At 59.7% G+C, this 228854-nt stretch carries 206 protein-coding genes and 3 tRNA genes (2 of these 209 cut by a window edge); 115 read left to right on the top strand and 94 right to left on the bottom strand.

Features of this window, described 5'->3' with window-relative positions; genetic code table 11:
* Positions 1–165, bottom strand: partial view of an aminopeptidase N gene (gene pepN, locus ACXYMP_RS14100; protein WP_458907079.1) — the beginning only. 2388 nt of this gene lie to the left of the window's left edge; only the first 165 of its 2553 coding nucleotides appear in the window; the start codon lies at positions 163–165; the stop codon falls past the left edge of the window.
* 199 nt (positions 166–364) lie between these two features.
* Here pepN and ACXYMP_RS14095 point away from each other — a divergent pair, with 199 nt between their 5' ends.
* The 4 genes from ACXYMP_RS14095 (at position 365) to ACXYMP_RS14080 (ending at position 4334) form a co-directional block, all read left to right on the top strand.
* Positions 365–2488, top strand: coding sequence for a malate synthase G (locus ACXYMP_RS14095; protein ID WP_458907077.1), 2124 nt, complete (start codon positions 365–367; stop codon positions 2486–2488).
* Between the two features lie 23 nt (positions 2489–2511).
* Positions 2512–2940 carry a GlcG/HbpS family heme-binding protein gene (locus ACXYMP_RS14090; RefSeq protein WP_248363348.1) on the top strand — a complete coding sequence of 143 codons (429 nt, stop codon included), beginning with the start codon at positions 2512–2514 and terminating at the stop codon, positions 2938–2940.
* Positions 2941–3014: 74 nt separating this feature from the next.
* Positions 3015–3785, top strand: a complete 771-nt coding sequence (locus tag ACXYMP_RS14085; RefSeq protein WP_458907074.1) for a gamma-glutamyl-gamma-aminobutyrate hydrolase family protein — start codon at positions 3015–3017, stop codon at positions 3783–3785.
* A gap of 78 nt (positions 3786–3863) precedes the next feature.
* Positions 3864–4334: a c-type cytochrome gene (locus ACXYMP_RS14080; RefSeq protein WP_298566569.1), complete on the top strand. Its 471-nt coding sequence runs from the start codon at positions 3864–3866 to the stop codon at positions 4332–4334.
* A 74-nt stretch (positions 4335–4408) separates the two neighbouring features.
* On the opposite strand, the gene ACXYMP_RS14075 is transcribed toward ACXYMP_RS14080, so the two are convergent.
* Both ACXYMP_RS14075 and ACXYMP_RS14070 read right to left on the bottom strand, forming a co-directional pair.
* On the bottom strand, positions 4409–6664 hold the full coding sequence (locus ACXYMP_RS14075; protein WP_298566570.1) for a Hint domain-containing protein: 2256 nt from the start codon (positions 6662–6664) through the stop codon (positions 4409–4411).
* 323 nt (positions 6665–6987) lie between these two features.
* Positions 6988–8142, bottom strand: a complete 1155-nt coding sequence (locus tag ACXYMP_RS14070) for a pyridoxal phosphate-dependent aminotransferase (RefSeq protein ID WP_458907071.1) — start codon at positions 8140–8142, stop codon at positions 6988–6990.
* A gap of 60 nt (positions 8143–8202) precedes the next feature.
* Between ACXYMP_RS14070 and ACXYMP_RS14065 the strand changes: the two genes are divergently transcribed.
* Together ACXYMP_RS14065 and ACXYMP_RS14060 are read left to right on the top strand one after the other, a co-directional pair.
* Positions 8203–9108 carry a DsbA family protein gene (locus ACXYMP_RS14065; protein ID WP_458907069.1) on the top strand — a complete coding sequence of 302 codons (906 nt, stop codon included), beginning with the start codon at positions 8203–8205 and terminating at the stop codon, positions 9106–9108.
* Positions 9109–9200: 92 nt separating this feature from the next.
* A complete protein-coding gene (locus ACXYMP_RS14060; RefSeq protein ID WP_458907067.1) occupies positions 9201–10622 on the top strand; it encodes an N-acetylmuramoyl-L-alanine amidase in 1422 nt (473 codons plus the stop codon).
* Positions 10623–10682: 60 nt separating this feature from the next.
* Here the strand turns inward: ACXYMP_RS14060 and ACXYMP_RS14055 are convergent, their stop codons facing one another.
* A complete protein-coding gene (locus tag ACXYMP_RS14055) occupies positions 10683–12113 on the bottom strand; it encodes a Glu/Leu/Phe/Val family dehydrogenase (RefSeq protein ID WP_298566575.1) in 1431 nt (476 codons plus the stop codon).
* A 318-nt stretch (positions 12114–12431) separates the two neighbouring features.
* Between ACXYMP_RS14055 and ACXYMP_RS14050 the strand changes: the two genes are divergently transcribed.
* The 3 genes from ACXYMP_RS14050 (at position 12432) to ACXYMP_RS14040 (ending at position 15461) form a co-directional block, all read left to right on the top strand.
* Positions 12432–14174, top strand: a complete 1743-nt coding sequence (locus ACXYMP_RS14050) for a TadE/TadG family type IV pilus assembly protein (protein ID WP_458907065.1) — start codon at positions 12432–12434, stop codon at positions 14172–14174.
* A gap of 84 nt (positions 14175–14258) precedes the next feature.
* Complete coding sequence (locus ACXYMP_RS14045) at positions 14259–14798, top strand: TadE/TadG family type IV pilus assembly protein (protein ID WP_298566577.1); 540 nt, start codon at positions 14259–14261, stop codon at positions 14796–14798.
* A 12-nt stretch (positions 14799–14810) separates the two neighbouring features.
* On the top strand, positions 14811–15461 hold the full coding sequence (locus ACXYMP_RS14040) for a TadE/TadG family type IV pilus assembly protein (RefSeq protein WP_298566578.1): 651 nt from the start codon (positions 14811–14813) through the stop codon (positions 15459–15461).
* Here the strand turns inward: ACXYMP_RS14040 and ACXYMP_RS14035 are convergent.
* Positions 15451–16644 carry an exonuclease/endonuclease/phosphatase family protein gene (locus ACXYMP_RS14035; protein ID WP_458907062.1) on the bottom strand — a complete coding sequence of 398 codons (1194 nt, stop codon included), beginning with the start codon at positions 16642–16644 and terminating at the stop codon, positions 15451–15453. The two genes, ACXYMP_RS14040 and ACXYMP_RS14035, sit on opposite strands and share 11 nt — an antisense overlap.
* 177 nt (positions 16645–16821) lie before the next feature.
* Between ACXYMP_RS14035 and ACXYMP_RS14030 the strand changes: the two genes are divergently transcribed.
* Positions 16822–17733 (top strand): pirin family protein, encoded by a 912-nt coding sequence (locus tag ACXYMP_RS14030; protein ID WP_458907060.1) that lies wholly within the window; start codon positions 16822–16824, stop codon positions 17731–17733.
* Positions 17734–17735: 2 nt separating this feature from the next.
* Here the strand turns inward: ACXYMP_RS14030 and kynU are convergent, their stop codons facing one another.
* Positions 17736–18938 (bottom strand): kynureninase, encoded by a 1203-nt coding sequence (gene kynU / locus ACXYMP_RS14025; protein WP_458907058.1) that lies wholly within the window; start codon positions 18936–18938, stop codon positions 17736–17738.
* A 141-nt stretch (positions 18939–19079) separates the two neighbouring features.
* On the opposite strand from kynU, the gene ACXYMP_RS14020 reads away from it, so the two are divergent.
* The 18 genes from ACXYMP_RS14020 to recN all read left to right on the top strand — a co-directional run bounded on the left by ACXYMP_RS14020 (position 19080) and on the right by recN (position 39905).
* The gene (locus ACXYMP_RS14020) at positions 19080–19538 is read left to right on the top strand and encodes a methyltransferase family protein (protein WP_248363321.1); all 459 of its coding nucleotides are present in this window, start codon (positions 19080–19082) and stop codon (positions 19536–19538) included.
* 178 nt (positions 19539–19716) lie between these two features.
* The gene (locus tag ACXYMP_RS14015) at positions 19717–21288 is read left to right on the top strand and encodes a Re/Si-specific NAD(P)(+) transhydrogenase subunit alpha (RefSeq protein WP_248363319.1); all 1572 of its coding nucleotides are present in this window, start codon (positions 19717–19719) and stop codon (positions 21286–21288) included.
* A 13-nt stretch (positions 21289–21301) separates the two neighbouring features.
* Positions 21302–22735 (top strand): NAD(P)(+) transhydrogenase (Re/Si-specific) subunit beta, encoded by a 1434-nt coding sequence (locus tag ACXYMP_RS14010; RefSeq protein WP_458907055.1) that lies wholly within the window; start codon positions 21302–21304, stop codon positions 22733–22735.
* A gap of 101 nt (positions 22736–22836) precedes the next feature.
* A complete protein-coding gene (locus ACXYMP_RS14005) occupies positions 22837–23763 on the top strand; it encodes a DMT family transporter (RefSeq protein ID WP_298566584.1) in 927 nt (308 codons plus the stop codon).
* Between the two features lie 176 nt (positions 23764–23939).
* Positions 23940–25109, top strand: a complete 1170-nt coding sequence (gene ftsW / locus ACXYMP_RS14000) for a putative lipid II flippase FtsW (protein WP_298566585.1) — start codon at positions 23940–23942, stop codon at positions 25107–25109.
* Positions 25106–26224 (top strand): UDP-N-acetylglucosamine--N-acetylmuramyl-(pentapeptide) pyrophosphoryl-undecaprenol N-acetylglucosamine transferase, encoded by a 1119-nt coding sequence (locus ACXYMP_RS13995; RefSeq protein ID WP_298566586.1) that lies wholly within the window; start codon positions 25106–25108, stop codon positions 26222–26224. Before ftsW ends, ACXYMP_RS13995 begins: the two co-directional genes overlap by 4 nt.
* Before the next feature lie 51 nt (positions 26225–26275).
* Complete coding sequence (gene murC, locus ACXYMP_RS13990; RefSeq protein WP_298566588.1) at positions 26276–27691, top strand: UDP-N-acetylmuramate--L-alanine ligase; 1416 nt, start codon at positions 26276–26278, stop codon at positions 27689–27691.
* Between the two features lie 43 nt (positions 27692–27734).
* Positions 27735–28940: an APC family permease gene (locus tag ACXYMP_RS13985; protein ID WP_298566589.1), complete on the top strand. Its 1206-nt coding sequence runs from the start codon at positions 27735–27737 to the stop codon at positions 28938–28940.
* On the top strand, positions 28937–29176 hold the full coding sequence (locus ACXYMP_RS13980) for a DUF2484 family protein (protein ID WP_298566590.1): 240 nt from the start codon (positions 28937–28939) through the stop codon (positions 29174–29176). The genes ACXYMP_RS13985 and ACXYMP_RS13980 overlap by 4 nt, the downstream gene beginning before the upstream one ends.
* Complete coding sequence (locus tag ACXYMP_RS13975; RefSeq protein ID WP_298566591.1) at positions 29173–29418, top strand: DUF2484 family protein; 246 nt, start codon at positions 29173–29175, stop codon at positions 29416–29418. The genes ACXYMP_RS13980 and ACXYMP_RS13975 overlap by 4 nt, the downstream gene beginning before the upstream one ends.
* Before the next feature lies 1 nt (position 29419).
* Positions 29420–30352, top strand: coding sequence for a UDP-N-acetylmuramate dehydrogenase (murB, locus tag ACXYMP_RS13970; protein WP_458907050.1), 933 nt, complete (start codon positions 29420–29422; stop codon positions 30350–30352).
* Between the two features lie 231 nt (positions 30353–30583).
* Positions 30584–31498, top strand: a complete 915-nt coding sequence (locus tag ACXYMP_RS13965; RefSeq protein ID WP_298566789.1) for a D-alanine--D-alanine ligase — start codon at positions 30584–30586, stop codon at positions 31496–31498.
* Positions 31486–32394 (top strand): cell division protein FtsQ/DivIB, encoded by a 909-nt coding sequence (locus ACXYMP_RS13960; RefSeq protein WP_458907047.1) that lies wholly within the window; start codon positions 31486–31488, stop codon positions 32392–32394. The genes ACXYMP_RS13965 and ACXYMP_RS13960 overlap by 13 nt, the downstream gene beginning before the upstream one ends.
* On the top strand, positions 32391–33725 hold the full coding sequence (gene ftsA, locus ACXYMP_RS13955; RefSeq protein WP_458907045.1) for a cell division protein FtsA: 1335 nt from the start codon (positions 32391–32393) through the stop codon (positions 33723–33725). The genes ACXYMP_RS13960 and ftsA overlap by 4 nt, the downstream gene beginning before the upstream one ends.
* 234 nt (positions 33726–33959) lie before the next feature.
* Positions 33960–35633 (top strand): cell division protein FtsZ, encoded by a 1674-nt coding sequence (gene ftsZ / locus ACXYMP_RS13950; RefSeq protein WP_298566595.1) that lies wholly within the window; start codon positions 33960–33962, stop codon positions 35631–35633.
* 484 nt (positions 35634–36117) lie between these two features.
* Positions 36118–37050 (top strand): UDP-3-O-acyl-N-acetylglucosamine deacetylase, encoded by a 933-nt coding sequence (gene lpxC / locus ACXYMP_RS13945; RefSeq protein ID WP_298566597.1) that lies wholly within the window; start codon positions 36118–36120, stop codon positions 37048–37050.
* A 233-nt stretch (positions 37051–37283) separates the two neighbouring features.
* Positions 37284–38213: an outer membrane protein assembly factor BamD gene (locus ACXYMP_RS13940; protein WP_458907042.1), complete on the top strand. Its 930-nt coding sequence runs from the start codon at positions 37284–37286 to the stop codon at positions 38211–38213.
* Between the two features lie 39 nt (positions 38214–38252).
* Positions 38253–39905: a DNA repair protein RecN gene (recN, locus tag ACXYMP_RS13935; protein WP_298566599.1), complete on the top strand. Its 1653-nt coding sequence runs from the start codon at positions 38253–38255 to the stop codon at positions 39903–39905.
* A gap of 6 nt (positions 39906–39911) precedes the next feature.
* Here the strand turns inward: recN and ACXYMP_RS13930 are convergent, their stop codons facing one another.
* Positions 39912–41285: an FAD-binding oxidoreductase gene (locus ACXYMP_RS13930; RefSeq protein ID WP_458907039.1), complete on the bottom strand. Its 1374-nt coding sequence runs from the start codon at positions 41283–41285 to the stop codon at positions 39912–39914.
* 76 nt (positions 41286–41361) lie between these two features.
* On the opposite strand from ACXYMP_RS13930, the gene ACXYMP_RS13925 reads away from it, so the two are divergent.
* The gene (locus ACXYMP_RS13925; RefSeq protein ID WP_298566601.1) at positions 41362–43050 is read left to right on the top strand and encodes a chloride channel protein; all 1689 of its coding nucleotides are present in this window, start codon (positions 41362–41364) and stop codon (positions 43048–43050) included.
* 13 nt (positions 43051–43063) lie between these two features.
* On the opposite strand, the gene rsmA is transcribed toward ACXYMP_RS13925, so the two are convergent.
* The 6 genes from rsmA to ACXYMP_RS13895 are packed head-to-tail and all read right to left on the bottom strand — an operon-like array spanning position 43064 to position 50661.
* Positions 43064–43903 (bottom strand): 16S rRNA (adenine(1518)-N(6)/adenine(1519)-N(6))-dimethyltransferase RsmA, encoded by an 840-nt coding sequence (gene rsmA, locus ACXYMP_RS13920; protein WP_298566602.1) that lies wholly within the window; start codon positions 43901–43903, stop codon positions 43064–43066.
* Complete coding sequence (gene pdxA / locus ACXYMP_RS13915) at positions 43900–44901, bottom strand: 4-hydroxythreonine-4-phosphate dehydrogenase PdxA (RefSeq protein WP_458907036.1); 1002 nt, start codon at positions 44899–44901, stop codon at positions 43900–43902. The genes rsmA and pdxA overlap by 4 nt, the downstream gene beginning before the upstream one ends.
* Positions 44898–46211, bottom strand: a complete 1314-nt coding sequence (locus ACXYMP_RS13910) for a peptidylprolyl isomerase (protein WP_458907034.1) — start codon at positions 46209–46211, stop codon at positions 44898–44900. Before ACXYMP_RS13910 ends, pdxA begins: the two co-directional genes overlap by 4 nt.
* A gap of 42 nt (positions 46212–46253) precedes the next feature.
* On the bottom strand, positions 46254–48404 hold the full coding sequence (locus ACXYMP_RS13905; protein WP_458907032.1) for an LPS-assembly protein LptD: 2151 nt from the start codon (positions 48402–48404) through the stop codon (positions 46254–46256).
* Positions 48404–49501, bottom strand: a complete 1098-nt coding sequence (lptG, locus tag ACXYMP_RS13900) for an LPS export ABC transporter permease LptG (protein ID WP_298566606.1) — start codon at positions 49499–49501, stop codon at positions 48404–48406. The genes ACXYMP_RS13905 and lptG overlap by 1 nt, the downstream gene beginning before the upstream one ends.
* Entirely contained in the window at positions 49498–50661 is a 1164-nt protein-coding gene (locus ACXYMP_RS13895; RefSeq protein WP_458907030.1) for an LptF/LptG family permease, read from the bottom strand. The genes lptG and ACXYMP_RS13895 overlap by 4 nt, the downstream gene beginning before the upstream one ends.
* Positions 50662–50795: 134 nt before the next feature.
* Here ACXYMP_RS13895 and ACXYMP_RS13890 point away from each other — a divergent pair, with 134 nt between their 5' ends.
* Together ACXYMP_RS13890 and ACXYMP_RS13885 are read left to right on the top strand one after the other, a co-directional pair.
* Positions 50796–52271 carry a leucyl aminopeptidase gene (locus ACXYMP_RS13890; protein WP_458907029.1) on the top strand — a complete coding sequence of 492 codons (1476 nt, stop codon included), beginning with the start codon at positions 50796–50798 and terminating at the stop codon, positions 52269–52271.
* A 4-nt stretch (positions 52272–52275) separates the two neighbouring features.
* Positions 52276–52821 carry a DNA polymerase III subunit chi gene (locus ACXYMP_RS13885; protein WP_458907028.1) on the top strand — a complete coding sequence of 182 codons (546 nt, stop codon included), beginning with the start codon at positions 52276–52278 and terminating at the stop codon, positions 52819–52821.
* A 9-nt stretch (positions 52822–52830) separates the two neighbouring features.
* Here the strand turns inward: ACXYMP_RS13885 and ACXYMP_RS13880 are convergent, their stop codons facing one another.
* From ACXYMP_RS13880 to ACXYMP_RS13870, 3 genes are all read right to left on the bottom strand, one after another.
* Positions 52831–53412 (bottom strand): retropepsin-like aspartic protease family protein, encoded by a 582-nt coding sequence (locus tag ACXYMP_RS13880; RefSeq protein ID WP_298566610.1) that lies wholly within the window; start codon positions 53410–53412, stop codon positions 52831–52833.
* 77 nt (positions 53413–53489) lie between these two features.
* Positions 53490–54113: a MarC family protein gene (locus ACXYMP_RS13875; RefSeq protein ID WP_298566612.1), complete on the bottom strand. Its 624-nt coding sequence runs from the start codon at positions 54111–54113 to the stop codon at positions 53490–53492.
* Between the two features lie 2 nt (positions 54114–54115).
* Positions 54116–55972 carry an ABC-F family ATP-binding cassette domain-containing protein gene (locus tag ACXYMP_RS13870; RefSeq protein WP_298566790.1) on the bottom strand — a complete coding sequence of 619 codons (1857 nt, stop codon included), beginning with the start codon at positions 55970–55972 and terminating at the stop codon, positions 54116–54118.
* Between the two features lie 146 nt (positions 55973–56118).
* Here ACXYMP_RS13870 and ndk point away from each other — a divergent pair, with 146 nt between their 5' ends.
* Positions 56119–56541: a nucleoside-diphosphate kinase gene (ndk, locus tag ACXYMP_RS13865; RefSeq protein WP_248363266.1), complete on the top strand. Its 423-nt coding sequence runs from the start codon at positions 56119–56121 to the stop codon at positions 56539–56541.
* 69 nt (positions 56542–56610) lie between these two features.
* On the opposite strand, the gene ACXYMP_RS13860 is transcribed toward ndk, so the two are convergent.
* A complete protein-coding gene (locus tag ACXYMP_RS13860; protein WP_458907027.1) occupies positions 56611–56943 on the bottom strand; it encodes a TfoX/Sxy family protein in 333 nt (110 codons plus the stop codon).
* Between the two features lie 553 nt (positions 56944–57496).
* Here ACXYMP_RS13860 and ACXYMP_RS13855 point away from each other — a divergent pair.
* The gene (locus ACXYMP_RS13855) at positions 57497–58954 is read left to right on the top strand and encodes a hypothetical protein (protein ID WP_458907026.1); all 1458 of its coding nucleotides are present in this window, start codon (positions 57497–57499) and stop codon (positions 58952–58954) included.
* A 163-nt stretch (positions 58955–59117) separates the two neighbouring features.
* On the opposite strand, the gene ACXYMP_RS13850 is transcribed toward ACXYMP_RS13855, so the two are convergent.
* A tRNA-Asn gene (locus tag ACXYMP_RS13850) sits at positions 59118–59192 on the bottom strand.
* Between the two features lie 58 nt (positions 59193–59250).
* Positions 59251–60174: an MBL fold metallo-hydrolase gene (locus tag ACXYMP_RS13845; protein WP_458907024.1), complete on the bottom strand. Its 924-nt coding sequence runs from the start codon at positions 60172–60174 to the stop codon at positions 59251–59253.
* An 88-nt stretch (positions 60175–60262) separates the two neighbouring features.
* Here ACXYMP_RS13845 and ACXYMP_RS13840 point away from each other — a divergent pair, with 88 nt between their 5' ends.
* Positions 60263–61606, top strand: a complete 1344-nt coding sequence (locus ACXYMP_RS13840) for an ATP-binding protein (RefSeq protein ID WP_298566628.1) — start codon at positions 60263–60265, stop codon at positions 61604–61606.
* A gap of 51 nt (positions 61607–61657) precedes the next feature.
* On the opposite strand, the gene ACXYMP_RS13835 is transcribed toward ACXYMP_RS13840, so the two are convergent.
* Positions 61658–61733 (bottom strand) — tRNA-Ile (locus ACXYMP_RS13835).
* Positions 61734–61856: 123 nt separating this feature from the next.
* Here ACXYMP_RS13835 and purM point away from each other — a divergent pair.
* The 3 genes from purM (at position 61857) to rnd (ending at position 64767) form a co-directional block, all read left to right on the top strand.
* Complete coding sequence (gene purM / locus ACXYMP_RS13830) at positions 61857–62906, top strand: phosphoribosylformylglycinamidine cyclo-ligase (RefSeq protein WP_458907022.1); 1050 nt, start codon at positions 61857–61859, stop codon at positions 62904–62906.
* Entirely contained in the window at positions 62903–63514 is a 612-nt protein-coding gene (gene purN, locus ACXYMP_RS13825) for a phosphoribosylglycinamide formyltransferase (RefSeq protein WP_298566630.1), read from the top strand. The genes purM and purN overlap by 4 nt, the downstream gene beginning before the upstream one ends.
* A gap of 92 nt (positions 63515–63606) precedes the next feature.
* The gene (gene rnd, locus ACXYMP_RS13820; protein ID WP_298566631.1) at positions 63607–64767 is read left to right on the top strand and encodes a ribonuclease D; all 1161 of its coding nucleotides are present in this window, start codon (positions 63607–63609) and stop codon (positions 64765–64767) included.
* A gap of 55 nt (positions 64768–64822) precedes the next feature.
* Here the strand turns inward: rnd and ACXYMP_RS13815 are convergent, their stop codons facing one another.
* Positions 64823–65302: a hypothetical protein gene (locus ACXYMP_RS13815; protein ID WP_298566632.1), complete on the bottom strand. Its 480-nt coding sequence runs from the start codon at positions 65300–65302 to the stop codon at positions 64823–64825.
* Between the two features lie 139 nt (positions 65303–65441).
* On the opposite strand from ACXYMP_RS13815, the gene ACXYMP_RS13810 reads away from it, so the two are divergent.
* Complete coding sequence (locus ACXYMP_RS13810) at positions 65442–65852, top strand: SufE family protein (RefSeq protein WP_298566633.1); 411 nt, start codon at positions 65442–65444, stop codon at positions 65850–65852.
* Positions 65853–65914: 62 nt separating this feature from the next.
* On the opposite strand, the gene ACXYMP_RS13805 is transcribed toward ACXYMP_RS13810, so the two are convergent.
* The 3 genes from ACXYMP_RS13805 to ACXYMP_RS13795 form a co-directional block, all read right to left on the bottom strand.
* Complete coding sequence (locus tag ACXYMP_RS13805; RefSeq protein WP_458907018.1) at positions 65915–66571, bottom strand: DUF1638 domain-containing protein; 657 nt, start codon at positions 66569–66571, stop codon at positions 65915–65917.
* A complete protein-coding gene (locus tag ACXYMP_RS13800) occupies positions 66568–66753 on the bottom strand; it encodes a hypothetical protein (RefSeq protein ID WP_458907016.1) in 186 nt (61 codons plus the stop codon). Before ACXYMP_RS13800 ends, ACXYMP_RS13805 begins: the two co-directional genes overlap by 4 nt.
* 88 nt (positions 66754–66841) lie before the next feature.
* Positions 66842–67546: a corrinoid protein gene (locus ACXYMP_RS13795; protein ID WP_458907014.1), complete on the bottom strand. Its 705-nt coding sequence runs from the start codon at positions 67544–67546 to the stop codon at positions 66842–66844.
* Positions 67547–67726: 180 nt separating this feature from the next.
* Here ACXYMP_RS13795 and ACXYMP_RS13790 point away from each other — a divergent pair, with 180 nt between their 5' ends.
* Positions 67727–68809, top strand: coding sequence for a PA0069 family radical SAM protein (locus tag ACXYMP_RS13790; RefSeq protein ID WP_298566638.1), 1083 nt, complete (start codon positions 67727–67729; stop codon positions 68807–68809).
* Between the two features lie 152 nt (positions 68810–68961).
* Here ACXYMP_RS13790 and bmt read toward each other — a convergent pair whose 3' ends face one another.
* The 3 genes from bmt to ACXYMP_RS13775 form a co-directional block, all read right to left on the bottom strand.
* Positions 68962–69984 carry a betaine--homocysteine S-methyltransferase gene (gene bmt / locus ACXYMP_RS13785; protein WP_298566639.1) on the bottom strand — a complete coding sequence of 341 codons (1023 nt, stop codon included), beginning with the start codon at positions 69982–69984 and terminating at the stop codon, positions 68962–68964.
* A gap of 68 nt (positions 69985–70052) precedes the next feature.
* Positions 70053–72131 carry a phosphatidylglycerol lysyltransferase domain-containing protein gene (locus ACXYMP_RS13780; RefSeq protein WP_458907012.1) on the bottom strand — a complete coding sequence of 693 codons (2079 nt, stop codon included), beginning with the start codon at positions 72129–72131 and terminating at the stop codon, positions 70053–70055.
* Between the two features lie 174 nt (positions 72132–72305).
* Complete coding sequence (locus ACXYMP_RS13775; RefSeq protein WP_298566641.1) at positions 72306–72617, bottom strand: DUF1476 domain-containing protein; 312 nt, start codon at positions 72615–72617, stop codon at positions 72306–72308.
* A 241-nt stretch (positions 72618–72858) separates the two neighbouring features.
* Here ACXYMP_RS13775 and purC point away from each other — a divergent pair, with 241 nt between their 5' ends.
* From purC to ACXYMP_RS13740, 7 genes are all read left to right on the top strand, one after another.
* Complete coding sequence (gene purC, locus ACXYMP_RS13770) at positions 72859–73623, top strand: phosphoribosylaminoimidazolesuccinocarboxamide synthase (protein ID WP_298566643.1); 765 nt, start codon at positions 72859–72861, stop codon at positions 73621–73623.
* Between the two features lie 12 nt (positions 73624–73635).
* Positions 73636–73881, top strand: coding sequence for a phosphoribosylformylglycinamidine synthase subunit PurS (purS, locus tag ACXYMP_RS13765; RefSeq protein WP_298566644.1), 246 nt, complete (start codon positions 73636–73638; stop codon positions 73879–73881).
* A complete protein-coding gene (gene purQ / locus ACXYMP_RS13760; RefSeq protein ID WP_458907009.1) occupies positions 73881–74549 on the top strand; it encodes a phosphoribosylformylglycinamidine synthase subunit PurQ in 669 nt (222 codons plus the stop codon). The genes purS and purQ overlap by 1 nt, the downstream gene beginning before the upstream one ends.
* Before the next feature lie 35 nt (positions 74550–74584).
* Entirely contained in the window at positions 74585–76354 is a 1770-nt protein-coding gene (locus ACXYMP_RS13755; protein ID WP_298566646.1) for a sensor histidine kinase, read from the top strand.
* A 48-nt stretch (positions 76355–76402) separates the two neighbouring features.
* Positions 76403–77737: a sigma-54-dependent transcriptional regulator gene (locus ACXYMP_RS13750; protein WP_298566647.1), complete on the top strand. Its 1335-nt coding sequence runs from the start codon at positions 76403–76405 to the stop codon at positions 77735–77737.
* An 80-nt stretch (positions 77738–77817) separates the two neighbouring features.
* Positions 77818–78597 (top strand): HpcH/HpaI aldolase family protein, encoded by a 780-nt coding sequence (locus ACXYMP_RS13745; protein WP_458907006.1) that lies wholly within the window; start codon positions 77818–77820, stop codon positions 78595–78597.
* A 118-nt stretch (positions 78598–78715) separates the two neighbouring features.
* Entirely contained in the window at positions 78716–79720 is a 1005-nt protein-coding gene (locus ACXYMP_RS13740) for a TDT family transporter (RefSeq protein ID WP_458907004.1), read from the top strand.
* Here the strand turns inward: ACXYMP_RS13740 and ACXYMP_RS13735 are convergent.
* Positions 79717–80070 (bottom strand): MmcQ/YjbR family DNA-binding protein, encoded by a 354-nt coding sequence (locus ACXYMP_RS13735; protein ID WP_298566651.1) that lies wholly within the window; start codon positions 80068–80070, stop codon positions 79717–79719. The genes ACXYMP_RS13740 and ACXYMP_RS13735 overlap by 4 nt on opposite strands.
* A 216-nt stretch (positions 80071–80286) precedes the next feature.
* On the opposite strand from ACXYMP_RS13735, the gene cysS reads away from it, so the two are divergent.
* Genes cysS through ACXYMP_RS13720 form a run of 3 tightly spaced genes read left to right on the top strand, consistent with a single transcriptional unit; the run spans position 80287 to position 84199 of the window.
* Positions 80287–81789 carry a cysteine--tRNA ligase gene (gene cysS, locus ACXYMP_RS13730; RefSeq protein WP_458907001.1) on the top strand — a complete coding sequence of 501 codons (1503 nt, stop codon included), beginning with the start codon at positions 80287–80289 and terminating at the stop codon, positions 81787–81789.
* Complete coding sequence (cimA, locus tag ACXYMP_RS13725) at positions 81786–83405, top strand: citramalate synthase (protein ID WP_458906999.1); 1620 nt, start codon at positions 81786–81788, stop codon at positions 83403–83405. The genes cysS and cimA overlap by 4 nt, the downstream gene beginning before the upstream one ends.
* On the top strand, positions 83402–84199 hold the full coding sequence (locus ACXYMP_RS13720) for a squalene/phytoene synthase family protein (protein ID WP_458906997.1): 798 nt from the start codon (positions 83402–83404) through the stop codon (positions 84197–84199). Before cimA ends, ACXYMP_RS13720 begins: the two co-directional genes overlap by 4 nt.
* A 28-nt stretch (positions 84200–84227) precedes the next feature.
* Here the strand turns inward: ACXYMP_RS13720 and ACXYMP_RS13715 are convergent, their stop codons facing one another.
* From ACXYMP_RS13715 to edd, 3 genes are all read right to left on the bottom strand, one after another.
* Positions 84228–84836 (bottom strand): LysE family translocator, encoded by a 609-nt coding sequence (locus ACXYMP_RS13715; protein WP_458906995.1) that lies wholly within the window; start codon positions 84834–84836, stop codon positions 84228–84230.
* A gap of 90 nt (positions 84837–84926) precedes the next feature.
* Complete coding sequence (eda, locus tag ACXYMP_RS13710) at positions 84927–85568, bottom strand: bifunctional 4-hydroxy-2-oxoglutarate aldolase/2-dehydro-3-deoxy-phosphogluconate aldolase (protein ID WP_458906993.1); 642 nt, start codon at positions 85566–85568, stop codon at positions 84927–84929.
* 11 nt (positions 85569–85579) lie between these two features.
* Positions 85580–87385 (bottom strand): phosphogluconate dehydratase, encoded by a 1806-nt coding sequence (edd, locus tag ACXYMP_RS13705; protein ID WP_458906991.1) that lies wholly within the window; start codon positions 87383–87385, stop codon positions 85580–85582.
* Positions 87386–87648: 263 nt separating this feature from the next.
* Here edd and ACXYMP_RS13700 point away from each other — a divergent pair, with 263 nt between their 5' ends.
* Both ACXYMP_RS13700 and ACXYMP_RS13695 read left to right on the top strand, forming a co-directional pair.
* Positions 87649–88860: an RSP_2647 family RNA methyltransferase gene (locus tag ACXYMP_RS13700; protein WP_458906989.1), complete on the top strand. Its 1212-nt coding sequence runs from the start codon at positions 87649–87651 to the stop codon at positions 88858–88860.
* Positions 88857–89405 (top strand): RSP_2648 family PIN domain-containing protein, encoded by a 549-nt coding sequence (locus ACXYMP_RS13695; RefSeq protein ID WP_458906987.1) that lies wholly within the window; start codon positions 88857–88859, stop codon positions 89403–89405. The genes ACXYMP_RS13700 and ACXYMP_RS13695 overlap by 4 nt, the downstream gene beginning before the upstream one ends.
* 19 nt (positions 89406–89424) lie before the next feature.
* Here ACXYMP_RS13695 and ACXYMP_RS13690 read toward each other — a convergent pair whose 3' ends face one another.
* The 10 genes from ACXYMP_RS13690 to ACXYMP_RS13645 all read right to left on the bottom strand — a co-directional run bounded on the left by ACXYMP_RS13690 (position 89425) and on the right by ACXYMP_RS13645 (position 96707).
* Positions 89425–90108: a M48 family metallopeptidase gene (locus ACXYMP_RS13690; RefSeq protein ID WP_298566661.1), complete on the bottom strand. Its 684-nt coding sequence runs from the start codon at positions 90106–90108 to the stop codon at positions 89425–89427.
* A 39-nt stretch (positions 90109–90147) separates the two neighbouring features.
* Positions 90148–90783 carry a DedA family protein gene (locus ACXYMP_RS13685; protein WP_458906985.1) on the bottom strand — a complete coding sequence of 212 codons (636 nt, stop codon included), beginning with the start codon at positions 90781–90783 and terminating at the stop codon, positions 90148–90150.
* Positions 90780–91154, bottom strand: a complete 375-nt coding sequence (locus ACXYMP_RS13680; protein ID WP_298566663.1) for a hypothetical protein — start codon at positions 91152–91154, stop codon at positions 90780–90782. The genes ACXYMP_RS13685 and ACXYMP_RS13680 overlap by 4 nt, the downstream gene beginning before the upstream one ends.
* 54 nt (positions 91155–91208) lie before the next feature.
* On the bottom strand, positions 91209–92393 hold the full coding sequence (locus ACXYMP_RS13675) for a vWA domain-containing protein (protein WP_298566664.1): 1185 nt from the start codon (positions 92391–92393) through the stop codon (positions 91209–91211).
* 9 nt (positions 92394–92402) lie between these two features.
* Positions 92403–92561, bottom strand: coding sequence for a hypothetical protein (locus ACXYMP_RS13670; RefSeq protein WP_247035921.1), 159 nt, complete (start codon positions 92559–92561; stop codon positions 92403–92405).
* Positions 92562–92611: 50 nt separating this feature from the next.
* Positions 92612–94012: a DUF2927 domain-containing protein gene (locus tag ACXYMP_RS13665; RefSeq protein WP_458906982.1), complete on the bottom strand. Its 1401-nt coding sequence runs from the start codon at positions 94010–94012 to the stop codon at positions 92612–92614.
* Positions 94013–94014: 2 nt separating this feature from the next.
* Positions 94015–94470 (bottom strand): GNAT family N-acetyltransferase, encoded by a 456-nt coding sequence (locus ACXYMP_RS13660; protein WP_458906979.1) that lies wholly within the window; start codon positions 94468–94470, stop codon positions 94015–94017.
* A gap of 200 nt (positions 94471–94670) precedes the next feature.
* A complete protein-coding gene (locus ACXYMP_RS13655; RefSeq protein ID WP_458906977.1) occupies positions 94671–95375 on the bottom strand; it encodes an RES family NAD+ phosphorylase in 705 nt (234 codons plus the stop codon).
* A complete protein-coding gene (locus tag ACXYMP_RS13650; protein WP_458906975.1) occupies positions 95372–95779 on the bottom strand; it encodes an antitoxin Xre-like helix-turn-helix domain-containing protein in 408 nt (135 codons plus the stop codon). The genes ACXYMP_RS13655 and ACXYMP_RS13650 overlap by 4 nt, the downstream gene beginning before the upstream one ends.
* Positions 95780–95846: 67 nt before the next feature.
* On the bottom strand, positions 95847–96707 hold the full coding sequence (locus ACXYMP_RS13645) for an AAA family ATPase (RefSeq protein ID WP_458906973.1): 861 nt from the start codon (positions 96705–96707) through the stop codon (positions 95847–95849).
* Positions 96708–97040: 333 nt separating this feature from the next.
* Here ACXYMP_RS13645 and dksA point away from each other — a divergent pair, with 333 nt between their 5' ends.
* Both dksA and ACXYMP_RS13635 read left to right on the top strand, forming a co-directional pair.
* Positions 97041–97463: an RNA polymerase-binding protein DksA gene (gene dksA / locus ACXYMP_RS13640; RefSeq protein WP_298566671.1), complete on the top strand. Its 423-nt coding sequence runs from the start codon at positions 97041–97043 to the stop codon at positions 97461–97463.
* A gap of 177 nt (positions 97464–97640) precedes the next feature.
* Entirely contained in the window at positions 97641–98810 is a 1170-nt protein-coding gene (locus tag ACXYMP_RS13635; RefSeq protein ID WP_458906970.1) for an FAD-dependent oxidoreductase, read from the top strand.
* Here ACXYMP_RS13635 and ACXYMP_RS13630 read toward each other — a convergent pair.
* Entirely contained in the window at positions 98807–99637 is an 831-nt protein-coding gene (locus tag ACXYMP_RS13630; protein ID WP_458906968.1) for an isocitrate lyase/PEP mutase family protein, read from the bottom strand. The genes ACXYMP_RS13635 and ACXYMP_RS13630 overlap by 4 nt on opposite strands.
* Positions 99634–100818, bottom strand: a complete 1185-nt coding sequence (locus ACXYMP_RS13625; protein ID WP_458906966.1) for a pyridoxal phosphate-dependent aminotransferase — start codon at positions 100816–100818, stop codon at positions 99634–99636. Before ACXYMP_RS13625 ends, ACXYMP_RS13630 begins: the two co-directional genes overlap by 4 nt.
* A gap of 252 nt (positions 100819–101070) precedes the next feature.
* Between ACXYMP_RS13625 and guaB the strand changes: the two genes are divergently transcribed.
* From guaB to ACXYMP_RS13595, 6 genes are all read left to right on the top strand, one after another.
* Positions 101071–102522: an IMP dehydrogenase gene (gene guaB, locus ACXYMP_RS13620; RefSeq protein ID WP_298566675.1), complete on the top strand. Its 1452-nt coding sequence runs from the start codon at positions 101071–101073 to the stop codon at positions 102520–102522.
* Between the two features lie 45 nt (positions 102523–102567).
* The gene (locus ACXYMP_RS13615; RefSeq protein WP_458906963.1) at positions 102568–103749 is read left to right on the top strand and encodes an RsmB/NOP family class I SAM-dependent RNA methyltransferase; all 1182 of its coding nucleotides are present in this window, start codon (positions 102568–102570) and stop codon (positions 103747–103749) included.
* 104 nt (positions 103750–103853) lie between these two features.
* Positions 103854–106481: a hybrid sensor histidine kinase/response regulator gene (locus tag ACXYMP_RS13610; RefSeq protein ID WP_458906961.1), complete on the top strand. Its 2628-nt coding sequence runs from the start codon at positions 103854–103856 to the stop codon at positions 106479–106481.
* Positions 106482–106682: 201 nt separating this feature from the next.
* Positions 106683–107759 (top strand): recombinase RecA, encoded by a 1077-nt coding sequence (gene recA / locus ACXYMP_RS13605; protein ID WP_458906959.1) that lies wholly within the window; start codon positions 106683–106685, stop codon positions 107757–107759.
* A 127-nt stretch (positions 107760–107886) separates the two neighbouring features.
* Positions 107887–110532 carry an alanine--tRNA ligase gene (alaS, locus tag ACXYMP_RS13600; RefSeq protein WP_458906957.1) on the top strand — a complete coding sequence of 882 codons (2646 nt, stop codon included), beginning with the start codon at positions 107887–107889 and terminating at the stop codon, positions 110530–110532.
* A 78-nt stretch (positions 110533–110610) separates the two neighbouring features.
* Positions 110611–110898: a DUF1330 domain-containing protein gene (locus tag ACXYMP_RS13595; RefSeq protein WP_458906955.1), complete on the top strand. Its 288-nt coding sequence runs from the start codon at positions 110611–110613 to the stop codon at positions 110896–110898.
* A gap of 67 nt (positions 110899–110965) precedes the next feature.
* On the opposite strand, the gene typA is transcribed toward ACXYMP_RS13595, so the two are convergent.
* From typA to ACXYMP_RS13580, 3 genes are all read right to left on the bottom strand, one after another.
* Positions 110966–112789: a translational GTPase TypA gene (typA, locus tag ACXYMP_RS13590; protein WP_298566682.1), complete on the bottom strand. Its 1824-nt coding sequence runs from the start codon at positions 112787–112789 to the stop codon at positions 110966–110968.
* Between the two features lie 125 nt (positions 112790–112914).
* Positions 112915–113244 (bottom strand): DMT family transporter, encoded by a 330-nt coding sequence (locus ACXYMP_RS13585; RefSeq protein ID WP_248363004.1) that lies wholly within the window; start codon positions 113242–113244, stop codon positions 112915–112917.
* Between the two features lie 21 nt (positions 113245–113265).
* Positions 113266–114063 carry an enoyl-CoA hydratase gene (locus ACXYMP_RS13580; RefSeq protein ID WP_458906953.1) on the bottom strand — a complete coding sequence of 266 codons (798 nt, stop codon included), beginning with the start codon at positions 114061–114063 and terminating at the stop codon, positions 113266–113268.
* A gap of 57 nt (positions 114064–114120) precedes the next feature.
* Here ACXYMP_RS13580 and ACXYMP_RS13575 point away from each other — a divergent pair, with 57 nt between their 5' ends.
* From ACXYMP_RS13575 to ACXYMP_RS13555, 5 genes are all read left to right on the top strand, one after another.
* Positions 114121–114546 carry a PaaI family thioesterase gene (locus tag ACXYMP_RS13575; protein WP_248363002.1) on the top strand — a complete coding sequence of 142 codons (426 nt, stop codon included), beginning with the start codon at positions 114121–114123 and terminating at the stop codon, positions 114544–114546.
* Between the two features lie 70 nt (positions 114547–114616).
* Positions 114617–115615 (top strand): SLAC1 anion channel family protein, encoded by a 999-nt coding sequence (locus tag ACXYMP_RS13570; RefSeq protein WP_298566685.1) that lies wholly within the window; start codon positions 114617–114619, stop codon positions 115613–115615.
* A 157-nt stretch (positions 115616–115772) separates the two neighbouring features.
* Positions 115773–116237 carry a 50S ribosomal protein L13 gene (gene rplM, locus ACXYMP_RS13565; RefSeq protein WP_298566686.1) on the top strand — a complete coding sequence of 155 codons (465 nt, stop codon included), beginning with the start codon at positions 115773–115775 and terminating at the stop codon, positions 116235–116237.
* A gap of 2 nt (positions 116238–116239) precedes the next feature.
* Positions 116240–116728 carry a 30S ribosomal protein S9 gene (gene rpsI / locus ACXYMP_RS13560; RefSeq protein ID WP_248362999.1) on the top strand — a complete coding sequence of 163 codons (489 nt, stop codon included), beginning with the start codon at positions 116240–116242 and terminating at the stop codon, positions 116726–116728.
* A gap of 133 nt (positions 116729–116861) precedes the next feature.
* Positions 116862–116938 (top strand) — tRNA-Arg (locus tag ACXYMP_RS13555).
* 33 nt (positions 116939–116971) lie between these two features.
* On the opposite strand, the gene ACXYMP_RS13550 is transcribed toward ACXYMP_RS13555, so the two are convergent.
* A complete protein-coding gene (locus ACXYMP_RS13550) occupies positions 116972–117712 on the bottom strand; it encodes a glutamine amidotransferase (protein ID WP_458906949.1) in 741 nt (246 codons plus the stop codon).
* A 173-nt stretch (positions 117713–117885) separates the two neighbouring features.
* Between ACXYMP_RS13550 and ACXYMP_RS13545 the strand changes: the two genes are divergently transcribed.
* Positions 117886–119544 carry a tetrathionate reductase family octaheme c-type cytochrome gene (locus ACXYMP_RS13545; RefSeq protein ID WP_458906948.1) on the top strand — a complete coding sequence of 553 codons (1659 nt, stop codon included), beginning with the start codon at positions 117886–117888 and terminating at the stop codon, positions 119542–119544.
* Complete coding sequence (locus ACXYMP_RS13540) at positions 119537–120202, top strand: cytochrome b/b6 domain-containing protein (RefSeq protein ID WP_298566690.1); 666 nt, start codon at positions 119537–119539, stop codon at positions 120200–120202. The genes ACXYMP_RS13545 and ACXYMP_RS13540 overlap by 8 nt, the downstream gene beginning before the upstream one ends.
* A 238-nt stretch (positions 120203–120440) precedes the next feature.
* On the opposite strand, the gene ACXYMP_RS13535 is transcribed toward ACXYMP_RS13540, so the two are convergent.
* Positions 120441–121022: a YcbK family protein gene (locus ACXYMP_RS13535; protein ID WP_458906945.1), complete on the bottom strand. Its 582-nt coding sequence runs from the start codon at positions 121020–121022 to the stop codon at positions 120441–120443.
* 352 nt (positions 121023–121374) lie between these two features.
* On the opposite strand from ACXYMP_RS13535, the gene ACXYMP_RS13530 reads away from it, so the two are divergent.
* The 4 genes from ACXYMP_RS13530 to ACXYMP_RS13515 are packed head-to-tail and all read left to right on the top strand — an operon-like array spanning position 121375 to position 125676.
* Complete coding sequence (locus tag ACXYMP_RS13530) at positions 121375–122997, top strand: L,D-transpeptidase family protein (RefSeq protein ID WP_458906943.1); 1623 nt, start codon at positions 121375–121377, stop codon at positions 122995–122997.
* Positions 122998–123048: 51 nt separating this feature from the next.
* Entirely contained in the window at positions 123049–124155 is a 1107-nt protein-coding gene (locus ACXYMP_RS13525; protein WP_298566693.1) for a UDP-3-O-(3-hydroxymyristoyl)glucosamine N-acyltransferase, read from the top strand.
* Positions 124156–124183: 28 nt separating this feature from the next.
* The gene (locus ACXYMP_RS13520; RefSeq protein ID WP_298566694.1) at positions 124184–124459 is read left to right on the top strand and encodes an acyl carrier protein; all 276 of its coding nucleotides are present in this window, start codon (positions 124184–124186) and stop codon (positions 124457–124459) included.
* An 8-nt stretch (positions 124460–124467) separates the two neighbouring features.
* Positions 124468–125676, top strand: a complete 1209-nt coding sequence (locus tag ACXYMP_RS13515) for a beta-ketoacyl-[acyl-carrier-protein] synthase family protein (protein ID WP_298566695.1) — start codon at positions 124468–124470, stop codon at positions 125674–125676.
* Positions 125677–125747: 71 nt separating this feature from the next.
* Here ACXYMP_RS13515 and ACXYMP_RS13510 read toward each other — a convergent pair whose 3' ends face one another.
* Entirely contained in the window at positions 125748–126422 is a 675-nt protein-coding gene (locus ACXYMP_RS13510; RefSeq protein WP_298566696.1) for an invasion associated locus B family protein, read from the bottom strand.
* A gap of 548 nt (positions 126423–126970) precedes the next feature.
* On the opposite strand from ACXYMP_RS13510, the gene ACXYMP_RS13505 reads away from it, so the two are divergent.
* Positions 126971–128509 (top strand): helicase HerA-like domain-containing protein, encoded by a 1539-nt coding sequence (locus tag ACXYMP_RS13505; RefSeq protein ID WP_298566697.1) that lies wholly within the window; start codon positions 126971–126973, stop codon positions 128507–128509.
* Positions 128510–128541: 32 nt separating this feature from the next.
* Here the strand turns inward: ACXYMP_RS13505 and ACXYMP_RS13500 are convergent, their stop codons facing one another.
* Together ACXYMP_RS13500 and ACXYMP_RS13495 are read right to left on the bottom strand one after the other, a co-directional pair.
* Entirely contained in the window at positions 128542–128910 is a 369-nt protein-coding gene (locus ACXYMP_RS13500) for a hypothetical protein (protein WP_298566698.1), read from the bottom strand.
* A gap of 87 nt (positions 128911–128997) precedes the next feature.
* Positions 128998–130272, bottom strand: coding sequence for an HlyC/CorC family transporter (locus ACXYMP_RS13495; RefSeq protein ID WP_298566699.1), 1275 nt, complete (start codon positions 130270–130272; stop codon positions 128998–129000).
* A gap of 111 nt (positions 130273–130383) precedes the next feature.
* On the opposite strand from ACXYMP_RS13495, the gene ACXYMP_RS13490 reads away from it, so the two are divergent.
* On the top strand, positions 130384–131685 hold the full coding sequence (locus ACXYMP_RS13490; RefSeq protein ID WP_458906939.1) for an MmgE/PrpD family protein: 1302 nt from the start codon (positions 130384–130386) through the stop codon (positions 131683–131685).
* Between the two features lie 71 nt (positions 131686–131756).
* Here the strand turns inward: ACXYMP_RS13490 and ACXYMP_RS13485 are convergent, their stop codons facing one another.
* The 4 genes from ACXYMP_RS13485 to ACXYMP_RS13470 form a co-directional block, all read right to left on the bottom strand.
* Positions 131757–132938, bottom strand: a complete 1182-nt coding sequence (locus ACXYMP_RS13485) for an ammonium transporter (RefSeq protein WP_458906937.1) — start codon at positions 132936–132938, stop codon at positions 131757–131759.
* A gap of 176 nt (positions 132939–133114) precedes the next feature.
* Positions 133115–133606, bottom strand: coding sequence for a CinA family protein (locus ACXYMP_RS13480; RefSeq protein ID WP_458906936.1), 492 nt, complete (start codon positions 133604–133606; stop codon positions 133115–133117).
* Between the two features lie 3 nt (positions 133607–133609).
* Positions 133610–134110 carry a phosphatidylglycerophosphatase A family protein gene (locus ACXYMP_RS13475; RefSeq protein ID WP_298566704.1) on the bottom strand — a complete coding sequence of 167 codons (501 nt, stop codon included), beginning with the start codon at positions 134108–134110 and terminating at the stop codon, positions 133610–133612.
* Positions 134111–134113: 3 nt separating this feature from the next.
* Positions 134114–135259 (bottom strand): bifunctional 2-C-methyl-D-erythritol 4-phosphate cytidylyltransferase/2-C-methyl-D-erythritol 2,4-cyclodiphosphate synthase, encoded by a 1146-nt coding sequence (locus ACXYMP_RS13470; protein WP_458906933.1) that lies wholly within the window; start codon positions 135257–135259, stop codon positions 134114–134116.
* Between the two features lie 166 nt (positions 135260–135425).
* Here ACXYMP_RS13470 and dusB point away from each other — a divergent pair, with 166 nt between their 5' ends.
* Genes dusB through ACXYMP_RS13455 form a run of 3 tightly spaced genes read left to right on the top strand, consistent with a single transcriptional unit; the run spans position 135426 to position 138888 of the window.
* Positions 135426–136406, top strand: coding sequence for a tRNA dihydrouridine synthase DusB (gene dusB / locus ACXYMP_RS13465; protein WP_458906931.1), 981 nt, complete (start codon positions 135426–135428; stop codon positions 136404–136406).
* The gene (locus ACXYMP_RS13460) at positions 136403–137485 is read left to right on the top strand and encodes a two-component system sensor histidine kinase NtrB (RefSeq protein ID WP_458906930.1); all 1083 of its coding nucleotides are present in this window, start codon (positions 136403–136405) and stop codon (positions 137483–137485) included. The genes dusB and ACXYMP_RS13460 overlap by 4 nt, the downstream gene beginning before the upstream one ends.
* 2 nt (positions 137486–137487) lie before the next feature.
* The gene (locus tag ACXYMP_RS13455; protein ID WP_458906928.1) at positions 137488–138888 is read left to right on the top strand and encodes a response regulator; all 1401 of its coding nucleotides are present in this window, start codon (positions 137488–137490) and stop codon (positions 138886–138888) included.
* A gap of 44 nt (positions 138889–138932) precedes the next feature.
* Here the strand turns inward: ACXYMP_RS13455 and ACXYMP_RS13450 are convergent, their stop codons facing one another.
* Positions 138933–139073 carry a hypothetical protein gene (locus ACXYMP_RS13450; RefSeq protein ID WP_298566709.1) on the bottom strand — a complete coding sequence of 47 codons (141 nt, stop codon included), beginning with the start codon at positions 139071–139073 and terminating at the stop codon, positions 138933–138935.
* Here ACXYMP_RS13450 and ACXYMP_RS13445 point away from each other — a divergent pair.
* The 6 genes from ACXYMP_RS13445 to hflX all read left to right on the top strand — a co-directional run bounded on the left by ACXYMP_RS13445 (position 139072) and on the right by hflX (position 147436).
* Positions 139072–141243, top strand: coding sequence for a sensor histidine kinase NtrY-like (locus tag ACXYMP_RS13445; protein ID WP_298566711.1), 2172 nt, complete (start codon positions 139072–139074; stop codon positions 141241–141243). The two genes, ACXYMP_RS13450 and ACXYMP_RS13445, sit on opposite strands and share 2 nt — an antisense overlap.
* Positions 141240–142667 (top strand): nitrogen assimilation response regulator NtrX, encoded by a 1428-nt coding sequence (ntrX, locus tag ACXYMP_RS13440; protein ID WP_298566712.1) that lies wholly within the window; start codon positions 141240–141242, stop codon positions 142665–142667. Before ACXYMP_RS13445 ends, ntrX begins: the two co-directional genes overlap by 4 nt.
* A 109-nt stretch (positions 142668–142776) precedes the next feature.
* Positions 142777–144153: a Trk system potassium transporter TrkA gene (trkA, locus tag ACXYMP_RS13435; RefSeq protein ID WP_298566713.1), complete on the top strand. Its 1377-nt coding sequence runs from the start codon at positions 142777–142779 to the stop codon at positions 144151–144153.
* A gap of 27 nt (positions 144154–144180) precedes the next feature.
* Entirely contained in the window at positions 144181–145728 is a 1548-nt protein-coding gene (locus tag ACXYMP_RS13430) for a TrkH family potassium uptake protein (RefSeq protein WP_458906924.1), read from the top strand.
* Positions 145729–145892: 164 nt separating this feature from the next.
* Entirely contained in the window at positions 145893–146129 is a 237-nt protein-coding gene (hfq, locus tag ACXYMP_RS13425) for an RNA chaperone Hfq (protein WP_091430174.1), read from the top strand.
* Positions 146126–147436, top strand: coding sequence for a GTPase HflX (gene hflX / locus ACXYMP_RS13420; RefSeq protein ID WP_458907356.1), 1311 nt, complete (start codon positions 146126–146128; stop codon positions 147434–147436). Before hfq ends, hflX begins: the two co-directional genes overlap by 4 nt.
* A 260-nt stretch (positions 147437–147696) precedes the next feature.
* Here hflX and ACXYMP_RS13415 read toward each other — a convergent pair whose 3' ends face one another.
* Complete coding sequence (locus tag ACXYMP_RS13415; protein ID WP_458906922.1) at positions 147697–150171, bottom strand: penicillin acylase family protein; 2475 nt, start codon at positions 150169–150171, stop codon at positions 147697–147699.
* Positions 150172–150279: 108 nt separating this feature from the next.
* Between ACXYMP_RS13415 and ACXYMP_RS13410 the strand changes: the two genes are divergently transcribed.
* Positions 150280–151161 (top strand): NAD(P)-dependent oxidoreductase, encoded by an 882-nt coding sequence (locus tag ACXYMP_RS13410; protein WP_458906921.1) that lies wholly within the window; start codon positions 150280–150282, stop codon positions 151159–151161.
* Positions 151162–151270: 109 nt separating this feature from the next.
* Here ACXYMP_RS13410 and ACXYMP_RS13405 read toward each other — a convergent pair whose 3' ends face one another.
* Both ACXYMP_RS13405 and hemB read right to left on the bottom strand, forming a co-directional pair.
* Complete coding sequence (locus ACXYMP_RS13405) at positions 151271–151804, bottom strand: lipid-binding SYLF domain-containing protein (RefSeq protein WP_298566718.1); 534 nt, start codon at positions 151802–151804, stop codon at positions 151271–151273.
* Between the two features lie 173 nt (positions 151805–151977).
* Positions 151978–152994, bottom strand: coding sequence for a porphobilinogen synthase (gene hemB / locus ACXYMP_RS13400; RefSeq protein ID WP_458906918.1), 1017 nt, complete (start codon positions 152992–152994; stop codon positions 151978–151980).
* A gap of 228 nt (positions 152995–153222) precedes the next feature.
* Between hemB and ACXYMP_RS13395 the strand changes: the two genes are divergently transcribed.
* Positions 153223–153747 (top strand): component of SufBCD complex, encoded by a 525-nt coding sequence (locus ACXYMP_RS13395; protein ID WP_298566720.1) that lies wholly within the window; start codon positions 153223–153225, stop codon positions 153745–153747.
* A gap of 43 nt (positions 153748–153790) precedes the next feature.
* Positions 153791–157255: a transcription-repair coupling factor gene (gene mfd / locus ACXYMP_RS13390; RefSeq protein WP_458906916.1), complete on the top strand. Its 3465-nt coding sequence runs from the start codon at positions 153791–153793 to the stop codon at positions 157253–157255.
* 9 nt (positions 157256–157264) lie between these two features.
* Here the strand turns inward: mfd and ACXYMP_RS13385 are convergent, their stop codons facing one another.
* The 3 genes from ACXYMP_RS13385 to ACXYMP_RS13375 are packed head-to-tail and all read right to left on the bottom strand — an operon-like array spanning position 157265 to position 160724.
* Entirely contained in the window at positions 157265–158485 is a 1221-nt protein-coding gene (locus ACXYMP_RS13385; protein WP_298566722.1) for a multidrug effflux MFS transporter, read from the bottom strand.
* The gene (locus ACXYMP_RS13380) at positions 158482–159132 is read right to left on the bottom strand and encodes a DsbA family oxidoreductase (RefSeq protein ID WP_458906913.1); all 651 of its coding nucleotides are present in this window, start codon (positions 159130–159132) and stop codon (positions 158482–158484) included. The genes ACXYMP_RS13385 and ACXYMP_RS13380 overlap by 4 nt, the downstream gene beginning before the upstream one ends.
* Positions 159133–159191: 59 nt before the next feature.
* Positions 159192–160724 (bottom strand): class I adenylate-forming enzyme family protein, encoded by a 1533-nt coding sequence (locus ACXYMP_RS13375; RefSeq protein WP_298566724.1) that lies wholly within the window; start codon positions 160722–160724, stop codon positions 159192–159194.
* A 91-nt stretch (positions 160725–160815) separates the two neighbouring features.
* Between ACXYMP_RS13375 and ACXYMP_RS13370 the strand changes: the two genes are divergently transcribed.
* A complete protein-coding gene (locus tag ACXYMP_RS13370) occupies positions 160816–161442 on the top strand; it encodes a helix-turn-helix domain-containing protein (RefSeq protein ID WP_298566725.1) in 627 nt (208 codons plus the stop codon).
* A 76-nt stretch (positions 161443–161518) separates the two neighbouring features.
* Here ACXYMP_RS13370 and ACXYMP_RS13365 read toward each other — a convergent pair whose 3' ends face one another.
* Positions 161519–163336, bottom strand: a complete 1818-nt coding sequence (locus tag ACXYMP_RS13365; protein ID WP_458906910.1) for an extracellular solute-binding protein — start codon at positions 163334–163336, stop codon at positions 161519–161521.
* 370 nt (positions 163337–163706) lie between these two features.
* On the opposite strand from ACXYMP_RS13365, the gene ACXYMP_RS13360 reads away from it, so the two are divergent.
* Entirely contained in the window at positions 163707–164492 is a 786-nt protein-coding gene (locus tag ACXYMP_RS13360) for a 3-hydroxybutyrate dehydrogenase (protein ID WP_298566728.1), read from the top strand.
* On the top strand, positions 164489–165550 hold the full coding sequence (locus ACXYMP_RS13355; protein WP_298566729.1) for a patatin-like phospholipase family protein: 1062 nt from the start codon (positions 164489–164491) through the stop codon (positions 165548–165550). Before ACXYMP_RS13360 ends, ACXYMP_RS13355 begins: the two co-directional genes overlap by 4 nt.
* On the opposite strand, the gene ACXYMP_RS13350 is transcribed toward ACXYMP_RS13355, so the two are convergent.
* Positions 165547–166182 (bottom strand): LysE/ArgO family amino acid transporter, encoded by a 636-nt coding sequence (locus ACXYMP_RS13350; protein WP_298566730.1) that lies wholly within the window; start codon positions 166180–166182, stop codon positions 165547–165549. The genes ACXYMP_RS13355 and ACXYMP_RS13350 overlap by 4 nt on opposite strands.
* Positions 166179–166922 carry a DUF502 domain-containing protein gene (locus ACXYMP_RS13345; protein WP_298566731.1) on the bottom strand — a complete coding sequence of 248 codons (744 nt, stop codon included), beginning with the start codon at positions 166920–166922 and terminating at the stop codon, positions 166179–166181. The genes ACXYMP_RS13350 and ACXYMP_RS13345 overlap by 4 nt, the downstream gene beginning before the upstream one ends.
* 199 nt (positions 166923–167121) lie before the next feature.
* Here ACXYMP_RS13345 and ligA point away from each other — a divergent pair, with 199 nt between their 5' ends.
* The 3 genes from ligA (at position 167122) to ACXYMP_RS13330 (ending at position 171604) form a co-directional block, all read left to right on the top strand.
* Positions 167122–169251, top strand: coding sequence for an NAD-dependent DNA ligase LigA (gene ligA / locus ACXYMP_RS13340; protein ID WP_458906906.1), 2130 nt, complete (start codon positions 167122–167124; stop codon positions 169249–169251).
* A 3-nt stretch (positions 169252–169254) separates the two neighbouring features.
* Positions 169255–171345, top strand: coding sequence for an ATP-dependent DNA helicase RecG (recG, locus tag ACXYMP_RS13335; RefSeq protein WP_458906904.1), 2091 nt, complete (start codon positions 169255–169257; stop codon positions 171343–171345).
* 136 nt (positions 171346–171481) lie between these two features.
* Positions 171482–171604: a hypothetical protein gene (locus ACXYMP_RS13330; protein WP_298566734.1), complete on the top strand. Its 123-nt coding sequence runs from the start codon at positions 171482–171484 to the stop codon at positions 171602–171604.
* A gap of 187 nt (positions 171605–171791) precedes the next feature.
* Here ACXYMP_RS13330 and ACXYMP_RS13325 read toward each other — a convergent pair whose 3' ends face one another.
* Entirely contained in the window at positions 171792–173204 is a 1413-nt protein-coding gene (locus ACXYMP_RS13325) for a methyl-accepting chemotaxis protein (protein ID WP_458906902.1), read from the bottom strand.
* Positions 173205–173258: 54 nt separating this feature from the next.
* The gene (locus tag ACXYMP_RS13320; protein ID WP_458906900.1) at positions 173259–173699 is read right to left on the bottom strand and encodes an iron-sulfur cluster assembly scaffold protein; all 441 of its coding nucleotides are present in this window, start codon (positions 173697–173699) and stop codon (positions 173259–173261) included.
* 73 nt (positions 173700–173772) lie between these two features.
* Between ACXYMP_RS13320 and hisI the strand changes: the two genes are divergently transcribed.
* The gene (gene hisI / locus ACXYMP_RS13315) at positions 173773–174132 is read left to right on the top strand and encodes a phosphoribosyl-AMP cyclohydrolase (RefSeq protein WP_458906898.1); all 360 of its coding nucleotides are present in this window, start codon (positions 173773–173775) and stop codon (positions 174130–174132) included.
* On the opposite strand, the gene gluQRS is transcribed toward hisI, so the two are convergent.
* The 4 genes from gluQRS to gyrA all read right to left on the bottom strand — a co-directional run bounded on the left by gluQRS (position 174129) and on the right by gyrA (position 179654).
* Complete coding sequence (gluQRS, locus tag ACXYMP_RS13310; protein ID WP_458906896.1) at positions 174129–174992, bottom strand: tRNA glutamyl-Q(34) synthetase GluQRS; 864 nt, start codon at positions 174990–174992, stop codon at positions 174129–174131. The genes hisI and gluQRS overlap by 4 nt on opposite strands.
* A 19-nt stretch (positions 174993–175011) precedes the next feature.
* Positions 175012–176358, bottom strand: a complete 1347-nt coding sequence (trmFO, locus tag ACXYMP_RS13305) for a methylenetetrahydrofolate--tRNA-(uracil(54)-C(5))-methyltransferase (FADH(2)-oxidizing) TrmFO (RefSeq protein WP_458906894.1) — start codon at positions 176356–176358, stop codon at positions 175012–175014.
* Positions 176359–176401: 43 nt separating this feature from the next.
* Complete coding sequence (locus ACXYMP_RS13300) at positions 176402–176791, bottom strand: VOC family protein (RefSeq protein ID WP_458906892.1); 390 nt, start codon at positions 176789–176791, stop codon at positions 176402–176404.
* Positions 176792–176924: 133 nt separating this feature from the next.
* Positions 176925–179654 (bottom strand): DNA gyrase subunit A, encoded by a 2730-nt coding sequence (gene gyrA / locus ACXYMP_RS13295; protein ID WP_458907354.1) that lies wholly within the window; start codon positions 179652–179654, stop codon positions 176925–176927.
* Positions 179655–179888: 234 nt separating this feature from the next.
* On the opposite strand from gyrA, the gene ctaA reads away from it, so the two are divergent.
* The 3 genes from ctaA to ACXYMP_RS13280 all read left to right on the top strand — a co-directional run bounded on the left by ctaA (position 179889) and on the right by ACXYMP_RS13280 (position 183544).
* A complete protein-coding gene (ctaA, locus tag ACXYMP_RS13290; RefSeq protein ID WP_298566742.1) occupies positions 179889–181037 on the top strand; it encodes a heme A synthase in 1149 nt (382 codons plus the stop codon).
* A 9-nt stretch (positions 181038–181046) separates the two neighbouring features.
* The gene (locus tag ACXYMP_RS13285) at positions 181047–182525 is read left to right on the top strand and encodes a carboxypeptidase M32 (RefSeq protein WP_458906889.1); all 1479 of its coding nucleotides are present in this window, start codon (positions 181047–181049) and stop codon (positions 182523–182525) included.
* Between the two features lie 401 nt (positions 182526–182926).
* Positions 182927–183544, top strand: coding sequence for a transglutaminase-like cysteine peptidase (locus tag ACXYMP_RS13280; protein ID WP_298566745.1), 618 nt, complete (start codon positions 182927–182929; stop codon positions 183542–183544).
* A 103-nt stretch (positions 183545–183647) separates the two neighbouring features.
* On the opposite strand, the gene ACXYMP_RS13275 is transcribed toward ACXYMP_RS13280, so the two are convergent.
* The 3 genes from ACXYMP_RS13275 to ACXYMP_RS13265 all read right to left on the bottom strand — a co-directional run bounded on the left by ACXYMP_RS13275 (position 183648) and on the right by ACXYMP_RS13265 (position 185566).
* Positions 183648–184292, bottom strand: coding sequence for a hypothetical protein (locus ACXYMP_RS13275; RefSeq protein WP_458906887.1), 645 nt, complete (start codon positions 184290–184292; stop codon positions 183648–183650).
* A gap of 387 nt (positions 184293–184679) precedes the next feature.
* On the bottom strand, positions 184680–184901 hold the full coding sequence (locus tag ACXYMP_RS13270) for a hypothetical protein (RefSeq protein WP_298566747.1): 222 nt from the start codon (positions 184899–184901) through the stop codon (positions 184680–184682).
* An 11-nt stretch (positions 184902–184912) separates the two neighbouring features.
* The gene (locus tag ACXYMP_RS13265; RefSeq protein WP_298566748.1) at positions 184913–185566 is read right to left on the bottom strand and encodes an alpha/beta hydrolase; all 654 of its coding nucleotides are present in this window, start codon (positions 185564–185566) and stop codon (positions 184913–184915) included.
* A 188-nt stretch (positions 185567–185754) separates the two neighbouring features.
* Between ACXYMP_RS13265 and iscR the strand changes: the two genes are divergently transcribed.
* Genes iscR through ACXYMP_RS13215 form a run of 10 tightly spaced genes read left to right on the top strand, consistent with a single transcriptional unit; the run spans position 185755 to position 193865 of the window.
* A complete protein-coding gene (gene iscR, locus ACXYMP_RS13260) occupies positions 185755–186216 on the top strand; it encodes a Fe-S cluster assembly transcriptional regulator IscR (RefSeq protein ID WP_458906884.1) in 462 nt (153 codons plus the stop codon).
* 59 nt (positions 186217–186275) lie between these two features.
* Complete coding sequence (locus tag ACXYMP_RS13255) at positions 186276–187319, top strand: cysteine desulfurase family protein (RefSeq protein ID WP_458907352.1); 1044 nt, start codon at positions 186276–186278, stop codon at positions 187317–187319.
* Positions 187320–187346: 27 nt separating this feature from the next.
* On the top strand, positions 187347–188870 hold the full coding sequence (gene sufB / locus ACXYMP_RS13250) for a Fe-S cluster assembly protein SufB (protein WP_298566751.1): 1524 nt from the start codon (positions 187347–187349) through the stop codon (positions 188868–188870).
* 36 nt (positions 188871–188906) lie between these two features.
* Complete coding sequence (locus ACXYMP_RS13245) at positions 188907–189119, top strand: hypothetical protein (RefSeq protein ID WP_248362944.1); 213 nt, start codon at positions 188907–188909, stop codon at positions 189117–189119.
* Positions 189120–189147: 28 nt separating this feature from the next.
* Positions 189148–189459 carry a heavy metal-binding domain-containing protein gene (locus tag ACXYMP_RS13240; RefSeq protein WP_248362943.1) on the top strand — a complete coding sequence of 104 codons (312 nt, stop codon included), beginning with the start codon at positions 189148–189150 and terminating at the stop codon, positions 189457–189459.
* Positions 189460–189469: 10 nt separating this feature from the next.
* Positions 189470–190234, top strand: coding sequence for a Fe-S cluster assembly ATPase SufC (gene sufC, locus ACXYMP_RS13235; RefSeq protein WP_298566753.1), 765 nt, complete (start codon positions 189470–189472; stop codon positions 190232–190234).
* The gene (locus tag ACXYMP_RS13230) at positions 190231–191520 is read left to right on the top strand and encodes a SufB/SufD family protein (RefSeq protein WP_458906880.1); all 1290 of its coding nucleotides are present in this window, start codon (positions 190231–190233) and stop codon (positions 191518–191520) included. Before sufC ends, ACXYMP_RS13230 begins: the two co-directional genes overlap by 4 nt.
* A gap of 18 nt (positions 191521–191538) precedes the next feature.
* On the top strand, positions 191539–192027 hold the full coding sequence (locus tag ACXYMP_RS13225) for a YIP1 family protein (protein WP_298566755.1): 489 nt from the start codon (positions 191539–191541) through the stop codon (positions 192025–192027).
* Between the two features lie 3 nt (positions 192028–192030).
* Complete coding sequence (locus ACXYMP_RS13220) at positions 192031–192630, top strand: YIP1 family protein (protein WP_298566757.1); 600 nt, start codon at positions 192031–192033, stop codon at positions 192628–192630.
* Between the two features lie 14 nt (positions 192631–192644).
* Positions 192645–193865 carry a cysteine desulfurase gene (locus ACXYMP_RS13215; protein WP_458906877.1) on the top strand — a complete coding sequence of 407 codons (1221 nt, stop codon included), beginning with the start codon at positions 192645–192647 and terminating at the stop codon, positions 193863–193865.
* Between the two features lie 26 nt (positions 193866–193891).
* Here ACXYMP_RS13215 and ACXYMP_RS13210 read toward each other — a convergent pair whose 3' ends face one another.
* The 9 genes from ACXYMP_RS13210 to guaA form a co-directional block, all read right to left on the bottom strand.
* A complete protein-coding gene (locus ACXYMP_RS13210) occupies positions 193892–194509 on the bottom strand; it encodes a TetR/AcrR family transcriptional regulator (RefSeq protein WP_298566759.1) in 618 nt (205 codons plus the stop codon).
* Entirely contained in the window at positions 194502–195371 is an 870-nt protein-coding gene (ppk2, locus tag ACXYMP_RS13205) for a polyphosphate kinase 2 (protein ID WP_298566760.1), read from the bottom strand. Before ppk2 ends, ACXYMP_RS13210 begins: the two co-directional genes overlap by 8 nt.
* A gap of 74 nt (positions 195372–195445) precedes the next feature.
* On the bottom strand, positions 195446–196384 hold the full coding sequence (metA, locus tag ACXYMP_RS13200) for a homoserine O-acetyltransferase MetA (protein WP_298566761.1): 939 nt from the start codon (positions 196382–196384) through the stop codon (positions 195446–195448).
* Positions 196385–196430: 46 nt separating this feature from the next.
* On the bottom strand, positions 196431–197291 hold the full coding sequence (locus ACXYMP_RS13195; protein WP_458907350.1) for an ATPase: 861 nt from the start codon (positions 197289–197291) through the stop codon (positions 196431–196433).
* A 148-nt stretch (positions 197292–197439) separates the two neighbouring features.
* Entirely contained in the window at positions 197440–198495 is a 1056-nt protein-coding gene (locus ACXYMP_RS13190; RefSeq protein ID WP_298566762.1) for an OmpP1/FadL family transporter, read from the bottom strand.
* 193 nt (positions 198496–198688) lie between these two features.
* Positions 198689–199555, bottom strand: coding sequence for a DMT family transporter (locus ACXYMP_RS13185; protein ID WP_458906873.1), 867 nt, complete (start codon positions 199553–199555; stop codon positions 198689–198691).
* A complete protein-coding gene (locus ACXYMP_RS13180) occupies positions 199552–199836 on the bottom strand; it encodes a putative quinol monooxygenase (protein WP_298566765.1) in 285 nt (94 codons plus the stop codon). The genes ACXYMP_RS13185 and ACXYMP_RS13180 overlap by 4 nt, the downstream gene beginning before the upstream one ends.
* Before the next feature lie 59 nt (positions 199837–199895).
* A complete protein-coding gene (locus tag ACXYMP_RS13175; RefSeq protein WP_458906871.1) occupies positions 199896–200714 on the bottom strand; it encodes an FkbM family methyltransferase in 819 nt (272 codons plus the stop codon).
* Between the two features lie 273 nt (positions 200715–200987).
* A complete protein-coding gene (guaA, locus tag ACXYMP_RS13170; protein WP_298566767.1) occupies positions 200988–202547 on the bottom strand; it encodes a glutamine-hydrolyzing GMP synthase in 1560 nt (519 codons plus the stop codon).
* Between the two features lie 186 nt (positions 202548–202733).
* Here guaA and ACXYMP_RS13165 point away from each other — a divergent pair, with 186 nt between their 5' ends.
* Positions 202734–204275: a trimethylamine methyltransferase family protein gene (locus ACXYMP_RS13165; RefSeq protein ID WP_298566768.1), complete on the top strand. Its 1542-nt coding sequence runs from the start codon at positions 202734–202736 to the stop codon at positions 204273–204275.
* An 82-nt stretch (positions 204276–204357) separates the two neighbouring features.
* Here the strand turns inward: ACXYMP_RS13165 and ACXYMP_RS13160 are convergent, their stop codons facing one another.
* Positions 204358–204651 (bottom strand): DUF6477 family protein, encoded by a 294-nt coding sequence (locus ACXYMP_RS13160; protein WP_298566769.1) that lies wholly within the window; start codon positions 204649–204651, stop codon positions 204358–204360.
* Between the two features lie 243 nt (positions 204652–204894).
* Between ACXYMP_RS13160 and ACXYMP_RS13155 the strand changes: the two genes are divergently transcribed.
* Positions 204895–205989 carry a DUF6456 domain-containing protein gene (locus tag ACXYMP_RS13155; protein ID WP_298566770.1) on the top strand — a complete coding sequence of 365 codons (1095 nt, stop codon included), beginning with the start codon at positions 204895–204897 and terminating at the stop codon, positions 205987–205989.
* 13 nt (positions 205990–206002) lie between these two features.
* Here ACXYMP_RS13155 and ACXYMP_RS13150 read toward each other — a convergent pair whose 3' ends face one another.
* The 3 genes from ACXYMP_RS13150 to ACXYMP_RS13140 all read right to left on the bottom strand — a co-directional run bounded on the left by ACXYMP_RS13150 (position 206003) and on the right by ACXYMP_RS13140 (position 214354).
* Positions 206003–206368: a hypothetical protein gene (locus tag ACXYMP_RS13150; protein ID WP_458906868.1), complete on the bottom strand. Its 366-nt coding sequence runs from the start codon at positions 206366–206368 to the stop codon at positions 206003–206005.
* Positions 206369–206654: 286 nt separating this feature from the next.
* On the bottom strand, positions 206655–210785 hold the full coding sequence (locus ACXYMP_RS13145; RefSeq protein WP_458906866.1) for a hypothetical protein: 4131 nt from the start codon (positions 210783–210785) through the stop codon (positions 206655–206657).
* Between the two features lie 14 nt (positions 210786–210799).
* Positions 210800–214354 carry a hypothetical protein gene (locus ACXYMP_RS13140; protein ID WP_298566774.1) on the bottom strand — a complete coding sequence of 1185 codons (3555 nt, stop codon included), beginning with the start codon at positions 214352–214354 and terminating at the stop codon, positions 210800–210802.
* A gap of 555 nt (positions 214355–214909) precedes the next feature.
* Between ACXYMP_RS13140 and ACXYMP_RS13135 the strand changes: the two genes are divergently transcribed.
* On the top strand, positions 214910–215863 hold the full coding sequence (locus tag ACXYMP_RS13135; RefSeq protein WP_458906863.1) for an NAD(P)-dependent alcohol dehydrogenase: 954 nt from the start codon (positions 214910–214912) through the stop codon (positions 215861–215863).
* 12 nt (positions 215864–215875) lie between these two features.
* Here the strand turns inward: ACXYMP_RS13135 and ACXYMP_RS13130 are convergent, their stop codons facing one another.
* From ACXYMP_RS13130 to ACXYMP_RS13115, 4 genes are all read right to left on the bottom strand, one after another.
* Positions 215876–216847 (bottom strand): NAD(P)-dependent alcohol dehydrogenase, encoded by a 972-nt coding sequence (locus ACXYMP_RS13130; protein WP_458906861.1) that lies wholly within the window; start codon positions 216845–216847, stop codon positions 215876–215878.
* A gap of 38 nt (positions 216848–216885) precedes the next feature.
* Positions 216886–217248, bottom strand: coding sequence for a DUF1801 domain-containing protein (locus tag ACXYMP_RS13125; RefSeq protein WP_458906859.1), 363 nt, complete (start codon positions 217246–217248; stop codon positions 216886–216888).
* A gap of 778 nt (positions 217249–218026) precedes the next feature.
* On the bottom strand, positions 218027–218569 hold the full coding sequence (locus ACXYMP_RS13120; protein ID WP_458906857.1) for a hypothetical protein: 543 nt from the start codon (positions 218567–218569) through the stop codon (positions 218027–218029).
* Entirely contained in the window at positions 218556–219182 is a 627-nt protein-coding gene (locus tag ACXYMP_RS13115; protein WP_248364924.1) for a LysE family translocator, read from the bottom strand. The genes ACXYMP_RS13120 and ACXYMP_RS13115 overlap by 14 nt, the downstream gene beginning before the upstream one ends.
* A 245-nt stretch (positions 219183–219427) precedes the next feature.
* On the opposite strand from ACXYMP_RS13115, the gene ACXYMP_RS13110 reads away from it, so the two are divergent.
* Both ACXYMP_RS13110 and ACXYMP_RS13105 read left to right on the top strand, forming a co-directional pair.
* Entirely contained in the window at positions 219428–220000 is a 573-nt protein-coding gene (locus ACXYMP_RS13110) for a recombinase family protein (RefSeq protein WP_248364925.1), read from the top strand.
* 86 nt (positions 220001–220086) lie between these two features.
* The gene (locus tag ACXYMP_RS13105) at positions 220087–220332 is read left to right on the top strand and encodes a type II toxin-antitoxin system Phd/YefM family antitoxin (RefSeq protein ID WP_248364926.1); all 246 of its coding nucleotides are present in this window, start codon (positions 220087–220089) and stop codon (positions 220330–220332) included.
* Positions 220333–220382: 50 nt separating this feature from the next.
* Here ACXYMP_RS13105 and ACXYMP_RS13100 read toward each other — a convergent pair whose 3' ends face one another.
* Positions 220383–220724, bottom strand: coding sequence for a hypothetical protein (locus tag ACXYMP_RS13100; RefSeq protein ID WP_458906854.1), 342 nt, complete (start codon positions 220722–220724; stop codon positions 220383–220385).
* 254 nt (positions 220725–220978) lie between these two features.
* On the opposite strand from ACXYMP_RS13100, the gene ACXYMP_RS13095 reads away from it, so the two are divergent.
* The 4 genes from ACXYMP_RS13095 (at position 220979) to ACXYMP_RS13080 (ending at position 224876) form a co-directional block, all read left to right on the top strand.
* On the top strand, positions 220979–221200 hold the full coding sequence (locus ACXYMP_RS13095; RefSeq protein ID WP_458906852.1) for a helix-turn-helix domain-containing protein: 222 nt from the start codon (positions 220979–220981) through the stop codon (positions 221198–221200).
* Between the two features lie 168 nt (positions 221201–221368).
* Complete coding sequence (locus ACXYMP_RS13090) at positions 221369–222967, top strand: Mu transposase C-terminal domain-containing protein (protein ID WP_248364928.1); 1599 nt, start codon at positions 221369–221371, stop codon at positions 222965–222967.
* Positions 222964–223833 carry a TniB family NTP-binding protein gene (locus ACXYMP_RS13085; protein ID WP_458906850.1) on the top strand — a complete coding sequence of 290 codons (870 nt, stop codon included), beginning with the start codon at positions 222964–222966 and terminating at the stop codon, positions 223831–223833. The genes ACXYMP_RS13090 and ACXYMP_RS13085 overlap by 4 nt, the downstream gene beginning before the upstream one ends.
* A complete protein-coding gene (locus tag ACXYMP_RS13080) occupies positions 223830–224876 on the top strand; it encodes a TniQ family protein (RefSeq protein ID WP_248364930.1) in 1047 nt (348 codons plus the stop codon). Before ACXYMP_RS13085 ends, ACXYMP_RS13080 begins: the two co-directional genes overlap by 4 nt.
* A gap of 442 nt (positions 224877–225318) precedes the next feature.
* Here the strand turns inward: ACXYMP_RS13080 and ACXYMP_RS13075 are convergent, their stop codons facing one another.
* On the bottom strand, positions 225319–226140 hold the full coding sequence (locus ACXYMP_RS13075; RefSeq protein WP_248364931.1) for a DUF481 domain-containing protein: 822 nt from the start codon (positions 226138–226140) through the stop codon (positions 225319–225321).
* A gap of 124 nt (positions 226141–226264) precedes the next feature.
* Positions 226265–227209 carry a LysR family transcriptional regulator gene (locus tag ACXYMP_RS13070; protein WP_248364932.1) on the bottom strand — a complete coding sequence of 315 codons (945 nt, stop codon included), beginning with the start codon at positions 227207–227209 and terminating at the stop codon, positions 226265–226267.
* A 1091-nt stretch (positions 227210–228300) separates the two neighbouring features.
* On the opposite strand from ACXYMP_RS13070, the gene aroQ reads away from it, so the two are divergent.
* Both aroQ and ACXYMP_RS13060 read left to right on the top strand, forming a co-directional pair.
* On the top strand, positions 228301–228750 hold the full coding sequence (gene aroQ, locus ACXYMP_RS13065) for a type II 3-dehydroquinate dehydratase (RefSeq protein ID WP_298570874.1): 450 nt from the start codon (positions 228301–228303) through the stop codon (positions 228748–228750).
* Positions 228751–228854: the 5' portion of a helix-turn-helix transcriptional regulator gene (locus tag ACXYMP_RS13060; protein WP_458906846.1), read on the top strand. The gene runs 649 nt beyond the window's last position; only the first 104 of its 753 coding nucleotides appear in the window; its start codon is at positions 228751–228753; its stop codon lies off the right edge, out of view.

Here is a 228854-nt window from a genome sequence, read left to right as displayed (position 1 = left end):
GAAAAAATCACGCGATTTGGCGTTTGGGTTCGGCGTGAACCGAATGGAGGACCGCACCCGCGTTGCGGTCGGATGCAGCACGAAGGTCAGCGAGACCTCTTCGATCAACCAGTTGGGCGGCGTGTAATCGGCAAGGAAAATGGGCTGCGGGCTGGTGTCGGTCATGTCAGATCCTTTCACGGTCACACCCTCTGGCGGGTGGCTCCTGCTTAGACCCGCGCGCGCCTGGCATCAAGTTACTGGGACATCAGATGTGATTATTCGGTTTTTCCAAAGGGTTTTGCATCGAAATTGGGGTTGCGGTTTGGTTTCGCATAGGAAACTCTAGCGCCAAATAAAAGTCGAGCCGGCCAAAGGGATTACCATGAGTGACTATATCGAGCGCAAAGGCCTGTCAGTTCACCGGGAACTGGCACGGTTTCTGGAAACGCGGGCCCTGGCCAAAACCGCGTTGAAATACGACGATTTCTGGCGTGGGTTTGCGGATATCGTCCACGAACTCGGCCCCAAGAACCGCGCGCTTTTGGCCAAACGTGACGACCTTCAACGTAAGATTGATGACTGGCACAAGGCGCGGGTAGGTCAGCCGCATGACGCCGTGGCCTATCGCGCCTTTCTGAACGACATTGGCTATCTGGTCCCCGAAGGCCCCGATTTCCAGATCGAAACCGCGAATGTGGACCCCGAGATTGCTGACGTTCCGGGGCCGCAACTGGTGGTTCCGATCATGAACGCTCGTTTTGCTCTGAACGCCGCAAACGCGCGGTGGGGCAGCCTGTATGATGCGCTGTATGGCACCGATGCGCTTGGTGCCACGCCCAAGCCCGGCGGCTATGACCCGGAACACGGCGCGCGCGCGATCGCGTGGGGACGCGCCTTTCTGGATGAAGCGGTGCCGCTGGCGGATGGCAGCTGGGCGGATGTCGAAACCGTATCGGTTACTGACGGCGCCTTGACACCCAAACTGGCTGATCTAGCTCAATTTGCGGGCTATGCCGAAGGGCGAATTTATCTCAAAAACAACGGCTTGATGATCGAACTTCGCTTGGATGCCCAGACGCCCGTGGGCAAGCAGGACCGCGCGGGCATATCGGATATCCGTCTGGAAAGCGCCATGTCCGCGATCATGGATTGCGAAGACAGCGTGGCCGCCGTGGACGCCGAGGACAAGGTGCTGGCCTACTCCAACTGGCTGGGCCTGATGGACCGCTCGCTGACCGAAGAGGTCACGAAGGGCGACAAGACCATCACCCGCAAACTGTCGGGTGACATTCACTACACCGCGCCCGATGGCACGCCGATGACCCATAAGGGCCGCGTCTTGATGCTGGTGCGCAATGTCGGCCACCTGATGACCAACCCTGCTATTTTGGACAAAGACGGACACGAAGTGCCCGAAGGCATCATGGACGCCGTGGTCACGACCCTGATCGGTATGCACGACCTGATGCGCGAGGATGGCAACTCGGTCAAAGGGTCGATCTATGTGGTGAAACCCAAGATGCACGGCCCGGAAGAGGTTGCCTTCGCGGATGAGATTTTCACCCGCGTCGAAGCCATGCTGGGCCTGCCGCAATACACCGTCAAACTGGGCATTATGGACGAGGAACGGCGCACCAGCGCGAACCTCAAGGAATGTATCCGCGCCGCCAAGCACCGCGTGGCCTTCATCAACACGGGCTTCCTTGATCGCACGGGCGACGAGATTCATACCTCGATGGAAGCCGGGCCGATGGTGCGCAAGGGTGACATGAAAGACGCCGCCTGGATCAGCGCCTATGAGGATCGCAACGTCGATATCGGTTTGGCCTGCGGTCTGCGTGGCCGCGCCCAGATCGGCAAGGGCATGTGGGCAATTCCTGACCGGATGGCAGACATGCTGGCCGAAAAAATCGCCCATCCCGAAGCGGGCGCAAACACGGCTTGGGTGCCAAGCCCGACCGCCGCGACCCTGCACGCCACCCATTACCACCGCGTCGATGTGCTGTCCCGTCAGGACGAGATTGCAGCCAAGGGGCCGCGAGGCTCGCTGGATGATCTTCTGACAATTCCGGTCGCGCAGGGCGCCAACTGGTCAGACGCCGAGATCCGCGACGACGTGGAAAACAACGCCCAAGGCATCCTTGGCTACGTGGTCCGCTGGGTCGATGCGGGTGTCGGCTGTTCAAAAGTGCCGGACATCCACGATGTGGGGCTGATGGAGGACCGCGCGACCTGCCGGATTTCCAGCCAGGCGCTGGCCAACTGGCTGCACCACGGCGTCGTGTCCAAAGACGAGGTGATGGACGCCATGCGCGCCATGGCCGTGAAGGTGGATGCTCAGAACGCGGACGACCCGGCCTATGAACCGATGGCACCGGGGTTTGACGGCGAAGCCTACAAAGCGGCCTGTGAACTGGTGTTCAATGGTCGCGAACAACCGTCCGGCTATACTGAACCCATGCTTCATGCGCATCGACTGGCCAAAAAGGCGCAGTGTGCGGGTTAAGCGAACCGAGGAGGAGAAGAGAAATGGAAAAGATTTCACTGGACGCCGCGCGCGTCATGATCCGCGAAACGCTGAACCACGCTGCGAAGGCAAAAATGAAGCCCCTGTCCGTTGCGGTCGTTGATGCGGGCGGGCACCTGATTGCCTTTGAACGCTCTGACGGAGCACCCGCTGGTCGGTTCGATTTGGCACGCGGCAAGGCTTATGGATCGGTGATGCTGGGCATTGGTGGGACCGCGCAGCGTGATCGCGCCGAAGCACAGGCCTATTTCATCGCAGCCGCCAATGTGGCCTATGGCGGCAAGCTCGTGCCGGTGCCTGGCGGGTTCCTTGTGCGCAATGAGAAGGGCGATGTTGTGGGGGGGCTTGGAGTCTCTGGCGACACGTCGGAAAACGACCTTGCGGCAGGCGAAGCTGGCATTCGCGCAGTGGGGCTTGTGCCTGAAGGGTAGGGTGCGCGCACCGCATTGCCGCGCGGACGGACATCCTCTATCCTCTTGCAATCGAACGCTATTGCGGAGCAGGCATGAGACGCCCCATCATCGGTATCATTGGCAATACCTACCTGATCAATGACCAGTATCCCAGCCACGCCGGCGGGACGATGAATTCCGAAGCAATCGCACAGGTGGCAGGGTGCCTACCGCTGATCGTGCCGTCCGATCCGCGCTTCGTCTCGGTCGACGAATTGCTGGAAACATGCGACGGGTTTCTGTTCACTGGGGGGCGTCCCAATGTGCACCCGGCCGAATATGGCGAAGACGAAACCGAAGCGCATGGCGAATTTGACCGCTGCCGCGACGCCATCACCTTGCCCCTGATCCGCGCCTGCGTGGATCGCGGCCAGCCCTTTTTCGGCATTTGCCGTGGGTTTCAAGAGGTCAACGTCGCCATGGGCGGCACGCTTTATCCCGAAATTCGCGACCTGCCGGGCCGGATGAACCACCGGATGCCACCCGATGGCACGCTTGAGGAAAAGTTCGCCATCCGCCACGACGTCCATTTTGAGGAAGGCGGCGTCTTTCATCAGCTTTTCGGCTCTTGCCGGGTGCGCACCAATACGCTGCACGGGCAGGGGATCAAGACCGCCGGTTCGCGCATTGTGATCGAAGGTCATGCCGATGACGGAACGCCCGAGGCGCTGTTCATCCGGGATGCGCCGGGCTTTACCCTGTCCGTGCAGTGGCACCCGGAATACATGGCAGCCGAAGACCCCGTGTCACGGGTGTTGTTCACAGCCTTTGGTGATGCCGCCCGCGATTGGGCCACCCGCGATCGCGCGCCGGTGCCTGCATAGAATGACCAAGCGATGGCGACGGGTGTTGACCTTCCCCTAGCTGGAATGCCCAAGGTCTTCCTTGAAAAGGGAGACATCATGATTCGATCAAACCGAAAGACTGCGTTTGCAGGTGTCGCCGTGGTGGCGCTTGCCATGGCCGGGCTAAGCCTGTCGCGCCTTTCAGGGCGTGATGACAGTGGCGCGGCGGGGTCGGCGGATGGCGCAATGCCCCCTGCGGCTGCCTCGGGCGCTCAACTGGTTGCGGTGAATATGCCCGCGCTTGAAGACGCTCAACGCCTCGGACAGACGGTGTTTCTTGCCAAATGTGCATCCTGCCACGGCGAAACGGCTGGCGGTATCGACGGGGCAGGGCCGCCATTGATCCACAAGATTTATGAACCCTCGCACCACGGCGACGCGGCCTTTTTCCGGGCGGCGGAGCTTGGGGTCCGTGCCCATCACTGGCGGTTTGGAGATATGGCACCGGTCGAAGGCATTTCCCGCGCTGAGGTTGCGGATGTCGTTGCGTTCATTCGCGCGGTGCAACGGGCAAATGGGATAGAGTGATCCCTGACCGAGCCGTAAAAATGAAAACGGGCGCCATCAAGGGCGCCCGCATTTCGTTTGGTCAGTCGCCGTAATCAGGCGACGCGCGGCAAGGCGCGGGCTTCGTAGGCACGCAGAACCATGCGGGCCGTATCACCATAGTGGCGCGGATCGGAACGAAGCTCGGGGAAGAGTGTAAACAGCTCTTCACGGGCGGCGGCGTCGATCGCCCCCAGCCCCTCATGACCCGGATGGAAGCTTTCCGTTGCCGCGCCATTGGCAAAGACAACCTCGTGTTGATCGAACAACATGTGGAAATAGGTAATCTCGGCCTGCGGTTCGATCACCACATCGCTGCCGTTGATCAGGTGCTTGGCAGGGATCATGACTTCGCGCTCAGCGAACAACAACGTGGCGTTGTGGCCTTCGTAAACCATCCGGTGTTGCGGCGACACCAACAACGACCGGTCGTTGCCGAACAGCCCCTTGCCAATGCGCACCGGGGCCAGATCACCCTGACCTTGCGTGGTTTTTTGGCCAACCCAGCGGATCGGTTGCACCCCGTGATCGCGTGTCACGACCATGTCGCCGGGACGCAGATCCTGGATCGGGCGTTCGCCGTGATCGGTCATGATCATTGTGTCGGTCGTAAAGCAGATGATGACGTTTTCGATGTTGGTGAAGGTCAGCGTGGTGCCGTCGGACAGCGTGGCCGTCCCGTTCTCTGAATTGCCGGGATCAAAGACCACATCATCCCAGTCATCGACCAGGTGGTTCAGATAAAGCGTATCCGTGTCGCCATCATCATCATCTTCGCCACCGTCGATGGTGATCGTCGACCCAGATCCATCCAGCCCATCTGTCGGATCAAGGTTGATCGTGTCCGAGCCGGTGCCACCAGACACCGTGTCACCCGCGCCGACATTCAGCGTGTCATCGCCATCGCCACCGTCCAGCGTGTCGGACCCGGACCCACCGGTCAGCGTATCGTTGCCACCCTGACCATAGATAATGTCGTCGCCATCGCCACCATCGATCGTGTCATTGCCACCAATCGAGGTGTCGGGGATGGTGTCGAAATGCACGTCCGAAACCCAGACCGCCTGGGTGCCGGATTGGGCGTTGCCATAGATGATCTCGATCTCGCTGACAGGGCCGGCGATTTCGACCAGCACCGATCCGCCCAGATCAGATTGGCTTTCCGATACGTTGTTGGCTGTGACCGTGTTGCCCGAAACGGTGTCGCCACCGCCCGGTGTCAGCGTGACGGTGACCGGGTTTCCGTTGGCGTCGATCGCGTTGACGGTCACCACATCGGTGTGGTTGCCCGAACCCCAGTCCACGTCATTGATGCGGAAGGACACGTTTTCCACATCATCCAGCGACGTGCTGCCGGTCGCGGCTGCAAAGTCGATCGTGGTGGTCGAAGTCGTGCTGTCACCATCGCCAAAAAGGTAAAGGCTTGAATTGTCGTCGAAGTCTTCACCGGACCCGACATAAATTGTGTCGCTTGTCTCGACCCGGTATTCCGGGCTGTTCGTGCCATCGCTGGAAAAACTGACCGAGACGTCCATCTCGCCGGTGTTCTGGGTGAAGCCGGCGCTCAGGTTGGTGCCGTCGCCGCCTTGTGCGCTCCAGTCCAGCACCTCTTCGGTCGCGGTGGCGGGTTTGTCATCGCCATAGATGACGTCGTCGCCAGTGCCACCATCAATCGTGTCATTGCCTGCGCCGCCTTCGATCGTGTCATTGGCTGCACCGGACGAGATTGTGTCGTTGCCGCCGTAGCCATAGATCACATCGTCATTGCCACCAGTGCTTACGCTGTCGTTGCCATCGACAACTTCACCGTCTTCGTCGACGAATGTGCCGTCGATCACGTCATCACCGCTTGTGCCGGTCAGAATGCCATCGACCTGGTCGGAGTAGGTGAAGGCGGGGTCACCTGCCGTGACATCCGGGTTGCTGTCATAGTCGACGATTTCATAGCTGCGCCCCGCGATGAAGGGCGTTTCAGACATGGTGTAATAGCCGCTGGCATCGCCGCCTTCGACCTGCAGCTGGACGACTTCGAATTCCTCTCCGGTGACCGTGTCGCGCACGGTCCAGACCAGTTCCGCATCCATGTTGACGCCAGAGGATGTGTCCGCGCCAATCGTCGCATTGCCGAACGCGCTTTCACCGCCATCGCTGTCATCGTCCAGCGTTTGGCCTTGAATGCCGCTTTCGTTGTCAGTGATTGTTGCCGTCCCAGTGGCGGTGGTCGGCCCGGACCAGACGAAGGTGGACCCGGTCCCGGTTGGAATGACGCCTGAAGGATCGAGGTCGTAAAACTTAAGGGTATGGGTCGGCATCTAATTCTGCTCTCTTCTTACTGGTTACACGCCCGAACCTTCGGACGGCGGTGTCTGTCTATGTCCTGCGGCTCAAAATAGAGCGCGTGCCTGAACATTGGTTTAATTGCAGGAAACCATGACCGAAAAAAGACCCAACGGGCCAGAATCTGCCAAATTTCAGCAAATTATAAGCAGTCTCATCACTATTTATGGGGAGGGTGCGCGCCAAACGAGTGAAATCCGGAGGATTGTCTACCAATCAAAGAAAATCCGAGATCTGCGGAGCGGCACGCATTCCCCATATTGGCGTAACAGCGGGGTTTTGAATCGCCGCGGCAGGTTCAGCGCGCTTTGCGTGGGTGTGTCTGCAGGAACGCAGCCAGTCGCGCAAGCCCTTCCTGGATGTCTTCGGTCGACCGCGCATAGGAAAACCGCAACGTCTGGTGCCCGCGCACAGGATCGAAATCCATGCCGGGCGTGACCGCGACACCGGCCTTGTCCAGAATTTCGGCCGCAAGGGCACGGCTGTCATCGGTCAGGTCGCTGACATCAGCGTAGATATAGAACGCGCCATCAGGCGGGGCGAATTTGTCAAACCCGGCCTTTGGCAACCCCTCGATCATCAACTGACGATTGGCGGCATAGGTGGCCAGATTTGCATCCAGCTCGTCGCGGGCGTCCAGCGCGGCAAGGGCGGCAATCTGGCTGGCATGAGGTGGGCAGATAAACATGTTCTGGGCCAGACGTTCGACTAGCCGGATGTGGTCTTCGGGAACCACCATCCAGCCCACGCGCCACCCGGTCATCGAAAAGTATTTTGAGAAGCTGTTGATCACATAGATGTCATCCGACACCTCCAGTGCGGACACGGCGCGGTCCTCATATTGCAGACCGTGATAGATCTCGTCTGCGATAAAGCTGGTGCCCTGATCATGGCAGGTGCCGATCAGCGCCTCAAGCGCGGCATGGTCCAGCATGGTGCCGGAGGGGTTCGCGGGCGAGGCGGTGATCAGGCCCGCCAGGTCGCCGGGGATCTCGGACGGCACGGGTTGCAGTCGATGCTCCGGGCGGGTCGGAATGCCGACCGGTGTCAGGTTCAGGGCTTTCAGGATCTGCCGGTAAGATGGATATCCCGGCTCGCCCAACCCGACTTTGTCGCCCGCATCAAACAGCGCGGTGAAGGCCAGAATAAAGGCGCCTGAACTGCCCGGCGTGACCACCACGCGCGCCGGGTCCAGATCGAGGTTATACCAATCTTTGTAAAGGTTTGCGATGCCTTCCCGAAGGGCGGGCAGGCCCAGGGCCACGGTGTAGCCTAGCGCGTCGCGGTCCATCGTTTGGGCCAGTGTATTGCGCGCCTTGGCCGGGGCGGGGGTCGAGGGTTGGCCGACCTCCATGTGGATGATGTGGCGCCCGGCGGCCTCGGCGGCGCGCGCGGCTTCCATCACATCCATCACGATGAATGGATCAACGACACCTCGGCTTGATTTTTTCATCGGTCCCTCGCTGGCTGTTGAGGTCTAGGTGCATCCGGGCGCGCATGAAGTCAATGGCGGATGGCGCGTCGAATTGGCAGTTGGATGCGCCCTGCAAATGGCGTAAACGCTCTGGTGATCGCGCAAATGTGCGCTGACCTCGCGCAGAGGTCTGATATGAACAACGTGGCCCTGCACGGGGCATGTGAACAGGAACGGAAAGACGTGATGAAGAAGACCACTGGCCTTGCCCTGACAGCCGCCTTGACCCTCTGCACGGCGCTGCCGACGATGGCGCATGATATGACCAACCTGTCCGACGACAACCGCAACGCATTTCGGGACGAGGTGCGCGCCTATCTGATGGACAATCCCGAAGTTCTGATGGAGGCCATCGGCGTTCTTGAGGAACGTCAGGCGGCTGCGCAGGGCGCGCTTGACAAGGATCTGGTTCGGGTGAATGCAGACGCCCTGTTCAGCGACGGTTTTTCGCATGTATCGGGCAACCCCGATGGTGACATCACGATTGTCGAATTCGTGGATTACCAATGTGGGTATTGCCGCAAATCCTATGACGTGGTGCAGGAGCTTCTAGAGAAAGATCCCAACATCCGTCTGATTTTGAAGGAATACCCGATCCTGACCGAAGCCAGTGTTCTGTCGTCGCGCTTCGCCATCGCCGGACAACAACTGTTCGGGGAAGAGGCCTATGAAAAGCTGCATGAGGCCCTGATCACCGTGCGCGGCAATATCAGCGCGCAATCGTTGATCAAGCTTGCAGATGGGTTGGACCTGGACGGCGCGGCCATCGCTGCACGCATGGACGCCCTCGAGGTCGAGGCCGTTCTGGCAGAAAACCGCGCTTTGGGCCAACGACTTCAGATCACTGGCACACCTGCCTTTGTGATGCATGACGACATGGCGCGCGGCTACATGCCGCTGGAGCAGATGGAAGCGATCATTGCAGCCAAGCGCAACGAAGGGTGAAGGATGCGGATTGGTGGCTGACCTTGAAGGACGGGCTTGCTAAGGTTCGTGCACGTCAAGAATTCAGGCAGAGTCAAAGCAGCATGTCATCCATGATCAGGCTTAAAGCTGGCGCAGCCCTGCGGGCCATAGGGCTTGTCGCGGCTTTGGGCGGCATTTGTGTGCCGCCCGCCTTTGCGCAGCAGGACAATGCAGCCCCAGTAACCTCGCCCATCCCGCAGCCCAAACCTGCGCGCATTGTTGCTGAGGATGCGGCGGTTGAGGCCGCCGGCGACACGGTCGCTCCGGGTGCTACGCCGCCGCCCGCTAGCCCGTCGTCTTCAGCCAGTTCTGCGGAAGTTCCCGCACCACCCCAAGGGCTTAGCGGTCTTGCCCGGTTGACTGGCGACGGCGTCTCCGTTCAAGACCGGTGGCGCGGCGTCAGGATCGACATCGCCATGACGCGGACGGTGCCGTGGCGGGTCTTCACGCTGGACGACCCACAGCGGGTGGTCGTGGACGTCTCGGAACTGGCCTGGGACGGGTTGGACATTGCGGCCCTGATGGCGGCGTCGGATCATTTTTCGGACATCCGCGCGGGGCTATATCGGCCCGGCTGGACGCGCCTTGTGCTGACCTTGGCGCACCCGATGATCGTAGAGCGCGCATGGATGGAGGCAACTCCGGACAGCGACGCAACGATCCACCTTGCGTTGGCGCAGTCGACAGCAGCGGCGTTTGCAGACGCTGCAGGCGCCCCTGCCAGCGCCGTTTTCACACAGGCCGCGCCGCGCCCGATGCCGTCGCCCAAAACGCGTCAAACAGGGTTTGGGGATGTGGTCGTGGTGCTGGATCCGGGCCATGGCGGAATTGATCCGGGCGCAGAACGCGAAGGTGCGGTAGAGGCGGATCTGATGCTGACCTTCGCGCTGGAGCTGAAGGAGGCCCTGTTGCGCGCGGGCGGCTTCAAAGTGGTTCTGACCCGCGAACGGGACGTGTTTGTGCCCTTGGAGGAACGCGTCACGATCGCACGGCGCGCCGGGGCGGATGTGTTTCTGTCCCTGCATGCCGATGCGCTGGCGCAGGGGCGGGCCACCGGGGCAACGGTTTATACCTTGTCAGACGAGGCCTCGGATATCGCGTCGCAAGCCTTGGCTGAACGCCATGATCGCGAGGATCTGTTGGCCGGGGTTGATCTGTCCCGACAGGATGACGAAGTGGCGTTGGTTCTGATGGATCTGGCCCGCACCGAAACGACACCCCGATCCGAGGCGCTGGCGGACAGCCTGGTCGAAGGGATCTACTCCGCCACCGGGTCCAGCTACAAGTCACCGCGCCTTAAGGCGGGGTTTTCGGTTTTGAAAGCGCCCGACATCCCGTCGGCGCTGATTGAACTTGGATTTCTGTCCTCGCCGCGCGACCGCAAGCTTTTGCAAGATGCGGCATGGCGTCAAAAGGCGGCTGAAGGGATACGGGACGCGCTGCAATACTGGTCGTTGCAAGACGCGGCAAAGGCCGAGCGTTTGCGCCAGTAGGTCCATTTTACCAATGACTTAGCGCGCCCACCTCATGATGAAACAAGGTGGGCGCAAGCTTTACAGACCCTTCGCGCGATAGCTGGCAGCCACGCGCCGGATGGCGACGATATAGGCCGCCATACGCAGGTCATCCACGTCATCGCGTTCGTGCCAGACCTCGCGCATGTCCTGATAGGCGGTGCGCATTGTGTCATCCAGGCCTGATCGCACCAGTTCCAGCTCGTCCGCGCCGCGCAGATATTGTTCTTTGAATTGCGGTGTCATCGACCAGGCGTCGCCCAGATAGCGGTCCAACCGTTCAAGCTCGTCCACCACCAACTGGTGGCGCGCCTCTTCCTGACGGCGCTGCATGCGACCGAACCGGATGTGGCTCAGGTTCTTGACCCACTCGAAATAGCTGACCGTCACACCGCCCGCATTCGCGTAAAGGTCTGGAATGATGACCGTTTTCTTTTCGCGCAAGACTTTATCTGCGCCTGAAGTGACGGGTCCGTTCGCCGCTTCGATAATCAAAGGTGCCTTGATCCGGTCAGCATTGGTCAGATTGATCACGCCCTCAAGGGCGGCAGGGATCAGGATATCGCATTCTTCTTCCAGAACCGATGCCCCGTCTTTGACATAGGTGGCATCAGCAAATCCCTTGACGCCCCCGTGTAAGGAGATCCAGTGATGAACCGCTTCAACATCAAGCCCCTTGGGGTCGGTCAGCGCCCCGTCGCGTTCGATGATTCCGACGATCTTCGCCCCGTCTTGTTCGGACAGGAACTTGGCGGCGTGATAGCCCACATTGCCCAAACCTTGGACAATCACGCGCTTGCCCTCAAGCTTGCCCGACAAGCGTGCCTTCTTGACATCCTCGGGGTGGCGGAAGAATTCACGCAGTCCATATTGCACACCGCGGCCCGTGGCCTCGACCCGTCCATTGATGCCGCCTGCATGTGTCGGCTTGCCCGTGACACAGGCGCGCGCGTTGATGTCGGTGGTGTTCATCCGGGCGTATTGGTCGGCGATCCATGCCATTTCACGTTCGCCCGTGCCCATATCGGGGGCAGGGACGTTTTGCGACGGATTGATCAGGTCGCGCTTGGCCAGTTCATAGGCGAACCGGCGGGTGATCAGTTCCAGCTCGTGTTCCTCATACTGGCGCGGGTCGATCCTGAGACCACCCTTTGACCCGCCAAACGGCGTTTCGACCAAGGCGCATTTATAGGTCATCAGGGCGGCCAGCGCCTCGACCTCATCCTGGTTGACGCCCATCGCAAAGCGAATGCCGCCCTTGACCGGCTCCATATGTTCCGAGTGGACCGAGCGATAGCCGGTGAAGGTGCGAATTTCGCCGCGCAGACGCACCCCGAACCGCACGGTATAGGTGGCATTACAGACGCGAATCTTTTCTTCAAGCCCAGGTGGAAGGTCCATCAGGGCGACCGCCCTGTTAAACATCAAATCGACGGATTCACGGAAGCTTGGTTCGTTCGTCTGGGCCATTTTTTACCTCGACTTTTTCTTTTCTGCAGTGCCGCAGAATCGTTATTCAGCGGCGTTTCCAACCCCAGCGTAGGCCCATTTCATAAACATACCACCCCAGAATTCTGCTTGGTTTTGGAAACGGTTGAGGGTTTAGTGCCTAAATACACCGCTATTGTTGCCCATGACGGCACAATGAAGGTGATCGTGCATCTCGTGCTCGCAATTCACTTAAGAATGCCTTAATTTCGCCATAGGCTTCAGGTTATTTCACGAAGTCTTAAAAGTGGTGGTGGCTGTTAATTGGTACCGCACTGATGTGCGGGAAGGGAGTTCGATATGGCTCATTTGAAAAGCCTGTTGAAAGGATTGCGTGTCGATTTGGGTCAGGCGGACCGGTCGGGGCGCGTTGGCGCATTCACGCGTGACGAAGAGGGGGCAATGTTCAACTTTGCCCTGCTGCTGTTTGTCGCCATGCTGATTGTGTCGGGCCTGTCGATCGATCTGATGCGCACCGAGCTGAATCGCACGCGCATTCAAGCCACGATGGACCGCGCGCTTCTGGCTGCTGCCCATCCCGATCAGGAAAGTGACCGTAAAGGTGTCGTGCTGGACTATTTCGCACGATCCGGTCTGGGGAACTTCATCAAGGCCGAAGACGTAACGGTCGAGGTTGGTGCAGACGGCACACGGGTCACCGGCAGAGCCCATATGAATGTGAGCACGCCGTTCCTGAAAGCCGTTGGTGTGCATTACCTGACAGCCCCTGCAAGTGGCGGTGCGGCAAAGATCAACCAATTGACCGAGGTGTCGCTGGTAGTGGACGTGTCCGGGTCAATGGACAAACTGGCGACGACTGGTAAAACCAAGATTTACGAGCTTCGCAAAGCGGCGAAAGAGTTTTCCAACCTGCTGCTGTGCAACCCGAATGATCCAACCAAAGCCACCGAGTGCACGTTGACGAAGCGCAAGACTTCGATCTCGCTCGTGCCGTATTCGACGCAGGTGAATGTCGGGTCGACTGTGCTGAGCAAATTTACCCGCAACGATTCCCAGAACATCGCCTATTGTGCGACGTTCGAAGATGCAGACTTCAAAGAGACGGCCGTTGATCCCGATGTGGCGATTGACCAGTCTGCCAAGTTTCTGCGCTATGGTGGCAACTACAAGAACAACAACGGCGACGCTTATCTGTCGTGCCACACCGACAGCTGGCGCGAGGTGGTCGCGTTTGAAGATTCGCCCACCGATATGGAAACGAAGATCAACGCGCTTAACGCTTCGGGTGACACCGCGATTGATATCGGCATGAAATGGGGCACGGCGCTTTTGCACCATAAGGCGCAACCTGTCGTGACAAGCCTGATTGCCGATCAAGTCGTGCATGGCGACTTCGCCGGGCGCCCGTTCAACCCGGCCACAACCGCCTCGTCGAAATTTCTGGTGCTGATGACAGATGGTCAGAACACCAACCATCACCACTTGTTTGATGGGTTCCGCACCGGTCTATCGCCGTTCTGGCTGAACACCTATAACGACCGCGATATCATGTCTGTCTACCGCGAAAGCTCTGACAGCTATCAGTGGTTCTATCCGAGCACCGGTGAGACTGTCTGGCGGCCCAAGCCCTACGGCTTCCAAGGCGCAAATGATTGCTTCCCGTCCAGAAATGGCAACAAATGCACGCCCTATCGGACGCCTGAAAACAGCATTACCGAGCAGCTGACCTACGAAGAATTCTGGGCGAAGAAATACACCTGGGGGTTCTTGCAGCGGTTCGACTGGCTGGGCGCGCCGGGCCGGAAGATCTCGAACTCTGATGACAGCGATGGTGACGGCACTAAGGACATCGACCAACGCCTCTTGGATCAGTGCAAGGCGGCCAAGGACTCCGGCATGACGATCTATACGATCGAGATGGAGACCCCGGACACCGCAACCGATGCGATGCAGAAATGTGCGTCTGTCAAAGGTGGCGAACGCCTGCACTACAAGATCACCCAGGGTGACAACAGCGTGAACCTGTCACAGGTCTTTTCGAAGATCGCAGAGGACATCAACAAGCTTAGACTGGTCAACTGATCCGTCTGGGCAAACCGGGCTGAGTTGGTGAAACGCGGCGTTTGGGGGAACGCTGAGCCACCCGACCCAGCGAAGGCAATTGGAATGAAACCGATGAAACAGGCATATAAGAGATTGCAGCGCTGGTTGCGTGCCTCGGAAGGCAGTTCGACAATCGAGTTCGTGCTCTGGTTTCCGTTGTTCATGACGATCTTTCTGACCTCGTTCGAGCTGAGCTTTTACGGCATGCGGTCGGTAATGTTAGAGCGCGCGCTGGACCTGAACATCCGCGGTCTGCGTCTAGGCAACGGGCGTCCGACGACGCTGGAAGAATTCAAGCAGAACATCTGTGACGAAACGCTGCTGTTTTACAATTGCATGGACGAGATTTCGGTCGATCTGCGCCGCATAGATCAGGCGGGCTGGACCTTCCCGACCGGTGCCATCCCGTGTGTGGACCGCGCCGAGGAAATCAAGCCGTTGACCGAATATTCGACCGGTGGTGGTGGCGATCTTATGCTGGTGCGTGTCTGTGTTGTGAAAGACCCGTTCTTCAGCACCACCCCCTTCGTGATGGGGCTGCCGCGTGATCCGTCTGGTGGCGTGGCAATTGCGGCCGTGTCGTCCTATGTGAACGAGCCATGAGGAAGTGAACAGATGTCTGACCCTATGACCTCTTCCCTGACCGCCATGACGGCCTTTGGCCGCCGGATCGGCCAACGCGTCCGTGACTTTGCGCGGGCAGAAACGGGCACGGTGACCGTCGAAAGCGTCATCATTCTTCCGGTGATCCTGTTTGGCCTTCAGGCAACCTTTGCCTATTACGACGCCTACCGCCGTCAAAGTCAGGCCTTGAAAGCGAACTACGCGGTGTCCGATTTTCTGTCGCGCTTTCCAAGCTACGACCGGGCCACGCTTGAAGGTCTGGACGAGATGTTTCAATACATGACCCAAACCAGCGAAGCCAGCTGGGTGCGCGTGACGGTCGTAAAGTGCAATCGCAACTGCACGAACGAAGAGACCCGCAAACTGGGCCGGGTGAATTCCAAGGTCAGCCTTGGCGACGGGGTGTCCCCGTTGACGCGTGACCAGATGCGCCTGCAACTTGGGCCAGTTATTCCAATGATGTATCAGGGTGAAAACCTGATCGTGGTCGAAACCGTGGCGAAATACGTGCCACCGTTCTGGGGCGCGTGGACAGGCATCTACCCTCGTGATTTCTATGACGTTATCGTCACCAGCCCGCGTGAGGCAGAAACGCTGTGCTGGAAGAAAGAGCCGGCCGACTGCCCCGTGCCTACGTCGTGAACCTGTGCTGCCCGTCTGCGGGCAGTGGCAATCTGACCCAGATCGGCATGTGGTCTGACAGGTCATGGGCGAACCGGTCGTAATCCGGTGTGCCGCTCGGCAACAGGCCGGGGCCTGCATCCATGAACAGCTGGGTAAAATCGAACATGCCATAGTCGAACTGGTCCGCGCCAAGCGTGCCCGCCAGATCGTTGTGCCGCCCACGCGGCAGGCGCGTGTCATCGGCCAGCCACGCGATATGGTCATAGGTCTGGGTGCGCCGCGCGTTGGTGTTGAAATTACCATCTAGGAACGGGAAGTTCACCTTGGCATCCAACCGCCGTTTCGCGTTGATCCCGGTGACGTAGTTCTCAATCCCCACCCGCCGGTCTGCATTCGAGCTGTCAAAATCAAGGTTCAGATCGCCCGTGATCATGATGATCTTGCCGCGCTTGCTGACGGTTTTGCGACTGTCATGTAGCAACCACTCCAACAAGGCGAAAAACTCCTGCTCCCGTTCGTTCTTTTTCCCCGAAACAAGGTGCGCGTTGACGGCATAGACCTCATACTGCCCGTCAGGCCCGTCAATCAGGAATTCCACCAGATAGGGGCTGCGGATAAACTGCACGAACTTGGAAAACTGCGACCCCATGAGGCGGGTGGTGTTCTGCACCCAATTCATCAATTGCGCTAGGTAGCCGGGGTCATCCTGCCCCGGCACGCTGGTATCGAAGGACGCTTTCAGCGCCTCGTTCATGTTGGCGGCAATCGCGGTGCGATCATAGGACAGGTCCGAGGCCAAGTGACCCAATCGCACGCGATCATGGCGGTAAAGGAACGCAAACCGTTCCGACATGCCCTTGTAGCCGGGACTGCGGCCCGTCACGTCGCTGTAAATGACGCCATAATCGGGGCTCAGCGCGGCGACCAGCGCCTCCAACGCGCCGGTGTCGTCTTGCTGCTCCTGGATCGACAACAGGTCGGCCTGGGCCGCGATCCGTTCGATCATCCGCGTCGCGCCTGCGCTTTTCTTGAGGCCGTCCCGATCTGCCACCGCGCCAAACTTGCGGATGTTCCATGACATCAGGATGACCGACCCGTCGCGGCGTTCCGGCAGGCCATAGGCCTGAGGGTTCACGCCCAGGGATTGGTCCAGATGCGTTTCGATCTGTTGCCATTCGGCGTCGGTAAATTGCTGGGCCATAGGTGCCTCAATCCATAAAAGAATTCTGCAAGTATAACACGAAAGCGGCGCGCGCGCTTCCCCACAAGCGAATTGTGCAATAATGCGCAGCGACTGTTAAGCTGCGCGCAATTGTAGAGCCTGCAGCGCGCGCCTAGATGATGCTCAACGCCACATCACCTACTGAAAGGGGATCACATGTCCATTCGTCCCGTTCTGTCCGCCTCGCACGCCCAACCCACCTTGGAAGGCGCAGGGGTTCATCTGCACCGCGCCTTTGGCTTCCACGAGCCCGAGGCCTATGACCCGTTCCTGCTGTTCGACGACTTCCGCAACGACGATCCGCGTCTCTCTGAGAAGGGATTTCCGTGGCACCCGCACCGCGGCATTGAAACCATCACCTATGTTCTGGCCGGTGAGGTTGAGCATGAGGACAGCCTTGGCAATGCGGGCCGTCTTGGTGCGGGCGATATCCAGTGGATGACCGCAGGCTCGGGGATCATGCATCAGGAAATGCCCCACGCGAACGCGCGCGGTCAGATGCATGGGTTCCAGCTTTGGGCCAACCTGCCGCGCGATCTGAAGATGACCGCGCCGAACTATCAGGACGTGCCATCGGTCGAGATTCCGGTGATCGAGGAAGATGACGGCACCAAAGTCCGCGTCATTGTCGGTGATTTCTGGGGCAAGTCCGGTCCCGTTGACGGGATCGCGGCAGACCCGCTGTATCTGGATATCAGCGTGCCAGCTGGCGTGACCAAGACCTTCCCCGTGGACACGCGCCGTCAGGCCTTCGCCTATGTGTTCGAAGGCGCGGGTGCCTTCACCGATGCCGCCGCACCGCAAGGTGTGTTGCTGGAAAAAGAGGTGATGGGGCAGGAGGTCAACATCCGCGACCTGTCCGGCAACCGCACTGTCGTCCGTTTTGGCGCAGGTGACGATGTGCGCGTGCAGGCTGGTCCCGAAGGCGTGCGCTTTTTGCTGGTCGCAGGCGCCCCGATCCGCGAACCCGTCGCGTGGCATGGACCCATCGTGATGAACACGAAGGACGAGTTGCGGCAGGCGATGGCCGATCTGCGCAACGGCACGTTCATCCAGCCCGCACACTAAACCTATGTGACGGCGGCCCGGGTGTGATACTCGGGCCGGTCCCATTGGCGGGTCGCCATGATGTCAGACAAGATCTCAACGGCCCTGTCGACATCCGCTTCGTCGATGTAGAGCGGCGTGAAGCCAAACCGCATGATGTCGGGCGCGCGGAAATCGCCGATCACGCCACGCGCGATCAAGGCCTGCATCGCAGCATAGCCGTGTTCGAACCGAAAGCTGACCTGAGAGCCGCGCATGGACGCCTCGCGTGGGCTGGCAAGGGTCAGGTCAGGGCAGGCGGCCTCGACCCCCTCAATGAACCGCTCGCACAGCGCGACCGATTGGATGCGCAGGGCGTCCATGTCCACGTTGTCCCAGATGTCCAGCGCGGCGTCCAACGCGGCCATCTGCAAAACGGGCGGCGTGCCCACGCGCATCCGGTCGATGCCGGGGCCGGGGCGATAGTCCGGGTCGAAGGCAAAGGGTGCGTCGTGGCCCAGCCATCCTGACAGGGCAGGGTGAATGCGATCCGCGTGGCGGGGCGCGACATAGATGAACGCGGGCGCGCCGGGGCCGCCATTGAGGTATTTATAGGTGCAGCCGACCGCGAAATCTGCATCCGTGCCCGTCACATCAACCGGGAACGCGCCTGCCGAATGCGCCAGATCCCAGATCACCACGGCCCCGACCGCGTGAGCTGCCCGGATCAACGCGGCCATGTCGTGGCGCCGCCCAGTGCGGTAATCGACCTCTGTCAGCATCAGAACGGCAAGATCGTTGCCGATCGCCGTGATGCGCTCGGCAACGTCCTCGGGGCTGGGCGTCTCAATCTGGTGCCCCTGACCCAGCGAGCGCACCAAACCTTCAGCCATGTAAAGGTCGGTCGGAAAGTTGCCTTTGTCCGACAATATCACCCGGCGGTCGGGACGCAGCTCCAATGCCGAGGCCAGCGCCTGATAGACCTTGATCGACAGGGTGTCGCCCACGACCGTGCTGCCCGGCGCGGCCCCGATCAGCCGCCCGATCCGGTCGCCCAAGGCGCGCGGCTGTGCCATCCAGCCCGCCTTGTTCCACCCGGTGATCAGCATCTCGCCCCATTCATCGCGCAGGCAGGCCGCCACCCGGTCCTGTGCGGCGACAGGCAAGGGGCCAAGTGAATTGCCGTCCAGATAAGTCACGCTATCGGGCAGGGAAAAAAGCCGCTTGGTTGCGTTGAAATCCGTCATCTCGCCCTCCTGACACGCTTCAAGCGTAGAGTATGGATTTCACGGGGCCGAACAAGCCCATTTGGGCGCAAATCGCGTTGCACATCGCATCCGAACCGTTACAACTTTCGCCAAGCGACAAAACCGAAACCGGAGACCCCGATGCGCAACCTTAAGCACTGGCTTGATATGCCGCCGGTCTGGCTTGCGGTGCTGGCCGGCGCTGCGTTTGCGCTGGACCGGGCTGTCCCCGGTCTGGGGTTTGGGTTGGGCTGGACGCATGGGCTGGGCAATGCGCTGATCGTATTTGGCTTCGGCCTGATGGGGTTGGCGATGTGGGAGTTTCGGCGCGCCCGCACCTCGGTCATACCGCGAGAGGTGCCGACGTCATTTTTGAAAACCGGGATCTATCGCCTGACACGTAACCCGATCTATCTGGGCGATGCGATGATCCTTGCGGGGCTAGTGCTCAGGTGGGACGTTTTGCCCGCGCTGGTGGTGGTTCCAATTTTCGTATGGTTGATCACCAAGCGCTTCATTCGGGGCGAAGAAGCTGGGCTGCTGGCCCGGTTTGGGGACGACTATTCGCAATGGGCGGCGCGCGTGCGTCGCTGGGTGTAAAGGGTGTGCTGCAAAGCAGCATTGCCCAAAGACGACGAGTCGCGTATTGAAACAATATTGTCGCAATACGCTCCGTAACGATAGCATCTTGCGCGCGGGCCGCGTATAGGATGCAGAGCAAACCGCCGGGACCGGGGAACGCCCCGCGATCGGCACACGACGGGAGAAGGAAGAGACTGTGAAAATCGGTGTACCCAAGGAAGTTTTCGAGGGCGAGAACCGGGTCGCAATGACCCCGGAAAGCGCCCAAATGCTGCAAAAGCTGGGCTATGACTGTGTGATCGAAACCAAGGCAGGTAGCGCTGCGGGGTTCTCGGACGCAGCTTACAAAGAGGCTGGTGTCGAGGTCGTCAAGACCGCCGCCGCGCTGTGGAAAGCGGCCGACATCATCGCCAAAGTGCGCCCGCCAAACGACACGGAGCTCAAGCGTTTGTCGGCTGACAAGACGCTGATCAGTTTCTTCAATCCCGGCGGCAACGAGACCGGGATGGAAAAGGCCAAAGCCTCGGGCGCGAATGTCATCGCCATGGAAATGGTGCCGCGGATCAGCCGCGCGCAGAAGATGGACGCGCTGTCGTCCATGGCCAATATCGCGGGCTACCGTGCGGTGATCGAAGCGGGCAACAATTTCGGCCGCTTCTTCACCGGGCAGGTGACAGCGGCTGGTAAGGTTCCCCCTGCCAAGGTTCTGGTTGTCGGTGCGGGTGTGGCGGGTCTGGCTGCGATCGGCACCTCGACGTCGCTGGGCGCGATCACCTACGCGTTCGACGTGCGCCCGGAAGTGGCCGAGCAGGTTGAATCGATGGGCGCCGAATTCGTCTACCTCGATTTTGAGGAAGACCAGCAGGACGGCGCGGCCACCGGTGGTTACGCCTCGGTCTCCAGCCCCGAATTCCGCGAAGCCCAGTTGGCAAAGTTCCGTGAATTGGCGCCAGAAGTGGACATCGTGATCACCACCGCGCTGATCCCGAACCGCGAAGCACCCGAGTTGTGGACCGAGGACATGGTGAAAGCCATGAAGCCGGGCAGCGTCATCGTGGACCTTGCGGCCGAAAAAGGCGGCAACTGCAAGCTGACCGTCCCGGACGAAAAGATCGTGACCGACAATGGCGTGACCATCATCGGGTATACCGACTTCCCGTCGCGCATGGCCTCGCAAGCGTCTTCGCTTTATGCCAACAACATCCGTCACATGATGACTGACCTGACGCCTGAAAAGGACGGCAAGATCAATCACGACATGGAAGATGACGTGATCCGCGGTGCGACGGTCACCCATCAGGGCGAGATTACGTTCCCGCCGCCGCCTCCGAAAATCCAAGCGATTGCGGCCAAGCCGAAAGCGGTGGTGCCGGAACTGACGCGCGAAGAAAAGCTTGCCGCCGAGGCAGCCGCGTTCAAGGCGCAGACCAAGCAGCAATTCACTTTGCTGGGTGTAGGCGGCGTGCTGATGCTGCTTCTGGGGCTTTATGCGCCGGCCAGCTTCATGCAGCACTTCATCGTGTTTGTGCTGGCCGTGTTTGTGGGCTTCCAGGTGATTTGGAATGTCAGCCACTCGCTGCACACGCCGTTGATGGCTGTGACCAACGCCATTTCGTCGATCATCATTCTGGGCGCGCTGATGCAGATCGGGTCGGGGTCGTTCCTTGTGATCTTGTTGGCGGCGGTGTCCATCTTCATGGCCGGGATCAACATCTTCGGTGGCTTCCTCGTGACACGGCGTATGCTCGCCATGTTCCAGAAATCTTAAGGGGGTAGGGATCATGGAATTTGGTTTCACCACGGCCGCATATGTTGTTGCGGCAGTTCTTTTCATCCTCTCCCTTGGCGGTTTGTCAGGACAGGAAAGCGCGAAACGCGCGGTGTGGTATGGCATTGTCGGCATGGCGCTGGCGGTTGTCGCCACGCTGGTTGGCCCCGGTTCGGGCTTGTGGCTGTTGTCGATCCTTCTGATCGTCGGCGGTGGTATCATCGGCACCTATGTGGCGCAAAAGGTCCAGATGACCGAGATGCCTCAGCTTGTGGCGGCGATGCACTCGCTGGTTGGTCTGGCCGCCGTATTCGTGGGCTACAACGCCCATATCGAACTGGGCAACGTGTTGTCGATGAACGAAGAGGCCCGCCACGGGCTTGAAGGCTTCGCAGCCCTTCTTGCGCATAAAACGCCGGTCGAGCAGAACATCCTGCGGGTCGAGCTGTTCTTGGGCGTGTTCATCGGTGCCGTGACCTTCACCGGGTCGGTCATCGCCTACGGCAAGCTGGCGGGCAAGGTAACCTCGGCTGCGGAAAAGCTGCCCGGTGGGCATATGCTGAACGCGGGCGCGGCGATCATCTCGTTGATCTGCCTGATCTGGTATTTCAACACCGGTGGCTTTCTGCCTTTGTTCATCATGACGCTGGCCGCCTTCTTCATCGGCTACCACCTGATCATGGGCATCGGCGGCGCGGATATGCCCGTCGTTGTGTCGATGCTGAACAGCTATTCAGGCTGGGCTGCGGCGGCGATTGGTTTCAGCCTTGGTAATGACCTTCTGATCGTTGTGGGCGCGCTGGTTGGCTCGTCCGGTGCGATCCTGTCCTATATCATGTGTAAGGCGATGAACCGGTCGTTCATTAGCGTTATTCTGGGCGGCTTTGGTGGCACCTCTGGTCCCGCCATGGAAATCGAAGGCGAGCAGATTGCCATCGACGCCGATGGTGTGGCGGCTGCTTTGGAAGACGCCGACAGCGTGGTGATCATCCCCGGTTACGGTATGGCTGTGGCGCAAGCCCAGCAGAACGTGGCCGAGCTGACCCGCCGCCTGCGCGCCAAGGGCAAAAACGTCCGCTTCGCGATCCACCCGGTCGCCGGGCGTCTGCCCGGTCACATGAACGTGCTGCTGGCCGAGGCCAAAGTGCCCTACGACATCGTGCTTGAGATGGACGAGATCAACGACGACTTCCCTGATACGGATGTCGCCATCGTCATCGGCTCGAACGACATCGTGAACCCGGCCGCCCAAGAAGACCCCAACAGCCCCATCGCCGGCATGCCGGTTCTGGAATGCTGGAAGGCCAAGCAGGTCTTCGTGTCAAAACGTGGTCAGGGCACCGGCTATTCGGGCATCGAAAACCCGCTGTTCTTCAAGGAAAACACGCGCATGTTCTATGGTGACGCGAAACAGTCGCTGGACACCTTGTTGACGATGATCAACTAGACGAAAGCAACGATCAAGGAACGCCCCCGCATGTCGGGGGCGTTTTTCGTTTCAACGGCCTCTCGCTTCCAACCGTCAGGCAAACGCGCTAAGCGAGGGGGATGAACCCTTCTCGCGGCATCGCCCTAAAGCTCGGCTCGGTGGCTTTCTTCATCTCGCTTCAGACGATGGTGAAAGCCGTGTCGGGCCATGTTCCTGTGGGCGAAGCGGTGTTCTTCCGGTCGTTCTTCGCGCTTCCGGTGATCTTGGGTTGGCTTGCCTATGAAGGGCGCCTGCATTCAGCTTTGCGCACCCAAAACCCGTGGGGTCATATCAGTCGAGGCATGGTTGGTGTGTTGGCGATGGGGCTTAGTTTTGCCGCGCTCGGCTACCTGCCACAGACCGAGGTTACGGCGATCTTCTATGCCGCCCCGATTGTCACGGTCATCCTTGCTGCGATCTTCTTGGGTGAACAGGTGCGGATGGTGCGCATCGGCGCGGTGCTGGCGGGGCTGGTCGGTGTGCTGGTCATTCTATGGCCACGGCTTGAAGGCTTTGGCGGCAGCGGCGAGGCTGACGCGCTCAGGGCGTTCGGGGCGGTATTGGCGCTGATTGCCGCGTGCTGCGTGGCGGTTGCCAAGATCCTTGTGCGCAAGCTGGTGGGCATTGATCCACCCTCAACCGTCGTGATCTACGCCTCGCTGACGGCGATCTGTATGTCCCTTCTGTCACTGCCTTTCGGCTGGGTCTGGCCGACGGCGTGGGAGTTTGCGCTTTTGCTGGGCGCGGGGCTTGCCGGAGGCGTCGGCCAATTGATGCTGACGACCGCCTATACCCATGCCGATGCGTCGACCATTGCGCCGTTCGACTACACGTCGATGATCTTCGCGCTGGCCTTCGGATACGTCTTTTTTGGCGAACTGCCGACCCTGCAAATGTTGGTGGGCGCAGGCATCGTCGTCAGCGCCGGGATGGTGATCATCTGGCGAGAAGCGCAGCTTGGCCGCGACCGGTCGAAATCGCGCGCCGTCAGCCCACCCGGCAGTTGATTGCGTAAGGGTGGGCATGCGGCGCGAATTGTCTGGAAAAACGGTGAAAACCTAGCTATCCTTTGCGCAATGACCCGCATCAGACGGGCGAATGAGGATCAGCGGTAGCAGCACCCGAAAACGGGGCCGTCCGTTGGTGAAGATAAGCGGTACGGACAAGTGACAGGCATTTTCGCATGACAGAAATGGTATACGGCGCGGTTCCCGCGCGTGACGGCGACCCTATTCTTCCTCGGTGGTGGCGCACGATCGACAAGTGGTCGGTGTCGTGCATCCTGATCCTGTTCGGGATCGGCATCTTGCTGGGGCTGGCCGCGTCGCCGCCCTTGGCGGAACGCAACGGGCTTGGCCATTTTCACTATGTGCAACGGCAGTTGGTCTTTGGTCTTGCCGCGCTGATCACGCTGTTTGTCACCACCATGCTCAGTCCACAATTGGTGCGCCGGCTTGGCGTGGTCGGCTTTGCCGTGGCCTTGGTTGCGGTGATGCTGTTGCCGCTGCTCGGCACCGATTTCGGCAAGGGGGCGACGCGTTGGTATTCGCTGGGCTTCGCCTCGATCCAGCCGTCCGAGTTCCTGAAGCCCGGTTTTGTCGTGGTTGCCGCGTGGTTGATGGCGGCCAGTCAGGAAATCAATGGCCCGCCCGGGCGTAGCATGTCGCTGGGGCTTGTGTTGTTGATCGTGGGTTTTCTGGCGATGCAGCCCGATTTTGGCCAAGCCGCCTTGATCCTGTTTGGATGGGGCGTGATGTATTTTCTCGCCGGTGCGCCGATTGTGCTTTTGGCCGCGGCCGCTGGCATCGTCGTTCTGGCAGGTATGTTCGCCTATAATAACTCCGAGCACTTTGCCCGCCGCATCGACGGTTTTCTGAACCCGGACGTGGACCCGACAACCCAGCTTGGCTATGCCACCAATGCCATCCGCGAAGGCGGATTTTTTGGCGTTGGTGTCGGCGAGGGTCAGGTAAAATGGTCGCTGCCTGATGCGCATACCGATTTCATTATCGCCGTCGCCGCCGAGGAATATGGCCTGATCCTGGTCCTTGTCATCATCGCGCTTTACGCCACCATCGTGGTGCGCAGTTTCATGCGCCTGATCCGTGAACGCGACACGTTTACACGCCTTGCCGGGTCTGGACTCGCCGCGATGTTTGGAATTCAGGCGCTGATCAATATGGGCGTGGCTGTGCGGCTTTTGCCCGCAAAGGGCATGACGCTACCCTTTGTCAGCTATGGCGGATCGTCCCTGATCGCCGGGGGCATCGCGCTTGGTATGTTGCTGGCGTTTACCCGCACCCGCCCGCAAGGCCGCATACAGGATGTGTTCAACCAAAGGGCAGGGCGATGAGCGCCAAGACCATTCGCAAGACACCGCTGCTCATCATTGCGGCCGGCGGCACCGGGGGGCACATGTTCCCCGCTCAGGCTCTGGCCGAAGCGATGCTGCGCAAGGGGTGGCGGGTCAAGCTGTCCACGGATGCCCGCGGCGCGCGCTATACCAGTGGGTTTCCCCATGTTGTCGAAATAGAGGAAGTCAGCTCTGCCACCTTTTCGCGGGGCGGTCTTCTGGCCAAGCTGCTGGTGCCGTTTCGCGTAGGGGCGGGCATTCTGGGCGCGATATGGCAAATGCGGCGCGACCGGCCCGAAGCCGTCATAGGCTTTGGCGGCTATCCGACCATTCCGGCGTTGGCGGCTGCATCCGTGCTGCGCTTGCCGCGCATGATCCATGAACAAAACGGTGTTCTGGGGCGGGTAAACAAGCTTTTTGCCACCCGCGTGACGGCAGTGGCCTGTGGCACATGGCCGACCGCGCTGCCCAACGGCGCGCATGGCATTCACACCGGAAACCCGGTCCGAGGCGAGGTTATGGCCCGTCAAGGCGCTGGCTACATCGCGCCGGGCGATTATCCGATGTCGATCCTGGTGATCGGCGGCTCGCAAGGGGCGCGTGCCTTGTCGGACGCTGTTCCCGCCGCCATCGCGGCCTTGCCTGAACATCTGCACCGCCATGTTTCGGTCAGCCATCAGGCGCGCGACGAGGATCTGGAGCGGGTGACAGCCTTCTATGACGCGCATGGCATTCGGGCCGACGTGCAGCCGTTTTTCACCGACATTCCGCGCCGCATGTCCGAAGCGCAGCTGGTGATCAGCCGGGCAGGGGCATCCTCTGTTGCCGATATCTCGGTCATTGGTCGCCCGTCCATTCTGGTGCCCTATCCCCATGCGACCGAAGACCACCAGACGGCGAATGCCCGTGGTCTGGTCGATGCGGGTGCGGCGATTTTGATCCCGGAAAGCCGGCTTGATCCGGCAATGCTGTGTGAACAGATCGCGATGGTGCTGGAGCACCCTCAAGGCGCCGAACAGATGGCCCGTGCGGCGCTGGCGCAGGGGCGTCCCGATGCCACGACCGCGCTTGTCGCACTGGTTGAGGAATTGACGGCGCACGCCCCTTCGGCGTAACCCCGCACCACGAACACTTATCAAGCCGCCTGTTTTTTGGAAGGTCGATTTATGAATGCTGCAGCCACCAAGCTTCCCACTGAAATGGGAATGATCCACTTTGTCGGGATCGGCGGGATCGGGATGTCGGGCATCGCCGAGGTGTTGCTGAACCATGGCTACCGGGTGCAGGGATCGGATCTGAAACGCTCCAAGATCACCGATCGGCTGGCCGAGCTTGGGGCCGAGATCTTCATCGGCCAACGCGCGGAAAACCTTGAGGGGGCCGAGGTCGTGGTGATCTCGTCCGCGATCAAGCCGGGCAACCCGGAGCTGGACACCGCGCGCGCGCGCGGCTTGCCGGTTGTGCGCCGGGCCGAGATGCTGGCCGAACTGATGCGCCTGAAATCCAACATCGCGGTCGCAGGCACGCATGGCAAGACGACGACGACGACCATGGTGGCCGAATTGTTGGTGCATGGCGGTATCGACCCCACGGTGATCAATGGGGGGATCATTCACGCCTATGGCTCAAATGCGCGTATGGGGCAGGGCGAATGGATGGTGGTCGAAGCTGATGAAAGCGACGGCACATTCAACCGCCTGCCTGCCACCATTGCCATCATCACCAATATCGACCCCGAACATATGGAACACTGGGGTGACTTCGATACGCTGCGTCAGGGCTTTCTGGATTTCGTGTCGAACATTCCCTTCTATGGGCTTGCTGTGTGCTGCACCGACCACCCCGAGGTGCAATCGCTGGTTGGCAAGATCACCGACCGACGTGTGGTGACCTTTGGGTTCAATGCCCAAGCGGATGTGCGCGCGGTGAACCTGCGCTATGAAGCGGGCGTGGCCCATTTCGACATCGAGCTGAACAACGAAGGCACACGGATCGACGGTTGCACCTTGCCAATGCCGGGCGATCACAACGTCTCGAACGCGCTGGCGGCCGTCGCCGTGTCACGCCATCTGGGCATGAAACGCGACGAGATTCGCGCAGCCCTCAAGGCGTTCGGGGGTGTGAACCGCCGCTTTACCCGCGTGGGCGAGGTGAACGGCGTGACCATTATCGACGATTACGGCCATCACCCGGTGGAAATCGCAGCGGTTCTCAAGGCCGCGCGCCAAGCGACCAACGGGCGTGTGATCGCCATCCACCAACCGCACCGGTATTCGCGCCTGCATGGCCTGTTCGAAGACTTCTGTGGCTGTTTCAACGAGGCAGACGTGGTGGGCATTGCCGATGTCTATGCCGCAGGCGAAGACCCGATCGAAGGCGCCAGCCGCGACGATCTGGTCGCGGGCCTGGTGGCGCATGGACACCGCCATGCCCTGGCGGTGCCTGACGAAGAGGCGCTAAGCGCACTAGTGCGCGAATACGCCAAGCCGGGCGACATGGTGGTGTGCCTTGGGGCCGGGACGATCTCGGCCTGGGCGAACCGTCTTGCAGAGCGGTTGCAAACGGCGTCCGCGGGCGGTTGAAACCGGCCCTATCAACAGGTGATTGCTTGACCGAGTCCGACATATGAAACGACCAGAAGCAGCGCCGCTCAAGCGAAATCTAGGCCTTGGGCTGCTGACCATGTATGGCGTCGGCGTCATGGTCGGCGCAGGCATTTACGTGCTGGTCGGTGCGGTCGCGGCCGAAGCCGGGATCTGGGCGCCGTTGGCGTTTTTGATGGCGGGGCTGGTCGCGGCCCCTTCGGCCTTGTCTTATGCCGAACTCAGCTCGCGCATCCCCGAAGCCTCGGGCGAGGCCGCGTTCGTCGAAAAGGGGCTGAACAGCCATCTGCTGGCGGTGCTGATTGGGTTGGCGATCGTCGTGGCGGGTTCGGTGTCGGCGGCGGCAGTGCTGCGGGGCGGGGTGGGCTATTTGACCTCGATCGTCGATGTCCCGGCCGCTTGGGCGATTGTCGGTTTTGGCGTTGCCTTGGCAGGCGTGGCGGCGATTGGCGTGCTGGAAAGCCTGTCACTGGCCGCCCTGTTCACGGTGGTAGAGCTTTTGGGACTGGGCGCGGTGATCTGGGCGGGGTTTTCTGCACCCACGGTGGCGGATATCGCGACCTTGCCGCCGCCTTACTGGCCGGGTGTGGCCGGGGCTGCGGCGCTGGCGTTCTTTGCCTTTATCGGGTTCGAAGACATTGTGAACATGGCCGAAGAAACCCGCGACCCCACCCGTATCGTGCCCCGCGCCATCCTGATTTCACTGGTGGTGACCACCGCACTTTATGCGCTGGTGGCGCTGGCAGCGATCCGTGTCGTGCCGGTCGATGACCTTGCGGCCTCGGACCAGCCGCTGGTTCTGGTGTGGGAGGCAGGCTTCACAACCACCCCTGTCGTATTGGGCGCGATTGCCGTCGTGGCGGCGCTGAACGGCGTTCTGGCACAGATCGTCATGGCGGCACGTGTGTTGTTCGGGCTGGGTCGCCGCGAACCTATGCTGGGCCTGTTTTACCGCGCGCATCCCAAGTTCGGCACGCCGGTGCTGGCGACGTTTCTGGTCGGTCTGGCCGTTATCGGGGCTGCCCTTGCGCTGCCCGTCGCGGATCTGGCCGAGGTCACCTCGGGCGTGTTGCTGGTGGTCTTCGCCGTCGTGAATATCGCGCTGATCGCGTTGAAGCGCAAAGCGCCCGACGCCCCCTTCCGCACCGCACGCTGGGTGCCGTGGGTGGGATTGTTTGCAGCGCTCGTGGCGCTGGCGGCGTCGTTTCTGCCAACGGTGGTATCATGAGCCCGGCCCTCATCGCAGCCGCCCTTTGGGTGTTGGCCGCAACGGCGGTGGCGTTTCTGCCAATGCGTCGCCAGTTCGCGCCGGGATTGGTGCTTTTGGTCGCCGCACCGGCTCTGATCGGGTGGATCGGCGTGCTGCATGGCTGGCTTTGGGCTGGCATCGGCGTCGTCGGGTTCGTGTCGATGTTTCGCCGCCCCTTGTGGTATCTGGCGCGCAGATCTCTGGGGCGGACATGAGCCTTTCGCTGATCCTTGCGTGTTTCTGGGCGGTTGTCGCGCAGATGATTGCTCTGTTTCCGTCGCGCCACCATCACTGGCCTGCTGCTTACGGGTTGATTGCCGTGGGCATTCCGCTATTGGGTTACGTGTTTTTTGAAAATGGCCCGGTGGTCGGGGTCTTGGTGCTGGCAGGGGCGATGTCCATCTTGCGTTGGCCCGTGATCTACCTGACCCGGTGGCTGCGCAGAATGCGAGGTTGAAATGGCCCTTCCTGACCAAATAGAGACGCGCGGAACGCTGGTGCGCGACAAGGATCTGGCGGGCCTGACATGGCTGCGTGTCGGCGGGCCTGCCGAATGGTTTTTCATGCCCGCAGACGAAGATGATCTGGCCCGGTTTCTGGCGGATCTCGACCCGGATGTGCCCGTCTTTCCGATGGGGGTCGGGTCGAACCTGATCGTGCGCGACGGTGGCATTCGTGGCGTGGTGATCCGGCTGGGACGCGGCTTCAACGGGATCACGGTCGACGGCAACCGCGTCACGGCAGGTGTCGCCGCACTTGACGCTCATGTCGCGCGCAAAGCGGCAGATGCGGGTGTGGACCTGACTTTCCTGCGCACCATTCCCGGAGCCATCGGTGGGGCCGTGCGGATGAATGCCGGGTGCTATGGGGCCTATATGGCCGACGTGTTTGTTGAGGCACAAGCGATCACACGGGCGGGCGAGCGTGTGACGTTGACCGCCGATGATCTGAACTTTCAATATCGCCAGTCAGATCTGCCGGAGGGCTGGGTGATCACGCACGCTGTTTTCGAGGCACCCAAGGGTGATCCTGCCGCCTTGGCCGCCCGCATGGAGGCCCAACTGGCCAAGCGCGACGAAACCCAGCCGACCAAGGATCGCACCGCAGGGTCAACCTTTCGCAACCCGGCGGGTTTCAGTTCAACCGGGCGCGCTGATGACAGCCACGAGTTGAAGGCGTGGAAGGTGATCGAGGATGCAGGGATGCGCGGCGCCACACGGGGCGGGGCGCAGATGAACCCGATGCACGCAAACTTCCTGACCAACACTGGCGATGCCACCGCCGCAGACCTTGAAGGTTTGGGCGAAGAGGTCAGAAAAAAGGTTTACGAACACAGTGGCATAAAGCTACAATGGGAAATCATGCGCGTGGGTGAACCGGCAGACAAATAAGCTGGTAGACGCGCGCAGATACCGGGGTCGGGCAGGCCCTTCGGACACAGCCGACAAGAGCTGGTCGAAAGGGGCAAAACGCCCTTGAAAACAAGGGGCATAAAGCCCTGTTATCAAAGGGGCGGTACAGCCTCCGATAAAGAAAAATGCCGCGCGCAATGTGCGGATGGGCGCCGGAAACGGCTGGGCAGTTGGTCGCTTTGTGCGATCACGGACGAGGCAAAAGTAGGCATGTCGGGCAAGACAGTCTCGAAAGTTGTGGTTCTTCTGGGCGGCCCTTCGGCCGAACGGGAGGTGTCCTTGAGCTCGGGTCGCGAATGCAGCGCGGCGCTGAGGACTGCTGGCTATGACGTGGTTGAGATTGACGCGGGCCCCGATCTGGCCGAGCGGCTGCGCGCCGAAGCCCCTGATGTGGTGTTCAACGCACTACATGGCCGCTGGGGCGAAGATGGCTGCGTGCAAGGCCTGCTGGAGTGGCTGCAAATCCCCTATACCCATTCCGGTGTTCTGGCCTCGTCTCTGGCGATGGATAAGGAGCGCGCGAAGGATGCGTTTCGGATGGCTGGCCTGCCGGTTGTGGACAGTGTGCTGGCCTCGGCGGACGATGTGCGGTCGCGCCATGTGATGGAGCCGCCCTATGTGGTGAAGCCCTATAACGAAGGCAGCTCGGTCGGCATCTATATTGTGCAGGACGGTGCGAACTCTCCGCCCAAGCTGGCGCCGACGATGCCCAAGACGGTGATGGTCGAAACCTATGCGCCGGGGCGCGAAATGACGACCTCGGTGATGGGCGACACAGCTCTTGGGGTGACGGATATTCTGACCGATGGCTGGTATGACTACGACGCGAAATACGCCGAGGGTGGTTCGCGCCACGTTTTCCCCGCCGACATTCCCGCCGACATCGAAGCCGCCTGTCTGGACTACGCCCTGCGCGCCCATCAGGTGCTGGGGTGCCGCGGTGTCAGCCGCACGGATTTCCGCTGGGACGAAACGCGCGGGCTGGACGGGTTGATCATCCTTGAAACCAACACCCAGCCCGGCATGACGCCAACCTCGCTTTCGCCCGAACAGGCGGTGCACAAGGGCATTTCCTTCAGTCAGTTTTGTGCCTGGATGGTGGAGGACGCGTCATGCGATCGCTAAGATCCAGACCATCGGCTGAGACGGGGCAGGGGGCCGTTCGCCGCGATCCTGCGCCGTCGCGTCTGGCCTACAAGGTGCACCGGCTTTGGCTGACCCCGGTGTTTCGCGCCTTTCTGCGCGTCGGATTGCCAGTCTTTGCGGTGCTCATGGCGACGGGCTGGTATTTTGCCAACCCGACCAACCGCTATGCGATTGGGGAAAAGCTGGCCCAGATCCAGAGGTCTGTGCAGGAACGCCCGGAATTCATGGTCAAGCTGATGGCCGTCGAAGGTGCCAGCCCGGTTGTGGCCGACGCCGTGCGTCAGATGCTGCCGATCGAATTTCCGATCTCCAGCTTTGATCTGGATCTTGAGGTGATGCGTCAGGAAATCTCAAAGCTTGATGTCATTGAAAAAGCCGAATTGCGCGTGCGCCCCGGTGGCGTGCTCGAGGTGGCCATTACAGAACGCCAACCCGTCATCGTCTGGCGCCACGAAGGCATTCTGGATCTGTTGGACAAGACCGGTCACCGGGTGGCCAGCATGGTGGCGCGCGATGGGCGCCCGGATCTTCCGCTGATCGCTGGGGCTGGGGCCGACAAGGCGGTGGATGAAGCGCTGGCGCTGATCGCGACCGCACGCCCGCTTGGGGCGGATTTGCGCGGCCTTGTGCGCGTTGGTGAACGCCGCTGGGACATCGTGCTGGGCACCAAGCAGCGCATTCTTTTGCCCACGGATGACCCCGTTGCAGCCCTGGAGCAGGTTATTGCCCTGCATCAGGCGCAAGACGTGTTGGCCCGTGATCTGACCGTTGTTGATATGAGAAACCCCTTGCGCCCGACGCTGCGCCTTGCCGACCCTGCGGTCGAGGAACTGCGCCGGATCAAGGGACTTGAATTCGGAGAGACCTCGCAATGACCGACCTTTACAGCCAACAGCGCGCCATGCGCTCGATGCGAGAAGCCGCCATGCAGCGGGGCGTGATTGCCATTCTGGATGTCGGCAGCTCGAAGATCGGATGCCTGATCCTGCGCTTCGACGGCCCCGGCCAGTTTCGCGACAGTGACGGCATCGGCGCCATGGCAGGACAAAGCGCGTTTCGGGTCATCGGGGCGTCGACCACACGATCGCGCGGGGTGCGCTTTGGCGAAATCGACGCGATGCAGGAAACCGAACGCGCCATCCGCACCGCGGTTCAGGCTGCGCAAAAGATGGCCAATATCCGGGTCGATCATGTGATCGCCTGTTTCTCAGGCGCCAATCCCCGGTCCTACGGTCTGGCCAGTGCGGTCGACCTGAACGATACTGCCGTGACAGAAGATGACGTGGCTCGTGTGCTGGCGTCTTGTGACATGCCCGATATCGGCGAAGGGCGGGAAGTCCTGCACGCGCAGCCGGTGAATTTTGCGCTTGATCATCGTTCGGGGCTTGGCGATCCGCGCGGGCAGATCGGCAACCGGCTGGCGGTTGATATGCATGTGATGACCGTGGACAGCGCGGTGATCCAGAACCTGCTTTACTGCATCAAGCGGTGTGATCTTGAACTGGCGGGGCTGGCCAGCTCGGCCTATGTGTCGGGCATTTCGGCGCTGGTGGAAGATGAACAAGAACTGGGTGCGGCCTGTATTGATCTGGGCGGTGGATCAACTGGCCTGTCTATCTTCATGAAAAAGCACATGATTTATTCCGACAGCGTGCGGTTGGGTGGCGATCATGTGACCTCGGACATTTCGAAAGGTCTTCAGGTGCCGTTGTCCACGGCCGAACGGATCAAGACCTTCTATGGCGGCGTCGTGGCCACCGGGATGGATGATCGCGAAATGATCGAGATCGGCGGCGACACCGGCGATTGGGAACATGACCGGCGCACGGTCAGCCGGGCCGAGCTGATCGGCATCATGCGCCCGCGCGTCGAGGAAATTCTAGAAGAGGTGCGCGGCTGCCTGGACGCCTCGGGTTTTGAGCATTTGCCAAGCCAGCAAATCGTGCTGACAGGTGGCGGCAGCCAGATCCCCGGGCTGGATGGGCTTGCCCCGAAAATTCTGGGTCAACAGGTGCGCATCGGGCGACCGCTGCGGGTGCAGGGGCTGCCACAGGCGGCCACGGGGGCGGGGTTTGCCTCGGCGGTGGGGCTGTGCCTGTTTGCAGCGCATCCCCAGGACGAATGGTGGGATTTTGACATTCCGGCCGACACCTACCCATCGCGAAGCCTGCGACGGGCCTTGAAGTGGTTCAAGGACAATTGGTGATCTGACCCACGAACCCCCAATATGCGGTGCGTTCGGCGAAATCCTGCTGAAAACCTTTCGATTCCCCCAATATTTTGCGGCTTTGGGCGCCATTAGGGCGTGACGAAGGGCGCTTTCATGGGGTAACATGACCCAAATGAGGCAGTAACCGGCGATTCAGTCGGAATTAAAAGACCATATTTGCCGCCATCGGGGAACATCGGTGCGGCGCGGACATAGACAGGCGGACAAATCATGACTTTGAACCTTACCATGCCCGGTCAGGAAGAGTTGAAACCTCGGATCACGGTGTTTGGCGTGGGCGGTGCCGGTGGCAACGCTGTCAACAACATGATCGAGAAGGAACTCGAGGGCGTAGAATTCGTAGTGGCCAACACCGACGCGCAGGCATTGCAGCATTCGCGATCGAAAGACCGCATCCAGATGGGTGTGAAAGTGACAGAAGGATTGGGCGCAGGCGCGCGCGCATCCGTCGGCGCAGCCGCAGCTGAGGAATCGATCGAACAGATCGTCGACCACCTTGCTGGCGCGCATATGTGTTTCATCACCGCCGGTATGGGCGGCGGCACCGGAACCGGCGCTGCCCCGATCATCGCGCAAGCCGCGCGTGAACTGGGTGTGCTGACCGTTGGCGTTGTCACCAAACCGTTCCAATTCGAAGGCGCAAAACGGATGCGTCAGGCCGAAGACGGTGTGGAAGCCCTGCAAAAGATGGTCGACACGCTGATCATCATCCCCAACCAGAACCTGTTCCGTCTGGCCAATGAGAAAACGACCTTTACCGAGGCCTTCTCGATGGCCGATGACGTGCTTTATCAAGGCGTTAAGGGTGTAACGGACCTGATGGTTCGTCCCGGTCTCATCAACCTCGACTTCGCGGATGTCCGCGCCGTGATGGACGAGATGGGCAAAGCCATGATGGGCACCGGCGAAGCCAATGGCGAAGATCGTGCCATTCAGGCCGCCGAAAAAGCCATTGCCAACCCGCTTCTGGACGAAATCAGCCTGCGTGGCGCGAAGGGTGTGTTGATCAACATCACCGGCGGCTACGACCTGACGCTGTTCGAACTGGACGAAGCAGCCAACCGCATCCGCGAAGAAGTGGATCAGGACGCCAACATCATCGTCGGCTCGACGCTGGACACCGACATGGAAGGCGCGATGCGCGTGTCCGTGGTCGCTACTGGCATCGACGCGGTCGACGTGAACACCGAAATGCCGGTGCCGCGTCGCAGCTTGGCGTCACCGCTGCAAGCGCCCCATGATGTGGAGCAGAAGATGGAGCTGGAAGCGCCTGAGGCTGTGGCCGCGGCCGCCGCGATCGATAACGCGCCGGCACCTGAAGCAGCCGTGGCCGCAGAAGCCACCACTGAACCAACGCTGTTTGGCGACATGGAGCCCGCGGCCTCTGCGGCGGACCCCGCCCAAGCATATGAAGCCCGCGAAAACGTGTTTCAGGCAGAGCAAGCTGGCGGCGACATTCCCCCGCCCGCGTATCAGCCGGCTGAAAACGAAGTTGAAGCCACCCCCGCTGCAGCAAGCTATGGTGAAGAACCCGGCATTGCACAGTTCGTCGCCCCCAAAGCGCCGACACCGGGAACCCCGTCGCCCGAGGCGATGGCCCGCCTGCAAGCTGCGGTGCACAACCAACCCCGGGCGCAGCAGCAGGGTCAAACCCCTGTCCAACAGCCCGCGCATCCGACAGGTTCCGCTTCGGATAAACCACGTTTCGGGATCAATTCGTTGATCAACCGGATGACCGGGTCAGGTGCTGCAGGTGCTGAAGATCAGGTGCGCAACCAGCCTCCGGTGCAATCCGAGCAGCCTGCGCAGCCGCAAACAGCGGCACCCGATCCCGACCAAGACAAGGTCGAGATCCCCGCGTTCCTGCGCCGTCAGGCCAACTGATCGACTCGGCGCGGGGGCTGATCCCGCGCAAGTCGTTCAATTCGGCGGTTTGGTGCCGGTTGGACACAGCCAGGACAAGACACAAGGGTCAGCCGAAAGGCTGGCCCTTTACCTTTAGAAACAAAGACTTATTGTCCTTACTTAAGATGGCTTCCAGCGTCGGCGCGACGCGTGTGGTGATGTTACAAACCATTACAGAGGTTTGAATTGAGATTGCGCCGGGCAAGACTTACCTCTGGGTCATCGGTCAAATGGGCCGGTTCGCGCCAGAGGCGTCCTGCAGAAGTCTTGTTCAAGGGCTGAAGTGTGGGGCCAGATGACCACCCGGTTTCCGGGCCGGCCAAGGGCGCATCGAGGCAGTGACACTCCACGCTGCGTTCGTTGCGACCACGGCCGCTGGTGCGAGGCAGAACAATGGCCGCCCGTTGCCGCAGACATGCGCGGGCCAAAGCCAGACGGACCGAGGCTATCTAAGAGGCGCCAAGTGCAGACGACTGTTGCAAGCACTGTCACATTTACCGGAACCGGGCTCCATTCGGGGCGTCCGGCGCGTATGCGTGTCCAGCCCGCCTCGGCAGAATATGGGATCTGGTTCAAACGTGTCGATGTCGCGGGGTGCGATAATCTGATCCCTGCGCATTGGGCATCGGGTGTGCCGTCGCCGCTGTGCACGTTGATCCGCAACGACGCCGGGGTCGAAGTCAAGACAATCGAACACATCATGGCCGCGCTTGCGGGCTGTGGCATTCACAACGCGCTGATTGAACTGGATGGGCCGGAAGTGCCGATCATGGACGGCAGCGCGGCGCGTTTCGTGGATGGGCTGGTCAAGGCAGGGGTGCGTGAATTGGCAGCCCCGGCGCGGATGATCGAAGTGCTTGAGGCCGTCGAATATCGCGAAGGTGATGGCGACGACGCCGCCTGGGCGCGGCTTGAGCCGTCAGACGGGTTCGAGATCGACTTTTACATTTCGTTCCCCGACGCAGCGATCGGCACACAGCAAATGCGCCTTGATATGTCGAACGGCAACTTCGTGCGTGAATTGAGCGATTGCCGCACCTTCTGCCGTCAGGCTGATGTCGAAGCGATGCGCAATGCCGGACTGGCCCTTGGCGGCACTTATGACAACGCGGTCGTCGTGGATGGTGATCAGGTCCTGTCCCCCGGCGGGTTGCGCCGCGCCAACGAAGCCGTGCGCCACAAAATGCTGGATGCACTGGGTGATCTGGCCTTGGCCGGCGCGCCGCTGAAAGCGCGTTATGTGGGCCACCGGGCCGGACATGCGATGACCAACAAACTTTTGCGTGTGTTGTTTGATACGCCCGGCGCCTGGCGGCTTGTGGAATGTGACGACAACGCATCGCGGCGTTTGCCGGGTGTCGGTGTGCGCAAATCCGACCTGCCTATGTCGGCTTGAGCCTTCGTCAACGCATCGCGCTACGGGTGTTTAAGACCCACATGCCACGTCGTTTCAGCGTGGCATTTTGCGTTTTTCGGCAAAGACAGTGTTGCCCTGCGACAAACCATGTGACCCCAAGGCGCGAAATTTGCATAGCAAACCATTTTGCCTCGAAAATTTCTGTGCTAGGACAAGCAGGAACAAGTCGGATCTTTCGGTCTGGCAAGAATATCTTTGGGGTGGCACCGATCATGATCGGCGGGAATTTTGGCAAGGCTATTGGCGCAGCGCTGATGTCAGGGATGGTTCTGACCTCTTGCGGCGGTGGATCTGGCAGTCTGGGTTTCGGCAGCCTCGGCGGCAGTTCAGGCAGTTTGGGCGGCGGCGGATCTGGCGGCGGAGGTGGTCTGTTTGCATCCCCCGTGGAAAAGCGACCCATTGATCAGTGGAGCGCCGAAGAAATCTTCAAGCGCGGTGAATACGATCTGGAGCGGGGCGACCCGTCCGAGGCGGCCAAGTGGTTTGGCGAAGTTGAACGCCTGTATCCCTATTCCGAATGGGCCAAGCGTGCGTTGATCATGCAGGCCTTTTCCTACCACAAAGACCGCGACTACGAACAATCGCGCGCCAGTGCGCAGCGCTATATCGATGTTTTCCCGGCAGACGAAGATGCGGCCTATGCGCAGTATCTGCTGGCGCTCAGCTATTACGACCAGATCGACGAGATCGGACGCGATCAGGGTTTGACCTATCAGGCCCTTCAGGCGCTGCGTGTGGTGATCGAACGCTATCCGAATACCGAATACGCCAAATCAGCGATCCTCAAGTTCGACCTGGCCTTCGACCACTTGGCAGCGAAGGAAATGGAGATTGGTCGCTACTACCTCAAGCGCAAGCACTATGCCGCGGCAATCAACCGCTTCCGCGTGGTGGTGGAGCAGTTCCAGACCACCAGCCACGTGGCCGAGGCGCTGCACCGGCTTGTCGAAGGCTATCTGTCGCTTGGGCTGACCAACGAGGCGCAGACCGCAGGCGCGATTCTGGGCCACAACTTCCAGTCGACCCCTTGGTATGAAAGCAGCTATCGTTTGTTGACCAAGGCCGGGCTGAAACCTGAAGCCAAAGGCAACAACTGGCTGAACAAGGTCTATCGTCAGCTTATCAAAGGTGAATGGCTCTGATCCCTATCTGGGATGGGCCAAGGCGCGACCGGGGGCTCAATGCTGCGTGGTCTTGATATCCGCGATCTTCTGATCATTGACCGGTTGGAGCTTGAGTTTCAGCCGGGCCTGAACGTGCTGACCGGGGAAACCGGTGCGGGCAAATCCATATTGCTGGACAGTCTTGGCTTCGTTCTGGGTTGGCGCGGGCGCGCGGATCTTGTGCGCACGGGCGCCGAACAGGGCGAAGTGACCGCGATCTTCGATCTGCCTGAAACCCACCCGGCCCGCGCGGTGCTGGACGACGCTGGTATCCCCGTCGAGGACGAGCTGGTGCTGCGCCGGATAAACCGCGCCGATGGGCGCAAGACGGCGTGGGTGAACGACCGCCGTGCCTCGGGCGAGGTGCTGCGCGCCCTGTCTGACACGCTGGTGGAACTGCACGGCCAACAGGACGACCGCGGTCTTTTGAACCCGCGTGTGCACCGTCAATTGCTGGATGAATTTGGCGGGCTTGGCGCGCAACTTGATGCCACCCGCGCTGCATGGCGCGACTTGGCCAAGGCGCAAAAAGCGTTGGATCAGGCCCGCGCCGATCTGCAAGCCGCTCAGGCCGAAGAGGAGTTTCTGCGCCACGCGGTGGGCGAGTTGGGCGCGCTTGCCCCGGAACCCGGCGAGGATGCAGAGCTCGACAGTCGCCGCCGGTTGATGCAGGCCGCCGAACGGATTGGCGAGGACATCACCAAGGCCCATCAAGCGCTGAGCGCTGGCGAAGGGGCCGAGGCCCGGATGGGCGATGCGCTCAGGTGGCTGGAAGGCGTGGCAGATCAGGCGGGCGAGGCGCTGGATCCGCCAATCTCGGCCCTTGGGCGGGCGTTGGCCGAACTGGGCGATGCGGTGCAGGGTGTTGAAACAGCAATGGAAACATTGTCCTTCGACCCGCATGAACTGGATCAGGCCGAAGAACGCTTGTTCGCGATTCGCGCCATGGCACGCAAACATCAGGTGGCCCCGGATGACCTTGGTGGCTTTGCCGAAGAATTGCGCGCGCGCCTTGTGGCACTGGATGCAGGTGCCGGGGCCATCGCTGGGCTGGAAAAGGACGTGGCAGAAGCGCAGACGCGCTATGACCAAGCCGCCACCTCTTTGACCCGTGCCCGCAAGGCAGCGGCAAAGGATCTGGACAAGGCGATGTCGGGCGAACTTGCGCCGCTCAAGATGGAACGCGCTGTCTTCACCACAGCGCTGGCCGTTGCGGAAAGCGGGCCAGAGGGGCGCGATCAGGTGACCTTCACCGTTGCCACCAATCCCGGCGCGCCTTCCGGTCCGCTGAACAAGATCGCATCCGGGGGAGAGCTGAGCCGGTTTCTGCTGGCGCTGAAGGTTTGCCTGACCCGCGAGGCCGATGGGCTGACGATGATCTTTGACGAGATCGACCGGGGTGTCGGCGGCGCGACCGCCGATGCGGTTGGGCGTCGCCTGTCAGCATTGTCGGATGGCGGGCAGGTGTTGGTGGTGACCCACAGCCCACAAGTCGCCGCGTTGGGCGACCACCACTGGCAGGTGCAAAAATCGGTGGCGGAGGGCATGACACGCTCCACGGTTCTGGCGCTGGACGATGCGGCGCGGGTGGACGAGGTGGCGCGCATGATCTCGGGCGACACAATCACCGAAGCAGGCCGGGCGGCGGCGAAGGAACTGCTGGGCGGGTAGACCGCGTTACCCTTGTGGCACCAGTTTGCCGGGGTTCAGGATGCCGCTCGGGTCGAGCGCGGCCTTGATGTCGCCCATCACCGCCCATGCGTCTCCGTGCTCACCTTCCATCAATTCCAGCTTGCCCATGCCGATGCCGTGCTCGCCGGTGATGGTGCCGCCCATCGCAAGGGCGCGGTCGCTCATCCGCTTGGCAAGCGCCTTGGCGGTGGCCTTCTCGGCTTCGTTGCCGTCGTCGATCAGTAAGATCGCGTGGAAGTTTCCGTCACCCACATGGCCAAGGATCGGGCCGAGCAGACCTGAACTGGCAATATCGGCCCGCGTTTCTTCGACCGCCTGCGCCAGTTTGGACAAGGGCACGCAGATATCGGTGACAATCGCGCGCGCGCCGGGGCGCAGCGACAACACCGCATAATATGCGTGGTGGCGGATCTTCCACAGCGCATTGCGATCTTCGGTGCGGGTGGCGTGTTCATATCCGCGCGCGCCAAACTCGTCTGCGATGTCGCCAAAGCCTTGGCTGGCTTCTGCCACCGCGGCGGGGCTTCCGTGAAACTCGACCAATAGATGCGGGCATTCGGGCATCTCGGTGCCGGCAAAGCCGTTGAAGGCGCGGGCGGTGTCGGCGTCGACGAACTCGATGCGGGCCATCTGAATGCCCATCTGGATGACTTGCTGCACCGTGCCAACGGCGGCTTCCATATCGGGGAAGGCGCAAATGCCGGCGCTGATCACTTCTGGTGTGCCGTGCAAGCGCAGGGTCAGTTCGGTGATGATGCCAAGCGTGCCCTCCGAGCCTAAAAACAGCGCCGTCAGATCGTAGCCCGATGCCGACTTCGCCGCGCGCGATCCGGTTTTGATGATCCGCCCATCTGCCAGCACCACGGTCAGGCCCAGCACATTGTCGCGCATCGACCCATAGCGCACCGTGGTTGTGCCAGAGGCGCGCGTTGCCGCCATCCCCCCGATCGAGGCATTGGCGCCGGGGTCCACCGGAAAGAAAACGCCCAACATGCGCAGCTCATGGTTCAGATCTTCGCGGGTCAGGCCGGGTTGCACCACCGCGATCATGTCGCCGGGATCGGTGGTGATCAGGGCGTTCATCCGGCTCATGTCCAGACACAGCCCCCCATGGCGCGCGCTTGTGTGACCTTCCAATGACGTGCCCGCGCCATAAGCAATGACTGGGACAGACGCGTTGTGGCACAGGAGCAGAATGCGGCTGACCTCGTCCGTGGTTTCGGGCCATGCCACCGCATCGGGCGGGGAAAGGGCGAAATGGCTTTCAGAACCACCGTGATGGTCCAGATCGGACTTGGAGCGGCTGAGCCGATCGCCTAGCATGGACGAAAGCTCGGTAAACACGGTGTCGATGGTCATCCCATCCTCCCCAGCAAAGCCGGAACAACTTATGGTAAATGCGTGATCTTGGGAAGGGCCGCGCGGGCGGGGGACCATGCCTAATCGGCTAAAATTGTTCTTAGATCGCGCTTTGCGGGATTTGGTGGATCGGACCTCCACCGGTTGGCATATTTTGGCCAAGCAAGGCCCCAGTCAAGTACAGTTCTGGCTGATCGCTTTGGTGATCGGAATTGCGTCCGGATTTGCCGCCCTTGGATTTCGAAAAGGGATCGAGAAGCTGCAGGCGGCCCTTTATGGCACCGAAGACCTTGCGCATCTGCACAGTTTTGCCGGCACGTTGCCGTGGTATTGGGTGCTGCTGATCCCTGCATTTGGTGGGCTGGTGGTCGGGATCATCCTGAACTGGTTTACCCATGACGGACGCGTGCGCGCCGTGGCTGACGTGATCGAAGGCGCCGCCCTGTGGGACGGTCGGGTCGAAAAACGCGCGGGGTTGGGTTCGGCGCTGGCGTCCATGATTACGCTGTCGACCGGCGGGTCGTCAGGCCGCGAAGGTCCGGTTGTGCACTTGGCCGCGGTGATTTCCAGCTGGGTGTCCGCGCGGATCAACGCCAATGGCGTGACCGGCCGCGATTTGCTTGGCTGCGCCGTGGCGGCGGCTGTTTCTGCCAGCTTCAACGCGCCCATTGCCGGCGCGCTGTTCGCGTTGGAGGTCGTGTTGCGCCACTTCGCGGTGCATGCCTTCGCCCCCATCGCCATCGCGTCAGTCGCGGGCACAGTGATCAACCGGATCGAATATGGCGATGTGACAGAGTTCGTTTTGCCCGCCGAGGGGTCGCTAGCCTTCTATGTCGAATTGCCTGCCTTTTTGCTTCTTGGCGTTGTGTGCGGCGTGGTCGCCGTCATCCTTATGCGGGCGATTTTCTGGGCTGATGATGTCGGCAATTCGTTACAGGCGACCTTGCGACTTCCGAAGGTGCTGCGACCCGCCCTCGCCGGGTTGATCCTAGGCGCAATTGCCATCTGGTTTCCTCATATCATCGGCGTTGGGTATGAAACGACATCGGTCGCCCTGACCGGTGGGCTGGGTCTGCAATTGGCGATCACCTATGTGGTGGTGAAGGTGGCGGCTGTGGCGATCACCATGGCCGGGCGTATGGGGGGGGGCGTGTTTTCCCCTGCCTTGATGGTCGGGGCGCTGACCGGCTTGGCCTTCGGCATCGTTGCAACGGCTGTTTTCCCTGACGTGTCAGGGTCCGAGACACTCTATGCGCTTGCCGGAATGGGGGCCGTTGCGGCGGCGGTGCTGGGCGCGCCGATTTCAACCACGTTGATCGTGTTCGAACTGACCGGAGACTGGCAAACCGGAATTGCCGTCATGGCCGCGGTATCGCTGTCGACAGCCTTGGCCAGCCGTTGGGTCGATCGCAGTTTCTTCCTGACCCAATTGGAGCGGCGCAATATCCATCTGGCTGCCGGGCCACAGGCTTATCTGTTGAGCACGGTGCGTGTCGCACAAATCATGCGCGACAAGGTTGACGCCCGCGCAGCCGGTGAAGCGCAGTGCTGGGAATTGATCGAAGAAGGCGTCTATGTCGACGGAAACGCCACGCTGGAGGCGCTGATGCCGATGTTTGAAAGCTCGAACGCGCGGTTCATTCCTGTGGTAACGCTTGGTGGGGCAGGCGACCCGCCCGAACTTTGGGGTGCGGTGTTTCATGTTGATGCGTTGAAAGCCTTCAACCGCGCACTGGCGGATACGGCGGCAGAAGAACACAGCTAGGGCGATTACCCGTCTACGCGCTCAGCGCGCGGCTCAAGGCGCAGAACGCTTCGATCCCGATCTCTTCGGCGCGCGAGGTGGGTTTGATCCCGACCGATGTCAGCACGTCCTCTATCTCGGGATGCAGCCCTTTCAGGGACGCGCGCAGCATCTTGCGCCGTTGCCCGAAGGCTTTGGCCACAAGGGCTTGCAGCTTGTCCGGGTCGGCCTCAAACCGGGGCGCGGGCAGGGCGTCGAAATGCACCACGGCGGAATGGATCTTGGGCGGCGGGGTGAACGCCTCGGGTGGCAGTTCCATCACGATGCGCGGTGTGGTGCGCCACTGGGCCAGCACCGCCAAGCGGCCATATTTCTTTGATCCGGGCTGGGCGACGATGCGTTCGGCGACTTCTTTCTGGAACATCAAGGTCAGGCTGTCCCAGACCGGCGGCCAACTGGGCGGCGTGAGCCACCGCACCAAAAGCTCGGTCCCGACATTGTAAGGCAAGTTGGCGACGATGCGAATGGGCGGGGTCAGATGCTCTAGCGGATCAAGGGTCAGCGCGTCAGCGTTGATGATCTGCAGCCGGTCCGGATAGACGGTTTGAATTTCGGCCAGCGGCGCCATGGCGCGGCTGTCCTTTTCCACCGCCAGCACCTTGCGCGCGCCTTCGACCAGCAGACCGCGCGTCAGCCCACCGGGGCCGGGGCCGATTTCCAGCACGTCCGAGTTCGCCAGATCACCCGCCATCCGAGCGATTTTGGCGGTCAGATTGAGGTCGAGCAGGAAGTTTTGCCCAAGTGATTTCTTGGCGATCAACCCGTGGGTCGCTATGACCTCGCGCAGCGGGGGCAGGCCGTCGATCTGACTCATGCGTGACGCTCCTGTCTGGCGCGGCCCATCTGGTGCGCCATGCGCAACGCCGCGATCAGCGAGCTTGGGTCGCCCTTGTCCGTTCCAGCGATATCAAACGCGGTGCCGTGGTCGGGAGATGTGCGCACGAAGGGCAAGCCCAGTGTCACGTTGACACCGCCCGAAAAGTCGATGGTCTTGATCGGGATCAGTGCTTGATCGTGATACATGCAGATCGCCGCGTCATAGCCTGCGCGCGCGGCGGCATGGAACATGGTGTCTGCCGAGGACGGACCGATCAGGTTCATTCCACCCGCGCGCAGGTCGTCAAGAAGGGGCGAGATCATCTCGATCTCTTCGCGCCCCATTGCGCCACCTTCGCCCGCATGAGGGTTCAGCCCAGCCACCGCAATGCGCGGCGAGGTCAGGCCGAAATCGTTGATCAGGGCGGCATAGGTGGTCTGGATGACTTGTTTCAGAAGCGCGGGCGTCAGCGCGGCGGGCACCTCGGACAGGGCGATGTGGATGGTGGCGGGAACGACGCGCAGCCCTTCGCAAGCCAGCATCATCACCACATCAGCGCCTCCGGCAAGATGGGACAGAAATTCAGTGTGGCCGGGAAAGGCAAACCCCGCGCCATCTTTCAGCGCTTTCTTGTGGATCGGGTTGGTGCAGACCGCCAGTGCCTCGCCGGATTGGGTCAGGCTGACCGCCTTCTCGATCACCGCGATGACATGTGCCGCGTGATCCGGTTGGGCGACGCCGGGGGTGCGCGGCGTTCCGAAATCATGCGCAAGCACAGGCAGGCTGTCTGCGTCCAACGCGTCCGACGGTTTCGTGATGAGGGTGAACGGCCGATCGTCAGGCAGATGTGCCGGATCGCCGATCAGGAAGAACGGCACCGAAATGCCAAGCGTATCGAAGGCAAGACCCGCGATATCCGGTCCGATCCCCGCTGGTTCCCCCATGGTCAACGCCACGGGCCGTCGCGCGCCGGTCGGCAAGGGATGGCCGGTCATTGGGTCAGGTAGTCTTCGATATGGGCTGCGGCCCTCAGCTCGTCCAGATAAGCGGTTGCCAGGTTTTGCAGACGTCCATTGGTCAACTGCCGCCGAATGTCATCGCGGCTGATCTCTTCAGGCAGATCGCGTATGCGAGAACACAGCATCAGAAAGACCAGGTTCTGCCCCGACGCCGATGTCAGCGCTGTCGAGCTTTCACCTTCGTCCAATTTGGCAAGCTCCAGCGCATAGTTGGTGGGGATCTGCCCGATGGGCAGGGCCTCGCGTTGCAATTGCTCTTCGGGAAGATCTTGCGCGACGGCATAGAGGTCATCACAGGTGTCCACCTTGGCGCGGATGCTGGCAGCTTGCGTCAGGGCCTTTTCGCTGCGACCGCCGGGGATCAGGAAGGTGGCATAATCCACCGTCACATCCGTGGGGGCTGGAACGTCGGTTTCTTCAAGCGCCCGAAGCTGGAACACCGCGACGCCGTTCTTGACCGGGATCGGTTCGGTGACATGACCGGGGGCCAGCGGCAGGATTTTCGCAGCGACTGCGGGCGGCAGATTGGCGATGTCCATCCAGTCAAGCCGACCAGAGCGGCCCCGTGATGGCGCGACCGAAAAGCGCCGGGCGGCTGATGCGAAGGCGGGCAGGGTGGTGATCGCGCCCAGTTCCGAGGCACGCGCGTTTGCGGCCTGCATTTGCGGTGGCGTTTGTGCAGGCAGAATGATCTCAGACAACAGCACGCGCACGCCAGCACCGGGCCGGGTCAGCGCCAGTTGGCGGTCGATCTCGTCTTCGGTGATGGTGATGCGCCCGGCCCAACGCGCGCGCACAACCGCGCGCCATGCGATGCCGCCGGATACAAAATCGCGGAAGGTTTCGGGCGCGATGCCGCCCTGGGCTATGATCTTGTTGAAGGTTTCGACATCCAGATTGAACCGCCCGGTGAACTCTTCCATCCCCGCCAGAACCTCTTCGGCCGAAGGTTCAATGTCGGCGATGTCCGCCGCCTGACGTTGCAGTGCTTCGTCGGTCAACTGCTCAAGCGCCAGTTTGCGGATATCTCCGGGCGCCTTCAGGATCGTCAGAAACGCCATGCGCTGCGACAGCTCGTAGGCGGTGATCACGCGTTCGTTGATTTTCTTTACCGGCGCAAATAGGTCTTGTGCCACGGCCGTCCCGGCGCCGGTCATCACGAGGATCAAGAGCCCCGCCAGCATCCCTGACAAAAGCCGTTGGCCCAGATGTTTGCCGGGTGCGCTGTTGATGCGGGTGTTGGCCATGCGGTTCACCATTTTCTTGTCCGATCTGCTCTTCGTCATCTCAATCTCTTGTCGCGGCTGTCATCCGCTGGCCGTCTCCGGTCAGCCCCCGCATTTATGCGCGCGTGCGCCGCGGCCGCCCCCAAATCCGGTCAGTTCGACCTGCAACCCGAAATCCGTCGTTGGCGTCACATTAATAGAGGATGTGAAGCGACGCGAGAGGGAAAGATCGACCAAAAGGCATTCATTTCGGTATTGTAGCCCCAGACCGGCCCGCGTGGCCTGATTGGCCTCAAGGTCAAAGATGCCATCTGCCGACACGCGCCAGAAATCGCTGATCTGATACGCGCCGTCCAGTCGCAGCTCATGGGTCGGGTCGGGTCGGTCTTCGGCCGTGTCCTCGATCACCCAGATATGGGCGGCGCCCATCTCCAGCCGATCCGTCAGATAGGCCGCACGCGTTTCGGATTTGGTGATGTTGAGATCATCATTGACCAGGGCGCGGCCCTGCAGGGCAAACCGTCCGCCCAGATTGACCTGTGCCCCCAGCAACCAGTCGGATGCGGTGCCTGACAGACCCGAGGCGTCGGTAAACTGGCCCAGATCGACCCGGCGAAAGACCCGCCCCGCCGCCAGCGTGAAGGCCCAGCCCGACGGGGCGTGCCGCGTCCAGCTCAGCCCGACAGCCGCCCGCGCGCCGTTTTCGCGCCGATCCTTGCCGGGAAACCGGCTAAGATCGAACAGGTTGGATTCGTCAAATTCGACAAACACGCTGTCTTCGTTCGGTATTTCGGCGCCGACTTGTTCTGACCATGCCAGATGCGCGATCGGTTCGATCACGTCCACCGCTCCTGTGCCCGTGACCCGCGACATCGGCCAGCGCAGGGTTATGCCCGCCGACGGGGTCGCAAAGCTTTGTTCGGTTGCAAACCGGCTGTCTTGTTCGATCCAATAGATGTTGGCATCCACGCCGGCATCTGCTTCGACAACGATTCCGGAGGCACTGACCCAGTCGCGGTGCCAGCTGAGCCCAGCCCCCAGACGGGCGACATCGCGGCCAAGGATATCGGCGTCGCTTTCGCGGAAGTGTGCTTGCCAGGATAATTGCGCGCGAAACTCGCCCGCGACCCAAGTCGGAAACAGTCGGCGCTCATAAAAGGCGTCGATCTGCGCAAAGGGGAGCTGATCCGAGATCGGGATCTCAGCCTCGCGCAGAGTGTCATAGCGGGTGATACCTGCGAACACGAACTCGTCGCGCCGCGCGCGCATCACTGACACTGCATTGCGCAACCGGTCCTGATCGGAATAGCCGTAGTCCAGCAAATAACCGGGGTCCGATACCTCTTGCAGTTCAAAGCTGAGCGTATAGTCGCGTGGCAGGGCAAACTCACCTTCACCAAACAGGTAGAAGCGGGTTTCGCCGGGCAAGATCGCATCGTCGCTGACCGCTCCGGTAAAGGTAATGTCGCCGGCACGAAACGCCTGTCGATAGCGCAGCTCAAGCGTCGAGGTCTTGGCGGCAAGAAACGGCGACAGCGTCAGGTCGGCATGGTCCCCAAGCTTCCAGAAGAAGGGTGTCAACAGCCCGGTGCCAAGGGTCGAGGTGGTGCGGATCTTCGGCGGCAGAAACCCGGTGGCGCGCTTTAGCGTCGGGTCGGGCAGGCGCAACCGGGGCAGATAGAAGACCGGTATGTCGGCGATGCGAAGTTGCGCGCCATGAAAATAAAGCTGGCGTTCTTTTTCGTCATGTATCACGCGATCCGCCCGGATCTGCCACAGCGGCACCGGGCTGCTTGGGCAAACTTGGCAAGAAGACGCCACGACGCGGCTCATCTGGGTATAGCGATCCTCGACCCGATTGATCTGGGCCGCAGCGATCTGCAATTGTTGATCCAGCACCAGCCGAGCGCTTTTCAGGATGCCGTTTTTCAGATCCGCTGACAGGCGCGCGGCATCTGCGATCAGCACCGATCCCTCACCGCGGGTGATGGTGATCGGTCCCTCGATGGCCAGGCTGTCGGTGGCCTTGTCATAGCTCACACGCGACGCCGTCAGACGCACGTCTTCATAAAGCACAACCACATTGCCCCGCGCCACCAGCGCACCGTTGCCCACAACCTGAACATGGTCGGCAATCAGACTGGCCTGCCCCGCAAATGCAGGGGTCGCGGTGAAAGCCACGCTGACAAGCGGGGCGCACAAGCCCAGCCAGACAGCCGTGGTCAAGGCTTTCGCAAGTCGCGACAGACCCATCAGCCATCCTCCAGATGCAGCAAGATGCCCATTGGCATCAACAGCGCCGCGATCGGCGGCGCCCATGCCGCCATCAGGATCGGGATCTGACCGTTTTCACCGAGGATCTGGGCGAAGTTACGGATGAAATACGCACCGAACCCCATCATCAGGGCAAACAACACCATGATCCCTGTGCGGCCAAATCGCGTGTGGCGCATGGTAAAGCCTGCACCGATCAGCACCATGGCAACCATGAAGACGGGCATTGCCAGTTCCATCTGGAACCACACCCGGTGGGCGCGGGCGGAAAAGCCTGCAGTTTCCAACTGGCGGATAAATCCCGGCAGATCCCAGATCGAGATCGAGCTGGGCTTGCCGAAACTGTCGCGGATCTGGTCCTGCGTCAGGTTCGATGCGACCCAGAAGGTCGGACGCACCAACGCTTCGGTTTCGGGGTTCTGCGTGTCGGCAAGATCCCAGACCTTGGCACTGCTCAGCACCCAATGCCCGGGTTCCAGCTTGGCCGACGCGGCTTCGATCCGCATTGTCGGAACGCCATCAGGCGCGAAGGAAAAGAAGGTCACGCCCGACAGGCGGGTGCCTTCCAGATCCGATTGCACGGCGCGGATCACGGTCTGTCCGGTTTCGTTGCCCTGCCTGAGCCAAACGCCCTCGGTCGAGATCGACAGGACAGATCCACCGCTGCCTTCATACTGGGCCGCGATGCGGGCGTGTTTCTTTGAGGTCGCGGCGGCGATCGGATTGCCGACCGCAACGGCCAGTATGCCGAACAGGAACACGGTCAGCGCGGGCGAAATCAGTGTCGCAAGCGCCGAACGCCCGGCCGCGCGTGTCACCACCATTTCAGAGCTGCGTGACAAGCTCAAAAACATCCATAGCGTGGACAAGATAACGATCAGCGGCAGGATGCGATACATCCAGACCGGTGCGTTCAGAAGTGTCAAACCCAGCACATTGCCAAACCCGACCGCGGCCGCATCGAAACGGCGCATGCTTTCGACCATGTCCAAAAGGACAAAGATCATCGCCAGCACCACCAACATGGTCAAGAACGCATACAAGAACCGGCGCGCGATATACAGATGCAGTGTCATGTGGTGCCCCCGGCAGGTTCGCGACCCAGCGCGCGCAAGGCGCGGCGCCGGCGGTGAACGTCACGCGGCGAGGGGCGGCTGGCCATGACCAACACGACCAGATTGAACGCGACGCCAATGGCCGTAGCCAGATAGACCAGCCCGGTCGCGGCATCGGACCTTCGGGCCAGATCCAGCATGGTATTGTCAAAGGATTGCAGCAATGCCACGGCCCCAAGCGCGATCACGACCTGACGCCACAGGCCAAACCGGCTGAACCCGGCGACAATCAACATCGAAAACCCGGCCATCGCGGTGATGATGGAATAAAGCGCCTGCGCGTTTCGGAAATGCCCTTCGGCACGCAGGGCCGCGCGCGTTTCCCCGGTCTCCGCCAGGGTGGCAGCGGTCGGGTTCAGAAGCTCGGGCGTGTAGATCTGGGTGATCGTGCGGTTCCCGCCGATCGGGCCGGACAGCAGTGCCGATATATCGTAGGTGAAATCCTCAAATCCGGTCGTCGACAGGCGCTGGCTTTTGGTGGACACAACCTGCGCAAGCCCTTCGAACATGATCAGCCGCGGCCCGACATCTGTGTTCAGAATCAACGCCTTCTGCGCCGTATAGGTATAATGCTGGTCAGGATCGCGTTCGTCCGACAAGAAGATATCGTGCAATTCACCCTCGGCGCTGATTTTGCGGATATACAGCGTGATCCCTTCGGCGGGATGGACAAAACTGCCTTCGGTCAGAAAACGCGCGGTGATGTTTTCCGCGATCTCGGCTTGGCGCTCGGCAAAGCGCAATTGGCTCATCGGCACCAGAATATGGGTCAGGATCAGCATGAACAGGGCGGTGAAGGCGCCAAAGACCAGAACCGGGCGGGCCAGGCGGAAAGGGCCAAACCCCGCCGATTGTACGACCACCAATTCGCTTTCGGAGTTCAGCCGGTTCGTCACCGAAACCGCCGCCGCGAACGAGGCGATCGGGATGATGAACACAATCACACCGGGCAGGATCATCGCCGAAAACTCTAAAAACACCAAGGCGGTCTGCCCGTTGGCGATCAACTGGTCGAACAAACGCACCGCGCGGTTGACCCAGAACAGCAAGACCAGCACCAGCCCGTAAAAGCCGAACAGCAATATCAGTTGCGACAGCATATAACGGTCGAATCTGGCCACGCGTCCCCCCTGAAAACCCCGGATAGCTAGTGGCTTGTTTTCTAAACCATCCAAAGGCCGGGGAAAACTGCTATCTGGTCAATTGCAGCGCGGCTGGCTAGGAATGGCAAAAGATTGCTTGAAAGGAATGGACCATGACGACCCCGATCCTGCCTGAATTTGGCGACGTGAACCTTGATCTTATCGATGAACACGAAGGCCGTATCACCGTGGTTCTGTCCGAACCGGGCAAGCTGCATCCAGCCGCGCGGCGGGTGAACAAGCTGATGCGCGGCGCTCTGTTGCGCTTTGCTGAAAGCAAGACATTCGAAAAGCTGAAAGAGGGCGAGGCGCATGAGCTGGCCTTTCCGACCGGCCTGAAAGCGGACGCCGTTCAGGTGGTGCGACTTGAGCCGCGCGCCGACCAGCACGTGGTGCGAAAAGCCGGTGGGTTGATCGGCAAGCATCTGATCGGGAATGACATTCTGGTTTTGGCTGGTCCGTTGAAGCACGCGGATGATCTGGCCCTGGGGGCGACTTTGCGGGGATACGCGTTTGACGATCACAAAAGCAAAAAAGACGATGCCCCAAAAGGTGGCAGCTTGCGCTTGATGGTGTCGCGCCCGGTGATGTTCGAGGGTGCGCGCGATAGAATTGCGGCGCAGACGGACGGGGTGTTCTTCACGCGCGATCTGGTGAATGAGCCGGCCAACGTGCTGACGACCACTGAATTCGCCGATCGTCTGATTGATCTCAAGAAGCTGGGCGTAAAGGTCAAAGTGCTGGACGAACCCGCATTGGAGAAACTTGGCATGCGCGCCCTTCTGGCCGTCGGGCAAGGGTCCGAGGCCCCGTCGAAAGTGGTCGTGATGGAATGGATGGGGGGCGACGCAAGTGCCGCACCTCTGGCCCTTGTTGGCAAGGGCGTCGTGTTTGACACCGGCGGCATCAGCATCAAACCGGCTGCGGGCATGGAAGATATGACCATGGATATGGGTGGCGCTGGCACCGTGGCGGGTGTCATGAAGACGCTGGCCACCCGCAAGGCCAAGGCCAATGTGGTTGGCTTGGTCGGGCTGGTCGAAAACATGCCGGACGGGCGGGCGCAACGCCCTGGCGACATCGTGGCCTCGATGAAGGGCGACACGATCGAAGTGATCAACACCGACGCCGAGGGGCGGCTCGTTCTGTGCGATGTGATGTGGTATGCGCAGGAAGAATACAAACCGGCGGGCATGATAGATCTTGCCACCCTGACGGGGGCCATCATTATCGGCTTGGGCCATGAAAACACAGGCGTTTTCTCAAATGACGATACGTTGTGCAACGGGTTGCTGAAGGCGGCCAGCGCCGAAGGCGAAGGCGCTTGGCGCATGCCGATGGGTCCGGGCTATGACCAGTTGATCAAGTCGCACAAAGCCGACATGAAAAACGTTGGCGGGCGCACCGCAGGGTCCATCACCGCCGCCCATTTCCTTGGTCGCTTCGTGAAAGACGGCCAGCCCTGGATTCACCTCGACATCGCGGGCACCGCTCAGGTCGCTCAGGACGGCCCACTTGCCCCGAAAGGCGCGACGGGTTGGGGCGTTTTGGCGCTGAACCGTCTGGTTCTGGACATGTTTGAGGCGTGATCCATTGACAGAACCGGGCGCGAAGGCAGCAGACGGGCAGGACGCGTCACCGCAAGGTGGCGGCGAGGTCTTTTTCTATCACATGACCCGCACCCCGCTTGAGGCCACATTGCCGGTGTTGTTGCAACGGTCGCTGGAGGCAGGCTGGAAGGTCTGCATCCGCGGCCGTGATGCGAACCGCCTTGAATGGCTGGACGAGCTGTTGTGGACATCTGCCGACGACAGCTTTTTACCGCATGGCCCGTCCGGCGGCCCGCATGATGCTGACCAACCGGTGTTGCTGACTACAGAAACTGAAGCAGACGCAGGCACGGAGTTTGCCAACGCGGCCAATGCGCTTTTGACGATTGATGGAGCGGCCGTTTCGGCGGACGAAATGACCCGGATGACTCGCGTGAGCATTCTGTTTGATGGCAATGACCCGGATGCCGTGGCGCAGGCACGATCGCAATGGAAAGAGGTCGTCGCTGCCGGTTGCACTGCGAAATATTGGAGCCAGGAAAGCGGACGTTGGGAGATGAAGGTCAGCACGGAACCTTTAGATAATTAACGGATATTGCTAACGCGTCAGGATCATCTTGTCGCGCTGAATTTCGATTTTTTCGAACCGTTGCAGATAATCGTTGCCCAGCAATGATCCCGGCATCTCACCGTCATTGACCCAGACCTCGACCCCATAATCCTGTATGCCCAAAAGCTCGACACGGGCGATCCGGGCGGGTGCTGTGCGCACGGGCCCATTGGCGCTCATGGCGCGGCCAAAGAAGCGAAGCGCTTCCATTTTGACGCCGGCGCTCAAGGCATCCTCTTTGGTCAGAACGATGTTGCTGGCCCCGGTGTCGAGCACGAAGTCGATGGGCTGTCCGTTCATTAGAAGCGTTGCATAGAAATGCCCGTCATAGGCGCGCGGCAGCACGATCTGCCCGGTTTCCTGAACAAGGTTTTGGCGCGGCGACAGGTCGTTTCGGATGTCTTGCCACAGGCCCACTGCCGCCAAGGCTCCCAGAAAGATCAGCCCCCAAATCAGAAGCTGTCGAAGGTTCTTGCCAAGGGTCTGACGGTTTTCCGCGACGAAATAGCCACCAACGGCCGCCAAAAGCAGCACAAGGTAGGCAATGCGGGCATAGTCTTCGCCAATCATCCTGTCATCCGTCAGCCAGTGATCTTCAAGATATAGGAAGCCGGAGGCGTGATGTCATCGGGGCAATGCGCCGCGTGTCATCCCATCAGGCCAAAGTCGCGCAACCCTTCCAGCACGAACTGAACCGCCAACGCGGACAGAAGCATGCCCAACAGCCGTGTCACCACTTTGATCCCGGTGTCGCGCAACAGCCGTTCCAGTAGCGATGCCGCGTTGAACAGGATGAAGGCGATCAGAAGCACCAGCGCCATGACCGCCAATGCCAGCCCGACACCCGCCAGCCCGTCGCCCTGACCTGACAGCAAGATCACCGTGGCAATCGAGCCGGGGCCAGCGATCAGGGGCATTGCCAGCGGAAACACGGATGGATCATCATCGCTGGCCACGCCTTCCTCGGACTGGTCCTTGCGCCGCTGCGTGCGCCGTTCAAACAGCATGTCCAGCGCGGTCAACAACAACAAAATGCCGCCGGAGATCCGGAATGCGGGCATCGAGATGCCAAGGAAGTTCAGCACCCCTTCGCCCAGAAACGCGAACAGCGTCAGGATCAGGGCTGCGGTCGCACAGGCGCGCAGTGCGATGGCGCGGCGCTGCGCCGTCGTCATCCCCTGTGTCAGCGCCATGAACAAAGGTGAAATGCCGATCGGATCCATCACGACGAACAGCGTCACGAAAGCCGGGACAAAAAGCGCAAGATCCATGATCACCCCTCGGCCCGTTCCAGTTTTTCCTGCGCGCGAAGCCAAAGCTCTTCGGCGCGTTCCAGCCCTTCATGCACTTCGGCGTGTTTTTTCTGCCAAACCACAACTTCGTCTTTGCGTTCAGGTTCATAAAGCGCGGGGTCGCCCAGCTTGGCATCCAGCTTGTCGCGCATTGCTTCCAGCTTTTCGACCCGTGCCTCTGCCTTGCGCAAATCGGCGCGCAGGGCAAGGATGGTGTCCCGGTCGGCGCGTTTCGGTTTCGGCTTGGGTGTTTTTGCCTTGGGCGGTTTCTTATCCTCATCCGTGGCAAGAAGCATCTTACGGTAGGCCTGCAGGTCTTCTTCGTAGGGGGCAACATGTCCGTTTTTCACCAACCACAGGCGATCCGCCACCATGGACAGCAAATGCATGTCGTGGCTGACCAAAATCACCGCACCGCTATAGGCGGTCAGCGCTTCGACCAGCGCTTCGCGGCTTTCAATGTCGAGGTGGTTGGTTGGTTCATCAAGGATCAGCAAATGCGGGGCGGGCAGGGTGGCCAGCAACAGCGACAGGCGCGCCTTTTGACCGCCAGACAGCCGTCCGACCTCGGTGTCGGCCTGATCCGGTCCCAGGCCGAACCCCGCCAGACGGGCGCGCAGCTTTGCTTGTCCCTCGGCGGCGCGTTCGCGCATCAGGTGTTGTAGGGGCGTTTCGTCGACATACAGCTCCTCCACCTGATGCTGGGCGAAGAACCCGATGCGTAGTTTGTTCGAGGACACCATGGTGCCCTCCATCAGGTCCAATCGACCCGACAACAATTTGGAGAGCGTGGATTTCCCTTCGCCGTTGCGCCCAAGCAGCGCGATGCGGTCGTCTTGATCAATGCGCAGGTTCAGATTGCGCAGAACAACGGTGTCACCATAGCCCACAGCCGCGTTTTCGGTGGCGATGATGGGGGGCGGAAGCTCTTCGGGTTTGGGGAAGGTGAACACGGTGCGCGCGGCATCTTCCGGCGCGCGAATGGTCTCCATCTTCTCCAGCGCCTTTATACGTGACTGCGCTTGTTTGGCCTTGGATGCCTTGGCTTTGAAACGATCCACAAAGGCTTGTAAATGCTCGCGTTTTGCGTCCTGTTTTTTCGCCGCGGACGCCAAAAGGGCGCGTTTCTGCGCGCGCTGTTTGGCGAACATGTCATACGTTCCGGTGTAATAGATCAGCCCCTTGTCTTCGAGATGCAGAATGCCGCCAACTGATCGGTTGAGCAGCTCACGGTCGTGCGAGACGATCAGCACAGTGTGGGGGTATTTGACCAGATAAGCCTCAAGCCACAGCGCGCCTTCCAAATCCAGATAGTTGGTCGGTTCATCCAGCAGCAAAAGGTCAGGCTCGGAAAACAGCACCGCCGCCAGTGCCACACGCATGCGCCACCCGCCGGAAAACGCCGAGCAGGGCATTTGCTGTTCGTCATGGGTAAAGCCAAGCCCTTTCAGGATCGAGGCCGCGCGCGCCTCGGCCGACCATGCGTCAATGTCAGACAGGCGGGTCTGAACCTCGGCGATGCGGGTCGGATCAGTGGCCGTTTCGGCTTCTGTCATCAGAGCTTCGCGTTCCGTATCTGCCCGCAAAACCGTGTCGATCAATGAGACTTCGTTGCCGGGCACTTCTTGGCTGACCCCGCCAATTTTCCAACCCTTGGGAAGCGAAACCTCGCCCGTGTCCAACCCCATCTCGCCGCGAATGATCCGAAACAGCGTCGTTTTGCCAGAGCCGTTGCGCCCCACCAGGCCCACCTTGTGGCCTGTCGGAATGGTCACCGAGGCGTTTTCAACCAAGGTGCGACCAGAGATGGAATATGTGATGTCTGAAATTCTAAGCATGGGCACCATGTGCCTGAGCTTGGAAGGCCCGTCAATCATCGCCTTCAATCGCTGCTTTCCAAAACGCCGATCCCATGTTACCGGGGGCCGCAAATCACACACGCACCGGGGCAGGGGTCCCGCTGCCCAACGCAAAAGGGACCGACATGGCCATTCAACGCACTTTCTCGATCATCAAACCCGATGCCACCAAACGCAACCTGACCGGCGCGATCAACGCCAAGATCGAAGCCGCTGGCCTGCGCATCATCGCGCAAAAGCGCATCCACATGACCCAAGCCCAGGCCGAAACCTTCTATGGCGTCCACAAAGAGCGCCCCTTCTTCGGTGAGCTGGTTGAATTCATGATCTCTGAGCCGGTTGTCGTTCAGGTTCTGGAAGGCAACGACGCCATCAAAACCTACCGCACCGTGATGGGCGCCACCAACCCGGCCGACGCTGACGAAGGCACGATCCGTAAAGAGTTTGCCCAATCGGTTGGCGAAAACTCGGTCCACGGCTCGGACGCACCGGAAACCGCAGCAGAAGAAATCGCTTACTTCTTCTCGGGTCTCGAACTGGTCGGCTAAGGCTGGTTGGACGCAAAAAAAAGGGCCGCGCGGAGAAATCCGGGCGGCTTTTTCAATTCAGGGCGGGTGTCACGGCGCGCGGATGCCTATCTGATCCAAAATGGCGTCCATCTTGTCTTCGGGGGGCTTGTTCGCGGCGGCCTCAGCCTTCAACGCATCAAACCGTGCACGCAGGGCGTCTTTTTCATTGCCCTTGCAGTCATTCCAAGGGCGCCCCTGCAACCCCATGACCATGGCATAATATCCAATGAAGTGCGGCCGTGATCCCGACGCCAAAAGACGGCGATAGGCCTCATCCGCGCCCAGTTCGCGCAAGTCTTCGGCCGTATGGATGCCGGCACGCTCGAAAGCGGCGTCCGACGCGGGCCCAAGGTTGCGTATGGACGAAACAGGATCAGTCATGATCCAAGCCTAGTCGCGTTGCGTCAGGGTTAAAACCCGTCAGATGCTGGCCCAGTCAGTATACACCACAGCCGGTGTTTCCTGTTCTGGTGCCTTGGTCCGGTCAGACTTCGGAGGCGTTTCCTGCCGAAGATACCGCACAACACGTTTTGGCGTTTTAATCTGCTTATTCTTTGTTTTATCTACCATATTCCCCGCTCCAGTTACTTAGTGTTACGCCTGAATATGGCGCACATTTTCCCCACCAGAGGTCTTTCGACATTCACATGTTAACAGAAAGTTAAGGGAAATCGACGAATAAAAGTTTCGTGAAGGGGGCTTGTGACGAAATATAGTGGCGTTCGCGCCACATGTAACCGGCCTGATCACCCGGGATTTCTTGCGGTTTTGGCACCGCGGCGCCCCGAAAAACGGACTGGCCTTGCTGAGGGATCGGCCCGTTTTGGTTCTTGATCCCAGCAAGAAATGACTTCATGCTCTGCCGAATTTTGTCTAAACGATCGCTGCGGCCCTTCTTTGTTCGTCAACGCGCCTCTGGAAGCTTGAACCACCCATGATTTCTTCTGATGATTTTATCAATGTCTACCGTTCGCGGAACTTCGAAGCCTATCAGGCCTGCCTTCGCGTTCTGGCGCATAATGAAATCGCGGGCCAGGACTTGCGCAAGCCTGTCAACGTCTCGTGGCACCGCGATGACGATATCCCGCCACTGGCCTGGCTGTGCAAATCCACGCCCGACAAAACACAATTCGTGCTGGGATCTCAGGTCGAAAAGTTCGGCGACACCTTCTTCGAGGGCGTTTGGGATGGTCCGGTCCATAAAGCGATGTTCCGCGAAAGTGCAAATTTCTTCGGCACGGGCTGTTCGTTGCTGCGCAACATTCTTTTCACACCGCCGCGTCACTGTTTCGATGCACTGTATGTGGCAACCTGCGATGGGGTCAGCTATGTGACCAACAGCATGGCGCTGGCGATCCGGTTGGCCCTGCCTGACATCGACGATGAGGCGCTGCGTGATCTTGCGATCGTTCTGAAAAAGCACAGTGACGACAGTTCTGCCTTGGGTGCAGATCTGGCCGAGACATTTGCCACCAAGCTCGACGGGTGGGCCTTTTACCGGGTGATGTATCACAATTTCTCTTTGTCCGCCGATGGTGTGCCGCTCAGACGGTTTCACCTTGAACAAAAGCCAAACCTGACCTTCGCAACGTATCGCAGAAACCTTCGACGTGTGGCCAAGCGGCTATCACGCAATGCCAAGTCCAGGCGGCGCAAATTTCCCTTGGGCGTCGTTTCGACGATCTCGAACGGCTACGATTCCACAGCCTGCACAGCGATTGCGAAGGCTGCGGGATGCAAACTGGCCCATACAATAACCGGAGACGTCAGGGGGCGGTCCGATTCCGGGGAAGAAGTGGGCGCCCAGCTTGGCATCAAGGTCAAGGCACACCGCCATATCCTGAAATCCAGCGACCGTTCCCTGTCGCTTCACCTTGATGAAGAGGCGCTTGCCTATGCCTCGGAATTCCTCGCCACATCTGGCTTTGGTGACGATGTCGTCTATGCCTCATTCGAACGCGACATTCAGAATTGCGTTGTGTTCGAAGGGTCATTTGGCGACGGCATCTGGGCAAAGAAGCTGCGCACGGGACCGGGTCTTCCGACGGGGTTGCGCACGGCCAAAAGCAAAAACGAGTTTCACCTGCGCAATGGCACAATTTTTGTTCCCTTGCCCGTGGTCGGCGCGAAATTCGTACAGGCCATTCGCCGTGTGTTGCGCCAGCCGGATATGAAACCTTTCTTCCTTGACGTTCCCTATGACCGTCCCATTCCGCGGCGAATTGTCGAAGAGGCAGGCGGGAAACGAGAAGCCTTTGGCCAACGCAAAGGTGCCACGGCGCCCACTCCGCAGAACCTGGAACCCCAGCTTGCAGGCGCGTTCAGAACTGTCATGAAGCGATACCAGTCGCTTGTTTCGTATCTCAACGCAGATACCCCCAAGCGCGGATAAGCGCCTTTCTTACATTCGCAAGTCGTCCGAAAGAGGGGCTCTTCACCCAGCCAACACAACGCAGTCGGTCGGTGGCGTGCGAAGCGCGGCTGACTTAGAGGCATCAATCTGATCCGGTAAAGAAAAAGGGCCTAGCGAAAAATCGCTAAGCCCTTGAATTCTTTGGCTCCGGCGGTAGGGATCGAACCTACGACCAATTGATTAACAGTCAACTGCTCTACCGCTGAGCTACGCCGGAACATGAGGGGCGATATAGCAAGAGTGATTCAGGGCCGCAAGAGGGCTTGATGTTTTTTTCACGCGATCCGCAGGAATTCTGCACGAGTGTCAAGCTGTGGCCTCGCGGCGACGATTTCGCGGGTGGCCAGATCGATTAGATGGGCGAAGACGTTGCGTTCGGCTGCGGGGATCAGGGCCTTCGGCGTTTCGGTATAGATTGCCTTGGTCAGGGTGGGGATGGTCGCGGGGCGGCCGTCGGACAGAAGGTCAAGAATGTTGGCTTCGCGTGACTTTCGATGGCCAATCAGCCACGCGATGCGGGCGGCGGGCGTGTCGATCGCGGCGCCATGTGCCGGATAATAAATCCGGTCGCGTCGTTGGGCGAGCTTTTGGCACGATGACATGAAAGCCGTCAGGTCTCCATCCGGCGGTGAAACCAATGAGCTGGCCCATCCCATGACGTGATCTCCTGTAAAAACAGCGTCTTGTGCGGTAAAGCTCAGGTGGTTGGAAAAGTGTCCGGGGGTCCAGATGGCCTCAACCTGACACCCGCCTGCGGTAAAGATTTCCCCGTCCGACAGGTAGATATCGGGCCGAAACGCGGCATCGACGCCTTCGCCACCAGATGCAAGGCCGCGTGCGACAAGCTCTGTCATCACCGCACTGCGCCCTGCGACGGCGTCCCCGAAGGCATGCACTTTGGCACCGGTCACCTCTGATAACGGGCCGGCCAGCGGGGAGTGGTCCAGATGGGAATGCGTCACCAGAATTTGCGTGATCCGTTCGCCGCGCTCGAGCCCATCCAGAAGGGCGCGCAGGTGGGTCTTGTCTGCGGGGCCGGGGTCAATGACGGCCACGTCGCCTTCGCCCAGAACGAACGTATTGGTGCCCCAATAGGTCATGGGCGAGGGGTTCGGAGCGATAATCCGGCGGATGCCCGGTTCCAGCTGTGACATCACCCCGGCGGGCGGGCGGTCTTCCAAAACGTGATCGTGTGCCATTGCAGCCTTCTTGCTGGCGAATCCTTTGCACAGTAAGGCCGCGCGCTCGCGGCTTGGCAAGCAAGCTGACGCGGCATAGGGTTCGCGCATGGCTCATATCTCCAAACCTTCGTTCTTTGATTTCGTCTGGCTCAAGCGTTTCATGCCGCGCGGGCTGTATGGGCGTGCCGCGCTGATCCTGATTGTGCCGATCGTGACGCTTCAACTGGTGGTGTCGGTGGTCTTTATTCAGCGCCATTTCAACCGGATCACAGTGCAGATGACCCGCGCGGTCGTCGCAGAGCTGTCGTTTCTGGTCGCCGAGGTGAACGCCGCGCCAACGCCAGACGCCGCCAATGCGGCCGTGCGCCCGGTGGCCGCGCCCTTGGCGATCTGGGTTGAACTGCCCGGTGCGCCTGTGGACACGCGCATCGGACGCACCGATTTCACCGGTCCGCGGGTTGAACGGACCCTGAAGGCCGGCTTGCCCAGTTTGACCGGTGTCGATCTGACCTCGTCCCGGTTCGGGGTTATCGTGGGGTTTGACACGCGGCACGGTCCGATGCGCATGGGGTTTTCGCGAGAACGGGTTTCAGCGTCGAACCCGCACCAGTTGTTGGTTCTGATGTTGGCCACCGGGATATTGATGACGTTGATTGCCTATCTGTTCTTGCGCAACCAGTTGCGCCCGATCCGTCGGCTTGCCCGCGCCGCCGAGGCGTTCGGCAAGGGGCAGGTGGTGCCCTACCGGTTGGCTGGGGCGACCGAAGTGCGGTCTGCGGGGAAGGCATTTTTGGACATGCGCGCCCGGATCGACCGCCAGATCGAGCAACGCACGCTGATGTTGTCGGGCGTCAGTCACGATCTGCGCACACCGCTGACACGGTTGCGGCTTGGCTTGTCGATGATCGAAGACGACAGTCGCGCCGATCTTGAACGCGACGTGGCGGATATGGAGCAACTGGTCGACGCCTTTCTGAGCTTTGCGCGCGCCGACGCTTTGGAAGACGCGCCCGAACCGGTCAAGCCCGACGAACTGGCGCACCATCTGGTCGACAATGCAGAGCGCGCCGGACACTCTGTGGATCTGGACGTGATCGAAGAGCTCGACCCGTTGATGATGCGTCGTGCGGCGGTCGAACGGGCGTTGGAAAACCTGTTGGGCAATGCCACACGCTATGGCTCTCATGCCCGCCTGTCCGTGTCCAAGGGGCGCGGGGACATACGTTTTGTGGTCGAAGATGATGGGCCGGGCATCCCGCCGGACGCGCGCGAAGAGGCACTGAAACCCTTTGCGCGTCTGGACAAGGCCCGCAACCAGGACAAAGGCTCGGGCGTTGGGTTGGGGCTTGCGATTGCCAATGATATTGCACGCAGTCATGGCGGGCATCTGCGACTGGGCGACAGCGCGGAAATGGGCGGGCTGAAAGTCGAATTTGTCTTGCCGCTTTAGCCGATGACCGCCGCACGTGTTGGCACCATTTGGTGGCTTTCGGCGCAAATTTGGTAGGCCCGGCAGGATTCGAACCTGCAACCAAAGCGTTATGAGCGCTCTGCTCTAACCGTTGAGCTACAGGCCCACTGTATTCTCATCGTGCGCCCTTGCTAGCAAACTGGTGCGCGGCGTCAAGCGAGGCGTGGACTCTTTGCCCCCCTTAAGCTATCGCAGGCGCAGTTTTTATGCAGGTCAATTGGGGGACCAGATGAGCGACGCATCCAAGGGCATCACCTATGCCGACGCAGGCGTGGATATTGACGCGGGCAACGCATTGGTTGAACGGATCAAACCCGCCGCCAAACGCACCAACCGTCCGGGCGTGATGGCGGGGCTGGGCGGCTTCGGCGCGCTGTTTGACCTGAAGGGTGCGGGCTTCACGGATCCGGTGCTCGTGTCCGCCACCGATGGCGTGGGCACCAAGCTGCGCATCGCGATTGACACCGGCAACGTGGACACGATCGGGATTGATCTGGTCGCCATGTGCGTGAATGACCTTGTGTGTCAGGGCGCGGAACCTCTGTTCTTCCTTGATTACTTTGCAACGGGCCGTCTGGAAACCGACAAGGCCGCGCGGATCATCGAAGGTATCGCAAAGGGCTGCGAGCTGTCCGGCTGCGCGCTGATCGGCGGCGAGACGGCTGAAATGCCTGGTATGTATGAGGATGGCGATTTCGATCTGGCCGGCTTCTCGGTCGGCGCGATGGAACGCGGCGAGGATTTGCCGAAGGGTGTCAAAGAAGGCGACGTGCTGTTGGGTTTGGCCTCCGACGGCGTTCATTCAAACGGCTATTCGCTGGTGCGCAAGCTGGTCGAGGTCTCGGGCCTTGGCTGGGACGCGGACTGTCCGTGGGATGCGCAGATCACGCTGGGCGAGGCGCTGTTGGCCCCGACACGGCTTTACGTGCGTCAGGCGTTGGAGGCCGTGCGGGCAGGGGGCGTGCATGCGCTGGCCCATATCACCGGCGGCGGCCTGACCGAAAACCTGCCACGCGTGCTGCCCGAAGGGCTGGGCGCGCTGGTTGATCTGGACGGGTGGGACTTGCCGCCGGTGTTCAAATGGCTGGCGCAAACCGGTCAGATGTCTGAGGCCGAGTTGCTGAAAACCTTCAATTCAGGGCAGGGTATGGTGCTGGTCGTCGATGCCAAACAGGCCACCGCCCTGACCGAACAGCTGACCCAAGCGGGCGAGCGTGTCACGCAAATGGGCCGCATCCAATCGGGCGACGGCGTCAGCTATCTGGGGTCGCTTCTGTGAACGACACGGGCGGGGCGCATAAGCGGGTCGCCATCCTGATTTCTGGCGGCGGCTCGAATATGGTGACGCTGGTCAAGTCGATGACCGGCGACCATCCGGCGCGGCCCTGTCTGGTTCTGTCCAATGTGCCGGATGCAGGTGGCTTGCAGAAAGCCCGCGATCTGGGCGTGCCGACCGCCGTGGTCGATCATCGCAACTTCAAAGGCGACCGCGCGGGGTTCGAGGCCGCGTTGAACGATGTGCTGGAACAGGCGCGCCCTGACATCATCTGTCTGGCAGGCTTCATGCGCATCCTGACCGAAGGCTTCACGGGGAAATGGTCCGGGCGCTGCCTGAACATCCACCCGTCGCTATTGCCAAAATACAAAGGGCTGAACACGCACCAACGCGCCATTGACGCGGGCGACGCGGAAGGCGGCTGTTCGGTGCACGAGGTCACGGCAGAACTGGATGGCGGCCCCATTTTGGGTCAAGCCCGCGTGCCGATCCAGCCGGGCGACAGCGCCGACACGCTGGCCGCGCGGGTATTGGTGCAGGAACATCTGCTCTACCCCGCCGTGCTGCGCCGATTTGCCAGCGGCGACAGAACGCCGGTGCGCTTGCCCTGACCCCACACCCCGAGGCTTCCCTTTTTCACCTATTCGCCGTAAACCCGTCAAAACACCCTAACGGGACCCGGAAACGAGCAGAAAGACCCTGTATGATCACGATTACCACGACCGAGGCGTTGGCCGATTTCTGCGCCCGTGCTGCTTCGCACCCTTATGTGACGGTCGATACTGAGTTTCTGCGCGAGCGGACTTATTATTCCAAGCTTTGCCTCGTGCAGTTGGCCGTGCCGGGTGAAGCAGACGAAGATGCCGTGCTGGTCGACCCGCTGGTGGATGGTCTGTCGCTCGACCCGCTCTATGACCTGTTTCGCGATGAAAGCGTGGTCAAAGTCTTTCATGCCGCGCGGCAGGATCTTGAGATTTTCTTTGTCGAAGCGGGCGTCTTTCCGAAGCCCTTGTTTGACACCCAGGTGGCCGCGATGGTCTGCGGGTTCGGCGATCAGGCGGGATATGAGACGCTGGTTCGCAAGATCGCAAAGGCGCCAATGGACAAGTCCAGCCGCTTTACCGACTGGTCGCGCCGCCCTTTGACGGACGCCCAAAAGACCTATGCCATCGGGGATGTGACCCATCTGCGCGGTATTTATGAGCACCTTGCAGCCCAACTGGAAAGCTCGGGGCGTGGTCGCTGGGTCGAAGAAGAACTGTCGATACTGACCGACCCGGCGACCTATACCATCCATCCTGAGGATGCGTGGAAACGATTGAAAACCCGGACAAATTCCGCGCGTTTTCTGGGAATTGCCAAAGAGCTCGCCCGGTTTCGCGAAGCCTATGCACAGTCGCGCAATGTCCCGCGTAACCGTGTGATGAAGGATGATGCGCTGATGGAGCTTGCCTCGACCAAGCCGCGCAATATGCAAGAGCTTGGACGCTCGCGGTTGTTGCTGCGCGAGGCCCGGAAAGGCGAGATTGCCGAGGGTATTTTGAAGGCTGTCACAGCCGGGCTTGAAATGGCGCAAGAAGATCTGCCGCGCGCGTCAGAGAATTCTCGCGAAAAGCTGCAGGTGAATCCGGCCTTGGCCGACCTGCTGCGGGTGCTTTTGAAAGCGCGTTGCGAGCAGGAAAAAGTCGCACAGAAGCTGATTGCCTCGGCGGCTGATCTGGACGCGTTGGCGGCCGGCAAGCGGGATGTTCAGACACTGACCGGCTGGCGGGCCGAGGTTTTTGGCCATGACGCGCTGCGTTTGTGTGAAGGTAAGCTTGCCTTGGCAGCCAAGGGCCAACGGGTCGAGGTGTTCGAGGTCTAGTCGCGCACGTGCCGCGCCCTCAGCATTCGGACCCGGTCAGGCCGGGGCCGTCACACTAGCGGCTGGCGCTGCGGCTGTTTGAGGCGCCGACAACGCGGATGGTGCGCACGCCCGCCAGCTTTGTGTCCGACACGAACCGGCCCACCAAGATTTCGCGCTGTTTGGGACGCCCCTGTAGGGTGTGATAGGGCGGTTCGGTGATGCGGAACATGTAGGTCAGAACGCCGTTTTCAGGCCGTTCAAAATTCTCAGGCACAAGTTCTGCGTCCCAATAGCCCAAACGCGGCGGCAGACCCTTTGCACGCACGATCGCCCCGCCTGTGCTGCGCAAAATCTGAAGTTCGACCACTTGCGCCACCAGTCCGCGGTAATCCTGATCTTCAAGAAAGCCACCTTCAGGAATCAGGGCGACCTGTTCGGTGCCGCCGGACTGAAACCAGTTGAACGGGTTCAGGTTCGAAGCTCCACCACAGGCGCTAAGCCCGAACGCAAGACTGGTCAGCAGGGCAGGCAGGGTTAAACGGCGCAGGGTCATGATCGCTCCTTATCTTCTGTTCAAAGGGTTAGCCCATGTGCGCGGCTTTGAAAAGAGATCACTGCCACACGGGCAGGGTCTGGACCTTTGGGGCGGATCACCCTAACTGAAACGAAGTGACACAGAAGGATCGCATCGCATGGCCAGCGCAGCATTTGAAGAGATCGTCGAAGATTTCGAGTTTCTGGATGATTGGGAAGACCGATACGGGATGGTCATCGACATGGGCAAGGCCATGGCGCCTTTGGACGAGGCGCTGAAAGTCCCCGCAACGAAGGTCGAAGGCTGCGCGAGTCAGGTCTGGCTGCACCCCGAAATCGAAGGTCACACCTTCCGCTTTCGGGGCGATAGCGATGCGATGATTGTGCGGGGACTGATTGCCGTTCTGGGCGCGCTGTATAACGATTTGCCGGTGGACAAGGTCGGCGCGGTAGATGCGAGCGCTGAATTGGGGCGTCTTGGGTTGAACGAACACCTGTCTTCGCAACGCTCCAACGGGGTGCGCGCCATGGTCGAACGCATTCGCAAGCTTGCTGCTGCCGCTTGCTGACCCGTGACGACACCCGATAAGCCCGGCTGATTGCAGCGCAGTCAGGGCGCGGCGTGGGCCAGTCAGGTCGCTTGGTCGGGCCGGGCGACGTCTTCCAAAGCGGTTGCCAGATCGCCAAAACCTGTGAACCGCCGTTCATAGGCCAGCCCCAAACGCTCGGCGGCAGCGCGTGCCATGGTGTCCAGCACCGGGTCGTCGGTCTGCGCCAGATACATCAAACGCCGGTAGTGGGTGAAATACATATCGCGCAGTTCAGGGTGACGGTCGAGGCCAAGGGGCTTGATGACAAAGCTCTCAAACCCGCGTGCCAGAAAATCCGTCAGATAGAAGGTGTCAATCTCGTCCTCGGCACGGATGGCAAAGGACGCATTGCCCTCAAAAAAGCTGTAGCAATGCGGCCCCTTGATCATGGTGATCCCCATCTCATCGCACAAGGCGGTCAGCGCGCCGCCAGTGCCGCAATCGGCATAGGCCAGAAAGATCCTGTCGAAATCCGCCTGATGTTTTTCGACCGCAGCCCGAACCGCGTCCGGGATGCGATCTGGCGTGTTGTGCAAGATCGCAGGCAGGCAGGTCAGGCTGATATGGGTCCAACCATTCAGCTTGATCAGCGCCAGAATTTCATTGGCCAGCGCGCCGCAGGCAAGGATCAGAACCCGCGCATCGGGTTGGGTCGGGGGCAGGCCGTCCTGGGTCAGGGCTGTGTCGCTCAAACTCATTGGGGGGGCCTGCTGCTCAGCGCGCGCCATGCGATCGAGGCCAACATCACCAGCGGCAAGACCGCCATTGCGATCTGACCGTCCAGCTTGCCCGATGCGGAGGCCATGCCGGCCACAAGCACGGTCAACCCGCCAGATAAGATCACCAAAGTGACCAACAGAATGAAACGCGTGGTGCTCATAGGTTCAATTTGGGGATGCGGGGTGGAAAAGAAAAGGCCCTGCCACAGGAAGAACCGGGGCAGGGCCGTCTGTGATAATGCGAAGTGTTTAGCCCGCGGCAAGTTGGTTGTGCTTGCGCGCCATGAACTCTTTGGCGGTTTCGACGGCCACAGCGGCGTCGCGGCAATACCTGTCTGCCCCGATGGCTTTGCCAAACTCTTCGTTCAGAGGCGCACCGCCGACCAAAACGGTATACTCGTCCCGAATGCCCTTTTCGATCAATGTGTCGATGACCACTTTCATATAGGGCATTGTGGTGGTCAGCAGGGCGGACATGCCAAGAATGTCGGGCTTTTCCGCCTCCAACGCCGCCAGATAACTGTCGACAGAGTTGTTGATGCCCAGGTCGATAACATCGAACCCCGCGCCCTCCATCATCATTGACACCAGGTTCTTGCCAATGTCGTGAATGTCGCCCTTTACGGTGCCGATCACCATCTTGCCCATGCGCGGCGCTCCGGTTTCGATCAGCAGCGGCTTCAAGATTGCCATGCCCGTCTTCATCGCATTTGCGGCCAGCAGCACCTCGGGCACAAACAGGATGCCGTCACGGAAGTCGTGACCCACAATGGTCATGCCTGCAACAAGGGCTTCGGTCAGAATGTTGTAAGGCTCCCACCCGCGTTCAAGCAGGATGTTCACACCTTCCGCGATTTCTTCCGCGAGCCCGTCATACAGGTCATCATGCATCTGCTGCACAAGCTCTTGGTCGTTAAGCTCGCTCAGGATGATATCGTCTTCTTGGTCGGACATAGCTGCCGTTCCCTTGCTGAAGGTCTTGTGTCTTTTTTCCAGATGCGCCGAAAAAATGCCGCTGGTCTGAACCGATTGCGACATTGATTGCCCTTTGACCGACCTATTGGCAAATGAATAATTCGCGGTGAAATAGTGAAACTGCTTCATATGTTCCCTAAACGTTCTTATTGTCGCGCTATGACGGACCATGACCAAAAAATCAGCACGTCTGCCCGCAAAGGGCGCGCGGCTTTGACCAATGACGCTGGCCGGTTCGAGCCCTATCAGCGGGTTGGCGTTGACGATGGCTGGCATCAAGACCAGCCCCAAACCCTGCGCACTCAGGTGGCGATCGAGCGTCCGCGCCGGGTGATCAATCGTCTGCAATCCCCCGATCTGTCTTTTGATCGCACACTGAACCCCTATCGCGGGTGCGAACATGGCTGCATCTATTGCTTTGCCCGCCCGACCCATGCCTATCTTGGATATTCAGCCGGGCTGGATTTCGAAACCAAGCTGATCGCCCGCCCCGATACGCCAAAACGCTTGACGGCCGAGCTGTCCGCGCCGCGCTACCGTGTGTCACCCTTGGCGATCGGCACCAACACCGACCCCTATCAACCGATCGAGAAACGCTATCGCGTGATGCGCGGCGTGCTCAAGGTTCTGTCGCGGTTCAACCATCCGGTAACAATCGTGACCAAGGGCGTTTTGATCGAACGCGACATCGACCTATTGGCGCCCATGGCACGCCGCGGATTGGTCCATGTCGGGGTGTCACTGTCGACGCTCTGTGGTGGTCTGGCGCGCAAGATGGAGCCGCGCGTTCCCTCGCCGCAACGCAGGCTGGCGATGATCGGGCGTCTGGCAGCGGCGGACATACCCGTTCGGGTCATGGTGGCGCCGGTCGTGCCGGGCCTGACTGATCATGAGGTTGAGGCGGTGATTGCCGCCGCAAGCAGGCAGGGCGCCACCGCGGCCAGCTATATATTGCTCAGATTGCCGGGTGAGGTCGCCGGGTTGTTCGAAGACTGGTTGCACGATCACCTGCCAGACCGGGCCGCGCGTGTGATGGCGCGGATGCGTGACATGCGTGGCGGTCGCGCCTATGACCCGACCTTTGGTGCACGAATGGTCGGGCAGGGGGCGTCTGCGATGCTGTTGCAACGCCGGTTTGCCTTGGCCTGCAAACGGGCGGGGGTTGGCAGGGCTTTGCCGCCCCTGCGGTGTGATCTGTTTGCGGTGCCGCCTGCACCGGGTGATCAACTGTCCTTGTTCTGAACCGTTGCAACAGGGCACCGCAGTGCCGCAAGACGCACTGCATTATTTCAGGCAATGCTTCCGACCCCGCCGCCCGTCACCTGAGTGTCGCAGCCAGCGTTGCAGCCAGCGTCGCAAAGCTTGCAGGAAAATCGGTGACCGGTGGTACAGGTTTAAGTGCTGCTGCGACGGCGTGTTCGGCGCGCAGGTCGGGTGGCTGCATCGTCACCTGTCCCGTCAGACGCCGAAGAAAACCCGCCCAGAGCGGCGGCGATCTGGTCAAGTGTTGGGCGGGTGTCGCTGCGGGGCCGTGTTTCAAGCGCCGCGCGCATCGCGCGCAAATGATCCGGCGTCGTGCCGCAGCAGCCGCCAATGATCGTAGCGCCACAATCACGCGCCAGAACCGCGTATTCAGCCATCAATTCAGGCGTGCCATCATAGTGGATGTGACCGTCAACATATTTGGGAATGCCCGCGTTGCCCTTGGCGATGATCGGGCGTTCGCTGCCTTGCGCTGCGAACCCCAAAACGGTGCGCAGAAGATCCGATGCGCCGACGCCGCAATTGGCACCGAAGGCCAGCGGGGGCTTCGGCAGGGTTTCGACCATCTGTGCCAGATCGGCCGAGGTCAAACCCATCATCGTTCGCCCGGCCGTGTCAAAGCTCATCGTTCCGCACCACGGCATGTCAGCAAGTTCAGCCGCGCGGGCGGCCGCCTTGTATTCTTCGGGCGCCGAGATCGTTTCGACCCATAGAACGTCGGCGCCGCCCTCCTTCAGCCCTTCGGCCTGCTCGTGAAACATCTCGACAGCGCTGTCAAACGTCAGACTGCCCATCGGTTCCATGATATCACCGGTCGGCCCGATCGACCCGGCAACGACGACCGTGCGCCCCGAAGCATCAGCGATTTCGCGCCCCAATGCAGCACCTGCGCTGTTGAGTTCACGCACCCGGTTCTGCGCGTCATGCAGTTTCAGGCGCGAGGCGTTGCCGCCAAATGTATTGGTCAGAAAGATGTCGGACCCCGCCTCGACGGCCCCGCGATAAAGCGCGCGGATGTTGTCTGGCTGCTCTACATTCCAAAGCTCGGGCGCATCGCCAGAGGTCAGGCCCATGTTGAACAGGGTCGTCCCCGTTGCGCCATCAGCCATCAGCCAGTCGCGTTCGGTCATGAGTTTGGTCAGCGCATCCGCCATTTTCGGTTCTCCGCAGGTCGGTGTGGAATTCTGACGCTAACTGCCATGGATCTAGCGCCGGCGCAAACCTATTGCGGTGACGACCGCCGATTAAGCGGTGTTGGCGCGCGCTTGCCCTGCCAAGGCCACCGAAAGGAGGTCGGGCGTTCGATTTTGCGGCAGATCTCGCGGGCGACATCCACGGCCCCCAGCCCAAGGCTTAGCCTGCTGGGCGCCGCCGCATACAGCGTTTCCCACGACGGGGCAAAGGCGGATTTGAACTGGCGCAGCCCGTCGGCCCGACAGGATCTGTCAAGCGCCTGGCGCGCGTGGCGAAACAGCAAGGGCTCTTCAGGATGTGGACCTAGTGGCACCGCGGCAAGTGAAAGGCGTGGGCAGTTCATCTGAGCTGCACATTCGATCGCTTGTGTCAAAAGCGCATGCATCGTTCCATCTGGCGCATGATGTGCGGGGCGCATCAGATCCAGCACCTGTTCGTTCTGATTGGAGTGTAGGGTGATAAAGCCAACCAGTCGCCCCTGATGATGGGCCAGGAATACCCGGGAATGAGGCAGGCTCTCCGGGTGCCACACCCCCATGGAAAATCCGCGCTCACCACCGCGTGCCTCCGACCAGTTCCGGGCGATCCGTTCCATATCAGACAGCGGCAAATCCGCGCCAGCTTCGGTGATCGCGATGCCCGCTTTGCTGGCGGCGCGCAGCTTCCGGCGCAGTTGGCGCTTTGCGGCGCCGTCCAGTGTGAAGGCTTGGGGATTGAGCCACGCCTCTTTCGCGATCGGAAGGACGTTCCAGCCGAGCGCCCGCGCAGATGACGCGGTTCGCGCGCCGATCTTGTAGAGGAAGGGCGAAAGATAGCTGCGCCGAGCCAAACCGTGCAGTTCTTTGAAGAAGGCGAGGTGGGATTCGCTGGCAATCAAGGGGTCGGACAGCATGATCAGGCTCTGCCCCGATGCAGCCCCAATGGCGGCGGGCTGGCCCTGGGCTGTTTCGATCAGCGACAGACGGCCCTGACGCAGCAATCCGGCTTCGGCACGTGGGGCTTCGCGCAAGACCTCAGCGACTTGCGCGGGCAAATGGGGCGCTTGTGCAACCGGGTGAAGGCTTGCGGTGGCTTCAGCGGGTGCGCGCGCGCGCGCCCGGCGCGGTCCGCGTATGGTTACGAGCGCAGCCAATATGGCCGGCATCGCGTAGTAAACGGCGCGAAACGCCAATACTGCCGCCAGAAGGGGTTCTTGTCCCAGCTCAGGCAACAGCGCCAGCAAAGTGATTTCGAACGCGCCCATGCCACCGGGCGTGCCGGAAACGAGTCCCGCCCCCAGCGCAATCAAGTAGGCTGCAACCAAGGGCACGATCCCGATGTCGCAGCCTTCGGGCAGCACCATCCACAAGGCCGCGCCGGCTGCGGCTGTGTCAAGAAACGCCAAGCCCAGAAACGCGCCCATTGCACGCAAGGGGGGCAGGTGAATGCCGCTGAATGGACGGGGTCGAAACACGGTGAGAACTGCGAAAGCGCATGCTGTCGCCAACACGATCCAAGCCAGCCATCCTGCCCACGGCAAGGTCATGGGAACTGTCAGGGCCACCAATGACGCAACGACCGCGAGGCCCGAGAGAAACGAGATCGACACGATCACCGATATCCGCATCGCTTGTAGGAAAGAGATTTCAGGCAGCATGCGCCAGCGCACAAATGCCGACGAAATCACCCCCATGCCCACGGTTTGTGAGAGTGCAATAGCGGTCACCCCTGCGCGCTGCGCATCGCCTGACGCAATCGGAGATCCGATCAACCGGTGCACGACCCGGTCATACCGGCCCAATGCCCAGAAAGAGAGCGCCGAGAACACAGCTGCACCTGCCCATTGAAGCGCTCCGACAGTTTTAAGCGAGGCATGGATATAGCCGATGTCCAGCTGCGCGATTTTGTCCCACATCAGAACGACGAGGCCAAAGGCAAGCGCCACTGGCAACGTCTGGCGCATGGCAAGCTTGCGCAAGTCGATCCCGTTTGCGTTGCCCTGCGACAACGCTTGCGTAACATTTCGGGGTTGCGAAGGGTGGGGCACGCGGCGCGACGGATCACCGTCGACGCGGGCAGGTGCGCGCGTCGTGGCGTTCGATTGTCGTTGGTGTCCGTTGCTTCGCATATCTAACCCCTTGATCGGCCCATTGGGACACCTTCCCTCATAGACACAAAAAGAGTGTTAACGAGCCATATCTCTGCCCAATCGGCGCCGCCGCACGATGCTGCAACAAGACAGGGCGCGACCTCAGCGGCGCGCCCTGTCTGGTTCGTGACACGCTGCAGGGTCAGTAAGCGGTCAGGCCTGACCAGCAAGCTCGCCTTTCGCAACGGCTAGAAATTCGGCGCGTTTGGCACGCACTTCATCGGCGCTGACAGTGTTCAGATCGCCGGTGACCTTACGCACGACATCCTCGTGTCCGGCCTCTTCGAAATCCGACTTGATCACTTCGCGGGCATAGGCGTCGGCGTCGTCGCCGGTTTTGCCCATTTTTTCGGCTGCCCAAAGGCCCAGTTTCTTGTTGGCGCGAGCTTCTGCCTTGAAGATCATTTCTTCATCATGGGCAAATTTGGCCTCAAACGCGTTTTCGCGATCATCAAAGGTGGTCATGGCATTCCCTTGTTCATGGACTGTTGCCTTCGGCGGGCCGAACGGCGCTGTTGGATACAGATATGCCAACGCACAGCACCCATCGCAACCCCGCTAGCGCTCTCAATGTCGCGAATTCGCGCAAGTTAGGCGATATTCTTGCTCAGGGTGGGGGTTTCACGTATAGGGCGGGCGAAGGCGGGAGTCGCGCGGGCAGGGGCTCGCCCGGAGGCAGCCCCCCGCACAGAGCTACGGAGATCCCATGGCACGTCGCAAGAAACTCTATGAAGGCAAGGCGAAGGTTCTTTATGAAGGTCCTGAACCCGGCACGATCGTGCAGTATTTCAAAGATGACGCCACCGCGTTCAACGCCGAAAAAAGAGATGTGATCGACGGCAAGGGCGTGTTGAACAACCGCCTGAGCGAGTTTTTCATGACGGGCCTGACGCATCTGGGCATTCCCAACCATTTCATCAAACGCCTGAACATGCGCGAACAACTGGTGCGCGCGGTCGAGATTGTGCCGCTAGAGATCATCGTGCGCAATGTCGCTGCCGGGTCGATGGCCAAGCGACTGGGCATGGAAGAGGGCACGCCGTTGCCCCGTCCGATTGTCGAATTTTCCTATAAGGACGACAGCCTTGGCGACCCGCTGGTGCCCGAGGAATACATCGCCGCGTTCGGCTGGGCCAGCCAGCCCGAAATGGACGAGATCGTGTCGATGGCCCTGCGGGTGAACGATTATTTGTCGGGCGTGATGTATGGCGTTGGAATCAAGCTGGTCGACTTCAAGATCGAAGTTGGCCGCGTCTACGAGGGCGACTACCAGCGCCTGATCGTCGCGGATGAAATCAGCCCCGACAGCTGCCGCCTGTGGGACATGGAAAGCGGCCAAAAGCTGGACAAAGACGTGTTTCGCCGTGATTTGGGCGATCTGGCCGACGCGTATACCGAAGTGGCGCGCCGTCTGGGCGTTCTGCCGACCAATGTGACCCACGCCCCTACCAAACCGACCCTGATCAACTAAGGATTTGCCCCGATGAAAGTACGTGTTGATGTGATGTTGAAAACCGGCGTTCTGGACCCGCAGGGCGAGGCTGTGCGCCGCGCGCTTGGCAATCTTGGGTTCGACGGTGTTGAAGCCGTGCGTCAGGGCAAGGTGATCGAACTGGATCTGGCCGATGGCACTTCCGAGGATGACATCAAGAAGATGTGTGAAAAGCTTTTGGCCAACACGGTGATCGAAAACTACACGATCAACGTGCTTTCGGGCGAGGTGCAGTGATGAAGGCCGGTGTCATCGTCTTTCCCGGCTCCAACTGCGACCGCGATCTGGCAGTGGCGTTTGAACGCGCGGGCGCACAGGTGTCGATGATCTGGCACAAGGATACCGACCTGCCGGGTGATCTGGACATTGTCGGGGTTCCGGGCGGCTTTTCCTTCGGGGACTATCTGCGGTGCGGCGCGATTGCGGCACAATCGCCGATTACACGCTCCCTGATCCGGCACACCGAACGGGGCGGTTATGTGATTGGCATCTGCAACGGGTTTCAGGTGCTGACCGAAACCGGCATCCTGCCGGGCGCTTTGATGCGCAATTCCAACCTTAAGTTCATCTGCAAACCGATTGAATTACAGGTGGAAAAAGCAGATTGCGCTTTTACCTCCGGCTATGAGCTCGGGCAGAAAATCACCGTGCCGGTGGCTCACCATGATGGCAATTACACCGTCACCGCCGAAAAACTGACGCAGTTGCGCGACGAAGGTCGGATCGCGTTCACCTATGTGGACAACCCCAATGGCTCGACCGGCGATATCGCTGGCGTGGTTTCCAAGAACCGTCGCGTTCTTGGCATGATGCCGCACCCCGAACGCGCGGTTGACGTAAACCACGGCGGGACGGACGGGGTGGCAATGTTCCGCTCGTTGGTTGATAGCGTCGTTGCTGCGTGATTGTGGCGCAGGCCCTACGGGCCTATCGTTGAGACATGTCGGACCCTAAGACCAAGCCGGTTTTGACCCCAAGCACCGGGGTTAGTTTGCGCGCGCGCCTCGTGCTCGTTGCGCTGATTTCCTTTGCGGTGCTGGTGGTGTTCTTCTCGAACCGGTGGCTGACCGAACGCTATACCGAAACCACGCGCAACCGGGCAGAGCTTCGCGTGGCGCTATATTCGGGCAACCTGATTAGCGAATTGCAACGAAACTCTGTCGTGCCGCTGTTGCTGTCGCGTGACCCGGCGTTGATCAACGCCCTGAACTCAGCAAATTATACACAAAGCACCGCGCGGTTGATTTCCTACCGCGACGAAATTGAAGCCGCCTCGCTTTTGTTGCTGGACAAGGACGGGCGGGCCGTGGCTGCGACCAACCGCGAAACGCTTGGCTCTCAGCATCGCACCAACTCTTATTATGTTGACGCCCTGCGCAGTTCAGACACCGTTTTCACCACCGTGCGCACCGAGGCGGGCGCTTATGAGTTTGCCTATTCGCGCAAGATCGAAGACAGCGACGGGGTGATCGGGGTCATTGTCGTCGGCGTCGACCTGCGCAAGTTCGAAAACAGTTGGTCGGGGATCTCGGATGCCGTGCTGGTCACCAACAGCGAAGGCAGCGTGATTCTGGCCACAGAGCCGCGCTGGCGGGGCAAACCCGAAGGTGAGGCGCTGGCGACCGTTTCGGCGACAGATGCCATCCGCCGCAGCGTCAGCAATGTCAGCGATTGGTCCGGCTTGCCATCCGAAGTGCTGTTTCTGGGCGAAGCGGTGATGCGCCACGAGGCGCGCGTGCCGTTTCAGGGATGGCGGATCGCGTCTTTCACCTCCTACGCGTCAGTGCGCGAGAAGGTGAATGCGGTTTTGTCGCTGGAAATCATGGCGTTCGCCATGCTTTTGTCGCTGACCTTCTATCTGATCAGCCGCCGGGCCCAATGGCGATCAATGCTGTTTGCGCAGGAATCGGCGGAGCTTAGGCAGCTGAATGATGCGCTTCAACGCGAAATCGCGGAACGCCAGCGGGCAGAAGAACATCTTCAGGTGGCCGAACAGACGCTGGCGCAAAGCTCGAAACTGGCCGCACTTGGTGAAATGTCGGCGGCGGTCAGCCATGAATTGAACCAACCGCTTGCGGCGATGAAGACCTATCTGGCGGGCGCGAAGCTGCTGTTGCAACGCAAACGCCCCGACGAGGCCCTGTCGAGCTTCCAGCGGATCGACGATCTGATCGAACGGATGGGCGCCATCACCCGCCAGTTGAAAAGCTATGCCCGCAAGGGCGGGGATGCGTTTGAAGCGATGGATGTGCGCCAAAGCGTGTCGACCGCGCTGTCGATGATGGAACCTCAACTGAAAAGCCGCGATGTGCGTATCACCCGCAATATCCCGCGCGACCCGGTGATGGTGATGGGCGACCGGTTGCGGCTGGAGCAGGTGTTGATCAACCTCTTGCGCAACGCATTGGATGCAACAAAGGCTGTGGCTCAGCCGCAGGTGGACATCATTGTCAGCCGTGGCGACTATGTTCTGATCACCGTGCGGGACAATGGCGACGGGGTGGACGATCTGGATAACTTGTTTGAACCGTTCTACACCACAAAAGCACCCGGAGATGGGGTCGGGCTGGGACTGGCCATTTCTTCGGGCATCGTGACCGACCTTGGCGGCCGCCTGACGGCGCGCAATGGCCAGGACGGGGGCGCTGTATTTGAAGTTGAACTTCCTATCTTGAAGCAGGAAGAGGCAGAGATCGAAGCCGCCGAGTAAGGCAGCCAAGACTATAGGCAAGACAAAAGAAGAGCGCAGGAGACCGCCATGGCACAGGCAATGAAGATCGCGATCGTAGATGACGAACAGGATATGAGGCAGTCCATTTCACAATGGTTGTCGCTGTCAGGGTTCGAGACCGAAACCTATGCCTCGGCAGAGGATGCGTTGAAGGTGATCGGCCCGGATTATCCCGGCGTCATCATCTCGGACATTCGTATGCCGGGCATGGATGGCATGGGGTTTTTGAAAAAGCTGATGAGCTTGGACAGCACCTTGCCCGTCATCATGATCACCGGCCACGGCGATGTGCCGATGGCGGTCGAGGCGATGCGGGTCGGGGCCTATGACTTTCTGGAAAAGCCCTTCAACCCCGACCAGCTAACCACCCTGGCGAAATCTGCGACCCACAAGCGTCGCCTTGCGCTGGATGCCCGTGCCTTGCGCCGCGAGCTTGGCGATGGCTCGACCATCATGAAGAAACTGATCGGCGCCTCGCCGGTCATGTCGCGCCTGCGCGAGGATATTCTGGATATCGGCCAATCGGATGGCCATGTGCTGATCGACGGGGAAACCGGCACCGGCAAGACCTTGGTGGCACATGCGTTGCATGCGGTCGGGGCAAAGGCGGGTAAGAAGTTTGTCGTGACCTCATGCGCAGGTCAGGACGAAGAGGAATGCGCGCGCCGGCTGTTTGGCCCAATGGATGATGGCGGCGCACAGCCGCTTGTCGAAGAGGCCCGCGGCGGCACATTGGTGCTGGAAGATATCGAGGCGCTGCCAATGGGGCTTCAGGCGCGCCTTTTGAGTTGGATGAACGACCAGGGCAGCCCTGCCGAAACCCGTGTCGTGGCGATCAGCAACCTGCAAGAGCAGGGCAAGACCTGCGAAGACTGCCTGCGTCCGGACCTGTTTTACCGCCTTGCCGCGATGAAGATCACCTTGCCCCCGCTGCGACAGCGCGGCGAGGACATCTTGATGCTTTTCACCCGTTTCGCCGACCAGTTCGCCGAAGAATACGGCTGCGCGGCGCCCACCGTCAGCGCCCAGGAAGCCGCACAGTTGTTGCAGGCGCCATGGCCGGGCAACATCCGCCAGTTGATCAATATCGCCGAACGCGCGGTGCTTCAGTCGCGTCGTGGCACAGGCACGATCTCGTCACTGCTGATGTCGGATCATGACGATGTGCAACCGGTGATGACCACCGAGGGCAAGCCGCTCAAGGAATATGTCGAGGCGTTCGAACGGATGTTGATCGACAATACGATGCGGCGCCACAAGGGCTCGATCGTGGGGGTCATGGACGAGCTGTGCCTGCCGCGCCGGACCTTGAACGAGAAGATGGCGAAATACGGATTGCAACGGTCCGACTATCTGCAATAGCACCAAGGGGCTTAGGGCTTGATACAGGGCCATGTGCAACCTAGCCTGTTCCTTGATATGTTAAGCAAATGGAGGCCGTCATGCGCGCACCGGAAAACAAACTCAAACGCGCGCTGGCGGCGGGCGAGATGCAAATCGGTCTGTGGCTTAATCTTGCCAGTCCGTCTGCCACTGAAATCGTGGGCGGGGCAGGATATGACTGGGCGCTGATCGATGGCGAACACGCGCCCTATGATCCTACGATGATCCAGGCTCAGCTGCGGGTCTTGGGGCAATTTGCCTTGTCGCCCATCGTGCGGGTGCCGATCGGGGAAGACTGGGTGATCAAGCAGGTGATGGACCTGGGCGCACAAAGCCTTTTGGTGCCGATGGTCGATACCTCCGAGCACGCGGCGCAAATGGTGGCCGCGACCCGCTATGCGCCGGACGGGAAGCGCGGCATGGGGGCGGCGGTTGCCCGCGCGGCTCGTTTTGGCCAGTGCACCGACTATCTTGCCAACGCCAATGACGAGGTGTGCCTGATCGTGCAGGCGGAAACCACCAAAGCCCTTAATAACATTGACGAGATCGCCGCGACCGATGGTGTCGATGCGGTCTTTATTGGTCCTGCGGACCTGTCCGCCGACATGGGGCACAGGGGAAACCCATCCCATCCCGAGGTAAAGCAGGCGATTGCGACCGCGATTGCGCGCATTCGTTCTGCGGGCAAAGCTGCCGGCATCTTGCACTACGACAGCGCAGATTTTGCGGGTTATGCGCAGATGGGCGTCACGTTTCTGGGTGTGGGGTCTGATGCGACGTTGTTGCGCAGCGCGGTTCAGCGCAATCTGGACGCAGCTCGCGCAGCTGTAAGGGTGTGACGCACGACGCCCCTTAGGTCACCAAGGCGCTGTGATGCGGCAATCGGACCCGTGGTCAGGGCTTCCCCCGGCGGGTTTCACAGGCTAAAGGGGCGATACGACGTTCAAGGAGCGCCCGATGACACAAGCCAAAGCCCCATATTTTCCGCCGCCGCCACCCATCCCGCCAAAAACGCGGATGTTCCAGCGCATGCCGCCTGCAGTCTTCACCCCGATCATGGGGGCGTTTGGCTTGGGTCTGGCGTGGCGTCGAGCGGTCGAAGGGTTTGGCGCGCCGCAGGCGATCGGAGACCTTATTCTGGGCGCGACGACGCTTCTTTACCTATTTAGCTTAGCGGCTTACATCGCAAAGCTCATGCAAAGGTCCGGCACGTTTGTCGAAGATCTTCGGGTGTTGCCGGGGCGGGCCGGGATCGCGGCGATGGTTCTGTCGGGCTATTTGCTGGCTGCAACTCTGGTCGCCCATACCACGGTGATCGCCGGGGCGGTGTTGATCGCGGCCTTTCTGGCGCATCTGTTCGTGGCGTTGCGTGTCGCCCATTTGCTGATCACGGGTCCGGTCGAAGCCAGAACCGTTACACCAATCTGGCACCTGACCTTCGTCGGGTTCATCCTGAGCCCTCTGGCGGCGGTGCCGCTTGGGTTGATGGCGGCCTCGTCCTTTATCTTTTGGGTCTGCCTTGCGGCGGCGCTCGCGATCTGGGGGGCGAGCCTTGTGCAAATGATGCGCGTCAGCGTGCCCGCACCGCTGCGCCCGCTTCTGGCCATCCACCTAGCGCCCGCAAGTGTGCTTGGCACGGTGGCGTTTTTGGTGGGGCAGACGCAGGTTGCCATGGTGCTAAGCGTGTTCGCCATCATGATCCTGAGCGCCCTTATCCTACGCGCCCGCTGGATGACCGCCGCCGGGTTCAGCCCGTTGTGGAGCGCCTTCACCTTCCCGTTGGCCGCCTTTGCGACACTGATGCAGATCGCGGCAGGGTTTTTGAGCAGCGAACCGCTGCGCATCTTCGCGGGGCTCACCCTTGTGGCGGCGACACTGATCATCGCGCCGATTGTCTATAAGGTGATGCAGATGTGGACCAAGGGTGTGTTGGCGGTGAAAACCAACGCGGCACAAGCCTAATCGTCGATCGTAAAAGGGGCGAGGCTGGCTTGCGTCTTTTTCGTCAGGCTGGCCCGGATCAGCGCATAAGACCGTTGGATGCGGTGGGTCAACTCGTCCTTGCCCGCGTCAAACGGGATCAGAACCCATGAGCGATGGAAATAGGGGGCTTTGCGGCCCACGCCTGCCTCGATCAGCATCGTCGCCGTTTCAACATCGGGTGTCTTGACCGATACGCCGGGGGTTTCGGCGCCAATCGCTGCGAAAATTTTGCCACCCACCTTCCACACGTCATGGCCCGGCCCAAACGGCTCGGACCATTCCGCGCCGGGCAGCGCTTCGCATATCTTGTTCACAGCTTTACGGGTCATAAGATCACGATAACCCGCTTGGCAGGCGCTGGGAAGGGTGCTAGCGTGCAGGCCATGAAACGGACAGTAAAGCCCTTGGGCATCAACATTATCTGCTGCATTACCTGCTGAGACACTCAGGCGGGCCGTTCTTCTATTCCATACATGTCAGGAACTTGCTAAGCCCGCTCGGGATAATTCTGTGGGATCACCTGTGCGCAGACTTGCGAGGACATTATGACGGACATCAAACTTTACAACACGATGGCGCGGGAAAAGCAGGTCTTTACCCCGATCGACCCCGATAACGTCCGTATGTATGTCTGCGGGCCGACCGTCTATGACCGCGCCCATCTGGGCAATGCGCGCCCTGTTGTGGTGTTCGATGTGCTCTATCGTCTGCTGCGCCATGTCTACGGCGCGGATCACGTCACTTATGTGCGCAATTTCACCGATGTGGATGACAAAATCAACGCGACCGCGCTTCAGCGCAAGGAAGCCGGGGCCGAGGGCACGTTGGAGGAACTGGTCCACGAACGCTCGGACGAGACCATCGGCTGGTATCTGCAAGACATGGGCGCTCTGGGCGCGTTGGAGCCGGACGAGATGCCCCGCGCGACTGAGTTCATCGGGCCGATGATCGCCATGATCGAGGATCTGATTGCCAAGGGCCACGCCTATGAGTCCGAGGGCCATGTGCTGTTCGCGGTCGAAAGCTATAAGAACTATGGCCGCCTGTCGGGCCGCTCGGTCGATGACATGATCGCCGGTGCGCGGGTCGAAGTCGCGCCTTACAAAAAGAACCCGATGGACTTCGTGCTGTGGAAACCCTCCACCGATGATCTGCCGGGTTGGGACAGCCCGTGGGGTCGAGGTCGTCCGGGTTGGCATATCGAGTGTTCTGCCATGAGCCACGACCTGCTGGGCGCGTCGTTCGACATCCACGGTGGCGGCAACGACCTGCAGTTCCCGCACCACGAAAACGAGATCGCCCAGTCGAAATGCGCCCACCCCGACGCGGGGTTCGCTAATTACTGGCTGCACAACGAGATGTTGCAGGTCGAGGGCAAGAAGATGTCCAAATCGCTGGGCAACTTCTTCACGGTGCATGATTTGTTGGAGCAAGGCGTGCCGGGTGAAGTGATACGGTTCGTCTTCTTGGGCACGCATTATCGCAAGCCGATGGATTGGACGGAGAAGAAGCGGGCTGAGGCATTAAGAAAACTTCGCGACTGGGCGAGTGTTGTGCGTGAAGCTGAACCTCCAACGATCTCTCCAGATTTTCTGGATATCTTGGCTGACGACCTCAATACCGCAGGCTCTATTGATTACTTGGATCAACAGTATCGAGATGAAGATTATGCCGAACTAATTGGCTGTGCCAAATTGTTGGGTATTGATCTAGCCGAGATTTCCAAAGCGAACTGGGCGAGCCCTTTCCGTTTTGAAACGCCAGATGGAACTGACTGGGTGGAGGGTAAGGATTTTCAGCCAACTACTAGTATGGTGGGCTGGGGCGAACACTCAAGTGAGTTTGTCGATGTGACCATGAAACTCGTTCGGACTTGGATGAAGCTGCGGCGAGAGGAAAACTGGCGCGCGGCAGACTCTTTGTCGAAAGATGCACGCGAGATTGGCATTCAGTTGCGCGCAGCCAGATCAGCAAACGGGATTAATCAGGGCATCGCTAGTATTGATGGTGACCCCACAGTCGATGCTGTAGAAAGGATAATCCCGTGACCGCCCGCCTCTATATCTACGACACCACGCTCCGCGACGGTCAGCAAACCCAAGGTGTCCAGTTCTCGCTTGCTGAAAAACAACAGATCGCCGAGGCGCTCGACGCGCTCGGCGTGGACTATATCGAAGGCGGCTGGCCCGGTGCGAACCCGACCGACAGCGACTTTTTCGCTGCCGCCCCCAAGACCCGCGCGACCTTCACCGCCTTTGGGATGACCAAACGGGCAGGGCGCTCGGCCGAGAATGACGAGGTGCTGGCGGGCGTGATGAACGCGGGCACGCCAGCGGTCTGTCTGGTGGGAAAAAGCCATGATTTCCACGTCACCACCGCGTTGGGGATCGAGCTGGACGAGAACGTGGAGAACATCCGCGCCTCAGTCGCTCATCTGGTCGCGCAGGGGCGCGAGGCGCTCTATGATGCCGAGCATTTCTTTGACGGATACAAGGCCAATCCGGATTACGCGTTGGAGTGCCTGAAGGCGGCTTACGCGGCAGGCGCGCGCTGGATCGTGCTCTGCGACACCAATGGCGGCACGCTGCCGCACGAGGTGCACCAGATCACCAAGTCGGTGATCGCAGCGGGCATTCCCGGCGACCATTTGGGCATCCACACCCATGACGACACAGGCAACGCGGTGGCCTGTTCGCTGGCCGCCATCGACGCGGGCGCGCGGCAGGTGCAGGGCACGTTGAACGGGCTGGGCGAGCGGTGCGGCAACGCCAACCTGACCACGCTGATCCCGGTGCTGTTGTTGAAGGAGCCCTATGCCAGCCAGTTTGAAACGGGCGTCAAACGCGAGGCCCTTCAAGGCCTGACCCGCATATCCCGCAAACTGGATGACATCCTGAACCGGGTTCCGAATAAAGCTTCGCCCTTTGTCGGCTCGTCGGCCTTTGCGCACAAAGCCGGGCTGCATGCCAGCGCGATCCTGAAAGACCCAACGACCTATGAACACATCCCGCCCGAAACGGTGGGCAACGCGCGCATCGTGCCGATGTCCAATCAAGCGGGCCAATCGAACCTGCGCGCGCGGCTGGCCGATGCCGGGATCGACGTCGAACCGGGCGATCCGCGTCTGGGGCAAATCCTAGACCGGGTGAAGGAACGTGAAGATCAGGGCTATGCCTATGACAGCGCGCAAGCCTCGTTCGAGTTGGTTGCGCGCGACGTGCTGGGACAATTGCCGCGATTTTTCGAGGTGAAGCGCTACAAGGTCACGATCGAGCGGCGCAAGAACAAGCGCAACCAGACGGTCAGCCTGTCTGAAGCCATCGTGGTGGTGAAAATCGGCAGCGAAAAAAAGCTGTCCGTGTCGGAAAGCATGGATGCGTCCGGCACAGATCGCGGCCCGGTGAACGCGCTGGCCAAGGCGCTGGCGAAAGACCTTGGCCCCTATCAGGACATCATCGACGACCTGCGGCTGGTGGACTTCAAAGTGCGCATCACCCAAGGTGGGACCGAGGCGCAAACCCGCGTGATCATCGACAGCGAAGACCGTGACGGCCACCGCTGGTCGACCGTGGGCGTCAGCCCCAACATCGTCGATGCATCGTTCGAGGCGCTGCTGGACGCGATCACCTGGAAGCTCTTGCGCGACGGGGCCAAGCCCGCATGACCGACACCCCGCACGACCCCATCGCCGCCTGCGCCGAGATGGTCCTGAAGGGCGACCCCGACCGGTTTCTGGCGACCATGACCGGCGACGTGGAGGAACGTAAACGCCTGTTTCCGCTCTACGCCTTCAACCTCGAAATTGCGCGCGCGCCCTATATGTCGCAAGAGCCAATGGTGGCGATGATCCGGCTGCAGTTCTGGCGCGATCTGATTGACGCGGCTGTGGATGGGCGCGAGGCACCGAAGCATGACGTGGCCACGCCGCTGTCGCAACTGGTGATCTGGGGCGATGTCCGTGCGGCCCCCTTGGTACGGATGATCGCCGCGCGCGAAGATGACGCGCAGGGTGCTCTGCGCGAGACTGTGGATCAGATCCAATCCTATGCGCGTGAAACCTCGGGCGCGTTGATGCTGGCGGCGGGGCAGGCCTCGGGGATCGCCGATTTTTCTGGCGATCACGACGTGGACCAAGCGCTGGAGGGATTGGGCGAAGCTGTCGGGATCGCCAATTGGCTGATGGCACAGCCGGCGCTTCTGGCCGCCGGGCGAGGGCACATTGCGCCCAGCCCTGACACAATCCGCACGCTGTGCGAAGGTGGGCTAGAGGCGCTGGCCCACGCGCGCGGTGCGCTTGATCGGCGAGGCAACGCCGCATTGCGCAGCGCTTGGCGGGCTGCACCCGTTCTGCGCCACGCCCGAAACACGCCTGAAGCGGTCGCAGCCGGAGCGCTTGGACAGTCCGAGTTCTCGCGCCGTGGTGCGCTGTTGTGGAAAAGCGTTCTTGGTGGCTGGTAGGCCGGTGTTCGATCAGGGCCGCGATCGCCTAGTCTGACATCGCGAGCTTTGCCCCAAGCGCCCCGAACGCCCCTGCAAAGACCCGCTTGATCCACACCATCACCGTCGGTCGGCCAATGACATATCTGCGCGCCGCCGAGGCGAAAGCGCCATATCCGACAAACACCAGAAACGTCATCACCATGAACACCACGGCAAGCAATGATAACTCGACCGTGGCATTGGGCGCGTTGACGGATATGAACTGCGGCAAAAAGGCCAGAAAAAACAGCGATAGCTTGGGGTTAAGGACATTGATCAGCGTTCCGGTCAGCGCGATCGAGCGCAAGGATTTCCGCGACCGGTCATCAGAGGCATCCATCGTGCTGTCGTCTTTCAGGATCGACCACGCCATGTAGAACAGATACAGGACGCCAAGGTATTTGATGACCTGAAACGCGACGGCGCTGGTGTGCAACAAAGCCGACAGTCCGATGATGCTTGCGAGGGCGGCGGGTAAGATCCCGAAGGTGCACCCCAGCGCGGCTGCGATGCTGGCTTTAAACCCGCGACCCAGACCGATGGCAATCGTATACAGCACACCCGTTCCCGGCAAAACCACAACGATCAGGGATGTGAGAAGAAACTCGACTGACATGGCGCACGGCCCCCTTTTTAGACGGTCAGGCTCTGGCGAAACCTGCCCAGTGTCAAGCCGAGAGGGTCGCGTGCCACATATGCCAATACTTCAACTGCCCAAAGCTGCTGCCGTTCTCGCAAGTGCCGTGATCGCGGCCCAGTCGCCCGAGCGGACCAAATCACCGGGTGCGACCCATGACCCCCCGACGCACAGCGTGTTGGGCAGGGACAAGTAGTCATTTGCATTCGACAAGCTGACACCGCCGGTCGGGCAGAAGCGGATCTGGGGCAGGGGCGAGGACAGAGATTTCAAGAAGGGCGCGCCACCTGCGGCTTCTGCCGGAAAGAACTTTTGCACGGTATAGCCGCGTTCCAGAAGCCGCATGGCCTCGGACGCGGAACTTGCACCGGGCAGCAGCGGCAGATCGTTGGCCTCGCACGCGTCCAGCAGGCGATCGGTTGCGCCGGGTGACACACCAAAGGTCGCGCCCGCCTTCTTGGCGTTTTCCACGTCCTTGGCGGTCAGCAAAGTGCCAGCCCCGACAGCCCCACCCTCCACGCGCGCCATTTCGGCGATGACCTCAAGCGCCACGGGTGTTCGCAGGGTGACTTCCAACGCGGGCAGGCCGCCTGCCACCAAAGCCGCAGCCAAAGGCGCCGCGTGGGCGACGTCATCCACGACCAGAACCGGAATGACCGGGGCCAATCGGCAGATTTTCTCAGCGGCAGTGCTTGCCTCTTGCGGGGTCATGATAATCTCCTTCAGGAAATCGAGGATGCGCCTTCGGTCGCAGAGCTGGCTGCGCGACGGAAGGTTTCGAAAAGCTCACGGCCCATGCCGTCGGTATTGTCGCTCAGGTCGACCTGAACGGCAGGTCGGTCCATGGCGCCTTCGGTCAGAACTTCAAGCGTGCCATTCTCGGCGTCCAGCCGGATCATGTCACCGTCGCGGATACGGGCGATAGGCCCGCCGCTGGCGGCTTCGGGGGCCACATGGATCGCAGCGGGCACCTTGCCCGACGCCCCTGACATCCGCCCGTCCGTCACCAGTGCGACGCGCTGACCGCGTTGCTGCAAGACCGAAAGCGTTGGTGTCAGGCTGTGTAGCTCAGGCATCCCGTTGGCCCGCGGTCCCTGAAAGCGCACGACGACGATCAGGTCGCCCACAAGCTCGCCTGCCTTGAAGGCGGCCTTGACGCTGTCTTGGTCGTGAAACACGCGGGCAGGGGCTTCGATCAGGTGGTGTTTGGGATCGACAGCCGAGACCTTGATGACACCACTGCCAAGGTTGCCCGACAATTGCACCAACCCGCCGGATTGTGCGAAAGGGTCAGAGGCAGGACGCAGAATCTTGTCGTTCAGGCTTTCACGCGGGCCGGGTTCCCAACGCACCCGGTCGCCGTCCAGTTTCGGCTCCTGTGTATAGGCGGTTAGATCGCCCATGATGGTCTTGGCATCGGGGTGCAGAAGCCCCGCGTCCAGCAGCTCGCCGATCATGTAGCCAAGACCGCCAGCGGCGTGGAAGTGGTTCACATCCGCCAGCCCGTTCGGATAGACCCGCGCCATCAACGGCACGATTGCCGAGATATCGGCGAAATCTTCCAGCGTCAGAATGATCCCCGCCGCCCGCGCCATGGCAGGCAGGTGCAGGACAAGGTTGGTCGAGCCGCCAGTGGCCATCAGCCCTACCAGCCCGTTTACGAAAGCTTTTTCGTCCAGCACATGCCCGGCAGGCGTGAAGCCAGCGCTGCCGTCTTTTGTGATCGCCAGCGCGCGTCGCGTCCCCTCTGCGGTCAAGGCCTCGCGCATGTCGGTATGTGGCGTGACAAAGGACGCGCCGGGAAGGTGCAGCCCCATGAATTCCATCAGCATCTGGTTGGTGTTTGCGGTGCCATAGAAGGTGCAGGTGCCGGGGCCGTGATAGGCCGCCATCTCGGCCGCCATCAGCTCTTTGCGGCCCACCTCGCCAGTAGCAAATTGCGTGCGCACCTTGGCTTTTTCGTCGTTTGACAGGCCCGAGGTCATCGGCCCAGCTGGCAGGAACACCGCCGGAATATGCCCAAAGCTGGCCGCCGCGATCACCAGGCCCGGCACGATCTTGTCACAGACGCCCAGAAACAGCGCCGCGTCAAAGGTGTTGTGGCTGAGTGCAACGGCCGAAGCGAGCGCGATCACGTCGCGTGAAAACAGGCTCAGCTCCATCCCCGTTTCGCCCTGCGTGACCCCGTCGCACATCGCAGGCACACCGCCTGCCACCTGCGCGGTTGCACCTTCGTCGCGGGCAATGCGCTTGATCAGGTCGGGGAACGTGGCAAAGGGCGCATGGGCCGACAGCATGTCGTTATAGGCCGTCACGATACCCAGGTTTGGCGCGCGCCCTTCGGCCAGCCGGTCTTGATCGGGACCGGCGCCTGCATAGGCATGTGCCTGACCCGAACAGCTTAGATGCGCGCGGCGCGGCCCGTCTTCGGCGGCGCGCGCGATCTTGTCCAGATAGGGTTGGCGGGTGGCCTTGGATCGCTCTGCGATCCGATCTGTCACTTTTGCGAGGGTGCCGTTCAGGGTCATGGGTCTTGTCCTGTGTCTTGCGCGAGCGCCAAGAAAGGAGCGTCGTGGCTGCGTCGCGTTACCGTTCGCCGCTTTCCTATCAGAATGTGATAGCGCTAACAACGTCTATTTCAAGCGGTCCCGAGCCTTCAAATTGCATGCGGGCCAGAATGGGCATCACGCTGGCCCAACCTTCCGCCCAGAGATGGGCCTGTCGATTTACGGGTTTCCTTGCGTGTGACCGCAGGCTAGGCAAGGCGCGACCTAATCATGGATGATATCACATGGCGCAGACACATACACCCGATCGCGCGACGATCCGACTAAAGCCCAAGGCCAATGCGCGCGCAATCCGGCACGGCGCGCCGTGGGTGTTTGACAACGAGGTGGTCACCGACCGCCGCACCAAAAACATACCCGCAGGCGCGATTGCGCGGCTTGAGGATGGCGCACGCGACCCGCTGGGCACGGTCGCGTTCAACCCAAACTCACGGATCATCGCCCGGATGCTTGACCGTGATCCCGATGCGGTGATTGACCGCGCCTGGCTGGGCGCGCGGCTGAAGGCGGCGCTGGATCACCGCGAAACGCTGTTTGACGCGCCATTCTACCGCCTGATCCACGCCGAGGCCGACGGGCTTCCCGGTGTGATCATCGACCGGTTCGGCGATACTGCCGTGATCCAACCCAATGCGGCGTGGGCCGATGTGCTGATCAACGATCTGGCGGCAGCGCTGGCGGATGTCACGGGCGTGACCACGATCCTGAAAAACGCGGCAGGTCGCGCTCGTGCGCTGGAAGGGCTGGACGAGCAAAGCAGCGTGTTGCTGGGCCAAGCACCCGACGCACCGATTGCGGTGCCAATGAATGGCGCCACCTATATGGCAGACCTGACAGGCGGACAGAAAACCGGGCTGTTCTTTGACCAACGGCCCAACCATGCCTTTGCCGCAAACCTGTCCAAAGGCGCGCGGGTGCTGGATGTATTTTCCCACGTGGGCGGGTTTGGCCTTGCGGCGCTTGCGGGTGGGGCGACCACGGCTTTGGCGGTCGACGGATCTGCCCCGGCGCTCGCCCTGGCCGACGAGGGTGCCCGCCAGATGGACGCCGCTGACCGTTTTTTGACCCGACAAGGCGATGCGTTCGACGTGCTGACTGCCCTCGGTGAAGAAGGCGCGCAGTTCGACGTGGTGATCTGCGACCCGCCAGCTTTCGCGCCGTCAAAGAAGGCGCTGGAACCCGGATTGCGCGCCTATGAGCGGCTTGCGCGATTGGCAGCACCTCTGGTGGCCCCCGGTGGATACCTCGCCCTGTGCTCGTGTTCGCACGCCGCGACAATCGACAAGTTTCGCGCCTCGTCCATCCGGGGCATCGGCCGGGCCGGACGGGCCAGCCAGTTGATCCACACCGGCTTTGCGGGCGCAGATCACCCGATGCACCCGCAACTGGCCGAAAGTGGCTACCTGAAGGCGCTGTTCTTCCGGCTGCTGCCATGAAAGTCCTGATCGACGCCTGCGTGCTTTACCCGACGGTGATGCGCGAGATGGTGTTGGGCGCGGCGCAGGAGGGGTTTTTCACCCCCCTGTGGTCGCCCCGCATTCTGGGAGAATGGGCGCGCGCCGCGGCCAAGCTTGGCCCCGATCAGGAAAGTGTCGCGCGTGCCGAGATCGCGCTCTTGACGGCTCACTGGCCCAAAGCCAGCGTTTTGCCCCATGACGGCGATTTGCGTCGCCTCTGGCTGCCCGATGAGAACGACATTCACGTGCTGGCCGCCGCCATTGCAGGCGGGGCGGATGTGCTGTTGACCATGAACAACGCCGATTTCCCCCGCCATACGCTGGCTGAGGAAGGGCTGCGCCGGGAAAGCCCTGACCTGTTCCTGCGCGAGTTTCTGGATCAAGACGCCGAGACGATGACGCGCATCGCAACCCGCGTTCTGACCCAAGCCCGCACCCTGTCAGGCGAGGACTGGACCATCCGCCGGCTGATGAAAAAGGCGCGCCTGCCAAGGTTGGGCAAGGCGCTTGACGCGCTCCTTTAACCGTTGCCTGCGGTTGGCGTCAGGTCACCCATTTGGCTTCGTTCTTTTCAATTGCGGCAATGCGCTCGGCTGTTTTGGGGTGACTCATCAACCAGGCGGGCATGACGCCGGACCGGTTTTTCGTCAGCGTATCCAATTTTCCAAACAGTGACTTTTGCGCCTCGGCCCCGATCCCCGATTTGATCAGCAATGCGGTCGCATAGGCGTCCGCCTCGTATTCATCGCCGCGGCTCAGACCTGCGGCAACAAGCCGTGTCAGAAACCGCGCGATATAGACACCCGCGCCGGGCAGAAAGCGCGAGATCATCATCGACAGGACCGTGCGCAGGGCATTTTGACCGGAAAAGTCGATCATCCGCTTGCGCGCATGTCCCAATGCCACGTGGCCAAGCTCGTGCGCAATCACGCTGGCCAGTTCTTCGGCCGTCACTCGCCCTTGCCGGTATTCGTTGAAAAACCCGCGGGTGATGAAAATCCGGCCGTCTGGCGCGGCCAGCCCGTTCACCGGGTCAATCTCGTAGATATGAACCGGAATGTCTGCGATCTCCAGTGACGCCGCCATCCGGTCCGTCAGCGCCTTCAGCTTCGGATCGGCCAACCGCGTCGATTGGGCGTCCAACTCGCGATGGGTGCGCCAGACCGAGAAATGGTAGAGCAAAAGGCCATACGCGATCGGCAGAAGAATGGGGATCAGCTTCAACATTGGCGTTATATGGGTGCTATTTTATCCGCTGGAAAGGGATTAACGCGACAAGGCGTCGGATTTCAGCGCCTCTTGCGCGTCTTTCGCTTTCAGGACAGCGCGGATCCAGACCAACATCACCACCGCGACGATCACAGCGACCAAAAGCCCCGCGATATTGCCAAGAAGGGCTGCCAGACTTTCGATGCGGGATGCAAACCCATAGCCAAGCCCGACATAAAGGCTGACCCAGATTGTTTCCCCAAGAATATCCCAGACCGCAAATCGCACCCAACCCAGCCCGGTTGCGCCAGCCACGAAATTGACCCATGGCCCCAAGGGGGCAACAGCCCATGTCGACAGAAAAACGCCAGTGCCGCCGTATTTGTCCACGAAGGCGCGCGCCCTTTCCAATATGGTTCGTTTTGCGGGCGTGTGCGCCAGCCATTGCAGGGCGCTTGCCCCACCAAATCGGCCAATCGCATAGCCTGTCTGATCCCCTATGACCGCGCCCACAAAGGCAGAAAACATGACATTAACCAGCGAAAGATCCCCCGCCGCCGCAAACGCGCCGCCTGCCAGCATCATCAGAGAGGTGGGGATGGGAAGCGCGAGACACGACAGAAAGGCCGAGAGGAAAACCACGATAGGGCCATAGTCCAAGAGCAGGGCAAAGACGGCTTCGGTGGTGATCATTGGCCCCCACCGGTTTCGCTGTCAGCTTGAGAGGCGCGGTGCGCGGCAATGGCGGCTTCCAGATCGGCGATCATAACGTCCAGCGGGATACCGCGCGCCTCGGCAAGTCGGCGCAGACTGCTTGGGCCATCACCCGGTTGGCCCAGTTGCAATGCCTCAAACATCACCTGTCGCGGGACATCCCACGAATAGGCAACGTATCTGGCGGTCATCCATCCCTCGATCGGTTGGTCGATATGGGCGGGGTCGTTCCAGTAAATCCAGCTGGCTGTTGTTCGGACGGCAAAAAAGACGCTCATTGCCAGGGCGACCGCCAGAATAAGCGTCGCAATTGGGGCCGCGCCCCAGATGCGTTTGAGAAATGAAAACATCGCGGTTTCCTTGCCGGTTGGGTCTTGAACGCGTGGGCGCAGAACTTCCGTCGCTTAGCGGCCCAATTCTTTCATCCCGCGCTCGATCCCCTCAAGCGTCATTGGGACCATGCGACCCTCAAAAATCTGGCTGATCATTTGCACTGACTGGGTATAGCGCCAGTGATGCTCCGGCAGCGGGTTGATCCACAGGTTGTCGGGCCACTGTTCGCGCGCGCGCTCCAGCCAGACCTGACCGGGCTCATCATTCCAATGTTCGTTCGCCCCGCCACGATAGGCGACCTCGTAGGGGCTCATCGACGCATCACCGACGAAGATGCATTTGTAATCCGAGCCATAGGTGCGCAGCACGTCCCATGTGGGGATCTGATCGGTCCAGCGCCGCGCATTGTCGCGCCACACACCTTCGTAAAGGCAGTTGTGGAAATAGTAGTATTCCAGATGCTTGAACTCGGCGCGGGCGGCGGAAAACAACTCTTCGACGACCTTGATATGCGGGTCCATTGATCCGCCAACATCCAGAAACAACAGGACTTTTACCGCATTGTGCCGCTCGGGCCGGGTTTTCACGTCGAGATAGCCGTGTTCGGCGGTGGCGCGAATGGTGCCGTCCAGATCAAGCTCTTCATGCGCCCCGTCGCGCGCCCAGTTGCGCAGGCGTTTCAGGGCGACCTTGATGTTGCGCGTGCCCAGCTCGACCGAGTCGTCCAGATTGCGAAACTCGCGTTTGTCCCAGACCTTCACCGCGCGTTGGTGGCGGGATTTGTCCTGCCCGATCCGCACGCCTTCGGGGTTGTAGCCGTAAGCGCCGAAGGGCGAGGTACCGGCGGTCCCGATCCATTTGTTACCGCCCTGATGGCGCCCTTCTTGCTCTTTAAGGCGCTCTTTCAATGTCTCCATCAGCTTGTCAAAGCCGCCAAGCGCCTCGATCTCGGCCTTTTCCTCATCGGTCAGGAATTTCTCGGCCATCTTGTCCAGCCATTCCTGCGGGATATCCACGGCTTCCAGCATTTGCTCGGCGGAAATCGCTTCAAGCCCTTCAAATGTCATCGAAAACGCGCGGTCGAATTTGTCGAGGTTGCGTTCGTCCTTCACCATCGCAACGCGGGCAAGGTAATAAAACCCCTCGATGTCATAGGTGACCAGCCCGGCCTTCATTGCCTCGAGAAAGGCCAGAAACTCGCGCAACGAGACAGGGACCTTGTTGGCGCGCAGGTTTTCGAAGAAGGGCAGGAACATCGGTCGGACCTAGCGGCTGATGAAGATCGAGGCGAAGAGGGCGATCAGGGCAAACCCAAGGGCATGAACGGCCGCATATTGCGCGATGTCCAACCGATTGCCGCCCCGTTTGCGGGCGCGCATAACGCCAACCAATGCCCCGAAGATAAGCGCCGCGATGACCAGCATATGTGCCTCTACCCTTCAAAAAGGGCGGTCTTGGACGGCCCCCGTTCCCTTTAGCCCGGCGAGATGGCAGCGATTTCGCTGAGCCGCGCGCCGACCTGTTCGTTCGAGCCGAAGCCATACCGCGCCCAGCCCAGACTGTCGAGCCTGACAAGCTGCGCCTCAGCGCCGCGGCCAGCAAGGTCAAGAGCTTCGGCTTTGATCATCATCAGCGTCGCCAGAAGCGCCGCGTTTTCGGCGCGCATGACGGGGGAGATGTGGGAGTTGACGATGGCAATCGCCTCGTTCGCGCGGCCGGCAGACAGGGCATAGGCCGCCAGTTGCACGCCCATATGGGCCGCGTGCAGCGCGGTTTCGGGATTGGCGCGGTAGATCGCTTCGGCCTCGCGGAAGGCGGCGAACGCCCCTTTGCTGTCCTGGCGCATGTTCAGGCGACCATAGGCAAACAAGCTGAACGCCAGTCGCGTGTCTCGCCAGCCCATATTGCGCGCGATTGTGACGGCTTGCGCAGACGCCTCACGACGGCGGGTTTTGGACTGTCCGCCGCCCAGCGCGACCTCTATCGCGACCTTCCATGCTTCGGGTGACGCACCGCCCATACGCGGCGCACCAGTGCCGCCTGCCGGGTTCAGTCGCGCCAACACCTGCGGCAGACGGGCAGCGACATCGCCACGGCTCATGCCCGAGGCCAGTTCGGGCGCGTAATACGCCCGCAAGATCAGCATATCAAAGCCGGTTAGAACGGTGTGGAAGTTATCGTCGTTGAAGACGCTGTCATGCAGGCGATACAGATCATTCACCGGCCCCAGCGCCTGTGCGACTTCTTCATGCAGGCAATCGCGCAGCTCTTGCGGGCTGACATCGCCGGGCAGGAACACGGCCATCTTGGTGCGGGTGCGCATCTTTGCCCAATCCAGCCGTGCTGTGCCGCGCGCGGCCTTGTAGTCTTGCCAACTGGACACATTGGGCGCCACGAAACAGGCCGCATGGGGCACAAGGCGCTGAAGCTGGCGTTTCGGAATGACCTCAAGCGTAATGGACGCCGTTTCAGACCCGGACACTTGCCGGATGTTGATCCCGGCCTCAATGCGCAGTCGCGCCAACAGGCGGGTCAGGTCGGCCATCATGTAAGTGGGCGCATTGCCAGTGACGCGCAGGGTCACAGGGCCTTCGAACCGGGTCAGAACGGGCAGGGGACGACCGCTTTCCAATTGGAAGGACAGGTCCAGAAAATCCCCGGCAATCACACTGTTGGCCCGCGTGGGGCGGGTGATCTGTGTGCCACTGAAGGCTTTCATCGGGGGCAGGGTGGTCGGCAGACCGACGCGGCGTGCGGTGACCTCGTCGCCCCCAGCGGTCTGTTCGGCGCGCGTGCGTGATCCGTCCGGCACCGCGCAACTGACAAATGCCAGACAGGTCAGGGCCAAGGCCGCGGTTTTTGTGATCTGTCGCATCGTCAAGCCCTCCCATACCGGATGAAGGGCGTCTTGACGCCAATCCGGTCATAGAGTGCACGTGCGGTATGGTTGAAATCCTGCGTCAGCCAATAGACGGACGGCGTGCCGTTGCGATCAGCGGCATCATACACCGCTTCGATCAAGGCCCGCCCGACACCTTTGCCCCGAACCGACGGGTCCGCGTAAAGGTCTTGCAGGTAGCACACATTCTCAACCTTCCACGCGTGGCGATGGAACAGGTAATGGACCAGCCCGGCAGGCCGGTCGTCCACGCATGCCAACAGGCCGTGGAACTCGTTCGGGTCCTCTGACAGAAGTCGGGCGAAGGTGGTTTCATAGACCTTCGCGTCCAGTTCGGTCTCATAGTAGCGCAGATAGCCTTCCCACAGGCGATCCCACGCAGCCCTATCAGACGCCGTCAGTGGTCGAACGGTAATGTGAGCATTGTTTCCCATAACAATACACGCACACCTATTTTGTGCCCCCCCAGGCAAGGGGTCGACCTTAGGGTGTGGGGCGGGTTTCACCAAGCAAAACGGTGGTTTTCGCGAAGGATTGGTCGGAAAGCCGTGAGGGAAAACAATATGTTGTGTGGGCTACCTCACCCAGCACTAGGTTGGTTCGTTCGAGACGTGCTGGTTCAGCGAATCGTTTGCTACAGCCCGATCACGTCATAATCGGGCGAGCCGGACCACGTGATCTCCCATTTTGCACCCGGTCTCACGTTCTGCACGGCAGCGGGGTCGAAGGCGACCAGACAGGTGCCGCCGGGATGGCGAACGGATGGATAGACGAGGCCGCGATGACCCTCGGCCCGCAGCTTGTTGGCCAAGGCTTGGCCACGCGGATACCCGACAGCGGGGTCAGCGTGCAGCGACGGATGGTCGGTCTGGTGGCTCAGGTCCGGGAAATCACCGATGAAGTCAGCCAGAAGCTCGACATAGCAGGCTTTGGTGTCGAAAACGCCGATGTAAGACAGCTCGCGTGTGTAGTGATAGCCGACTTCAGCGACCGAGGTCATGGCGCTCCAACTGCAATACCACGCGCCGCGATGTTCGTCGTTGAACCGGTTGCCGCCTGCGCGCCGATAGGTGAAGGCCGCGTTCACATGGGTCATGCCATAAAGGCGCAGATCAGCCTCGCGCCGCGCCCACGCCAATTCGCGCCGGTCGATCCCCGGATCGCGCCCGCGTTCGGCGGTTTGGCGGGCGGATGTCATCGCCTCAACTTCGGCCAGCAGGGCCATTTCGTCGTCATTATCCACCAACCCACGCAAGGCGGGCGGCTTGTGATAGGTGGCCGGGATCAGCCGGACCAACGCCCGGTCGCTGACGGCCCTTAGGGGCAGGGCGTCGATCACATGCCCCCCCGCAAGGCGTCGGCATAGCTGCGCACGCGCAGGAACTGGGGCAACCCATCCTCGATCATCGTGTCGATCGGGCGCGCGCCATCAAACAGCGGGCCGGTGTTGGCAAGGGTGATCCATTGGTCGGCAATCGCCTCGTCGAAATAGAGGTGCAAGGATTTGTAGATCCCCACCAGCGCGGACAGCCGCAGCATCTGGTCGCGGGTCAGATCGCCCTTGAAGCCGGGGTTGCGGGCACGTTTCCACGTGGACGTGGACATATCCGCCAGCGCGGCGGCGTCTTCCAGCCGCAAACCCCATGCCTGCGCGATGCGGCCATAGGCTTTCAGTGCCACGGCAGCATGATCTGTCGTGGGCCGGGCCGGGGGCGGCGTTAGGGGTTGTGGGGCGGCGTGCATGGTGCATCTCCTGTCATGTTGAGCAGAAGATAGGGTCATATGGTCCAAATGTCAAGATCAGATGGGCTTATTGGCGCCCGCCACGCCCCTCTCGACGGGCCATGAAGGCCAGACGCTCAAACAAATGCACGTCCTGTTCGTTTTTCAAAAGCGCGCCGTGCAGGGTCGGCAGCGCTGACGCTCCATCGCGTTTCAGCACTTCAGGGTCGATATCTTCGGCCAGAAGCAGCTTCAGCCAGTCCAAGACCTCCGACGTCGAGGGCTTTTTCTTCAGCCCCGGTTGCTCGCGGATTTCATAAAACTGGGTCAGTGCCTCGGTCAGCAGGCGCGGTTTGATGCTGGGATGGTGCACCTCGACGATCTTGGCCAGCGTATCAGCGTCCGGGAAGCGGATATAATGAAAGAAACAGCGGCGCAGAAAGGCGTCCGGCAGCTCTTTTTCATTGTTCGAGGTGATGATGATGATCGGGCGGTGTTTCGCGCGAATGGTTTCGCCGGTTTCGTAGACGTGAAACTCCATCTTATCAAGCTCTTGCAGCAAGTCGTTCGGAAACTCGATATCGGCCTTGTCGATCTCATCAATCAGCAAAACGACGCGCTCGTCAGCGTCAAACGCCTCCCACAACTTGCCGCGCTTGATGTAGTTTCGCACATCATGCACGCGCTCTTCGCCCAACTGGCTGTCGCGCAACCGGCTGACGGCATCGTATTCATACAAACCCTGCTGCGCCTTGGTGGTCGACTTGATGTTCCATTCGATCATCCGCGCGCCCAAGGCACCTGCGACCTGCATGGCCAGTTCCGTCTTGCCAGTGCCGGGCTCACCCTTGACCAACAGGGGGCGTTGCAAGGTGACGGCAGCGTTTACAGCAACCTTCAGGTCGTCTGTCGCCACATAGCTTTCGGTGCCTTCAAAGCGTTTTGTCATCCTGTCATCCCCTTACGGTCACGTCTGCTTATTACCGGGCGAGGTAAAGGGACGGGTTGGATTTGGCAAGTGTGCCGTTGGGTTGGCGGGCCTGTCGCGCCGGACCGGACCGCATTGCCAGAGGGCAGCAAACTTGCCACCCTGCACACAATTCCGAGTGTTTTTGTTTCATTTCATATGTTTACCCGTAATGCGGGAAAACCTTGCCGCAACTTGGTCATTGGCTAGTGACAACAGCCAAATGCGGGTGTAAACGAGCGCCATTAGAAGCCGGGCTCCTGAGGGGCAACAAGGTTGTTAGGTAGTTACAGCCCGGTAAGTGAGGGAGTTGGTATGAAAGCAGAGACTTTCCTGCCCGACGATTACAGTCCTGCCGAAGATGAGCCGTTTATGAACGAGCGTCAGACGGAGTATTTCCGTCGCAAGCTTCTGGCCTGGAAAGAAGAGTTGCTTGATGAAAGCCGTCACACGCTTGAAGGCTTGCAAGACAACACACGAAACATTCCAGACATCGCGGATCGTGCATCGGAGGAAACCGATCGGGCTTTGGAATTGCGCACACGTGACCGGTCGCGCAAACTGGTTGGCAAGATCGAACAGGCGTTGCGCCGGATTGACGAAGGCGAATACGGCTATTGCGAGGAAACCGGCGAGCCGATTTCGCTCAAACGCCTTGACGCCCGGCCGATCGCGACCCTGAGCCTTGAGGCGCAGGAGCGTCACGAGCGCCGTGAAAAGGTTCACCGCGACGACTGAATGCGACGTGACTTTGCGCACGCTGGCAGCAATTGTTGCGGGCAAAGTGCGCGCATGTCACATGGCGTGTCGACCTGATCTATGAGAAAAAGGCGCGGGACATCCGGCGCCTTTTTTCTTTTTGGGTGTTTGTCTCTGAACGGTATCTGCGGGTCGGACCAATTCTGGAGGGATCGAATGATCAAAGGGCAACAGATCACGGTGCTTGGTGCTGGCATTGGCGGATTGACGGCGGCTGTTGCACTGGCCCAGCGCGGCGCCGATGTGACGGTCCTGGAGCGCGCGCCCGAGATCTCGGAAGTCGGGGCCGGATTGCAGATCAGCCCCAATGGCGTGCGGGTTCTGGACGCTTTGGGGCTGGGTGATACAGCGCGACGCCGCGCCATGCGCGGGCGTGGGGTCTGGTTGCGCGACGGGGTGTCGGGTCGCGAAGTGATCGACTTTGCGTTTGACAACGTCGCCCCGGATGCCACGTTCTTGCTGTTTCACCGGGCTGATCTGATTGACCTGCTGGCCGAGGCCGCGCAAAGCGCCGGGGCCAAGATCCGCTGTGGGGTCACGGTGCGTGCGGTCAAACCAACGCGCGCTGATCCTCTGGTCGAGGTAGAGGGGGACGCGCCCTGTTCCATGGGCTTTGTCGTCGGAGCAGACGGGTTGCATTCTGTCCTTCGCCCCGCCCTGAACGGCGTTCGCAAGCCCGTCTTTACCGGTCAGGTGGCGTGGCGTGCGGTGGTGCCCGCGACAGGCCGTGAACAGGCTGAGGCAACTATTTTCATGGGGCCGGGCCGCCACATGGTGACCTATCCCTTACGTGATGGGTTGCTGATCAACATCGTCGCTGTGGAAGAACGCAGCGCCTGGGCCGATGAGGGCTGGAACCACACTGACGACCCCGAGAACCTGCGCCGCGCCTTCTCAGGCTTTTGTGATGATGCACAGGCGCTTCTTGAGCGGGTGGATCGCGTGCATCTTTGGGGGCTGTTTCGTCACCCTGTCGCTTTGGAATGGCACCGGGGACACACGGCGTTGCTGGGCGACGCGGCCCATCCCACGCTGCCTTTCATGGCGCAAGGCGCCGTGATGGCGATCGAAGATGCCTATGTTCTGGCAAACTGTCTTGACAGTGAAGGGCCAGAGCAAGGCCCGGCGCTGTATCAAGCGCTGCGGCGCCCACGGGTCGAACGTATCGTCGAGGCTGCAAACAAGAACGCCCGCAACTACCACTACGCCAACCCGCTTGCGCGCCGGGTGGGGCATGGGGCGCTGCGATTGGCGGGTCGGCTTGCACCGCAAAAGGTGTTTGGCCGTTTCGGCTGGATTTACAACGCGGATGTGACGCGCCTTTAGCGCTTTGGTGCGTCAGCCAGCAAAGCGTCGACCGTTCTGCCCGGCAAGCCGGTGCCCAGCATCGAGAAGTCTCCCTGTTGGAACATGGCCTGTGATGCGTCATGGATCACCCTGTGGGTCACACGCGCCAAGGCAGACCCAAGCGATATTCTGGCCACCCCGGCTTGCGCCAACTGCGCGCGGGAGACCTGCGCCAGCGGTCCTGCCGCCAAGGCATTGACCGGCAGCGAGGTCGCGTCACAGATCCGCGCCTGATCGGCCAGGGTGCCGGGCATTGGCACATAGAGGCAATCGGCCCCCACCGCCTCAAACCCCGCGATCCGGGCCAAGGCTTCGTCGAGGTCATATTGCCCGTTCATCACGCCATCAGCGCGGGCCACCAGAACGAAATCTCCGGGCAGGGCGCGCGCCGCTGCCACTGCGGCTTCGATCCGCTCGACAGCAAGCGCTCGGTCATAGGGCGTGTTGGTGGGCAGGGCGGTGTCCTCGATTGATATCCCCGCCAGCCCGGCCTCATAGGACAGGCGCACAGTTTGCGCGCAGGTATCGGGATCATCACCAAAGCCGTTTTCAAAGTCCCCTGACACCGGCACATTCACCGCCGCCACAAGGTCCTGGGCATGGGCCAAGGCCTCGTCGCGGGTGACGTGGCCCATGTCGGGCCGACCCAAGGTGAAGGCATGCGCGGCCGACGATGTGCCGATGGCTTGTGCGCCCAGCCCCGCCAGCATCTTGGCGCTGCCAATGTCCCAGGCATTGGCCAGAATGAAGGGATTGCCTTTCTGGTGCAGCGCGCGAAACGCCTCGCCTCGGGTCTGGTCTGTCATCTGATCGGATCCTTTCTGATCATCTGGGCGAAACGGATCAGGCGCTCCAGCGCGTCAAGAAACCGCGTATCTTCAACCGTCATCGCGACGCGCAGGTGCCCGGCTGCGGCCCGCCCAAAGCTTTCGCCCGGCATGACCGCGATGTGTTGCTCTTCCAGCAGTCTGAGCGCAAACGCCTCTCCGGACAAGCCCGTGGCGCGGATATCCAGCATCAGATACATCGCCCCGCCCGAGGGGATCAGTCGGACCGTGTCCTGATCCTTGAACACTGCGGCCGCGGCGGCGCGACGACGGCAAAACGGTGCGGCAATCTTTTGCTCAAACGCAATGCCCTGCCGCAATGCAAAAAGCGCTGCATCCTGAATGAAACCCGGCACGCCATAGGTTGTGTTGATCGCAAGGTTTTCCGCAGCTTCGATGACCGGCGCTGGCCCGACGACCCAGCCGACCCGGCTGCCCGTCATGGCATGGCTTTTGGACATCGACCCCACCACCAGCGTGCGTTCAGCCATGCCCGGCAGGGCGCGGGGGCTAAGATGAGCCCCTTGCCAGACCTGACCGTCGTAAACTTCGTCCGAGATCAGCCAAAGATCCTCGTGTCGGCAGACCGCGGCGATCCCCTCCATCGTGTCTTGCGAATAGACCACGCCGGTCGGATTGTTTGGCGAGTTGATCAGCAAGCTTTTGGCACCCTTCGCGGATGCGCGCAGGCGATCCGGGTCAGGCTGGAACTGCCGCGACGACTGGGTCGGGATGGCCAGGGGTCTGGCCCCGACAGATCGGATGGTGCCGGGATAGGTCGCATAATGCGGGTCAATGAACAGCGCCTTATCGCCTTCGTCGCAGACTGCCATATGGCTGGCGAAAAGCGCGGCTTGCCCGCCCGGTGTGATCAACACGTTCTCGCGGCTGGTGGGGGTGCCGGTGCGGGCCTGAAGGCGTGTTGCAACCGCATCGCGCAGCGCCGGCACGCCTGCGATATCGGCATAGCCCGTATGGCCACGGGTGGCCGCGCGGTGCATCGCGTCAAGGATCGAGCTGTCGGTGCCGATGTCATGCTCGCCAATGGTCAGCTCTGTGATGTCGATGCCGGCCCGCAACATCGCGCGGGCTTTGTAAAACACGCCCCACCCATCGTCGCCATCGCCCAGAATGCTTTGAATGCGTTTGGAAAGATGCATTGGCCCTCGCTGTTCTTGAGACTTCGCTGTTCTGGCCCAAGTGTTTGTGCCGACAACGCCACCTTGCTTCCTGTTTGTCAAATCACCCGTTGCTTGGTTCCAGCCGCCTGACGCCTCATTTGCGCGGGGGTCGGGTGGGGTGGGGCGTCGGCGATCACCGGCCTGCTGCAGAAAAACCCGATTGCCCCTTTCCAAAACACCCGCGCCATGAGATATCGACGTGCCAAACGAACACTCCCGAGGAGAAAGCCCATGGAGATTCGCGAGGCGCTCACCTTTGATGACGTCCTTCTGGTCCCAGCCGCCAGCAATGTTCTGCCGTCCACGGCGAATACGACCACCCGCGTGACCCGCTCGATCGCCCTGAACATCCCGCTGCTCAGCTCGGCGATGGACACCGTGACCGAAGCGCGCATGGCGATCGCCATGGCGCAGGCGGGTGGCATGGGGGTGATCCACAAGAACCTGGATATCGAAGAACAAGCCCAACAGGTGCGCCGCGTGAAGCGGTTCGAAAGCGGCATTGTCTATAACCCGATAACGCTGACACCGGACCAGACTTTGGCGGACGCCAAGGCGCTGCAGGAACGCTATCGCGTCACCGGGTTTCCGGTGGTTGGCGAAGGGGGCCGGGTGGTCGGCATCGTGACCAACCGCGATATGCGGTTTGCCTCGGATGACAGCACTCCGGTCAAGGTGATGATGACCTCGGACAACCTTGCCATGCTGCAAGAACCTGCCGAGCTGGAAGAGGCGAAAAGCCTGATGAAAGCGCGTCGGATCGAAAAGCTTCTGGTCACCGATGCGGACGGCAAGCTGACCGGGCTTTTGACCTTGAAAGACACCGAACAGGCGGTGCTGAACCCGACGGCGTGCAAGGATGACCTTGGGCGACTGCGCGTTGCGGCTGCCAGTTCTGTCGGGGACAGCGGCTTTGCCCGCTCCGAGGCGCTGATTGATGCCGGCGTCGACATCGTGGTGGTGGACACGGCGCATGGCCACTCCGAAGGCGTGATCGCGGCGGTCAAGCGGATCAAGGCGCAATCCAACGCCGTGCAGGTCATCGCGGGCAATGTCGCCACCGGTGACGCCACACGCGCCTTGATCGACGCAGGCGCCGACGCCGTGAAGGTCGGGATCGGGCCGGGGTCTATCTGCACCACGCGGATGGTGGCGGGCGTCGGCGTGCCTCAGCTCACGGCGATCGGGGATTGCGCGGCAGCCGCGGGTGATGTGCCGGTGATCGCTGACGGCGGCATCAAGTTTTCTGGCGATTTCGCCAAGGCCATCGCGGCCGGAGCCAGCTGTGCCATGGTCGGTTCGATGATTGCCGGCACCGATGAAAGCCCGGGCGAGGTGATCTTGTATCAGGGCCGCAGCTTCAAGGCCTATCGGGGTATGGGGTCGCTGGGCGCCATGGCGCGCGGCTCGGCGGATCGCTATTTCCAGAAAGATGCCGCATCCGACAAATTGGTGCCCGAAGGGATCGAGGGGCAGGTGCCCTATAAAGGCAGCGCTGGCGCGGTGATCCACCAATTGGTTGGCGGTTTGCGCGCCGCGATGGGCTATACCGGTTGTGCATCGGTCGCCGAGATGCGCCAGAACTGCACGTTCGTGAAGATCACGGGGGCTGGGCTAAAGGAAAGCCATGTGCATGACGTGCAGATCACGCGGGAGTCTCCAAACTACCGGATTGGCTCATAAAGTCATGGCCTTATCATGTGAAGCTGATGTCATCAGGGGTGGACTGTGACGCCCGGCGCGCGCGTTGCCGCCGCGATCGAGGTGCTTGACGCTTACTTGTCCGGCACCCCTGCTGAACAGGCGCTCAGCGGGTGGACCCGTGGCCACCGGTTTGCAGGCTCCAAGGATCGTGCAGCGCTTCGCGACCATGTGTTCGACGCGCTCAGGCGGCTCAGGTCGTCGGCAGCACTTGGCGGTGGGCAGGATGGGCGCGCCACCATGATCGGGCTGCTGCGCGGACAGGGGATTGACCCGGACAGTCTGTTTACCGGTGAAGGTCATGCCCCGGCGCGCCTTTCGCCCGCAGAATACGCCTCGCTGAAAGATCAGGCAAACCTGACACGCGGCGAACGGCTGGATTGTCCGGACTGGCTGTTGGCGCGGTTTGACGAAAGCCTTGCGGACCAGTCCGATGCGGTGCTTGACGCGTTGCGCCACCGGGCACCAGTGTTCTTACGCGTCAATACAGCGCGCGCCACCCGCGAAGAGGTGCAGGCGTTGCTGGCGCAGGACGCGATTTCAACCACGCCACATGATCTGGCATCAACTGCATTGCTGGTTAACGAGAATCCACGTAAAATCAATGGGTCACGCGCCTTTCTTGATGGATTGGTCGAGCTGCAGGATGCCGCCTCTCAGGCGGTGATCGAAGCTTTGAATGTCCAGCCCGGAATGCGGGTGCTGGACTATTGCGCCGGTGGCGGAGGCAAGGCGCTTGCGCTGGCCGCGCTTGGGGCTGATGTGGTCGCGCACGACATCGCGCCTGCTCGCATGATAGACCTTCCCACGCGTGCCACGCGCGCAGGGTGCGACATCAAGATGGTCACCACGCCAGAGCTTAATACGCTCGGAGACTTCGACCTTGTTCTTGCCGACGCACCGTGTTCGGGCAGCGGATCGTGGCGCCGCGCCCCACAGGGCAAGTGGCTGCTGGATGCCCAACGTCTGTCGTCCCTTTGCCAAATTCAGTCTGAAATCCTGACGAAACTGTCTGAATTGACGCATCGAAAGGCCGGGAATACTGCCGAGATTGCCTATGCCACATGCTCGGTTCTGGTCGAGGAAAACCACGAGCAGGTCGCGCAGTTCGTGCTGAAGCACCCGTCCTATGACTGCGTCGAGGAACGTCAGTTTATGCCCCTTGATGGCGGTGACGGGTTTTATGTGGCCCGACTTAGGCGAAAGTAAAGCTTGGCAAAAACAATTACAGGTTGTTAACCTTGGCGCTGTTAATCGGTGTTTAACCCTCTGTTTGCGAAAAGAGGGGGACCGATTCTGAAAAGGGGACCAACGTGTCGCATCCTGTATTGTCGCCAACGCCACTGACGCAAGCCGCGATCCGCTTGTCTCCGCGCATCGGGTATTTGATGGCATTGTCCGTCTTTTTCCTGGGCGCGGCTTGGTTTGTCGGCGTTCCGGTCCTTGGACTGGTCTTGCTGGTTTGCGGTTTGACCTTCTTGTTCCTCGCGCTGACGGTGCGGGTCTTGGCGTTGTTTCACACCCGAAAACGGGGGGGACTGTTCAGGACTGTTGAAGGCTTTCTTGCCAACGACGCGGCCGCCTCGTTTTCCACGGATGCGGACGGGATGATCCTCTATCAAAACGCCTCGGCGATTGAAGATTTCGGTCCGCGGCAAGGCGACACACTGGCTGCGGCCCTGAAAGACATGTTTGCCTCGCCTGCTGCGGTATTGCTTCGCTTGCAAAACAAGGCACAGGCCAAGGGGGCCGCTCGTGAAGATGTGGTGTTGCGTCGCGGGCATATCCGTTTGTCGGTGCATCAGGTCGGCGACGATGGTTTTTTGTGGAGGCTCGAAGAAATCGGCGACCGGGGACCGGCAGGGCGCACAGGCGAAAACATCAGCTTGCCGATGATGACCGTGTCCAAAACCGGCACCATTCTGTTCATGAACGAAGCCGCAAGGCGCCTGTTGGGCGGGCGCGAAACGACCTTGGACCGGGTCTTCACCGAGCTGCCGGTCCGTGCAGGGTCGGTGATGCAGGTGTCCAGCAAAGAAGGTCCGGTCCCGGCTCTGGTCTGCGATCTGGAGATCTCCGCCGGTCGGCGAGAGCTCTATCTTCTGCCGCCCCCCGCCGGGCCCGCGATCACCACCGAAGAATGGGCCTTTATCGATCGCTTGCCGGTGCCATTGGTAAAGCTGGATGAAGCCGGCGTCATCACGATGGCGAACCGACGCGCGCGCGCGCTCTTGGCAGACGAAGCGGCAATTGGGTCGCGGTTGGCAGATCAGGTCGAAGGCTTGGGGCGTCCGGTGTCAGAATGGTTGCGCGAAGCACATGCCGGCCGCCATTTGGGGCGGGTCGAAGTTGTGCGCGCGGTCAAACCAACGGATGATGTGTTTTTGCAGATTTCGCTTGGTCAGGTATTGGAAGACACTGGACCGGCGCTTGTCGCTGTTTTGCAAGATGCGACTGAGCTCAAGACACTCGAAGCGCAGTTTGTTCAGAGCCAGAAAATGGAAGCCATCGGTCAGTTGGCGGGCGGGGTCGCACATGATTTCAACAATCTTCTGACGGCCATTTCCGGCCATTGCGATCTGTTGCTGCTGGGGCGTGATCAAAACGACCCCGAGTTCTCAGACCTGTCGCAAATCAACCAAAACAGCAATCGGGCTGCTGCGTTGGTGCGCCAGTTGCTCGCGTTCTCGCGAAAACAAACATTGCGGCCCGAAAAGCTCGCGCTGACGGAATCGCTGTCTGATCTGACCCACCTCCTAAACCGTTTGGTGGGCGAAAAAGTCACCCTGGAATTGGACCATGACACGGACCTTTTGCCGATCCGTGCGGATCGTCGCCAGTTGGACCAGGTCTTGATGAACCTGGTGGTAAACGCCCGCGATGCCATGGACGAAGGCGGGCTTGTTCGGGTCGAAACCCGCAATGTCATCCTAGAGCACCCCCTCGTTCGTGATCGCGCGACCGTTCCCGCCGGGGACTATGTGACCATCCGCGTGACAGATCAGGGAACCGGCATCTCCTCCGAGAAGATTGGCAAGATCTTTGAACCCTTCTTTACGACCAAGCGCGCGGGTAAAGGCACCGGACTGGGCCTGTCGATGGCCTACGGCATTGTGAAGCAAATGGGGGGGTTCATTTTTGTTGATTCGATCCCGGGAACAGGGTCGACCTTCACTCTTTACTTCCCGGTTTGCAGTGATCGAGAGCTTTTTGAAGACAGCTCTTCGCAGCCTTCACTGTCGTCGACCGAGATGGCAGGCGAAGAACTGCCCGAGCCGATTGCCGAAGAGAGTGGGCAAGTCAAAGAACCGGGCCTGAGATCGGCTGAAACTGAGACCTCTCTTCCGGAAGGAGGAGAGGCTGAGCCTGAAGACGTGCCCTCCGGCATGTTTGCATCAAAGCGAACCCCAAATGCCGAGCAGGCCCCGCGGCCCCAACCTGCTGAGGGGCAAAACAGCAATATGTCTGCCTCGACCAGCGCATCTGAGGGTGACTTGTCCTTGAAGGTGAAAACGATTTGCGACGAGCAGGTGCCGGGTTTGCCAAAACCGACGCATGGCGCTTCCGGTGCATCGGAGGACGGGATTGTTTTGCTGGTCGAGGATGAAGCCCCGGTGCGCGCATTTGCTTCGCGTGCTTTGCGGATGCGTGGCTACACGGTGTTGGAAGCGGAGAACGCTGAAGAAGCGCTTCGAACGCTTGAAGACACCTCTCTTTCGGTTGATGTATTCGTCACCGACGTGATTATGCCGGGAATGGACGGTCCGACATGGGTGGCGAAAGCCTTGGAAGACCGCCCGGGTGTGAAGGTTGTCTTCGTTTCCGGCTATGCGGAGGATTCGGTCTCAGAGCATCAAGCGCGCATTCCGAATTCGGTTTTCCTACCCAAACCGTTTTCCCTGACAGACCTCACAACGACGGTTCAGCGACAACTGCATTAAGCGGTTTTTCCCTGGGTCGGATCAAAAATGACCCAGCATTGTTCCCGTTAATCCTTTGGTTACCTATTTGGTGGCAAAGTCATTGTTGAAAAGTTTACTTGAAATGTTCCTATTTTGTGCCATAAGCAAGAAGAGGAACGTAAAGAGAACACGAGCATGATTGCCGCCCGTTCTCTGGTGTGAAATAAGGGAAGGCAGCAAATGGCAACGGCGGACATTTTTGACATGAAACGTGATGGTGACAAACAAAAGGCGCTTGATAGCGCACTGGCGCAGATCGAACGGCAGTTTGGCAAGGGATCGATCATGAAACTCGGCGCGGACAATCCGGTCGCTGAAATTGAAGCGACGCCAACCGGATCGCTCGGCTTGGATATTGCGCTTGGAATCGGGGGCCTGCCCAAAGGGCGGATCGTCGAGATCTACGGCCCGGAAAGCTCGGGCAAGACCACGCTTACACTGCATTGTGTCGCGGAAGAACAGAAACTGGGTGGCGTTTGCGCCTTCGTCGATGCCGAACACGCGCTTGACCCGCAATACGCCAAGAAGCTTGGTGTCGATCTGGAAGAGCTTCTGATCAGCCAGCCCGATACGGGCGAACAGGCTTTGGAAATCGTCGATACGCTTGTTCGGTCAGGTGCGGTGAGCATGGTTGTGGTCGATTCGGTTGCCGCCCTGACACCGCGTTCCGAATTGGAAGGTGATATGGGCGACAGCAATGTCGGCGTGCAGGCACGCTTGATGAGCCAGGCCATGCGCAAACTGACAGGGTCGATTTCACGATCGAAATGTACCGTTGTGTTCATCAACCAGATCCGCATGAAGATCGGTGTCATGTTCGGCAGCCCTGAGACGACCACGGGTGGCAACGCCCTGAAATTCTACAGTTCGGTGCGGTTGGATATCCGGCGCATCGGCGCAATCAAGGACCGTGACGAGGTGGTCGGAAACGCAACCCGCGTGAAGGTGGTGAAAAACAAGGTCGCGCCGCCCTTCAAACAAGTTGAATTCGACATCATGTATGGCGAAGGCATCTCAAAAATGGGCGAGCTTCTGGATCTTGGTGTCAAAGCGGGTGTCGTCGAGAAGTCCGGTGCCTGGTTCAGCTATGGCGATGAGCGGATCGGTCAGGGGCGCGAAAACGCCAAGACCTATCTACGCGAAAACACCCGCACAGCACTGGAGATCGAAGACAAGATCCGCGCCGCTCACGGGTTGGATTTCGACATGCCCCCAATGGAAAAAGATAAGGATGATGACGGGTTGCTCGAAGCCTGAATTTATCGCTTTCAAGTTCGGAAGGGCCGGGGGTTTCCCCGGCCCTTTGTTTTTGGCGGCCCACCCTGTGGACAGGCGCCACTGGCGCAGGTAAACGATGTTTGACGCTCCTTTGGGACAAGACATAATGGCCAGCCTCAACGATATCCGCTCAACTTTTCTGGACTATTTCGAACGCAATGGGCACGCGGTGGTGGACAGTTCCCCACTCGTACCACGCAATGATCCGACACTGATGTTCGTGAATTCCGGCATGGTGCAGTTCAAGAACCTGTTCACCGGCATTGAAACGCGCGACTACACGCGGGCGACCACCGCTCAGAAATGCGTCCGCGCGGGCGGCAAACACAATGACCTGGACAATGTCGGCTATACCGCGCGCCATCACACTTTTTTCGAGATGCTCGGAAATTTCAGTTTTGGGGACTATTTTAAAGACGACGCGATTGCCTTCGCGTGGAACCTTGTCACGAAAGAGTTTGGCGTCGATCCCGAACGTCTGCTGACCACAGTTTATCACACCGATGATGAAGCGTTTGAAATCTGGAAGAAGGTCGGTGTGCCGGAAAGCCGGATCATTCGGATCGATACGGCGGACAATTTCTGGCAGATGGGCCCGACCGGCCCCTGTGGTCCGTGCACCGAGATTTTCTATGACCACGGGGATCACATCTGGGGTGGCCCTCCGGGATCTGCTGAGGAAGACGGCGACCGTTTCATCGAGATCTGGAACATCGTTTTCATGCAGAACGAGCAGTTCGAAGACGGTTCGATGAAAGCGTTGGACATGCAGTCGATCGATACCGGCATGGGGCTGGAGCGGATCGGCGCGCTGTTGCAAGGCAGCCATGACAACTATGATACCGACCTGTTCAAAGCGCTGATCGAAGCCTCGGCACATGCGACCAATGTCGACCCCTATGGCGACCAAAACGTGCATCACCGGGTGATTGCGGATCATTTGCGCTCGACCTCGTTCCTGATGGCGGATGGGGTGATGCCGTCGAACGAAGGGCGGGGCTATGTGCTGCGTCGGATCATGCGCCGTGCAATGCGCCACGCCCATCTTCTGGGGGCGCAAGACCCTGTCATGCATCGTCTTGTGCCCGAACTGGTGGCGCAGATGGGGCAGGCTTACCCCGAGTTGGGGCGTGCCCAGTCAATGATTGAAGAGACATTGCTGAACGAAGAAACCCGGTTCAAGAAGACGCTCGATCGCGGCTTGAAACTGTTGGACGACGAAGTGTCGAGCCTTCCCGAAGGGGCGGACCTGCCGGGTGAGACAGCGTTCAAACTATATGACACCTACGGTTTCCCGCTGGACCTGACGCAGGACGCGTTGCGCGAAAAAGGGCTTGGCGTGGACCAGCCCGGATTTGACTCGGCGATGGAAGAACAAAAGTCGCGGGCCCGTGCCGCGTGGTCGGGATCGGGTGAGGCGGCGGATGCCACCATCTGGTTTGATCTGGCTGAACAGCACGGCGTGACGGAGTTCTTGGGCTATGACGCCGAACATGCCGAAGGTCAGGTGCTGGCAATTGTCTCAGACGGTGCGGTCGTGGACAGTGCCAAGTCGGGCGACGAGGTTCAAATCGTGGTCAACCAGACGCCGTTTTATGCCGAGGCGGGCGGTCAAGTGGGCGATACCGGCCTGATCCGTACCGACACCGGGTCGGCCCATATCACCGATACGAAGAAGGTGGCGGATGTGTTCATTCACTTCGCCAAGGTTGATGAGGGCGAGATTGCCAAAGGGCAGGGCGCCGAATTGGCGGTGGATCACCTGCGCCGCACGGCAATCCGCGCCAACCATTCGGCCACCCACTTGCTGCACGAAGCGTTGCGCAACGAATTGGGCGATCACGTCGCGCAGCGCGGGTCGTTGAACGCGCCCGACAGGCTGCGGTTTGATTTTAGCCATAACAACGCGGTGTCGGCGCAAGAATTGGGCAATATTTCGCGTGAGGTGAACACCTATATCCGCCAGAACACGCCGGTTGAAACCCGGATCATGACGCCGGATGATGCGCGCGAGATCGGGGCGCAGGCGCTGTTTGGCGAGAAATACGGCGACGAGGTCCGCGTGGTGTCGATGGGACATTCACCGACCGGTAAAGGCACCGACGGCCAGACCTATTCGATCGAGCTGTGCGGCGGCACCCATGTGAAGCAGACCGGCGACATTGGCGTTTGCGTGATCCTGTCTGAAGGGGCCAGCGCGGCGGGCATTCGCCGGATCGAGGCGCTGACGGGCAAGGCTGCCGTCGCCTATATCGAAGATGAAGCCGCGCGTGCCTCGGAATTGCAAGGCATGCTGAAAGCCAAACCGGACGAGGTTGTTGACCGCGTCAAGGCCATGCTGGACGAACGCAAGGCGCTGAACAACGAGATTTCGGCGTTGAAACGCGAATTGGCAAAGGCCGCGGGAGCCGGGGCGGAAGCCAAGGACATCAATGGCGTGAAGTTCCTTGCAATGACCATCTCGGGTGTTGCGGGCAAAGACCTGCAAACGCTGGTGAATGAGCAGAAGGATGCGCTTGGCTCTGGCGCGGTTCTGATCATCTCGGAGAATGACGGAAAAGTCGCTGTTGCTGCTGGTGTGACGAGCGATATGACCGACCGTGTGTCGGCTCTTGACCTGGTTAAGGCCGCTGTCCCCGAACTCGGTGGTAAGGGTGGCGGAGGTCGCCCAGAACTGGCGCAGGGCGGAGGTCAGGACATCACCAAAGCTGACGTCGCCGTGGCCGCGGCCGAGGCCGTCCTCGTGGGTTGACCAACCCCCATTGCATATTTTGAACGGCCGCGTATCGTCACCTGACATACGCGGCCTTTTTCATGCAGGAGACACAATATGCCCGCCCTTTGGATTGCTCATGTGACCGTCACAGATGAAGAGGCTTACGGCAAATATGCCAAGCTCGCCGGCCCTGCCATTGCCAAACATGGCGGACATTTCATCGCCCGCGGCGGACGCTATGTTCAGCTGGAAGGCAAGGACCGTCCGCGCAACGTCGTGGCGAAGTTCCCAAGCGTTGAGGCCGCTGAGACATGCTATCACTCGCCCGAGTATCAAGAGGCGTTAAGCCATGCGCGCAATGCATCCGAGCGGGAATTGCTGGTGGTTGAGACCGACGAATAAACCGCTGATATAAAACGAAGAAAGCCCCGGCGTTAATCCGGGGCTTTCGTGTTTTAGATGGATCGCTTTACTGATCCGATGACCGGGCCTGCCGCTTACGTTCATGCGGATCAAGGAAGCGTTTGCGCAGGCGGATGTTGTTCGGCGTGACCTCGACCAATTCGTCATTGTCGATATAGGCGATCGCCTCTTCAAGCGACATGGTGATCGGCGTGGTCAGGCGCACGGCCTCGTCCGTGCCCGAGGCACGCACGTTGGTTAGCTTCTTGCCCTTCAGCGGGTTCACCTCAAGATCGTTCTCGCGGCTGTGTTCGCCGATGATCATGCCTTGATAGATCTCTTCCTGCGCACCGATGAACATGCGACCGCGATCTTCGAGGTTCCACAGCGCATAGGCGACCGAGGTGCCGTTTTCCATCGAGATCAGAACGCCCGCGCGACGACCGGGAATATTGCCCTTGTGGGGGGCCCAGCCGTGGAACACGCGGTTCAGAACGCCGGTGCCGCGGGTGTCTGTCAGAAACTCGCCGTGATAACCGATCAGGCCGCGCGACGGCACATGGGCGATGATCCGGGTTTTGCCAGCGCCTGCGGGCTTCATCTCGGTCATTTCGCCTTTGCGCGTGCCGGTGATTTTTTCAATCACGGCACCGGAATATTCGTCATCCACGTCGATGGTGACTTCTTCGATCGGCTCGACCGTCTCACCATCGACCTCGCGCATGATCACCTGCGGGCGCGAGATTGACAGTTCGAACCCTTCGCGGCGCATGTTTTCGATCAACACGCCCATCTGCAATTCGCCACGGCCCGACACTTCGAAGGCTTCACCGCCGGGGGTGTCCGCGATCTTGATGGCGACGTTGCTTTCAGCCTCTTTCATCAGGCGTTCGCGGATGACACGCGACTGCACCTTCTTGCCGTCACGGCCGGCGAGCGGGCTGTCATTGATGCCGAAGGTCACGGTGATGGTGGGCGGATCAATCGGCTGCGCGGGCAGTGGAGTGTCAACCGCCAGCGCGCAAATCGTGTCGGCCACGGTGGCTTTGGACATGCCCGCAAGGGACACGATGTCGCCCGCAATGGCTTCATCAATATCCTGCTGTCCCAGACCTCGGAACGCTTGAATACGGGTGACGCGGAACTGCTCGATCTTTTGGCCGATGCGCGATAGGGCTTGCACGGTTGCACCGACCTTGAGGCGTCCGGTTTCCACCCGTCCGGTTAGCAGACGACCCACAAATGGGTCCGCGCCCAGCGTGGTGGCCAGCATCGAGAAATCTTCGTCCTGATGCGCCAGTTGGCGCGGAGCGGGGACGTGGTTCACGATCAGATTAAAGAGCGCATGCAGATCCTTGCGCGGCCCGTCCAGCTCCGCATCCGCCCAGCCGTTGCGGCCCGAGGCATACATATGCGGGAAATCCAGCTGGTCATCATCCGCACCAAGGTTGGCGAACAGGTCAAAACACTCGTCCAGCGCGCGGTCAGGCTCGGCGTCGGGCTTGTCGACCTTGTTCAGCACCACGATGGGGCGCAGACCCAAGGCCAGCGCTTTCGAGGTCACGAATTTCGTCTGCGGCATCGGGCCTTCGGCGGCATCGACCAGCAGGACAACGCCGTCCACCATCGAAAGGATGCGTTCCACCTCGCCACCGAAATCTGCGTGGCCGGGGGTGTCGACGATGTTGATCCGCGTGCCTTTGTACTCGACTGACGTGGGCTTGGCGAAAATGGTGATCCCGCGTTCACGCTCCAGATCGTTCGAGTCCATGGCGCGTTCGGCCACGGCCTGGTTTTCCCGGAACGCGCCGGATTGTTTCAAAAGCTCGTCAACCAGAGTTGTCTTGCCGTGGTCAACGTGTGCGATGATCGCGATATTGCGCAGGTCCATAGGGCCACCTTGTGGGGGAAACGTGTAAATATGTTAGAAGTTAGGGGCGCGCATAGCCCGGTTGGGATGCGAAAGCCACCCTAAAAACCAATCTTGTTAAATTTCGCGCCGCTTCAGCCTGGGGATCAATGCTGGGCGGATTGTGAAAACAGATGGATGATCAGAATCCCGCCAAGGATCATAGCCAGGCCGATCAGCGCAGGCAGATCAAGCCGTTGCCCAAACAGCGCATACCCAATGCAGGCGATCAGCACGATGCCCAGCCCGGACCAGATCGCGTAGGCGACGCCAACGGCCATGTATTTCAGCGCCCAGCCCAGAAGCACGAAGCTGATCCCATAGGCAACGACCACCGTCACGGATGGCCACAGCCGACTGAACTGCTGGCTGGCCTGCAAGGCGGTCGTGCCAATGGTTTCGGCAACCACGGCGAAAAACAGGATCAGGTATGGCATGGCGACCTCGTGGTCCAGGGATTACTGGGACTGATCCCAGTCCGGTTTGCGTTTCTCTATGAAGGCGCTGATGCCTTCTTCGGTGTCGCGCAGCATCATGTTCTCGACCATGGCGGCACCGGCGAAGGCATAGGCAGCCTCAAGCGACATATCGGCCTGATCGTAAAAGCTCGCCTTGCCGATCTTGACCGCCGCCCCGAGTTTCGAGGCTACGGTCTGAGCAAGCTCATCTGTCGCCGCCCGCAACTGATCGTGCAGGACGACGCGATTGACCAGCCCGATTTCACGCGCGCGGGGGGCGTCGATGAACTCGCCGGTGGTCAGCATTTCAAACGCGACCTTGCGCGGCACGTTTCGGGTCAGCGCCACCATCGGCGTCGAGCAAAACAGCCCGATATTGACGCCATTCACCCCAAACCGCGTGCCTTCGGCGGCGACGGCCATGTCACAGGTCGCCAGAAGCTGGCAGCCTGCGGCGGTGGCGATCCCGTGGGCCTCGGCGATCACCGGTTGGGGCAGGCGGGGGATCATGCACATGACCTCGGCGCAGCGATCGAACAGGTCTTTGAAATAGGCCGCCCCGCCATCTTCGGCCTGCCGCCCGGTGGTCATTTCTTTCAGGTCGTGACCGGCGCAGAAAACCTTGCCCGCGCCCGCAATCACGACAGCGCGGATCGAGCTGTCTTGCGCAAGCGCCTCGAACTCGGCCTTCAGGGCCGCAAGCATCGCATCCGACAGCGCATTCAGCGCGCCGGGGTTGTTCAGGGTCAATCGCGCAACTGACGCTGCGTCCTCTCGGATCAGTATTGGGTCTGCCATCTTGTCCTCGCTTGGTGTTCTGGCACACGATAGGCGGGAAAATCACGGGGGGAAACCATGCAGTTGAAAATGACGCGCGACGAGCTTCAATCCTTCATGGAGGCCGAGTTTCCGCAAGTTGCGCCTGATTTTGAGATCGCAGACGTGGCCCCTTTGCAGGTCACCGTGCGCACACGGATTGGCGACAAACATCTGCGCCCCGGCGGCACGGTATCAGGTCCGACCATGTTCGCGCTGGCAGATGTGTCGATCTATCTGGCGATCCTTGCGATGATCGGGCCGAAGGCGCTGGCTGTGACCACCAATTGCTCGATCGACTTCATGCGCAAGCCCGCCGCCAATACCGATCTGGTGGCCCATGCGCGGCTGCACAAATTGGGTCGCGTTCTGGCCGTGGGCGACGTGCTGATCCATTCCGAAGGCAATGACAGCCCGGTTGCCCGCGCCAGTTTGACCTACTCAATTCCACCTGAACGGGCTTGACCGCTTCGGGTGATTGACGCACCAAGAGTGAGGCTGGCACACGCCGTCACCATGTCATAACGAGGCCCCCATGTCCGACCAGATGACCAATTCCCCAGATCCCATCACCCCACCGCAAGAAATCAGCCGGCTTGCGCATTTCCCCGTCACCTTCTTTGCCATCGTCATGGGGCTGATGGGGTTGACGCTGGCGCTTCATGCCGGTGCGCCGGCTTATCGTTGGCTGGAACATGCCTCGTCGCTGATGTTGTTGATCGGTGCGACCGTGATGATCGTGATCTCGCTTTTCTATCTGGCCAAGGCGCTGCGTTATCCGGGGATGGTGGCCGAAGAGTGGCACCATCCGGTGAAACTCGCTTTTTTCCCGACGATCACCGTTTCGCTTTTGCTGCTGGCAACCGCGACGTATCCCTATGGCGCGACGCTGGCGGAATGGATCTGGCTGGCCGGTGTTGCCGGGCAGGGCGTTCTGACCCTTGCGGTGATCACTGGATGGATGAGTCACCGCAGCTTTCAGGTTGGGCATCTGACGCCCGCATGGTTCATTCCGGCCGTTGGCAACGTCATTGTGCCCATTCTGGGCGCGCGGATTGGCTATATTGAAACCTCGTGGCTGTTCTTTTCGGGCGGCATGATCTTCTGGATCGTGTTGCTGACACTGGTGATGAACCGGCTGATTTTTCACGACCCGATTGTGGCGCGGCTGTTTCCCACCATGGTGATCCTGATCGCGCCGCCTGCCGTCGCGTTTCTTGCCTATGTCAGTATGACAGGCGAGGTGGACGGGTTCGCGCGTATCTTGTTGAATGCCGGCTATATCTTCGCAGCACTGGTGGTTGTGCAGGTGCCGCGACTGGCCCAGCTTCCCTTTGCGCTGAGCTGGTGGGCGCTGAGCTTTCCGCTGGCGGCCTTGTCGATCGCATCTTTCCGGTTTTCCCAGTTGGACGGCTCACGCGGGCACCAAACCGCCGGGGTGGTGATCCTTGTGGTGCTGGTCGTTGTGGTTGCGGGATTGATCCTACGCACCGGTCAGGCAATCGCGCGTGGAGAGATTTGCCAGCCCGAATAGGGGCGATTGAGCTGTTTCAGGCGATTTGGCGTGGGGTAAAATAATACCTTATTTGTAAGCCCTTGAAAACACGTTAATTTGAGGCAAAGACAGCGCTTGACCGCGCGCACGAAATCTCTAGAAACAGCCCATCCGAAACCCAGTTAGGGCTGAAACAATGAAAACCTTCTCTGCAACGCCTGCAGATATCGACAAAAAGTGGATCCTGATCGACGCCGAAGGCGTTGTTCTGGGCCGTCTGGCGTCGATTATCGCAACGCGTCTTCGTGGCAAGCACAAAGCCTCGTTCACACCGCATATGGACATGGGTGACAATGTCATCGTGATCAACGCGGACAAAGTTCAAATGACCGGCAAGAAGCGCACCGACAAAGTGCACTACTGGCACACCGGTTATCCGGGCGGCATCAAGTCGCGCACCGCCGGTCAGATCCTTGAGGGTAAACACCCCGAGCGTCTGCTGACCAAAGCCGTGCAGCGCATGCTGCCGGGCGGTCCGCTGAGCCGTCAGCAGATGACCAATCTGCGCGTCTATGCTGGCACCGAGCACCCCCACGAGGCGCAAAGCCCCGAAGTGCTGGATGTCAAATCCATGAACTCCAAAAACACGCGTGAGGGCTGATCATGGCTGAAGAGATCAAAACACTCGAAGACCTGAACGAAGTTGCCGAAGGCACCGAAGCCGTGGTCGAGATTGCCGCCCCCCGCGAACCCGTCCGCGACGATCTGGGTCGCTCCTATGCGACCGGCAAGCGTAAAGACGCAGTCGCCCGCGTATGGATCAAACCGGGTTCCGGCAAGGTCACCGTGAACGGCAAGGAAATGGGCGTCTACTTCGCACGTCCCGTTCTGCAGCTGATCGTGCGCCAGCCCGAGCAAATCGCCGGTGTCGAAGGCGAATTTGACGTGGTTGCCACCGTCAAAGGCGGCGGCCTGTCCGGTCAAGCTGGTGCTGTGAAGCACGGGATTTCGAAAGCTCTGCAGCTTTACGAACCCAGCTTGCGTGGAGCCCTGAAAGCCGCTGGCTTCCTGACCCGCGACAGCCGCGTGGTGGAACGGAAGAAATACGGTAAAGCCAAAGCCCGTAAGAGCTTCCAGTTCTCGAAGCGTTAATCGCTGCGAACATGTTTTCGAAAAGGGCTGCCTTCGGGTGGCCCTTTTCTTTTTGGGTCAATCTTTTGGTGGCTTTTCGTGTTGCGAGGCGCAGGGCGATGGCCTATATCCCCGCCCAGACAAAGTGTCATTGGCACCCGTAGCTCAGCTGGATAGAGCGCTGCCCTCCGAAGGCAGAGGCCAGAGGTTCGAATCCTCTCGGGTGCGCCACCTCTTTACCCTGAATGGCTTACAGCCCGTGATCTAGGCCCGATACCGGTCTACGAAGTTTCGCAAGATCTGCGCAGGGGCATGCACGTTTGCAGCATGCACCATGTCGACCAAAGCTTCGGCTTCCTCTGGCGGGAAATACCCGTGATGTTTGTAAATCCCGATGCGGGTTTCAAAACTATGTGCGTCGGCCTCTGGGTGGAACTGGGTGGCATAGACGTGCTGCCCAAAGCGGATCATCTGAAACGGGCAGGGGCCAGAGGCGACCAGATGGGTGCAACCTTCTGGCAGAACCTGCATGGCTTCCTTGTGGCCAACGAAAGCTTCAAATGCCGCAGGAATACCTTTCAATAACGGGTCTTTCGCACCTTCTGCAGTCAGATGGCAGGCGCTTGCGCTGACCGGTTCGCCATAGTTTTCCTTGGACACAGAGCCGGGTGAAAGGTGATGACCCAGAATGCCGATCCCATAGCAGCATCCCAAAAACGGAACGTCGCCCTCCGTGATTTGGGGCATTAAGGACAGGCAGGCGGCTTCGATCCGTGCCTCCAGCGCAGATTTCTTGTACGGTGCGTCAGAGACGCAGCCCGGCCCACCGCCGACGATCACACCTGAATAGGCGTCAAGCGACAGATCCGCGGGAATGTCCTCTTGATCCAGCCTGATGCGCTGCACGTCATCCGGGTCCAGCCCGCCTTTGGACAAGAAAGCACGGAATTCGTCGTCTGACGCATCCGTTTCGGGGCGCAGCTGCAAGATCAAAAAGGGTTTCATATGCGCCTCTTATCAGGTCGGTCGACGATGCCAAAGCACGGGCGTCGGGTCAATCGTTCTGCCGGTCAACTGCGGCATTTTGGCATTAGGTGAAGCGCCGGAAGCTTGCTACATATTAGAATAGCAGAATGTAATCCTCCGCGGCGCGAACCGGAGATGAGGAAGGCATAGCCATGAACAGACTCGTGACGACGATCCTGACACTTGTGATGCTGGCCGGAATTGGCACATCAGCATGGGCCGAAACGCAGGCGGCTGCCCCCGCGCCTCCGCCCGCGCCTCCGGCAATTCCGACGGCAGCGACGGCGGATCACTCGAAATTCGACATCCTGAAAAAGCCGTTTGCCTCTGGACCTGAGGTCACGAAGGCCTGCGTCAGCTGCCACACCGAGGCTGATGACCAGATCATGCACTCGATCCATTTTGACTGGACCTATGAAAGCGACAGCGGACAAACCTTGGGGAAATCCAAGGTTATCAACGCGTTCTGTGGTAACGTCGCGGGCAACGAGCCGCGCTGCACGTCGTGTCACGCTGGCTATGGCTGGGATGACATGTCCAAGACACCTGAACAGGCCGGGGTGACGGCAGACTGTCTGGTGTGTCACGACCGCTCTGGTCAGTATACCAAGACAGCCACTGGGGCGGGTCATCCGCCGCTTGAGCCTGTGAAGGCGGGCACGAAGACGATAACAGGGGCCTTGGCGTGGCCTGTTGATCTCGCGAAGGCCGCTCAATCGGTCGGGATGCCGGGGCGCGACAATTGCGGCAACTGCCACTTCTACGGCGGGGGCGGTGACAACGTGAAGCACGGCGATCTCAGCTCGGCGCTTTATGCGCCCCCGAAAGAGGTCGATGTCCACATGTCGCCCGACGGTTTGAACTTCACCTGCTCGAATTGCCACGTGGAAGACAAGCACAACTGGGCCGGGTCGCGGTATGATACGGTGGCCAAGGATATGGTCGGCATCGGCAAGCCGGGGTCCGTGCGCACCGCGGCGACCTGCGAAAGCTGTCACTCGAACGATCCGCACCCGCTCAACATCAAAGGCGTGAAGCTGAACGATCACGTCGACAAGGTGGCCTGTCAGTCGTGTCACATCCCGGAGTTTGCCCGTGGCGGTGTCGCGACAAAAACCTTCTGGGATTGGTCGACCGCAGGCAAGATGGGTGCTGACGGCAAGCCGATGCACGAAGCGAACTATGTCCAGTCGGACGGAAAAGAGCTTCACACCTACCTGTCCACCAAGGGTGATTTCAAATGGGGCGAGGATGTCGTTCCACACTATGCTTGGTTCAACGGTCATGTCGAATACGCGACCGGGGAACCGATCGACCCGACAAATACGGTCGCGGTCAACCGGATCAATGGCGCGCCGGGCAGCAAAGACAGTCGCATCTGGCCCTTCAAACAGATGGAGGGACGCCAAGCCTATGACACCGTGTCCAATAAGCTGGCCTATTCCCAGGTGTGGGGGCCCACGACTGACACCGCGTTCTGGACCAACTACGACTGGCCCAAGGCGATTGAGGCTGGCATGAAAGCCGCCGGACAGGAGTATTCGGGTCAGTTCGATTTTGTGGACACCCATATGTATTGGCCAATCACCCACATGGTCGCGCCAGCAAAGGACGCCTTGGACTGCGCGGCGTGCCATGCTGAAGACGGTCGGCTGGACGGGCTTGCGGGCGTTTACATGCCCGGCACCAATCCGCGTTCACCTGTCGGACTGTTGGGGATGGCGCTGGTGGCGCTGACCCTTCTGGGCGTTGGGCTTCACATCATCCTGCGTATCTTCGGTGGTCGCAAAGGAGGCACAGATCATGGCTAGACGTATCGTCAAGGTTTATCCACGCTTCGAGCGCCTTTGGCACTGGACGCAAATGATCATGATCATGATCTTGCTGTTTACCGGCTTTGGTCTGAACGGGATGCATTCGGTGCTGCCTTTCGGCCCGGCGGTGATGCTTCACACAATCGCGGCGCTTGTCCTGCTGGCGGTCTGGATCTTCGCCACGTTCTGGTTGTTCACAACCGGAACCTGGAAGCAGTTCGTGCCGCAGATCGAAGGGCTGTTCAAGATGGCGCGCTTCTATGCCTACGGCGTGTTCCGGGGCGAAGAACCTCCGTATCGCAAGGTCTTCTGGCGCAAGCATAACCCGCTTCAGGCGCTCACGTATTTCGGCCTGAAAGTGGTCGTGTTCCCCGCAATTTGGGGATCAGGGCTGCTTTATCTGACCTATAATTTCTGGGCCGGGGACGAAGGGTCGACATTTGCGCTGTTTGTCATTGCGAACGTGCACTTGCTTGCCGCCTATGTGATCGCGGCCTTCGTTGTGATCCACGTCTACCTTTTGACGGTCGGGCATGGGTTCAAGGAACACGTGCGCCCGATGGTAACCGGCTATGAATGCATCGACCTGACGGCCGAGCAGGAAGCCTATCTGGAAACCAACGAGCCTGAGCGTTTGATGCCCAAGCAGGGCTGACAGCTGATGGACAGTCTAAAGGCGTGCCGTGGCAACACCGCACGCCTTTTTTCATGAGCATTTGGCCCTGGAAGGGAATTCGCTGCTTGTCAGGTGCCGCACCCAGTCGCGCGCGGGTGGTCTGCGCAAGCCGCCGGGTCTTTCGGGACGGCCGTGCGTGTCTGCGTCCCAAAAGAAAAGGCCCACCTGACAGGGGGCCTTGACGGATGTTCTGGTGATATACCGGTGGGGCTACGGTCTAGCGCCCCCAGCTACGGATCACACCGCAATCCATATGCACAAAGTTGGACCCGGAGTATTTTCCGACCCCACCGCCGTTGCAGGCGACCGCCGCTTTGAACATCTGGTTGACCGAACGAGAGCTCAACCGCAGATCAGCGGCCTGACCCTTCATATGAAGCGAATTCTTTGCAACCCCGCGTGATCGAGAGCGAAGCATGGCGTTGGTCTTTGGCGACCGATAGCCCGAAAGCATCAGGTAGGGTTCGCGCACGTCCATCAGCCCGTGGGCTGCGGCCATGATGTCGATTGTGCGGGTGTCGATCTTGATGGCTTGATCCGTGCGCCAGTCGCGCATGAAGTGATTGACCTCTTTCAAGGCGTCTTTGATATACTTGCCTTCGATCCAGTAGATCATGTTGATCGTTTCGCCGGTGCGACCCGAATGCATTGCGATGCGCCGGACGTCTCCGCCACCGCGAAGGAAACCAGCTGCATTTGCATAGAAGGGCGTTGCGGTCACGGCTGTGGCGGCAAACGCCCCCAGCAAACCGCGGCGTGTCAAAATCGATTTAGATCCGACTGAGGTGTCGTGAGTCATTGTTCCAGCGTGTCCCGTCGCTTGCCTGATGTCTGATCACTGCAGGATTCTGCGTCCCGCGCGCGTTCAGAGTGTTTATATGCCTCTCCCCAGGCGTGTGAGTGTTATTACACAACTCGAATCGTGGGCCAAGCAAAGATTTCGGGCGGTTAACGCGTTCAAGAAAAATCGGCAGAATTTTGCTGAAACCAGTGAAATTCTGGTTAACCGTGGCCGAAACGCGCCAGAGGTCGGGCAGCTGCGCAGGACGGATACAATCGCCCTCGATTTTTCCTCTTTCTCAATGGACTTGCCCTAAGGGAGTATGAGATGTTCTAGACTACAGATCTGTTGCATCTCTATTGGACGAAATATGATTACGAACGCGCTGTCTTTCCGTCGTGCTTTTGGCTTTTCCACCTTGGTCGCTTTGATCGTCGTGGTCGGGGCTTCTCTCGCGTCGTCCCCCCTGCATGCCCAAAACAAAGTGTCTGCTTTTGCGCAGGCCGTCGCCGAAGCGGCGGCGCGTGACGATGAAATTGCCGCGTTCTATCGCTCCAACGGGTATCAACCCCTGTGGACAGGCACCGGGGCGCAGGACAAATCGCGCCGCGCGGCACTGCTGAAGGCGCTGGCCTCGGCAAAAGATCATGGCTTGCCAACCTATGATGTCAGTGTGTTGAAAACCCAACTGAAAAACGTGAAAAGCCTGCGCGCGCTTGGCCGCATTGAAGTCGAGATGTCAAAGCTGTTCGTTGCGTATGCGCAAGACATCAACAGCGGCGTTCTGGTCCCGGCCCGGATTGACAGCGGCATCGTTCGATCTGTGCCACGCAAAAGCGGCACGAGCCTTCTTGCTGGGTTCGCCAAATCAAACCCAAGTGGTTTTCTAAAGGCCATGCCGCCGAAATCGCCCGAATATGCCCGTTTGATGAAAGAAAAGCTGCGTCTTGAAGCGCTTTTGGCAAAAGGTGGCTGGGGCACGCCCGTGTCGGCAAAGTCGCTGAAACCTGGGCAAATCGGTGCGGCTGTGGTGGAGTTGCGCAACCGATTGATCCGTATGGGGTATCTTAATCGGTCGGCCAGCCAAAGCTATGATGCTTCGATCCAGACGGCGGTTCAGCTGTTTCAACAAGATCACGGTCTGACCCCTGATGGTGTCGCCGGTGCCGGCACGATGGTCGAGATCAACACGCCACTGCAACGCCGGCTGGCATCGGTCGTCGTGGCGATGGAGCGGGAGCGCTGGACCAACATCGCGCGCGGCGAGCGTCACATCTGGGTTAACCTGACCGATTTCAGCGCGCAGATCATCGACAATGGGCGGGTCACATTTGCCACGCGCTCGGTCGTCGGGAAAAACCAGCCTGACCGCCGCAGCCCCGAGTTTTCGGACGTGATGGAATTCATGGTGGTCAACCCGACCTGGAACGTGCCGCGTTCGATCGCGACGAAAGAGTATCTGCCGATGCTGAAGCGCAATCCAAATGCGGTCAGCCACCTGAAGTTGATCGACAGCCGGGGACGCGTGGTGAACCGGTCAGCGGTGAACTTCAATGCCTTTTCGGCGAAGTCCTTTCCGTTTGCGATCAAGCAACCGCCGTCCAGCCGGAACGCGCTGGGGCTGGTGAAGTTCATGTTTCCCAACAAGCACAACATCTATTTGCACGATACGCCTTCCAAAAGCCTGTTTGCGCGTGAAGTGCGCGCCTTTAGCCATGGCTGCATCCGGCTGAGCGATCCGTTCGATTTCGCCTATGCGCTTCTGGCCAAACAGACCAGCGACCCCGAAGGCACCTTCAAAAAGGCCCTGAACAGCCGAGTGGAAACCCCGATCACGTTGCAAACGCCTGTGCCGGTGCACTTGGTCTATCGCACCGCGGTTGCCCCGGCCAAAGGGCGCATGAATTATCGTCGCGACGTTTACGGGCGGGATGCCAAAGTTTGGGCCGGATTGGAAAAAGCCGGGGTGGCGCTTGGCGCCGTTGGCGGTTAAATCTCTGATCAGCGTTGCCGGGGCGGCCCCGGCACCCTGCAAGGAGGCATCATGCAGTTCACCCTTTCAGAAATCGCCACATCGCTTGGCACGGACGTGCTGGGAAACGGAGACATCGTGCTGTCGGGTGCCGCGGAACCTGCGGACGCGCGTGCTGATCAGTTGGCGCTGGCGATGAACCCGAAATATGCCGACGGTATCATCAAAGGCGCGGCCCGTGCGGCCCTTTTGTGGGATGGCGCGGACTGGCGCGCGCTTGGTCTTGAGGGCGCGATTTGCCTGAACCGAGGCAAAGCGGCGATGCCGCTTTTGACCCGTGCGTTGGATCCCGGTCTGGGGATCGCGCCGGGCATCCACCCTTCAGCCGTTGTTGATGAAACAGCCGTGCTGGGGGAGGGTGTCGCAATTGGCCCATTGGCCGTGATCGGCGCTGGCGTAACGCTTGGCACGCGCGCGCAGGTTGGCGCACATGTGTCGATTGGCTACGGCACGGTGATCGGCGACGACGTCGTGTTGCATCCGGGCGCGCGCATCGCGCATCTGTGCACCATTGGTGCGCGGTTCGTGGCGCAATCCAACGCTGTGGTGGGCGGCGACGGGTTTTCGTTCGTGACACTGGACAAGGAAAGCGCTGTGGAAAGCCTGCGCAGCGGCATGGCCGAAGGTGACCAGCGCGCGTCGGTGCAAGGCAGTGCGCATTGGGCGCGCGTGCATTCTTTGGGCGGTGTGACGATTGGCGACGACGTGGAACTTGGCGCAAGCTCGACCATCGACCGGGGCACAATCCGTGACACCCGCATCGGGCGCGGCACCAAGATCGATTGTCAGGTGCAGGTTGGTCATAATGCCGAGGTCGGCGAAGACGTGATGATGTGCGGCAATGTCGGCGTGTCGGGGTCGGCGCGGATTGGCGACCGGGTGGTGCTGGGCGGCAAGGTTGGCGTCAGTGACAATATCTTCATCGGCGATGACGTGATCGCAGGTGGTGGAACCAACATCTATACCAACGTCCCTGCAGGCCGTGCCGTGCTGGGAAGCCCCGCCGTGAAAATCGAAACCGAGATGGCCATTCGGCGCGAATTGCGCCGTCTTCCGCGCCTTGCCGAGACATTGCGCGAGCTTCAGAAAACTGTTTCAAAACTCGTCGACAAGGACTAGAACGCCTCGCAACGCGAAAGGGAACACCATGTCGGACAGCATCAAGGATCGCGTCATTGCCATCATCGCCGAACAGGCGGTTCTGGAACCGGGCGATGTGCACCCTGAACAGACACTCGACGATCTGGGAATTGACAGTCTTGGGGTGGTCGAAAGCATCTTCGCCATAGAAGAGGCCTTCGATGTCTCGGTGCCGTTCAATGCCAATGATCCCGCTTCTGGTGACTTCGACATATCGTCCGTCGCGGCAATCATCGCCGCGGTCGAAGGGTTGGTTGCCGATCAGCGGACCGCCTGCGCGTGACAGGTCAGATGCGACGCGTCGTCATCACCGGGCAGGGCACCATCAACGCGCTCGGCCGCAATGTAGCCGACACGCTTGAGGCCATGCGCGAAGGCCGCTGCGCGATCACCGATCTGGAGTTTCAGGACGTCGAACGCCTGTCGATCCGCATCGGGGCACAGATCAAGGATTACGAGGCCGAGGCGTGGTTCAACCGCCAACAGATCTCGCTGTATGACCGGTTCACCCAGTTCACCCTTTTGGCCGCCCGCGAAGCGATCGGGCAATCCGGGCTAAGCTTTTCTGGCGATCTGGCGGCGCGCGCGGGCGTCGTGCTGGGCACCTCGGGTGGGGGCATGAACACACTGGATGAAAACTATCGGTCGGTCTACGAGGATGGAAAGAACCGCGTTCATCCCTTCGTGGTGCCCAAACTGATGAACAACGCAGCCGCCAGCCACGTGTCGATGGAATGGAACCTGAAAGGGCCCAGCTTCACCGTGGCGACTGCCTGTGCCAGCTCCAATCATGCGATGGGGCAGGCGATGCTGATGATCCGCAGCGGGATGGCTGATGTGATGATCACCGGTGGATCCGAAGCCATGCTGTGTTTCGGCGGGATCAAGGCTTGGGAGGGGCTGCGGGTGATGTCCAAAGACGCCTGCCGCCCGTTTTCAGCCAACCGCAACGGGATGGTGCAGGGCGAAGGGGCTGCGGTGTTTGTCTTCGAGGAATACGAGCGCGCCCGTGCGCGCGGCGCTGAAATCCTGGCCGAAGTGGTGGGGTTTGCCATGACCTCGGACGCGGCCGATATCGTCATGCCGTCAAAACAAGGCGCGTCCCGTGCGATCTCGGGCGCGATGCAGGATGCGCGGCTCAACCCCGAAGACATTTGCTATATCAACGCCCACGGCACCGGCACTGCGGCGAATGACAAAACGGAATGCGCCGCCGTCGCGGACGCGTTCGGGCACCATGCGGATGACCTGATGATTTCGTCAACCAAGTCGATGCATGGGCATTTGATTGGGGGGACGGGTGCGGTGGAACTGCTGGCCTGTATCATGGCGCTGCGCGACGGTGTGATTGCGCCGACGATTGGGTACGAGGAACCCGACCCGGAATGTGCGTTGGATGTTGTGCCGAATGTTGCCCGCTCGGCGAAGGTCGATGCCGTGTTATCAAACGCCTTTGCCTTTGGTGGGCTGAACGCGGTTTTGGCATTGCGCGCCGCCTGATCCAACCCAAGGACAAACGAAAAACGCCGCCCCATCCCGGGCGGCGTTTTGTTTTCAGCTTGGTCAGCGTGCTACTGCGCGGGCTTTGGACCCGCGGGCACGATCAGCGCGTCAAAGGCACCGGTAAACCCGGACAACGACATCGTCAGGTTCACTTTCTGATCCGGCGCAGCGGCGGGCACGATCGAAACCGTCGCCTTGGCCCCTTTCTTGAAGCCTGCAATCTCGTCTGCGGTGAAGCCGATATTGGCAACACAGCCGGGCTGCGAACAGAAGCGGAAGGGATAGCGTTTGCCCTGACCACCATCAACAGCGATGGTCAACTGCTGCGTCAGCAGGGTTTCAAGAGGCACCACGACAGTGGCACCTGCCACGGCCTGCGACCCGGCGGGCAGTTTGCCCAGCGAAATCTCGGCCACCGGGTTGCCGGTTTCATCTTTCAGCAACTGATACATCTGGCACGGATCATCGCCTTGGCCTTCTGGCAAGGTGATACATTTGCGTTCCCAGTCCCCGACCACATCTTCGACATAGGTCTGGCCGGGCTGGCGTGTGCCATCGACCGCTTCACCCATATCGACTGCGGGTTGCTGGGGCGCGTCTGCCTGTGCCGGCTGGTCGGCGGCGGGCGCCTCGGCGACAGGTGCGTCAGCGTTCGTATCTGCGGTTGTGTCTTGTGCAAGGGCAGGGGTGCCCAATGCCAGAAGAACTGCCAGCGGCAGTGTTTTCATCAGCTCAGCCTTCATAGTGGATCCTTGCTTTGTCTTCAGGTCTCGTTGCCGGGTTGGATACCATGGCTGTTTGAAGGTGTCAGGTGCAAAAACCCGAGTTCTGTGCTTGAAGTCCGTTCGCGCGCCGGGATTTGGCAAGTCCTTGCCGACCAGACGCCATTCGGGTCTTGGTAAGCTTGCCTGGGTCTCTGGGGAAGGTCGCTTGACTGTAAATGAGAAAAGGGCCCGACCAGCGGACCCTTTTCAATATTCTCTCCCTGCCGGACTGACCGGCTTATTGGGTGTGACGCTATGTCACTTGCCAAAACCGGTCAAGAGCCTTTTTCGCGCAAATTTGGATGGACCGGCCGAGAACGGCACATTCAGCGGTCAAGATCGCCTTTAAGGTGCAAATACTTGTCAGTGTTAAGAAAAAAGACCCCGCCCGAAGGCGAGGTCAGTCTGACAGGGAGGAAGTCATTCCCAAAACGTCAGGTATTCGGGAATGATTCCACTCTGGTGCAAAATGGTTAATTAAGTATTGTTTCAACCAAGAGATTTTTCAGGCCCTGGGAGGCAATCAGATGGACGGTGCGATTTTCATTGGTGGTGGTGGCGAAGACTATGGCGTTAAGCAGGGGCTGTTGATGAAATATGCCAACCGCCACGGGCTGGTCGCCGGCGCAACCGGCACCGGCAAGACCGTGACCCTGCAGATCATGGCCGAAAGCTTCGCATCTGCGGGCGTGCCTGTGTTCCTGTCGGATGTCAAAGGCGATCTGTCTGGCCTCGCAAAAGCCGGGACGGAAGGGTTCAAACTGCACAAAGCCTTCACCGATCGGGCCACCAAAATCGGGTTCACGGATTACGCTTATGGCGCGTTTCCCGTCACCTTCTGGGATCTCTACGGCGATCAGGGCCACCCGGTCCGCACCACGGTGTCCGAAATGGGGCCGCTATTGCTGGCCAGATTGCTGGAGCTGACTGATGCGCAGGAAGGTGTGCTGAACATCGCCTTCCGCGTTGCTGACGAACAAGGCTTGCCGCTGTTGGATCTGAAGGATCTTCAGGCGCTTCTGGTCTGGGTCGGGGAAAACGCCAAAGAGATGTCGCTGCGCTATGGCAACGTGTCCACCTCGTCCGTCGGGGCCATCCAGCGCGCGCTGTTGGTGTTGGAAAACCAAGGCGGGGAAAAGCTGTTTGGCGAACCGGCGTTGGAGCTGTCCGACATCATGCGCACCGATCGTGACGGGCGGGGGCGTATCTCGATCCTGGCGGCCGACAAGCTTATGGGTGCGCCGCGCCTATATGCGACCTTCCTTTTGTGGTTGCTGTCTGAGCTGTTTGAAGAATTGCCCGAGGTCGGTGACCCGGACAAACCCAAGCTTGTGTTCTTCTTTGACGAGGCGCATCTGTTGTTCGATGACGCCCCCAAGGCACTGGTCGATAAGGTCGAACAGGTCGCCCGCCTGATCCGATCCAAAGGGGTTGGCGTCTATTTCATCACCCAAAACCCTGCTGATGTGCCCGAAGACATCCTTGGTCAGCTTGGCAATCGCATCCAGCATGCCCTGCGGGCGTTCACCGCCAAGGACAGAAAAGAGCTCAGGCAGGCCGCCGAAACCTATCGCGACAATCCGCGGTTTTCGACCGAGGATGCGATCCGCGAAGTTGGGGTGGGCGAGGCCGTTACCTCGTTTCTGGAACGCAAGGGCGCGCCGGGTGTGGTCGAACGGACGCTGATCCGCCCGCCCAGCTCTCAGCTTGGGCCGATTGATGTGGCGGAACGCAAGGCGTTGATTGATGCCTCACCCATCGCAGGAAAATACGAGACGCTGAAAGATCGTGAAAGCGCCTATGAGGTGTTGACCAAACGCGCGGCTGATGCAGCGCGCGAAGCGGAAGAGGCTGAACGCAAGGAAGAAGAAGCCAAAAGTGTCGCCGAACGCGAATACCGCGCCGGACGCCGCTATTCCGGCACCAAAGTGGGGCGTTCGTCGTCGCGCAAATCATCCGGCGGGTTTGGCGGCGCGGTCGCAGATGTGGTCATGAAAGAGCTGAAGGGCACCACCGGAAAGCGCATCGTGCGCGGCATCCTGGGATCGCTGTTCAAGGGTCGCTAGCGACCCTTTGCCAACCGGTGGTGTCTTGAAATTTAGCGCAACGTATAGGTGCGTATGGTGCCATCCGCGCTGGTCAGGGTCGCCTGTTCACCGTCGATCACAATGTCCAGACACCCGCTAGAGCGCATCGGCTCGGGCGTGGGTTCGGTCAGGGTGCGGCAATATTGTCCGTCCTCGACCGTCCAGGTGCCGCCAAATTGAAACGCGTCGTTGCCGCCGCTGATCGTCCCGTCAGCTTCCAGCGTGATGGCCATACCGGTCTTGCCTACGAAAGATTTGCCTGACAGCGCCTGAATCAAAGCGCTATCGGCGTCGCTTTGCGCCGATACGGGGGGTGCGAGCGCCAGCAAGCCGCTGAACGCGGAGGCGAGGCAGAGGGGAAAGATCGTGTTTCGGGTCATCTGTAGCTCCGATTGATGTTGGTTGAATGCAGCATGGCGCGATCAGCCCCGCCGGTTCAAGCGAGAACTGAAGGACATATGGACGCGCTACAACGGGCGTATCTTCAGTCGCGCAACCCGGTTTCCTTCGCGTTTCAAGACCTCGAAACGGAAGCCGTGGAACGAAAAGACCTGTCCTTCGAAGGGGATCATCTGCGCTTCGTGGATCACCAGCCCTGCGATGGTGTTGGCCTCGTCATCAGGCAGGTTCCAGTCAATGGCACGGTTGATATCGCGGATCGTCACGCCGCCATCGACCACATAATTGCCGTCCGCAACACGTTTGATCTCAAGCTCGCTCTGCACGTCGAATTCATCGGTGATTTCGCCCACGATCTCTTCCAGAATGTCTTCCAGCGTGATCAGACCTTCAAGCGAACCGTATTCGTCCACCACAAGCGCAAAATGCGTGTGGCGGCGCAAAAACTGACGCATCTGGTCGTCCAGCGTCGTGGTTTCGGGGATGAAATAGGGCTTCATGGCCACTTGCAGAACGTCGAATTCCTCGATCGGTTTACCCTCGGCCTGCGCCATATACATCGCGCGGCTCAGGTCCTTTGCGTGGATCACACCGATGATGTTTTCGGGCTCGTCGCGAAACACAGGCAGGCGCGTGTGGCGCGAGGCAAGGATCTGTTCGAGGATTTCAAGCGCCGGGGCCGAGGCGTCGATCATTTCGATCTGGCTGCGGTGAAGCATGATTTCCTCGACCACCCGGTCGCCAAGATCCAGCGCGCCCAGCAACCGGTCGCGGTCTTCCTTCTCGACCGCTCCTTCGGAATGGCCCAGGGCGATGGCGCCGATGATTTCTTCGCGAACGGCCAGAATGTGGCTGTCGGGGTCGGTTTTCACACCGAAAAGGCTCAGCAACCCGCGGGTGATGACACGCACCGCAGAAACGACGGGCGCAAAGACCAAGATGACCAGCCGAATGGGCGCCGAGGCTTTTGCGGCCGCGTCCTCGGGCCGGGTGATGGCATAGGTCTTGGGCAGCACTTCGGCGAAGATCAGGACCAACAAGGTCATCACAAGCGTCGCCAGCGCCACGCCGCTGTCTCCGAACAGGCGGGTAAACAGGGCGGTGGCCAGTGAAGCAGCCAGAATGTTCACCAGGTTGTTGCCCAGCAGAACGGACCCGATCAGACGCTCGTTGTCTTCGGTGATTTCCAACGCGCGTTCGGCGCCCCGGTCCCCGCGATCGGCGCGCGACCTCATCTTGCCACGCGATGCCGCCGTCAGGGCGGTTTCCGACCCCGAGAAGAAGGCTGACAGCACAAGCAAAGCCGTAATTGCCGCGCAACTGAGCCAAAAGCCACTATCCATGATGATCCCATTTGCCTTTTTGCATTCTGCTTAGTCTTATGGGGGGCAATGAGCGTGCTTTCAAGGGACGCGCAAGCGACGGGCCCATTGGGCGCTGGTAAGAGGGGGAACATGGGAGGCGTTTCAAACGATCTGGTGCAGTTCGGTTTAGCGCCGATTGATAGGGCGTCTGCCAGCGAAGCGCGGCGCATGATGGCGTTGTCGCTGTTGGATTGGGTCAGCGTCGGGGTGGCTGGCAGCCGGGAACCGGTGTCGCAAATCCTGCGTGATCTGGCGGTGGAAAGCGGCGGTGCGGCGCAGGCCAGCGTGATCGGTTGCCCCCAAACACTGCCCGCGGCGGCGGCGGCGCTGGTGAATGGCACGGTGTCGCATGCGCTGGACTATGACGACACGCATTTTGCCCATATCGGGCATCCTTCGGTTGCCGTGCTTCCCGCGGCGATTGCTATGGCCGAGACCACCGGGGCGTCTGGCGCGCACATGCTGGATGCCGCCCTGATCGGGGTCGAGGCGTCGATCAGGGTCGGGCGCTGGCTGGGGCGGACCCATTACGAAACCGGCTTTCATCAAACCGCCACAGCGGGCGCCTTTGGGGCTTGCGTGGCCGCAGGGCGGTTGGCAGGGCTGACCGCCGCTCAGATGAGCCATGCGCTTGGACTGTGCGCCACACGCGCGTCCGGATTGAAAAGCCAGTTCGGCACGATGGGTAAACCCTATCACGCGGGTCTTGCCGCCCAAACCGGGGTCGAGGTCGTGCGCGCCGCAAAGGCGGGGTTTACCTCGACGCCAGAAGGCATTGACGGGCCGCAGGGCTTTGGTCCAACCCATGCCGGCGAAGATAACCGACAGGCCTTTGACGGTCTGGGCGTGACATGGGACATCCTGACGATCAGCCACAAGTTTCATGCCTGCTGCCACGGCACCCACGCGATGCTAGAGGCGCTGGCCGGGCTAAATTGCCCCGCAGACGAGGTGGCCGAGCTTCAGCTTTGGACCCATCCGCGCTGGCTGAGCGTGTGTAACATTCCCCACCCTGCAACAGGGCTTGAGGTCAAATTTTCCTATGCCCATCTGGCGGCGATGGCCCTGTCGGGTGTGAATACGGCGGCGCTCGACAGCTTCAGCGACGCGATTGCGCAGGATCCTGACCTGATCCGTCTGGCCGCGCGGGTGCATGTATCAGCCGATGACAATTTGCCTGAAACGGCGGCATTGGTCGAACTGACCTCGACCACCGGGGCGCTATTCACGCGCGACCACAACCTGAATGCGCCCATGTCACTTGCGCAGCGTCAGGCCAAGATTGTGGCAAAGTCGCGCGCCTTGCTGGGGGCGCAGTCCGATCAGGTGTTCAACGCCATCCGGGCCGGACCGGATTTGCCAGTCCTGACGGGTTTGTTGCGGGCGGCGTGATCTGGCAGGTTCACAGGCAGACAGAAGGCGAGGACCAGCCCCGCCTTCTCCTCTTCTGGTCCTATGGAAGGTCAGGACATGATGTCATAGGCCCGTTCGCCATGCGCTGACAGGTCCAGCCCGTTGGCCTCTGTCTCCAGATCGACGCGCAGGGGGAAGACAAGCCCAACCAGTTTGATCAAGGCGACCGTGGCGACAGCTGTGAATGCGCCGACGATGATCAGGGCGCCTAATTGGGAAATCCAACTGCCCTGACCGAAGACCGCGATCATAATTGTGCCAAAGATGCCGCCAACACCGTGCACCGCGAACACGTCCAGCGTGTCGTCGATTTTCAGTGTGTTGCGGATGAAGTTGACCGCTTCCTGACACAAAACACCTGCAATCGCCCCGATGATCAACGCCTCGACCGGACCGACAAAGCCAGACGCAGGAGTGATCGAGGCCAACCCCGCGATGGTGCCGGTCACGATACCCACGAGGCTGGCTTTGCCGTATTTGATCCGTTCATACACAGCCCATGACAGCGACGCTGTGGCGGCCGAGATATGGGTGACGGTGATCGCCATCGCGGCGCCCCCGTCAGCCGCCAATTGCGACCCTCCGTTGAAGCCAAACCAGCCGACCCACAACATGCCTGCGCCCATGAACACCATCCAAGGCGCATGTGGCGGCGTGGTGCGGTGTTTGCGCGGTCCAAGAAAGATGGCGATCAACAGCGCCGCGATGGCTGCGGTTTCATGCACGACGATACCACCGGCAAAGTCGCGGGTGCCGATGGCTCCGAAAATGCCGCCATCCGCCAATGCGCCGCCGCCCCAGATCCAGTGCACGACCGGTGCATAGCAAAGCAGCATCCACAGGCCCGAGAAGGTCATCACGAAACCAAAGCCGACCCGTTCCACATAGGCCCCAACGATCAGAGCGGGCGTAATGATCGCAAAGGTCAGCTGGAAGGTGAAGAACAAGACCTCGGGCAGGGTGCCTGACAGACTGTCGGCAGTGACGCCGGACAGGAAGGCTTTGTCCAGACTGCCAAACCAGCCGTGTGTCACATCCCCGAAGGCAATGGTGTAGCCCAAGGCGAGCCACAGCACGCTCATCAAACAGGCAATGGCATAGACATGCATAAAGACGCTCAGCACATTGCGCGCACGCACAAGCCCGCCATAAAAAAGCGCGAGCCCCGGCAGCGACATGAAAAGCACAAGGGCTGTGGCGACGATGATCCAGGCGGTGTCTGCCCCGTTCATGGGATGCTCCTTCAAAGAGTTGGTGATGCTGCGTTTTGTGGCGCAATGCGCAGGAGGAGGGGACAGGCGCACGGGGATTTACGCCCATGCGGCAGGCACAAAACGACGCGCGCTTAAATATTAGGCGGTTTTTTGGGGTGTATGGCGCAGATATGGGCGCAATCCGGATCTGCGTTTCAGGCTTTCCCTAAGGACAGGGCAGCTTGCGCCAGAAGTTTAACCGCGTGTTTCGCAGCGGCGTGGCGGACCTTGGCACGGCCCAGCGCGCCGAATTCGACGGTCTCGGTCTGGCAGGCGTCTCGCGTCGCCAAGCCGAAGCACACACGCCCCTCGGGCTTGTGCTCGGACCCGCCGGGGCCAGCGATGCCGGTGATCGACACCGCAAGGTCTGCCTGCGATCTGGACAACGCGCCCAGCGCCATTTCGCGCGCGACCTGTTCCGATACAGCCCCGTGCGCGTCAAGCGTGGCTGGGCTGACCCCTAACATGTCGCGTTTGGCGGCGTTGGAATAGGTGATGAAGCCCCGGTCAAAGACGTCCGAGCTGCCCGCCACGTCCGTCAGCCAAGCGCCCACCATGCCGCCCGTGCAGCTTTCCGCTGCAGCGATCTTGAGGCCCTTGCTGCGGCACAGGTCGAGAAGATCAGCAATTTCTAACGTGTCGGACATAGGTCACATCATAAACGCATGAACACCGTAGGCCGCAACGATCACCGTGATCGCCGCTGCTACGCCAGCATAGACATCATCCATCATGACCCCCGTCGCATCGCCGCGCCGGTCGGCTGTGCCGATGGGACCAAGCTTGGTGATGTCGAAGAACCGGAAGGCCAGAAAGCCGATGACCCACCCGGGATAGAGCGCCAGTATTTCCGCGCCCATCATCTTGGCCCCGAAGGACACGGGAAACAGGGTGATCCACATGCCGACGACCTCGTCAATTACCACCTCGCCGGGGTCGTGATTGTCGGAACCTGCCGTATACGCCTCGGTCGCCTTCAGGCCGACATAATAGGCGACGATGGTCGCACCAGTCAGGGCAATTGGCCCGCCAATCATGTGTAGCAGCCACGCGACGGGCAGGGCGGCCAGCGTGCCCCATGTGCCGGGGGCGGGCTTCAAAAGCCCCGCATAGAAGAAGGTTGCGATCAGCTTGGCGGTGGATTTCTGCATGGCTTAGTCCTTGATCAAAGTGGCCGAGGCCAGCGAGGCGATGCCTTCGGACCGCCCGGTGAAGCCCAACCGTTCGGAGGTCGTGGCTTTCACCGACACCCGGTCCACATCCATGCCCATGATACCCGCCAAGGCCTCGCGCATGGCGACCGCATGAGGCCCGATCTTGGGGTGTTCGCAGATCAGCGTCACGTCCACGTTCGACAACCGATAGCCGCGCGATTTGGCCAGATTGACCGCATGGCGCAGGAAAATATCGCTCTCAGCCCCTTTCCACTGCGGGTCCGAGGGCGGGAAGTGCTGGCCAATGTCGCCTTCCGCCAGCGCGCCATAGATCGCATCGGTCAGGGCATGCATCCCTACATCGGCGTCGGAATGACCCTTCAGCTTGCGACCATGCGGGATGCGCACACCGCACAGGATGACGTGGTCGCCATCTTCAAACGCATGCACGTCAAACCCGTTGCCCACACGAATATCCATGGCCTGTTCCTTTGCTCTGTCGCGGATCAACTTGTCTGCACGCGCGAAATCGTCCGGCGTGGTGATCTTTATATTCGCCTCATCGCCCATCGTGATGGCTACGTCCAGCCCGGCCTTGCGCGCAACCTCAACGTCATCCGCCGCGCCGCCGTTATGGGCACGGTGAGCGGCTAGGATAGGGGCATAGCGGAAACCTTGCGGGGTCTGCGCCCGATAAAGCCCGTCGCGCGATTGCGTGCCTGTTACCACCCCTTCATCACCGCGCCACAACGCGTCGGTTACGGGGATTGCAGGCGCGGCCCCTTGCGCGGATGACAAAGCGTCAATCACCGCCTCGATCACCTTGGCAGAGACCAAGGGCCGGGCCACATCGTGGATCAACACAAGATCGGGCGGGTTGGCTTGCAACGCCTCCAGTCCAGCCCGCACACTTGCGTCGCGGGTGGCGCCCCCGATCACGGTTTGGATGCCGTCGATCTGCTGCGCGTCACCGTGATCCTCTGGGTGGATGACCAACACGCAACGCGTGACACGCGGGTGATCGCGGAATGCGGCCACGCTGTGGGCTGCGACCGATGCACCGGCCACGGTTTGCCACTGTTTGGGGCGCTGCCCGCCCGCACGGGTGCCGCGCCCTGCGGCAACGATGATCGCTGCGATATCCATGGCTCTTGTTTAGGCTGTGCTGAAATGAAGGACAATGGGGCGGTTTGGGTGCGAAAAACTGCACAAAAAATGGGCGGTTTGTGAAATGACGGCTCGCACATCGCACCGAAAGTTGATATTTCGCAGGGGTATCGGGCAGGTTGGACCCACTGCACAAGGATTAGGCATGTCAGTCCGCGTCAAAGATGTAACGCTCGACCCTCCGGTTATTCTGGCCCCAATGGCCGGGATCACGGATCTTCCCTTTCGCAACATTGTCAGCAGCTTCGGCGCGGGACTTGTGGTGTCGGAAATGGTTGCCAGCCAGGAAATGGTGCAGGCCAAACCGGGTGTGCGCGAACGGGCCGAGCTTGGCTTTGGCCACGCAAACACCGCCGTGCAACTGGCCGCGCGCGATGTCTATTGGGCGGGCGAGGCTGCACGGATGGTCGAACAGAACGGCGCGAGGGTCATCGACATCAACATGGGCTGCCCCGCCCGTAAGGTCGTGGGCGGCATGTCTGGATCAGCCCTGATGCGCGATCTGGATCATGCGCTGAAGCTGGTCGAGGCAATCGTGGCCGCGGTGTCGCTCCCGGTCACGCTGAAAACCCGGCTGGGATGGGACGATGACAGCCTGAACGCCGCCGAGCTTGCCCAGCGCGCCGAAGCGGCGGGCATTCAGATGATCACCATCCACGGCCGCACCCGCTGTCAGTTCTACAAAGGCCGCGCCAATTGGGCGGCGATCCGTCCGGTCAAGGACGCCGTCTCGATCCCGGTCATTGCCAATGGCGACATTGTGGACACGCAGACCGCCCGGCAAGCGCTGGCAGACAGCGGCGCAGATGGCGTGATGATCGGGCGTGGGGCAGGCGGGCAACCGTGGCTCCTGGCACAGGTCGCTCATGATATCTATGGCACAGGCGCCCCCATGATCCCGCAAGGCGCGGCACTGGCCCGGCTTGTCGAAGACCACTACCGCGCCAGTCTTGAGTTTTACGGACCTGAGCTTGGCGCGCGCGTCATACGAAAGCATCTGGGCTGGTATATGGATCAGGCGGGCACCGACGCGGAGCTGCGCCGCCGTGTGCTGTCCAACCGAAACCCCATAGAGGTATGCGCCATGTTGCCCGATGCCATTGTGACAGAGCGGCGGGCGGCATGATCAGCGACGCATCACTATGGGCGGCGCTGCCCGTCCCGGCGATCGAGTTGGACGGGGCAGGGCTGGTGGTCCGCCTGAACGGCGCGGGCGAGGCGTTTTTGAACAGCTCGGAGCGCAGTTTTCGCGGGGCGAAGCTGTCAACGAAGCTGACCCTTTCAATAGATATCGAGGGCGCGCAGGACCGGGTGCGCAACTCGAAAGGGCCATATTATGTGGACGGGGCCAAGTTGACGCTTCCCTCTGGCATGGTGCGCGAAGTCAACTTGCAAATAGCCCCTCTGGCCACCACGGACGGGCGCGACGACCACGTGGTGATCTTGTTTCAACCACGCCATGGCGCCGAACATCTTGGCCTTGTGCAGGGGTCGAAAGCGGCGGCCCGTCAGGCCATCGGCATGGCCGAGATGCTGGCGCACGAGATCAAGAACCCGCTGGCCGGGATCACCGGTGCCGCGCAGCTTTTGTCGATGACCCTGTCGGCAGAGGATCAAGAGATGACAGACTTGATCGTCGCGGAAAGCCGCCGGGTGGTCGCGTTGCTGGATCAGGTCGAGCAATTCGGAGACCTTCGCCCCCCAGCCCGCACCGCCGTGAATATCCACGACATTCTGGACCGCGCACGCGCCACCGCTCAGGTCGGGTTTGCGCCGGGGATGGACATTCTGGAACGATATGATCCGTCCTTGCCCGATGTCTGGGTGGATGGCGATCAGTTGCAACAGGTGTTCCTGAACTTGTTGAAGAACGCCGCGCAAGCCTGCTCTGGTGCAGGAAAAATTGAACTTCACACGTTCTACGAGGCCGGGTTGAAACTGCACCTTCCCGATGGCGGCTTGGCCAGTTTGCCCCTTCAGGTCGAGATCATCGACAACGGGCCGGGGTTGCCTGCCGATATCGCCGATCAGGTGTTTGACCCGTTCGTGTCGGGGCGTGAAAACGGCACCGGGCTGGGCTTGGCACTGGTGTCCAAGATCCTGTCGGACCATGACGCGCTGATCGCCGTTGACAGCCGGCCGGGGCGCACCGCGTTTCGCATTTCATTGCCGATCGCCCCGGCCCTTCACCGCAAAGGAGACTGAACATGGATGGAACTGTCCTTGTTGCAGATGATGACCGCACGATCCGCACGGTTTTGACGCAGGCGCTGACCCGCGCGGGGTGTCGGGTGCATGCGACAGGGTCAATGGCGACCCTGATGCGCTGGGTTGAGGATGGGCGCGGGGATGCGGTGATCTCGGACGTGGTGATGCCGGACGGGAACGGGCTAGAGGCCTTACCGCGGATCGCAAAGCTGCGCCCGAACCTTCCGGTGATTGTCATCTCGGCGCAAAACACCATCATGACCGCCATTCAGGCCGCCGAAGCCGAGGCGTTCGACTATCTGCCCAAACCTTTCGATCTGCCTGACCTGATGAAACGCACAGCACAGGCGCTGGACCGCAAGCGCGTCAAGGCACGCAGCCCCGACACCGAAACAGCCAAGCGCGCGGATGTCGCGACCGAGCTGCCCTTGGTAGGGCGCACACCTGCAATGCAGGATCTGTATCGGCTCGTCGCGCGGGTTTTGAACGTCGATCTGCCGGTGTTGATCACCGGGGAAAGCGGCACGGGGAAATCGCTGATTGCGCAGGCCTTGCACGATTTCTCGGACCGGCGCGAGGCACCGTTTGTCGTGGCCACGCCCGATGACCTGATCCCGTCCGATGGCGTCAACGAGGTTGCCCGCCGTGCCGGATCGGGCACGATCCTGTTTGATGGTGTTGGCGATCTGGACGCCGAAGCGCAGGCCCGCCTGTCGCGGCTTCTGGATCATCTTGGGCAAGGGGGACCGCGCGTTTTGGCGATCTCGCAAGGGGATTTGGCCAAAGCCTCGGCGCAGGGCCGGTTTCGAGATGACCTCTATTACCGTCTTGCCGGCGTGATGATTCCTGTCCCCAGCTTGCGTGAGCGGCTTGAGGACATCCCGGCCTTGGCCCAGCATTTTCTGGCCCGCGCCGCGCGTGATGGTCTTGCAGAGCGGCGTTTTTCCGCCGAAGCGACCGAAAGGCTGCGCGCTTATCCCTGGCCGGGTAACGTGCGTGAACTTGAAAACATCGTGACGCGGCTGGTGGTCACGGGGGGCGAAGACGAAATCAACACCGCCGAGGTCGATGTTGCCTTGGGCGCGCGAGGAGGTGCGCGAGGAGGTGCACGGAGCGCAAGCGCGATCCAGCCGCTAGATCACACAGATGAGCGCCTGACAGACGCGGTCGCCCGCCACCTTCAGCGCTATTTTGATCTGCACGGCGGTGCCTTGCCGCCTGCGGGCGTCTATCAGCGTATCTTACGCGAAATCGAGCTGCCTTTGATCGAGATTGCATTGGATGCGACCGGGGGAAATCAAGCTAAATGTGCTGATTTGCTGGGCATCAACCGCAATACCTTGCGTAAAAAGATCACGGAACTCGGAATCGAGGTGACACGCCGCCGCAAGTTGATGTAATAAAGCAACAGAGCGTGGCAAATGGGCATAAGACCCGCAGCCACTCAGGCGGTCGCCGCAGAAATGCGGCCATCAGGAATAGGGGCAAGCACAGTGGCGCGACGCGCGGTGCGGAAGTCGAGGTTGGACCGATACCTGTCCTTGCGCCGTTGGCGTAGGTTCAGATCGCTTGGCGCGTTCAGCATGATAGTTCTGGGCCCGATCCTTGCCATCACGACATTCCTGGCGCTTGGACCGTTTGCGCAAGGTGCGCAAAGCAATGCGCTTCGGTTCATCCTGCTGGCCGATATCATCTATGTGATTTTGGTCGCGGGGTTCGTGCTGGCGGGTGTCGGCCGGATGATCGTGGCGCGGCGTCAGGAAAGCGCGGGCTCGCGGTTGCACCTGAGGCTGACGGTGGTCTTCGCCGTGATCGCCCTCAGCCCGACGATCCTTGTCGCCATCTTCGCCATGTTGACGCTGAATATGGGGCTTGAAGGCTGGTTTTCAGACCGGGTGCGCACTGTCGTGGGCAATTCGCTGTCGGCCGCGCAAGCCTATAAACAGGAAAGCCGCGACGGGTTGGTGCAGGATGCCGACGCGCTGGTCAGGTTCTTGCAGCAGCAACGCCAGACACAGGCCCTGCTGACGGATGCCGAATTGGGCCAGCTTCTCACCCAGGGTCAAGCGCGCATTCAGCGCGGTCTGCGCGAGGCTTATGTGATTGACAGTCAAGGCGGAATTCTGGTCCGGGGCGGGGGGTCCTACCTGTTCGACTATGAAGCGCCGGATGCGGCGCAGTTGCGCCGTGCCTTGGCCGGGGAAACCGTTGTGATCGAGGATTGGGACAACAATGAGTTTCGTGTCCTGATCAAGCTGGACGGGTTTGCCGATCACCTTGTCCAACTGACCCGAGATGTGAATGGCGAGATCCTGAGCCTCGTGGATGAAACCCAGGAAGCGGCGCGCGTCTATAACCAGTTGGAAAGCCAACGTGGCCAGCGGCTGTTCCAGTTCGGTCTGATCTATCTGGGCTTTGCGGTGATCTTGATCCTTGCGGCAATCTGGATGGGAATGTGGTTTGCCGAACGGCTGGCGCGCCCCGTGGGGCGGCTTGCAGGGGCAGCCCAGCGTGTGGGCGCGGGCGATCTGGATGTGCGCGTCATTGAAGAAGAGGGTGACGACGAGATTGCGATGCTTGGTCGGTATTTCAACCAGATGACCACGCGCTTGAAAGGTCAGCGCGCGCGGCTTTTGGAGAACACCGAACAGATCGAACGCCGCCGGCGGCTGTTTGATAGTGTGCTGAGCTCTGTCACCGGCGGGGTCATTGGGTTGAACCCAGCCGGGCAGGTGACGTTTCTGAACCGCGCTGCCGAGCAGCTGCTTGAAGTGCAGGACGAAAACGATCAGGAGCACGAGTTGTCACTTGTCGTGCCGGAATTTCAGCCCTTGCTGGATGAGGTGACGCAGGGCGGGCGCGAAACTGCTCAAAGCGAGATTCGCCTGACCCGGAGCGGGTCGCAGGAAAACCTGCTGGTGCGCATTGCCACCCGGCGCAACGATGAAGGTGGGCTGGAAGGCTATGTGATCGCATTCGACGATGTCACGGATCTTGTCTCGGCACAGCGCATGGCGGCATGGGGCGACGTGGCGCGGCGCATTGCCCATGAAATCAAGAACCCCCTGACCCCGATCCAGCTTTCGGCCGAACGCATCAAGCGCAAATTCAGTCGCGTTGACGGTGTCGATGTCGAAGCGTTGGAGCAATATACCGACGTGATCGTGCGCCAGACCAACGACCTGCGGCGCATCGTCGACGAGTTCTCTAAATTTGCCCGGATGCCTGAGCCAGAACGCCGCGCAACGGATATCGTGAGGCTGGTGCGTGATGCCGTTCTGTTGCAGCAGGCCGGTCAGGAAGGCGTGCAGATCACGTCTGAGCTTCTGGAGGGTCCGATCAACGTCGAAATCGACGCAACCATGATCGGTCAGGCCTTGACAAATTTGATTAAGAACGCCGGAGAGGCTATTGAAAGCCTTGAGGAAAAGGGAGCGCCAGAAGGGCACTCACCAGAAATTCGCGTCGTTCTGGCGCGGGTGGCGGGTGGCATCGAAGTCACCATTGCCGACAACGGAATTGGCTTGCCCGAGGACCGGGCGCGGCTGTTCGAACCCTATGTGACAACCCGTGAAAAGGGCACCGGGCTCGGGCTTCCGATTGTGAAGAAGATCATTGAAGAACATGGCGGGCGTCTGACCCTTGAAGATGCGCCCGTCTTTAACGAGGGCGGCGCCCATTTCGGCGCCATGGCACGCATATTTCTGCCCAGTGACGACGGGCAGGCTGAGCAAGTAGAAATGGTGGAAACATGAGCGATATTCTGATTGTCGATGATGAAAGGGACATCCGCGAACTGATCTCGGATATCTTGGAAGATGAAGGGTTCACCACTCGATTGGCGGGCACGTCGGACGAGGCGGTGGCGCAGGTCAAGGCAGAGCTTCCTGCACTGATGATCCTGGACATCTGGTTGAAAGACAGCGCCATGGACGGGATCGACATCCTGAAGATGGTAAAACGCGAACACCCGGAAGTTCCGGTTGTGATCATCTCGGGGCATGGCAATATTGAAATCGCCGTCGCGGCGATCAAGCAGGGCGCATATGACTTCATCGAAAAGCCCTTCAATATAGACCAGTTGATGGTGGTGATCGGTCGGGCGATGGAAACAAGTCGGCTGCGGCGCGAAAACACCGAACTCAGACGCCGTGACACCCATCCAACCGAGATGATCGGCACCAGTGCTGCGTTCAAGTCGTTGAAAAGCCAGTTGGATAAGGTGACGAAGTCGAACGGGCGGGTGTTGCTGACGGGGCCGGCGGGCTCGGGCAAGGAAATGGCGGCGCGCTATGTGCACGCCAATTCCGATCGCGCATCGTCGCCGTTTGTCGTGGTGAACTCTGCCTCGATCGATGCGGAGCGGATGGAGGAGGTTCTGTTCGGCCGTGAAAGCGCGGATCGGGGCATCGAACCGGGACTGCTGGAAGAGGCGAACGGCGGTGTGCTCTACTTTGATGAAGTGGCCGACATGCCGTCTGGAACGCAATCCAAGATCCTGCGTGTTCTGGTTGATCAGAGGTTCCAGCGGGTGGGCGGTGCCGACAAGGTGTCGGTTGACCTGCGGGTCATCACCTCGACCAATCGCGATCTGCAAGCCGAGATTGAGGCCGGAAACTTCCGCGAGGAGTTATATCACCGGCTGAATGTCGTGCCGATCTCGGTGCCGCCATTGGGCGAGCGCCGCGAAGACATCCCCGAACTTGCGCGCTATTTCCTGGAGGTTTTCAACCGCGATCAGGGCTTGCCTTTGCGCAATATGGCGCAGGACGCCGAGGCGATGCTGCAAACCATGCAGTGGCCGGGCAATGTGCGGCAGTTGAAGAACGTGATTGAACGGGTTCTGATCCTTGGGGAAGGGACGGGCGACATTCTGGCGACCGAGCTTCCGGGGAACGATCACGGGGGCGAAGACAGCCACGATCAAGGTATTGTCGTGTCCGGGGCCCTTGCCATGATGCCGCTGCGCGAAGCGCGCGAGGCGTTTGAACGCGAATACCTGCTGACCCAGATCAACCGCTTTGGCGGTAACATTTCGCGCACGGCGAACTTCGTTGGGATGGAACGATCCGCCCTGCACCGAAAGCTGAAATCGCTGGGGGTCGTGACCGGGTCCAAAGCCGGGGCACGGGTCGCCTATGTCGCGGGCGATGAGGAAGAAGAAGAGGCCGACGCCTGATCCACCGTGCACGCTGCACAACACTGGATTGCGGTCCTTCCCATGGGCAGGCATTGACCCTGACATGGGCATCTGCCATGGATTTTGACGTGACATCAGGGAGAACCGGATGAAGGTCATCATTTGCGGTGCAGGTCAGGTTGGTTGGCAGATTGCCCGACAGCTTTCCAGCGAAAAGAACGACGTGACCGTTGTGGACAACAACGCAGAGCTTGTCGCGCGCGCCACTGATACACTGGACGTGCAAGGGATTGCGGGACATGCCTCTTACCCGGACGTGTTGGGCCGGGCAGGCGCGCGTGATGCGGATATGATCATCGCCGCAACGCATTCCGACGAGGTGAACATGGTCACCTGTCAGGTGGCCCATTCGGTCTTCTCCATTCCACGCAAAATCGCGCGCCTCAGGGCGCAAAGCTATTTTGATGCGATCTATGCCGATCTCTATCGCCGCGACCACCTGCCCATTGATGTGGTGATCAGCCCCGAACGTGAAGTGGCGCAGGCGGTTTTGAAACGCCTGCAAGCGCCCTCGGCCTTCGACATTGAGAATTTCATGGATGGCCGGGTGCAGCTTCTGGGTATTCAGCTTGATGCGGAATGCCCGGTGCTGAACACGCCGCTCAGACAGTTGACGGATTTGTTCTCGACGCTCAGCGCGATGGTGGTGGGCATCCGACGGGAGGGGTCGTTGTTTGCCCCTGAACCGAAAGACCAGCTGTTTGCGGGCGACCAGATTTACGTGTTCACCAAGGCCACCGATCTGGACCGCACACTTGAAGTGTTCGGCAAAGTGACCAAGCGACAGGAGCGCGTGGTCATTCTGGGTGGTGGCAATGTTGGTCTGGCGGTCGCGCGCGAGTTGGAAAACCGCACCGACCGCATTCGAGCCAAGGTGGTCGAATTGAACCGCGATGTTGCTGAACAAGCCGCTGACGCGCTGGAACGCACGGTTGTCTTGCACGGCGACGGCATGAATATGGACCTGATGAAAGAGGCCGGAGTGCCCCGCGCTGACGCCATTTTGTCGGTCACAGATGACGACAAGGTCAACCTTCTGGCCTCGGTGCGGGCCAAATCGGTGGGCTGTTCGCTGTCCATCTGCCTGATCAACGATCCATCGCTTGCCAATCTGATGGAGCCGCTGGACATCGACGCCTATATCAACCCGCGCACTCAGACGGTCAGCTCAATCCTGCGCCATATCCGACACGGAAAGGTGCGCGAGGTGTATTCGCTGGGCGACGCCGAGGCCGAGGTGATCGAGGCTCAGGTGATGTCCACCTCGTCCATTGCGGGTAAGGCCGTGCGCAACATTGATTTTCCCGAAGGGGTGTTGATCGGCGCCATCCTGAAGGGGGACGAGGTCATCAAACCCACCGGCAAGACGCGTGTCGACGAAGGGGATGTGATCACGCTTTTCTGCATGGCCGCCGATGTCCCCGAGGTCGAACGCCTGCTTCAGGTGACAATCGACTTCTTCTGATCCTGACGCCAGCGCAAGGTCGCCTTCATGCTCGCTCAAATCGCCAAACTGCCACTGCTTGTGATTCTGATGGGGATCAGTGCGCTGGCCATGCTGTTGCCGGCGGGATTCGGTTGGATGATTGGCGAGTTTTTCGAGGCGCGTGTGTTCCTTTACGGCGCGCTGCTGTTTGGCTTTCTGACCTCGTTTCTGGCCATTGCCATGGCAGACCGGCCGCGTTCAACGCGACCACGCCGCCACCTTGTCGCGCTGTTGGGATTGTTTGTCCTGCTGCCGCTGATGCTGGCCGTTCCCTTTCATCAGGCGGTGCGCACAACGACCTTTCTGAATTCCTATGTTGAAATGGTGTCCGCCCTGACCACCACGGGGGCGACGCTGTTTGATGACCCGACGCGCCTTGCGCGGTCGGTGCATCTATGGCGCGCATTGGTGGGTTGGCTTGGCGGGTTGTTCATCTGGGTGGGTGCAATTGCCATTCTGGCTCCGATGGCGTTGGGCGGGTTCGAGGTGCGCGCTCGATTTGGTGCCCGCCGGGCAGGCGCCACATTTCGGGACGATCGGTTGGGGGCAGGGCTGAACCAGATTACCCGGGTTGCAGACATTTCAGAGCGCATCCGCGCCTATGCGATACGCTTGTTGCCCGTCTATACCGGGCTGACGCTGGCCCTTTGGATATGCCTGATCATCGCGGGCGACGGGGCGTTCGTCGCCTTGTGTCACGCGATGTCCACCATGGCGACCAGTGGAATTTCTCCGGTCGGCGGGCCTGCTGGTGGAGGGGCGGGCTACGCAGGCGAAATGGTGATCGCGGCGTTCTTTATCTTTGCGGTGTCGCGGTTGACCTTCGCCTCTGACATGCAAGCCGGAGAGCTGCGGCGCCTGCACAAGGATCCCGAAATTCGCATGGCGCTGGCGATCGTGATAGTGCTGCCGCTGTTTTTGTTTTTCCGCCACTGGGTCGGTGCATTCGAAGTGGACGAGGAACAAAACCTTTTGGCGGGGATTGCATCTCTGTGGGGCAGCTTTTTCACGGTGCTTTCGTTCTTGACCACAACCGGGTTCGAAAGCTCAGCCTGGAGCGACAGCCGCGATTGGTCCGGGTTGCAAACGCCGGGTCTGATTTTGATGGGACTGGCCCTGGTCGGCGGCGGGGTGGCGACCACCGCGGGTGGGGCCAAGCTGATGCGGGTCTATGCGCTTTACCTTCACGGGCTTCGCGAGATGGAAAAGCTGGTCCATCCTTCCTCTGTCGGTGGGTCAGGGACTGACGCCCGCCACATGCGCGGTCGAGGCGCCTATATGGCGTGGCTGTTCTTCATGCTGATGTCGATGTCGGTGGCGCTTGTGTCTGCCCTGCTGACGCTGACCGGGCAGGACTTCGAAAGCGCGATGGCGCTGACCATTGCGGCGTTGACGACCACAGGCCCGATTGCCACCAGTGCAATGGCCGAGCCGATTTCCTACGGCGCGCTCAGCGATACCGCAAAACTGGTTCTGGCCGGTGCCATGATCCTTGGGCGATTGGAAACACTGGCCATCATCGCCTTGTTCAGCCCCGAGATCTGGCGGCGCTAGGCCATTCCACCCAACGACCGCCGCAATCGGTCCGCCATACCAAACACGGTGACTTGCAGCCCAAAATTTTGGGGTGGAAAAGGTGCAATTGTCGCGCCATAGTAACCAAAGCTATGAATCATGCCGGACCTGCCGGCAGCACGAGACAACAAAGGAAAAAAGCGATGGCTGCCGACAAGCAAAACTTGCAGGACGCGTTCCTGAACCATGTTCGTAAATCAAAAGTTCCGGTGACGATCTTTCTGATCAATGGTGTGAAATTGCAGGGTGTGATTTCGTGGTTCGACAACTTTTGTGTCCTTCTGCGCCGTGATGGCCAGTCGCAGCTTGTCTACAAGCATGCGATCTCCACGATCATGCCCGGCCAACCCATCAACCTTTATGACGGCGAAGACAGCTGAGCGACCTTCTTGAACGTGAAGAACAGCCCACGCGGGCTTGGGTTTTTCACCCGGAACTGACATCAGACAGGGACCGTCGTGATCCGGGTCCGGCGCTTGAAGAAGCCGTGGCTCTGGCGGCGGCGCTTCCTCATCTTGACGTGGTGGGCGCTGATATCGTGCGCTTGCCCACGCCTCATCCCGGCAAACTGTTTGGCAAGGGCAAACTGAAAGAGCTTGGTGACAAGCTGCACGCCGCCGAGATCGACCTGGTGTTGATCGACGGACCCGTCAGCCCCGTTCAGCAACGCAACCTCGAGAAGGAATGGAAGGTCAAGATCCTTGATCGAACCGGCTTGATCCTGGAAATCTTCTCGGATCGGGCACGCACCCGCGAAGGGGTTTTGCAGGTCGAAATGGCCGCGCTGTCCTATCAGCGCACCCGTCTTGTGCGGGCCTGGACCCACCTGGAACGCCAGCGCGGCGGGCTTGGTTTCGTGGGTGGCCCCGGCGAAACCCAGATCGAGGCTGACCGCCGTGCGATTGACGATCACCTGAACCGGCTGCGCAAGCAGCTGTCGAAGGTCGTCAAAACTCGCGAGCTGCACCGCGCTGCCCGTGCCAAGGTTCCGTTCCCGATCGTGGCGTTGGTCGGCTATACCAACGCGGGAAAATCCACCCTGTTCAATCGCATGACCGGGGCCAAGGTGTTGGCCAAGGATATGCTGTTTGCAACGCTGGATCCCACGATGCGGCAAATCGAACTGCCCGCGCTTGGCAAGACGCCTGCGCAGGGTGGCGGGCGCAAGGTGATCCTGTCGGACACGGTGGGGTTCATTTCCAACCTGCCGACCCAGTTGGTCGCGGCCTTCCGCGCGACGCTGGAAGAGGTGCTGGCCGCCGACCTGATCTTGCATGTGCGCGACATCAGCCATGACAGCACCGATGAACAGGCACGTGATGTCGAAACGATCATGGCCGAACTTGGTGTCAGCGAAGACACACCGCAGCTTGAGGTCTGGAACAAGATCGACCTGCTGGACCCCGACGCGCAGGACGCGCGGCGCCATGAGGCTGCGCGCAATGACTCTGTCGTGGCCATCTCGGCTTTGACCGGCGAAGGGTTCGATGATCTGGTGAACGCCATCGACACCGCTCTTGGTGCCCCGCGCCAGACCGAGACGATGACCTTGCCGTTTTCCGAAGGCCGCAAGCGCGCATGGCTGTTTGACAAGGGGATCGTCGAGGCGGAAGAACCGGGCGACGATGGTTGGGTTCTGACGGTCACATGGACAGAGCGCGAGGCGGCTGACTTCGCCGCGCTTTGATTGCCTGTCGTCACGCTGTGAACAGAACGAAGGCCGCCCCGAAAGGCGACCTTCTGGCCGTGAGCGGCCTTACGTCGTCCCCAATGAGCTTGCACTCCACTGGCGCGATGGACGACGATCTGTGAGGTCGGGTTTTGATCCCGCCTTTCACGAACTGCTCGTAACGGTATGCTTGCTGTGAAAATCCGGTATTTGGCGCGCGCGGTTAAGGGGAAAACCCTGCCTGACGTCCCCATCAACCAACCGGCTTGCGTCGCAGATCAGGGCGCGCGTGGCAGCAAGTTCGTAACCCCGACTGACGCCGCACGCGCCAGTGCCGGGTCCAAGGACATCGGGGTATATTCACCACGACGCCATAGCTCGCCCAGATCGTCATAGTGCCGCGACAGTGGGTGGCCGGACTGTCCGGTCGCGATCACGAACAGGGAGCTGTTGGGATCTGAGAAATCATAAACGCCGCGAAAACCCGCGCCGTGGACATTGCGAAACGGTTGCGATCCCGTGCCAGCGGTGCGCCCACGCTGCAGCGTGTTGTCCCCGCCAGACGTCGATTGGCGAATGTTGACGAACCATTTCAGGAACGGAACATCGCCCAGAACAGGGTGTTTGTGATTGGCTTCGTGGTGGTCGCCCCAACGCAGGCTTTCCTGAGCGCCGCGCGCGTGTTCCGACAACCACAACAGCGCGTCATCAAGGGCTGCGCGCGAAATATCGGTGCAGGTCTCCTTGGGCGCCGATTGGATGACGTCGCACCAGACACCGGCACCTTCGATGTCGCGAAAGACGCGTTCGATGAAGATCGGCTCCACATGTGCGATCTTTTCGGCCAGGGGGCCAAGCTCGTCGCGGATCAGCCGTTTTTGAAGTGCGCGCAGCCATGCGGAATAGATCAGCGGCTCGGGCATGTGCTCGTTCATCTCTCCGTTCCAATTGGCCAGAAGCTCAAGCGCGCGCTGTCGTTCGCGCTCTGGCGTGCCCTCGGGCGCTGCCTCGCCTGTGAACCACAGATCTGCCCCGACCAGCGGCAAAAGCGTGCGCGCAGTGACCGACACCGTATCCAGCTGCGCTTCGATGAAACTGTCGCGGGTGTGGACCTCGCGCGCTTGCATCAGGCGGGTCCAGCGTTGCACGCGCTGGCTGTCGCCCCAGTTGTAGCTCATATGGTTGGGGAAGGGCCGGTCCACCAGTTTGTTGTTGGTGTTGCCGACAATCCCGCCCGAGGGCTGCACGAACTCCGGGTTTGCCGCGAAACTGTTTATGCCTTTCCAGCGGTTTGTCGCGATCCAGCCGGGGCTGGGAATGCGTCCGCGGGTCTGGTGCTGCGGGTCGCGCTTTGGCATGGCGCCGATGACCTTCATCGCGATATTGTCGCGGTCCGCCATGGTCAGGGTCAGGCTTGGCGCCACATAGTCGGCGCTGGCGGCGATGCCTTGCATCACCGTCTTGGCCCGCATCAGCTTGATGGCGGCACTCATGGAGCGGTCACGTTTTGTCAACAAGGTCCAGCTCAGGGACATGACATGACCCGGTGGTGTGATGCCACCGAGGTTGAATAGATGACCGGGCAGGACCGGGCCGTTCTCGGACCACATCAGATCGAACGTGACCGGGGCTTCATCCTTGATCTGCACAATCGACCCGCGTCTGGCCAATGCCTTGAACCCGTCCGGGGTTTTCAGTTCGTTGGGGTTGTCGGGGTTCAGCTGTTCGACATGCAAGTCCTGATCATCAAGATAGGATGCGGTGATACCCCAGCCAAAATCGTCTGAACGACCCAGCATCATTGCGGGCATTCCGGGGATGGTGCCGCCGATCACACCACCTGTCGAAAGCTCCAACCGGGCCAGATACCAGATCGACGGGGCGCTGAAGCCCAGATGCGGATCGTTGGCCAACAACGTGCCCCCCGCAGCAGACCGGTTCGCAGCCGCTGCCCATGCGTTCGACGCCCCAGCCTGTCCGCGATCGGGTGCGGGCCACAGGAAAGGCCGGTCGTTTGGGGCCGTGGTCTGGGCCGCGAATTTCTGGGCTGAGGTTTGATACAGCGCGGCATAATCGGGCAGGGCAGCCACCCCGGTGCCCGGAATGTCGGGCAGGATGTCACGCACGCGATCTTCGGGCAGGGCCAGAGAGACACGGGCGCGCATCACCTCTTCTTCCAGATGGCCGGAAAGCTGCACGCCCATCAGTTTGAGGATGGCGATACTGTCGGCGGGTTGCCAGGGCGAAATGTCGTTGGAGAACAAGAAGAACTCTGGCGCGCCACGCCCCAGCGCCTCGTTGTTCACACGGCTCAGATAGGCGTTGACGCCCGAGCTATAGGCCTTCAGCGCGTCCAGTGCCTCGACATCCTGAAATTCGACCGCGCCTTTGGCCAATGCGTAAAGGTCCAGCCGGCGCATAAGCTCGTCGACCTGCAAGGTGCGGCTACCGAAAATCTCGGACAACCGGCCCTGAACCGTGCGCCGCATCATCATCATTTGCCACAGCCGGTCCTGTGCATGGGCGTAGCCAAGACCGAAAAAGACGTCGTTGTCATTCTGGGCGAAGATGTGGGGGATATTGGCATTGTTGCGCACGATTTCGACCGGCGCAGAAATGCCCGCGGTCTGGCGCGTTGCGCTGTAGTCGGGCAGGGATTGTGCGGCAAGATAATAGACCAGAAGAAGGCACAGCGCCGCAAGGACCATCAGGCCAGAGACGATCCGAACCATCCAAAGCACGACCTTGCCCATATGTCTTCTTCCACCGTTTGCTCACATTGCAGCCCGGCGCCGTTGACGTCGCAGCCTCTTGCGGTAACTACTGTGCATCACAAGGGAATTCAACGGAAGGGAAGCGTGATGGCGAAATGCGCATTTTTGGGCTTGGGCGTGATGGGATATCCGATGGCGGGGCATCTTGCGGCACAGGGTCACGACGTCACCGTGTTCAACCGCACCTCCACCAAAGCCGAGGCTTGGGCAAAGGCGCATGAGGGTCACTGGGCCGCGACCCCGCGCGCGGCGGTGAAAGACGCCGATTTCGTGATGAGCTGTGTCGGCAATGATGACGACCTGCGCAGCGTCGTTCTGGGCGACGACGGGGCGCTGGCCGGGATCAAGCCGGGTGCGGTTTTCATAGATCACACCACAGTGTCCGCCGCAGTCACGCGCGAACTTCATGCCGCGGCTCTGGCCAAGGGGGTTGCGTTTGTCGACGCGCCGGTTTCGGGCGGGCAGGCCGGGGCGGAAAACGGCGTGTTGTCGATCATGTGTGGCGGCGATCAGGCCGCTTTCGACGCTGCCCTGCCAGTGATGTCGGCGTTTGGGCGCACGGTTAAACGGCTGGGGGAAAGCGGTGCCGGGCAATTGACCAAGATGGTCAACCAGATCTGCATCGCCGGTCTGATGCAAGGCCTGTCCGAGGCGCTGCATTTTGCCGAGAAAGCCGGGCTGGACGGGCGCGCGGTGATCGAGGTCATTCAAGGCGGCGCGGCGGGCAGCTGGCAGATGGTGAATCGACATGAAACCATGCTGGACGACCAATTCGATCACGGGTTCGCGGTAGACTGGATGCGCAAGGATCTGGGGATCTGTCTGGCGACCGCAGAAGAGAATGGCGCCTCGTTGCCGGGAACCGCCCTGATCGATCAGTATTACAAGGATGTTCAGAATATGGGCGGGGGCCGTTGGGACACCTCTAGCCTGATCAAACGCCTCAGGGCGCTTGACAGCTCTGGCTGATGTGTCGCGCGGCGAAGGTGCAGGATCGCGTGGGGCGCATCGCCTCTTCGCAGATGGTCTGAAAAGCGCTTGCGCGGCTGAACCCGCGCAAGCGTTACGCCGTTTTCGGTTAAGGAATGATCCGGGTGTATTTCGCACCCTCAATCGAGGCACCTGCAATCAGTCCGGCCTGACCAAAGACCACCGCCACCACCGGTGATGACGCGGTGATCGTGTCGGCCGTCAACCGGTCGCCTTCTGTCTGGAAGGCGTATTTGATATCGGCAGAGGCGACCCAACCGGCCGCCTGACGGAATTCCTGCAACGCCTGATCCGTCATGAAAAACAGAACATGCGCGTATTGCTGCGCGCCGATCTGAAGACCCGCACTGGCTTGGGTCAGCAGGTAATAATCCACGGTTGTGTCATTGATCCGCAGCGCTCCGCGCCCGTAAGCGCCACCCAGACCAAAGCCAGCCTCGGTGACCAGTGGCATCACCAGTTGACCTGACGATTTCGACGCCAGTTCGCGTGCACCGGGATAGCGGTTGTAAAGATAGTTGAGCGTGCTTTCCACACGCGCATCGATCCGCGCACCGCTTTGCGACCCAACACTGTTGTCGCAGGCTGCAAGCGTAACGCCGACACCCCCCATACCGATCATGAACCCTCTGCGGGAAAGCCTGTTTTGTTGCATCTTTTCGCCTCGTTCAACGCGCCGATGGCGCTGTGGTTTGCTCGCTTGCGGCTCTTTGTCCGCATTACCACAAGATATAGCGGACCGCGGCAGGCCTGTCACCTATTACAAGCGTCAGTCGCGGAAACCTGCCGCTTGGCTCAACGCCCCTGAAGGGCGCGCGCCATGCGGGGCGCGAAATAGGTCAGGATTCCGTCACAGCCAGCGCGCTTGAACGCCATCAGGCTTTCGGCCATGACCTTGTCACCGTCCAGCCAGCCATTTTGCGCGGCCGCCATCAACATCGCGTATTCGCCAGACACCTGATAGGCATAGGTCGGCACACCAAACGTGTCTTTGACGCGCTGACAGATGTCCAGATAGGGCATGCCAGGCTTGACCATGATCATGTCGGCCCCTTCGGACAGATCGCGTTCGACCAGGCGCATTGCTTCATCCGCGTTGGCCGGATCCATCTGATAAGTCTTCTTGTCGCCTTTCAACGCGCCCGAGGCCCCCACCGCATCACGAAACGGTCCATAAAACGCCGAGGCATATTTGGCCGTATAGCTCATGATCGTGACGTTGGTATGCCCTTCCGCCTCCAACGCATGACGCATGGCACCGATGCGTCCGTCCATCATGTCAGAGGGCCCAAGAATGTCGGCCCCAGCTTCGGCCTGTGCCAGGGCCATCTTGGTCAGCGCGGCCACGGTTTCGTCATTGACGATCTCGCCGTCGCGCACGATGCCGTCATGCCCGTTGGCGTTATAGGGGTCCAGAGCGATATCGGTCATGACGGCGATGTCCGGCACAGCCGCTTTGATGGCGCGGATGGCGCGGTTTGACAGGTTGTCCGGGTTCCAGGCTTCTTCGCAGGCCTCGGTTTTCAAAGCGGGGTCGGTATAGGGAAACAGACAGATCGCCGGAATGCCAAGGTCGGCCGCCTCGTGTGCCGCGTCGACCAGCCGGTCGATGGATTTGCGGGTAACACCGGGCATCGATGGGATGTCATCTTCGCGCCCCTCACCATCGACAACAAAGACCGGCCAGATCAGGTCACTGACGCTGAGCGTATTTTCACGCACAAGATCGCGCAACGCCGCGGTCGCGCGCGTGCGACGCAGACGTGTCATCGGAAAGGGGGCGAGGGTGCGGGAATGCGGGGCGCGGCTCATCAGGCTCTCCTTTGGCTGTGGATCGGTCGCGTGGTCACGCACCCGTCTGGCTTGAAACTTCCTGCCATGTGTCCGCCATGTTCACAAGAGCGCAATCTGACCCGCTTTAGCGCAAAAGCGGGTGGTATTGCCGGAAACGCGCGGCTAATCTGCACGAATAAATAAGACGCCAGAGCAGGGGCTTTCAAAGGTTTTGTGCCTTGCAGCCTGAAATCAAAGGAATTGCACGTGGATTGGTATTCCACCGTTTTCGAAATCATCGACATGCGTTCCTTTTCCAACCTGTGGTATTGGATTGCGCTTGCCGTGTCATGGTCCACGGTCAGCCATTGGGTGATCGGGGTGCCCTTTGACATGATCCAGAAGGCCGCCCGCCTTGGCGGCGAGGCGCAAAGCGATCTTGAAGACATGGTGCGCATCAATTGCAACCGACTGCTCTATATCGCGGGAATGGCGGGGCTTTGGCTGCTGGGGTTTGCCTCGGCGCTTCTGACATCTTTGGCCATTCTGGGCTTTTGGTATTGGGTGGAGTTTGCGCAGGCCGTGTTCTTGCTGCTGTTTCCCATGTCGCTTGCAGGTCTGATGTCGTTAAACACCGCCGCGATTATCCGGGATCAGGCGTTGGCGGGCGAAGAGCTTCGCAAACGCCTGCACCGTCACCGGGTGCAGACGCAGTTTCTGGGCATGGGCGCGATCTTTGTGACCTCGCTTTGGGGCATGTATCAAAACCTGTCGCTGGGGGTGCTGCGCTAAGGCGCACCCTTGACACCAGACCACAGGCCGATAACTCCCCCTCATGAACAAGCTTCTTCTCTCTGGTGCCCCCGAAGGCTATGACGCCACGCTTTTGGTAAAAGAGCTGGAGCGATCCGGCGGACCCGTCGTTCATGTGGCGCGCGACGACAAACGTCTGGCCGCGATGGAGGCCGCGCTGCAGTTCTTTGCCCCCGACGTGGTGACCCTTCGGTTTCCCGGCTGGGATTGCCTGCCCTATGACCGCGTGTCGCCAAATGCCGACGTGTCGGCCGCGCGCATGGCCACATTGGCCGGGTTGGCGACGGGGCAGGTTGCGGGACGGGTCATTTTGCTGACCACGCTGAATGCCGCCACCCAGCGCCTGCCGGCGCGCACTTTGTTGCAAGAAGCCGCCTTCACCGCCCGTGTAGGCTATCAGATCGACATTGACGCGCTAAGATCCTTCCTTGTGCGGATGGGGTTCTCGCAAGCGCCCACGGTGACCGAACCCGGTGATTTCGCCATTCGTGGCGGCATCATCGACATCTTCCCTCCCGGCGACGAGGGTCCGGTCCGTCTGGACCTGTTTGGCGATGTTCTGGATGGCGCGCGGCGGTTTGATCCGATGACCCAACGCACCACGGATACGTTGAACAAGGTCGACCTTTCGCCGGTGTCAGAAGTGATCATGGACGAGGCATCAATCACCCGGTTTCGGCAAAACTACCGGATCGAGTTTGGCGCCGCGGGGTCTGATGATCCGCTTTACGAAGCGGTTTCGGCCGGGCGCAAGCATCAGGGGATCGAACATTGGTTGCCGTTTTTTCATGAGACGCTCGAAACGCTCTTGGACTATGTGCCGGGTGCCTCGGTCATCCTTGATGACCAGCTGACGCCCGCGCGGCTTGCCCGCTGGGACGCGATCGTTGACCAGTATGAGACCCGCAAGATCGCGATGACGGCGAAGAACCGGATGGACACGGTGTATAAGCCCTGTCCCCCCGCGCTCCTTTATCTTGACGACACCGCATGGGAGGCCGCGCTGGCCCAGACCCGCGTCGTGCAACTGGCGGCGCTACCACAGGCCACCGGGGCGGGGGTTTTGGATGGTGGCGGACGGATCGGTCGCAACTTCGCGCCAGAGCGACAACAGGAAAACATAAACCTTTTCAGCGCCCTGAAGGACCATATTGAGGCGAAAGAGGACCATGCTGTTATCGTTGCCTCCTACTCTGATGGGGCGCGCGAACGCTTGCAGGGGTTGTTGGCCGATGAAGGGTTGATTACCACCACCCTGATCCAAACCGCCCGCGACGTGCCCGATGGTAAAGGCGGCGTTTATCTGGCGGTCTGGCCGCTGGAACACGGGTTCGAAGGGCCGGACTGGACCGTCATTTCCGAACAGGACGTGCTGGGCGACCGGTTGATCCGCGCGCCCAAACGCAAGCGCCGCGCGGAAAACTTCCTGACCGAAGCGCAAAGCCTGTCGGTTGGCGATCTGGTCGTGCATGTCGATCATGGCGTGGGCAAGTTTAACGGTCTGGAGACCGTCACCGCGATGGGCGCGCCGCATGAATGCCTCGCGCTGGAATATGCCGGCGGGGATCGCTTGTTCCTTCCGGTCGAAAACATCGAGCTTCTGTCCCGGTTCGGACACGACACCGGCCTGCTGGACAAGCTGGGCGGCGGCGCGTGGCAGGCCAAAAAGGCCAAGCTGAAGGAACGGATCCGCGAGGTTGCCGACAAGTTGATCCGGTTGGCCGCGGAACGCGAATTGCGCAAGGCACCGGTGCTGGACGCCCCGCATCACGCGTGGGAGGAGTTCTCGGCCCGGTTCCCCTATCAGGAAACCGACGACCAACTGGGCGCGATCGAGGATGTTCTGGCCGACCTAGCCTCAGGCCGTCCAATGGACCGTCTGATCTGCGGTGATGTTGGGTTTGGCAAGACCGAGGTCGCGATGCGCGCGGCGTTTGTTGCGGCAATGTCCGGCCAGCAGGTGGCGGTGATCGCACCGACCACCTTGTTGGCGCGTCAGCATTTCAAAAGCTTCGCGGAACGATTCCGCGGCTTTCCGATCCAGGTCGGGCAGCTGAGCCGCTTTGTGGGTCAGCGCGAGGCGAAACTGACCCGCGAAGGCCTGTCGCGCGGCACGATGGATATTGTTGTCGGCACACATGCCTTGTTGGCCAAGGACGTGCGCTTTGCAAATCTTGGGCTGCTCATCGTGGATGAAGAACAACGTTTCGGCGTGGGCCACAAGGAACGGCTGAAGCAAATGCGCTCGGACGTTCATGTGCTGACGCTGACCGCAACGCCGATCCCACGCACTTTGCAAATGTCGCTGTCAGGCGTGCGGGATCTGTCGATCATCGGCACCCCGCCTGTGGATCGCCTGTCGATCCGCACCTATGTCTCCGAGTTTGACAGCGTCACGCTCCGCGAGGCTTTGCTGCGCGAACATTACCGCGGCGGGCAAAGCTTCTTTGTTGTGCCGCGCATCAAGGATTTGCCGGAAATCGAGGCGTTCCTGGCCAATCACGTGCCCGAAGTCACCTATGTCGTGGCGCATGGGCAAATGGCAGCGGGCGAGCTGGATCGCCGGATGAATGCCTTCTATGACGGCAAGTTCGATGTGCTGCTGGCCACCACCATCGTGGAAAGCGGCATCGACATTCCGACCGCGAACACGATGGTGATCCACCGCGCCGATATGTTCGGGCTGGGGCAGCTGTATCAGATCCGTGGTCGGGTCGGGCGGTCGAAAACGCGTGCCTATGCCTATTTGACGACCAAGCCGCGCGTGCCGTTGACACCGACGGCGCAGAAACGGTTGCGCGTGTTGGGATCCCTTGATGCACTGGGGGCGGGCTTTACGCTGGCCAGCCAGGACCTCGACATTCGGGGGGCGGGAAATCTGGTTGGCGAAGAGCAATCCGGCCAGATGCGCGAAGTGGGATACGAACTGTATCAGCAGCTATTGGAAGAGGCGATTGCCAAGATCAAGGCGGGCGAACTTGAAGGCTTGAGCGAGGCCGACAGCACATGGGCCCCGCAGATCAACCTTGGTGTGCCGGTTCTGATCCCCGACACTTATGTGCCCGATCTGGATGTGCGGCTGGGGCTTTACCGCCGTCTGTCCTCGCTGACGTCAAAGGTCGAGCTTGAGGGCTTCGCCGCCGAGTTGATCGACCGGTTTGGCCCGTTGCCGAAAGAGGTCAACACGCTGCTGTTGGTCGTGCGCATCAAGGGCATGTGCAAACGAGCCGGGATTGCCAAGCTGGATGGTGGGCCGAAGGGCGCGACGATCCAGTTTTACAACGACAAGTTCGCCTCGCCCGAGGGATTGGTGGATTTCATCCACGCGCAGAACGGGCTGGCCAAGGTCCGTGACAACAAGATCGTTGTGCGCCGCGACTGGCGCAAGACCACCGACAAGATCAAAGGGGCTTTTGCGATCGCTCAAGATCTGGCGATCAAGGTGAAAGAGGCGAAGGACAAGGCGAAAGCCGCAACGCGCCACTGAGGTGGCGGATTAGTCCGTATTGCCACGATCAAGCTGCATCAACGCGACCGCGAGCGCTGAACAGATCGTCACGCCGATCAAAAGCGGAAACGGTGTGTCGTTGAACGCCAATCCGACCGGGGCGGCAATGGCGATGGCTGCAATCGTGGGCACCGCACCAATCACAGCACTGGCCGTGCCAGCCACATGGCCCAAAGGCTGAATGGCCAACGCGTTCAGGTTGCCAAAGCTCAAGCCGTTCAGGAAAAACAGCGTGGTTGCCCAGCCACAGAACAGCCACAGCGCCCACGCACCCTGAGGCGCAAACACCCACCACGCCAACAGCGTCACCGCGGCCAGCACGGTCTGGACCGCAAACCCCGTGACCGCCAAGCGCCGCATGCCCAGGCGCATGACAAGTTTGGCGTTCAGAAAACCGGCGGCGGCGGAAAACACCGTCACCAGTGCAAAGTAGAGCGGAAAGCGGGTGCCCACGCCCAGCACGTCGACATAAATCTGTTGGGCCGAGCTGATGAACGACATGAGCTGACCGAAGGCCAGCGTGATGACGCCCATATAGATCAGCGTGACACGGGTGCTCAAAACCACTTTGAACGCCGCAAGGATGGGGCGCAGGGACAGGGCGCGCCGCCGTTCGGGTGGCAGGGTCTCGGGTTGGCGCAGCAAAAACCAGATCAGAATGACCAGCGCCAGCAGGATATAGGCGGTGAACATCTGGCGCCAGCCAAAGGCCAGCACGATCCCCTGACCAATCATCGGGGCGACCGCTGGCACGAACACGAAAAACCCGAATGCCATCGAGTTCACCCGTGCCATTTCGCGCCCTTGATACAGGTCTCGGGTCATGGCCATGCCACAGGCGCGCGGGCCTGCTGCGCCCAGCCCTTGGATGAAACGCCAGAACAGAAGCGTTTCAAGCGTTTGGGCCCACAGGGCGGCGAAGGCTGCCAGCATATAAAGCAGCATCCCCATCGACAGAGAAAATCGCCGCCCCAACGCATCCGACAGCGGTCCGAAAAACAACTGGCCCGCACCCGCGCCGATCACGAAAGCGCTGATCAAAAGCTGCGCGCGGTTCACGTTTTCGGGCACCAAGGTCGAGGCGATTTCGGGCAGTGCCGGCAAGATTGAATCGATTGAGAACGCGACCATTGAAAACAATGCGGCGACAAGCAGAACGTATTCGCCCAGCCGAAGCGGTTGGACTGGTGGAAAGGATCTGGCGATCACTGTGGCGTGTCCGGCCCAAGCTGGGCGGTGATCTCGTCGATAGCCTGCGTCCAAAGCTCGGTCGGTTGGGCACCGGCGATGACGTGCTGGTTGGCAACCACGAATGTCGGCACGGACTGCACGCCCTTGTGGCGCGCATCCGCGTCACGCGCCCGGATGTCGTCTGCGTCCGCGTCGGTATCCAAAAGCCGGGCGGTCACGTCGCCATCCATACCGATATCTGACGCGATCTGAACCAGTTGCGCTGGATCCCCGATATCCACACCGTCCACGAAATAGGCCCGAAACAGACGATCAACGGCGGCGTTTTGCTTCATCTCGATCCCCGCCCAATGGATCAACCGATGGGCGTTCAACGTGTTGGGCGTGCGCGTGATGCCCTCGAAATTGATCTTCAGACCCGAGGCTTCGGCTTCGGTCACAACCGGCAGATAGGCCTGAACAGCACCGGCTTGGCCTCCGAACTTCGCCTCAAGATAGGTGCGGCGATCCATGCCGGATGCAGGCATGTCGGGGTTCAACTGGAACGGGTGCCATTGGACCTGAAACGGATGATCCGGCCGCGCGGCAAGGGCGCGGTCAAGGCGGGCCTTGCCGATGTAGCACCATGGGCAGATCGGATCGGAAAACACATCAAGACGGATCATGGCAAACTCCTTGCGCTAGGCTTTAGCCGGGATTGGGGTCATAGGAAAGGGCACGGGGATCAGCCCGAAGAAAGCCCGCCACGTTCAAAGGCGGTGCGCAGGCTTGACCTGAGCAGTTTGTTGTTCGCCCCACGCGGTAAGGTGGTGACCGGAATGAACAGGCGCGGGCATTTGTAATGGGCGAGGGTGGCATGGGCGTGGGCTGACAGGTCTTGATCTGACAGGGCCGCGCCTTCGAGGGTATAAAAACAGGCGATGACGGTGGCGTCAGCTTTGATGGCGACCTCGGCGCAGGCGGCTTCGTGGACGCCGGGGTGCAACGCCATTGCGGCCTCAACCTCGATCGGAGAGACACGAAATCCACCGGCGTTCATGATATCGTCTGAGCGTCCCTCAAAGGTGATGGCACCGTCTGGGTTCATGCTGACAGTGTCGCCTGTCAGGAACCAGTCGTTGCGAAAACGGGCTTTTGTGTCTTTTTCGGCACCAAGATAGCCCAGCATGAGGCCGGGATCGGAGGCATGAACTGCCATGATGCCTGCCTCGTTACGGGCGACCGGGTGGCCTGTGTCATCGACAACGGCGATATGGCGACCGGGTTGAGGGAACCCCAACGTGCCTTCGGGCGCGGGGTGGTCTGGGGACCCGGACACGAAGGTTGAACATTCCGACATCCCGTAAGCTTCGTGGATCGGGGTGCCGGTCGCGTCGATCCAGTGCGCGCGGGTGGTTGCCGGCAGTTTCTCGCCCGCGGACAGGCCGTGGCGCAGGTTGGGCAGGGCGGGCAGGGGCGCGCGTAACATCTGGCGATAGACACCAGGGGCTGCGGCAAAGATGGTCACCTGTTCGCGCGCCAGCAAGTGGCCCAAATCCGCGGCCGCCGCTCCAGCCGCCGGGATCAGCGCGGTTGCGCCAACCGTCCAGGGGTCCATCAACCCGGTGCCAAGCGTATAGGTCCAGTTGAACGCACCGGCATGCATCAGCCGGTCGTCGCGGGTAAGACCATACCAGCCGGTCCACATCATTTGCCGCGCCCAGATGGCACGATGGGCATGCACCACCGCACGCGCCTTGCCCGACGTGCCAGAGGTGAACACGATATAGGCGGGCCGCTCGGGATCGCCCATATGAAAGCTTGCGGGCGGGTGGTCGGCCAGACGATGAAGCATGTCCACATTCAAAACCGGCGCATCGGTCCCATCTGGCAGCGCGATGCCCTCATCTGCGAAAATCAGCTTGGGGTCGACCATCGCGGCCATTTTGGAGATCTCGGCGCGGGTCAGCTGGGACGAGGTGGGAACCGGCACCGCGCCTGCCGCAATGGCCCCCAGAAAAGCCAGCGGAAAATCGACTGTGTTGCCGAGGCGGAGCAGCACACGGTCACCGGGGCGCACGCCCTGCGCCGACAGCCCACCCGCAAGCCCGCACACGGCCCGTGCCAACTGCGCATAGGTCCAATGTGTTTCCCCAGCACCATTCGGCGTCACCACCGACAAAGCGGTTTTCGTGCCCAGATCATCGGCATGGGTCAACACATAGCGCGCCATATTAAAGTCCGAAGGCGGCGGAGGCAGGGGGGCCGTGGGTGTCATTTCGGATCTCATTTCCTTGATGTGCCAAGCTCTGCGGGCACTTACAAGGGCTAGCAGTTGCATTGATCCGGTTTCGGTGTATTCAGAGGCCATGAAGAGCCTCAACCAACCCAGCTTGATCCGTCTGGCACGCGAAAGCGGCGAGGATGCGCCTGATCCAAGCCCCGTAAACCTTGGCGAACGGGTGCGTGACCTGCGCAAATCGCGCGGTTGGACCCTTGCCCAAGCGGCCGTTCAGGCCGGGCTGGCGCGATCCACCCTGTCGAAGATCGAAAACGGCCAGATGTCACCCACATACGAGGCGCTGAAGAAGCTGGCAGTGGGTCTGCAGATCTCGGTGCCTCAGCTTTTCACCGCGCCGAAGGCGGCACAGGTGTCCGGGCGCATGGCCGTGACCAAATCGGGGGATGGCGCGTCCCATCCGACCGCCACCTATGAACATGAAATGCTGGCAGGCGCGTTGACCAAAAAGGCGATGCTGCCCTATCGCGCCCGGGTGCGTGCCCGCAGCTTTGACGAGTTTGACGGCTGGGTGCGCCATGACGGAGAGGAGTTCCTGTATGTTCTGACCGGCGCGATCCGGCTGATTACGGAATTCTACGAACCCGTCGAAATGCGGCGCGGCGACAGCGCCTATTACGATGCGTCGATGGGCCATAACGTTGTGTCGATCAGCGATGAGGACGCGATGATCCTTTGGGTCACGTCGCTGACCTGACCCAAAGGATGATTGGGCCTACACGCCGAGAACCAGCGTCGCCAGCGTTTGGCGACGTGCCTCGCCTGCGGCAATCCTATTCCTCATACCACCAAATCTCAGGCTGGAAGCCCAGATAATCGCCATACATCGGAATGCGCGCGGGGTATTTGAGTTCTTTGACATGAGCAATGTGGGACATTTCGGAGAACCCCAACGGAATGACATAGCGGCCAGCGGTCAGCACACGATCAAGCGCTTTGGTGGCCGCGCGAAATTCGTCCTGCCCCTTGGCGTTCAGCATGCGGTCGATCAGGCCGTCAATTGCCGCGCTTTTCACGCCCATCCAGTTGCGTGTGCCTTCTTCGTCTGCGCTTTCGCTGCCCCAATACAGCTTTTGTTCGTTGCCGGGGCTGAGCGACAGGCCGCGCCAGTAATAGGCCATGTCGAAATCAAACGCGTTGGTGCGTTCCTTGTATTGCGCACTGTCGACCGAGGTGATGGTGGGCGCGATCCCCATACGCTCAAGGGCGGCGGTAAAGATGTCGATCTCTTGCCGGTTCTCGGAGGCGCCGGTTTTCAACAGGATCTCGAAGGTGAAAGGCGACCCATTTGCGTCTTTCATCGCGCCGTCCTGCACGGTCCAGCCGGCGTCTTCCATCAGCGCCATGGCGTTGCGCAATCCGTCGCGGTTGCGCGCCGAGCCGTCAGACACCGGCAGGGCATATCCCTCAAGCGCGCCCTTCGGCAGGTCGTCAAAGGCCGTCAGCATGTCCTTCACCAAACCTTCCGCAGGCGCCCCCGGTGTCATTCCCAGCACCGAGTTGTGGAAATAGGACTGAATGCGCTTCTTGGCGCCAGCATTGATGGTCTGGTTGATAAACTCGAAATTGAAGGCGTGGATCATCGCGTCACGCACGCGAATGTCCTGAAACGCGGGGCGGCGGGTGTTCATGACATACCCCATGATCCCGGTGGGGCGCTGATGGGGGATGTCCGACAGCACGATGTCGCCCGAAGTCACAGCAGGAAACGTGAATTGTGTCGCCCATTTCTGCGCATTCGTTTCGCGGTGTGTCGTTGCCTCGCCGGCCTTGAAGGCCTCGAAGATCACATCGCCATCGCCGTAATAGTCGAACCGGATCTCGTCCAGATTGGCTTGTCCACGCATGAAGGGCACGTCCTTGCCCCAATAGTCGGGATTGCGCTTTAACGTCAGATGACGGCCGGCTTCGAAATCGGCGATCACATAGGGCGCCGACCCGATGGGGATGACGTCGATGCCAGAGGCTTCAAAGTCCTTGCCCTCCCACTGGGCTTTTTGCAGCACCGGGCGCATGCCAAGGATCAGCGGCAATTCCCGATCCTCGGTGTTGAAGGTGAATTTCACCGACCGCTCGCCGGTTTTCTCCATGGAGGCCACTTTGCTCCAGGCGCCGTGATAGCGCGGATGGCCGAGGGTGCCGAGGGTCTCATAGGACCACATCACGTCTTCGACCGTGACGGGGCTGCCGTCGGAAAAACGGGCCTCTGGTCGCAAGGTGTATTCGACCCATGTGCGATCAGGATCGGTATCGACCGATTCGGCCAAAAGACCGTAAAGGGTGAACGGTTCGTCATAACTGCGCCCCATCAGGCTTTCAGCCAACATAAAGCGAAGCTGCCACGGGGCGGACCCTTTGCGAATGAACGGGTGCAGCGAATCAAAGCCGCCCGCCTCGGCGAAAATGATCTTGCCACCCTTGGGGGCGTCTGGGTTCACATGGGGCAGGGACACAAAATCAGGTGGTAGGGCAGGGTCGCCATACATAGCTATGCCATGCTGGGGCTCAGCATAGGCAAACTGGGCGGTGAGGATCGAAAGCGAAACGGCACCAGCAAGTGCGCGCAGATTGTTGAAGATATCGGATCTCATTGGCGACTGCATCCTTCACGTCCCTGATATGATTTGAGGAAAGCCTAGACCTGTCCCCGAGCCTTTTCAAACTTTTAGCTTGGAACGCGGCGCCAGACCGCTTATAAAGAATTCACTGCTCGATAGGTTTCTTGCCTGTATGAAACCTGCCTCAATAACTTAACGCCCGCTTCGTGCGGGCGTTTTTTTTATGGACCACTCGGGCAGCCTTCATACCGCGCACGTCACACCAAAGGTCGAGAGAATCGGTTGGCTCAGACCGCTCTGCATCGGTCCGCATGGGTGATCAGGCCGCCGCTCGGATATCCGCTGGCGTGCGGGCGGCATTCAGCTATGCTGCGGCGCAACATATTACGCAGAGGAGATCCCCATGGCCATCACCACATCGTTGAACGGAAAAACCGCAGTCGTCACCGGGTCCAATTCCGGTATCGGTCTGGGCATTGCCCGCGAACTTGCCCGCGCGGGCGCAGATGTAGTGCTGAACTCCTTTACGGATACGGATGAAGACCACGCCCTGGCCAAGCAGATCGCCAAGGAATTCGGGGTCGAGGTGCGATACATCCAAGCCGACATGTCGGACGCCGATCAATGTCGCGACCTGATTGCGAAAGCGGGCCAGTGCGACATCCTGATCAACAACGCCGGCATTCAGCACGTGGCACCGGTGGACGAATTTCCAGTGGACAAATGGAATGCGATCATCGCGATCAACCTTAGCTCGGCGTTTCACACGACGGCTGCCGCTTTGCCCAAGATGCGCGCCGGTGGCTGGGGCCGGATCGTCAACATCGCTTCGGCGCATGGGTTGACGGCGTCACCGTTCAAATCGGCCTATATTGCGGCCAAACACGGTGTGGTCGGGCTGACCAAGACGGTTGCGCTTGAAACGGCCGAAGAGCCCATCACCTGCAACGCGATCTGCCCTGGCTACGTGCTGACACCGCTGGTCGAGGCGCAGATCCCGGACCAGATGAAAACTCATGGCATGGGTCGTGATGAGGTGGTTCGCGAAGTCATGCTGGCACGCCAGCCGTCCAAGGAATTTGCGACCGTCGAGCAAATGGGTGGATCGGCGGTCTTTCTGTGTTCGGATGCAGCCGCACAGATCACCGGCACAACCTTGTCTGTTGATGGCGGCTGGACTGCACTTTGAGCACCCGACCCAAACCCAAACGCATCAATCTGGCACTTCAGGGCGGGGGCGCACATGGCGCCTTCACTTGGGGCGTGCTTGACCGGTTGCTGGAAGACGAACAGATCGAGATTGCCGGCATCTCGGGCACCTCGGCCGGGGCCCTAAACGGTGCGGCGCTGAAAGCAGGGCTGGTGGCGGACGGTAAGGGGCAGGACCGCGACGCCGCACGCGCCCAACTGGATGGGCTATGGCATAGCGTGGCGGGCGTCCATGATCTGCGCCTGACAACATGGTTTGCCCAGTTTGCCCCACATAACGAGTTTATCAGCCAAGCCATCGCAGCCTCGCCGGCGTTTGCCTGGGCCGATATGGCCAGCCGGGTGATCAGCCCCTATTCCTATGGGCCGTTCTACGCCAATCCGCTTAAATCGGTGGTCGAGAAGTTCGACTTTGATCGTGTCTGTGCCGATATCGGCCCGCGCTTTTGCGTGTCCGCCACCAATGTTCGCACCGGCAAGATCCGTGTCTTCGATGGGCACGAGATTTCGACCGATGCAATCCTTGCCTCGGCCTGCCTGCCCACCGTCTTTCAGGCGGTCGAGATCGACGACCCAAGCACCGGGAATCGCGAAGCCTTTTGGGACGGTGGATATACGGGCAATCCGGCCCTGTTCCCCCTGTTTGACCCGGCGCTGCCGGCCGACATTGTGGTGGTCAATATCAACCCGCTTTTCCGTCCCGATGTTCCAACCTCTGGGGCGGATATCCAGAACCGGATCAACGAGATCAGCTTTAATTCGTCGCTTCTGCGCGAGCTTCGGGCGATCAATTTCGTCAAACGACTGATTTCCGCAGGACAACTGGCGCCCGGCCAAATGCGCGATGTGCTCGTTCACATGATCTCGGATGATGTTTTGATGCGCGACCTTAGCACGGCGACCAAACTGGTGCCCTCGGCGGTGACGTTGCAGCGGTTGAAATCAGCAGGGCGAGACGCCGCTTCGCAGTTTCTTGACCAGCACAGGGATGATCTGAACACCCGTGGCTCTGTAGATCTGGAAGAGATGTTCGGCTAGCCGATCGTGCCGATTGCCACGCCTCGGATCAGCCCGATCGCAATCGCCCACATGGTCAATCCGATGATTACATCGAGCATCTGCCACGCCTTGGGGCGTTGCATGACCGGGGCCAGAAAACGCGCGCCATAGCCCAGCGAGAAGAAGAAAACAAAGCTCGACGTTACCGCGCCCAGCCCAAAGATGATCCGCTGCGTCCAGTCCCCGAACGAGGTCGAGATAGCCCCGATCAGCCCCAAAGTGTCCAGATAGACATGCGGGTTGGCCCAAGTGAACGCCGCCGCGATCGCAATCGTGGCCAACAGGGGGCGGGACTGCCCGGAAAGCTCCATCGCGTAGTCGCCACGCACCGCGGCCGCAAACCGCATTGTTCCGTAGACGATCAAGAACCCCGCACCTGCCAGTGCCATCACCAAGGGCAAGCTGGGCCATGCTTCGACCATGGCGCCGAACCCGGCAACGCCCGCCATGATCAACAGCGCGTCCGAGGTGGCACAAAACAGGCAAAGCCAAAACACGTGCTGGCGCATCAACCCCTGACGCAGCACGAAAGCGTTCTGTGCGCCAATGGCCAGAATCAGGGAAAACCCGGTTGCAAAACCGGTTAGAGCGGGTGCAAGCACCAGGTTCATTTTACATCAGTTTCAATGGGTTGCGATGGGTCTTTCGAGTTCGGATAGACCAAACCCGCCGAGATGACCAGTTTGGCAGCATCTTCGACGCTCATGTTCAGCTCGATCACCGAATGACGCGGCACGAACAACAAAAACCCTGATGTCGGGTTCGGAGTCGTCGGCAAAAACACCGAGACGATGTCTTCGTTTACCGGAATGCTTTTGTCGATCTCGCCCTTTGCCTTGGTCGAAATGAAGGCAATCGCCCAGATGCCCTTGCGCGGATATTCCACAAGGCAAGCTTTGTCGAACTTGGTTTCGGTGGATTGGCTGAACACCGTCTCGGCGATCTGTTTGATCCCGTTATACAGGGACCGCACAACCGGCATCCGATCCACCAGCCCTTCGCCCCAGGCCAGAAAGGACCGCCCGATCAAGCCCTTGGCGATCCAGCCGACAAAAACGGTAAACAACAGGAAGACAACGACGCCAACGCCGCGCACGTTGACGCGAACGTCATCCCCAAAGATCATCTTGAACCAGGCACTTTCACCAAAGAAAAGATTGATCAGCGCATCGGGGTGATAGCGCGCTGGGACAAACGGCAGCACCCAGCTGTCGATCCAACCTACAAAGGTCCAGATCATCCACATGGTCACCGCGATCGGCACGACAACGACAAGACCCGCAAGGAAGTTGTTGCGCAATCCAGCAAACGGGCGCCATTTGCGCCGTGTGTGATCGTCGTCTTCAGTCATTGAATGCGCATTCCCCAGAGCTTCCCAACGGAACTTAGGGACTCGCATCAGGTTCGGCAATAGCCGACGCCTTGAAACACGGGTGATTGCGCCTTTTTTCAAAGGGTTGCGGTCGTCATGTCGGGCGATCGGGCTGCAACGGGACTGGACGAAGGCGCGGCACGGGCCTATCACAATTGAAAAGGAGTATGCTTGGGCCATGCGCGCGACCGCCGAAATTGACCTGGACAAACTGACCAAAGACGATGCACGCGCCGAACTGGCACGGCTCGGTGCAATCTTGTCGCGCGCGAATGCAGCGTATTATCAAGAAGATGCACCCGAAATTTCGGATGCTGCCTATGACGCGGCAAAACGGCGCAACAGCGCGATCGAGGCGAAGTTTCCTGACCTCAAACGTGCCGACAGTCCCAGTGAACAGGTGGGGGCGGCCCCGTCCGAGGGATTTTCCAAAATCACCCACGAGGTGCGGATGTTGTCGCTTGGCAACGCCTTCGACGATCAGGACGTGGTTGATTTCGACGGCCGGGTGCGGTCCTTTCTGGGCCTGTCAGACACCGCGCCGCTTGCTTACACGGCAGAACCCAAGATCGACGGACTGTCCCTGTCGATCCGGTATGAAAACGGGCGTTTGGTCCACGCGGCAACCCGTGGCGATGGCGCTGTTGGGGAGAACGTGACAGACAACGTGCGCACCATCGCCGATATCCCCGACACCCTGACCGACGCGCCCGAGGTGTTCGAAGTGCGCGGCGAAGTTTATATGTCGCATGCCGATTTCAGCGCGCTGAATGAACGCCAGGCCACACGTGGCGGCAAGACCTTTGCCAATCCGCGCAATGCGGCGGCCGGATCACTGCGGCAGCTGGATGCGTCAATCACCGCAGATCGACCGCTGAGGTTCTTCGCCTACGCCTGGGGGGCCTTGTCCGCCCCGCTTGCCAGCACCCAGATGGAGGCTGTGAAGCGTCTGGAAACGCTCGGGTTCCAGACCAACACGCTGACCCGGCGGTTCACGGACCTGAAAGCGCTATTGGCGCATTACCACGAAATAGAATCCCAGCGCGCCACATTGGGCTATGACATCGACGGGGTCGTTTATAAGGTCGATGACCTTGGCCTTCAGGCCCGACTTGGGTTTCGGTCGACCACGCCCCGCTGGGCGATAGCGCATAAATTTCCGGCTGAACGCGCCTGGACCCGTCTCGAAGCGATCGACATTCAGGTCGGGCGCACCGGCGCGCTCAGCCCCGTTGCGCGCCTGACACCCGTGACTGTGGGCGGCGTTGTCGTGTCCAACGCGACACTGCATAACGAGGACTATATCGCCGCACGCGACAGCAAGGGCGACACCATTCGCGGCGGCAAGGACATCCGCATCGGTGACTGGGTCGAACTGTATCGCGCCGGTGACGTGATCCCCAAAGTGTCAGATGTGGATCTGGACCGACGTTCTGCGGATGCAAAGCCATATGTGTTTCCAACACACTGCCCCGAATGCGGGTCTGACGCGATCCGCGAAGAAGGGGACGCGGTGCGTCGCTGCACAGGCGGCATTATCTGCCCCGCACAAGCCGTTGAGAAACTGAAGCATTTTGTATCACGCGGCGCGTTTGACATCGAAGGCCTTGGGGCCAAGCAGGTCGAGGCGTTCTACAACGATCCAAACCTGCCAATCCGCGAGCCAGTGGATATCTTTACCTTGGCCGCGCGTGACAAGGCGCAGCTCGCGCGGTTGAAAAACCGTGATGGCTGGGGCGAAAAAAGCGCCGAGAAGCTCTTCGCAGCGATTGAAGAACGCCGCACAATCCCTTTGAATAGATTGATTTTTGCGCTTGGTCTTCGGCATGTTGGCGAAAGCGCATCAAATCTATTGGCAAGGCATTACGCAACCTGGGACGCGTTTGAGGCTGCGGTGACAGCCGCTGGGACAGACTCGTCTGCATGGGATGAATTGGTGTCCATCGACGGTGTTGGCGCCGTGATGGCCGGGTCGTTGGTGGCCAGTTTTGCGCAAGAGGCTGAACGGGCGTCGATTGACCGGCTGGTCGCGGCTTTGGATGTTCAACCCGTGCAGGCCCCCAAGACTGATGGCAGTCCCGTCGCCGGCAAGACCGTGGTGTTCACCGGCACATTGGAAAAGATGACACGCGCCGAAGCCAAATCGCGCGCCGAAGCATTGGGCGCGAAGGTCTCAGGCTCGGTCTCGGCCAAGACAGATCTGTTGGTGGCCGGACCCGGTGCTGGTTCGAAAGCCAAGAAGGCCGCTGAGCTTGGGATCAAAACGCTTGACGAAGACGGCTGGTTGGCCCTGATCGGAGACGGTTAGATCATGGCGACGCGACCCGAAATTCTGTTTCCCCTGTTTGCCAAGCTTGAAACGCTGGGCGGCATTGGCGAAAAGACGGCCAAAGGTCTGGGAACGCTTGGTATTACGCTCCCGCGCGATTTGCTGTTCTGGTTGCCGCATGCAGGGATCGACCGCAAATTTCGCGCCTCGGTGACCGAGGTGCAGCTTGGCGAAATCGCCACGGTCGAAATCGAGGTGTTGAAGCACCGCCCGGGTCGTACACGAACCGCCCCCTATCGGATCGAGGTCAAAGACGCCCTGACCACCTTCGATCTGGTGTTTTTCCACGCAAATGCAAATTGGCTTTCAAAGCAATTGCCTGAAGGCGAAACCCGCGTGATCTCGGGCAAGGTCGAGGCTTTTGATGGTGCCTTGCAGATCGCGCATCCCGACTACATCCTGCCGCCAAATGATGTTGATGAAATACCCGATTACGAACCGGTATACCGGCTGACTGCGGGCATTACCGGACGCACCATCGCCAAGGGGGTCGGCGAGGTGCTGACCCGTTTGCCTGTGTTGAAGGAATGGATCGACCCGGAGTTGAAATCGCGCGAACATTGGCCGGACTGGCACATGGCATTGCGACAGGCCCATACCCCACAAGGCGCCGATGACCTGTCGCCCCAATCGCCCGCGCGCCGCCGCTTGGCCTATGACGAGTTCTTCGCCCATCAGCTGACACTTGCGCTTGCACGCGCAAAGGTGCGCCGTGGCAAGGGACGGCTCAGCGTTGGCACCGGGCAGTTGCAGGAGAAGGTATTGGCGGCCTTGCCCTATGCGCCCACAGCAGCACAACGTCGTGCGGTCGAAGAAATTGCAGCCGATATGGCGTCGGGTCAAAGGATGAACCGGTTGTTGCAGGGCGATGTGGGCTCTGGCAAGACGCTGGTCGCTTTGCTGTCGCTTCTGGTCGCGGTCGAGGCCGGCGGGCAGGGCGTCATGATGGCCCCGACCGAGATCTTGGCCGCTCAGCATCTTGAAGCGATCCGCCCGTTGGCCGAAGCGGCGGGGGTCGTGGTCGCACTGCTGACGGGGCGTGACAAGGGGGCCGAAAGGCGATCCAAGCTTGAAGCCTTGGCGCGGGGCGACATTCACATTCTTGTCGGCACCCATGCGGTGTTTCAGAAAGATGTCGTTTTTCAAGACCTTCGACTTGCCGTCGTGGATGAACAGCACCGGTTTGGTGTCTCGCAACGCATGGAGCTTGGGGCAAAAGGGCAGGCCTCGGACGTGCTTGTAATGACAGCCACACCGATTCCCCGCAGTTTGGCGCTTGCCCAGTATGGCGATATGGATGTGTCGGTGCTGGATGAAAAGCCACCGGGGCGAAAGCCGATCAAGACCGTGCTTGTGTCCGACGGCCGCATTGACGAAGTGGTCGAACGGTTGCGCCGCGCGATTGACGACGGCGCACAGGCCTATTGGGTTTGTCCCTTGGTCGAAGAAAGCGAAGTGATGGACATGACGGCCGCCGAGGAACGGTTCAAGCTTCTGCGCGCAGACCTGGGCGAGGGTGTGGTTGGTCTGGTGCATGGGCAAATGCCGCCCGCCGAAAAAGATGCCGCAATGGCCGCCTTCGTCGCTGGCGACACCCGGCTGTTGGTTGCAACGACGGTGATCGAAGTTGGCGTGGACGTGCCCAATGCCTCGATCATGGTGATCGAACGCGCCGAGCACTTCGGGCTGGCCCAACTGCACCAGCTGCGCGGACGTGTGGGCCGGGGGCAGACGGCGTCGACCTGTTTGCTGCTGTATCAACCGCCCCTGACCGAAAGCGGCGAGAAACGCCTGTCGGTGATGCGCGACACCGAAGATGGGTTCGTGATTTCCGAGGCGGATTTGGAAATGCGCGGGGCCGGGGACGTGTTGGGGACCGCGCAGTCCGGTCTGCCACGGTTCTGGGTTGGAGATCTTGAACATCAGGCGGCTTTGATGGTCGTGGCCCAGAAAGACGCGCGTCTTCTGTTGCATCAAGACCCCGATCTGACGACCGCACGGGGGCATGCGGCACGCGTTCTACTGTGGCTGATGCGGCAGGACGAAGCCATTCGTTTGATTTCAGTGGGTTAGCCCATTTGTTCTCATAAGTTCACAAATGTTCTTAAAAAGTTCTTTACAAACCGCGCGCAAATATGCGAACAAAATAGCAACAAAGGTGATGTGGTTCACGAAGACCCCACCGAAACAGAGCGCAGGAGAGTTTGTCATGCTGAACGAAATGAAAGCTGTATTGTCCCGATCATCCGCCACAATTTGGCAGGATGCCGTCGGTGGCATGTGCCTGTTGGTTGTTCTTTTTGGAGCGCTTCATCTGCCCGGGGCGATCTAACCCCAATCCAGTTTCTGCCTGCGGAGGGTCCGGACACTGCATCATGTCCCAAATGCGATGTATCATGACGGTTCACTGCCCGTCACTTGTCCCAAGACCCGGTGTGACTGCCTCTTTCCCACACCGGACCCCGAAAACCCGTCCCGCTACCTTCCGCCGCCTCCCTGCCAGGAGTGCGGCGGTTTTTTTATGCATCGGCCAAATAGGCCATGCGCAAGCCGCCCCAATGGCGGCCGTTCACCACGATTGGCGCCGACAGGTCCTTCATTAACGCGAATTGCCCGCCGCCCATGTCACGACGATAGACTTGCAGCAGAAACGGGGCGGTGGATTGCCCGGCTTTCAGGCCGACACGGTCGTCAAAAATCCTTCGGTTCCGGCAATGCGCCATGTTCCAGACCGGATCGTCACTTTGGGGATGCGAAAAGCACTTGTTGTGTGTGGGCAGGTAGCCGCGTTGATCGACCGCAGCACAAAACACAACGCGCGCGTCGCTGGTCAATGCGGCTTCCAGTATCTCGGGCAATATGCTGTCGGTCAGACGTGTGAATGGTGCCATCACCTGTTGTGGATTGCTTCCTGGGATCACGTGGTAGGTTTCTGAAAACAGCGCGGCTTCGGTGACCAACTGCGTGTCCAATGCGTGTTCAAACCGTTTCGCAATTTGGCGCGCGTCGCTTTGGACCCGTTCGATGAATTGCCGGTCCCCGGACACCACACCCAGCCCGACCGTAAGCTGGACCATCCGTTCAGACAGGTCGATCATACCATTGGTTTGCTGGCTGACATGGTGAACACCGGTGGCGGTTTTGGCCGCGCACCCGCTGATGCTTTCGAACGCGGGCAGAAAGTCGGACACCAATGCGCCGACGGTTTCAGCCTCGGTCTTTATTTGGCGGGTCGCGTGCGCGTTTTTCGCAGCCCGTTCGGCCAGATCTTGACTTGCGGTCGTGATCGCGACCGAGCTTTCTATGACGCGCCCAGCCTCCGTCGCAACATCCGCGGATTGGCTGTTCAGGGTGCCTACGGTCCGTGTCAACGCATCCACATCCGAGAATATATTCTCGGCGGTCTTGGTTGTCTTGGCGGACAATTCGTTGATTGCTGCGGCGACAACCGCGAAGCCACGCCCCGCGTCACCTGCGCGAGCGGCTTCGATCTTGGCATTCACCGCAAGGATGTTGACCTGCGCGGCAATCGACGCGATTTGTTCGTTGCTTTTGTGGATGTTGCGCAAGGTGTCGGTCATCTGTGCCATCTGGTCGGCCAGCGCGTTGACCCATTGCGCGATGCCTTGTGCCTGCTGGGCGTTTGTTTCGACCTGATCGGCTGTGGCTTTGGCGGATTGCGCGTTGGTTTGCGCACGGCTCATCAGGTCATGCAGCGTGGTTAGAACTGTCGCGTTCGATGCGAGAACGTGCTGGGACTGCCGGGTAAGTGCCTCGATCGACTGTTTTTGCTGGCCGGCCATCATATCGACATCTGCCAGAAATCCAGCAACATCGACGATCTTGAAGCCAAGTTCCGCCGCCGCGCGGGCGATGTCATCAAGGCCCTGCTTTGATGCGTCCGGAATTGGGAAAGCTTGGTTTTCGATCATGACCGCCACATGTTTCACGTGGCTCGGTGATACAGCAGAGGTCTTATCAGGTGCTTAACTGCTGCGCGCCTTTTCAATCGCTGCAAGCGTGGCATCCAGCGGTAGCAAGATCGAGGCATGGCGGTTTTTGAACTCGCGCGCGGGCAGCAAAGTCTCGTAGCCCTCGAAGGGTGCGGATGGCACGGGGCCGTTCTTTGCCAACATCGCGTGCAATTCTTCGCGGCCCCGCGCAAGTGTTTGCGCATCAAGCCCGATCACAACCTTGCCCAAAACCGCCGCCGAGGCTTGCCCAAGCGCACAGGCTTTTACGTTTTGGGCAAACCCGGTCACGATATCGTCCTTAAGGGTGAGCCCGACAGACACCATGGACCCGCACAGGGGGGAGCGTGCCTTAGCCTCGGCGTCTGGTGCGTCAAGCATTCCAAGATGCGGAATGGCAGCGGCCAGAGCCAGTATCTGCTTAGAATAGAGCTTGATCAGGTCACTGTCGCTCATTGTCATCCCGCCTTTCGCCTATCGTTGTATCGGACTACATAAGGGGCAGGTGGAAGATTGGAAAGGACGGGCCATGAAATTCGACGCGCGTGAATTGATCTATGATGCGAAGGGTCTGATCCCGGCCATCGCACAGGATGTCGACAGTGGCGAGGTTCTGATGATGGCGTGGATGAACGAAGAGTCCGTGCGGCGCACGCTTGAGACCGGGCGCGTGACCTACTGGTCGCGATCCCGTCAGAGCTTTTGGGTGAAAGGGGAAAGCTCGGGCCATGTGCAAGAGCTGGTCGATTTCCGCCTCGATTGCGATCGTGATTGCCTGCTGGTTCAGGTGCGGCAGACAGGCCCTGCCTGCCATACAAACCGGCGAAGTTGTTTCTACACGGCCGTGAGGGATGGCGAAGCTGTCACGTTGATGGAGCCTATGGCCTAAAGCCCAACCATCTTTCGGATGTCGTCCGGCGATTTGCCTTCAGCGCGATACGTCGAAATCGCGCGCGCATCATCGCGTTTGGCGAGGCGCTTGCCTGTTTCGTCACGGATCAGTCGGTGGTGATGGAAGATTGGTTGGGGCAGGCCCAGAAGCTCTTGCAAGATCACGTGGATACGGGTGGCGGCGAACAGGTCCTGACCGCGAACCACATGCGTGATGTCTTGTGCCGCGTCGTCCACCACAACGGCTAGGTGATAGGAGGTTCCCATCGCTTTGCGTGCCAACACGATATCGCCTATGTCGCGCACTGCGTCGTCGCCGCTGAAGGTGATGGTCCCGGTCTCAGCGTCAGGACCTGCGCCGGTTTCGAAAAACCGATAGGTTTTGGACGCCGTCGCCCGCGCCATGTCGAGGCGCAAGGCAGTATCACGGGGCAACGGACCGGTGGGGGGCGTGGCCGGGCGGCAGGTGCCGGGATAGATCACCCCGTCGGGACCAATCGCCGGCGACGCACCTTCCTGAGGGGCACTGGCGGCATCGGCGATGTCGCGGCGCGTGCAGTGGCATGGATAAAGCAAGCCCTTGGCCCAAAGGGTCTGCAGGGCCGTATCATAGGCAGGCTGGCGATCTTGTTGGCGGATCGGGGGGGCGTCCCAGCGGACACCCAGCCACTGCAGATCATCAAAAATTTGCGTTTCCCAATGCGGTTTGGAACGCGCCCGGTCGATGTCTTCTATGCGCAACAAAAAACGACCACCCGCGGTGCGGGCCATCGAGAAAGCTAGCAACGCCGAGTAAGCGTGACCCAGATGAAGCGGCCCTGTGGGCGATGGCGCGAAACGTGTTGTGAATACAGACATTTACGCTCCACACTTCATGTCAGTCAAAGGCCGAAAGCCAATCGGTCCACGCTGCTTTCGCGCGGTCCGTATAGGCTTTGTAGCGGTCTTTTCGACCGCGTCGCCCGCCTTTCAACCCGTCAACGGGGCGAAACAGCCCGAAGTTGACGTTCATCGGCTGAAAGGTTTTCGCCTCAGCGCCGCCGGTGATGTGATGGATCAGGGCACCCATAGCGGTGTCTTGCGGCAGCTTCGGAAGGGGGCGGCCAAGGATCTCGGCCGCGGCCATGCGACCTGCCAGCAAGCCCATTGCGGCGCTTTCCACGTATCCTTCGACCCCGGTCACCTGTCCCGCAAAGCGCAGGTTGGGACGCGACTTCAAGCGCATCTGGTCATCCAGCAGCGTCGGCGAATTCATGAAGGTGTTGCGATGAATCCCACCCAGACGCGCGAAGGAAGCGTTCTCCAACCCTGGGATCGTCTTGAATACATCGGTCTGCGCCCCGTATTTCATCTTGGTTTGAAAGCCAACGATATTATAAAGCGTGCCCAATGCGTTATCACGGCGAAGTTGAACCACCGCATAGGGCTTGTCTTCGGGTTTATGGGCGTTTGTCAGACCAATGGGTTTCATCGGTCCAAAACGCAACGTTTCACGGCCACGCTCGGCCATCACCTCGATCGGCAGGCAGCCGTCGAAATAGGTGGCGGTTTCGCCGTCGTGAAATTCGGTCTTGTCAGCGGCCAGAAGCGCGTCGATGAACGCTTCATACTGCGGCTTGGTCATCGGGCAGTTAAGGTAGGCCTTCTGCTCTTCTTCCGTGTCGCCCTTGTCATAACGCGACTGCGCCCAAACCACGTCCATGTCGATGCTGTCGGCATAGACGATGGGGGCGATGGCATCGAAAAACGCCAGCCGGTCCGTGCCGGTTTCGCGTGCAATCGCTTCGCCAAGCGCGGGTGAGGTGAGCGGACCGGTGGCGAAAATCCAGCTGCCGTCATCGGGCAGGTCGGTGATCTCGCCGTAATCGACCCGGACATTCGGCAGGGCGCGCAGCTTGGCGGTGACGGCTTGCGCAAAGGCCTCGCGGTCGACGGCAAGCGCACCACCGGCAGGCAGGCGGTTTTCGTCGGCCGTTGCCATGATGACCCCGTCGGCCTTGCGCATTTCCCAATGCAGCAAGCCCACAGCGTTTTGTTCGTCGTCGTCAGAACGGAACGAATTGGAGCACACCATTTCAGCGAAATCGCCGGATTGGTGGGCAAAGGTGCCAACGTTCGGGCGCATTTCATGCAGCACCACATCGACGCCCATGTGCGCCGCTTGCCACGCTGCTTCGGATCCGGCCATGCCGCCGCCGACAATATGAAGGGTCTTTTCAGTCATGTGCCGCAGATAGGCGAACGCGTGCGAAAAGGGAAGGGGCGCATTAGCGTTTTGGTTGCAGCAGATCCCAAAGGTTGCCGTGCAGATCTTCGAACACGGCGACCGTCCCATAGGGTTCGTGGCGCGCCTCTTCGCGGAAGGTGACGCCGGCCTTCGTCATATGGGCATACATCGCGTCGAAATCATCTGTGAACAGAAAATGCCCGACGCGCCCGCCGGCCTGATTTCCGACGGCGCGCCGCTGATCACCTGTTGCGCGCGCGATCAGAAACGCGGTTTGTGCGTCGTGCTGAGGCGCCATGCGCACCCAACGCTTGCCGTGGCCCATGTCGGTGTCTTCCAGCAAAACGAACTGCAACGCCTCCTGAAACCAAGAGATCGCGCGATCATATTCGTCGGTCAGGAAGGCAATCAGGCCAAGTCTGTTGTTCACGTGTGACCTCAGTTCGCCGTGGTGCAAGGCGAGTCGCTTGAAAAAACGTCAAGCCAAGACGGCGGAGAAAGGACACTATGGGTCCGGTGACAATGATCACGCGATCCATGGTGTCCTGAATGGTGCTGCGACGTCAGGTGTCTGTCCCTGCATCGCTTTCGCTCACGGCCTCGGTGTCAGAGGCAAGCTCGTCGCTGGTATCCTCATCCGACTGCTCGGCAATCCGAGCGACCGACACGACCTCTTCGCCTTTGCCGGTGTTGAACACTTTGACGCCACCTGCGCCGCGTGACCGGAAGCTGATGCCGTCGACGGGGCACCGGATCGACTGGCCCTTGGACGTGGCCAGCATGATCTGGTCCTCCTGCGCGACCGGGAACGACGCCACAAGGGTGCCGCCACGCATCGCCTTGTCCATCGCGGCCACACCCTGACCGCCGCGTCCACGCACCGGATAGTCATGCGACGAACTGATCTTGCCCGCACCGCCAGAGGTGATGGTCAGGATCAAGTCCTCGGCGGCTTGCATTTCTTCAAACCGCTCGGGCGTTATGTCGCCTTCGGGCTCGTCGGCACCTTCATCATCAGCCCCCGCCATGGCGCGACGCATCTTGAGGTAGGCGGCGCGTTCGTCGGCTGTCGCTTCGAAATGTCGGATCACCGACATCGACACGACCTTGTCGCCGTCGTTCACAAGCCTGATGCCGCGCACGCCGATCGAATCGCGGCCCTTGAACACACGCACTTCGGTGGTCGGGAACCGGATGGCACGCCCTGATGCGGTCACCAGCATGATGTCGTCTTCATCGGTGCAGATCCGCGCGTCGACCATTTCGACGCCCTCGGGAAGCTTCATGGCGATCTTGCCGTTTGATTTCACATTGGTGAAGTCTGACAGCGCGTTACGGCGCACGCCACCGGCGGTGGTCGCAAAGAAGATTTGCAGATCGTCCCAATCCTCTTCAGGCGCATCCACCGGCATGATCGCCGCCACGGACACACCGGGCGGGATGGGCAGAATATTCACGATGGCCTTGCCCTTGGCGGTGCGTCCCCCTTGCGGCAGACGCCATGTCTTCAGCTTGTAGACCATGCCTTCGGTGGTGAAGAACAAAAGCTGCGTATGGGTGTTGGCCACGAACAAAGTGGTCACCACATCCTCTTCCTTGGTCTGCATCCCGGACAGCCCCTTGCCGCCGCGCTTTTGCGCGCGGAAATCGGCCAGAGGCGTGCGCTTGATATAGCCGGTTTCGGTCACCGTCACGACCATGTCTTCGCGCTCGATCAGGTCTTCGTCGTCCATGTCGCCGGACCAGTCCACGATCTGGGTTCTGCGCGGCACGGCGAAGGCGTCTTTCACCTCGCGCAGTTCATCCGAGATGATCGCCATGATCCGGTCGCGCGAACGCAGAATATCCAGGTAGTCGCGTATCTTGGCGGCAAGATCTTGCAGTTCGTCGGTGACTTCCTTCACCCCCATCGCCGTCAGGCGTTGCAGGCGCAATTCCAAGATGGCGCGGGCCTGTGCTTCGGACAGGTTATAGGTCCCATCCTCGTTCATCTTGTGGCTTGGATCATCGATCAACTGAATATATTCGGCGATGTCATGCGCCGGCCATCGGCGTTCCATAAGCTTGGCGCGGGCATCGGCCGGATCATGCGAGGCGCGGATGGTCGCGACGACCTCATCCACGTTCGAAACGGCAACGGCCAGACCACACAGCACATGGCTGCGTTCGCGTGCCTTGCGCAAGTCAAACGCCGTGCGGCGCGTCACAACTTCTTCACGGAACGTTATGAAATAGCTCAGGAAATCGTAAAGCGTCAGTTGTTCTGGGCGTCCGCCATTCAACGCCAGCATATTGCACCCGAACGAGGTCTGCATCTGCGTATAGCGGAACAACTGGTTCAACACGACCTCGGCGGTCGCATCGCGCTTCAGTTCGACAACCACGCGCACGCCGATCCGGTCGCTTTCATCCTGAACGCTGGAAATTCCCTCCAGCTTCTTTTCGCGCACCAATTCGGCGATCTTTTCGATCATCGAGGCCTTGTTGACCTGATACGGGATCTCGTCCAGCACGATGGCATAGCGATCTTTGCGGATCTCCTCGATCCGGGTCTTGGCGCGAATAATGACGCTGCCGCGCCCCTCAAGATAGGCTTTGCGGGCACCAGAGCGCCCAAGCATGATGCCGCCGGTCGGGAAGTCGGGGCCGGGGACATACTCCATCAACCCTTCCGAGCTCAGATCCGGGTTTTCGATCAGCGCCAGCGTGGCGTCGACCACTTCGCCCAAATTGTGGGGCGGGATATTGGTGGCCATGCCAACCGCGATGCCGCCGGCACCATTGACAAGCATGTTGGGAAAGCGCGCGGGCAGGACGGTCGGTTCAAGGTCTTTACCGTCGTAGTTGTCCTGAAAATCGACCGTGTCTTTCTCGATATCCGCCAACAAGGAGGCGGCCGGTTTGTCCATCCGCACTTCGGTATACCGCATGGCAGCGGCGTTATCGCCGTCCATTGAGCCGAAATTGCCCTGACCATCCAGAAGCGGCAGCGACATCGAGAACGGCTGCGCCATGCGCACCAGCGCGTCATAGATCGCGCTGTCACCGTGGGGGTGGAATTTCCCCATCGTGTCGCCAACCGGTCGGGCCGATTTCCGATACGGTTTGTCATGGGTGTTTCCGGTGCCGTACATCGCATACAGGATGCGCCTGTGGACCGGTTTAAGACCGTCACGCAGGTCGGGAATCGCCCGGCTGACGATCACGCTCATCGCATAATCGAGATAGGAGCTTTTCATCTCCTCTTCGATCGAGATTTGCGGGCCATCATAGGTGGGGCGTTCAGGCGGCATTTCGCCTTCGTTTTCAGGTGCTTCAGGGGTATCTGTCACGTTGTCCGCCGTTTTGGTGTGGGTCACACAATATATGGTTGTGCTGACTATATCATCGGGGTTGAGACAGGGGCAACCAAAAGGACTGGACCTTTGGCGATAACCTTCGGATTTCCAACTTTTTCCTGCCCCTTGCCCCCTTGGCATTCGGGCTCAAGTAAAGGAATATCGCGCCGAAGCGATTGGGAGAGCCAGATGACAAAGCCCCGCAGCATTTTTGAAGAGGTCGGCACGGACACGCAAGGTGACCGAAAGACCGTCGCCACAGGGATGATCGAACGCGGATCGGGTGGCGGCGCGGCGCGCGGTGCGGTGCGGATATGGCTGTTGGTGCTGTTTGCACTGGTCGCCGCGATGGTCGTGGTCGGCGGGTTGACCCGGCTGACTGATTCCGGGCTGTCGATCACCGAATGGGCGCCGTTCACCGGCGCCATGCCCCCCACATCCGACGCTGCATGGGCGGCCGAGTTCGCAAAATACCAGAAGATCCCCGAATTCCAGTTGCAAAACAGCAGTATGGATCTGGCTGACTTCAAGGCGATCTATTGGTGGGAATGGGGACATCGTCAGCTTGGCCGCTTTATCGGTTTGGTCTGGGCGATCGGTTTCTTCGGATTTCTGGCGGCCCGAAAAATCCCGAATGGTTGGACCGGACGATTGGCGTTGCTGGGCGTGCTTGGGGGGCTTCAAGGTGCTATCGGCTGGTGGATGGTATCCTCTGGCCTGTCGGGCGACCGGGTGGATGTGGCATCTTACCGGCTGGCGATCCATCTGGGTCTGGCGTTCATCATCCTTGGGCTTATCGCCTGGTTCATCTTGCTGCTTGGACGGCGCGAAGCCGACCTGATGACCGCCCGTCGCCTGCGCGAAACCAAGCTGTTTGGCATGGGCACAGGTCTTCTTCATCTTGCGTTTCTGCAGATCCTGTTGGGCGCGCTGGTCGCGGGCATCGACGCAGGGCGCTCGTTCGTGGACTGGCCCTGGATGGCGGGACAGATCTTTCCGCCCGACGCGTTCGACCTAAGCCCGATCTGGCGCAACTTTTTCGAAAACGCAGGGCTTGTGCAGTTCATGCACCGGATTGTCGGCTACCTGCTGGTCATTTTTGCCTTCGTCGTGTGGCGGGTGTCACGCCGGTCGGGCAACCAAATGGTGCGCACGGCTTACACTCTGGCGGGTCTGATGGTGCTTGGGCAAGCGGTGCTGGGGATCACGACGGTTCTGCAAGCCTCGCCCTTGCATGTTGCGATCACCCATCAGGTGGGCGCGATCCTGACCTGGGTCCTGATCCTGAACGCGCGTTTCCTGGCAGGCTACCCCGCCGAACAATCTATCCGAGGCTAGGCGATGACCATGACAGCATTCGACGACCTGATGCGTTTCCAGCGTGACACGCAGGCGCTGAGCGAGATTGCCGGGCGGCTTGGCTGGGACCAGGAAACGGTGATGCCAGACGGGGCAGGGGCGCAGCGCGCCGACGAAATGGCCGCCATCGAGAATGTGTTGCACGCCCGTCGGATCGACCCAAAGGTGCGCGACTGGCTGGCCGCCATCGACGCAAGCACCTTGTCGCCCACAGATGCAGCCCAACTGCGCGAAATCAAACGCGCCCGGGACCGTGCTGACAAGGTGCCCGTCGCGTTGTCGACCGCGATCGCGCGCGCAACCTCGGCCGCGCAACGCCGCTGGGCCGAGGCCCGCGCGGCCGATGATGTCGCCGCGTTCAAACCTGTGTTGGCCGAGATCGTATCGCTGCGCCGCGAAGAGGCTGCGGCGCTGGCCGCTGGCGGCGATCTTTATGATGCGCTGCTGGATGACTATGAGCCCGGCGCCTCGGGATCAGAGATACAGGCGATGTTCGACGCGATGCGCCCCCGTCTGGTCCGACTGCGCGACGCGGCCCTTGGGGCAGCTCACCCACCCCAGAAGGTGATAGGAGCCTATCCGGCAAAAAAGCAGATCAAACTGGCCCGCAAGCTGGCGAAGACCTTCGGCTATGACATGACCCATGGGCGGCTTGATACGGCCGTCCATCCGTTCAGCTCAGGCTCTGGGTTGGATGTGCGCATCACCACGCGCACCAACAAGCATGACCCGTTCAACTGCATCTATTCGACCATCCACGAGGTCGGGCACGCCTGCTATGAGCAGAATGTGGACCGCGCCTATCTGCTGACTCCGATTGGACGCGGTGCGTCGATGGGGGTGCACGAAAGCCAATCACGGCTGTATGAAAACCAGATCGGACGCTCGCAGGCCTTCACGGGCTGGCTCTACGGGCAGATGGAACAGCGTTTCGGCTATGCCCCGGCCAGCGATGCGGATGCCTTCTATGGCACGGTAAACCGACTTGAGAAGGGGTTTATCCGCACCGAAGCCGACGAGGTGCAATATAACCTGCATGTGATGCTGCGCTTCGACCTTGAACGTCGGCTGATCGCAGGGCAGCTGGATGTAGCGGATCTGGAGGACGCGTGGAACGCGCGCTTCGAAGCGGATTTCGGCTATCAGGTCGATCGCGCCTCGAACGGGGTGTTGCAGGATGTGCATTGGGCAGTAGGGCTGTTTGGGTATTTCCCGACATATAGTCTTGGCAATGTGTATGCGGGCTGTCTTCACAGCGCCCTGCGTGCCGATCTGCCTGATGTGGATGCGCACCTTGCCGCAGGCGACGCCACATATGCCACGGCCTGGTTGAAAGACAAGGTGCAACGGCACGGCGCGCTTCATTCACCGAAACGAACGGTCGAACTGGCGACTGGAGCACCGGTGTCGGTGGAGCCGCTTCTGTCCTACCTCGAAGCCAAGTTTTCAGAGATTTACCGGCTGTAGGGCAGGGCGCGGGCATGCGCCGTCGGGGTCTTCCGCCTGGAAGAATCAGTCTGCCCTGACCACCGCTCGGATTGAGGCAATCGCGCCCGAATGTGACAACCGCTGCCACATTCTTTCCCAGTTTGAGCGGAACAAATGATGCACGCATGGCGGGTTTCGGCAGAATAATGCGCATGGAAAACGTGCGGAACAAGTGATTTCGGCGGTAATCCGCGCTTAACGGTTCAGGCGTTAGGCTGTGGCGTGAAAATGATGCAGTTAAGTCCCACGCAGGCCAGCTTTCGGTCACTTTCGCCAAATACGGTGTCTTGGCTACCCTCCCGTAGCTCGTGTCGAAACGCAGCTTCACTTACGTCTTGCCCCTGCAAGTCGATCGTGTGGCATAGATGAGGTGAACCTGAATGACGATGATATCCCGTGTCCGAACGCGCCAAAGGACCGGCCGCACCACTCTGATGGGTGTCGCTGCCTCGTTGCTCAGTGCCTTTGTGCTGTTGGCTTCTGTGCCCACCACCGCCTCGGCGTCACCCTTCCTGGCCTCGAAGGGGCGGACGGCGGCACCTCCGGGTGCACAGAATCTGTGCCGGTCTTACAATTGGGCCTGCGCCAAGTCGCGGGCGTCAAAAGCCGTAACCTCGGCGCAGATCAAGCTGGCGCACGCGATCAACTTGCAAGTCAACCGGACCACCCGCTCTGTAGAGGACAGCCAGCAATACGGCGTGGCCGAACGCTGGACCATCCCGTCCAAACGCGGTGGCGATTGTGAGGACTACGCCCTTGCAAAGAAACGTGCATTGGTCAGCAAAGGGATCGATCCGCAACGTCTTTTGATTGCGACGGTTCTGGATCGCAAAAGAAATTCCCACGCTGTCTTGGTGTTCCGCACCGATAAAGGCGACATGATTTTGGACAACATGACCAACAAGATCCGAAGCTGGAAAGAAACGCGCTATGTGTTTCTCCGGATGCAAGATCCCAACAGCCCGTCACGCTGGGTAAACGTGTTTCTGGGCGGCTGAGCCGCGCTCAGAATTGAAATACTTTCAGGTCTAACGAACAAAGGCGCGCAATATTGCGCGCCTTTTTTACTTTGTAGCGATCCAGTCTAAGACCGGCTCGGCGCTATTGCGGGTAGGATCCGCCACCATCGCAGCCTGAACGGACCCTGGCACGCACCAAAAGCTGTCCGCCACCATCGCCGCCACCGACGGAACAACCGCGGTCGCCGCCGTCACGCGGGCCAGTGTCACCACCTTCGCCGCCGTCGCCGTTGCCGCCGGTATCGCCGCCGTCACCGTTGCCGCCAGTATCTCCGCCGTCATCGTTGCCGCCGCCTTCGCCGCCGCCGCCGCCATTACCGCCGCCGCCGCCATTACCGCCGCCGCCGCCATTACCGCCGCCGCCGCCATTACCGCCGCCGCCGCCATTACCGCCGCCGCCGCCGTTACCACCGCCGCCGCCGTTGCCGCCACCGCCAGTTACACGCGCAATGACTTTCGCAACAATGCTGCTTACGCGATCACGGCCTTCGCCTTCCTCTGGCGCAATCGACGCCGTCGGCATGTTGCCTAGAACGGCAGCAAAGCCCGGGCATTCCTCGGTCGTTTTCGAGAGAACGGACAGGAATTCATCCTGTCGCTGGATGTAGCTCAGCATGCCCGGTGTCACCACGTCGCAGGTGCAAAGCGTTTCTGTCTCCAGCGACGCTTCGGCCGTTGCGATAGTGCATCGAACCTGTGATTCAGCAAGCGCGGGTGCGCTGGCCATCGTTAGAAATGTGCAAGTTGATAGGAGCGCTGTCAGCGCTTTTCTTGTGGAAACCATTTTGACCCCTCCGGCAAATTTTTCCAAACAAATGTGCAAGCAGTAGAGAGCAAACTCTCTTTATTTGGCTAAATTATTGACACATTTGAGACATGATTGCGAATGGGTTTTTCGAAACAGTCTATGCCGAGCGTGCACTGTGGGCGGAAAACCGCTTGGAAGTGGCGCATTTACAATCACTTAGTTTGGTGAGCACTATTTGCAACACTTGTTGTAAACTGTCGTGTTAACACGTTAAGGTTGTATTTTTTGTGCTGCATTACGGAACAATAGGGGCGGATTCGTTCTTTTTGTTTCCATTGTTCGCAATAAACGAACCCATGAGTCGCCCTAAACGCTCATCTCTGACTTGATCAGCTGCTTCAGAAGATCACGACCACGAGCCTCTGCGCGGCGGATGCGGATGGCGGTCATGAAGGCTTCTTCCAGCGTCGTCGAAGACGATCCGACCGTCTTCTTGATCTCGACCACCAATTCTTCGTTGCCGGTCAGCCGTTCGGCCTCCAGCACATCCTTGGCCAACGCGTCGGCAACTTGCTCCAGAAGATCCATGGTCGTCTCGTTCAGCGGCTCGTTTCGGTCAGGCGGCGGCGGACATATTCGTCCACATGCGTGATCATCGTATCCATGTGATCATCTTCAAAGAAGTGGCCGGACCCGTCGATTTCGGTATGGGTCACCGTGATGCCCTTCTGCTCATGAAGCTTGTTCACAAGGATATGCGTGTCTGCTGGCGGCGCGACGCGGTCGGCGGTGCCATTGATGATCAGGCCAGAGCTGGGGCAGGGCGCCAGAAAGCTGAAATCATACATGTTGGCCGGAGGGCTGACCGAGATGAAGCCGGTGATTTCCGGGCGTCGCATCAAAAGTTGCATGCCGATCCAAGCGCCGAAGGAAAAGCCAGCGACCCAGCAATGCTTGGCGTTCTGGTTCATGGACTGCAGATAATCCAGCGCCGAGGCCGCATCGGACAATTCGCCCACGCCCTGATCGTATTCGCCCTGGCTGCGGCCAACGCCACGGAAATTGAACCGAAGCACGTTGAAGCCCATGTTGTGGAACGCATAGTGCAGGTTATAGACGACCTTGTTGTTCATCGTGCCACCAAATTGCGGGTGCGGATGAAGAATGATGGCGATCGGGGCGTCTTTTTCCTTTTGGGCGTGGTAACGGCCTTCAAGTCGGCCTTCGGGGCCGGGAAAAATCACTTCGGGCATGCAGTCTGAGCCTCTTTTTTCCAGTCGGATCCTGCGTCGCGCTGTCGTTGCCAGCTTTCTTGACGCGTCCGGACCCGCACCATAATACGGGGGTGGCTGTAATGCGGGCAAGTGGCCCGTGTTTGCCAGTCCTAAGTGACCTAGTGGTCAATGCCCGAAAGGTCAATGTTTTTGAGGGGGAGCACGCGATGAAGCTGTCAACAAAAGGGCGCTATGCCATGGTGGCATTGGCTGACCTTGCGATGCAGGATGAAGGCGTCCTTTTGTCGCTGACGGATCTTGCGAAACGTCAGGACATTTCCCTGCCCTATTTAGAGCAATTGTTCGTAAAACTGCGCCGCGCCGGGCTGGTGGACAGCGTGCGCGGGCCCGGTGGCGGCTATAAACTGGCGCGCCCTGCGTCAGACATCCGGGTGTCCGAAATCCTGACCGCGGTCGATGAGACGGTGTCGGCAATGCACAAAGGCGCCGGCGCATCGGGCGGCATGTCCGGGTCGAAAGCGCAGTCGATGACCAACCGGTTGTGGGAAGGGCTGTCAGCCCATGTTTATGTGTTCCTGCATCAGACGCGCCTGTCGGACGTCGTGAAAAACGAGCTGACCCCATGTCCTGCTGTGCCAACCTTGTTCGCTGTGGTGGACGAGGATTAACCGCCAACGCCCCAGCCAAGGGCGCTATGAAATTCGTCTTACAACACGAGGTGATGCCGGTGGGCCGGACCTATCTAGATTGGAATGCGACAACCCCGTTGCGACCGGAAGCCAAGGCGGCAATGGTTGCGGCGATGGATCTGGTCGGAAATCCGTCTTCCGTCCACGCAGAGGGACGTGCGGCGAAGGGGCTGATCGAGCAGGCACGTAAAGATGTGGCTGCCGCGCTCGGGGCCGATGGGGCAGACGTGATCTTCACCTCGTCCGCGACCGAAGCGGCGGCGCTGGCGCTGGCTGGCAAAGGGATCGCCTGCGCAGGGATCGAACATGATGCGGTGCGGTCTTGGTGTGACGAACGTTTGGCTGTGGATGGAAACGGGACGGTAACGGTCGTCGATCCCGCCACGTCGACCCTTCAACTGGCGAACTCTGAAACCGGGGTAATCCAGACGCTGCCCGAAGGCTTGTTCCTGACGGATGCCACGCAAGCCATTGGCAAGATCCCGTTCGCCTTTAACTGGTGCGGTGCCACGATGGCGGTTGTTTCGGCGCACAAGCTGGGTGGGCCAAAGGGGGTTGGCGCGCTTGTGGTCAAACGAGGCACCGAGATCGCCGCGCAGATCAAGGGAGGCGGGCAAGAAATGGGCCGCCGCTCCGGGACAGAAAACGTTGTGGGCATTGCGGGATTTGCGGCCGCCGCTCGTGCGGCTCAGTCTGATCTGGAGCAGGGTGTCGTGGGGCGCGTCGAAAAACTTAGAAAGATTCTAGAAAACACCATTGCGGAATCGGCAAAAGAGACTATTTTTGTCGGGAAAGACGCGAACAGGCTTCCCAACACCTCGTGCTTCGTTACTCCGGGCTGGAAGGGCGAGACACAGGTGATGGTGATGGACCTGGCCGGTTTTGCGGTTTCCGCAGGGTCGGCCTGTTCATCCGGGAAGGTAAAAACCAGCGCAGCACTTGCTGCAATGGGCTTTGACCGGGAACAAGCGGGATGCGCTTTGCGTGTCTCGCTTGGCCCTGATACGAGCGAAGACGAGGCTTTGGCATTTGCAGATGCCTGGAGCCGTGAATATGAAAAATTCCGGGCGCGGGGCCGTTAAGGCGTGTGCGGTCGGTGAAAGGGTGACATGGCCGGTGTAGATGAGGTGAACGTCAAAGAAGGCGTTGAAGAGGAAACCGTCGAAGCGGTGAAATCGCTGGCCGGAAAGTATAAATACGGCTGGGAAACCGATATCGAGATGGAATACGCCCCCAAAGGGCTGACCACCGATATTGTGCGCCTGATTTCTGAGAAGAATGAAGAACCAGCATGGATGACCGAATGGCGTCTTGAGGCGTTTGCACGGTGGCAAAAGCTGGTCGAACCCGACTGGGCCCTGCTGGATTATCCCGAAATCGACTTTCAGGACCAGTATTACTATGCCCGCCCGAAGTCGATGGAAGTGAAGCCGAAGTCACTTGAAGACGTTGACCCTAAGCTGTTGGCGACATACGAAAAACTTGGCATCCCGCTGAAAGAGCAAATGATCCTTGCCGGCGTTGAAGGCGCCGAAGACGTGCCGGCCGAAGGCCGCAAGGTGGCCGTAGATGCGGTGTTTGACTCTGTCTCTGTCGGCACGACCTTCCAAGCGGAATTGAAGAAGGCTGGCGTCATCTTCTGTTCAATCTCGGAAGCAATCCGTGATCATCCCGAACTGGTGAAAAAATACCTCGGGTCTGTCGTTCCTGTGTCGGACAACTACTATGCGACGCTGAACTCGGCCGTCTTCTCGGACGGGTCGTTCGTTTACATCCCGCCCAACACGCGCTGTCCGATGGAGCTGTCGACCTATTTCCGCATCAACGCGGAAAATACCGGCCAGTTCGAGCGCACGCTGATCATCGCCGACAAAGGATCATACGTCAGCTATCTTGAGGGCTGCACGGCCCCCAAGCGCGACGTTGCACAACTGCACGCCGCCGTGGTCGAAATCATCATCGAAGAAGACGCCGAGGTGAAATACTCGACGGTTCAGAACTGGTATCCCGGTGATGAAAACGGCAAGGGCGGCATTTACAACTTCGTGACCAAACGCGCCGATTGCCGGGGCGACCGGTCAAAGGTGATGTGGACGCAAGTCGAAACAGGCTCGGCCGTGACGTGGAAATACCCGTCCTGCATCCTGCGCGGCAACGAAAGCCAGGGCGAGTTCTATTCCATCGCAATCACCAACAACCACCAGCAGGCCGACACCGGCACCAAGATGATCCATCTGGGGCGCGACACAAAATCTCGGATCGTGTCCAAGGGGATTTCGGCAGGCGTAGCGCAGAACACCTATCGCGGCCTCGTGTCGATGCACCCGAACGCCAAGAACTCGCGCAATTACACCCAGTGCGACAGCCTGCTGATCGGCGACAAATGCGGGGCGCACACCGTGCCTTACATCGAGGTGAAGAACAACTCATCGCGGGTCGAGCATGAGGCGACCACCTCAAAAGTCGATGAAGAACAGATGTTCTATTGCCGCCAGCGGGGCATGGACGAAGAAGAGGCCGTGGCCCTGATCGTCAATGGGTTTGCCAAGGAAGTTCTGCAGGCGCTGCCGATGGAATTTGCCATGGAAGCGCAACAGCTCGTGGCGATTTCGCTGGAAGGATCGGTGGGATAGAAACTCCCGGTCGGTGCGTCAGTCAGAGGAAAGTCGATGGAACAGCAAAGCAAGATGAGAGCGATCCTTGAGGGTTTCGAGACCGTCATTCCATACGTGTTTCCGGCGATCGGCGGTTTAGCGGGGATCATCTATGTAAACCTGCACAAATTGGACCAACTGAACCCGATGTATTGGGTCGGCGGGGGTATTTTCCTTGGCTGGCTCACGGCGCGCGGTGCGCTCGCTGTTCTTGATCGGTGGCGGTGATGCGGCAGGTTGAATTGGAGCACTTCGAATGATTGTCACAACAACCCCCTCGGTCGAAGGCCATCCCATTGTGAAATATCACGGCATCGTCACGGGCGAGGCCATTTTGGGCGCGAACATCTTTCGCGACATCTTTGCACAGGTGCGTGACATCGTGGGCGGGCGCTCGGGCGCGTATGAAGAAGAACTGGGCAAGGCGCGACGCACAGCGCTGGCCGAAATGGAAGAACAAGCGGCGTCAATGGGCGCCAATGCGGTCGTGGGCGTGGACCTCGACTATGAAGTGATCAACAATATGCTGATGGTGTCGGCCTCGGGCACGGCTGTCACTGTTTCGTAAGGATATAAAAATGCTGAAAATCAATAACCTGCACGTCAAACTTGAAGAAGAAGACAAGCGTATCCTGAAAGGGGTCGACCTTGAGGTGCCCGCTGGGTCAGTGCACGCAATCATGGGGCCCAATGGCTCGGGCAAGTCAACGCTGTCTTACGTGTTGTCGGGCCGTGACGGCTATGAGGTGACCGAAGGCGGTGCCACGCTGGACGGCGAAGACCTGTTGGACATGGACCCCGAAGAACGCGCCGCCGCTGGCCTGTTTCTGGCGTTTCAATACCCGGTGGAAATTCCCGGTGTTGGCAACATGACCTTCCTGCGCACCGCCGTGAATGCGCAGCGCAAGGCGCGCGGAGAAGAGGAAATGTCGGCCGCCGACTTCCTGAAATTCATCCGTGCCAAGGCGAAAGAGCTGAAAATCGACGCCGACATGCTGAAACGTCCGGTCAATGTGGGCTTTTCGGGCGGTGAGAAAAAGCGCAACGAGATCCTGCAGATGGCGATGCTGGAACCCAAGATGTGCATTCTGGACGAAACCGATTCTGGTCTGGACGTGGACGCGATGAAGCTGGTGTCCGAAGGCGTGAACGCGCTGCGCAACGCAGGTCGGTCATTCCTTGTGATCACCCACTATCAGCGCCTTCTGGATCACATCAAACCGGACGTCGTGCATATCATGGCCGATGGCCGCATCGTGAAATCCGGCGGTCCCGAACTGGCGCTTGAGGTGGAAAACAACGGCTACGCCGACATCCTTGCCGAGATGGAGGTCGAGGCATGAACACGGCCCCCAAAAAAGCACCTGCACTGATCAGTGCCGATGCACGCCCGGTGTCCGGCGCTTGGGCTGCGGAGGCTCGCGCTGATGCGGCCGCGCGGCTGGCAGATATGGGTCTGCCTACACGGCGCGACGAATACTGGAAATGGACTCGCCCTGACAGCTTGATCTCGGCCACGCCCGACATGGCCGAGGTGTTCGACTATGTGGGCGAAAGCCTGGTTTTCCATGCGATTGACCGGTTGAAGATCGTCTTTGTGGACGGTGTGTTTGACGCGGACGCCTCGGACGAGCTTGACGGCGAAGGGCTTGAGATTGAACGCCTTGCCAGTGCGGCCGGGAAAGACATTCATTGGGCCAAAGACCTTTACGGGGTTCTGGAAACCAAGGGGCAAACCCCCGTCGTGCGCCCGTTGGCGGCCCATAACACCGCGATGGCCACCGATGGTGTGGTCATTCGTGTCACCGGCAAGGTGAGCCGACCCGTCAGCTTGATCTACCAGCACAAGGATGCGAATTCCGACGCGATCTTGCACAATGTGGTGCGGCTGGAAGAAGGGGCGAAACTGACGTTGCTGGAAAACGGCGCAGCAGCTGCGCGCCTTTCAAAGGTGACCGAGGTTGATATCGGCCCGGGCGCTGAATTTCACCACGTGCGCGCGCAGGGGCGCGACCATGACCGTCAGGCGGTGACGCATATGTTCACGCGCGTCGATACGGGCGCTGTGTTCAAAAGCTTCACGATGACTGTAAACGGCAAGCTGACGCGCAATGAGTGCATTATCGACATTGTTGGCGACGATGCCATTGCACATGTGGCAGGGGCTGCGCTTGGCGATGGCGCGGCGGGTGATTTTCATCATGACGACACGGTTTTCGTGACCCATGATGCGGTGTCATGTGAAAGCCGTCAGGTGTTCAAGAAGGTCCTGAAAAACGGCGCAAAGGGCGTCTTCCAAGGCAAGATTCTTGTGAAGCCCGGCGCACAGAAAACCGACGGGTATCAAAAATCGCAGTCGCTTTTGCTGGACGACGACGCGCAGTTCTTGGCCAAGCCAGAGCTTGAGATCTATGCCGATGATGTGGCGTGCAGCCATGGCTCGACATCGGGTGCAATTGACGAAGAGGCGCTGTTTTACCTGCGCTCGCGCGGCGTGCCGACGCATATCGCCACCGACCTGCTTGTGCTGGCCTTTCTGGCCGATGCGATCGAGGAAATCGAGGATGAGGCGGTCGCCGCCGAGATCATCGACCGTCTGGACGCCTGGCTTGCGCGGCGGCGCGGCTAACCTGGCCCGGAGGCGCCCATGTCAGTCATTCAGGACGTGCTAAGAAGCTACCGCGCGCCGCGTGCGGTGTTTCAACGCCGCTTGGGCATCGGGCCGCGCGAAGATCGTGCGCTTGCGGTTCTGATGGGCGCCTGTTTGCTGGTGTTTGCGGCGCAGATGCCCCGGTTGGCTCGTCAGGCTCATGAAACCGGCGAAGAGCTGAACATGCTGATGGGGGCCACCTTGCTGGCCTGGATCTTCATCATGCCGCTGGTGCTTTATGCTTTGGGCACGCTAAGCCATATTGCCGCGCGCGTTCTGGGCGGGCAGGGCAGCAGCTATGGCGCTCGGTTCGCGCTGTTCTGGGCCTTGCTATGTGCGACGCCGCTTTGGCTGCTGTGGGGGCTTGTGGCCGGGTTCATGGGGCCGGGTGTGCAGATGACCGTAACCGGTATCGCCGCGCTGTTTGCTTTTCTCCTGTTTTGGACGATAAACCTGCGCGAAGCAGAACGCGGGGCTAAGGTGTAACCAATGCGATTTGAACCCGGATATCTTTTCGGCATGGCCCTGCAAACGGTGCCCGAGCCGCGCAAGGTCGCCCGTGACCTGTTCAACCTCAACCTGCCGCGTGAAACCTTGTGGACGGCGCTGACCCTGATGGTCGTTCTGGCCACGGCGATCAGCGTTTTTGCCGGTCTGCTTTTCCCGGTCGATGCCGCGCAGATGGGGCCGCTTTTGTCCAGCCCGATCCTTCTTGGCCTGATCGAAGCGGTTTTCATGTTCGGTTTGGCATGGGCAATCTATCTGATCGGGCGCATGTTTGGCGGGCAGGGAACTCTGTCAGACGCCATAACCACAGTGGTCTGGATGGAGTTCATCTTTCTCGGTCTTCAGCTTCTGACCTTGATCCTGACCCTGTTCGCCCCCGGACTTGCGATGATCACGATGCTAGGCTCTGCGATCATGTTTTTCTGGGTGCTGAGCCAGTTCACGGCCGAAAGCCACGGCTTTGCCTCGACCGGCTTGGTGTTCGTGTCGATCCTTTTGTTCATGACTGTCGCGATCTTTGCCCTGTCTTTCGTTCTGGTTCTTCTTGGCGTTGAACCTGTCACTTTGCCTGCCCCCAATTGACCGGAGTTCCGCAGATGTTCGACATCAATACAGTCCGGGCTGAATTCCCGATCCTGTCGCGTCAGATCAACGGTCAGCCGTTGATCTATCTCGACAACGGCGCATCGGCGCAAAAACCGCAGGTGGTTATCGATGCCGTGACCCGCGCTTACGCCGAGGAATACTCGAACGTTCACCGGGGGCTTCATTTTCTGTCCAACCTCGCGACCGAGAAATACGAGGCCGTGCGTGGCATTGTGGCAAGGTTTCTCAACGCCGGGTCCGAGGACGAGGTGATCTTCAATTCCGGCACCACTGAGGGCATCAACATGGTGTCCTACGGGTGGGCTGCGCCACGCATGGGCGCGGGCGACGAAATCATTCTGTCGACGATGGAGCATCACGCCAACATCGTTCCGTGGCATTTTCTGCGCGAACGCCAAGGGGTTGTGCTGAAATGGATCGACCCGGAACCGGATGGGTCGCTTGACCCAAGCAAGGTTCTGAACGCGATCACCCCGCGCACCAAGCTGATTGCCGTCACGCAATGTTCGAATGTGTTCGGCACGGTGGTCGATGTGAAAACGATCTGCGCCGGCGCGCGCGCGCGCGGTGTTGCCGTCATGGTGGATGGCTCGCAGGGGGCTGTGCATATGCCGGTCGATGTGCAGGATATCGGCTGCGATTTCTACGCCATTACCGGCCACAAGCTTTATGGCCCGTCCGGGTCCGGCGCGATCTATGTGCGGGCTGACCGTCAGGCCGAGATGCAACCCTTTCTGGGGGGTGGCGACATGATCAACGAGGTGTGTAAGGACCGGGTGACCTATGCGGAGCCGCCGTTGAAATTCGAGGCCGGCACCCCCGGTATCGTGCAGACCATCGGGCTTGGGGCCGCGCTGGACTATCTGATGGATCTGGGTATGGAAAACGTCGCCGCCCACGAGGCGTCGCTGGCCGCCTATGCAAGCGAACGTCTGACCGGGCTGAATTGGGTGAATGTCCAGGGCACCGCACCGGGAAAGGCTGCGATCTTTTCGTTTACGATGGAGGGCGCCGCGCATGCGCATGACATCTCGACCATCCTCGACAAAAAGGGCATCGCCGTGCGGGCGGGTCACCATTGCGCCAAACCGCTTATGGAACATCTGGGCGTCTCTGCGACCGCGCGCGCCTCTTTCGGGCTTTATAACACCAAAGACGAGGTGGACCGGCTGATCGAGGGGCTGGAGCTTTGTCACAAGCTGTTGGCCTGACACCTGCGCGCCATGGCGTTTTCGCGCTATTCGTCGGTCTGGATCAGTCCTAAGCCGCGCAGATAAACGCCAATTCCGGATTCCAGAAGATCCTCGGGTGGAAAGGGGCTTTTTTGCCCCGGACTGCCACGCCCGAACAGCTCCACCACCCCGTGGCTCATTGCCCAGATATGGGCGCTGACCATACGTGACGGCGGGCGCCTGTCTTCGGGAATATTCTCGGTCAGCGTTGCTGCGGCTTTTTCAAGCACACCCATCGCACGCCCCGCAACCAACGCCAGATCGGGCGATTGATTGATCAAGACACCGCTTTCAAACATCGCAACATAATGGCCGGGATACTTGCGGGCAAAGGCAAGATAAGCCCGCCCGGTTGCTTCGAAACTGGCAAGCGCAGATGGCTTGCCCTTGTCATAGGCATATTCCATCAGGTCTGCGAAAATCTCATACCCCTGCCGCGCCGCCTCGGCGATCAGATCCTCGCGGCCGGCAAAGTGGCGATAGACGGCTGCCGGCGTAACGCCCGCCTGTTTCGCCGCTTCTGACAGGGTGAAACCGGTCGGGCCCTTTTCTTCGATCAAGGCCAAGGCCGCATCGACCAGAGCTTGGCGAAGATTGCCGTGATGATAGCCGCGTTTAGCCATCCCAGATCTCGGGTCCGCCACAGATCTTGTCATCGGGCGCATGCGCGACGTTTCCATCTTTCGACGCATAATCAATATGTTGCAAGACGGACCGGATCGCCGCCAACCGCGCGCGTTTCTTGTCGTCTGAGCGGATCACCGTCCAGGGCGCGCGGGGACGGTGGCTGCGTTCGAAGGTTTCCTTGATCGCGTCCGAATACTCATCCCAGCGCTTCAGCCCCTCGACATCAATCCAGCTCAGCTTCCATTGCTTCAACGGGTCTTTTTCACGCGACAAGAAGCGTTTCAATTGCTCGGCGCGACCGACATTCAGCCAGATTTTGAAAAGATGAATGCCCTCATCAACCAGCATGTCCTCAAACTCCGGCAGTTGCCGGAAAAAGGCCGCGCGCTGGTCGTCCTCGCAAAAGCCAAACACTTTTTCGACCACGCCGCGGTTGTACCAACTGCGGTCAAACAGAACGATTTCACCCGCCGACGGCAGTTCACGCACATAGCGTTGGAAATACCATTCGCCCGCCTCACGGTCCGAGGGCTTGGATAAGGCGACAACCCGCGCGACGCGGGGGTTCAGGTTTTCGCGAAACCGTTTGATGGTGCCGCCTTTGCCTGCGGCGTCGCGCCCCTCGAACACCACCACGACACGTTTGCCCGTGGCCTTTACGTCCGCTTGCAATTTCACCAATTCAAGCTGAAGCGCCTCGATTTCGTCCTCATAGTCCGATTTGGACATCAGCGTTTCATAGGGATAGCTGTCGGACAAGATCTGCTTCTTGCCAGCGCCCTTGATTGCCTCGCGCACAGACGCCGGAGCGGTCTTTGTGTAGAACTCTGATATGGCACCTTCGAAGGGCAGGGACATGCGCAAACTCCTGATTTCACGACAGTATGGGACGTAGCCCTCGCAATGGCAATCGGTGCGAGGGCTTGGTCACATCACCCACGGCGATCTTCGACGCTGGACCCGATCTGGTCGATATCGAAGGGCGTGGTCAAATACATCTCGTTGATCCAGTTGGCATACAGCAAATGGGCGTGACTGCGCCACCGGTTGACGGGCATCCGGCTGGGGTCTTCATCTGGATAGTAGTTGATCGGCACATTGATCGGCACGCCTTTGGCGACATCGCGGTCATACTCACCTTTCAAGGTGGCCGTGTCGTATTCAAAGTGGTTGAAGATATAGAGCGCGCGATGGGCTTTATCTTCGACCAGACAGGGACCAACCTCGTTCGACCCCAGAAGCGTGGTCAAACCGTTTGCGGCGTCGATCTCGGCCTGACGCATTTCGGTCCAGCGGCTAACTGGAACGACACAACTGTCTGAAAACCCTCGCAAATAGGGCGATGCCGGGTCCATGTTTCGCTGCGGAAAACAACCAAAAGCCTTGGCATCCAGTATATGTTTCGCCACCCCATGGAAGTGATAGATCATCGCCATCGCCCCCCAACACACGCCGAAGGTCGAATGCACATTGGTCTGGGTCCAGTCAAAGATCTGGCTGATCTCATCCCAATAGGTGACCTGTTCGAACGGCATATGCTCAATTGGCGCGCCGGTGATGATCAGCCCGTCGAATTTCTGATCCTGCACCTCTTGCCACGGCTGATAGAAGGCTCCGATATGGGCCTGGCTGGTGGTCTTGGACGTGTGCTCGGACGGGCGCAAAAGCGTCAGTTCGATCTGCAACGGGTGCGCCCCGATCAGGCGTGAAAACTGCGTTTCCGTCTCGATCTTCTTGGGCATCAGGTTCAAAAGCGCAATCCGCATCGGGCGGATATCCTGTTTGGCCGCCTGATCCTCTGACATGACCATAACGCCCTCTTCCGTCAGCACATCAGCGGCCGGCAGAGACGAGGGGATCTTAATTGGCATGGCAAAAGTCCTTGGAATTGCGTGTTAATAACTAGTTAGGTCCAGATCAGGCAGCGTCAATGGCCGCGGCGATCATTCGATCGAAATCCTCGGGGGATTTGATTGCAGCAACCTCGTGGGCGCAAAGCGTGATGCCATAGCGCGCCATGTGCTGATACAAGGGCTGACGGTGTTCCAAGGCTTTCGCATAGGTCCAGCGGATAAAGGCGTCTGGATCAACATCGCACGCTTCAAGCTTCATTTCATTGAGATAATCCGCCCAGGCGCGTTCCAGGAACGCGGGCTGATAAGCCATCGGCTTTGGCGCACGGTCAAAGCGGCGCACCAATTCCTGGCTGTGGGCGTCGTCGCCGCGCAACCAGATCAACAGGCAATGGCGGCCAAGTTCTTCGAGCAGGGGATCATTCTCCCCCAAGGCGGGGTCAATCCATTCGCAAATGGAGCCACCGGTGTCACAGATGAAATGGGGATAGCCATAAATCTTTTCAGCGCGTTCAATGAAGGCGGCCGTGTCCATCAGCGCCGAAATTTCGGCCTGCTTGAACTGGTCCTGCCTGCGCCGATACTCAGCAATCGGGACGCCGTCCTTTGCAGGGCTGCCCGGCTTGCCAAGGTAGGTCGCAACGGGGCTGAGATTGTCAAAGCTGATCTTCGAGGTGATCCGAATGGAATCCGACAACAGAAGGTCGCGCAGGAACGGCACCTTCATAGCCTCGGCCTTGAAATTGTCGGCGATGTGTTCGCCCATGTAACGCGTGCCAATCCGGTAATCGATTGAATAGTGAAACCAATCACCCTGATCACGCAACATATTGGAAAGATAGGTTTTACCGAGACCGGACATACCAAAGAACAGCACCCGCTTGTGCGGGGCGTTATGCCAGTCGTCCGAGCTTTGATACAGCATGTCATTCACCAAGTTTCTCTTCGCCTCTTGGTAAGGGGCAGGAACGGGCGGGTCAAATGCTTCTCATCAGGAAACCGGGCGATGTGCTCTATGCAAAACGCCCCGCGACGAGCACGGGGCGTTTCAGGTCTTCTGTGGCGTCGTTCGATTAGAAACGCAGGCCCATCTTCACACCGAAGGACACGGCATCACCATCGTCATAGACGACCGGCAGGCCGCCTGATGTGACGGTCTTGGTGTCAAATTTGGTGTATTGGACACCGCCCGAAATGTCGAAATTGCCTTGGGTGTATTTTGCGCCCAGTGCAATCGACGTGGCCGCCCCGGCAGGTGCCAGGAACGTGGTGCCGGTGTCCGAGCCATCAACATAGCCCAGCGAAGCCGAAACCGACCAGTTTTCGTTCAAGCGACGACCCAAGCCGAGCTTGTAGGAGGTTACGTCCTCGTCAAAGGTCACCCAGGTCGCGTCGCCAAGTGCGCCCGTGGTGTCGAGCGAGATACCGCCCCATTTGGCATGACGGATCGACCCGAACAAAAGCGTGTTCTCGGCGATACCCGTTTGGAAGTCGAGGTTGATCGCCTCGGGCATTTCCACCGAGCCAGTGACCGGGTCAATGAAGCCCGGCACGGCGCGCACGCCGGTCAGTTCGTGATCAACAGCGGTGAAATAAGTCAGCGCGACGCGCAGGGCAATCTCGGGCTTTTCGTAAGCCACACCGACCAGGCCACCCCATTCGGTGCCGCTGGTTGCGGACAAAGCACCAAGGGACGAGATGATGTCGCCGGACACTTTCTGAGCACGCAAACCACCATGGACCGAGAAGCCATTGCCCATTTCATAGCGCAAGATGCCGGTCAAAGCCGAGCTGTCCACTTTCGCCATGCCCGGCGCAAGAGGGGCGTCAATATAGTTGATGTCGGCGCCGTAGGGCTGGTCCCAAATCAACGCAAGGCTGATCTGATCGTTCAGCTGGGCTTTGTAACCCATCGCGAACATCGAAAAGTCGGTTGCCGATTGCGAAATCGGAAAGACGCCTGCGCCGGTGCCTTCGATTGTCGGGCTGACATTGCCAAACGAGAACGACAGGTAGTTGCCTTCCTCGAACAGGATCGAGATATCCTGATTGGACCGGTCAATCCCGGCATGCGCGCCCGTCGCTGCTGCCGTAAACAACGCGGCTGTCGTGAGTGTAAGTTTGTTCATCATTCCTCCCTGAGACACAAACTGTCCTGAATGTAGCTGCTACATGAAATTTAAGCTATTTGGCGCGCCTGATCTTGGTCAATCGTTACCTTGGGTCAGATAAGGTTCAGCCGTTCATAACTTTTGAAACGATGTGGGAAGGACACGCTTTTTTGGGTCTGAAACACGCGGCAGGACAGTTCAGTTGGCCGGGTCAGCCTGAGGCGCGGTGCTCAGCGCGCAGATTGATCAGGTTCGCCCCGATGATAAAGCCCGCCCCGACGATCAGAGATACGCCAACGCTTTCACCGTAAAGCAAGGCGCCGATCACCGCGATCACCGGCAGTCTTGCAAAGTCCATCGGAATTACAACCGAGGCGGGCGCAAGCGACAGGGCCGTCGTCAAACAGGCATGAGCAAGCAGACCCGCCCCGCCGATCAACAAAAGCCAAGGGGTCAGGGCCAGCGTCGGCCATGCAATGTCGCCGTCGATCCCTGCCGTTATCACGCCAAACACCAGTTGGATGGCGGTCAGCCAGAACAGGATGGACAACGTCGTTTCCGCCCGCGTCAGTTTTCGCGTGGCCAGCGCGGTCAGCGCAAAACAGATGGCCGACAAGCCCGCAGCGGTCACTCCAACCGACAAACCGCCCGTCGCCCAAGGTTGGGCGATGATCAGGATGCCGACAAAACCGATCAGTGCTGTCAGCAACCTTGTGCCCGTCAGGCGCTCGTTTAGCAAAACCGGGGCGAGGGCGGCGACCCACAAGGGCGAGGTGAACTCCAGGGCAAAAACTTGTGCAAGCGGGATCAGCGTCAAAGCCAGAAACCAAAGGTTCTGCCCGGCGAAATGGGCCGCATTGCGCAACAAGTGCAGACGCAGATTGCTGGTTCTGACCTCGTGTTGTCGCCTTGTCGCCACGAGCACTGCCACCACGATCACGACCCCGACGCACGACCGGTAAAGCATCACTTCGAATGTATCCAACGCGTGACTGACCGCGCGCCCGGCCACGGCCATCGCCGTGAACGATGCAATCGCCCCGGTCATCCAGAACGCGGCGCGCAGGGTCGGTGTCACGAGACGACCTCTTCGATGTTATAATGACGCGGGATGTTCTTTGTGATTTTGGCCCAAGGGCTTGATGTCATGCGGGTTTGATGGGCGTCAAAATCCTCGCGTGAGGCAAACAGTTCGCTCACATCGAAACGGCCCGGCCGGGTTTCATCCTCGGTGACGTCGAAGGCCAAGCAACCCGGTTCCGCTCGGGTCAGAGCGATATGGGCGGGGAGCGCCGATCTGATCGCGGCAATCCGGCCCTTGGGGACTTCGATATGACCTGACAGGCGTATCTTTGGCATGAGCGGACCATACCGAAGCCACATAGATTGACAAGAAGGGTCGTGACCGCGGCTTACGACTATGCGCCTTGCGTCTTGGGTTCGAACAGGATGTTTTCATAGGGTTTTGTCGGGTCAAACATGGTTTTGTTTCCCGCGGTATCCAGCCCGAAAACGTCATATCTTTCGGCCATCAAATCCAACGCCTGCGCCAGCATGTCACGCACCTTCGCACCTGCATCGACCCGGTATTCAATCAAGATGGGTGCTGTGTTTGACGCCAGAAACTTTTGACCGCCCTTGATGACGTCAAGCTCGGCACCCTCGACGTCAATTTTGATCAGGGCGATCCGCGCCGCATACCTTGCGCCGTCAATATAGCGATCAAGCGTGGTCGCCGGAGCAAGCTCGTATGTTGCGTCCGCCTTTGACGGGTTCCAATCCGCGAGCAATGAATTCGCGCCGCGGTTGCCATCGCGCAAATAGAGCTTCAGAAATGCCCCGTCATCAGCCTGCGACGTCAACGCCACGATATCCACATGCGCCTTAATCTGGTTCAGCGCGATATTCTTGAGCAAGAGGGACGCCGTGTCTTTTGAGGCCTCGATCGCAGCAAGTTCACACCCGGTTTCTCGACAGATTGGCACACTCGCGGTGCCAATATTGGCACCGATGTCCAGAATGACGTCACCTTCGGTAATACCGATTTTCGTGGCGATGGTGTGGACCATCATCTCGAACGGTTCTTGGCGGATGAAGCTGCGAAAACCGATGTGATCGTTCACATCAACCCACAACCGCGTTCCCTGCCAGGTCAACATGGCAAGCTTGGGTTGGTAGTGAAAGACGGAAACCTTCCGGATGTAATTTGGATCAAAAAACCGTGTGATCCGGTGCACCAAGGGAACGCTTTGATATCTCTGTAGAAACTTCAAAACCATCCGCCCCCGGAGTCGTGATGTGACAAAGGTAACGATCCTGGTCAAACGTGACTTCATAAGGGTTCTACCCGCGCAGAATGTTGCGTGCTTGCTGGTCTTTGCACATCCATCATGCCACCCGCTTGAAGCGAGTTGCAAGCAGTAATACTGCTTTAGGATGAACATTGGAGTGTCGCGGGATTGCTTGGACAACGCAAATATGGTCACTCTAACAGGGGCATACTTGCGGGGTCATTCCCACTCAATCGTGCCGGGTGGCTTCGAGGTCACGTCATAGGTGACGCGGTTGATGCCCTTGACCTCATTGATGATCCGGGTTGCGGTTTCCCCAAGAAATTCATGGCTGAACGGATAGTAGTCCGCCGTCATACCGTCCACCGAGGTGACGGCGCGCAGTGCACAGGCATAATCATAGGTGCGCCCATCGCCCATCACACCCACGGTGCGCACGGGCAGGATCGCGACGAACGCCTGCCAGATCTCGTCATACAAACCGTGCTTGCGGATCTGGTCGATATAGACAGCGTCGGCCTCGCGCAGAATGTCAAGCTTGGCGCGGGTGATCTCTCCGGGGCAGCGGATGGCAAGACCGGGGCCGGGGAAGGGGTGGCGCCCGATGAAGCTTTGCGGCAGGCCAAGTTCACGCCCCAGGGCGCGCACTTCGTCCTTGAACAACTCGCGCAGTGGTTCGACAAGCTTCAGGCCCATCTTTTCCGGCAAGCCGCCGACATTATGGTGCGATTTGATCGTAACCGACGGGCCGCCCGAGAAACTGACGCTTTCAATCACGTCCGGGTAAAGCGTGCCTTGGGCCAAAAACTCTGCGCCCTCGATCTGGTCGGCATGTTTCTGGAACACGTCGATGAACAGTCTGCCGATGATCTTGCGTTTGGTTTCCGGGTCGGATTGCCCGTCCAACTCGCCCAAAAACAGCTCCTGCTCATCCGCGTGGATCAGCTGCATGTTATAGTGGTCGCGGAACATGGTGACGACCTCTTCCGCCTCGCCCTTGCGCAGCAACCCGTGGTCGACGAAAACGCAGGTCAGCTGATCGCCAATCGCTTCGTGAATCAGCACCGCGGCGACCGAACTGTCGACCCCGCCGGACAGGCCACAGATCACTTTCTTGTCACCGACCTGTTCACGAATGACGCGGATCGCCTCGTCGCGATAGGCATCCATGGTCCAGTCGCCCGTGAACCCGGCCAGTTTCACAAAATTCTCGTAAAGTTTCGCGCCCTTTGGTGTGTGGTGCACTTCCGGGTGGAACTGCACCGCATAGAAATGACGGCTGGCGTCGGCGGTGATCGCGAAGGGCGCGTTGGGCGAGGTGCCATAAACCTCAAAACCCGGAGCGATTTCAGAGACATGGTCGCCGTGGCTCATCCAGACCTGCTCAACGCCCTGGTCAAACCAGCCGTCCAACAGGTCGAGCTTGGCGCTGGGGGTCACATAGGCGCGGCCGAATTCGGCTGTGCCGTGTCCGCTTTCCACTTTGCCGCCCAACTGGGTCATCATGGTCTGCTGACCATAGCAGATGCCAAGGATGGGCACGCCATAGTCGAAAATTTCTTGCGGCGCGCGTGGTGACCCTTCGCGGGTCACGCTGTCTGGTCCGCCCGACAGGATCACCGCTTTCGGGGCCATCTCGCGCACGAAATCCATCGTGACCTTCTGGTAGGGGTGAATTTCGCAATAGACATTCAACTCGCGCAGGCGGCGCGCGATAAGTTGCGTCACCTGGCTGCCGAAGTCGATGATAAGAAGGCGGTCGTGGCTTTGATCTGTCATGTCGTCGGATTAGGGCAGGGGCCGGGGCAAAGCAAGTCCCGCACGCGTATCTACACCAACCATCCGGCATTTTTTTGTGGCTTTCAGCGCCCGATGTCGCTTTTGCCCCCTGAAGGACGCTTGCGAGCGGATTTAGCGGGGGCCGCGGGATATTCACAAATCAACAGGACATTTTGGAGGATTACCATGACCGAGGCACCCACCCGTCGTGGTCGCGGGGGCGGCGGCGCTGCTCGTCGCGCTGAACGCACCGCTGTTCGCATCGAATGCGCGAAATTCATCACGCGCAACATTCCCAATCTCGAAATCCTCAACGAAGAGGCGATGGAGATCATCGAATACAACGCCGAAACGGTGCTTGAGGAAATCGGCGTCAATTTCGTCGAAAACCCGGCCGCGCTTGAGCGGTGGAAAGAGGCGGGGGCCGATGTTGACGGGGAACGGGTGCGCATTCCGCGTGGTTTGGCGCGTGAGTTGTGCAAAACGGCGCCCAGCCAGTTTACCCAGCATGCCCGCAATCCCGAACGATCCGTTGAAATTGGCGGCAACAATCTGGTGCTCGCCCCCGTCTATGGCCCGCCCTTTGTGCGCGACGCCGCCGGGGGGCGCCGCTATGCAACGATGCAGGATTTCCGCAAGTTCGTGAAGCTGGGTTACATGTCCAAATGGCTGCACCATTCCGGCGGCACCGTGTGCGAACCGACAGATGTGCCGGTGAACAAGCGCCACCTTGATATGCTGCTCGCCCACATGACCTTGTCTGACAAGCCCTATATGGGGTCGGTGACCGCGCCTGAACGCGCGCAAGACAGCGTCGAGATGTCCGAGATTCTTTTCGGCAAAGACTTCGTGCAGCAAAACACGGTGATGACGTCGCTCATCAACATCAACTCGCCCATGCAATATGACGATGTGATGATGGGCGCGATGGAGGTGTTTGCCGCCAACAACCAAGCCTCGATCATTTCGCCCTTCATCGTGGGCGGCGCGATGGCGCCGGTGTCAGTGGCTGGCACGCTGACACAGGTTCTGGCCGAGGTGCTCGCGGGTGTGGCCTATAGCCAGTTGGTGCGCAAAGGCGCGCCGGTCATTGCGGGGGCGTTCGTGTCCTCGATCGACATGAACTCTGGCGCACCAACCTTTGGCACACCCGAAGCAGCCCATATCACATATGGGGCCGGGCAATTGTTCCGCCGGCTAGGGTTGCCATACCGGTCGGCCGGGTCGTTCAACGGATCGAAACTGCCTGACGCACAGGCGGCGTATGAAACGGCAAACAGCTTGAACACGGGGCTGCTGTCCGGCGTGAATTTCATGCTGCATGCGGCCGGCTGGCTGGAGGGCGGTCTGGTCGCCAGCTTCGAGAAATTCGTGATGGATGCTGACCAACTGGGTACCTTGCACCATTTGGCCCAGGGCATTGCGGTCGACGAGAACGCGCAAGCGATGGACGCCATCCGCGAGGTTGGGCCGGGCGGACACTATCTTGGCTGCGCCCATACGCAGGCGAACTTTAAGTCAGCGTTCTGGCGCACCGAACTGCTGGATTACAAGCCGTTTGAAACCTGGGACGAAGAAGGCGCGCGCGACACGCAAGCGCTGGCCTCGATCCGCGTGGAGAAGTTGTTGGCAGACTATCAACAACCCGCCCTTGACCCCGGTATTGCCGATGGGCTTCGCGACTACGTTCAGGAAAAAAAGGACTCGATGCCCGACGCCTTTAGCTGAGCCTCAACCGTTCCGGTTTTGTTCAACAACATTAAGAACACGGTAAGAGGATTTAACGATCCTCTTACCGGTCTTGGGGCGTTCAGACCGCCCGTGGCCCTTTTGGCAGCAGACGCATTTCGGCCATCAGCGCGATCAGCACCTCGACATGGTGGGACACGGAATAAGAGGCGTCGCCGGCTTTCCGTGTATCCTCTAGCCGTGCTTCTTCCTGCAACAGCCCGTCGATGGCCCTTGCCGGGCTGGGCGTCGCAGGCGTTTTCATAAGCTTTTTCAAATCCCTATCGCGGTTGTAATCCATCAGCCCGAAGCGGGCGGCGCGCACCAGAAGACGGGGGCGACGAAGTGATTTGAGAAGTGATGTTGCGTCAGTCATGGGATACCCTTTCAGTGATTCCCGCTGACTATTACTCAACCTTACCGGGTGTTGCGTTCGAACCCCTCCGGCGCACGGTCGCTTTAACAAATATTGCCAAAGCAATAACAAAACTGGTCTGGACAACGGTCAATTAACGAACCGGTAACCAATCAAATGATACTCGTTACCGGCTATCACACAACCTGTGGTTGCGCGTCGGGATGTCGTGTGTCCACGGAACGCCAATTGGAAGGGGCTTCTATGCAGAATGCGATGGCATCGGGGATCGAAAGCAATGAAATGGTTCGGTGGCTGCCCGATGAGGTTCATCTTTACCTGAAACACACGGAAGAGGGTGCCTCCATTCGTTCCCTTGCCCGCGACATGGGGGTGCACGCCTCGACGGTGCTCAGACAGGTGCGAAAGACCGAATCTCTGCGTGATGATCCGTTGGTCGATGCCCTGCTGACACGACTGGGGGCAGGGGTGCGCGACGGCCAGCCTGTTTATGCCACCGCGGCCCCGATTGACCCGGACGCAGACGACACTGTTTCCCCACATATGGTGCGCCTGTTGCGGGCCATGATGAAAGACCGGGCCGTCATGGCCGTCAGCCAAGGTGTCGACACCGCCGTGGTGTTGTGCGCCCGAGACGACGGCGACCCGCTGACGGTGGCCAAGGGTCCGACCGAAATTGTCGAGGTCATGGCATTGCGCGGTTGGATCGAAGGCGGCGCGTCGGGTCGGGTGGTGCGCTATCACATCACCACCGAGGGGCGACTTGCGCTCAACAAGATGTTGGCACAACAAGAAGGGCGCGCGACTGGGTTCGCCGAAGCCTCAACCGGGTTTTCGGGCATTCCGGACGGCGCCAGCTTTGTCGGTGCGGCAAAGGCGGCCAAGGCAAGAACGCGGTCCGGGCGTCCGATTGGTGCTGACAGCCCGGTGCGGGTGCTGGGGCGGTCGACCGGGCGTGGGCAACCTTACCTTGCGCCGACACTTGTGAGTGCCGCCGAACGCCTGCACCGTGATTTCGCTCTGGGGCAGTTTGAACTGAGCGGCATTGCCACATGGGACAGGCTTCAAGATGCGGTCAGATCGGCACTGACAACCACGCATCCGTCAGACCGCAAACTGGACGCCCGCAAACGGTTCGCCAGCGCAATGCAGGCGCTTGGGCCGGAACTTGGCCAGATTGCGATCGCTGTGTGTTGTCACGAAAAGGGCATGGAGCGGATCGAGGCGGACATGGCGATGCCTGCGCGGTCGGGTAAATACATGCTTCGCGTGGCTCTGAACTATCTGTCGCGGTATTATGACAGCGTCGGTGGGGACGAACATGAACTGATCTATTGATCGCAGCTTGGCGTTACCGATCCAGACGCGCGAAAATTTCCTTCGTCGTCAGAATCTCGAATTCAAGGGTCGGGTAAAGCTGCTTAAATTCGCGCGAAATCATCGTGGGATTGGGCAGATCGTCGGCAAGGATCAGATAGCGACCGTCAAATTTCATGTCGGTCAAAAACTGACCAAAGTCGATACAGTCCAATCCCTCGCAAAACAGGGGTGACAGCACCACTTTGGGCGCAAGCGCCTCAAAGGCGCTGCGATCCAATTGCGTAATCTCATCGCAGGAAAGCTGCACCAAGCCTTCGAATTGAAAGGCAGATGTGGTTTGTGCGCTCAGTTCCCCAAGCACCAGCGTTGTTGGCTTGATCACCATGGTGTGTTTCATTACCCGTTTCCCGCTAGGGACAATTTTGGCTGTTTTACGGTTGCAGATTGCACAACCGCGAAAGCTCATTTTCAATCACCCTACACATATAAGGAGAGTGAGGGTTATTCAATTAACCCAGAAGGTGCTTTTCCCATTTATTTGAAATTGACGTCGCGTTTTGACCGCGCGGGCCTCTGCGCTGGTTGGGGGTGTTCGAGTGCGCACCGTTCGTGGCACGGGCGGGCTATCCGATGATGTTGATAGGACCGGGGCCCAAGCGACCCAACCGCCGGCGCTCAATGGATCAAACTTTGATGAACTCCGCATAGACAAGGCGTAGGCGCGGATCGGGGGCGCCTTTCGGGACCGATACATGGTCAGTATCGACGCGGTGGGGTTCGTATTCGCGAATGGCCAGACGCAGCTTGGAGCCTCTTTTCATTTGCTTCGGCAGCGTCACGGTCCCTTCCCAGATCGCCGGCGGGCGCAACAACGCAACCAAGTCGGGGTTCGCAAGGATAGCCGTGAAATCGCGAGCTGCGAGCAGTTCCTCTGCACGCGCCGCGAGGGTCATTGCAGATTTCTTTCCCCGTGATCCATCGCGATCCAGCGTTTTGTCGCCTGACGGGGCGCTGCGGCTGGCCCTTTTTTTCTTCACCACAGCCGATGTCAACTCCGACCAACCGAAATCCGGGCCAAGCGTTTCATCAAGCAACTCGACGCTGATCTTGACCACCGGATTACTTCTGCGACCTACGATCGACGTGGATCCGCTTGCCGCCGGACCCTTTAAGTAGGCGTGGCCATAAAGCCCAACATTCAGAACCCTGCCGGTCCCGCGTGCCACCGTGGCCAACCGATCGGGGGTAAGCTGCACGAATTCAGTCGTTACAATCGGCGAGATATGCGCGCCGGGGGCAGAGATCGGATGATAGCGCGCCAGCGCCAGCCGGATGAACGGGTAATAGCTGCGCCCCGGTTCGACCACGATATCGCAGAACCACAGTTTCCGATCGGTGTCGTATCCGACAAGATGTGGCGCGACGTTCAGCCGGGTCGGAATGGGTGTAGGCAAGGGGGATGAACCACCCGATCCCACCCCGGGCCGCGTTGGATTGACGAGACCATCAAGCTGGAATGGACCTGCCGGCAGATCCGCTTCCTCTTCGGGAACGAATTGGGGCAGGCGCGCAGGATCAAGCGGGCCCTGTTTGACGGCCAGTGGGAAAGCGCCCAGCCCTGGCGACGGGGTGGCGATGTTGGTGCTTGACCAGATCGGGTCGGTGCCCCACTGCGTCACGAAGGACTTGAGCTCTTCATCGATCTTGGCGGAGGTCGCGTTGTCAGGCGGAAGCACGACCGCCAGCATTTCGTTGTGGCCGCTGACGAACCACGGCCTGTTCAGATAGACCCGCAATCCGCCGCCGTCGCGCCAGCTTGATCGCGACTTGCCGGATTTGCGGCGGGTCCAACCGAAGGTCGGGATCACGTAAAGCACCTCTGGCGCCGGAGGCGGCGCGCTGTTTGGAATCCACCCGGTGGCTTCGTCGGAAATCACTTTGATCTGCGGATTGGTTTCACCCGAAACCAACGGTTCACGGACGGCCGCCGGCATGAATTCGCGGAACCGACTCGTTGCCTCCAGCCGATAGAGGACCCGCCGATATTTCGTATCGCCAAACTCGTGTTTGATGCGCACATAGTCGCTGCGTCCCGGAGGTGACATGCCCGGCGCATCCGCATAGTCAAGCTTTCGTTCGTTGGCATGGCCGCGGCGAATGACGTTGCGCGGTTGGTCTTCATTCAACGGATCCGTCGGCTCGTTCCACCGGCCAAACAGGTCGAGCTTGTCCGTCGAATGGCTGTCAACCGGCGTGTTGAAATTGAGCCGCGCATAGGTCCGGCCAAGCCCGCGCGACACAAAGAGCTTTTGAACCGCGGGCAGGACCAACGGTTTCTGAACCGCATGCACAAGTTCGATCTCGGTCCAGGGCGTCAGCATCCAATGGCCGCCCGCAAGCGCCAGTTTGCGAACCTGATCCACCAGGTCTGGGTTCGAGCCAAACCGATCCGCGAACCACTGCCAGATCCCCATCTGATCAAGCCCACCTTTTGGGAGAACATGGGAAAGCCGCAAGCGGACGATATCGGCCTTGGCCAGCGGGACGGTCAGAATACGTTTTGTCTTGTTGAAGGAGGGCAGGGCGCCCGGATCTTCCTTGATGACAATCTCAAACGGGGCCGCCTTGGGCCAATCTGTCGCGGCAGATGTCGGGTAGTAGGCCACATCGGCAAGCGCACCCACCCCGACATCGGCAGGGCCCAGAAACCGAAGCGCGACCTTCTCGGCGAAAGGATCCGGAAGGTAGGGCAGGGAAAACCCGTCTTCCGCGACCGGATAGTCTTGATCGACGCCGTCGAAGCTCAGCGTGACCTTATCCAAGGGCGCGTCAAGCGCGGCAAGCATACCGTAGCTTGCCGGGTTAAGCCGACCGGCGGGATCGTCCAACATGCCGTGCGTCTCGGCCTGTTTGACCGAGGTTCTGTTGGCCACGACCTGCCGGCGCGCGGTCGCCGCAATCGCAACGGTGTTGTCGGCGGGCATTTCATTGAAGCTGCGGATGGCGATCCGTGCCATCGCCTCGCCCTCGCCAGGTTTCTCAGCAACGCCGCCGGTCTGACCCAATGCGAAAGCTGGCGGCTCCACCGGTTCAAAGCGCCGATAGGTCAGCGGCTGGCTGACCGCCTGTTTGGGGTCGGTCTTTGAGGTTGTCCAGGCAGCCGCGTTCAACGCCAAATCGCTGACCCGGACCCGCATCCGGTAGGTGCGCCCATATCGCAAGCTTGGAAGGGACCTTGGATGTGCTGTGAAATTGGCTTGGAATGGCATCCCCATCGGGGCTTTGTTGGACAGGGGTTCGGCCTGACTTGCATCATCATCGATGGGAATACCTAAGCCCGGTGGTGGCGCCGACAAGCTCCAGCCGTTCCACGCAAAAAGCCCTTCGTAGAGCTTTACCACATCCGGGTCGCTGCCATCGGCTGCCTGCGTCACGCCAAGCCGCACCGCGCCTTCTTCATCTTTCACCGAAATATCCGCCATGGTGTCGACAAGGTCGATCAACCCGTCGCGCCGGCACAGTGACTGCCATTGGCCGCTATGTTCGTCGAAGATTTCCGGGTGGTAGCCGCGGATCACATCCTCTTGGAACAGGTCGATGTCGCCGCCTGCGGTTTCAGCATCGAAATGCTTGCCTGACCGGTCAATGGCCTGGGTCAGGCCTTCGGCGCGCTTCGGTTCGGCCAGCAAGATCCCACCGGTCTGCAGCGCGGGCGCGCCGACGCGTGGATCAGGCTCGCGTTTCGCCGCGCCCCGCATGGTCATCAGAGACTGCGCAAAGTTCTTGGTCTTGATGCCCGCGCCGTCGACATCGACCTGAATGAGCCGGTAGTGGTCTGCAAGCTCTAGATAGCCGTCGATGATCGGCGTCGCGGAAGAGGCATTGACCGGGCGGAACGCCTTGCCGGGCACTAACCTTGTGACGGTGAAGGGGCGCGTGTCTTTCACCGTCTCGACACCACTTGCCGCCTCGGGTGTCGGCGCCCAGTTGACGCGCACCCGCAATCGGTCGGTCATCGCGCCGCCCGGCATGTGGTCTTCGGGCAGCACGAAATCGAGCACAAGCCCAAGATCACGCAAGAACCCGTGATACTGGTTGGTCGAGGCCACAATCTGGTGGAAATCGATCAGGTCCTTGATCTCATCTTCCTTGGGAAGATCAATTAGCTTGTGAGTGCGCCAGTGCGCGTCCTCACGGGGATCCTCTTCAGGTCCGGATGTGTCTTTCACGTAATTGACGGTCTGTTCTGCCGAAAGCGGACGGTGATAGGCCTGCAACAATGCCCACGCGGTGCGTGGATCGCTTGTATCGTGCGGAATTTCCTTATTGCGAAGCGCCTCTATGACCTGAGCCGGGTGTGCAAGCGGCTCGGCAAGCTTGCGCAGGTTCTTGAAATGCTCGGTGCTTTCGGGCAATTCGGTGCCCGCGCTCGATGCCAGGCTGGCATAGGTTTCGCGCACGAAATCGTGCACGGTGTTCAACGGATAGCTCAGAACCACTGTGCCGCGGCGGTCTTCGAACTGGTGGCTGCGCACGAATGTATCGGGCCGGAACACCGCTGCCCAGACAGTGCTGCTTGGTGCGCTGACAGGGGCCAGGTTTTCGATCACCGCGTTGTGGTAGAGAAAGGAAAACTTCATGCCGGCCAGCGTCGCCGGCCAATCGATCAGATCCGGAAATTCGTCAAGCCGCGCCGGGATGGCGGGCGCACGCGTCAATTCGGGTGTGACCAGAACCGATACGCGGTATCCATTGCCCGGCTCATAGCCGTTCGGAAGCGCCGTCCACATGATATGCTGGGTTTTGTCTGCCATAGCTCTCTCCCGGTTTATGCGAAGGCGGTTGCGTAGTCGTCCCAGACGGATTGCGCCGGATAAAATTCAACGAAAAGTGGGTCTGCATCTGATCCGCCAAGGCGCCGCTCGCAGGTCACTGACACACTGGCAGAGAAGAACAGGATCTCGATCTCGACGGTCAGCGTCGCCTGACCCTTCACTTCTGACTTCCCGCCCGATTTGTAATACCCCAAGGACAAGTGGAATTTGAGCGAGACAGAGATGATGCCGATCACTGACATCTCGCCGCCCATTTCGAGATACCCCTCAAGCTCCACTGTATCATCTGCCCAGTGGTAATAGATGCCGGCCTTGACATAGACCGAGCCCGACGCCACCCCGAGGTTGATCGCTGCCATGGCGCCAAACTCGAACGCCGCTTCGACCTCCCGCACCCCGGAATTGTCAAGCGAGAGCGCAAAGAAGCCACCGCCGCCATAGAGCGAGACGGTCAATAGGAACGGCTTTTGGCGTTCGGAAAAATTGAAGCGGATAGAGACCGGATCGCCGTCGAAGGGCAGCCGCAACATCGCGCCGATCGACATGTTTTGCAGCGAGAAGACACCGACCGCCACAGTCGGGATCGCAAGCGAATAGCCCACGCCGATCCCCGATGGGCTTACATCGATCATCGGCGGATCAGAGAACCCGTTTGACGGAATAACATCCGACAAGGCGTTGATAAATTCCAGGGGCCCGCCAAAGACCACTGGGTCGCTGTCATGCAGTTTTGGGTCGACATCGGGTTTCTCGCCCGCCTTCATCTTGAACTGTAATTTGTCGAACCAGATGATCACGCAGCCAAAGAGGTTCAGCTTGAAATTGGTAAGCTCGGCGTTGACGATCACTTCTGGGTCTTTCAGGCCCGGATCCGGCGCACCGCCGTTGAACGTGCCGACCGGGTTGGTTGGATCATCAACGGTGAAATGCGACACGGCCTTGGCGCTGATGGTCAAATCGGTGCCGCCACCAGCGCCGGTCACAAGGATCGGCAGGGGTGACGAAATGTCTTCGCGCTTGAACTCGAAACCAACCTCAATCCGGTCCGGAAACTCGACCTTCTTGAGTTTGGGCACCGTTGCGCCAATCAGGCTCACCGCCACCGGTGCGATGATGTCCTTCAGATCAATGGTTCCGAACAGTTTGGCCGAGGGAAAGAAGTCGGCGGGATCGAAACTGCCACCGGCAAAGGCGCTGTCGTTACCACCGACCGGGCCAAAGCTGCGCGACAGCGCGGTAATTTCCATGTTCGGGGCCACCATGCCGCCGACACCATCTGACCCTGAACCACCACCGCCGAAGCTGAGATCGGTGTCGCCGCCAATTTTTTTCAGGAACACCTGACCGGTGTTTTGCGGCGTTGCGAACCCGCTCGACTTGTAAATGTCGGCAAACGCGACCGAAAGCGGCTTGCCGAACTTGGCGAGCTGGTCAAGCGCCGGGGCATTCACCGAGAGTTCGGCCGCCATCGGGAAATATTGCGTCCGGTTTGGTGGCAGTGGCTTTGAGGGTGCCGCGCCGCCGAAGGTGATAGAACGCACTGGAAAGATCGTGTCGCCCTCTGTGTCACCACCGACCACCTGCGGCGCCAGTTCGACCATTTGACCGTCCAGCGGCACCGTGGCACGTGGGTCGGCACCGTAGGCCGGGTGAACTTGGGTCAAGATCGCCGAATTGTTCATGTCACTGCGCACAAAGATCAGGGGCATGGAGAACGACACTTCGCGCCCCGACATATCCGTCGCGCGGATCTTGAACTTCACATGCTGCTTAGATCCGTTGCCTGGATCATACATCGGCCAGAACAATTTCTTGCCATTGGCTTGTGCGGACAACGCCCCGACCACCTGGTCTGGATGCGAGCCCGGCGGCAGCAGAAGCGGGGTCACTTGGGTCAGGATCTCGACCTTGCGAAACGGGAAATCGCGCCCTTCAAACAATTGACCATCACCGGGGTACAGGCGCACGGGTTCGCGCACGATAATAAAGTCGTATTTGCGCAAATAGGCCGCCCGATCGCTTGATCCGGGGATGTGTTCGAACATGCGTTCGCTGACCGTCACGATCGACGCTCCGTGGCCAAAACCGTAAAGCGAGCCGCGCTTGATGATGCGCACGTAATAGTCGCGGCCCATCGCAGAGAGGTGACGCCAGGCTTCTGTCGTGACCAAGGGGTTCTCGGGCGCTCGTGACCAAATGCCTTCGCTGTCGAGCCAGGCGCCTAGCGCCGTCAGCATCGTGCGGTATGACGTAACCGGTTTCGGGATATAGGGCGTCGGCGTCGTGCTGTCGCCTTCGATGGTTTGTTCGTCAAAGCCCGCGGTCAGGCGCACGATATCGCTCCGGTCCTCGGCGGTCATGGGCATCGTGAAGGGTTGTGGATTGTTCGGTTTTTGGTAGTCGGGCGACCAGATCGCCCGCAGCATCGGGTGATCCGGTGCGGCCTCGTCTGCGGTGCCGTTCACCTTCGTCGCCAGCCGCGTGTGCCACAGTTCGGTTCGCGGACCGCGTTTGACCGGGGTCAACGCATGGGTCCAGCCGGACGGCTCGATTGGGCTTTGATACAGGCGATAGGGCAGTTCAAGCGCGGTTACGGTCAATGCGGGCTTGTGTGGTCTCAGAAACAGCTGAAGAAAACCAGGGATCCTGGCAAGCTCGGACACGACCAGCGGTCGCACCGCGCCGAAACTTGGCCGGGCGACCTCTTCTGCGACTTCCAGATCTACCAGCGCGCGGACGGCCGGGCGGTCGGACGGCGAAAGCCGTGCTGTTCGCGCGGCGATGCGAACCTGCTGGTCGGCAAAGGCCGCGAGGTCTTTTTCGTTCAATGCGCCAGCGGCAAGGTCGCGACGGACCCGATCAAGAACGGCGCGCCCGGCCAGACGTGCCGCGCGTTCGACAGCCGCCGCCCGGTCACCGACTGTGGCCTCGCCAAATCCGGGCCGCATATCACGAAATCCTGCCCCCTCGAGCACCGAGCGGGCGGTTGCCGAGGACAGGACAAGGCTGTTGAAAATGCCCAGCAACAAGCCCGGAATTGGCAAATCTTCGGAAAAGCCTTGTGGCAAGGGTGCCGCGAGGTTGTCGAGGCTCATTGGCCAGGTCCGGCAGGCTTGCAAGAACGCCTCGAAGGTCAGTGGTAGCTTTGTCACCACCAAGGGCATGCGAAAGGCCAGCCGGCTTGGGCCCGCCAAGATCGCCTTGGTCAGGGTTTCGGGTGGGGCATCGGGCACTTCAGATGTCGCTTGATTGCCGGACCAGGTATAGGCTTTTTCGCCGAACGCCTGGCCTTGAAACTGCGCCACCAAATAGGCCGGGCGCGCTTGATTACGGCGAACCGCCATCGGGTTGTCGCCCGGTGAAAGCCTCATGTTGTAAAGAAAGAAGTCCAGCGACAGGAAGTCGTCGATCCTGAGTGCCGAAAGGTGCACCGGCGGCGGGTTGATCAGTTCGGCCAAATCGACCGCGAGAGAACTAAGATTGGTGCTGATATCGCCAAGTGTCGTCAGGCGATCAATGATGTTTCCGGAAACTGGATTGCGGGCCAAAAGATGTCCTCCCGGTTATCACGAGGCCCGAAAAGAAACTGCAGATTTGGGCCTGTTCCATTCTTCAAAACGGCTGGACCACATCAAAGAAACCACACTCAAACCAAACGGGCCCAGTAAGCACGCGGAAACCGCCGCGAATGATGCGAAAACTTCGAACACGCCTCACCGAGTTGAAAAAGCATCATCTGACCGGGTTTAACCCTCGGTCATGCGGCGTCCATACTGACTTCCTTAGAACTTCTCGCGCTCAGTCAGTGGTTGCTACCGCATTGCCTAATCTACCTAAAAGTGTCGCAGCATTTCCTTGAACGGTCAACTTTTCCCGCAACCCTGTCGGCGGTTTATGGCCGAAAGCGCGCGCCCAAACCTTGTGCCCGGCGGCTGCGCGGAACGAGAATTCAGGCGGAGGGGGGCAAGTTGATCAGAGCACACCGCGTCCCGGCTTGTGCCTGAGCCTCGCCTTGATGGAGAATGATTGAACGCGCCCTTGAACCAGTGCACTCTGGTCATGCAAGCACATTTGCCGAACGTCGCGGATGCCAAGGAGGCCCGATGAAAGCCATCATTCAGGATAGGTATGGAGGGCCGGAACACCTGCAACTTGCCGATATTCCGGTCCCGGAACCTGCCAAATCACAGATCCGGGTCAAGGTTTTGGCCTGCGCTGTAAACCTTTCCGACTGGGAATATCTGATTGGATCGCCCCTGTATGCGCGCCTCGTGGGCGGTTTGACGAAGCCGAAGCACCAAGTCCTGGGATCTGACATTGTTGGCGTCGTCGACAAGCTTGGCCCGAATGTCACTGACTTTCAGATCGGCGACCGGGTCATGGGCGATGTGGTCATGCACCGCGGTGGGTTCGCGCAATATGCCTGCGTGTCTGTCGCCGAGATGGCCAAGGTTCCGGACCAGCTCTGCAACGAGGTTGCCGCGTGTTTACCGCAGGCTGGCGGCATCGCGGTTGCGGGAACGGAAGGGCTCAAACCCGGTGACGCGTTCTTGATAAATGGCGCCGGCGGTGGATCGGGCACCATGGCGCTGCAACTTGCGAAAGCGGCGGGCGCGCATGTCACGGCGGTGGACAACGCCAGCAAGATCGAGTGGCTCAAATCCTTGGGGGCCGATGAGGTGATTGACTATCGCGAGCAGGATTTCGCGAGTTCAGGACAGCAATGGAACCGCATTTTGGATATGGTCGCCACGCGCGGTCCGGGCAATATCGCCCAAGCTATGTCCAACGGCGGCGTCTACCGGGCGGTCGGCGGCAATGTGAGTGCCTTGCTGCCCCTCGTGTTCGGTGGTCTGCGCTTTCGTTTTCAGAACAAATCCATCGGGATGCTGATTGTTCCCAGTGGCCGGAACCTGACCGAAAGGGTCGCGCAAATGGCCGTCGAAGGGAAATTAACGCCGCATCTGGAAGCCACCTTGCCACTGTCGTCGGTACCCGAAGCTTTGCGGCGCACCGGTCTTGGCGACGTGAAAGGCAAATTGGTGATCAGGCCCTGAAACGAGCCCACGCTACGGAATGTTGATCACGACAATGCCGGTCTTTTGCCCCGTTTCCACATACCGAAAAGCCTCGACGATGTCTTCCAATGGATAGCTGCGGTCAAAGACGCCCTTGAACCGCCCCTCTGCCATCAGAGTTGCGAGGTGTCGGATGAATTCCGGTGAAACTTGCGGGAATGGGATGCGCACCCGACGGCTGCCCGTGATCGTGCACCACAGACCCAGAAGGATATTTGACCAATAGGGGCCAAGATCGGTTGCAGTGAAAATTCCGTTCTTGTTCAACAACTTGCGGCAAGCGAACCAAGATGTTTTTCCCACGGCATCAAAAACCAAATCGAAGGTTTCGCCGATCTGTGTGAAATCTTCCTTTTCGGAGTTGATAATTCTGTCCGCACCAAGCCGCTCCGCAAGCAACAGATGCCGTTGGCCGACGACGGCCGTCACCTCCACGCCCCGTGATTTGGCAAGCTGAACCGCAGCGGTGCCGATGGCCCCCGACGCGCCGTAGATCAGGCACCGTTGCCCCTCGCAAAGCAGTCCGGTTGTCGAACTGGCATACCATGCACCTTCACCGACCACAGCCTCGTCAAACCGAAGGTTTTCAGGAATGTGGGCGACCATCCCGTCAGCGAGCAGGCAAAGAAATTCGGCATGCGCGCCAAACATGTCTGGCGAGATGCCAAACACCCGGTCGCTTAGCTGAAAGGCGGTCACGCCGTCGCCCAGTGCCTCGACGGTCCCGGAAAAATCCATCCCGAGCGTCTGCATCTTCGGGCGCAGAAGCCCCGTCATGGCGCGGGCAAAGAACGGGTGGGCCCGCAGCGTGGCCGTGTCGGTGCGGTTAACGGTCGTCGCATGAATGCGCACCAGGATTTCACCCGGTGCCGGGGCCGGGACAGGCACCTGCCCAACGGAAAGCTTTTGCGGTGGGCCGTATTGGTGAAAGACGACGGCTTTCATTGTCGCTGCGTCGGTCATTGCTTCTCTACCATCTTTTTGTTGGGCCGATTGGGCTGTCAGCTCTTGGTCTTTATGGTTTCGCATTGCCTGACGAATTCGCTCAGCAAGGCCTTGTCGAATGGCTTGCCCAGTTGCACGCGGATATGTTTGCTGGGCGTTCCAGACCCCTTCAAAATACCGTCGGGATCGGTCAAATCATAGCTTCTCAAGAAGCCGAAATTCGCGTGCGTTTCCGAACCGAACAGATAGATCACCGGGACCCCGTGCGCGTTTCGAAAAATCGGCGCGCCGTATTGCATGCCTTCCGTCGCGCCTGGCAGCGTCGTGAGAACAAAGCTTCTCAACTCTTCCAGCAACGGCCTGACCGCTGGATTGCAACGGCTTATATAGTCGTCGATGGTATCGTGCTTGTGTGCCATTAGATGCCTCATGTCGCGATTTCGGTTTGCGTCGACCCAGAGTTGCGGGGGGTGCGACGACCTTGGCGGGCTGGCTGTCACCCACAAACGCGTCAAGCTTCGGGCCAAAAGATGCGATCGCGTCAGTGACCAGCACGATCAGCAAGCCGCACTCATCAAGATCTTAACTTATTTCGGACGATCATATCCAGCGTCGGTAAGGGTAGGGGGTCGGGAAAGCATCTCGCGTCTGGATTGGTCGCCTGGTGTGATCCTGTTGTAAGCGACCGTGCATGTTCTCCATCACCACCAAACCGAAGCTTGCAAACCGCCAGCTGGCGCAACGTTTCACATCTGTCATTTTTTGGAACGTCCCACTGCAATGCTGTCGTGACTTGCATGGTCGAGGACACATCAGATGAGTTCGCTGATGTCTTTGATGCACCGCGATAGCTTCAATCAGTTCAAACAGCGTATCCTCAACAGCGCTAAACCTGCGCACCCTTGCTGAAGGGGCAGTGCGCGAGAAGATCTCTGTAGATCGAGTCTCGAAACAGGAGTCTCTTTTTTGAGGGTCTTTTACCTATCTGTCGGAGTCCTTTAATGATGAGACTGCCCCTGCAATGAGAACAATCACTTAGCATTTTTCATTAATGAGACTGGGGCAGGGGCCATAGCAGACCTTCGCGGCGCGGCGCACGAACTGGTAACATGCGGGACGAAGTGAGCATTCGCTGCAGCTGCGCCAATGTCTGGTTCGCGATGCCAATTATCAAAAAGGCCGTTACTGACATTTTACTTACCCAGCCATCGACATTATGGCCGCGCAGATAGCAGAACGCGCCTTTAGCGCCTTATCATCGACATGATCGAGGTAAAAACTGTGTTCTAAGCCACTGAAAACTTTATATGTGTTTGGGACCGTTGTTAACCAGTCTGTGGACGGCTGGCCTTTGTCCAATGCTCCAAAAAATGTATGTGTTTGAACTGGAGCGGCCCTCTCATTTCGTAGTCTTGTCGAAGATACGCATGTGAGGCCTGCCAACGGCATTCCACTGATGACTGCTTGCCACAGCGCAGTACCACCGGCGCTGTATCCCAACCCAAAACTTCCATCACAAATTAGGTTGCGCAGTGCCGACGCAGCTACCGTTATGCCCCCTTCAGTAAACAAATGATGGTGCAGCTCTTCGCCCGATAGATAGGCACGGTGACACAAATCCCCGAGTGAAAACCGCTGAACTTCTTCAAGCTCAGTCAGGTTTGCAGATAAACAATCGCGAAGTGATGGTTTACCAAAAATATCAGTTACGACTACCAGCTTCATTTTAGCGTCGATCAAAGGCAAGCTTTGCTGCTAATCCCACAAAAACGAAGCCTGTGAGATATTGCAGGCCGCTGGCAGCTCTCTTGTTTTGGGCCAAGAATTTACCGATCCCACCCGCAAACCCGCCGATCAATGCGTTTATCACTGTTCCGCCGATGTTTAGGATCATACCAAAAACCAAGAACTGAACGAGAACTGACCCTTTATCGGGATCAACAAATTGTGGGACCAACGCCAGCATAAAAATGGCGACCTTTGGATTCAGAAGGCAAACCCAAACCCCATCTTTCCATGCTTGCCAATTCTGAGAGAAGCCCAACCTCGCCGGCTCCAAAGCGCCAATTGAAGAGGTAAATGCCTTGTAGGCAAGATATAATAGGTAACTCACCCCAGCCCACCTGATGATTTCAAAAGCAACTGGGTTCGCTGCGATCAGCGCAGCTAGTCCTAAACCTCCTGCTAGTGCGTGAATGAATGAACCCGTCGCAATGCCCAACGACGCTGCAATTCCTGCCCTTGGACCAGACTTCACCCCTTGGCCCAAACAAAAGAGCATATCCGCGCCCGGTGTAAGGTTCAGCGCGAGTGCGATGGGTATGAAGATGAGAAGAGTATTAAAGTCGATCATGTGTTGTTTCTTAAAGTAAAAATCGAAATGCCAGTATAAGCTACTTCGCCGGACCAGACATACGTGTCGATTGCAGCATTGGTCAAGATGGGCTCTTTTTCCTCTTTCGCCGCGCCAATCATGAACGACTGTTTCGACATCTGTGCCGCGAAAAGGACCCTTTTTGCAGCAATTTTCCAGCTGTTGCTAAGTCATTGAATCCGAAAGTGCTGGACTGCCGCAAAAACCCCATGCAAAATGTTTAGATGAAAATCGGATATGCACGGGTGTCTACAGAGGAACAGAACCTCGATCTACAGATCGAGGCGCTGACCGAAGCCGGATGCGACCGTATCATCACAGACCAAGCGCAGAGCGGTGCAACGGCAGCAGAGAGCCGCGTTGGATTTTCCGAGGCTATGGAGTTGCTGGGTGAGGGTGACGTTTTGGTTGTCTGGAAGCTGGACAGGGTAGGGCGGTCCATCGCTGACCTGATCCACCTACTGAAGCTCTTCGGCGACCTTGGTATCGAATTCCGCAGCCTGACAGACGGGATCGACACGACGACCGCAGGTGGACGGCTGGTGTTTCATATCATGGGCGCCTTGGCTGAGTTTGAGCGTGATCTGATCCAGGAGCGGACGAAGGCGGGCCTGCGTGCCGCCAAGAAGCGGGGCAAACGACTTGGGCGTCCGCCGGCGCTAACGCTGGCGCAAATCCAGCACGCGAAGACCGCTATCGAAGCAAAACGCGAAACCGTGTCCGGAATGGCAGAAATCCTTGGTGTAAATCGCAGCACTCTACAGCGGGCATTAAAGCGTGATGAGCCATCCATCTGATCGCACAGGCTTGCAGCCAAACGATGCTCCGAGTTGTACGCACGTGTTTTGTCTATAATGTCTATTTTGGACAAATGAGGTGTCGAATGCGTTTTTTCTCATCAACTGCACTGAAACAAACACTAGGCGATGTTCTTGAGGCTGCCAGACAGGGGCCAGTTGCAATCACCAGGCATAAGAAGCCTCGTTTTGTGCTGATGACCGTCCGGGAGTATGAACAGCTTTTCCGGAAAGATGACTTGCGGGTTTTCTCTGCCGAAGAAATGCCTTCAGAGCATTTGGCGATGCTCGAAGCCAGCCTTGCGGGAAATCCCGGCGAGACAGTAGAGTAGCGGAACACATCACTTGAACACTACTCGTCGCCAATCAGAAAATGTAAATGTTATGGTCGCCAACTTGTCGCGGAGCGTTTGATTGCGTCTATCAGTTCTGTGGGGGACAGCTTGTTCAGTTGGCCTTCATCAAACACGACCGCATCCTGAGAACGGAACTGATCGATGTTCATCCGTTCCCTGGCTTCGAGGATAAACGGGTGTTCAACAGCCAATGCAGCCAGCATTCTTCCTGTTTCGATATGCGCAGTCAATTCTCGTTGGACCGCCTGAAAGTTTAGAGTGCGGCCGCGAATGCCTGTGCAAGTGATCAGAGCGGGCGAGATGAAGCCCATGTCGCAAAGGTAATTCGCGCCATTGACGTCTACACAACCGTGAAGCTCTAGGTTCACGAGTGCCAAACCGTGTTGTGGGGTGATGTATTTTGGGAAAGCCTCATCCTCTTTTTTTGGGTTTGTAAATTGGGGGTCGCTTCGCGGAATCGACGATGCGTTTTCCCGTCGGAATACTTTTCACCGAACAATCGAAGGAAGCTTGTCACGGTATTATAACGCGAGCCACGATATTGTAATATCGTTTAATAACAAAGTCTTGACTCGAATCCATTGGAAGCTTTCACTCTGCACAGAAGCTATGAGAGTTCAAGATGGTCATTTCGTATTCCGATCTGAAGGCAGACCTAAAATCCGCCGGTGTTACGCTCAGATCCATCGCACGTGATGTTGGAGTGTCGCACACCGCCGTCACGGACGTTGCTCGAGGAGCCAGACGGTCAAAGCGTATTGAGCAGGCTATCGCCGATCGCTTGAATACGACACCCGAATTGCTTTGGCCCGATCGCTATAGGCAAGAGGGAGGTGCGACATGACCTGGCCCTGAAAAAGCAAAAACCCATGTGCTCCAACACATAGGTTTCCACAAGATCGAGTGACTTTTCAATCCAGTCTTCTCGATCATCTCCAATCAAACTTCAAAGTCAAGGCTGTCACTCGGTTTTTCGAGCCTGTCGATGTGCCTTGTTGTCAGGGCGACGATCATGTCGAAGAACGACATTGCGCGCGATGAGCGCGAATGGGCAAGGGCGTTTGCTCTTCGTAAAGACCTAGCCCCATACATTCATACCGGTTTTCAGTCGAACGCAGTTGTGAAGGATTTTTGCAGGGCACATGAAATCTCAAAATCGTCCGCTTATCGGTTGCTGAATCGATTACGCGCCAATGACCGTGCTGCTGCCCTTAGACGTTCTAAACCCGGCCCCAAGAAGATGAGTATCAGGTTCTGCGATGAGACTGAGAAAGTCGTCTATGACTACCTTCGCAAGGTGTTCCTTAAGCGAAACAAGATCTCCGTTGCAAAGGCTCTCAAGCAGATCAACGGTGAATTATCAGATTTGGGCCTCCCAGGGATTTCAAAAACAGCTCTAACTAACCGGATTGAAACGATCCCAGACCGAGTGCTTAAGCTAAAACGTCATGGCGGGACGGCAGCTCGGCAAGCCTATCAGATCATCCGAGGCAGATATGTAGTGAAAGACCCGCTTGCTGTTGTTCAGATTGATCACACAGTGTTGGACATAATGGTTGTCGACCCAGACACATGTGAATGCATAGGACGACCATATCTAACGGTTCTGCTTGATATCGCGACGAGGATGCCAACCGGAATTTACCTGTCGATGAATGCACCATCGGCAATCAATCTCATGAAAGCCTTTCATCGATCTGTTTTTCCCAAGGCGGAATACCTCGCTGAACTGGGAATCCCCTATGAATGGCCTGTTTATGGGCTGCCACTTGTGATCAGCAGCGACAACGGGACCGATCTCAAATCAGAAGCCTTTAACTGGGGGTTGGAACAGTACGGTGTTGAGCATATTTTCCGCCCTGTGGCACAGCCACATTTAGGTGGGCATGTCGAGCGTTTCATCGGAACAATCCAAACCTTTGTTCACACCCTTCCCGGAACCACATTCTCAAACATCGAAAAAAAGGGAACCTATCAGCCTGAAAAGCAGGCGACGCTCTCCTTACGTGACGTTGAAAGACTCCTGCTCGAATTTATTCTTCGGGACTACGTTCACGACAGAAAGCGCCGCTTGCTGACTTCGCCAATGAACGCCTGGAACGTCAGATGGCGGGAGAGTAAGTCTCGGCCGCATCTACCATCTGATCCAGAACGTTTCCGTCTTGATTTTTTACCTTTCGAGAACCGCAATATCCAGCGGGAAGGGCTGGAGCTGTTCGGGATGTTCTATCGCTCAGAACACCTTCAGAAGATGAAAAACTGCGGTGTTCAAAACATCACTATCAAATATGATCCAACCGACATTCGCATAGTTCAGTTCAGCGCTGATAACGAAACATACTACGAAGCGCGAGGTGAACACTTTCCGCGTAACCCGTTGTCGGTCGATGAGTTCCAAAAACTGCGCAAAACACGGGAAGAACGGCTAAATGCTTCTCTGAGCGTTCCAGACGCTGCGGAGGCGCATGACTTCCGAAAACAGATCCTGGCAGACGCGCGCAAACGCAAGAAAGCTGCAACCTCATCTGAAATGAGCTCCTTGCCGCAAGGTCGCGATATTCGTGATCTCGGCGGGTTTCGAGGTTTCTCTGAGCGGGGGAAATTGTCATGAGCAGGGGCCCTACGCAGCACTTTCCCGACATGTCGAAGGCATCGGTCCCGGAGCGCATTCACTACATCCGTAAGGGCGCCTATTTCGATACGTCAGCAAGGCGTGCGTTTCGAAGCCGTCTCGACGAATTGGTTCAAGCCCCGTCTGATTGCGACAACAAGCTTGTGTTCATAACCGCGCCATCGGGGATGGGCCTCACACGCATTCTAGAGGAGTTCGCATCACAGCACCCTCAGACGACCAACGGGCCAAGCGGAAGACAAGTAGTCCCCGTCGTAAATGAACTCATTCATCCGAGTGGTGATATCATCGACTATTGCGACGCGCTCCGCGCCGAACTCAAAATCCCAGGATATGGACCACTCGTTCGCCAAATATCATATTCGAAAACTCTCGAACTTCTCGGCCATGTGGGCACACGTATCGTTATCCTGGAGGATTTTCATCGTATCAACAGCTTCGAGAAAAAACATAGAATCTCGTATCAAAACTACGTCCACTATCTGATGTCCAAATATGACATCCGGGTTGTCCTAACGGGAGCACCACGCATTTGGCGATGGGCGATGGAAGACGAGCAAATTCTCGGGCGGTCTCTTCAGCTTAAGTATCGAGCATGGACACCCGCAGAAGATGACTTCATCGAATTTCTAGAAGGGTTCGAGCGATGGTGCCCAGTCAAGGAGGAGGGGGGATTATCCAGTGACCCCAAACTGAGAAAGGCCATCATCACCAAAACGCATGGCATCTGCAAAACCGTGATGCAGGTTCTTACTGGCTTTGCGATTTACGCAATCGTGTCTGGCAGTGAGCGTTTGGATCTCGACACCTGGCTAAAATATCGCGACCAGGACCTGCCCGTATGAAGGTCACGCCCTATGACATGGAAAGCCTAACATCATTCATAAGTCGTGCGGCGGCCATGAACTCCATGGATTACCGCTCATACCTTCGAAGCCTTTTCCAGTCTGATGACTACATGAACCCGATTGCGTTGCCTGAGGATCTGGATGCGTTGGATCACGGTGTTGTTCTAGCCGGCCTTAATGATGCGCTGGACCCCATCAAACGCAGGCTGGAGTTGCTTACATTTCCAACGGCTAAACCCGGCGTTCATACGAAGTGGCTGAGACGGGCAGGGGGGTGCAATATGGGCGGCGATCATTTTAGCAAGGTTCCGTTCTTCGCATGGTGCCCGCGCTGTCTACTCATGGACCAACTCAACGGTCACGATCAGTTTCTGCGTTTGTCGTGGCGGCTCATCACTCGGACGTTCTGTTTGAGGCATAGAAGGCCGCTTACGACGCATTGTTTGGCCTGCAATGATCGCGAGGCAGGACCGACATTTGTGTTTGACGGCAGCAACGTCATACTCGCTTGTAGTGCATGTGGTTCCCCCTATGGAACCCAACTCGGGCTCCCTGATATGTCCGCATCAACCACCATACAACTGCGCGACAACCGCCGTGTGCAGATTGCTTGGAACGGTGCGATCCAATTAGAAATGGAACTTGAGAAGAGCCTGTCTGAGCGGTCAAAGACCAAAAACAAGCGAGAATTTCAGAATTTCATTTTGGCGTTCGCAAATATCCTTATGAAAGCCAATCCGTATGATCGCGCACCGATCGACCTCTTTTCTAGTGTCGCCTTCCCAGCGCGACCCAACCCTCGCAACATTACGTCAATGGACCGACCTTACCGCGCGTCCTCCATATCAGTACGCCGTAAAACACATGGCTTCCTGGCAGCGCTACTAAAGCGCCGAGTGACTCTGTTTTCTATCAAAGGCGTGCACGAGAGAAGATGGGGCAGGGACCCAACGATGCAAGAACTCCGCTCCCAACTCGAACCAGAACAAAATGATGAGCTTGATCAGCTATTGCTGATGTTTCCGGCTAAGTGGTTCTGAGGTTTAGGCGGGAAGCAGACTTTCGCTGCAAGTGCGAAACGCAATTAGTTACGCGTCAGAAGCAGACAGTCAAGTTCGAACTCCAGAAGTGAGATCTGCACTAGCGGAGATTTTCGCTGCATTGTAGCTTCTGCTGTTTTGGCTACATGGGCTTGCAAGTCGATGCCTGCCTCCAACGCTTCCAAAGTGACAATGAGTGCATACCGCATGATGCACCAGAGGCCGCTTCGACGAGCAGCACCATTGTCAAAGGGAGTCGTGAACATCGACAGGTAAGGGCTGGAAAGTAGGGTGGCGTAAGAACCTTCGTGCGAGGGCTGTTTACTTAGTTTCTCGACCTTCGCAACATCCCGATGTGCAGTCTACTTTTTAACCCCACGGGCCGCTTCAAAAAAAAGGGGCGGATTGCTCCGCCCCAAGTCTTGAGGGAAAACAGGCTAGGTCAGAAGCCGTACACGAGGGACACGCCCAACGAGTTGTCAGCACTTTCGAAGCCGGGCAGTGGATCGCTGTTCCATTCTGTGCGATATGACACGCGTGTCGACATCCGATCGGTGACTTTGAAGTTCACACCAAGATCATTGGTAATAGTCGTGTCCGCGTCCGAGAACAGCACATCCGTGTCCATCGACAGAGATACCGTTTCTGTGAAGTCGGTGTAGAAACGCGACGACACGATGCCAGCCACTTCAGTCGAGCCTACGCCACTTTGAGTTTCGACATAACGAACGCCGGGGCCAGCCTGTACGCGCCAGCTCATGTTGGGTTCGTTGATCACGCGGTAACCAGGACCAAAGCCCAGAAACGCGTCGATCTTGTTCGCGTCGAAATTGTCATAACGGACCGAGCCCAGACCAAACAGATAGAACTGTTCGTTGAAATAGCGGTTCACGTCATAAGTCGCGTAAATCTCTTCCTTGTTGCGCACGCCGTTGTCTTCAGCGAACTCAGCCGCGAAGCCAAAAGTATGGTTCCAAGGGCCGTTGCCATAGCGGAAACGACCAGCAAGATCGAGATCGGCGGTGTCAGTGTTTCCCGATGTCGCCGACAAGCCAAGCGCGACGCTACCGGTCCAGCCTTGCGCATATTGGTTGCTCAGACGGTCGCGTTTATCTGCATTGTTCAGATCATCTGCGACGTCTTCTTGAATGTCGTCGATACGATCATCCAGAGTGTCAACGCCAACCAAAGCGCCCTGCGCGAATACAGGGGCAGCCACGAGAAGCGCCAGGGCCGATGCGGCCAGCACATTACGTTTTTTCATGGGTCTATCCTTTCCCCAAAAAGTATGACCCGACCCAAAAGGACGGGAGCATTGCTGCTGAGAGAGCAGATAGAGAACCGCTTAACTTAAGAACAATTCAAAATAATCACCTATAAAACGATATTTACTTATAGTTAGGAAATTCGTCATACTTCCCAAGAACTTCGACGCTTTCGCCCTCGCTAATCTGTGCGAGTTCGACGATTACAGCGTTTTGATCGCCGTCAATTTGTGACTGAATCGCAACAAGTGCGCTTTCGGCGACCGCTCGAATGTCGTCTTCCAGGTCGTCGCGCCAAACCGACCAGACAGGATATGGAAAGATCGGTGCATCAGGCACCAGGTGCAGTTCGCCCCGGTCGAGGTAACGTTTGATATATCGCGCTGGCAGATATGCCGCTGCCTTGCGCACCCGTACATAGTCAGCCGCCAATGCTCCAAGCGACATTGTCATTCCGGAATTGGTCAGTTGTGACATTTCAAGCGCGTGGGCGTGGACGAATTCGGGCCCCCAATCCACAAACACATAGTGATCCGAAATGTCGTCAAGACTGGCCTGCCACGACGCGGCAAGAACAAGTTCTTCGTCAAGGATCTTTCGCGCAGTCAGTCCTGGGCGCAGTTGCGGGCTGTACATCAGACCAATCTGAACAATCCCCTCAACCAGAAATCGCATAATTCGGTCGGGCATACCAAGTTCCGCACGAATGTTGAGGGTTGGCATGCTGTCCTGCATAAGGTCGATCCAAGGAAACCCCAGCCGCGGCCACAATGAATACTGGGCACCGATGCTAAGCGACTTGTTAAAGCCCTCGGGCACCCCAACTTGCTGACGCGCTTCTTCCCAGATCTTGATAAGTGACAAAGCATAGCGTTCAAACTCACGCCCGGCGGGTGTGAGTTCTGCGCCAGCTTTGGATCGCATGAAAAGCTGTTTACCCAAACTTTCCTCCAAACGCGCCACGCGCAGACTGACCGCAGACTGTGTCACCAGAAGACGTTCGCTGGCATTCACGAAAGAGCCGCTTGCGGCAACCTCTAGGAACGTACGAATGAGAGTGATATCCATGACAGGCACCCATAAGAAATACTGCGATTAACCATAATTGTAGCTAGCTATCGTCACTCTGTCTGCATCTCTTGATGTCCGCGATAGAATAGAAATGACTACTCGCGCCTACTTTCCGTGAAGAATTCGCTGAGGGAAGTCTTCAACAACGTGATAAAACAAGAGCCGCTGGTGCATGATCAATCTAAGCACTCAGACTCGTTCTGGACCGGGTTTCCCGACCGAACTTACCTCTTGGCCGATTACTTGGTCGACTATGGGGCTCTGCCGAGGTTTCGTGCAATTCGGCTGTTCGCTTTGCGCGCGGCCGAGCTTCTGAGTTGCAAACATCTCATGTAGGACTGGTTCGCTGTGCGATCGTTGTTCCAGCCCGAGTCCGACGATGCAGAAACGGTGGCTTCGTCTTGCGTTGCGGTCAACAGACACCTGATAGTGCAGCTCTGTCGACGAATGTCGGCTCCTGGGAAGTTGTACTGAGGTGCAAACGAATGCGATGAATGGCCGGAATGGGCCGTTAGTGTTTGGGGCAGGGTGTTCTTTTGGTCAACCAGGTCCAAGGGAGTGAGCCTCTGTCCATTACTCAGAATACCAGAATGCAATTTAAGCTCTTAGTGGTACCCACAACACGTGCCAATGCCGGCGAACGCTACACCGTAAATTGACATCGGCTTGTAGCGCCCGGATCAGGGGGAACTTCTAAAAAGAACAAAAAACTTAAGTTGTTGAAACTTAGGGGAGACGAGTCTCATTAATTCAGTCTCATTATTTACGTACTCCGACACTATCCTTCAAACCACGCCATTTAACGCATAATCAGTATTATGTAACATTTAGATACGCGAGACAACGATTTTAGATTAAGAATGCGGCTCAACCTTATGGCAAAACGTATTAATCTCGCTAAGCCCTCTGATTTCATTTCGCGCTGGTTTTGAACACCCGCACTCCTACGGCGTTTCAAAGCAATTCCTCTCGTCGAGCTGTTGCCTCTCTGACCTACACCAAAGAATAGTTCATGTCAGGTTATGGGTTCCCTCTCGACAATTGCGCCATTTGCAGGAAAGTATGTCTTGGGGAAAAGGAAATCGCTAATGTCATCGTTGCTCGTTCTAAATGGTCCAAACCTCAACATGTTGGGGCTGCGCCAACCAGACGTTTATGGTCGCACCACCTTGGACGAGATCGACACCCTGTGCCGCGAGCACGCTGCGACGCTTGGCAGCGACTGTGTTTGCTTTCAAAGCAATCACGAAGGTGCTCTGATTGACCAGATCCACGCCGCGCGCGGCACGCATGACGGGATCGTCATGAACGCCGGTGCGTTTACCCATACTTCTGTGGCGATCATGGATGCGGTAGCATCATCCGAGGTGCCAACCGTCGAAGTTCACCTGTCCAACATTCATGCCCGCGAAGCGTTTCGCCACAACTCCTATCTGGCGAAAGTCGCCATCGGACAGATCAGCGGGTTCGGCGCCACAAGCTATAAACTGGCAATCGACGCGCTTCACTTGCACCTCAGCCAAGACAAGGCGCGCTGAATGACTCGATTGCTTGACTACCTGAACGAGGTTTGTGGCTGCCGCACGGTTGATTGTGTATGGGACATCCATTGTCGTGCCATGCTGGAATTTGGGTTCGATCG

This window comes from Aliiroseovarius sp. CAU 1755 (assembly GCF_054482655.1).
This window is presented reverse-complemented; position numbering and strand designations above follow the sequence as displayed.

Excerpts from the sequence above, each read along its gene's own strand:
- ACXYMP_RS14095 (WP_458907077.1), top strand. The coding sequence starts at position 365 with ATGAGTGACTATATCGAGCGCAAAGGCCTGTCAGTTCACCGGGAACTG.
- ACXYMP_RS14090 (WP_248363348.1), top strand. The coding sequence starts at position 2,512 with ATGGAAAAGATTTCACTGGACGCCGCGCGCGTCATGATCCGCGAAACG.
- ACXYMP_RS14085 (WP_458907074.1), top strand. The coding sequence starts at position 3,015 with ATGAGACGCCCCATCATCGGTATCATTGGCAATACCTACCTGATCAAT.
- ACXYMP_RS14080 (WP_298566569.1), top strand. The coding sequence starts at position 3,864 with ATGATTCGATCAAACCGAAAGACTGCGTTTGCAGGTGTCGCCGTGGTG.
- ACXYMP_RS14075 (WP_298566570.1), bottom strand. The coding sequence starts at position 6,664 with ATGCCGACCCATACCCTTAAGTTTTACGACCTCGATCCTTCAGGCGTC.
- ACXYMP_RS14070 (WP_458907071.1), bottom strand. The coding sequence starts at position 8,142 with ATGAAAAAATCAAGCCGAGGTGTCGTTGATCCATTCATCGTGATGGAT.
- ACXYMP_RS14065 (WP_458907069.1), top strand. The coding sequence starts at position 8,203 with ATGGCGCGTCGAATTGGCAGTTGGATGCGCCCTGCAAATGGCGTAAAC.
- ACXYMP_RS14060 (WP_458907067.1), top strand. The coding sequence starts at position 9,201 with ATGATCAGGCTTAAAGCTGGCGCAGCCCTGCGGGCCATAGGGCTTGTC.
- ACXYMP_RS14055 (WP_298566575.1), bottom strand. The coding sequence starts at position 12,113 with ATGGCCCAGACGAACGAACCAAGCTTCCGTGAATCCGTCGATTTGATG.
- ACXYMP_RS14050 (WP_458907065.1), top strand. The coding sequence starts at position 12,432 with ATGGCTCATTTGAAAAGCCTGTTGAAAGGATTGCGTGTCGATTTGGGT.
- ACXYMP_RS14045 (WP_298566577.1), top strand. The coding sequence starts at position 14,259 with ATGAAACCGATGAAACAGGCATATAAGAGATTGCAGCGCTGGTTGCGT.
- ACXYMP_RS14040 (WP_298566578.1), top strand. The coding sequence starts at position 14,811 with ATGTCTGACCCTATGACCTCTTCCCTGACCGCCATGACGGCCTTTGGC.
- ACXYMP_RS14035 (WP_458907062.1), bottom strand. The coding sequence starts at position 16,644 with ATGGCCCAGCAATTTACCGACGCCGAATGGCAACAGATCGAAACGCAT.
- ACXYMP_RS14030 (WP_458907060.1), top strand. The coding sequence starts at position 16,822 with ATGTCCATTCGTCCCGTTCTGTCCGCCTCGCACGCCCAACCCACCTTG.
- kynU (WP_458907058.1), bottom strand. The coding sequence starts at position 18,938 with ATGACGGATTTCAACGCAACCAAGCGGCTTTTTTCCCTGCCCGATAGC.
- ACXYMP_RS14020 (WP_248363321.1), top strand. The coding sequence starts at position 19,080 with ATGCGCAACCTTAAGCACTGGCTTGATATGCCGCCGGTCTGGCTTGCG.
- ACXYMP_RS14010 (WP_458907055.1), top strand. The coding sequence starts at position 21,302 with ATGGAATTTGGTTTCACCACGGCCGCATATGTTGTTGCGGCAGTTCTT.
- ACXYMP_RS14005 (WP_298566584.1), top strand. The coding sequence starts at position 22,837 with ATGAACCCTTCTCGCGGCATCGCCCTAAAGCTCGGCTCGGTGGCTTTC.
- ftsW (WP_298566585.1), top strand. The coding sequence starts at position 23,940 with ATGACAGAAATGGTATACGGCGCGGTTCCCGCGCGTGACGGCGACCCT.
- ACXYMP_RS13995 (WP_298566586.1), top strand. The coding sequence starts at position 25,106 with ATGAGCGCCAAGACCATTCGCAAGACACCGCTGCTCATCATTGCGGCC.
- murC (WP_298566588.1), top strand. The coding sequence starts at position 26,276 with ATGAATGCTGCAGCCACCAAGCTTCCCACTGAAATGGGAATGATCCAC.
- ACXYMP_RS13985 (WP_298566589.1), top strand. The coding sequence starts at position 27,735 with ATGAAACGACCAGAAGCAGCGCCGCTCAAGCGAAATCTAGGCCTTGGG.
- ACXYMP_RS13980 (WP_298566590.1), top strand. The coding sequence starts at position 28,937 with ATGAGCCCGGCCCTCATCGCAGCCGCCCTTTGGGTGTTGGCCGCAACG.
- ACXYMP_RS13975 (WP_298566591.1), top strand. The coding sequence starts at position 29,173 with ATGAGCCTTTCGCTGATCCTTGCGTGTTTCTGGGCGGTTGTCGCGCAG.
- murB (WP_458907050.1), top strand. The coding sequence starts at position 29,420 with ATGGCCCTTCCTGACCAAATAGAGACGCGCGGAACGCTGGTGCGCGAC.
- ACXYMP_RS13965 (WP_298566789.1), top strand. The coding sequence starts at position 30,584 with ATGTCGGGCAAGACAGTCTCGAAAGTTGTGGTTCTTCTGGGCGGCCCT.
- ACXYMP_RS13960 (WP_458907047.1), top strand. The coding sequence starts at position 31,486 with ATGCGATCGCTAAGATCCAGACCATCGGCTGAGACGGGGCAGGGGGCC.
- ftsA (WP_458907045.1), top strand. The coding sequence starts at position 32,391 with ATGACCGACCTTTACAGCCAACAGCGCGCCATGCGCTCGATGCGAGAA.
- ftsZ (WP_298566595.1), top strand. The coding sequence starts at position 33,960 with ATGACTTTGAACCTTACCATGCCCGGTCAGGAAGAGTTGAAACCTCGG.
- ACXYMP_RS13940 (WP_458907042.1), top strand. The coding sequence starts at position 37,284 with ATGATCGGCGGGAATTTTGGCAAGGCTATTGGCGCAGCGCTGATGTCA.
- recN (WP_298566599.1), top strand. The coding sequence starts at position 38,253 with ATGCTGCGTGGTCTTGATATCCGCGATCTTCTGATCATTGACCGGTTG.
- ACXYMP_RS13930 (WP_458907039.1), bottom strand. The coding sequence starts at position 41,285 with ATGACCATCGACACCGTGTTTACCGAGCTTTCGTCCATGCTAGGCGAT.
- ACXYMP_RS13925 (WP_298566601.1), top strand. The coding sequence starts at position 41,362 with ATGCCTAATCGGCTAAAATTGTTCTTAGATCGCGCTTTGCGGGATTTG.
- rsmA (WP_298566602.1), bottom strand. The coding sequence starts at position 43,903 with ATGAGTCAGATCGACGGCCTGCCCCCGCTGCGCGAGGTCATAGCGACC.
- pdxA (WP_458907036.1), bottom strand. The coding sequence starts at position 44,901 with ATGACCGGCCATCCCTTGCCGACCGGCGCGCGACGGCCCGTGGCGTTG.
- ACXYMP_RS13910 (WP_458907034.1), bottom strand. The coding sequence starts at position 46,211 with ATGACGAAGAGCAGATCGGACAAGAAAATGGTGAACCGCATGGCCAAC.
- ACXYMP_RS13905 (WP_458907032.1), bottom strand. The coding sequence starts at position 48,404 with ATGGGTCTGTCGCGACTTGCGAAAGCCTTGACCACGGCTGTCTGGCTG.
- lptG (WP_298566606.1), bottom strand. The coding sequence starts at position 49,501 with ATGACACTGCATCTGTATATCGCGCGCCGGTTCTTGTATGCGTTCTTG.
- ACXYMP_RS13890 (WP_458907029.1), top strand. The coding sequence starts at position 50,796 with ATGACGACCCCGATCCTGCCTGAATTTGGCGACGTGAACCTTGATCTT.
- ACXYMP_RS13880 (WP_298566610.1), bottom strand. The coding sequence starts at position 53,412 with ATGATTGGCGAAGACTATGCCCGCATTGCCTACCTTGTGCTGCTTTTG.
- ACXYMP_RS13875 (WP_298566612.1), bottom strand. The coding sequence starts at position 54,113 with ATGGATCTTGCGCTTTTTGTCCCGGCTTTCGTGACGCTGTTCGTCGTG.
- ACXYMP_RS13870 (WP_298566790.1), bottom strand. The coding sequence starts at position 55,972 with ATGCTTAGAATTTCAGACATCACATATTCCATCTCTGGTCGCACCTTG.
- ndk (WP_248363266.1), top strand. The coding sequence starts at position 56,119 with ATGGCCATTCAACGCACTTTCTCGATCATCAAACCCGATGCCACCAAA.
- ACXYMP_RS13860 (WP_458907027.1), bottom strand. The coding sequence starts at position 56,943 with ATGACTGATCCTGTTTCGTCCATACGCAACCTTGGGCCCGCGTCGGAC.
- ACXYMP_RS13855 (WP_458907026.1), top strand. The coding sequence starts at position 57,497 with ATGATTTCTTCTGATGATTTTATCAATGTCTACCGTTCGCGGAACTTC.
- ACXYMP_RS13845 (WP_458907024.1), bottom strand. The coding sequence starts at position 60,174 with ATGGCACACGATCACGTTTTGGAAGACCGCCCGCCCGCCGGGGTGATG.
- ACXYMP_RS13840 (WP_298566628.1), top strand. The coding sequence starts at position 60,263 with ATGGCTCATATCTCCAAACCTTCGTTCTTTGATTTCGTCTGGCTCAAG.
- purM (WP_458907022.1), top strand. The coding sequence starts at position 61,857 with ATGAGCGACGCATCCAAGGGCATCACCTATGCCGACGCAGGCGTGGAT.
- rnd (WP_298566631.1), top strand. The coding sequence starts at position 63,607 with ATGATCACGATTACCACGACCGAGGCGTTGGCCGATTTCTGCGCCCGT.
- ACXYMP_RS13815 (WP_298566632.1), bottom strand. The coding sequence starts at position 65,302 with ATGACCCTGCGCCGTTTAACCCTGCCTGCCCTGCTGACCAGTCTTGCG.
- ACXYMP_RS13810 (WP_298566633.1), top strand. The coding sequence starts at position 65,442 with ATGGCCAGCGCAGCATTTGAAGAGATCGTCGAAGATTTCGAGTTTCTG.
- ACXYMP_RS13805 (WP_458907018.1), bottom strand. The coding sequence starts at position 66,571 with ATGAGTTTGAGCGACACAGCCCTGACCCAGGACGGCCTGCCCCCGACC.
- ACXYMP_RS13800 (WP_458907016.1), bottom strand. The coding sequence starts at position 66,753 with ATGAGCACCACGCGTTTCATTCTGTTGGTCACTTTGGTGATCTTATCT.
- ACXYMP_RS13795 (WP_458907014.1), bottom strand. The coding sequence starts at position 67,546 with ATGTCCGACCAAGAAGACGATATCATCCTGAGCGAGCTTAACGACCAA.
- ACXYMP_RS13790 (WP_298566638.1), top strand. The coding sequence starts at position 67,727 with ATGACGGACCATGACCAAAAAATCAGCACGTCTGCCCGCAAAGGGCGC.
- bmt (WP_298566639.1), bottom strand. The coding sequence starts at position 69,984 with ATGGCGGATGCGCTGACCAAACTCATGACCGAACGCGACTGGCTGATG.
- ACXYMP_RS13780 (WP_458907012.1), bottom strand. The coding sequence starts at position 72,131 with ATGCGAAGCAACGGACACCAACGACAATCGAACGCCACGACGCGCGCA.
- ACXYMP_RS13775 (WP_298566641.1), bottom strand. The coding sequence starts at position 72,617 with ATGACCACCTTTGATGATCGCGAAAACGCGTTTGAGGCCAAATTTGCC.
- purC (WP_298566643.1), top strand. The coding sequence starts at position 72,859 with ATGGCACGTCGCAAGAAACTCTATGAAGGCAAGGCGAAGGTTCTTTAT.
- purS (WP_298566644.1), top strand. The coding sequence starts at position 73,636 with ATGAAAGTACGTGTTGATGTGATGTTGAAAACCGGCGTTCTGGACCCG.
- purQ (WP_458907009.1), top strand. The coding sequence starts at position 73,881 with ATGAAGGCCGGTGTCATCGTCTTTCCCGGCTCCAACTGCGACCGCGAT.
- ACXYMP_RS13755 (WP_298566646.1), top strand. The coding sequence starts at position 74,585 with ATGTCGGACCCTAAGACCAAGCCGGTTTTGACCCCAAGCACCGGGGTT.
- ACXYMP_RS13750 (WP_298566647.1), top strand. The coding sequence starts at position 76,403 with ATGGCACAGGCAATGAAGATCGCGATCGTAGATGACGAACAGGATATG.
- ACXYMP_RS13745 (WP_458907006.1), top strand. The coding sequence starts at position 77,818 with ATGCGCGCACCGGAAAACAAACTCAAACGCGCGCTGGCGGCGGGCGAG.
- ACXYMP_RS13740 (WP_458907004.1), top strand. The coding sequence starts at position 78,716 with ATGACACAAGCCAAAGCCCCATATTTTCCGCCGCCGCCACCCATCCCG.
- ACXYMP_RS13735 (WP_298566651.1), bottom strand. The coding sequence starts at position 80,070 with ATGACCCGTAAAGCTGTGAACAAGATATGCGAAGCGCTGCCCGGCGCG.
- cysS (WP_458907001.1), top strand. The coding sequence starts at position 80,287 with ATGACGGACATCAAACTTTACAACACGATGGCGCGGGAAAAGCAGGTC.
- ACXYMP_RS13720 (WP_458906997.1), top strand. The coding sequence starts at position 83,402 with ATGACCGACACCCCGCACGACCCCATCGCCGCCTGCGCCGAGATGGTC.
- ACXYMP_RS13715 (WP_458906995.1), bottom strand. The coding sequence starts at position 84,836 with ATGTCAGTCGAGTTTCTTCTCACATCCCTGATCGTTGTGGTTTTGCCG.
- eda (WP_458906993.1), bottom strand. The coding sequence starts at position 85,568 with ATGACCCCGCAAGAGGCAAGCACTGCCGCTGAGAAAATCTGCCGATTG.
- edd (WP_458906991.1), bottom strand. The coding sequence starts at position 87,385 with ATGACCCTGAACGGCACCCTCGCAAAAGTGACAGATCGGATCGCAGAG.
- ACXYMP_RS13700 (WP_458906989.1), top strand. The coding sequence starts at position 87,649 with ATGGCGCAGACACATACACCCGATCGCGCGACGATCCGACTAAAGCCC.
- ACXYMP_RS13695 (WP_458906987.1), top strand. The coding sequence starts at position 88,857 with ATGAAAGTCCTGATCGACGCCTGCGTGCTTTACCCGACGGTGATGCGC.
- ACXYMP_RS13690 (WP_298566661.1), bottom strand. The coding sequence starts at position 90,108 with ATGTTGAAGCTGATCCCCATTCTTCTGCCGATCGCGTATGGCCTTTTG.
- ACXYMP_RS13685 (WP_458906985.1), bottom strand. The coding sequence starts at position 90,783 with ATGATCACCACCGAAGCCGTCTTTGCCCTGCTCTTGGACTATGGCCCT.
- ACXYMP_RS13680 (WP_298566663.1), bottom strand. The coding sequence starts at position 91,154 with ATGTTTTCATTTCTCAAACGCATCTGGGGCGCGGCCCCAATTGCGACG.
- ACXYMP_RS13675 (WP_298566664.1), bottom strand. The coding sequence starts at position 92,393 with ATGTTCCTGCCCTTCTTCGAAAACCTGCGCGCCAACAAGGTCCCTGTC.
- ACXYMP_RS13670 (WP_247035921.1), bottom strand. The coding sequence starts at position 92,561 with ATGCTGGTCATCGCGGCGCTTATCTTCGGGGCATTGGTTGGCGTTATG.
- ACXYMP_RS13665 (WP_458906982.1), bottom strand. The coding sequence starts at position 94,012 with ATGCGACAGATCACAAAAACCGCGGCCTTGGCCCTGACCTGTCTGGCA.
- ACXYMP_RS13660 (WP_458906979.1), bottom strand. The coding sequence starts at position 94,470 with ATGGGAAACAATGCTCACATTACCGTTCGACCACTGACGGCGTCTGAT.
- ACXYMP_RS13650 (WP_458906975.1), bottom strand. The coding sequence starts at position 95,779 with ATGCACGCCGCCCCACAACCCCTAACGCCGCCCCCGGCCCGGCCCACG.
- ACXYMP_RS13645 (WP_458906973.1), bottom strand. The coding sequence starts at position 96,707 with ATGACAAAACGCTTTGAAGGCACCGAAAGCTATGTGGCGACAGACGAC.
- dksA (WP_298566671.1), top strand. The coding sequence starts at position 97,041 with ATGAAAGCAGAGACTTTCCTGCCCGACGATTACAGTCCTGCCGAAGAT.
- ACXYMP_RS13635 (WP_458906970.1), top strand. The coding sequence starts at position 97,641 with ATGATCAAAGGGCAACAGATCACGGTGCTTGGTGCTGGCATTGGCGGA.
- ACXYMP_RS13630 (WP_458906968.1), bottom strand. The coding sequence starts at position 99,637 with ATGACAGACCAGACCCGAGGCGAGGCGTTTCGCGCGCTGCACCAGAAA.
- ACXYMP_RS13625 (WP_458906966.1), bottom strand. The coding sequence starts at position 100,818 with ATGCATCTTTCCAAACGCATTCAAAGCATTCTGGGCGATGGCGACGAT.
- guaB (WP_298566675.1), top strand. The coding sequence starts at position 101,071 with ATGGAGATTCGCGAGGCGCTCACCTTTGATGACGTCCTTCTGGTCCCA.
- recA (WP_458906959.1), top strand. The coding sequence starts at position 106,683 with ATGGCAACGGCGGACATTTTTGACATGAAACGTGATGGTGACAAACAA.
- alaS (WP_458906957.1), top strand. The coding sequence starts at position 107,887 with ATGGCCAGCCTCAACGATATCCGCTCAACTTTTCTGGACTATTTCGAA.
- ACXYMP_RS13595 (WP_458906955.1), top strand. The coding sequence starts at position 110,611 with ATGCCCGCCCTTTGGATTGCTCATGTGACCGTCACAGATGAAGAGGCT.
- typA (WP_298566682.1), bottom strand. The coding sequence starts at position 112,789 with ATGGACCTGCGCAATATCGCGATCATCGCACACGTTGACCACGGCAAG.
- ACXYMP_RS13585 (WP_248363004.1), bottom strand. The coding sequence starts at position 113,244 with ATGCCATACCTGATCCTGTTTTTCGCCGTGGTTGCCGAAACCATTGGC.
- ACXYMP_RS13580 (WP_458906953.1), bottom strand. The coding sequence starts at position 114,063 with ATGGCAGACCCAATACTGATCCGAGAGGACGCAGCGTCAGTTGCGCGA.
- ACXYMP_RS13575 (WP_248363002.1), top strand. The coding sequence starts at position 114,121 with ATGCAGTTGAAAATGACGCGCGACGAGCTTCAATCCTTCATGGAGGCC.
- ACXYMP_RS13570 (WP_298566685.1), top strand. The coding sequence starts at position 114,617 with ATGTCCGACCAGATGACCAATTCCCCAGATCCCATCACCCCACCGCAA.
- rplM (WP_298566686.1), top strand. The coding sequence starts at position 115,773 with ATGAAAACCTTCTCTGCAACGCCTGCAGATATCGACAAAAAGTGGATC.
- rpsI (WP_248362999.1), top strand. The coding sequence starts at position 116,240 with ATGGCTGAAGAGATCAAAACACTCGAAGACCTGAACGAAGTTGCCGAA.
- ACXYMP_RS13550 (WP_458906949.1), bottom strand. The coding sequence starts at position 117,712 with ATGAAACCCTTTTTGATCTTGCAGCTGCGCCCCGAAACGGATGCGTCA.
- ACXYMP_RS13545 (WP_458906948.1), top strand. The coding sequence starts at position 117,886 with ATGAACAGACTCGTGACGACGATCCTGACACTTGTGATGCTGGCCGGA.
- ACXYMP_RS13540 (WP_298566690.1), top strand. The coding sequence starts at position 119,537 with ATGGCTAGACGTATCGTCAAGGTTTATCCACGCTTCGAGCGCCTTTGG.
- ACXYMP_RS13535 (WP_458906945.1), bottom strand. The coding sequence starts at position 121,022 with ATGACTCACGACACCTCAGTCGGATCTAAATCGATTTTGACACGCCGC.
- ACXYMP_RS13530 (WP_458906943.1), top strand. The coding sequence starts at position 121,375 with ATGATTACGAACGCGCTGTCTTTCCGTCGTGCTTTTGGCTTTTCCACC.
- ACXYMP_RS13525 (WP_298566693.1), top strand. The coding sequence starts at position 123,049 with ATGCAGTTCACCCTTTCAGAAATCGCCACATCGCTTGGCACGGACGTG.
- ACXYMP_RS13520 (WP_298566694.1), top strand. The coding sequence starts at position 124,184 with ATGTCGGACAGCATCAAGGATCGCGTCATTGCCATCATCGCCGAACAG.
- ACXYMP_RS13515 (WP_298566695.1), top strand. The coding sequence starts at position 124,468 with ATGCGACGCGTCGTCATCACCGGGCAGGGCACCATCAACGCGCTCGGC.
- ACXYMP_RS13510 (WP_298566696.1), bottom strand. The coding sequence starts at position 126,422 with ATGAAGGCTGAGCTGATGAAAACACTGCCGCTGGCAGTTCTTCTGGCA.
- ACXYMP_RS13505 (WP_298566697.1), top strand. The coding sequence starts at position 126,971 with ATGGACGGTGCGATTTTCATTGGTGGTGGTGGCGAAGACTATGGCGTT.
- ACXYMP_RS13500 (WP_298566698.1), bottom strand. The coding sequence starts at position 128,910 with ATGACCCGAAACACGATCTTTCCCCTCTGCCTCGCCTCCGCGTTCAGC.
- ACXYMP_RS13495 (WP_298566699.1), bottom strand. The coding sequence starts at position 130,272 with ATGGATAGTGGCTTTTGGCTCAGTTGCGCGGCAATTACGGCTTTGCTT.
- ACXYMP_RS13490 (WP_458906939.1), top strand. The coding sequence starts at position 130,384 with ATGGGAGGCGTTTCAAACGATCTGGTGCAGTTCGGTTTAGCGCCGATT.
- ACXYMP_RS13485 (WP_458906937.1), bottom strand. The coding sequence starts at position 132,938 with ATGAACGGGGCAGACACCGCCTGGATCATCGTCGCCACAGCCCTTGTG.
- ACXYMP_RS13480 (WP_458906936.1), bottom strand. The coding sequence starts at position 133,606 with ATGTCCGACACGTTAGAAATTGCTGATCTTCTCGACCTGTGCCGCAGC.
- ACXYMP_RS13475 (WP_298566704.1), bottom strand. The coding sequence starts at position 134,110 with ATGCAGAAATCCACCGCCAAGCTGATCGCAACCTTCTTCTATGCGGGG.
- ACXYMP_RS13470 (WP_458906933.1), bottom strand. The coding sequence starts at position 135,259 with ATGGATATCGCAGCGATCATCGTTGCCGCAGGGCGCGGCACCCGTGCG.
- dusB (WP_458906931.1), top strand. The coding sequence starts at position 135,426 with ATGTCAGTCCGCGTCAAAGATGTAACGCTCGACCCTCCGGTTATTCTG.
- ACXYMP_RS13460 (WP_458906930.1), top strand. The coding sequence starts at position 136,403 with ATGATCAGCGACGCATCACTATGGGCGGCGCTGCCCGTCCCGGCGATC.
- ACXYMP_RS13455 (WP_458906928.1), top strand. The coding sequence starts at position 137,488 with ATGGATGGAACTGTCCTTGTTGCAGATGATGACCGCACGATCCGCACG.
- ACXYMP_RS13445 (WP_298566711.1), top strand. The coding sequence starts at position 139,072 with ATGATAGTTCTGGGCCCGATCCTTGCCATCACGACATTCCTGGCGCTT.
- ACXYMP_RS13450 (WP_298566709.1), bottom strand. The coding sequence starts at position 139,073 with ATGCTGAACGCGCCAAGCGATCTGAACCTACGCCAACGGCGCAAGGAC.
- ntrX (WP_298566712.1), top strand. The coding sequence starts at position 141,240 with ATGAGCGATATTCTGATTGTCGATGATGAAAGGGACATCCGCGAACTG.
- trkA (WP_298566713.1), top strand. The coding sequence starts at position 142,777 with ATGAAGGTCATCATTTGCGGTGCAGGTCAGGTTGGTTGGCAGATTGCC.
- ACXYMP_RS13430 (WP_458906924.1), top strand. The coding sequence starts at position 144,181 with ATGCTCGCTCAAATCGCCAAACTGCCACTGCTTGTGATTCTGATGGGG.
- hfq (WP_091430174.1), top strand. The coding sequence starts at position 145,893 with ATGGCTGCCGACAAGCAAAACTTGCAGGACGCGTTCCTGAACCATGTT.
- ACXYMP_RS13415 (WP_458906922.1), bottom strand. The coding sequence starts at position 150,171 with ATGGGCAAGGTCGTGCTTTGGATGGTTCGGATCGTCTCTGGCCTGATG.
- ACXYMP_RS13410 (WP_458906921.1), top strand. The coding sequence starts at position 150,280 with ATGGCGAAATGCGCATTTTTGGGCTTGGGCGTGATGGGATATCCGATG.
- ACXYMP_RS13405 (WP_298566718.1), bottom strand. The coding sequence starts at position 151,804 with ATGATCGGTATGGGGGGTGTCGGCGTTACGCTTGCAGCCTGCGACAAC.
- hemB (WP_458906918.1), bottom strand. The coding sequence starts at position 152,994 with ATGAGCCGCGCCCCGCATTCCCGCACCCTCGCCCCCTTTCCGATGACA.
- mfd (WP_458906916.1), top strand. The coding sequence starts at position 153,791 with ATGAACAAGCTTCTTCTCTCTGGTGCCCCCGAAGGCTATGACGCCACG.
- ACXYMP_RS13380 (WP_458906913.1), bottom strand. The coding sequence starts at position 159,132 with ATGATCCGTCTTGATGTGTTTTCCGATCCGATCTGCCCATGGTGCTAC.
- ACXYMP_RS13375 (WP_298566724.1), bottom strand. The coding sequence starts at position 160,724 with ATGACACCCACGGCCCCCCTGCCTCCGCCGCCTTCGGACTTTAATATG.
- ACXYMP_RS13370 (WP_298566725.1), top strand. The coding sequence starts at position 160,816 with ATGAAGAGCCTCAACCAACCCAGCTTGATCCGTCTGGCACGCGAAAGC.
- ACXYMP_RS13365 (WP_458906910.1), bottom strand. The coding sequence starts at position 163,336 with ATGAGATCCGATATCTTCAACAATCTGCGCGCACTTGCTGGTGCCGTT.
- ACXYMP_RS13360 (WP_298566728.1), top strand. The coding sequence starts at position 163,707 with ATGGCCATCACCACATCGTTGAACGGAAAAACCGCAGTCGTCACCGGG.
- ACXYMP_RS13350 (WP_298566730.1), bottom strand. The coding sequence starts at position 166,182 with ATGAACCTGGTGCTTGCACCCGCTCTAACCGGTTTTGCAACCGGGTTT.
- ACXYMP_RS13345 (WP_298566731.1), bottom strand. The coding sequence starts at position 166,922 with ATGACTGAAGACGACGATCACACACGGCGCAAATGGCGCCCGTTTGCT.
- ligA (WP_458906906.1), top strand. The coding sequence starts at position 167,122 with ATGCGCGCGACCGCCGAAATTGACCTGGACAAACTGACCAAAGACGAT.
- recG (WP_458906904.1), top strand. The coding sequence starts at position 169,255 with ATGGCGACGCGACCCGAAATTCTGTTTCCCCTGTTTGCCAAGCTTGAA.
- ACXYMP_RS13330 (WP_298566734.1), top strand. The coding sequence starts at position 171,482 with ATGCTGAACGAAATGAAAGCTGTATTGTCCCGATCATCCGCCACAATT.
- ACXYMP_RS13325 (WP_458906902.1), bottom strand. The coding sequence starts at position 173,204 with ATGATCGAAAACCAAGCTTTCCCAATTCCGGACGCATCAAAGCAGGGC.
- ACXYMP_RS13320 (WP_458906900.1), bottom strand. The coding sequence starts at position 173,699 with ATGAGCGACAGTGACCTGATCAAGCTCTATTCTAAGCAGATACTGGCT.
- hisI (WP_458906898.1), top strand. The coding sequence starts at position 173,773 with ATGAAATTCGACGCGCGTGAATTGATCTATGATGCGAAGGGTCTGATC.
- gluQRS (WP_458906896.1), bottom strand. The coding sequence starts at position 174,992 with ATGTCTGTATTCACAACACGTTTCGCGCCATCGCCCACAGGGCCGCTT.
- trmFO (WP_458906894.1), bottom strand. The coding sequence starts at position 176,358 with ATGACTGAAAAGACCCTTCATATTGTCGGCGGCGGCATGGCCGGATCC.
- gyrA (WP_458907354.1), bottom strand. The coding sequence starts at position 179,654 with ATGCCGCCTGAACGCCCCACCTATGATGGCCCGCAAATCTCGATCGAA.
- ctaA (WP_298566742.1), top strand. The coding sequence starts at position 179,889 with ATGACAAAGCCCCGCAGCATTTTTGAAGAGGTCGGCACGGACACGCAA.
- ACXYMP_RS13285 (WP_458906889.1), top strand. The coding sequence starts at position 181,047 with ATGACAGCATTCGACGACCTGATGCGTTTCCAGCGTGACACGCAGGCG.
- ACXYMP_RS13280 (WP_298566745.1), top strand. The coding sequence starts at position 182,927 with ATGACGATGATATCCCGTGTCCGAACGCGCCAAAGGACCGGCCGCACC.
- ACXYMP_RS13275 (WP_458906887.1), bottom strand. The coding sequence starts at position 184,292 with ATGGCCAGCGCACCCGCGCTTGCTGAATCACAGGTTCGATGCACTATC.
- ACXYMP_RS13270 (WP_298566747.1), bottom strand. The coding sequence starts at position 184,901 with ATGGATCTTCTGGAGCAAGTTGCCGACGCGTTGGCCAAGGATGTGCTG.
- ACXYMP_RS13265 (WP_298566748.1), bottom strand. The coding sequence starts at position 185,566 with ATGCCCGAAGTGATTTTTCCCGGCCCCGAAGGCCGACTTGAAGGCCGT.
- iscR (WP_458906884.1), top strand. The coding sequence starts at position 185,755 with ATGAAGCTGTCAACAAAAGGGCGCTATGCCATGGTGGCATTGGCTGAC.
- sufB (WP_298566751.1), top strand. The coding sequence starts at position 187,347 with ATGGCCGGTGTAGATGAGGTGAACGTCAAAGAAGGCGTTGAAGAGGAA.
- ACXYMP_RS13245 (WP_248362944.1), top strand. The coding sequence starts at position 188,907 with ATGGAACAGCAAAGCAAGATGAGAGCGATCCTTGAGGGTTTCGAGACC.
- ACXYMP_RS13240 (WP_248362943.1), top strand. The coding sequence starts at position 189,148 with ATGATTGTCACAACAACCCCCTCGGTCGAAGGCCATCCCATTGTGAAA.
- sufC (WP_298566753.1), top strand. The coding sequence starts at position 189,470 with ATGCTGAAAATCAATAACCTGCACGTCAAACTTGAAGAAGAAGACAAG.
- ACXYMP_RS13230 (WP_458906880.1), top strand. The coding sequence starts at position 190,231 with ATGAACACGGCCCCCAAAAAAGCACCTGCACTGATCAGTGCCGATGCA.
- ACXYMP_RS13225 (WP_298566755.1), top strand. The coding sequence starts at position 191,539 with ATGTCAGTCATTCAGGACGTGCTAAGAAGCTACCGCGCGCCGCGTGCG.
- ACXYMP_RS13220 (WP_298566757.1), top strand. The coding sequence starts at position 192,031 with ATGCGATTTGAACCCGGATATCTTTTCGGCATGGCCCTGCAAACGGTG.
- ACXYMP_RS13215 (WP_458906877.1), top strand. The coding sequence starts at position 192,645 with ATGTTCGACATCAATACAGTCCGGGCTGAATTCCCGATCCTGTCGCGT.
- ACXYMP_RS13210 (WP_298566759.1), bottom strand. The coding sequence starts at position 194,509 with ATGGCTAAACGCGGCTATCATCACGGCAATCTTCGCCAAGCTCTGGTC.
- ppk2 (WP_298566760.1), bottom strand. The coding sequence starts at position 195,371 with ATGTCCCTGCCCTTCGAAGGTGCCATATCAGAGTTCTACACAAAGACC.
- metA (WP_298566761.1), bottom strand. The coding sequence starts at position 196,384 with ATGCCAATTAAGATCCCCTCGTCTCTGCCGGCCGCTGATGTGCTGACG.
- ACXYMP_RS13195 (WP_458907350.1), bottom strand. The coding sequence starts at position 197,291 with ATGCTGTATCAAAGCTCGGACGACTGGCATAACGCCCCGCACAAGCGG.
- ACXYMP_RS13190 (WP_298566762.1), bottom strand. The coding sequence starts at position 198,495 with ATGAACAAACTTACACTCACGACAGCCGCGTTGTTTACGGCAGCAGCG.
- ACXYMP_RS13180 (WP_298566765.1), bottom strand. The coding sequence starts at position 199,836 with ATGCCAAAGATACGCCTGTCAGGTCATATCGAAGTCCCCAAGGGCCGG.
- guaA (WP_298566767.1), bottom strand. The coding sequence starts at position 202,547 with ATGACAGATCAAAGCCACGACCGCCTTCTTATCATCGACTTCGGCAGC.
- ACXYMP_RS13165 (WP_298566768.1), top strand. The coding sequence starts at position 202,734 with ATGACCGAGGCACCCACCCGTCGTGGTCGCGGGGGCGGCGGCGCTGCT.
- ACXYMP_RS13160 (WP_298566769.1), bottom strand. The coding sequence starts at position 204,651 with ATGACTGACGCAACATCACTTCTCAAATCACTTCGTCGCCCCCGTCTT.
- ACXYMP_RS13155 (WP_298566770.1), top strand. The coding sequence starts at position 204,895 with ATGCAGAATGCGATGGCATCGGGGATCGAAAGCAATGAAATGGTTCGG.
- ACXYMP_RS13150 (WP_458906868.1), bottom strand. The coding sequence starts at position 206,368 with ATGAAACACACCATGGTGATCAAGCCAACAACGCTGGTGCTTGGGGAA.
- ACXYMP_RS13145 (WP_458906866.1), bottom strand. The coding sequence starts at position 210,785 with ATGGCAGACAAAACCCAGCATATCATGTGGACGGCGCTTCCGAACGGC.
- ACXYMP_RS13135 (WP_458906863.1), top strand. The coding sequence starts at position 214,910 with ATGAAAGCCATCATTCAGGATAGGTATGGAGGGCCGGAACACCTGCAA.
- ACXYMP_RS13130 (WP_458906861.1), bottom strand. The coding sequence starts at position 216,847 with ATGACCGACGCAGCGACAATGAAAGCCGTCGTCTTTCACCAATACGGC.
- ACXYMP_RS13125 (WP_458906859.1), bottom strand. The coding sequence starts at position 217,248 with ATGGCACACAAGCACGATACCATCGACGACTATATAAGCCGTTGCAAT.
- ACXYMP_RS13115 (WP_248364924.1), bottom strand. The coding sequence starts at position 219,182 with ATGATCGACTTTAATACTCTTCTCATCTTCATACCCATCGCACTCGCG.
- ACXYMP_RS13110 (WP_248364925.1), top strand. The coding sequence starts at position 219,428 with ATGAAAATCGGATATGCACGGGTGTCTACAGAGGAACAGAACCTCGAT.
- ACXYMP_RS13105 (WP_248364926.1), top strand. The coding sequence starts at position 220,087 with ATGCGTTTTTTCTCATCAACTGCACTGAAACAAACACTAGGCGATGTT.
- ACXYMP_RS13095 (WP_458906852.1), top strand. The coding sequence starts at position 220,979 with ATGGTCATTTCGTATTCCGATCTGAAGGCAGACCTAAAATCCGCCGGT.
- ACXYMP_RS13090 (WP_248364928.1), top strand. The coding sequence starts at position 221,369 with ATGTCGAAGAACGACATTGCGCGCGATGAGCGCGAATGGGCAAGGGCG.
- ACXYMP_RS13085 (WP_458906850.1), top strand. The coding sequence starts at position 222,964 with ATGAGCAGGGGCCCTACGCAGCACTTTCCCGACATGTCGAAGGCATCG.
- ACXYMP_RS13080 (WP_248364930.1), top strand. The coding sequence starts at position 223,830 with ATGAAGGTCACGCCCTATGACATGGAAAGCCTAACATCATTCATAAGT.
- ACXYMP_RS13075 (WP_248364931.1), bottom strand. The coding sequence starts at position 226,140 with ATGAAAAAACGTAATGTGCTGGCCGCATCGGCCCTGGCGCTTCTCGTG.
- ACXYMP_RS13070 (WP_248364932.1), bottom strand. The coding sequence starts at position 227,209 with ATGGATATCACTCTCATTCGTACGTTCCTAGAGGTTGCCGCAAGCGGC.
- aroQ (WP_298570874.1), top strand. The coding sequence starts at position 228,301 with ATGTCATCGTTGCTCGTTCTAAATGGTCCAAACCTCAACATGTTGGGG.